The following is a 230,686-nucleotide window of genomic DNA, read 5'->3' on the forward strand; positions in this document are numbered from 1 at the left end:
GTGTATTTGTTTCTTGTCTCCTTGCAAAAAAGCGAGCTAATATAATAATAATCGATAATTTAACAAATTCAGCGGGCTGTATACCTAATATCCAACCTTTTGCACCATTTATTTCCTTACCAAAAATCAAGGCTGCTGCTAGTAAAGCAATACTCCCTAGCCCCATCGCCGATAAAATTATTCGTTTTCTCCAAAACTTATAAGGTAACGAAGCTACAATTACTAACAATACCGTTCCAATAGCTAAAGTTATTAATTGTTTTTTAAAAAAGTAATTTGCCGGCCAGTTATGCCTCGAAATCGCAACAATGGAACTAGAACTATATACCATTATTACTCCCAGCACACATAAGATAACAAGAGGAAGTAATAATGAATAATCCATTGATTTCCATACTTTTTTCATTTCATTTCCTCTTTCTGTTTCAATTTAATTATTGTTGTATTCCATATGTACATTGATTCTTCCTGCTTTATTATACAAATAAAAAGCTCAAACTAATTTAGTTTGAGCCCCCTTATTTGAACCCGTTATTGTTGTTTGTTTGTAAATGCTTCATGAAGTGCAGATAACTCACGTTCGAGCTCACCTAACATTGCTTTCCCTTGTTCTTCTGCAATAAGACCAAGGCGAACCGCAAAATCGACCTCGCGGGATAGTCCAAACATTTGTGTGTCTAACACTTCTTCATATAATGGACATTGCGGCATTGTAAGATGGTCCATTTGCACCTTAATAAGTCTTAAAATCTTCTCTGCATCCGCTTGTAGAAGGGCTAGTGCCTTTTCCTGATGATTTGCTACTGTCTCAGACGCCAAATTGATTCCCTCCGTTTCCGTCCTACTCTCCTCTATCCTATCTATTAATATTAGCGATAGTTTTAATAAATTGCAATAGAAACATTTTTTGTGACAACAGTGTCTAATACTATTATACTGAAAAGTGGGAGTATAACACAAATGGGGGAACAACAATGAGCGAAATTTTATTTATTAACGGAAAAGTACGTTTTCCAATCACTATTGATCCAACTGTTTGGATCTTTGATGATCGAAAAGTAGATTTGACAACTTACTTTGATGAAACTAGAGAAAACACGTCTGAACTAGAAACTTATTTAAAAAACACTTCAGAACATTGGGATCGCGAAATCCGTGATGGTGCCGCTTTTCCTCCAATACAACAAAGTGTGAAGAAATATAAAAAAGAACAGCTGATTACTGGAACATTTGGTATACCATTTCATCCATTTCTTGCTAACGCTGAAATTTTAGAGGACGCTACGCAAGTTGAAATTGAAACGGTAGATCATACAATGACACTTCCATTAGAAACTGTCAAAAATGCTATACTAGGCTTTTCAAAAGAAGGAAAACCATTAAAAGAAGACGGACCTGTTCATCTCTATTTCAATGATGGATCTAATCAACAAAATCCAATCCGTAACATCCGTAAATTTACAATTATTTAAAGAAAAGGAGTGAGCTTAAGCTCACTCCTTTTTACAATAAATCTGCTGCTAGTTGAGCTAAATTAGATCGCTCACCTTTAACAAACTTCACATGACCACTAATACGCTGTTCTTTAAACTTCTCTACAACATATGTTAAGCCATTATTATATTCATCTAAATATGGGTGATCAATTTGCTGAGGATCTCCCATCAATACAATCTTACTCTTTTCCCCTACCCTAGTTAATATCGTTTTCACTTCATGCTTTGTTAAATTTTGTGCTTCGTCAATGATAATGAACTGATCTGGAATACTTCTCCCGCGTATATAAGTAAGGGCTTCTACTTCAATCGAACCCATTCCAGCTAAAATAGCATCTAACTCTCCTGGCTTTTTCGTATTAAATAAATACTCTAGGTTATCAAAAATTGGCTGCATCCATGGTCTTAACTTTTCTTCTTTTTCTCCTGGTAAATAACCGATATCTTTTCCGACTGGAACAATTGGTCTTGCCACAAGTAATTTTTTATATAACCCTAAGTCTTCTGTTTGCATAAGTCCCGAAGCTAACGCAAGTAACGTTTTTCCTGTGCCGGCTTTCCCCGTTAACGTTACAAGCGGAATATCTTCACGAAGCAACAATTCTAATCCCATAATTTGCTGTACGTTTCGTGGTCGTATCCCCCATACTTGTTCATTGTGAAAAATAAGTTTCTTTACCTTCTTACCTAAGTGATCCACAATGCCAAGAGCAGAACTAGAGCCCCCTAATGCATCTTTCATCACTACAAACTGATTTGGGTAAAAAGGATGATTCGCAATTTCAGATAGAGGCAATTCACCTTTCTCATAAAAATAATCCAATTGTTCTTTTGATATATATCCTTCTAAAAAGCCAGAATATATATTTTCTACTTCAATTACGCGATCACTTAAATAATCTTCAGCCTTCAAACCAATTGCATCAGCTTTTACCCTTACGAGTACATCTTTACTTACTAAAATAACAGACTTCCCGTCCTCTTTTTCCTGTTCTTCTAAAGATAGATTTTTTGCTACAGCTAAAATTCGATTATCATTTGTTTTTTCTACAAAAATATCTTGTAGTTGCACGAATGAACGATGGTTCAATTCAATACGAAATGTTCCGCCGTTTTCTAGCGGGATACTTTCATGCAGCTTTCCTATTTCACGAAATTTATCTATTAACTTAGATACATAACGAGCGTTTCGTCCTACTTCATCCATATAACGTTTTTTCGAATCAACCTCTTCTAATACAACTGCTGGAATCACTACTTCATTGGTTTCAAATGAAAAAATAGATAAAGGATCCTGCAAAAGTACATTCGTATCTAACACATAAATTTTATCCAACCTGTTACCCCCTGACTCCACTTTTAAATTTGTAGAACAAGGGTTTCATCCATACAATATGGACGAACCATTGTTATAATTATATGTACCGTGTAAACGAGGTAGAATCGAAAATCATAGTCATTAAACCTTTTATTTATTCTTTATTCATTTCTATTCAATATATTACTTTTTATTATAATTATTAACGTTAAATCACAATAACCGATTACAAAAGTGAATAAACGAATTTCCTATTTAGCATCTTTATAATTCTCTTATCCCTACTAACACTTCATTATCCAGCTTTTTCGCTGCCCGAAGATCATATGTTTTTTCATATGTTGGTTCAATTGCAAGTTTCGCTCCATAAAACATAACATCACGCACTTCTTGCACATTTACTTCTATTACAGTTAATTTTAAAGAAATACCTTCCATTCTATCTGTCAAAATTTCACCTGCACCACTTATAGAAAATACGGATTCATTCGCCATTATAGTCAATACCACACCTGTATTATGCCGTATATTTTCCACAATACGTGAACGTTGATCTACTGCAAATCGAATACTAGTTTTACTCACTGCATACACCCAAGAAATAGCACTTACGTTAGGAACTTGCTTTTCGAAATCTGTCGTTGCTATCATAACAATACACTCTTTACGCAACGTTTGTACTAAATCCTCTGTTAAGGTAGGCTCTACTACATTCGCCATATTTTCACCTCCAAACATACTTGGTATATCCTTATCATAACTTATTTTTTGAATTGCGAAAATATTATTTTTTCCCACTATTATTCAAAAACATTATACTTCCATGATATACTTATACTGATAGAATTCGTATTGAGGTGACGAAATGAGAGTCAAATGTATGATTTGTGATAAAAAAGATATGTTAGATGATGAAAATCCTATGGCAAAAAAACTGCGTAATCGCCCTATTCATACATATATGTGCATGGAATGTTCGGAACGAATTGCAGAGCGTACAATGGAACGTCATGCAAGTGGTAATTTCCGATTATATCGTGATAAAAAAATCGAAGATGATTGGTAAAATGTAAATAAGTCCTTACTCATATAGATAAGGACTTATTTATATTTTTCTGGTTCACGATTCATCTGATCCAAAAAACAATCAATGGCTTCTAACGGAAACCTTGCAGATTTCCGTTCTCCATTCATTTCATATGTAATTAAATACATTTCCTCGTTCTTTTCGACTTCCACATTTCTTAATTTATGTTCTTCATATATCATATTTTGAAATAACAAATATGTTTCTTTTGCAGCACTATCATCTGGGCGTGCTTCCGCAACTGTTTTAATTGTTAACCAATTATATAGTGCATCTTGTACTGAACGCATGAAAACTCCCCTTCCTTATCCTGCTTTTTGTTGTTTCGCTTGACGCAAACGCAATCTATAAATTCCAAGTACAATTGCCGCTACAACAAGTCCTTCTCCAACAGGTAAAAACACAGCAAAAAAGGTTAATACTGTGCATCCAATTGCTAATGATATGTATATCACAATATTTTTTAGTACAGACAACTTTCTAGCAAACCCTAAATTATAAACGAGAGCACTTAATATAATAATCGTCCCATAAAGTAACCACATTCCTAACTCTGGATTTTCATCTACCTTACACAATTTTGCAAAAAAAGACATCCTTTCTAACACACTCTTCCCCCCTAGCAGTAAAATGCAATTTTCTTTATACACTTAATACAAGAGTAACTCGCAAAAAAAATACTGTCCACAAAAATGAGTAAATATTCTAAAAAATAAACAAAATAAAAAAACAACGCCCTTTATAAAGGGCGTTGTTTTTTTATTTTTACGCTTCGACAGATTTCTTTTTCTTAGCAGCTCTTTCGCGCTCACTCTTATCAAGAATCTTTTTACGTAGACGAATTGATTCTGGAGTTACTTCGCAGAACTCGTCATCGTTTAAGTACTCTAATGATTCTTCTAAAGTCATTAGGCGTGGTTTCTTCATTGTTGAAGTTTGATCTTTCGTCGCAGAACGAATGTTAGTTTGTTGTTTCATTTTCACAACGTTAACTGTTAAGTCATTCTCACGAGTGTGTTCTCCTACAATCATACCAGCATATACTTCTGTACCTGGTTCAACGAAGATTACACCACGGTCTTCAACTTGCATAATACCGTATTGTGATGCTTTTCCTGTTTCAAGTGAAACTAGAACACCTTGACGACGTCCACCAACTTGTCCAGCGTGTACTGGTTGGTAGCAATCGAATGTATGGTTTAAAATACCGTAACCACGAGTTAATGTTAAGAATTCTGTTGTGTAACCAATTAAACCACGTGCTGGAACCATGAAAGTAAGGCGAACTTGACCGTTTCCGTTATTCACCATATCTAACATTTCACCTTTACGTGCACCCATAGATTCCATAATAGAACCAGTGTATTCTTCAGGTACATCGATTTGTACACGCTCTACAGGCTCACATCTTACGCCATCAACTTCTTTAATGATTACTTCTGGCTTAGATACTTGTAATTCATAACCTTCACGACGCATGTTTTCAATTAAGATAGATAAATGTAGTTCCCCACGTCCAGATACGATCCACGCATCAGGAGAATCTGTATTATCTACACGTAAACTTACATCTGTTTCTAATTGTGAACGAAGACGCTCTTCAATTTTACGAGATGTAATGTATTTACCTTCACGACCTGCAAATGGGCTGTTATTTACAAGGAACGTCATTTGTAGTGTTGGCTCATCAATACGTAATAATGGTAATGCATCTTGATGTTCAACTGGACATACTGTTTCACCTACGTTAATGTCTTCCATACCAGAAACGGCTACTAAGTCCCCTGCTTTTGCTTCTTCAATTTCTTGACGTTTTAATCCCATGTAACCGAATAATTTCGTTACGCGGAATTGCTTCACGCTTCCGTCTACTTTCATTAAAGCAACTTGTTGTCCAACCTTCATTGTACCGCGGAATACGCGACCAACTCCAATACGTCCAACGTAGTCGTTGTAATCAAGAAGTGCTACTTGGAATTGAAGTGGCTCTTCGCTGTTATCAATTGGTGCTGGAATATGTTCGATAATTGTATCGAATAATGATTTCATATTCTCTTCTTGATTTGCTGGGTTTGAATCTAAGCTTGCTGTTCCGTTCATTGCTGATGCAAATACAACTGGGAACTCTAATTGATCTTCGTTTGCACCAAGCTCAATGAATAAGTCGATTACTTCATCAACTACTTCATCTGGACGAGCGAAGTCACGGTCAATTTTGTTTACAACTACGATTGGAGTTAAGTTTTGCTCAAGAGCTTTCTTTAAAACAAATCGTGTTTGTGGCATACAACCTTCATATGCATCAACAACAAGTAAAACACCATCAACCATTTTCATGATACGTTCTACTTCTCCACCGAAGTCAGCGTGACCAGGTGTATCTAAAATGTTAATTCTTTTATCTTCATAGTGAATCGCTGTATTTTTCGCTAAAATTGTAATACCGCGTTCTCTTTCTAGATCATTTGAATCCATTGCGCGTTCTTCAACGTGTTCGTTCGCACGGAAAGTCCCCGCTTGACGTAATAACTGGTCAACAAGTGTTGTTTTACCATGGTCAACGTGGGCAATAATTGCTATATTACGTAAATCTTGTCGTTTTTTCAACATGTCCAACTCCTAATGTCTTTTTAATCCTTCTCTATTATAAGAGCGAAGGGGATACAATAGCAATTAAAATAAAAGCAAGAATGAAAATATAGTTGTATTCTTACTTTTGTGAAAGTAAAATGAGATTGGAGGGTGAAGAAATGGAACACATTCAATATCGCTTTTTATTAACTGCAATTATCGGTGTTATTTTCTTAATCGGTATCGGCATTATGATTGCTGAAAATAGTCCAATCGGTATTATTATTTGCATTATCGGCACATTTGTTACAGTTGGATACGGTTTTGTAACAAAAAGAAAAATGCGCAAATCACAATAACGCTAAAAAGTAAGAAGCTTATACACAGCCTCTTACTTTTTTTGTTGCTCTCATATAAACGATAACACTTCTTCATACACTCCTGGTTTTGCAACTAACACACTGCTCTTCTCTATGATAGAAAGTGGCGCTCCAGAGAATGTCGTCACCTTACCTCCAACTTCTTCTACAATTATCTTTCCTCCGCCAAAATCCCATGGTGATAATCTCGGCGTTACATATGCATCTATTCTTCCTGTTGCAACGTATACCATCTCTAACGCTGCACAGCCATATGATCTTGTGCCTCTTGCTTTCTTAACAAGTGCCATCATACTTTCCATATTAAGCAATGGATTATCTGTAAGCCATATCGCATTTAAAGCTACAATACCTTGCTCTACAGTTCCTTTTTTCAGTGTAGGAATTGATATATCATTACAAAAAGCTCCAGATCCCTTGACTGCATGATATAGTTCATCATGCACTGGATCATATATAAGTCCAATCTTTCCGATACCGTTCTCATAAATCCCAATTGAAATCGCAAAATTTCTTTTTTGATGAACAAAGTTCATCGTGCCGTCAATTGGATCAATTAACCAAACAACCCCGTCAGAAGACGTTATCTCGTCTCCATAACCCTCTTCTCCTAAAATATTATGATTCGGGAATGTTTCTTTAATTTTCCCAATTAAAAACTGTTCTATCTCTCGGTCCATATTTGTAACTAAGTCAGCTGCATTTGATTTTGTTTCTATAATAAGTGCTTTTTTCATTGATGCCATTAAATGCTCTCCTGCATCCCGAATCCACCGTTTGGCGTGTGCATCAATGTCTTTCCATACTTCTTGCATGTTTAAACACTCCGATCTATACTGTTCACAGAAAAAACGAACCCTTTATAAGGTTCGCACCAACTAATTTTTTATACATATACTATTATTACGCTTCTAAACGAATCATTTCAAGTCTTAACACTTCTAACTTTTGTACACACTCTTCTTTTTTCTGTTTGTCATCTTCCATCATCGCATCATATAAAGTTGCTAATTCATAATCTAGCTCCAAACGTAGCACCGGTATTCTCTTTTCAGCATCTGTTCTCTTTAACGCATTAATCACCTGTCTCATATTATTTGCCTCCTCCCAATATTCGTCTGCCCTCGGACTAGAATTAATTCAATTTTCTGATTTTTTTGTTTTATACTATACTATGTTGGATAAATCATCTATGCAACAAAATTATATTTTTTTATTTAAATTTTTTTGTGCTGTTTTTTTTATGAATAGTACAAGCTATGCTAAAATAAAAGCAAAATAGGAGTTGGAGGAACAATCATGACAATACAAACATTCAAGTCAACTGATTTTGATGTCTTTACAGTTGATGGTCTCGAAGAACGAATGAGTGCAATTAAAACGAACATTCATCCTAAGCTAGAAGCTTTAGGGGAACAATTTGCAGAATACTTATCCAAACAAACTGATGAGAACTTTTTTTATCATGTTGCAAAACACGCACGCCGCAAAGTCAATCCACCAAACGATACTTGGGTTGCTTTTTCAACAAATAAACGAGGATATAAAATGCTACCGCATTTCCAAATCGGCTTATGGGGTACTCATGCCTTCATATACTTTGGTTTAATCTATGAGTGTCCACAAAAAGTTGAGACGGCTCATGCCTTCTTAGAACATTTAAATGATTTAAAAACAAATATTCCAAATGACTTCGTTTGGTCCATTGACCATACTAAACCAAGTGTGAAATTACATAAAACACTTGAAACCGAAGACTTACAAAAGATGATTGAACGATTAGCTACTGTAAAAAAAGCAGAATTATTAGTTGGTATTCATATATCACCAGAGGAGTTTTCAGCAATGACCAACGAACAATTCCTTGCTAAGATTGAATCTACGATGCAATCACTCCTTCCTTTATATGCACTGTGTAATCGATAGTAGAAAACGGACAATTTATATTGTCCGTTTTTAGTTGTTATCACATTATATCACTTCAGTTTTTATTTTTCAAAATATTTTTTACATTTTTACGAGCTTTTGTTCTTCGACTTCTTTTGCCCTTTGAATAGCACGATATATAGAGTATCCACTTACTTCTTGAAATTCTTTATCAATTTTCTTTTCTTCTGCTTTCGATGGAACAATCTCTTTAAAACGACGATATAAACCCATTAACTCTTCTCTTATAATCCCTTTTTCATAAGCTTTCTCAATCGCTTCATAAAACTTAACAATTGTAACCATTTCCTCATTTGACCAATCATAATCTAACGGATATTGATATTCCATTTCGCACCTCATTTATCATTTCTTCTTGTTTCATTATGCTATCTTAAAGAGAATATTTTATTCTTCATTATAGCCACTCTGCATTATACACTATTTATTCATTTTAATGGAATTGTCTTCCTCTATTCATTAGTTGAGGCTAACTATTAAACATACTCACCTTAAAAACATTTTTTTCTATACATCTATAATTATTGGTGATATAATGCTTTTGTTTTATAGAAAATAAAGTGAAGCTACCATCTCAAAAACGATTTTTTGAATGGCAGAAAAACAAGCCTTATTCTAAAAAAGGCTACACTTTTTTAGAGCAGGATTATATAAAACAAATTACACTAAATATTATGAAGAAGAAGGGGTGTATAGATTGTCCCAATACGAAACACCATTGTTTACCGCTTTAGTTGAGCACAGTAAGCGAAATCCAATTCAATTCCATATTCCTGGTCATAAAAAAGGACAGGGCATGGATCCTACATTTCGCGAATTTATTGGGCATAATGCATTAGCAATTGATTTAATTAATATTGCGCCACTCGATGATTTACATCATCCAAAAGGTATGATTAAAGAAGCACAGGATTTAGCAGCCGCTGCATTCGGTGCAGATCATACTTTCTTTTCTATTCAAGGTACAAGTGGCGCTATTATGACAATGGTGATGAGCGTTTGCGGTCCTGGTGACAAAATCCTAGTACCACGAAACGTGCATAAATCAGTAATGTCAGCTATTATTTTCTCAGGTGCAAAACCGATTTTCATGCATCCTGAAATCGATCCGAAGCTCGGTATTTCTCATGGAATCACAATTCAATCTGTCAAAAAAGCACTTGAAGAGCACTCAGATGCAAAGGGCTTACTTGTTATTAACCCAACGTACTTTGGGTTTGCTGCAGACTTAGAACAGATTGTACAATTAGCACATTCTTATGACATCCCTGTACTAGTCGACGAGGCTCATGGTGTTCATATTCATTTTCACGATGAATTACCTATGTCAGCGATGCAAGCTGGTGCGGATATGGCAGCAACAAGTGTTCACAAATTAGGAGGCTCTTTAACTCAAAGTTCTATTCTTAATGTGAAAGAAGGCTTAGTGAATGTAAAGCATGTCCAATCTATTATTAGTATGCTTACAACTACATCAACTTCTTACATCTTGTTAGCATCCCTTGATGTTGCGAGAAAACGTCTTGCTACAGAAGGAACAGCACTCATAGAACAAACAATACAATTAGCTGAGCATGTTCGTGATGCTATAAATTCTATTGAGCATCTTTACTGTCCTGGAAAAGAAATGTTAGGTACAGATGCTACCTTTAACTATGATCCTACAAAGATAATTGTATCTGTAAAAGATTTAGGTATTACCGGCCACCAAGCTGAAGTATGGCTTAGAGAGCAATATAACATTGAAGTAGAACTCTCAGATCTATACAACATACTATGTCTTATCACTTTGGGAGATACAGAAAGTGATACAAATACACTTATTGCAGCTTTACACGATTTAGCAGCAACATTTAGAAATAGGGCAGATAAAGGTGTTCAAGTACAAGTAGAGATTCCAGAAATTCCAGTGCTAGCACTTTCTCCTCGAGATGCTTTTTATTCGGAAACAGAAGTCATCCCATTTGAAAATGCAGCGGGTCGTATTATAGCTGATTTTGTTATGGTTTATCCGCCAGGGATTCCAATCTTTACTCCGGGGGAAATTATTACACAAGAAAACTTAGAGTATATTCGGAAAAACTTAGAAGCAGGTTTACCTGTACAAGGTCCTGAAGATATGACATTACAAACATTACGTGTTATTAAAGAGTACAAGCCTATCAGTTGATAGGCTTTTTTTTCACCTTTTTTCCTTTTCTTCATACGATACTTAAGAATGTAACGTATAGGTGGGGATACTATTATGATTGTAATAGGCCGTTCTATTGTACATCCTTATATTACAAATGAATATGAGCCATTTGCAGCAGAGAAACAACAAATTTTATCAATAATGGCAGGAAATCAAGAAGTTTATTCCTTCCGAACAGCTGATGAACTCAGCTTTGATCTCAATTTACGAGTTAATATTATTATCTCTGCACTAGAGCTTTTTCAAAGTGGATTTCAGTTTCGCACATTTCAACAATCCTTTTGCAACCCCCAGTATTGGAAAAGAACATCCCTTGGAGGATTCGAGCTTCTTCCAAACATACCATCTTCTATTGCCATACAAGATATTTTTAAAAATGGAAAACTATATGGAACTGAATGCGCAACCGCTATGATCATTATTTTTTATAAAGCTTTACTATCATTGTATGAGGAAGAAACTTTCAATCGTCTATTTGCAAATCTTTTACTTTATACATGGGACTACGATCAAGATCTAAGGCTCATAACAAAAAACGGTGGCGATCTTGTTCCAGGTGACCTCGTTTACTTTAAAAACCCACAAGTGAATCCAGCTACGATTGAGTGGCAAGGAGAAAACACAATCTATTTAGGAAATTTCTTTTTTTACGGACATGGCGTGGGTGTAAAAACAAAAGAAGAAATTATTTATTCATTAAATGAACGAAGAGTCCCTTACGCTTTTATTTCAGCTTTCTTGACCGATACTATTACCCGTATCGATAGCCGTATAATGAGCCAATATGCTTCTTCTAGTACACCACAGACATCCATAAGCTTTATTCCAATTAGAGATGATGCAATCGTTGCAACAGTTGGTCATACAACTACAATTTATTAAAAAAGCGCCTACACATGTAGGCGCTTTTTCTTATTATTAAGCTTTTGTATGTTCTTTATGGTCACATTCGCAATGAGATCCACATTTCCCGTATAGTACTGTTGATTTTTCATCTTCAAAATGTCCAATTGTTCCTTCACATACTTGGCATACGATTGTTCCCATTTTCATTTCCCCCTGAGTTTTAATAGTAATCTATTTATTTATCATTAAGCTTTCGCATTATCTTTTCTAGCACAGTCACAATTTGTTCCACATTTTCCGTAAAGTACCGTCGTTTTCTCATCTTCAAAATGTCCGATTGTTCCTTCACATACTTGGCATACGATTGTTCCCATTTTCATTTCCCCCTAAGTTTATGGTCCTAAAAACTTTTAGCTGTCCATTTCCTATCAATTATTGGGCTTTTGTATGCTCTGTGTGATCACATCCGCAAGATCCACATTTCCCGTAAAGTACCGTTACTTTCTCATCTTCGAAGTGTGCAATTGTACCTTCACAATCTTGACATACGATTGTTCCCATTTTTCATTTCCCCCTAAGTTTATAATCCCAAAAACTTTTTGTAACCGCTTAACTTTCTGTCTTCATTTTAATATGTTATACTTTTTACGTCAATAGGTTTTTAGTATAACACATTAAATATTTTTAATTTAAATTAGTATGCGATATTAAAATAAAAAAACAGCCATATTTATAAGTACGACTGTTTCACATTAATTATTCTTCATATTCCGCATGTAAAGAAGTTGACGGAACTAGAAATTTGAAAAACTGAGCTAACTCCTTTGCTTCCTCTTCTGATCCTAATTTAAAAATCTCCTGTATATATTGAACATTCTCTACATCATCTCGTCCGAGTAAAGTAGATCTTCCTGTTTGCATACAAACAATGAGCGGCTTTCCAAAAAACATATTTGTATAAATAACACCAAAATCATAACGTGTATCATGTGTCATAAACCCTAAAAATCGTACCTTCACACTTTCATGCTCATCATACAATTTTTCAAACATTGGTTTCCACCTTTCTACATCACGTTTCATTAATAGTATATTAAACAAAACATGTAATACTCCTTTTAATTGTCAAAAAATTCAGTAGGATGTAGAATGATAGTATTCTACTAAGCTAGGGGGAACTTATATGCAACACGCCTTTATTACGCTTGTACCGAAATCCAACCAACAATCAGTTTCAATAGATGATATAAAACAACTTTTTCATTATTATAAAACAGTTACTTCTAAAACTGGTGCCCAAATTAATTACACGTATACAAATACCGCTTTTCCTTATGAAATTTTAGATACATCTACAACAACATTAAAACTTCAATCCACTCACGACCGGTATGACTCAATTTATATTGGTGTTGGTATAGAAAATGAACAATCTTTCATCCAAGTTTCTTTACCACCTAATGCAACATTTGGTGACAAAGGGAAAGCAAATGAATTTTGCCGTTTTTTAGCGAAGAAATTAGAAGGAGAGTTACAATTATTTAATGGAAGAACAATGTATTTTTATAAACGCTAATTTAAAAAATAGATAATATGATTAAAAATAATATACAATTCGAACATGTAAGAAATAAAGCTTGCTTTCTTACGTGCAATACAAAATATGCTATTACATAGGCTAAATATAGAAATACGAAAAAAAGAATAACTTTATAATGAAACTTATCACCATTCGATAATGTTAATACAGTGGAAAAGCCACTCCATAGTAGTAAATGATAAAATATAACATGTAATATTTTCATGGAACCTTCTCCTTTGACATGCTCTATTTTATTAATATATGGGGGTAAGTTTGAATCAATTACATATTATAGGATGATATATATTACCTTCGAAGTAAGTTAAGCCTGAATCATTTGTTAAAGTATTATATATTCATTCGACAAGTACGTTTAAAGACCTTGCAAGTCATTTGATGAAAATAAAAATAGCCCCTCTCTTACAATAAGAGAAGGGCTATTTACATTACTTAAATTATTTTACAATGTGAATTGGCATTCCAAGAGCAACTTCAGCTGCTTCCATTGTGATTTCACCTAATGTTGGGTGAGCATGGATTGTTTGAGCGATATCTTCAGCTGTCATTCCAGCTTCGATAGCTAAACCAATCTCAGAAATAATATCAGAAGCACCTGCACCTGCAACTTGAGCACCTACAAGAAGACCATCTTCTTTACGTGTCACAAGTTGTAGGAAACCGTCAGTGCTGTTTAATGATAATGCACGACCGTTAGCAGCGAATGGGAACTTAGATACAGTTACAGTCATTCCAGCTTCTTCAGCTTGTTTTTTAGTGTAACCAACAGATGCTAGTTCTGGATCAGTGAAGCATACTGCAGGAATTCCGATGTAATCGATAGCTGATGCATGGCCACTAATTGCTTCTACAGCTACTTTACCTTCGTAAGAAGCTTTGTGAGCTAATGGTGGTCCAGGAACGATATCACCGATTGCATAGATGTTTGGTACATTTGTACGACATTGCTCATCGATTTCGATGATGCCGCGGTCAGTCATTTTAACTCCAACTTGCTCAAGACCGATTTCTTGAGTGTTTGGACGACGACCTACAGTTACTAATACGTAATCAGCTTCTACAGTTTGGATTTCACCTTTAACTTCAAAGCTAACTTTTACGCCAGTTTCTGTTTCTTCAACGCCTTTAGCCATAGCTTTTGTATGGATATTTACGTTACCTTTTTTCTGTAGAGCACGTTTAACAACAGAGCTCATAGCTTTTTCGAAACCAGCTAAGATTTCGTCGCCAGCTTCTACTACAGTAACTTCTGTACCGAAGTTAGCATATGCAGTACCTAATTCCATACCGATGTAACCGCCGCCGATTACAACAAGTTTTTTAGGAATTTCAGGTAAGCTTAAAGCACCTGTAGAGTTGATAACACGTTTAGAGTATTTGAATCCTGGAATTTCGATTGGTGTAGAACCAGTTGCAAGAACAGCATTTTTAAACGTATAAGTTTGAGCTGCATCTTCAGTCATAACGCGTAATGTATTAGCATCTACGAAGTAAGCTTCACCGCGAATGATTTCAACTTTGTTACCTTTAAGAAGGCCTTCAACACCGCCAGTTAATTTCTTAACTACGCCGTTTTTCCATTCTTGAACTTTTGTAAAGTCAACTTTTACGTTTTCTGCAGTAATACCCATGTCATCAGAATGCATTGCATTCTCATAACGATGACCTGCATTGATTAACGCTTTTGAAGGAATACATCCAACGTTTAAGCATACGCCACCAAGGTTAGCTTTTTCAATGATTGCTACCTTTTGACCTAATTGTGCTGCACGAATTGCCGCAACGTATCCACCAGGACCTGCACCAACAACGACTGTATCTAATTCAATTGGGAAATCTCCTACTACCATTGTTATTACGCCTCCATTACTAATAATTGTGGGTCATTCAATAGACGTTTAATTTGGTTTAACGCTTTTTGAGCAGTTGCACCGTCAATTAAACGATGGTCAAAGCTTAGAGATAATGCTAATACTGGAGCTGCAACGATCTCACCGTTTTTCACAACTGGTTTTTCAGCGATACGGCCGATACCAAGAATTGCTACTTCTGGGTGGTTGATAACTGGAGTGAACCATTGTCCACCTGCAGAACCAATGTTTGTAATTGTGCAAGAAGCACCTTTCATTTCAGCTGGAGCTAGACGACCTTCACGTGCTTTACCAGCAAGATCATTGATCTCGTTAGAGATTGTGAAGATAGACTTACGATCTGTATCTTTAACAACTGGTACTAATAGACCTTTGTCTGTATCAGCTGCGATACCGATGTTGAAGTAATGTTTATGAACTACTTCTTGAGATGCATCGTCTAAAGAAGTGTTTAACATTGGGTATTCACGTAATGCAGATGTTAAAGCTTTAACAACGTACGGAAGGTAAGTTAATTTAATACCTTTGTCAGCTGCTACTGCTTTGAACTTCTTACGGTGAGCAACAAGTTCTGTTACATCTACTTCGTCCATTAATGTTACGTGAGGAGCTGTGTGTTTAGAGTTAACCATTGCTTTCGCAATCGCTTTACGGATACCACTCATTTTCTCACGAGTTTCTGGATATTCACCAGCTGGGATTGGTTGTGCTTTTGGTGCTTCTTCTTTCGCTGCTGCTGGAGTAGCTTCTACTGCTGCTGGAGCCTCAGTTGCTGCTACAGTTTGTCCACCATTTGCAAATGCATCGATGTCAGCTTTTACGATACGGCCATTCTTACCAGTACCAGCTACTTTATGAATGTCTACACCTTTTTCACGAGCGTATTTACGAACAGATGGCATAGCAATTACGCGCTCATTTACTACTTCTGCAGTTGCTGCTGGAGTAGCTTCCGCTGCTGGAGCTTCTACTGCTGCTTCTTCAGCTTTTGGAGCTTCATCATGATCGTCACCTTTAAATTTAAGGTTTTCGTATCCAGGAGCATCAAATTTAATTAATGTATCTCCTACGATTGCAACTGTTCCTTCTTCTACAAGTACTTCAAGTACTTTACCTTTAACAGGAGAAGGGATTTCTACTACTGCTTTATCATTTTGTACTTCAAGAAGTACATCGTCTTCGTTTACTTCATCGCCTGGTTTAATAAACCATTTTACGATTTCACCTTCGTGGATACCTTCACCGATATCTGGTAGTTTAAATTCAAATGCCACGGAATTCAGCCCCCTGATTCATTTCATTATTATGGAATATGTACAAAAGAAACCAGCATGTGCTGATTTCTTTTGCACATGAAAAGCTAAAAATTAGAAGTTCATTACTTTGTTTACAGCTTCAACAATATCTTTGTGGTTTGGTAACCATACGCTCTCTGCTTGAGAGAATGGGAATACTGTATCAGCAGCTGCAACACGTACAACTGGAGCTTCTAAGTTTAAGATTGCACGGTCGTTAATTTCCGCTACAACGTTAGCTGCAATACCAGCTTGTTTTTGAGCTTCTTGAACTACAACTACGCGACCTGTTTTTTCAACAGAAGCGATGATTGTTTCGATATCTAATGGTTGAACTGTACGTAAGTCAACAACCTCTAAAGAGATACCTTCTTTTTCAAGTTCTTCAGCAGCTTTTAATGCAGCGTGAACCATAGCACCGTAAGCGATAACAGATACATCTGTACCTTCACGTTTGATATCAGCTTTACCTAAATCAATTGTGTAATCACCTTCTGGTACCTCTTGACGGAATGAACGGTACAATTTCATATGCTCTAAGTAGATAACTGGATCGTTGTCACGAATCGCAGAGATTAAAAGACCTTTAGCATCGTATGGAGTAGATGGAATAACAACTTTTAGACCAGGTTGTTGAGCCACTAATCCTTCTAAGCTATCAGCATGTAGTTCAGGAGTATGAACACCACCACCGAATGGAGAACGAACTGTTACTGGAGCAGTCCAACGTCCACCAGAACGGTAACGCATACGAGCTAATTGACCAGAAATTGAATCCATTACTTCATAAACGAAACCGAAGAATTGGATTTCTGGAACTGGACGGAATCCTTCAAGTGCAAGACCAACTGCAAGTCCACCAATACCAGACTCTGCAAGTGGAGTATCCATTACACGATCTTCACCAAATTCAGCTTGTAAACCTTCAGTAGCACGGAATACACCGCCGTTTACACCAACGTCTTCACCAAATACAAGTACGTTAGGGTCATTTTTCATTTCAACGCGTAAAGCATCAGTGATTGCTTGAATCATTGTCATTTGAGCCATGGCTTACTTCGACTCCTTTTCTTTGTAGATTTCATATTGTTCAGCTAAGTTGTAAGGCATTTTTTCGTACATGATTTCCATTAAATCAGTTACTTTTTGTTTTGGAGCTTGGTCAGCCTTAGCAATTGCTTGTTTGATATCTTCTTTTGCTTCTTCGATTACTGTCTCTTCAACTTCTTGAGACCATAGGCCTTTAGCTTCTAAGAACTTACGGAAGCGTACGATTGGGTCTTTTTGTTCCCATTCGTTTTCGATATCTTTTGTACGGTAACGAGTTGGGTCATCACCAGCCATTGTATGTGGACCGTAACGGAATGTTAAAGTCTCGATTAAAGTAGGGCCTTCGCCATTTACTGCGCGCTCACGAGCAAAAGCAGTTGCTGCGTATACAGCTAATGGATCCATACCGTCTACTTGAATTCCGTAAATACCTGCTGCTACTGCTTTTTGTGCTACAGTTTTAGCTGCAGATTGCTTTTCTACTGGAGTAGAGATTGCATAACGGTTGTTTTGAACAACGAAGATTGCTGGAGCTTTGAATGCACCTGCAAAGTTCATACCTTCGTAGAAGTCACCTTGTGAAGCACCACCGTCACCAGTGTAAGTAATTGCAACAGATTTTTTACCACGTAGTTTCATACCTAACGCAACACCAGCAGTTTGGATGATTTGCGCACCGATAATAATCTGTGGAGCTAATGCATTTACATTCTCAGGCATTTGGTTACCCATGAAGTGTCCACGAGAGAATAAGAATGCTTGGTATAATGGTAATCCGTGCCATACTAATTGTGGTACATCACGGTATCCTGGTAAGATGAAGTCTTCTGCTTCAAGTGCGAAATGACTTGCTAATTGAGAAGCTTCTTGTCCAGCTGTAGGTGCGTAGAAACCTAAACGTCCTTGACGGTTTAAAGAAATAGAACGTTGATCTAATACGCGAGTATACACCATACGACGCATTAATTCTTTTAATTGATCATCAGATAATTCAGGCATAGCTGCTTCATTCACAACTTCACCGTTTTCATTTAAAATTTGTAATGTTTCAAATTGAGCTGCGATAGCTTTCATTTGCTCATCAACATTAAATAGGGTCTTTTTTGTTTTAGTACCCATTCCGTTCACCTCTTCCTCTCTTGAACCATATTCTGAAACGCTTTCACTGGCTATTTTCCAGTTTAAAAAGCGCAACGATGTAAACCAACATGTTTGTATGTCGGTTGAGAATAATTTTGTGTACCTAACAATCTGTACTAATGTTTTTTCAGAAACATATTAATACAATCTTGATCACGTTTTTTAGTTTACAACTATTCTAATTACGATGTCAATTACTTTGAATACGTTTTTTTATAAATAATATGCAGGTTTCTACTACACAAACGTGTTTTTATTTTTTACATCTGTATTAGTAAGCATTGACCTACTGTTATATTATTCCCTTTTTCACTTATTTTTTCTCTTAGAATAATATGTAAACGATTTAATTCTCTTTAGTTTTTCTCTCTTCGTAACAAAAATATACAAACTACTCTTCCTTTTTTAGGTAAATACCTATACATTTCTACCCTCTCTTCCATACATTATAGTAACCGCAGTATTAGCGGGAAATGATAAAGGAGGTCATCTCATGTACGGATACTCATATTGCTATCCAACTTGTTCATATCCTTCCTACGGTTATGGCGGTTCTTGTGGCGGGTCTGGACGCGGCTTCGCCTTAATCGTTGTGTTGTTTATTCTTTTAATTATCGTTGGTGCTGCTTGCATTCGCTAATGTAAAACGAAACAACTATGGAAAGAAAAAGACGGCTTTGCTGTCTTTTTCTTTTTATCACATACATAACTACTCTATAATAGAACAATTTCCAAAATGCCTTCCCTTTCTTGCCGATGACTTTTTCCATCTCCTTTGGTAGACTAAAGAGGAAAGGAGAGATTACATATGCTTACAATGAAAGATGTTATTCGCGAAGGAGATCCTATTTTGCGCAACGTTGCAGAAGAGGTGTCATTACCGGCAAGCGAAGAAGATACAACTACCTTAAAAGAAATGATTGAATTCGTAATAAATAGCCAAGATCCTGAAATGGCTGAAAAATATAGTTTACGCCCTGGAATCGGATTAGCGGCTCCGCAAATCGGTGTTTCAAAAAAAATGATTGCAGTTCATGTAACCGATGCGGATGGTACATTATATAGCCATGCATTATTCAATCCAAAAATCATTAGCCATTCTGTTGAACGTACATATTTACAGGGTGGTGAAGGCTGTCTGTCTGTAGACCGCGAAGTACCTGGTTATGTTCCTCGTTATACAAGAATTACAGTAAAAGCAACTTCTATTAACGGAGAAGAAGTAAAATTACGTTTAAAAGGTTTACCAGCAATCGTATTCCAACACGAGATTGATCATTTAAATGGCGTTATGTTCTATGACCATATCAATAAAGAAAATCCTTTTGCCGCTCCTGATGATTCCAAACCTCTAGAGCGATAATAATAAAAAGGCGGAAGTTAATCTTCCGCCTTTTTATTATGAAATGGGTTCCATATTCACTTATAGCAATCCAGCCCACTTTAGTCCATGATATATACCGTCTTCATTAACATCCTTTGTCACATGATTTGCAAGTTTTTTCAAGTCTTCATGGCCATTTCCCATCACAATACCTGTGCCAACGGCTTCGATCATTTCTAAATCATTTAAGCCATCTCCAAATGCATACACTTGATCACGATTAAAACCTAACTTTTCAATGTATTTCTCAATTCCTTTTGCCTTAGAACCACCATTCGGAATGATATCCATTGAATATGCATGCCAACGAATAAAATGAAAATCTGGATAATGATTAATAAACTTTTCCTCTTCATTTACTTCACAAAAAAGTAGTGTTTGATAAATATTACGTTCCTCATAAAAATTAGGCTCATATGCTGGATGCTCAAAGTTTAAGCTTCCAAAGCCTTCTTTCACATAATCATGATATTCCACTGATGCTCTCATATCTTGATGGTCAAGATATACAAGTGGATATCCTTCTTGTTTTGCAAACTGAGTAAACCTATGTAAAGCATCTGGATGTAACGGATTATTAAATATTACCTCATCTTCAAAGACAACATATTGTCCATTAAAACTAACATAATTATGTATATTAAGTTCCCTGCGAATATCTTCGAACATAAATGGCGCGCGCCCTGTCGCAATTGCTACATGTACACCTTTTTCTTGTAACTGTTTTACTGCATCTCGTGTAGATTGCGGAATTTTTTTATCATGATCTAATAATGTTCCATCAATATCAAAAAAGACAATTTTATCATTCATTTGTCAAAATCCTTTCTGGGACTCTATATTCCTATTTTGAATATCACTTTTCAAATTCTAAAAAAAAGTATAACATATTAAACATCTGTGAAGAAAGCGTTCCCTTTCTGACCTTATTTGTAAACTTTGCATATATATATTAGTAAAACATGTAGATACTTGTTCGGATGAATTTTCTTTTCCATTCTTCCTCATACTATACCTATAACTAACGGCTACTGATCGTTACTATAGAATAACTTTCACTGTATGGGAAAGGACAAGATTCACCATTCACTTTTGTCCTATCTCTTATATCAGAGATAGAGTTTTCACTAGTAATAGGCATGTTTAAAATAAGGAAAGGAAGGAGTAATCATGCTGAAGAAGCTGAAGAAAAAGCTCAAGCGTTATTTAAACGGTCTAGTCCGTAAAAAGACAATCGCTTAAATTGTGCCCATTTCGGGCTTTTTCTTCATTCTCATTCGAAAAAACATGAAAATCGTGACTGTTTGCTTTATAATAAGTAACAGATAATGCAAAACATAGACAAGGAGAGGTTTTCCAAATGATTTTTAAAGTATTTTATCAAGAAAAATTAACTGAGGTTCCAGTACGTGAAAATACAAAAGTTTTATATTTAGAGGCTACGTCTGAAAAGGATGTTCGTACAAAGTTAAATAAGTTCGCATATAATATCGAGTTTGTTCAGTCTGTTACTGGCGCTCATCTTGAATATGAAAAAGAAAACGCTGATTTAACATTAGCGGAAATCGTATAGCGATATGAAATTTCTAAAAAACGACCAAGTTGCTGTATTTGCTCTCGGTGGGCTTGGTGAAATCGGTAAAAATACATACGCTGTTCAATTTCAAGATGAAATTATTATAATTGATGCTGGAATTAAATTTCCAGAGGACGAACTTCTCGGGATCGATTATGTAATACCAGACTACACTTATTTTGTGCGAAACGAAGATAAAATTAAAGGGTTATTCATTACACATGGTCACGAAGATCATATCGGCGGAATCCCTTACCTATTACGTCAAGTGAACATTCCGATTTACGGCGGAAAATTAGCAATTGCACTCATCAAAAACAAATTAGAAGAACACGGCTTACTTCGTAAAGCAAAACTTTACGAGATTCAAGAAGATGACGTTATTAAATTCAAAAAAACGTCTGTATCCTTCTTCCGTACAACTCACAGTATTCCAGATTCGTACGGCGTTGTTGTGAAAACACCTCAAGGTCAAGTTGTTCATACAGGTGACTTCAAATTTGACTTCACACCAGTTGGTGAACCAGCTGATTTAACAAAAATGGCTGAAATCGGTAAAGATGGCGTACTATGTCTATTATCTGATAGTACGAACAGTGAAGTTCCAAACTTTACTATGTCTGAGCGTCGCGTTGGTGATAGCATTCAAGACATTTTCCGTAAAGTAGAAGGACGGATTATATTCGCAACCTTTGCATCAAATATCCACCGCTTACAACAAGTTGTTGAAGCTGCTGTTGAAAACAACCGTAAAGTAGCTGTGTTTGGTCGAAGTATGGAAGCAGCGATTGAAATTGGACAAAACCTTGGTTATATTCGTTGCCCGAAAGATACATTCATAGATGCATCTCAACTAAACCGCTTACCAGCTAATAAAGTTGTTATTTTATGTACAGGTAGTCAAGGTGAACCGATGGCAGCACTTTCACGTATTGCAAATGGTACACACCGCCAAATTCAAATTATTCCTGGAGATACAGTTGTTTTCTCTTCTTCACCAATTCCAGGAAATACAATTAGCGTAAGTCGTACAATTAACATGTTGTACCGCGCTGGCGCTGATGTAATTCACGGGAAACTTTCAAATATCCATACAAGTGGACACGGTGGACAAGAAGAACAAAAGTTAATGTTACGTCTAATTAAACCGAAGTACTTCATGCCAATTCATGGTGAATATCGTATGCAGCGTATGCACATGAACATAGCAAATGATTGTGGCATCCCTGAAGAAAATTGCTTCATTATGGATAATGGCGATGTTCTTGCTTTACGTTCGGATGAAGCTAGCGTAGCTGGAAAAATCCCATCTGGTTCGGTCTACATTGATGGAAACGGTATTGGAGATATTGGCAATATCGTATTACGCGATCGTCGTATCCTTTCTGAAGAAGGACTTGTAATTGTAGTTGTAAGCATTGATATGAAAGAATTTAAAGTTGCAGCAGGACCTGATATCATCTCACGCGGTTTCGTTTACATGCGTGAAAGCAGCGATTTAATCAATGATGCACAAACATTAATTACAACTCATTTAGAAAAAGTAATGGAGCGTAAAACAACACAATGGTCTGAAATTAAAAATGAAATTACAGACACATTAGCCCCATTCCTATATGAGAAAACGAAACGTCGTCCAATGATTTTACCAATCATTATGGAAATATAAGAAAAAGGACAATGCCATGAAGGCATTGTCCTTTTCTTTTCTCTTATCTTAAAAAGTGTTTAAATCGATCCACTTCATCGTCATGACCAATGACAATTAATATATCTCCTGCTTGAATATTCTCCGTAGCTCGAGGGGATACGATAACTTCTTTGCCTCGTTTAATTGCTACAATATTCAATCCAAACTTCGCACGAATATCTAATTCAATTAAAGAGTGCCCATCAATTTTTTTATTCGCAATAATCTCTACAATACTATGCTCATCTGAAAGCTCAAGGTAGTCTAGCACATTGCTTGATGCAATATTATTAGCAATCCTTTTTCCCATATCACGTTCTGGATGCACAATATGATCTGCACCTATTTTACTTAACACTTTTTCATGATAATCATTTTGAGCTTTTACAGTAATATTTTTTACACCCAACTCTTTCAAAATCAAAGTCGTTAAAATACTTGAATTTAAATTATCTCCAATAGCAACGACTACGTGATCAAAATTTCGAATACCAAGGCTTTTTAATACCATCTCATCTGTTGAATCTGCAATTACAGCATGCGAAGCTATATTTGCAAATTCATTAATTTTATCCTCATCTGAATCGATTGCCATTACTTCCATACCTAATTGAGCTAGTTCTCGACAAATACTTCCACCAAAGCGACCAAGTCCAATGACAGCAAATTCTTTTTCTTTCTCACCCACAAGAATTCCTCCAATAACTTCAAGTACTATTTATTTTCAGTGTAACACACTTTATATGCGTCACAAAAACTATGATTAGCTCTTATTTTTGTTTTTGTATATAAAAATATTGTTGCAAGTAAAAAGCGATACCAACAAGTAGCATAGCAAATACAAATATATTTCCAAAAGAACTAAATGTTTCAAAAACGAATAATAATGTTTCTTGACCAAAAAAGGCAAATAGAAGCTGTGTGAATGCAAATAACAACGCCCATATGTAATGATGTTGATGGAATAAATAATGCGTTGCACCTAAAAAAGCAATAAACGAAAAGATAAAGATCCACCAATTTTCTAAAAATAGTTGCCAATTAGAAAATTGATATCCATTTACTAATATCGCAATAAGCGCGATAACTGCCATCGTCGGCACACTCCAAAATAATGCCCGTCCTCTAAAGAAACGAGTGCCTTTAACATCTCCTTTTTCATGTGCAATATATGTTAGTACTACTGTGCTTATATACAAAACAGAAAGAATTGTTAAAACGATAATAAGCCAAAAATGTAATTGATAATATTCATGCTCTATATTTGTCACGATTGCAGCTAACATGCACGGAATTAACATTCCCGTCCAACCATCTACTTTTCTTTCATTCCAAAAGACCGTATTACCAATCCTTATTCCTAACAACATAAAAATAATGATACCCAATACAAATAACGTAGTTTTATTCCCTACTAAACTCGTTGAGAAAGCAATTAATCCAATAAATAAAAAGAGCACAAACCCATTCATAATTTCTAGTACAGGTGATAAATATCTCTTCACCCATTTGTATGTTTCGTCATATTCATTATTATCTACTAGACGATAGGCATAAAAACTTATCCCAAAATAAACCGCCGCAATAATAACATACGCATATAAGACGAAACATAAAATCGCACTGCTAATTTGCACGTAATTCCCCACCCTTTTTTCTATGTTTCACATTGATTTTACACACTTTTCATACTAAAAGTAAACATATATAAGTTAGTCAAATAATTAATAATGAGCAGTGGCTAAACCCCCTGCTCATTATTAAAACAGTACAATTAACTTTAATTCTTCCATTTGTATGTAAATGTCTAAAATCAATCTATACGAGCGTTACTTACACCTCAGAACAAAAAGTTATTTGGAACCTTCAAGAGAGCGGAAGTTTTATTTTCTATTCCCTTTCCACTTTACATATTGGCTTAAAAATGTGATTGCCTTTTCAATCACTTCTTCGTCTGGTTTTAATTTTGCATGATGTAAACCATATTCTGAATTTACTCCAAGCCAAAACATAAATCCAGGGATTTCTCGAAGCATATAACCAAAATCTTCACCCGTCATTGCCTCAGTACATGTAATAACATTCATATCAGTTTGTTTATGTACAAATTCCATAAACTCTCTCGTTAACTCTTCATGGTTATATACTTGATGATACATTGCTCCGTAATCTATAATCGCCTCACACTGGAAAGAAGCTTCGATACCTGCAACAATTGACTCAATTCTGCTTTTCACACGCTTCATTGATTCCACTGATAATGTTCGAATCGTTCCTTCTAAACGAGATTTTTCTGCAATAATATTTTGAACCGTACCACCTGTAATTTTCCCGATTGTAATTACTGCACTATCAAGAGGATTTACATTGCGACTAATAACGGATTGAAGCTGTGTAACAAGGTGACTCGCTGCAACAATCATGTCATTTGCAGTATGCGGATAGGCAGCATGGCCACCTTTCCCTTTTAAATCAATATATAATTCTGAAGTATTGGCAAATAACAGTCCTTCTTTCGTTGCAATTGTCCCCACAGCGTATTCTGGTGCAATATGAAGACCAAGAATTATATTTGGTTTCCATTCTTTTAACTCTTCACTTTCTAACATAGGAAGAGCACCGCCTGGTCCTTCTTCTGCTGGCTGGAATAGAAATACAAGGTCATCATCTATTCTTTCGCTCACAGCTTTCGTTAGAAGGCCTAAACCGATTGTTGTATGTACATCATGGCCACATGCATGCATCATTCCTTCATGAATAGAAGCAAACTCGTATCCAGTTTCCTCTGTAATTGGTAAACCGTCTATATCTGCACGATAACCTATTATTTTTTCGGGATTTTTTCCATTTACTTTAACGATTACACCCGTTTTCCATGTCTTCACTTCCATAAATTCATGAGAAAGTGTTCCTATATAATCTAAAATATACTGTTGTGTTTTCCATTCCTTAAATCCGATTTCTGGAATTCTATGTAAATCTCTACGAATTTGGATAAATTTGCTTACTGTCATTTTTGCACCTCTATCTATAAAAAGCGTAAGAGCCCATTTACGCTCTTACGCTTTTTTTACTTTTTATTTCTCTGGGTTTAATTGACGAAGCTCTTGTTTAATTTCTGTTTTTGCTTTTGTCTTCTCATCAATTTCTTTAATTACACGTGCTGGAGTACCTGCAACAACTGTGTATGGAGGCACATCTTCTGTTACAACAGCTCCTGCTGCTACGACTGCACCTTTCCCTACTGTAACACCCTCTAAAACAACCACGTTTGCACCGATTACTACATCATCTTCAACGATAACTGGTTTTGCAGAAGGTGGCTCAATAACACCTGCAAGTACAGCACCTGCACCTACGTGACAGTTTTTACCGACTGTTGCACGTCCACCAAGTACTGCGTTCATGTCGATCATAGAACCTTCACCAATTACAGCACCAATGTTAATTGTTGCATTCATCATAATTACAGCGTTGTCACCAATTTCAACATGGTCACGAATAATAGCACCTGGCTCGATGCGAGCTTTAATACCTTTTAAATCAAGCATCGGGATTGCAGAATTACGACGATCGTTTTCTACAACGTAGTCAACGATGTGCTTATTATTCTCATCAAGAATTGTCTTAATTTCAGACCATTCTCCGAATAATACACCTGACTTTTTATTCACAAATGCTTGTACTGTTTCAGGGAATGTTACTTCTTTTAAATCCCCTTTTATGTATACCTTTACAGGAGTTTTCTTTTCACTTTTTTGAATAAACGAAATAATTTCGTTAGCGTCCATCATTTTCATTCTTGTTGCCTCCTAAATCCATTTATAATGTTACTCTACCAAACGAAAGAGCGAGTAGCAAGATAATAATCTTATTTTTCCCTTTGAATTTCTTCTATAATTTCTAAAAATGCTTGTACTTGCTTCAACTGCCTTGCCGAGTCACTTGTTAACAACCATGTTTCTCTCGTCAGTTGAACAGGTGTTTTATACATATTTTCCTGTACTTCCTTTAAAACAGTAGAAGGTAAAAGGGCATAACCTATACCATTTAAAACAAGTTGTTTACATGTTTCAATTTGGTCAACTACAATCGTTCGCTTAGGCGGATTAGAAAATAAACCATACCACCAATTTTGTATTTGTCCATAATAAGTCGAATCACTTTTAAATTGAATGAACGGCCTATTTGTTTCTTTTAACATCGAAATATCTTTTATTTCTTTATCAACTAAATACAGTTCATCTTCAAATAATTGTTGCTTCTGACCTTTATATTCTTGTGTTCCCCTCAGTATAGCAACATGAACGTCTCCTTCATAAAACTGCTTTTGCACTTCACTACTCCATCCAGTAAACAGCGATATCTTGACAGAAGGATATTTATGCACAAACTTTTTCAAAACAGGAGGGAGCCAATATTGACCAATAACTGATGCAACAGCTATTTTTAACGTTCCATGAGTTTCCGTTCTGAAAACAGCTAGCTCACTTTTTATATCTTCTTCCCTTTGCAACATTTCTTTAGCATAATTTGCAACTTTTTCCCCTTCAGGTGTAATTGTCAATCCTTTTTGTGAGCGAATAAAAAACTTCATTCCCCATTGTTTCTCCATAGATTGTAATCGTTGACTCAGCGCAGGTTGGGAAACAAATAAACGTTCCGCCGCTTTTCTCATATTTGATTCCTGAGCTAACACAACCATCATTTGAAAATCATCAATTTGCAACTTTCTCCCTCTTTCCTTAGCTTCCATACACCTTATTTCAATAAGCTTTTCATCCTTAATTTACCCGAATGCTTTCATTCAGAAAATACAATTGTCCAGCGCAAACTTTCCTTATGTTTTATGTCTTTTTAAATATAATACATACACAAGTGATATGCACGAAAAAAAAGTGACTTCTTCGTTTCTATGAAGTCACTTTTCTTACGTTATCGATTATGTTGCCTTACTTTCTTATTCAACAATTTTAAAATAGCCCGACGTGTTAAAATCCCCTCAAAATAGCCTTCTTCATTAACAGCGCAAATAAAAGGATGATCAATTGTCATTTCTAAAGCTTTTGCAAATGAATCGTCTAATTTAAGAACAGGTATATCTTCTTTCATCACCTGCTCTACTTTCATATCATCGAGTCTTTCAAACTCAATACGTTCTAATCCTAACATACCATCTAATATCATGGCAGTACTAATCAAACCATGTAGTTTATACATTGGATCTAAGACAGGTATCGCCGAATATCCAGATTTCACAAGAACGAGTAAAGCATGTTCTAAACTATTTCCAATTTGGACATGAGCTACTTTTTCCGATGAAATCATTAAATCCTTCACAAGAATTTGTTGAAATTCGTCTTTCGGAATACTAATCATATTACATCCCCCATTTTCCCTTTTTCCTGCTTATGTTCACAACTCTATTCACATTTTATGACAGCGTTTTCATATTATTATTTTGTCCTAAATTTATTTCAATAAAAATACAATCACACAGCTATTTTAGCATACAGCACAAAAAAAAGACTACCATTCCGGTAGCGCTTAATACCCTTTATTTTTTAATCTGTAAAATAACCTTGTGATTTTTTTATATTGCATCACATCTGTCTGTTTCAAACCATTCTCAATATCTGTAAGTTCCACAGCTAAAATTTCACTTGCGTAATTTTGCTGAAATAAAATATCTAGTAGTAAACTTTCTTCTTCCTTCGTTAAAACAACTTCCCTTTGCATATACCCCTCTCCTTACACTCGCATCGTTACTCTTATTATATAAAAAATTCAACCTATTTAATAGATGTAATATTCAGTTTTTATTAAAAGATATATAGCAATCGTATACATACAAAAAAATCATTTCGTATATCGATTTGCATAGCTAAACGCCGCATAAGCATCTGGCTTAATTTTTGCAGTTAATCCCATCGCTCGAATTTTTTCTGTCATATCTAAAATAAATTCTTTTGTTAAACCATCATTCCCAATGTCTAAATGAATTTCCATTATGAATCCAGCCCCATCTTGAGCATAAGGATGCAATAACTCCCATATTGTTTGTATATGAGTAGGCGTAAATAGACATGCGATTTCTTGACTAAACTGCGTTTCTAAATATATTTTCTCACGTAAGGTTGCCGGCTTATCTTTTACTGATCTATGGTGTAAACAGCCCCAGGCACCTTTTCCAACACGATGAATATGGATTGCTGTAATAAACCTCGTATCCTTTTGATGCGCTTGTGAGTCTGTCCCAATGGATAATCGATATAAATTTCGCGGATCCTTTTCAATGAAACTACAAATACGGTTAAAGACCATATCAAAATTTAAATGTCTCTCTGAAACATTGTAAAATTTATGTGCACCGTCCACAGAGTCACGTCCTTTCAATTAGACAGACTTTTCGTATTCTCATTGTATGGGACAAAAACTAAAATTATAACTTCCTATCCTTTATTCGTTTCAATATTTCGAATTACAAAGTGACAAACTTGGCACGTATAAATTACATTTTGATTAGATTGAGCCGTTAATACATGAATAATCTCAGCAGAACTTTGACAATTAGGACAAATCACAACTGGTAAACGTTCCATACGATAACCTCCTAGTTATATTTCTCCCGCTATTTGCAGAACCCAGCGATTGTGAGAAGTTTAGCTTCACATATTCACCCGGTTGACGGGACTCATTTTCCACATGGATAAGCAAACTTGCACGGATTAAAATTTCATTTTAATACCATTGTAGGAAAAATAAAAAACTTCTATACATTCCACTAGAAAGTAATAGAACTAAAAAAGGTACTGCCACATGGCAGTACCTTTTTTATATGTATCAAGAAATGATATCGTAAATCTCAATTGCAACCATGTCGATATTATCGAATTGATACACTTGAGGTTTTTCACCTTGTTGATACACTTCTAACTCATACATTTCACTTTTATCGAAAAATTTCACGCTACATTTGCGCTCACCGTTCACTTCAAAATAGCGTTGTGCTACTTCACCGCTTTCAGCTTGTTCTTGTAGACTAACAAGTCGAGTTAAAATTCCTTGGAGTAGAGACATGAAATCTCTCCTTTCTCTGATCTTCCTACCAATAGGTTTTACAGCTATACTCATTCTATCCGTCATAACAGAAAAAATGTTCCACACTCTAGGATAAAGGTTATTGGCCAGAAACTCAACTAAAAATTTGTCGAAATGCGAAGGAAAAAACAGAAAGAACATATTTCCCCTTCTTTATTGCGGTTTTTATACTGGAAGAATATAATAAAAAACAGAAAAAAGGAGGAATAACAATGAAAAAAATTGAGGTTTATACACAACCCGATTGTCCGCCCTGTGTTATTGTGAAAGAATTTTTGAAGCATAATAACGTTGCATATGAAGAATTTGACGTAAAAAAAGACGCTGCTGCTCGCAATCGTCTTTTATACGACTATGATTCTTATTCAACTCCAACAGTCGTAATTGATGGCGAAGTAGTTGCAGGGTTTCAAATTGAAAAGTTACAACAACTACTCAATATAGAATAGGAATAGGTAAATACCTATTCCTATTCTTATCCCGCTATTTGTGGGTAGTAAAACTCCTACCCCAAATTTAGCTACAGCAAAGAAGTTAGATGGAAGAGTAATCCCTCCCACTGATTAAAAGTTTCACTTTATAATTGTTGCAACCTTTTTATTTCAGTTAAAAGTTCCTGACTTTCATGATATCCTGCTAGCTTCCATTTATCTTGATCCCTTTTCAATGTTACAATTTGATACTGTCCACTTTTTGTCCGCTCATATACATATAAATTTTTATGTTCTTCATCATACGACATTTTCGTTTCTGAATTAAAAGAAAACGGTGCTTCTTTTGCCGGAAGTAAATATTCACCACTTTGTTTATCACTTCTGCTATTTTCATCTGTAAATACTTGAAGGAAATTATCTGTAAAATACGGTGATAACGTCTCTATCATCTTATTCATCGGCAAATGCTTCCCACGAATTGAAAACTGGGTTTCATAGCCTTTTTGTATCGTTGTAAATACTTCTTTCCGATCGACTTCCACTTCCTCTTTTCCTAAAACAGTCGTAACACTATAACCAACTAGAAAGGCAACACATACAAATAGAACAAGCCATATTCCATATTTCCTCATTTTTTCACCTTCCTTTTAAAAGAACTTGTCTTTGTAGTATTCATTGTAACAATGATTATGCAAAGACAGGACAGATTTCGTTCGTAAAATCTTTACAACGATAGACAGCATTTTCATCACCATTTTCACTATTACCAATTTATGATAAAAACAAACAAAAAATGCACGAATCTCTTCGTGCATTAAAATAAAACATCTTCTTCATATAAATATTCATAAGATAAATCTATAAATAAAAAGTTGTCATCATCAATCGGGAAAGAAAATGTTCGTACCATTTCTCCCGTTTCAATATCTGCATATAAATCTGAAAGCCTCGCCTTATTTTCAAAACGCATTTTCATGATATTCTCGAGAAAATACGGGCGCCAACTCCAGTTCTTCATATAATAATCCGGCATCACAATCCATTCTCCATCTTTTTTCATAACATTTCCTGATTGTTGGAAACCATCTTCATTACAAATAAATATACGAAAACTACACTGTGATACACTTTGACTAAATTGTAATAACCAATCATTTATATCTTCATTCTTTTTTTGTTTTGATAAAACATCGCCAATGCGATCGCGTAACATCTCTGTTAAATTATAAATTTTTTGTAACTTCTTCTTTTCATGCTGAATAAACTGATGACATTCATTACCTAGTCGCTCTTTCAAAACATTCGTTTCAATAAAATCAGGTAAACATTCTTTCAAATAATTACCTTGATAATATCTTCCGCCGTTCTTCCAAGCATATTGCAGTTGATAAAAAGCATCTATTTCTTCATATAACAAAGTTGCACCAATTCTTCTAGCAAGTAATGATAAAGAATATAAAATATCTTGATAAGATTGTAAAAGTGCTGTTTGCCTTAAGTTCGTTAAATCTACTTTTAAAATATCAGGTGCTAACACGCTAATACGCTCTAAATTACTTGTGCCCGTTCCGACTTTATTAATCGAAATTTGAATACCATATGTACGATAATACATAAGCAAATGATTAAATTGCTCTATATCTTCTTTACATTCATGTTCTGTAATCTCTAAAACAATTTGTTTTAAATTTAAACCTTGTTCTTCATACCTCAATAAAAGTTGAAGCAAGCTTTCATCATCATCATTCATTAATACATTAGCATTCCGATGTATAAATAATAATAATTTTTGATCGCTTTCTAAATAACGATTTAAAGCTTTTTCTACTATAATATTATCCGCTTCCAGTTGAAATTCACTTGGAATCGAATCATCGTGAAAGAAAGAAGCTAAACTTTGTATGCCCTCTTCTGTTTGAATACGTCCTACTACTTCGTATCCAATTACAGTATGCTCATCAGCACTAAAAATAGCTTGATAATAAGGAAGGACTTTATCCAAGTTACTCATTACATCTAATGCATCTATCAACGTGCTTCCCTCCCTTTACTTTTCAAAAATTATAACATGATATTTACGGAAAAATAATAAAAAATCCCTTCAGTTTTCCTGAAGGGATTAGAGGGGTAAAATGCTAAGGGGAATTAGCAATTCTACTATGAAGAAAAAAGAGGTCTTAAATATAACGTATATATGACCTCTTGTAAACACTTTTCTTTCATATGTCACAATTCCGTCACATTTAGCCGTAAAAAAATGAATCAAATATTCATTTTTTTATCCCTTTTAAAATGGATATTGATGTAAATGTTGTCCTCCATCCATTGTCATGCAAGTTCCATTTATGTACGCAGCTTCATCTGAACATAAATAATAAGCTAGACCAGCGATTTCTTCTGGCGTACCCAGCCTTCCAAGCGGAACACTTTGTATCGTACGTTTAGCCATTTCTTCTGAAATCCATAATTTATCAGCACCGCCCGTACGTTCAATTGGTCCTGGCGCGATAGCGTTAACTCGTATTCCATATTTACGTCCCCACTCAACAGCGAGCGTCTTCGTCATCGCTAATACTCCTGCCTTCGCTGCAGCCGAATGAATAACTCCTGGACCAGCATCCCATGCATATGTTGCTACCATGTTAATGATATTCCCTTTTATACCTTTTTCAATCCAATATTTTCCGACAGCATGACTACAGTAAAACGTACCGTTTAATACAATATTAATGACTGAATTCCAGCCATTCACAGATAAATCTTCTGCTGGACAAATAAAGTTTCCAGCTGCATTATTTATTAAAACATCAATTCTACCAAACTTCTCATCAATCTGTTCAATCATTTTCTGAATGTCATCCGTATTTCTTACATCCATTTGTACAGGTAATACTTGCCCTGGAAATTGTTCAATTTCCAACTTTGTTTCCTCTAGTTTTTCCTTTGTACGTCCTGTAATAACAACTCGTGCCCCTTCTTTTGCAAAACGAGTCGCCATTCCTTTTCCCATTCCACTCGATCCACCTGTTATAATAACTACCTTTTCTTTCACATACATCCCCTCCAAAAAATGAATACATATTCATTTTATCACTTTATTTAATAGAAATCTTTATATTTTTAAACTTTTCTGATATTTTAGCGTAAAGAACTTTCTTTTTATTCATTTTTTTTCGTAATCTATACTACTTTTTATTATGTAAAGTATATTTTAAATAAACTGAAAGGAGATTTGAGTAGCCTATAAATGGAATGAAAACATTGAGGTATACTCATATTTTTATGAAGCACATTACAAGAAGAAATTTTTTGAAAATTGGTATGCGTACTTGTTTCTATTCATTTATAACCAGTAGCATCGGATACTACTATGCTAAATATATAGAGCCCCATTTCATTTCTTTTACACAGCACACATTAAAATCACAACTCATCCCAAAAAGTTTTCATGGTATGAAAATTCTTCAATTCAGCGATTTACATCTCGGATACTATTTCTCGCTTCAACATTTATCTAAAGTTGTTTCTAAAATTAATGCTGTAAATCCAGATATTGTCCTTTTTACCGGAGATCTCATTGATAATTATCAAACGTATACTGACACTCCTTTCGTTGCATCCATTTTAAAAAATATACAAGCCCCCTTTGGTAAATTCGCTATTTATGGTAACCATGATCACGGTGGATATGGAACTGAATACTATGAGCACATCATGCGTGAATCAGGATTTGAGCTATTGCTCAATAGTGAAAAAAGAATTCGTCTAATGGATAATAGTGAAATTTCTATTTTCGGTCTCGATGATATACTATTAGGCAAACCAAAAATAGAGAAAACATTAGAGCATGCACGGCAAAGTACTTATAACATTGTTCTTGTTCACGAACCAGATATCGCGCCCCAAGTTTCTAAATATCCAATCAACTTGCAACTTTCTGGTCATAGTCACGGCGGACAAGTACAAATTCCTTTTTTAGGAGCTATTATTACACCTTCACTCGCCAAAGACTATATTGAAGGCTTCTATACAATTCAGGATTTAACTCTCTATGTCAATCGAGGCCTGGGAAGAACACGTGTCCCATTTCGCTTTATGTCAAAACCTGAAATCACAATTTTCACACTCCAACATTCGTAATAATTCGCCTATTTTCTTACATATCCTTTCTTGTACGCGCTCATCCACGTTTTGTTTACCATATGATAAAAGTGAGTCCAATAAAGGAGGTATGTTCATGTATCCATATTATCAACCAATTCCAGTCCGTTCAGCACCTATTGGTCCAGTAGGCGACTCACGCTTCTTCCCGTTTTTTGGCGTTCCCTTTCTAGCTGGAATTGCTGGTGGATTGCTCGGCGGAGCATTAGCTTTCGGCCCTCGACCATTTTATCCACCTTATCCACCACCTTTCCCGCCGCCAGCACCTTATCCTTGTTACGGTGGACCATGTCAGCAACCATACTATTACTAAGTTAAAATAACGATTCTTTCAAATATTATTCTCTCAACGAGCCATCTCATTACACGCTTATAATAAAACTATTGTTTCTACTCATTCTTCCATTTTTGGAGCATATGAGTAGAAAAAAGTAAAAACCTCTTATTGACATAAGAGGTTTTTACTTTTTTCATTATTCAGCGTCTGTATTTTGATATGCCATCTTAAACAACTTCACTTGGCTATCAATTTCTTCTGTACTACTATTAATAACATAATAGTAATCACCATCTTTATTTTGTTCACGTGTTTTCACATTATCAGCTAATGTAAGCTGTAAAATCGCCTTAATTCGTGCCTTCATTTCAATATCTAATATCGGGAAAGATATTTCCACTCGCTTCTCCATATTTCGCGTCATCAAATCAGCTGAAGATAAATATATTTTCTCCTCCCCATTATGATGGAAATAATAAATACGGCTATGCTCTAAGTATCTTCCAACAACACTAACTACACGAATATTTTCACTTACATTTGGAATGCCAGGTCTTAAACAACATGTCCCTCGAACAATGAGCTCTACCTTTACTCCAGCTTGTGATGCTTCGTACATTTTTTTAATTAATGGTTTATCTGTTAATGAATTCATCTTAGCGATAATATATCCATTTCCATATTGCCTATGATAACGGATTTCTTCATCTATTAAATCTATAAATTGCTCTCTTATATCAAATGGAGCAACCGATAAATGATGAAAATGTGGCTTTGTTGTATAACCACTTAAATAATTAAAGAAATTGGTTGCATCAACCCCAAAGTCTTTTCTTGATGTAATATATCCAAAATCAGTATATAACTTCGCTGTTGCATCATTATAGTTTCCAGTTCCGAGATGTACGAACCTTTCGATTTTTCCGTTTTTTCTTCTTACAACTAATGTAATTTTACTATGTGTTTTCAAGTGACTTACACCGTAAATAACATGACAGCCTGCCTGTTCCAATTCTTTAGCCCAATGAACATTGTTTTCTTCATCAAATCTTGCCTTTAATTCAACTAATACTGTCACTTGTTTTCCCTTTTCAGCCGCTATCTTTAACGCCTGAATAATCGGTGAATCACCACTTACACGATATAACGTTTGTTTAATCGCAAGTACATTCGGATCGTCCGCCGCATCACGGACAAAATCAACTACCGGCTGAAATGATTCAAAAGGATGATGTAATAAAATATCATGCTCAATTGCTTTTTCAAATACATCTTCTTCATCACCTAAATCTTGAGGTGGTTGCGGAATAAGAGCCGGATATACAAGATGTTCATATAAAGGAGCTAGTTTTTTATATAAAGAAAACAAACATGTTAAATCTAATGGACCATCCATTATATATACATCTTCATCTTTTACTTCCAGAACCTCATATAATAACGCTAGTACTCTTTCATCAATGTGTTCTTTCCCAACTTCTAAACGAACAGCAGCCCCCCACTTACGCTTTTTTAATTCTTTTTCAATTACCTTTAATAAATCTCTCGCACCTTCTTCATGAATCGTTAAATCTGCATTGCGTGTAATACGGAAACGAGTAACAGATGATACTGTATATCCCGTAAATAATTTATGAGTAAAGCTACTAATTACGTCTTCTAATAAAATAAATTTATGCTTTTGCCCTTCGCTCGGTAAAATTATGAAGCGCTCAAGTAATGAAGGAACTTGCACAATTCCTAACTTCGTCCTGTTTTCCTCTTCCGCTTGCTTCTCATCATATAAAAGAGTAGCCAAATTCAAACTTTTGTTTAATAACATTGGAAATGGGCGATATGCATCAATAGCTACAGGAGTTAACACCGGAAAAATTTGCTCATCAAAATACTCTTCTATAAATTCTCGCTGCTCTTTCGTCAAATCATTGAATGTTAAACGTTCAATTCCCTCTAACTCAAGCGCTGGTAATACATAATTTTTAAATGTATCATATTGTACTGTCATTAGTGCATGGGCTTTTATCGCAATTTTATTTAATTGCTTTTTTGGTGTTAAGCCAGCTTTATTTTCTGGCTGATTAAATCCAGCACTCACTTGATCCTTTAATCCCGCTACACGTACCATAAAAAATTCATCTAAATTCGAACTAAAAATACTAATAAATTTCAATCTTTCCAAAAGTGGATTATTTGCATCTTGCGCTTCTTGTAAGACACGTTCATTAAATGCTAACCAACTTAACTCTCGATTATTGTAATAAGCTGTATCATTTAAATTTACTGCATTCCCCTTCAATAATTCCATTCTCTTCACACTTCCCCTTGAAACTTTTTCACTATAATTTAGTTACTTTTATTTTAGCAAATTACAATATTATAAAGTGTAAATTTTTTGTAAAGACATCCGTACAACCTAATGTTTTAGTTCGAATAACAAGTTAATATTCGTTTTTAACACTCTTTCTAACTGTTTTTTTTGTTTTTCAGCCTGCACTTTTTCCGCTAATGCCGATTGTTCACATAAAGCTTTAAATGTTAATCCTTCTTCGTTTTCTGTTATAGATATGGTATCAATAAGCGATCGTTGCCTTACATTTAAAGTAGCTAAAAATTGTAAAACAGCTCCTAACAGGCGGATTTTTTTTTGTTCGCTTTTATCAAACCAACCTTCAAATGGAGATAAATGTTGTTTAAATAACATTTTTGATTTATACGATGCAATAAGCGCTAGCCTTACTCGATCTTTATGCATCATGCCATCAATTGTCTTATTCGCTAATAAATAAAACGTATGTAAACGACTTGCTTCTTCGTCTATATATTTGCCTATATTAAATACTTTCGCTGCTTGATGGAACACTTCCCAGTCTTTTACTGACATAGAAATAAGCCCTATTTCCTCAAGTTGTTTGCAAATTAGTCTTCCATGTTTAATAAGCTGAATAACAAATTCCATGTCCATTTCGTATTCATGTGATAGTAAATGCAGACTTTCTTCAACTACGTTCGGATAATATGAAATCCCCAAATCTTTTGTCAACTCTTCATAGAAAACACCTTCTCTTAACCCTTTTCTACTTAATACAAATGCCGGTGCCTCTATAACATTAACAAGTGTATGAAATACTTCAACCGCTGGAATAATCGTATCTGCTCGATCTTTTGCCAATCCTTCCAATTTCTGAAGTTCTATGTACGACAATTTTTCCAATTCATCTTTTACACTTTCAATATCTTCTTCTTTCATCTTGTATAAATGTAATCCTGCTATAGGATAGCATATTAAATTTTGATGGATTTTCACTAAGTTCCTAGCACTACCACCAATTGCAATAAGAGGCAATTTCTTATTGATTAACCATGGTAACGTTCGAAATTGAAACTCTAAATACTGTTGCATTCCCTCTAACTCATCTTTAGTAGGAATATCCCCTTTAATAAATTGTTGCTTTAAAGAAAGTGCCCCAAATGGAAAACTATGGTACTCTAAAATCTCTCTATTTCTAAAGTATGTAACTTCTGTACTTCCCCCGCCGATATCTACCGTTATTCCTTCTGAAAACGATGTAGAATTCATAACCGCCAAGTATCCGTAACGCGCTTCCTCATACTCTGATAATACTCTAAGAGTAAAGTCCGTTTGTCCTTCAACAAGCTTTTTAATTTCCTCTTGATTCTCCGACTGTCTAATTGTTGCTGTTGCAACACAAAGTACATGATGCAACTGATGGAATCTTGTACTTTCTTGAAATTGAAATAATGTCTGTAATAATACTTCTATTCCCTCTTCATTCAACACACCATCAATTAAGTAATTCCTTAACCTAGCAACAACTTTCGTATTTTCAATCTCTTTATAAAAACCTCCATTTTGCTTTTCATAAATAACTAAACGCATTGTATTAGATCCAATATCTATAATGGCATACTGTTGTTTTAATATTTCTTTCAAACTTCTCACTCTTTCATTATCAAATTTCAAAAACATATTCTATTACTATTATACAAAATAGTTGTTTTTTGTAACAATATTGCTTTAATATTGAAAATATATACAATCACTTTTTGCGTATAATAAATACCTATTTTATTTATGGTATAATAATGAAAAATTGAAAGGAGATTCAATATGAAACCTTCACAACCACAATCTCAATTACAAAACCAACATTCTATTAATCGACTAGCTCAATCTATTTTCGTTGTGAATCGTCATGCTAAAGCAGCTACTAATCCTAAATATTTATACTGGTTAAAAAAGACAGCTTTAGAACGTTTGATTGCTGAAAAAAAAGCAATTAAAGAAGGATTACATTTTTCTAGAAACCCACGTTTTAGCCAACAACAATCTGATGTCCTTATACGTTTAGGCGATTATTTTTTCCACATCCCTCCTACGAAAGAAGATTTTCGAATTCTACCGCATCTTGGTCATCTTGAATCCTCCTATCGAAATCCGAAAACAACCTTATCTTTAACAGTGGCAAAAAAAACAATTCAAGATTATATTGGTCCTGAAGCATTAAAACAAGAAAAAAAATTAAGTGAACCTGTTCCATGGTATAGTCGTACTTATACAAAAAAATAAAACAGTTTGGCCAAGTGTAGGCCAAACTGTTTTATTTTTTCTCTTCTTTAATTTTAATATTTGCTTGTTTATAAAAAGCTACTTTTTCTGTATTATAAGACTTTGTGAATTCATTAAATTTATCTTTTTCTGACTCAATATCCTTATAAGATTGATTTACTACTTTTACTTTTTCACTAATATCTTTTAATTTAGTACCTTTATCTTGTAACATTGTATATAACTCTTTTTCTTGTTTTAAAGATTTGTCATAGCTGTCATACATTTTATTAAATGAATCGTGTCGTTTCTCATACGTGCTTTTCACTTTATCAGCTTGATCTTTCAATTTCTTATCTTCAATTTTCTTCACATACTTATCAGCTGACTTCACTTCTTCTTGCGCTTTATTTAAAACTTCTTTTTCTTTTGCAAGCACTTTTTCTCGTTCAGTTGTATTTTTCACTGCTTGATTCAGTTTTTCTTTAACAGTTTGATTATTATCTTTTCCTTCTTGAACAATCTGGTTATATAATTCTTGTCCTTCTTTCTCTAAAGTCTCAAGTTTTTTTGCATCTTCAAACATTGTTTTTTCTTGTTTAGCAGCGTTTTCAAACGCTACATATAATTCTTCTTCTGGTTTCGGACCGAAACAACCGGCTAATAAAATCATTGATAATGCAGTTACAATTGCTAATTTACTATATTTCAACATCTCTTCCTCCTACTTATAAATGACCATCGTGTAATATAAAAAAGTTATAAAATATGTAATTGTTCTATACACTCGCATCTTTTTTACGAAGATCATTAATATTGTTTGTACAAATTATTACTTGATATTACATTATTCTTTTTGAATTATTTAGCAATTCCATATCCATCTTTAAGTATACTACTTCGTGTTTTTTAAGGCCTGTTCACACTATGTATTACTTTAATGTCCACGGAATTTCACCTCAGTCTTAATAAGACTATAATAGTTCACCTGATAAAAGGTGATCGCTCCGCTCTCACGTCTATCATTCCCTTTCCAGCTTTCTATCAATTAATCTCTTTGTTCATTTTACACAGTACAATCGATATCTCGCAACAACTTACAAATATTCTTTTCATTTCCTAAAAAGGAAAAGTGTAGAGCTTGCTTTCCTCTACACTTTTAAAATAAAACACACTGTGCAAATTGCATTGACACTACCATCATAATTATATGCTTATTTCATATATTTTTAAAGACTTTTATTACAAACGTGGCGTTTTTTTGTAATAAAAGTCAAAAAAATGTTACAAATAAAACATCTTCCTATCATATATCTTCAAATCAAAGCTTCACTCATTTTCTTGCAAATTTCTATACTGGTACAATTGATTTTGCGACTTTCTCAACAGTTCTTCAAACGTTTTTCCTTCTACTGGATAGCTAGCTGCTCCAAATAAAAGAGTGACACTGAGTAAATCACCTTCTATTTCACTTTCAATATTTTTCATTAATCGTTTTGTTATTGTTGATGTTTCATGACCATTATCAATTGCTACAATAACGTACTTATTTTCATCCCACTTTGTAACAACATCGCCCTTCCGAATTGTCTTTACAATGGTACTCTCTAATTTTTGTACTAATACTCCCAACTTTTTTTCTTGCAACGTGTCTTTTAATCCTTCCCATTCTTTTACAGAAAGAATGTACACTGTAATATTACGAGAATCTCTTTCAGATAAAGCAGCTACTTTCCCAAAAAAATCAACAACAAAATCATTGCTTGCCATTCCTCCTACTTCCATACCCATACGCTCGTTCGCTCTTTTATCGTACCAATGTCCAAAATAATAACTTAGTATCATTTGCAATATATAAATAATAAAGACGGTATAAAATGATCGTGAATCCAGTTTTGCAATTACATCCTGAAGTGCAATCCATTCTGTAACTGCCACAGTATTGCCAAGCAATAATCCACTAATTTTCCCTTTATGTTTCATACTTTTCCCCCTTTTATACCAATATATGTTTCTATATCAATAATGTTTTTCTACAAAATAAAAAATGTACATATGCAATGTACATTTCTGCTTAAGCTTGTATACCTTTTCTACTCTATTTCATATATATATAATATAACTTTTATAGAAAGGAGTAATCTATATGCTACAAAAAGAGAATCTATCAGATGCTATGCGTTTACTAGCTGGTTTTCTATTATCATTAAAATTATTATTTACCTCTTTCGGCATACACTTTATTACAAACGATCAAATCGACGCTATTGTTAATGTTGTTTCATTTTTATTTATTCTATACTTTGGCTACAAAAATAACTATGTAGGAAAAAAAGGAATGGAGCAAAAGAAAATACTCAAAAAACACAACCTTCACTAAAAAAGGAACCTTTTGTACAGGTTCCTTTTTATCATTGACGCACAACAACTTCATTTGTTTGCAGTGGGCCATATGATATCTCTTTATCTTGAAATGTATATGTAGCCTGAAAGAATGTTTGTTTAAGAGCTTTATCTTTATTAGCTTTTATTTTACAACGTAGTTCCACCTTCTCATTCGGTAACAAATCATCAATTCGCCATCTAACAAGCTGGAATAAAAACTCACTTATCCCCTTATCAACTTTTAAAGAATTAGGAATATAAGCAAAGTAATCTCGAATCATATGACTTACAACAACTCTCGAAATCATTTCTACCCCTTTATTTTCCACTTCAATTCGCATAATAAGTATGTCGTTTACATCGTAGGTCAATTCATACGAAAACTGTTCTGTATACATACTACCAATTTGTAATGTAACGGCTACTTGAGGAAATTCGTTTTCCTTTTTCGATCCGTCAATCCACAATACTGGTTGTAGCGGTATTGAATACTTTCCTGTATCCGAAATTCGTCCCCATATTTTCATAATATATATTCACCTCATTTCAGATGTAACATACACACAATGAATTCCCCAAATTACTAAAGCTTGCTACAAGCAATGTTTAATATTTCTCTTCCTTTTATCCTATTCGACAATATGAAGAAAAAACCATTTTTCATCTATTAACAGAAGGTGTTCTTTATGAAATTTTTTTACAATTTACTTCATTTCCTTTATAGCAATATTCAGTATGGCTCACTCGTTCTCTACTCATACGAAAGAATATTTTGACGGAAGAAAAAGTTTGCCTTATAGTCAAATTTGACTATAATATTCTTTATGGCATATCAGTGCACTTATGGAAAAGAAATTAAAATCAACTATACATTAAAATTTTTTATCCACTGCACTCAAAACTTAATATAGTTTACTTATTTCTAAAGGAGGGTTATATTTGGAAACTCAACCATTAAAAAAAGACGCCAACAAGACAAAATTTGTTGTTGCTGGTTTACTGCTTGGTATATTAATGGCCGCAATGGATAATACAATCGTTGCAACCGCAATGGCAACAATCGTTGGAGACCTAGGAGGATTTGATAAGTTTGTTTGGGTCACATCAGCTTATATGGTAGCAACAATGGCAGGGATGCCTATCTTCGGGAAACTTTCTGATATGTACGGACGGAAACGTTTTTATATTGGTGGCCTCATTCTTTTCTTATTCGGTTCTGCGCTCTGCGGAACAGCTTCAAGTATTGAGCAATTAAGTATTTATAGAGCTATTCAAGGTATCGGTGGTGGTGCCCTTATGCCTATCGCCTTCACAATTATGTACGATATCTTCCCACCAGAAAAACGCGGAAAGATGACAGGACTATTCGGTGCTGTTTTCGGGACATCTAGTGTATTCGGTCCTTTATTAGGTGCTTATATTACAGACTATATAAGTTGGCATTGGGTCTTCTATATTAATATTCCATTAGGACTTATCTCCTTTTTCTTCATTACTAAATACTACAGTGAGTCTCTAGAATTTAGAAAACAAAAAATTGATTGGGCTGGTGCTATTACACTTGTCATAAGTATCGTTTGCTTAATGTTCGCATTAGAACTTGGTGGTAAAGAATATGCCTGGAATTCTACTGTAATTATTGGCTTATTTACAACAGTAGTTATTACGCTTATTATTTTCTTCTTTGTAGAACGAAAAGCAACCGAGCCTATTATTTCGTTCCATCTATTTAAAAAACCTTTATTCGCAGCTAGTCAAGGAGTTGCCTTTTTCTATGGTGCCGCTTTTATTATCTGTACAGTTTATATTCCAATCTTCATTCAAGGCGTTCTTGGAGGTTCCGCCTCTAATGCTGGATTAATTTTAACACCAATGATGGTTGGTTCTGTAATTGGAAGTCAAACAGGAGGACAATTAGCGTCTCGAACAAGCTATCGTAACATTATGATGGTATCTGGTGTCTTCTTCGTTCTTGGTATTTATTTATTAAGTACTTTAACAATGGACACACCTCGTTTACTCGTAACACTATTTATGATTCTCGCTGGGCTTGGTGTCGGTTTCTCATTCTCAGTATTAAGTATGTCTTCTATTCACAAGTTGGAAATGCGGGACCGTGGTTCGGCGACATCAACAAACTCATTCTTCCGATCACTCGGTATGACTCTTGGTGTAACGATTTTCGGTACAATTCAAAATCATATTTTTACAGATAAACTAAACTCTGTATTCCCCCCTGAACTAGCAAAATTAGCTCCAAAAGGCGGAGACACAAGTTTCTTATTATCACCAGGCGCTACCGCAAAAATTCCTGCTGAAATATTAGCGGGTATTAAAGAAGCTCTCGCTACATCTATTGCGAATACATTCTTCTGGGCACTCATCCCGGCTGTACTAAGTATTATTTGTATTTTACTTATGGGAAATGAACGCCTCTTTACTGGCCCTAAAAAGAAAGAAAAACAAAAGCAAGTTAGTTAATATAAAAAAGAAGCGGCATATTCCTTTATGAAAAAGGATATGCCGTTTATAATATGTATAAAGTGAAACTTTAATCAGTGGGGGTTGTTCATCTCCCACTGATTATTAGCCCTCACCAATCTGGTTTTTACGGGCAGTTAATCCCCACCTAACTTCTTTGCTTCCACTGAATTTTTGGGTGGGGTCTTACTGCCCGTTAATGCGGGATAAAGTTTTTGTATACAGGAGTTGAGACAGCATGAGCATGAAATTAGTCATTCTCGGCTTGCTACTCGAAGGAGATAAACATCCATATGAAGTGCAGCATATTATGAAAGAACGACAAATGGATTGTTACATTAAATATGCTAAAGGATCACTTTATTACGCCTTCGAGCAATTAGAAAAGCAAGGTGCAATTCATATTACAAATGTAATTAGAGACACCAATCGACCGGACAAAACGATTTTTCATATAACAGAAGAAGGCAAAAAACTATTCCATACTTTACTATTAAAACAATTTGAAGCCAAAAACCAAATATATAAACCTATTTATTCAGCATTATCTTTCGCTCACTTTAGCAATGATCACGAATTAGTTCCTATTTTAGAAAAAAAGAAAAACGATACTCTTCAATATTTACATACTATGCAAACGATATATGATTGTAATAAAGGAAAGGTTCCACGTGCACAACTATATATTTTGCAAAGTGTAATTGAGCATATTACAGTTGAATTACAATGGTTAAACACCCTCCTTAAAGATGCTATAGCAGGCCGACTTTCAGAAGTTGCTATAGATGAAAATTGAGCTATGAAAGAAGACATCCCTACTTCTTTCATAGCTCAATTTCTCTTTTTATACAGTACTATTATTAATTAATTCAGAATAAAAATTCATAACAATAAGAAATAAAAACTTTAGAATTTTCTTATTTCAAAACAGTAGACAAAATTCCAAAAATTGTGTTAGAATTTGTTTCAATATCATATCGCTTGTTAAATTCCTTTCAAAAGGAAAATAGGTACACGAAAGTTTCGTTTCGTGTTTAAAAGGGAAGCTTGGTGAAACTCCAACACGGTCCCGCCACTGTAAATGCTGAGATTTCTTTTTAGTACCACTGTGAAAACGGGAAGGTGAAAGAAATTATATGAAGCATAAGTCAGGAGACCTGCCTGTTTTAACAACACTGATAGATTCACGGATGATGATGAGGTGTTAAAACAAAAAGGAAGGCTTATTTTCTATGTCTTTGTACTTTTTGTTATAGGTATTTCCTAGTAAACGGAAATGCTTACTTTCAATTAGGGAGGAATTTAAAATGGCAATTCAAACAAGTAACTTAGGTTATCCACGTATCGGACTACAACGAGAGTGGAAAAAAACATTGGAAGCATTTTGGTCCAATAAAATCGATGAAGAACAATTTTTAACAACAATGAAAGAAATTCGCCTTCAACACGTAAAAGTACAGCAAGAAAAAGGGATTGAACTCATTCCAATTGGCGACTTTACATATTATGATCACGTTTTGGATACTGCCTATATGCTAGGATTTATTCCATCACGTTTTTCTGAGTTTACATCTTACCTTGATGTATATTTCGCAATGGCGCGTGGCTCTAAAGATCACGTAGCTTCCGAAATGACAAAATGGTTTAACACAAACTATCACTATATCGTTCCTGAATATGAAGAGGGATTACAAATCTCTTTAAAAGATAATCGTCCACTTCGCTTATACGAAGAGGCAAAACAAGAATTAGGAGTAGATGGAAAGCCTGTTATTTTAGGACCATATACTTTCTTAAAATTAGCTAAAGGCTATACACAAGAACAATTTTCTACCATTTTAAAACAGTTAGTTGTACCTTACGTACAACTGCTTTCAGAACTACATGCAGCTGGGGCACAAGCCATTCAAGTTGATGAACCGATTTTCGCTTCTTTAACGAAAGAAGAAGTTCAACAAGCAAAAGAAATTTATGAAGCTATTCGTAAAGAAGTTCCAAATGCGACTCTTCTTTTACAAACATATTTTGATAGCGTAGAAGAAAACTATGAAGAAATTATTACATTCCCGGTATCCGGTATTGGATTAGATTTCATTCATGGTAAAGAAGGCAATTTAAATGCTATTTCAAAATATGGGTTCCCAGCTGATAAAACTTTAGCTGTCGGTTGTATAGACGGCCGTAACATTTGGAGAGCTGACCTTGATGAAGTACTTACGTTATTTACAACGTTACAAAAACAAGTCCAAACGAAAGATATCATCGTTCAGCCTTCTTGTAGCTTATTGCATACACCAATCGATAAAACAGAAGAAACTCACTTATCGACTGAGCTGTTTGATGCGTTAGCATTTGCAAATCAAAAATTAGAAGAGTTAGTTCTTATTCATTCCGCTCTCACTCAAGGTACAGAAAGCATTAGTAATGAGCTGGAAACATATCGAAACGTACATCATACAATTCGTTCATCTGCTGCACGTAACCGAGAAGATGTCAAAGCAGCACGAACAGCACTAAAAGAAGAAGATTTTTCACGTCCTCTTCCATTTGAAAAACGATACGAATTACAACAAGTTGCCCTAGAGTTACCGCTATTACCAACAACGACTATTGGTAGCTTCCCGCAAACAACTGAAGTTCGTCAAACGCGAAAAGAATGGCGTAACGGTGTTATTTCAAATGAACAATATGAACAATTTATTGAAAAAGAGACAGAAAAATGGATTCGTTACCAAGAAGAAATTGGGCTTGATGTACTTGTACATGGTGAATTTGAAAGAACTGACATGGTTGAATATTTTGGTGAGCGCCTTGCTGGTTTCTCATTCACTAAAAACGGTTGGGTACAATCTTACGGTTCCCGCTGCGTAAAACCACCTGTTATTTATGGTGATGTAGCCTTTATTAACGGCATGACTATTAAGGAAACAGTTTATGCACAAAGCTTAACGGAAAAAGTTGTAAAAGGAATGTTAACCGGACCTGTTACAATTTTAAATTGGTCCTTCGTTCGAAATGATATTCCAAGAAAAGAAGTTTCGTATCAAATTGCACTAGCTCTTCGTCACGAAATTGAACTACTTGAATCTTCCGGAATTAGAGTAATCCAAGTCGATGAGCCCGCACTTCGTGAAGGAATGCCACTAAAAGAAAAAGATTGGGATGCTTATATTACATGGGCAGTACAATCCTTCCTTTTAGCAACTTCTTCTGTAGCAAATGAAACACAAATTCATACTCATATGTGTTACAGTAACTTCGAAGATATTGTTGACGCGATTCGCGCATTAGATGCAGATGTAATTTCTATCGAAACATCAAGAAGTCACGGAGAATTTATTGATACATTAAAACATACAACATATGAAAAAGGCATTGGCCTAGGTGTATATGATATTCATAGCCCACGTGTACCGAGTAAAGATGAAATGTATAAAATCGTAGAACAATCTTTAGAAGTATGTGATCCTAAATATTTCTGGATTAATCCCGATTGTGGTTTAAAAACGAGAAGAACAGAAGAAGTTATTCCAGCTTTAGAACATATGGTGCAAGCAGCGAAAGATGCTCGTTCCCTTTTAAAAACAAACGCATAACAAAAATGGGTTATCCTTTTCTCAGGATAACCCATTTTTTATTCTTTACTTTCAAAAAAGAATTCATATTGTATTTTATATAATTCATCATCCGTTGGCTCTTCAAGAGGAATTGCTTGTAATACAACTGTATACTCACCATTTGGAATAGGTATTTGAAATTTATTAGAAAGAATACTCGTTATAACGATACTTTCATTTTCAACTGTAAAAGGAACCGTAATCGTTCTAACTACTTCTTCTTTTTCAATATGTTTCCCTGGGGTCACTTTCACTTCACAAGTATAATCAGAAAGTGCTTCAAAAATAACAGTTCCATCTGCCTTAGCATAACCTCTTTCAAAATCTTCATCAGTCCAATCTACATAAGGCTGCTCACCGTCATAGTTCATCAACATTAATTGCGAATAAGAAATCGTTAACTCCATAGTTCCCCTTCTCCTTCATTATGAAATATACAACTACTACTTCACTTCAAATTTTACTCGCGTACCATCTGGGTATTTATCTAACTTATTCCCTACCCAAGAGCCTGCTCCACGGTTATCCGCCGGACTTATATATTCAATATGTGCTCCTTTTCCGCCTTCCTTGCACATCGCCATTGGCCATTCATCACGATCATACCCTTTTTTTGATGGATATGGTGCTAACGACAATTTCCTTCTATCTGCAGCACCACCACGATCGATTGTACAAACTTCTGAGTGCCCTTCTTTTATAGCATCCGTAATATGTTTTCCTGTCTCTGGATAACGTTCTTTCGGAAATTCTAACACTTGATCATACGTATTCGTTTTCTTTACACTTGTTTCCTCTGGCACAAGTACTTCATAAACTGCTACTAAAATAGACAGAATTGCGATAATTGAAATGATAATACCTTTTAATTGCTTCATGTATACCTCCATGTTTCTACCAGTTTCTTTTCCTCCGTTATTATAACAAACTTCTCCTGTATATGTTTTCAGACATTATTTTAGTTATTCCTTGCCATTCCGCCAAAAATTTTCATTTTTTCACTAATGCTGTAGAAAACTAATAGCCTTCCGACATTCTTTTTCAAAGGAAGTCCTCATAAAAGATTGAAATGATATATACGATACTTTTTGGGGAGGAAATATGATGGAAGCTACCTATAAAACGAAAGATGTCACGAATAAAACAGGCATCCCAAAACATATAGTTCGCAAATATAGTCAACTGTTAGAGGAACATGGTTATATGATTTCCAAAACAGCTGATGCTCGTATTTATAAACTTGATGATTTAAAATTATTGAAATCTATACACGAAAGAGCTGCTACATTACAAGAAGATATTTCAGAAACGATACCGATTATTTTAAAAGAAAAAGAGGCCCCACCTGTACCAGTTATACAAGATAAGCAAGAGATACAAACGAAAGAAAAAGAAGATGGGCGTAACTTTGAGGAGTTCATGTTAAAACTTGAAATGCTAGCTCAATTAAATGAAGCAATTATTCATCAAAATTCTACTCTAATTACACAAAATCGTTTAAAGGATGAGAAACTAGACGAATTGATGCAACAAGTTTATGTAAAAGAAGGCTCTCAAGAAAAAATGCTTCAAGAGTTAGTCGATCACGCCGCTCAAACCGATGCACTGCAAAAAGAAAAGATGGACTTATTAATGAATCATATGTATAAACGAGAATCCAAACAGGAAGAAAAAATGAATAAACTTGTTAGTCAAATTTATAACAAAGACAGTAACCGTGATGCACAGCTTATGCAAGTTATTCGAGAAATTCAAGAAACAAAAAGAATGGTTGCTGCCTCAAAAGAGCAAAGCTTCTTTCAATCATTTAAAAGTTTATTTAGCCGAGCAAAACAAGAAAAAACAAATGAATAAACAATATAAATTAAAAAGTTACCTTTCATCGGTAACTTTTATTCCTTATTTTGTACAGCTGGTAATATAATAATTGCTTCAGTGCCTTTTCCACTTTCACTCTTATATTCCAATGTACCATTATGCGCTTGTAAAATACTAAATGTTACCATAAGTCCTAATCCTGTCCCTTTTTCTTTTAAAGAATAATATGGTTGCCCAAGCCTTGCTAACTGTTCTTTCGTCATACCAACACCACTATCTTTAACTCTTATTATGATTGTTTCATCTTTTTGAATAGCTGTTACTTTTAAATATCCTTTATTTCCTTGAATTGCTTCAATACCATTTTTAACAACATTCATAATAGCTTGCTTCAATTTTGTCTTATCACCAATCGTATAAAGGCTTTCTGAAATTTCAACTTGTAAATATACACCTTGCATCGCTGCAAATGACGACATAAGAGTGGTCATTTCTATTAATTGGGCTGATAAACAAATGTGTTCTTTTTTCTCAATTTGCGGCCTTGCTAAATTTAAGTAATCTGAAATAATTTGTTCCGCCCGATCCAATTCAGCTAATACAAGACGCATATAATCCTTATTCTTCACATCTTCCGTACTTTCTAGCAATTGGATAAATCCACGAACAACAGTTAGTGGATTTCGAACTTCATGTGCCACACTTGCTGCTAACTCACTTACAATATTAAGCTTTTCTGATTTTTGCATCTCTGTACGTAGCAATGCATTTTCATTTAAATATTCAGTTAAATACACCTGAAATACCATTGTCATGACCATGATAAGCGAGGCAAATATAAATCCGCTATATATTTGCGAAATATACGGTGTAAATCCTGTTTCCAAAAGAACATTAATCATGCCTAATACTAAAGAAACAAGCACATAAAATGATGAAATCATAAATGCTAAAATTAATTTCTTATCCCTTGAAAAAAGAGACCATTTCTTTGATAAAAATAGCGGAACTATCAATAGAAATATTACTTCTAAAACTGGAAGAAAGCTCATTCCCTTTAGTAACCATTCATATGCAACAAAAATAACCGCTGGGATTAAACCAACAATCCCACCATATAAAAAACCACTGACAATTGGAATGGGGTGAAAGTTATACCCACACACATTGCCAAAACAAATAGAGTATGTCATGGAGAGAACGAGCGTAACGCTAGATAAAAACATAATAAAGTAACGATTTGGCTTCGGAGGCATTTCTTGATAGCGATTTAAACGAATCGCTTCATATAAAAATAGTGGCAAAATTATGATGGCAATTTGAATCAATAAATCACGGATAAGCTCCATAACCTCTCATCCCCTATATGTATTTTGATATGATTATATCATTTTATAGGTGTATTTGTTTTAAAATTTTGATTTTTCTTAACATATTTGTTAATTCTTTGTTAACAACTCATAATAATTGTTACAGATTTTCGAAATGATTGTAAACCCTGTACCAAATTTCCTTCGTGCAGTATACAATGAATACGGATTACAAAGAAAATATAAAAATACTTTTTTAGACGGACAATTATAGCAAAATACAGCATATAATCCATACTATCTATGTTTACAAATAAGTGATCATTACTTTAGTAGGAGGAAGATAAATATGGCGGGTACTACGCTTGTTTTAAAAGAAGAAAATTTGGTTGTTCTAGAAAATGTTGAAAAATCAGTATATGAAGAGTTACAGCATAAAGCGGGAGATGAAAACTGCACATGTGCTGTAAACGAATCAGTCGTTCACCTTGGCAAGGTATCCTCTGTACTCTGGAATGAAGATGAAATAGATTGGGAATACGGATATTAAAAAGTCGCTTATAGCGGCTTTTTTTCTCTTTTCTCTCTCTTTCTAAATAACATATACAAAGCGTAATCATAGAAAATATGATAAAATGAACTTAATTTTCAAACGGAAGAAAGGGAGATACAATGGAACAATTCATTAACCCTAGAGTGAAGGACATCCAAATTTCTGGAATCCGTCAGTTCTCTAACATGATTCAAAACTATGATAATTTGATTTCTTTAACAATTGGACAACCCGATTTCCCTACACCTTCTCTCGTGAAAGAAGCGGCTAAACGGGCTATTACAGAAAACTATACAAGCTATACACATAACGCTGGTTTACTAGAATTACGTAAGGCAGCTTGTAACTTCGTAAAAGATAACTACGATTTACATTATTCACCTGAAAACGAAACCATCGTTACAATCGGTGCTAGCGAAGCAATTGATGTTGCATTCCGAACGATTTTAGAGCCAGGAACAGAAGTAATTTTACCTGCTCCTATTTATCCAGGCTACGAACCTATTATTCGATTATGCGGTGCAACGCCTATTTTTGTAGATGTTCGTGAAACTGGATTTCGTTTAACAGCTGAAGCGCTTAAAAATGCTATTACAGAAAAAACAAGATGTATCGTACTACCGTATCCTTCTAACCCAACCGGTGTAACTTTATCAACAGAAGAGCTAAAAGATATTGTAGATGTTTTAAAAGATAAAAATATTTTCGTCCTTTCAGATGAAATTTATAGCGAGCTTGTATATGAACAAAAGCATACATCTATCGCTCATTTCCCAGAAATGCGTGAAAAAACAATTGTCATTAACGGTTTATCTAAATCACATTCTATGACTGGCTGGCGTGTTGGACTTTTATTTGCACCAAGTTATTTAGCAGGACACATATTAAAAGTTCATCAATACAATGTAACGTGTGCTACTTCAATCGCTCAATACGCTGCAATTGAAGCATTAACAGCAGCTAAAGACGCACCAAAAATGATGCGCCACCAATATAAAAAACGCCGTGATTACGTATATAATAGACTCACTCAAATGGGATTAACAGTTGAAAAGCCAACAGGTGCATTTTACTTATTCCCATATGTTGGTCATTTGACATCTTCATCATTTGATTTTGCACTTGATCTTGTCAAAGAAGCGGGACTAGCTGTAGTTCCTGGAACAGCATTCTCTGAATACGGTGAAGGCTACCTTCGCTTGTCCTATGCGTATAGTATCGAAACTTTAAAAGAAGGCTGCGACCGATTAGAAGCCTTTCTAATGAAAAAAGCTAAGAGTTAAACTCTTAGCTTTTTTATGCATAATGATCACAAGTTTGACGTTTTAGTAATTTATGAGGAATAATGATACACTTTGCAGTGGATTCTGCATTCTCTACTTTATCAACTAAAGCTTTTGCTGCCTCATATCCTAGCTGATAAATATTCACATCAACTGTCGAAAGTGGAGGGCTCGCAATTTCTGATAATAAAGCATTATTAAAGCTTACAATAGAAACATCTTTCGGTACAACGAATCCTTTTTTAGAAAGAGCACTTAACACACCAAGTCCAATTAAGTCATCCGTTGCCATAATTGCCGTTGGCGGTTGCTGCAGTCCCATTAATTCCTCAACAGCTTGTTGACCACTTTCCCTCGAAAAATCAAAATGTAAAATATATTCTTTTGGTAATACAATGTCTGCTAATTTCAAGGCATCACTCATACCCGCTAAACGATCTCTCGTTACAAGTAAATCTGATCCACCACCAATGAACGCGATTTGCTTATGCCCTAATGAAATTAAATATTCTGCCACTTCTCTTGCAGCTGTATAATTGTCATTATCTACATATGTAATTTCATCTTTTCGATCATATGGTTTTCCTATTAAAACAAACGGGAAATTTTGTTCATGTAAATATTGAATAATCCGATCATTCTCCCTTGAATATAAAAGAATAATGCCACCAATTTGGCGTCCCTGTACCATCTTTACGACACCATTAAAAATTTCTTCTTCCGTTTCACCTGTCGACATGTAAAGCGCATAACCTTCTACGTGTGCAAATGAACTAATCCCTCTTATAACTTCTGGGAAAAATGGATTTTGAAAAGCTTTACTTGCAGAACTTGGCATAACAAGACCAAGTGTTTTCGTCGTTTGGTTCGCAAGATTTCTCGCATTTAAATTGGGATGATACCCTAATTCACTCATCACTTTCCTAACACGGCGCTTTGTCTTTTCACTTATACTTGGATTATCAGCAATTACACGAGAAACTGTTGATGGTGCAACATTCGCTTGCTTCGCCACATCTTTAATTGTAACTGTCATAAAAATCCCCCTCCTCTCATTTCTCTGCCATTTTTCATATATTTTATCTCGCACTCATTGCAAGTCATAAACTTTCATTTCTTATATCTTGCAAAACTAATTCTATTCTCCCTCTTCATGTATTGTAAGGGATATAGCTATTTTTTCCTATACTATAATATACTATTTATTTCACTTCTTTTCACATGTGATGTCAAATCTCTTTTCATCTCCCTATAAACTTATTTATAGGGAGATGAAAAGAAAAATGGGACGTAATGTCCCATTTTTCATCCTTTTGTACCTCCAGCTGTTAAACCAGAAATAAAGTATTTTTGTAGTGATAGGAATAAAATTGAAATTGGGATCGCAATTAACACAGAACCCGCTGCAAACGTTGTAAATTCATTACCGAATTTCTTCGCAACCATTTCATATAATCCAACTGCTAAAGTATAATTTTCTGGTGTTCGCAAAATAATACTCGCTAAAATGAAATCTGTAAATGGACCAATGAAAGTAAATAACGCTACAACCGCTACGATTGGCTTTGCAAGTGGCATAATGATTTGCCAAAAAATACGAAAATGTCCTGCTCCATCCATTCGAGCTGATTCATCCAGTTCTTTCGGAATCGTATCAAAATACCCTTTCATAAGCCATGTATTCATCGGAATAGCCCCGCCTACATAAATTAAAATTAATGCAAGGTGTGTATCAATTAATCCTGTTAATTGAGCTAATACGTATAAAGCAATTAACGCTGCAAAGTTTGGAATCATTTGCAGAATTAAAAATGTTAATAAACCATTTTTTCTTCCAACAAAACGATATCTCGAAAATGCATAAGCGGTAAAACTAATTGCTAACACTGAGAAAATCATCGTTAAAACACTTACTTTTAATGTGTTTTTATACCATAGTAAGTAATTACTATTCTCTAGATCTAATAACTTACGATAATGATCTAACGTTGCATTTTGTGGAATAATACTTGATCCAGATAAACTATCACCTGGATTAAACGATGAGCCAATAATCCATAATAACGGATAGAAAATGATGGCACACATTACGAAAATAACTAAATAACTTAATGAGAGACGTAACATCTTCTGTCTTTTAATATTCATTTACATCATATCCTCTTCTTGGAATGATTTTGTTCTCTTAAATTGCCATAACGCAACTGTAATAACAATTAACGATAATATCATTGTAAGAGCTGCTGCTTTTCCGTACTGCGCTGAAGTCATCGTTAACTTATAAATCCATGAAATTAAAATATCCGTTCCACCTGCGTCTTGTCCAGCTACAGCAGGACCTCCACCATTAAATAGATAGATGATACTAAAGTTATTAAAGTTAAACGTATATTGCGTAATTAATATTGGTGCTGTTGCATATAACACAAGTGGCAATGTAATTTTACGAAACTGTTGCCAAGCTGTCGCTCCATCTACTGTAGCCGCTTCATATAATTCTCCCGGAATCGATTGCAGTATACCTGTTGTCATCGCAAAGATAAACGGGAACCCAAGCCACGTTTGAATCATAATTAAAGCCATCTTCGCCCAAAATGGATCTGTCATCCAAGCAATCTTTTCAATTCCGAATAAAGCTAATACTTGATTGTTAATCGCTCCGAATGTTTCATTAAACATACCAGAGAAAACAAGAATAGATACGAATGCTGGAACCGCCCACGGTAAAATGAAGATTGTTCGAATAATTGCCTTTCCTTTAATACCAGGCTGATTTACGATAATCGCTAAGAAAATACCAAGTGCAACTTGTAATGTTGTTGCAACGAATGTCCAAATGACAGTCCAAGAGAATACACTTACAAATGTCTCTCTCCACATCGGTAAAGTGAAAATATCAATAAAGTTTTTAAAGCCCACCCAATCTACTAATTTAGCTGGAGGAGAATGATATAAATCATAGTTTGTAAATCCAATTAAAATTACGAAGATGATTGGAAATACGACCACAAAGATAAGTAGTAGAAAACCTGGTGAAACCATTAAATAAGGAAAACCTTGATCTAACAAATTACGATATTGCTCTTTTACAGAATTTAACGGTGTTCCGCTATCACGTTTCTTTCCATTTTGGTATGCATCATATAAGTTAAATGCATATATGCCTAGCCCAAAAGCGATAACGATAAGGGCCAAGATTCCTTCTACTAATAGAAAGACAGAATGGTCACGTGGAACTTCTGTACCAAGCGTTACAATACCCCATAATCCCATATTTAATAAATCAGCAAAGGCTACAATAAAAGAACCTGTTAATACTAGAAAAATAAGACCTTTTACAAATTGTTTATTATACATTTGGCCCACGCCTGGAATGATTGATAACATGGTTGCCATTTTCCTATGCTTTGAATGGTTTAACCCATTTGCTGGTTCCATAGATGTTTGCATGTTCCTTCCCCCTTTTTTCTTCCTACATGGAAGGGAGAGAATTCGTGCCTCTCATATTAGAGGCACGAATTTCACCTTATTTTTTCTTGTTATGATTTGCCTCAATATTACCTTTAATTTGTTTCACTGCACTATCAAGCGCCGCTTTTGGTGCCTCTTTATCTGTAACAACTAATTGAAGCGCATCTCCAGCTGGTTTCCAAACTTCTTGCATTTCTGGAATGTTTGGCATTGGAATTCCATTTTCAGATTGCGTTGCAACTGCTTTTGCAGCTTCGTTATCTTTAATAATTGGATCTTCCATTACTGATTTTACTGGAGGAATTTCTTTTGTTTTCTCAAATCGAATTTTTGCGTTTTCTTCATTTGTTACCCACTCAGTGAATTTTGTAGCTAAATCATTTTGTTTAGAGAAACTTGTTACATGCCATCCTTTAACCCCAACAAACGTTTTCATTGGTTGACCATTTGGTAATTTCGGCATTGGAGCAACGCCATAATCAATCCCGTTCTTTTCCATTGCTTGGAACGCCCATGGGCCATTCATGATAGAAGCTGCTTTTCCTTCATTGAATAGTCCATCAGCAGCAGGCCCACCTGATTCACCGATAATACCTTTTGGGAATAATTTTTCCTTGTACCATTTTTGAAGATATTCAGCACCTTGTACTGCTCCACTATTATTTAATCCAACATCACTTGCATTTGGCTTTCCATCTTTTTCACCAAATACATAACCGCCCATACCTGCCATGAATGCATTAGCAAAGTAGAAGTTATCTCCTAATGCTAAAAATCCGTACTTGCCATCTTTCGTAAATTCTTTTGAGAAGTTAAACAGCTCGTCCATCGTTTCTGGCGCTTTTGGCATTAGTTTTTTATTGTAAATAAAGACTGGTGTCTCAATTGCTTTTGGTAAACCATATAATTTTCCGTTATATGTCTGTGCTTCTATTGATGAATTAGTAAATTTACTCTTTACAGCATCATCTGCTTTCACTTCAGAAAGTAAACCTTCTGTTACTGCATTTCCGATTTGATCGTGTGGCAATGTTACAACATCTGGTCCAGTCCCCGCTGGCCCATCAAGGCGTAACTTCTTCACTTGATCTGTCATTTGCATTTCAACAACTTTTACTTTTACTTTATATTTTTCCTCAAAGCTTTTCACTGCTGGTTCTAAACCAACACCTTTTTTATCATCTTCCCAAACAAGAAGATCATAGTCTTTTTTCGCTTTACTTTCCTCTTTTTTCCCTGAATCTTTCGGTCCACATGCAGATAACATACCAATAGATAATGCTGAAACCGTTAATAATGATAATGCTTTCTTCATCCCAAAAACCTCCCTAAATTGTCTATGTACCTCAGTAACTGAAAACGTTTGCATTTAATAGTTTAATTGAAGCGCAAACAATATCTCAATCTATGAAAACGTTTGCGCTATTTGTCTATCATTATACATTCTTTTATTCATTTTGCAAATATTAATTTAAAAATTATGTCATTATACTCTTTATACATTGACTTTATATAAAATGAATACTACTCTTATAAGCAATATTAAAGCTACGAGAAAGGCAATCGTTTGCAATACAGGCTTTATTATTACACTTAAGGGAATACTATGTATAGAGATATTGAAGGGGGATTTTCTATATGTTTAAAGAAGCCATTTATCATAGGCCGAAAGATAATTATGCATACGCTTATGATGAACAAACAATTCACATCCGAGTACGTACTAAGAGAGATGATATTCAAAGCGCCGATCTTATTTACGGTGATCCTTACGAATGGAAAGACGGGAAATGGATATCAGCAAGTACACCCATGAAAAAAACGGGTTCTACTGCATTATTTGATTATTGGTCCATTGCAATCGAACCAAAATTTAAGCGCTTACGTTATGGGTTTGAATTAAAATCTGAAACAGACACTCTTATTTATGCAGAGCGAGGATTCTTTTCTAGCATTCCAAATGATGATGTTGGTAACTTTTTCTGTTTTCCATTTATTCATGCAGATGATGTATTCAAAGCACCATCTTGGATTAAAGACACCATTTGGTATCAGATTTTCCCTGAGCGATTCGCTAATGGCGATAGTACGCTGAATCCAGAAAAGACCCTTCCTTGGGGAAGTGCGAATCCAACTCCAACTAATTTTTTCGGCGGAGATTTTTCTGGTGTTATTCAAAACCTTGATTACCTTGTTAAGCTTGGCATTTCCGGAATATATTTCACACCTATTTTCAAAGCTCATTCAAACCATAAATATGACACAATTGACTATATGGAAATTGACCCACAATTTGGGACGAAAGAAACTTTTAAAGAGCTCGTTGAAGAATGTCATAAGCACGGTATAAAAGTAATGCTCGATGCTGTGTTTAATCATAGTGGATACTTTTTCGAGAAATTTCAAGACGTACTAGAGAATGGTGAGAAGTCCGCATATAAAGAGTGGTTCCACATTCATGAATTTCCGATTATAACCGAACCACTTCCAAATTATGATACTTTCGCCTTTACACCGTATATGCCTAAATTAAATACAGCTCATCCAGATGTAAAAGAATACTTACTTGAAGTAGGACGTTATTGGGTACGAGAATTCAATATAGATGGCTGGCGCCTTGATGTCGCCAATGAAGTCGATCACAACTTTTGGAGAGAATTCCGAACTGAAATAAAGACACTAAATCCTGAAGTATATATTTTGGGAGAAATTTGGCACGATGCCCTTCCGTGGCTACAAGGCGATCAATTTGATGCTGTCATGAGCTATCCTGTTACAAATGCTCTACTTTCTTACTTTGCTAACGATTCCATTAAAGCAAGTGAATTCATGAAGCAAATTACAGAATCTCTACATTCCTACTCTATGAATGTAAATGAAGCAGCATTTCATTTATTAGACAGCCATGATACTCCAAGAATTTTAACAACATGCAACGGAGATAAAAATAAGTTGAAATTGCTCTATGTATTCCATCTTTCTTTCATCGGCTCTCCTTGTATTTATTACGGGGATGAAATTGGTATGGATGGCGGCATGGACCCTGATTGCCGTAAATGTATGATTTGGGATACTAAAGAACAAGATCATGCATTATTTACCCATATACAAACATTGATTTTATTACGTAAACAACATAAAGCATTTGGAGGACATGGTACTTTTCAATTCATCGAAGCAAATGATGAACATAATTATATTTCTTATACGAAAACATATGAGGATGAAACTATCTTTTTCGTTTTAAACCCTACTAATAGTGAAGTTACAGTTTCACTCCCTCTTCATGTTACTGGTAAGAAAATAATTAACATTTATACAAACGAAGAATTTTCAGCGGAAGCAAGTGTATTACAAGTTACACTTCCTCCATATGGATTCTCCATATTAAAATGGTAATCCAAAAAGCCTTATGCCAAGTTTGAAATGGCATAAGGCTTTTTCTTATTTCAATTTGAACACTATCGCTTCATACGGACGTAATGGAATGTTATCTATTGATCCGATTTCTACATCGTAATTGTGTATAAATAACTCTGATTCACTATAACTAATATCCTTAGGCATTTCAAATACACTTTCATCCGCAGTAAAGTTTGCAATGACAAGTAGTTTTTCATCTCCATATGTTCTTACATAAGCAAAAATAGAAGGGTCATTATCTAATATTAAATCATATGATCCATACACAACTATTTCATTATTTTTGCGTAGTTCAATTAATTTCTTATAGTAATATAAAATTGAACCTTCATCTTGGATTGCTTGTTTCACATTAATCTCTTTATAGTTAGGATTTACAGTAATCCAAGGTTCACCTTTTGTAAATCCAGCGTGATTCTGATCATTCCACTGCATCGGAGTTCTAGCATTATCACGACCCTTTATATAAATAGATTCCATTACTTTTTCTATATCTTCACCATGGTCTATCACTTTTTCTTTATACATATTTAACGTTTCAATATCTCGATATTCATCAATTGATTGGAATCGAACGTTCGTCATTCCAATTTCCTCTCCTTGATAAATATATGGCGTTCCTTTCATCATATGAAGAACTGTCGCTAACATTTTTGCTGATTCAATGCGATACATTCCATCATTACCAAAACGAGATACAACGCGAGGCTGATCATGATTATTCCAATAAAGGCTATTCCATCCGGTATGCTCTAATGCTTTTTGCCACTTTGTTAAATTCTCTTTTAAAGTAAGAAGTGAGCATGGTTTTACATCCCACTTTCCACCTTCTCCTGAATCTAAATCCATATGTTCAAATTGGAATACCATTTGCAACTCTTTTCGTTCTTCTCCAGTATACAATTTCGCTTCTTCTGTCGTTACACCAGGCATTTCACCAACCGTCATAATATCATAATGCGATAATACTTCCTCATTCATTTCATGTAAATATTTATGAATGTTTGGACCGTTCATAAAATGCTTATGACCTGAAACATACCCCTCTTCTTCTGTTTCAACAGCTGGTAATCCCTCTTCTTTAGAAATAAAATTAATAACATCCATACGGAAGCCATCAATTCCTTTTTCTAACCAAAACTTCATCATTTCATAAACATCTTGTCTTACCTTTTCATTATCCCAATTTAAATCTGGCTGTTTTTTAGAAAACAGATGTAAATAATATTCATCCGTCATTTCATCATACTGCCATGCAGATCCACTAAAAGCAGCTCCCCAGTTGTTCGGTTCTTTCCCTTCTTTTCCAGGGCGCCATATATAGTAATCTCTATATTTATTATCTTTTGATTTACGTGATTCAATAAACCAATTATGTTCATCCGAAGTATGATTAACAACTAAGTCCATCATAAGTTTCATATTACGTTCATGCATTTCATGTAATAGCTCATCCCAATCTTCCATTGTTCCGAACTCGTTCATAATTTTACAATAATCGCTTATATCATAACCATTATCATCATTTGGAGATTCATAGACTGGTGATAACCAAATCACATCAATCCCTAACTCTTTTAAGTAATCTAGCTTTGAAATAATCCCTTGAAGATCTCCTATACCATCACCATTACTATCCATAAAGCTACGAGGATAAATTTGATATACTACACTTTCTTTCCACCATTGTTTTTCCATTATGCTACCCCATTTCATTCATCATTCATTTTTCTCTTTTTTAAGGCGCAAACGTTTTCATTAATGAATGATAACAGATTCTATCTCAATTTAAAATAGCGCTTACAATTTTTATTGTTCTTTTTCTAAGAAAACATATGAAAACCACTAATAAATCTCCAATAAATGAAAACGTTTTATTTTTTTATTTATTTTTTGAATCTATTCGTTTATAATGAACTCAAAGAAAACGTTTGCATAATTATTTCTAGGGGGAAATACCATGGCAGAACTTAAATTAGAAAACATTTATAAAATATATGATAATAACGTAACAGCTGTAACTGATTTTAATTTACACATTCAAGATAAAGAATTTATTGTATTTGTCGGTCCTTCTGGATGCGGAAAATCTACAACATTACGAATGGTAGCTGGACTTGAAGATATTTCAAAAGGCGAGTTTTCAATTGATGGTAAACTAATGAATGATGTTCCTCCAAAAGATCGAGATATCGCTATGGTATTCCAAAACTACGCTCTTTATCCACATATGAGTGTATATGATAATATGGCATTTGGATTAAAACTTCGAAAAATACCAAAAGATGAAATCGATCGTCGTGTGAAAGATGCAGCAAAAATTTTAGGACTTGAACAATATTTAGATAGAAAACCGAAAGCATTATCAGGTGGACAGCGCCAACGTGTTGCGTTAGGTAGAGCAATCGTTCGAGATGCAAAAGTTTTCTTAATGGATGAACCATTATCAAACTTAGATGCTAAACTCCGTGTTGCAATGCGCTCAGAAATTTCTAAGCTACATCATCGCCTTGGAACAACAACAATTTATGTAACACATGACCAAACAGAAGCAATGACTATGGCTTCGCGTCTTGTCGTTATGAAGGATGGAAAAATCCAACAAATTGGAACTCCAAAAGAAGTATACGAAACGCCAGAAAACATTTTCGTGGGTGGATTTATCGGCTCACCAGCTATGAATTTCTTCCGTGGTAAATTGACTGAAACCGATTTCGTTATAGACAATACTATAAAAATTAAAGTATCTGAAGGAAAAATGAAGATGCTACGTGAACAAGGCTATGTAAATAAGGAAATTGTTTTAGGTATTCGCCCAGAGGACATTCATGATGAACTACTATTTTTAGAAGCTTCGCAATCTACTGCCTTCACAACAAAAATTGAAGTCGCTGAATTATTAGGTGCTGAATCCATTTTATATATGAAACTTGGAAATCAAGATTTTGCAGCACGTGTAGATGCAAGACATACATTTTCACCTGGTGATCAAATTAAATTAGCATTTGATATGAATAAAGCACATTTCTTTGATAACCAAACTGAACAACGTATTCGCTAAAAAATTTATCTTTACTATACACATACAAAAAAACCGTCCACATATATTGAGGGCGGTTTTTATTATTATACTAGGGCTTCTACTGTATGAAATGATTGTCCTTTCGTGCTAATAATACCGAAAATCGGTAAATCACTAAGCACCACTTCTTCTTGCTGTTTCATAAAAGATGACGTTAATTGTTTTATCTCTATCCAAACGTCATTAATACAAAGTACATTGGAATCGTTCTCTTGTTGGCGAGAAAAAATAGAATCTATTTTATATAAACCTGCATTTTGAAAAAGCATATCAATGCGACTGAATGCATTCAAAGTAATGCTAATAACGCGTTGCCAATCTCCTTGCTTTCCCATATCATAGGATACAAAAAGTGCCTCTCCGCCTAGATTCATAATTTCCTCCACTGTTGCTTGTCCACTCTCTTGATCAATGTCCGTCACAATAACTTTTGCGCCTTGTTTAGCCAACAAAAGAGCTGTATTACGTCCAATACCGATGCCACCGCCAGTTACGATAGCAACTTTTCCTGCAAGCTTCATTTTCATTACCCCTTCTATAAGTCTTACCGTCATTCAGTATACTCCTTTATAAGATTAATCTGCAAGCAAGAAAAATTGCTATTTTACTTGTAAACGTTTACTTTTTATCCTTCTTTTTTCTTATTATTACGCTGATCGAAAACTAAACCGATGAAAATTAAAATCCCCCAAAAGATTACACTACCTCCAGTCATTTTAATCTCCCCCTTATTATATAAAGTGAAATTTTAATCAGCCCCAATATGGCGGAATAAAGATATTATTTTTAATCATTATATCATTTTCTTAATTTTCAATCTATTATAAATAGAATTAACACATTTTAGCTTTTCCTTACTGTAAACATTCCCCATATACTTATAAAATCAAAAAGACCCTTTTATATATAAAAAGGTCTTTTTTTCATTATACAAGACTTATTACTTTCGTTTTTGTAATTAAATCCTGAAAACCACAATTATCTTTGCGGAACAACATCATATATATATTACATATTAATGGAATTCCTAATAGCAATACGTTCGGTAATAACACTACAAAAAATCTTATAATTAATGTTTGCAACGTTAGCTTTTCACTCTTCAATGAAATTAATTTTATTCTCGTTACCTTTTTTCCAAGTGTAACACCGTTCCAAATAAAGGGTAACACAATAAAATATATCGCCATTAATATAAAAACTACTGCGAAATCATATCTAAAATCACCTAAGCTTATATTAAAGCGCTTAAACATAGCACTATAGTTTCCGGTCATAATAGCTACTACTACACCATACATAACCGAGATTAAAAACATGTCAATTAGGGAAGCACCTATGCGATTCATTACAAGCGCTGGACGATGCATCTTTAACTTCATTTTATGTCGACTCCTTCATATCCTTCTTTACCCGTCTCATCGTACCACTTCTAAAAAACATTGTAAACTAGCCTTTCTCTTACTTTTCTTGTACAATTTGTTACAATAGCATTATAAAGGAGGTTCCCATATTGAAAAAATGGATAATCCTATTCGTCGCCTTCCTATTAACTGGTTGTGCAGGAAACACAGGTCACTTAACTTATACGGTTAACGATGAATACGAACTCATACGTACTTCTGGAAATGCATTTGAACTTTTCCCCTCGCAAGATGCTGTATATGCCACACAATACATCCCTGCAAAAATTACAGACATTGCTTGGGATGATAAATACATTATTGCAAAACAAACCGAGGAAAAATCAGATCCGAATAACCCTGACGCAGCAATTGCAAATAAAAAAAGTGAACATTATTGGATTATTGACGTAAAGCACAATAAACGTTTCGGTCCCTACAATGAAAAGCAATTTAATGAACAAAAAGATGCGTTTAAAATTAAGGTGCCTTTTCAAAATGTAGATTCATACATAAAAGAAATAAAAAAACAGTCAGCATAATATTTGAATGCTGACTGTTTTGCCTTACATTATTTTAGTGAGATGTTAAACGTTTGTGGCTCTTTTACAACATCTTGTGTTTCTGAATCTCCTGCAAGTAGATCATCAGTTGTAAACTGAATATCCTTTACCTTGTCTTTTCCATCGTCAAGTATTAAACCAATAATACCATCTCTTGTTTCACCAGGCTTATAGTCTTCTCTTGATACATTTTTTGTACCAACTAACGTATCTTCGTCATATAAAAAGTTTTGAGTGGCTACTTTAAAATGTTGCTTACCATTAATCATAACATCATTCATAGAGAAAAATTGCATATTTTTATTTCCGGTATTCTCCACTTTATATGTAATCTCAACGTAACGAATTGTATTACTAATCTCTGTTCCACTTAGCGATGCATATAATTCTGCATCTTCTTGGCTTACTTTATCCCCTAATCTCCGTTTTACTTCTTCAGGGGTTAGTGCCGTGTATACTTTCAATGTTTTTTTTGCCTTTTCACTCATCTGTGATAAAGAAATTACTTTCACATCTTGTACGTGAATTTTCATTGGCGCTACTTCAAATGTTTGATTCACAGAATGCATCTGCTCTAACTTAAAAGTACCCCATCCTGTTTCTTTCACTTTTTGTCCTACTTTTTTCAGCTCACGCCCACCATATTCTTTTGTTTCAGGAATAGATTCTTTCTTCTTCGGTTCAGCTTTCTTTTCTTCTTGATGGAAGCAACCACTTAACATAAGAAGAAAACTACATAAAACAAAAATACTTTTCCATGCTTTCATCATTTCATTTCTCCTAACGCTATCATTCATGAATATAAAATTAGTCCCTGGCTTTGTAAACTATAGAAACAATGACAAGTCCACAAAATGAACTTGTCAGTCCAGATACTATTATACCTCCAATTTGGAAAATATGAAAATAGGGATCTAGGAACGCGTGCACGATAAATATAATAGTTGCTACAACAATTACTGAAACCCAATACTTTCTTTTTTCCGAAGCTAAAAAAAGATCTTTACCCATTTCATTTCTATACTTCCATAAAACGTATACTAATAGTAGAACACCAATACATGTACTTCCATGTTGCATATATTTATAAACAGAGATACCGTACCATTCTCTTTGTAATAATGGTATTTTCATAACGAAATAGCCTGTCTTATGAGTGAATGCATCCCAAACAACATGCGTGAGCATACCGAATAATGCAGAACAGCAAAATACAAAGAATTCTTTCCAGGTATGTAGCCCCCACCTCTCATCTATTGCATATGAATAATAACCAGCAAACGGTTTAGGTAAATGCGTTATAAACGGCTTTTTTAAAATGTAGTGATATATGTATGCGAGTAGAAATACAAGCGGTAAATTTAAATATAAGAACCCGAGCCATTTATGGCCAATAACACCATACGGTCTAAAGTGTAAAAAATATTCAAAGTCAGGCGCCATACTACCTAATATAAGAGCCGTTACTGAAATATGTTTAGAATGCTTTTTCGCAAAAGGAAGAACTGCTGCTGGATGTGCAAATGTAAACGGCATACTTTAACTCCTTCTCACATTTTCAATAGAATACCATATATCATAACGAGAGAATGGATCTTCATGCAATATTTATTTTCACATTGGAATATGATAGTTTAAATGATATAATCCACATAAAATATTCAGAAAATAAGGAAGGAATTCAGGTGTCATTAACACTTGTATTTGCCGCCTTTTTAGAATCAAAATCCGTTATGAATTGAGGTTTATATATTGATTGACGTACCCTTTTTACAAAATGTTACATTAAAAAAAGAAAATATCCCTAGTTTTTCCGCATATCCTTACTGCTTACCTGCTATCCGAACATTACAATCACTAGTTTTTCATCCAAATGTAACATTCATTATTGGAGAAAATGGAACGGGTAAATCAACATTACTTGAAGGAATTGCAATTGCATTAGGCTTTAATGCAGAAGGTGGAACGAAGAATTTCCGCTTTAGCACTAACGATTCACATTCATCTTTACATGAATACCTTCGAATTTCCAAAAGTTTCAATACACCAAACGACGGTTTCTTTCTTCGCGCTGAATCATTTTATAACGTTGCTTCTTATATTGATGAAATAGATGCTGATAGAGAAGCACGTGGGAACCCGGTTATCAACTCTTATGGTGGTATCTCACTACACAAACAATCACACGGTGAATCATTCTTTTCCTTATTTATGAACCGTTTTTCAGGACAAGGTTTATACATTTTAGATGAGCCTGAGGCCGCTCTATCACCAATGAGACAACTTTCCATGCTTATTCGAATGCATGAACTAGCGGAACAAGGTTCACAATTTGTTATTGCGACGCATTCTCCTATTTTAATGGCTTATCCTGAATCCACTATATATTCTTTAACACAAGAGGGAATTCACGAATCCACATTAGAAGAAACTGAGCATTACCAAACGACGAAACTTTTCTTTGAAAATCGCGATCGATTATTCCATCATCTATTTGAGTCGTAAAAAAAGAAGCAGCAATAGCTGCTTCTTTTTTATAGTGCTTCTATAAATAAGGCAACGCCGATACCGCCACCGACGCATAAAGAGGCAATTCCTTTTTCTAACCCACGTCTTTTTAATTCGTGAATTAAACTTACTGTAATACGAGCCCCTGTACAACCAATTGGATGCCCAAGTCCTACGCCACTACCGTTTACGTTCACTTTTTCACGGTCTAAGCCTAACTCTTTCTCTACAGCCAAATATTGAGCCGCGAAAGCTTCATTAATTTCAAGTAAATCTGCATCTTCCAATGACCAATCTACTTTTTCTAAACCTTTACGAATTGCTGGTGCTGGTCCAATACCCATAATTTTCGGGTCTACTCCAGCTACTGAATATCCAACAATTCTAGCTAACGGTTGTAAGCCTTTTTCTTTCGCTTTTTCTTCGCTCATTAGTACTAGAACTGCACTTCCGTCATTCAGGCCAGATGCATTACCTGCAGTTACAGACCCATCTTTACGGAATGCCGGCTTCAATCCAGCTAATTTTTCAGCTGTAATATCTGCACGTGGATGTTCATCCTTCGAAAATATAACTTCTTTTCTACGCTCTTTTATTGTAATAGGAACAATTTGATCGTCAAAGTATCCAGACTCGATTGCCTTCAGTGCCAATGTATGACTGCGAAGAGCAACTTCATCTTGTTCCTCTCTTGTAATTTCATATTGTTCAACTAAATTTTCCGCTGTTTCACCCATCATAATATGGTGAATCGGATCTTCTAACACTTCCCACACCGTATCACGAATTTCTCCGTGCTGTAGACGTTGTCCCCAGCGGTGCTGTTTCAATGCATAAGGGCTCGAACTCATCGCTTCTACTCCACCTGCAACAACAACATCACTTACACCTAATTGGATTTGCATTGCAGCTGACATAATTGCTTGCATACCTGAAGAACATTGGCGTTGGATTGTATATCCCGTAACTGTGTCAGGAAATCCTGCCGCTAATGCAGCTGTTCTCGCTGTATTTGCTTCATCAGTTCTTTGAATACAATGACCTAAAATTACTTCATCAACTTCATGTGGTTCTACCCCGCCTCGTTTTACAGCTTCCTGAAGTACAGGAACAGCTAATTCTACTGGCGTTACATTTTTTAGCGCTCCTCCAAAAGTTCCAATTGGCGAACGAACTGCAGCTGTAATAACAACATTATGCATTTTGTACTTGCCCCTCTCTTATGTACCCTAGTAAGTTTTTAGGTGAAATTCCATAAGATGTATATCTATAACTATCATACTATAAACATACTAAAAAATCAAAATATTTGATATAATAAAAATAGAAGGAATTAACCTTCTATTCTGTTAGTGCATATAAAAACTTTTGTAAAATTTTCTCTGTTGTTTCATTTAATTTTGGCAACTTATCTACTGGAAAATATTGAAGTTTCAGCCCTTCATGATCGAGCTTTAATTCCCCACTCACATGATGTGCCTGATACAGATGAATGACATTGAAAATTTCATCGCCATTCGGATAACGGAAATATACTTCTTTTCCTGATAGAACACCAAGAAATTGCATTATTTTTGCAGTTAACCCTGTTTCCTCAAATAACTCTCTACGTGCAGTTTCTTCTGTCGTTTCGCCCAGTTCCATCGCCCCACCAGGTACACCCCAATCATATGTATCTGAACGATATTGAAGCAATACTTCTTGATTATCGTTTAATATAATAATTGCTGATCCTACGAGAATAAGCGGTCTTGTACCAACGACTTTTCGTAACTCTTCAATATACCCCATATGTAAATTCCCCTTTCCCTAACCTCCCTTATCATAACAAAATTTCTCTCTTTTTGTTCATGTAATTTTAAAGAAAAAAAGGAAGCTTTCGCCTCCGTTTTTTCATCTTTATTTCTTAAAACTTTCATATTTTACAGCTTCAAAAGCTTCCTCAATTTCATCATTACGATAATGGACATATGTAAAACGACCCAATTCTACTAATCTTGCTATTTCCTGTAACGCTTTATGCTGCTCATATGTTTCTTTCAGCTTAATATGTACATAAAACTTCATTAAAGGATGTTCATATAAAGGTTCTCCCACCTCTACATATACATCTTCAACCCCTTGTACAACTCTTACATAACTCGCAAATTGATAAAGTGCTTCTCTGTCTGAAACGATTTTTAATGTATACATATATTCTCCCCCTTTCCTTTACTATATCAAAAAGACGACCACACCATGTTATAGAACTATGAAATTTTTTCGACTTGTCATCTATATATTCAATAAAGAAGGCGTTTATCCATACATGACATCTTTTTCCCACATATATTATAGGAAGAACTTTTTTTCATTTGAGGTGTTCCTTATGGATCCATACGTCAATATATGTATTTGCATTACTCCCGGCGCCGATATTTCTGATGACCGCATCGCAAAAGATTTAGCTGTTGCAGAATCAATTTGGCACCCCATTACATTTCAAATTCAAGAAGTAATTGTATTAAATGAACTTTTCCGTTTTTTCGATCGTGAAATCAGTTATAAAAATCCCATTCAAAGTCAAGAAAAGCTGGCATCCTTTTTCCAAACATGTGTAAATGAAGCTCCTGAATGCGACCTTTATATTTGTTATATTGGCAGTGATTATTTCAAAGAAACAGCAGTAATTGCCTGCGCTTATTCTTTAGCAAAACAACAGCAACTTACCGGTTATATCGTTTTAACAAATTCGGCTGCTCCTATGAAAAATATATATACGCTCGCTCACGAAATCGGTCATATTTTATTTACAAGACGTATTCATGGAAAACTTACTCATGCAGATCCTCATTCTCCAACCGGCTCGGAGCACCACCCTTCTCCAACAAATCTTATGTATCCGATAGTCCCTCGTCCAGAAAACGTTCATATTCATTCCTTATTAACAGCAGAACAAAAAGCGCTCTCTTTACAAAGCTCTTTATTACAAAGAAAAAAACAGTAACCCTCATGTTACTGTTTAAAACAACTTATTCCAATCAACAAAACAAATCCCGGCTGCTAGAAATAAAAATAGACAACTAAATGTAAATGTAATCCCTCTAAAAATCCCTATATAATATTTCTTTGGAAATAATTTTTGGTATATCCAGAGCAGCCGCTTTTTATTGAATTTCTAGTTCATACTTTTTCTTTCTTCAATTTTTAAAGACCATTTCATTAATCCATATATACTTCCATACATAAGTAAGACCTTTGCAATTCCCCAAAATACATTACTTTCTTCTAAGTCTTTAAATAAGAACATAATCATAAGAGGAACAATTAGTACAAAAACACCCATCCAGCCAAGAACATATACTTCACCAATAAGAAGTAATAAAAAGATAATTGCTGCTAATATATATGTTTGCATTGTCGCCAATTGCAATACAGGTGTCCCATACCATTTATTCATAAACATCAATAACACCAATAATAAAATAGGAACCATTACTATTACATAAATCATTCCAAATTCTACTAATTTACTTTTAAAAGAAGACATTCTAAATGCAACAATCGTTCCAATAATCGTAATGATTAAAACGATAGGATAACCAATTAACTGTACATTTGTTAAAGCAAATTGTTGATCGGGGCTTCCAAATAAAATATTTGTCAGTAACCAATACCCACCAATACCAATAATCATCCCTAAAATACTTTTTATGCTCCCGCTTTTATCCTTCTCCATCTCTTTCGCTAATTCTTCCGCATACTCTTTTGGTGAGTCACCAAATATGTCACTTACTGTCTTTCCCTTTTTTTCACCTTCTATTAAATGAAGCTCTGCATCTTCTAGAAAAGCGTCCACATCTTCTTCTTTAATCCCTTTTGTTATTAAATATACTTTCGTATCGATTAAAAACTTTTCACCTTCTTTAGAAATCTTCATTATAACCCCTCCCTTATTTAACCATTTCTCTTCTATTTGTCTTCATCATAATTTCAACAAAAATTAAAATAAATAAACTTCCATATAAACATATAATTTGAAATAACATTGGCACGAGATCTTCTGATGTAAATGTTTTAAATAGTAACATAATAGAAAGCGGAATAATTAAATATAAGTTTTTAAACCATCCTTCAAAATACATATTTATCACTACTGTAATGATAAAAATACCACCAGCCAATAAATAACTTTGCATTTGAGTGAATATAAACATTTTTGTAGGATATATCACATCTAGTACCGTAATAACTCCCATTAAAAACAATGGAGCAATCATAACTAAAGACCACATGGAAAACCATGTTTTTGTAAAGCTTGTGACGAAGGTCATTTTGCGAAGTAGAAAATTAGGACCCATAACAACTAAAATCAATGAAAAACTGTAACCGATACACTGAATAAGTGAAATCTGTAACATTCCATGATTCACCATTAAGATAGAAGCAATAATCCAAAACGATACGATATTCATTACTGTAAAACCAATTTGCTTCCACGTTTCCTGTCTATCCCTTTCCATCACTTTTACAAGTTCATCTGCATATTCTTTCGGTGAGCTTCCGAAAATATCTTCTACACTCTTCCCCTCACTCTCACCTTCTATTAAATGCAACTCTGCATCTTCTAAAAAGTTTTCAACATCTCTTTCTTTTACACTCTTTGCCGTCAAAAATAATCTCATATCTAACAAAAACTTTCGTGCTTCTCTTGATAGCATTATTTTTTTCTCCCCTTCCCTTCAAGTAGACGCTCTACACTACTTTGCATCGCTTCCCAGCGATCCATAAATTCACCAAGTGCTTCCTCGCCTTTTTCTGTTAATGTATAATATTTTCTCTTTGGACCAGATGGAGATTCCTTCATTACGCTTGTTATTAGTCCTTCTTTTTGCATTCGTATTAATAACGGATAAATACTTCCCTCACTCGCCATTGTAAAACCATACTTCGCTAGCTTTTCACTCATTTCATAACCGTATATTTCGCCTTCAGAAATAATAGCAAGTAAGCATCCTTCTAAAATCCCTTTCAGCATTTGACTTGTCGACATAATTTAAATCCTCCTACTATCTTGTTTTACAAGATAGATAAGCGTAAGTATCTTGCTTTACAAAATAGTATAGCAAAGACTATTTTGCAAAACAAGATAGCTAATGATATTTTTTTCCAAATGTTTGCAGGAATTTCATTATAGCTTCTCTAAATAGAGCACTATGAAAACTTTATTATGAAGGGATGTTTTTCATCATGGTTACAAATCGAGTTGTCTTTTTAACAGGTGCTGCAAGTGGTATTGGTTATGAAATGGGAAAGGCTTTTGCAAAAGAAGGTGCAAAAGTTGTGATTACCGATCGACTTGAAGAACGTGCAAAAGAAGCTGCTGAACAATTACAAAATGAAGGTTTTCAAGCTATCGGTTTAAAATGTGACGTTACATCTGAAGAGGAAATTACAGCAGCAATTTCTCAAACAGTTGATCATTTCGGTTCATTACATATATTAATTAACAACGCAGGAATGCAACACGTTTCACCCATTGAAGACTTTCCAACTGAAAAGTTCGAGCTACTAATTCAAATTATGCAAATTGCTCCGTTTATCGCAATTAAGCATGCCTTTCCGATTATGAAACAACAAAAATATGGTCGTATTATTAATGTCGCTTCTATTAACGGCCTTGTCGGATTTGCTGGAAAAGCTGCCTACAATAGTGCAAAACATGGCGTAATTGGATTAACAAAAGTTGCTGCTTTAGAAGGTGCTACGCATGGTATTACTGTTAATGCCCTTTGCCCTGGTTATGTCGATACCCCTCTTGTACGTAATCAACTACAAGACTTAGCTACTACACGAAATGTACCACTTGAAAATGTTTTAGAAGATGTTATTTATCCACTCGTCCCACAAAAGCGCTTATTACAAGTACAAGAAATCGCTGATTATGCGATGTTTTTAGCGAGTGAAAAAGCTAAAGGTATAACAGGACAAGCTGTTGTTATAGATGGTGGTTATACCGCTCAATAAAAATAAAGTTTGCTCAAGAAGAGCAAACTTTATTTTTATTCCCGAGGATCTTCGTACTTTAGTAATTGCCGCGGGAGCTTCTCAATTGCAACAATTACCCCCTCTAGTTTACTTTCAATACGGTGGAGTAAATATAATGTTACAACAATCGGAAACCCTACATTACCTATCATCTTGATCCACTCTTCCATCCTCTTCCCCTCCTTTCATTATATAAGTAAGAGAAAACACTGCATTTAGGCATAAAAAAACAAGCTATTATGTATTAGCTTGTTTTTCAAATAATGATGCAATTTCTCGTTTATAGTCCCCGCGTATAATACCTTTCTCAGTAATAATTCCTGTAATTAATTCATTCGGCGTTATGTCAAATGCTGGATTATAAACATCCGTTCCAATTGGTGCTACTTGTTTTCCAAAGATTTTCGTAACTTCTGTTTCATCTCTTTCTTCAATAATAATTTCAGCTCCAGTTTCTTTCGTAACATCAAATGTTGACAGTGGAGCAGCAACGTAAAATGGGATATTAAAGTGCTTTGCTAAAATAGCTAAATTCATTGTCCCTATTTTATTTGCCGTATCTCCATTTGCGACAATTCGATCCGCCCCTACAATAATTGCATTTATTTCTTTCGTTTGAATAGCATGAGCTGCAGTATTATCTGTAATAAGGGTCACATCAATATTTGCTTGCTTCAATTCCCAGGTCGTTAAGCGACCACCTTGTAAAACTGGTCTCGTTTCACACGCATATGCATGTAAACGCACACCTTTCTCTTTTCCAATATAAAAGGGAGCTAATGCAGTTCCATATCTGGCAGTTGCAATACTTCCAGCGTTACAGATTGTTAAAATGTTATCGCCATCTTTAAAACATGTTAACGCATATTCCCCAATATTTCGGCACACCTCTTCATCTTCCTGCTGAATGCGAAGCGCTTCTTCTTCTAATGTTTTTTGTGCTTCTTTTATTGTAGTAATCTCTCGAATAGATTCTCTCATACGATCAATTGCCCAAAATAAATTTACTGCTGTCGGGCGTGACGTTCCTAAATAATTACAATCTCTATTAAACTTCTTTTGAAATTCTTCAATATGTACAGTGTTATATTTTTTTGATGCAAGCGCCAAGCCAAATGCAGCTACAATTCCAATTGCAGGCGCTCCTCGTACTTCTAACATTACGATGCTTTTCCAAACCTCTTCAATAGTCGTCAATGTTTTGTATTCTGTGCTATGCGGCAATTTCGTTTGATTTAATACCGCAATTGCATCACCTTTCCAGCTTACAGATCTCGGAACAGTAACAATTGTACTCACGCTTTTACGCCCCCTGAAACTGTCTGTTGAAATAATATTCGAAACAGTTGAATATCAGCACTTTTAGATTCATATTTTATTAGTTCTTTACCTAAGGATAGCGCTTGTTTCTTAGCTTGAATTCTTGTTTCTTTATTTTCTATTTCATCTAAATCTGCTACATGAGCTAAACCAATTGTTCTACGAATCAGTTCACATCCGGCAAATCCAACTGCATCAGTAAAGATATTTTGCAAAATAATTGGTAACCATTGTTTTTCTTTCGTATATGCTTCTACACCTTCTCCAATCCATAACTTTGTAAAAGTTTCTACAAAATAACTCCACGTCTTTTCTATATGGAAAAATAGTACACTTCTTTTTTCTTCTTCTCTAGATAAAGCATTTAATAATAGATTTGCAATAAATTGACCTATGTCAAATCCAAATGGGCCATATGTCGCAAATTCTGGATCAATCACTTTCGTTTCAGAAGGTGACGAAAAAATACTACCAGTATGTAAATCACCATGAATAAGAGTTTCTTTTCTTGTTAAGAACTTATATTTATATTGTGCTACTTTTAGTTTTAAAGTTTTATCACTCCAAAGTTCATCAACCACGAGCTGTAAATCTGGCTCATAATCATTTGTATCATAATGTCCAAACGGATCTGTAAACACTAAATCCTCTGTAATTTTACAAAGGTCCGGATTTACAAAGGTACCTTCTAGTACCCTCTTCTCTTCTGACTTTAAACCAAAATCTGAAGTATAAAATAAAACATGTGCTAGAAAACGGCCGATATGCTGGGATAAAAGCGGATATTCTTCTCCGTCTATTAATCCTTTTCTTGTAATTGTTAGTCTTGATAAGTCTTCTATTACCGTTATCGCTAACTCTTCATCATGACTGTACACTACTGGAACATAATCCGGTACATACTGCGCAAAAATTTGTAATGCCTTGCTTTCAATCGTTGCTCTTTTTATAGACAATGGCCAGCTTTCACCAACTACTTTCGCATAAGGCAGTGCTTGTTTTATTATAATTGATTTCTCTCCATCATCTAATTTGAACACGTAATTTAAGTTTCCGTCTCCAATTTCATGACAAACGACATTTGCCTTCGCTTCAAAATAGCCATGATCTTTCGCATATTGTACAGCTGTTATTTCTGTTAATGAATAATATCCCATCGTCTTCTCCCCCTTTTTAAATTCAGAGGTTTTTCTAACATAGAAAAACCTCTTTCCACTAAGAAAGAGGTTTGAAGTTTATCTTCTCCCCTCTTATCTGCCAGAAAGTTTTACTTTCTGCTGGAATTAGCACCGTGCCTTTTGGCGTAATAAACGCCCCATTTCACAATGGTATTACGGTCGGTTGCTGGGCTTCATCGGGCCAAATCCCTCCACCTGCTCTTGATAAGAGTTGTATAATTTTTTGAATTTTTAACTTTATGTTGAAGACTATACCAAGAATAAAAATCACTTGTCAACATTTTATTTGTATAATTCTGGACGGCGATCCGCAAAAACTGGAATTCCTTTACGTACTTCTTTAATTTTCTCGAATTCAAGCTCTCCAAATAAAATTGATTCCTCTTCATTCGCCTCTACTACAACTTCACCCCAAGGGTCCACAATTAAAGAATGACCCGCAAATACATTATTTGGATCCTTTCCTGCTCTATTACACGCAACAACATAACACTGATTTTCAACTGCTCTTGCTTGCAATAGCAAACGCCAATGTGCTAAACGAACTAATGGCCATTCTGCTACAACAAATAATACTTTTGCCCCTTTAGCAGTATGGACACGCATCCACTCTGGAAAACGAATATCATAACAAATTGTTCCAGCGCATTCGACATCATCTAGCTTAAATTCGCCCGTACCATTACCGGCTATTAAATATTTATGTTCATCCATAAGCTGAAATAAATGTACTTTACTATATTCGTTGACTAGCTGTCCTTCATTATTTACAACATACATCGTATTTGTAACGCCTTGCTCTGTTTGCTTTGCTATAGAACCACCAACAATATGTATATCATATTGCTTCGCCCATTCTATTAACTTTTCTTTCGTTTCCACTCCATCCCTATCTGCAATTTCAGAAAGTCTCGTTAAATCATATCCTGTTGTCCATAGTTCTGGTAAGACGATAACATCTGGCCTTTCCTTCATAGCTTCGCTTATTTTATTTTTAGCATTCTCAATATTTTTTTCTACATCTCCAAAAACAATATCCATTTGAATACATGCGACTTTCATTTTTTCAGCCCCATTCTTATTTTTTTCTTTACAAAATACTGGAAAGATTATATCATTTGTCACTAGAATTGTAACAACTTTCAAAAGAGGTGGAAAGTATGAAATTATTTCAATCTTCTGAGATAGTAACATCATTGCCAACACAATTTTTCGCTTCACTTGTTGCAAAAGTTAACAAAGTCGTTGCAGCTGGTCACGATGTTATTAATCTAGGTCAAGGTAATCCAGATCAACCAACACCGCAGCATATCGTAAAAGCTTTACAAGATGCTGCCGAAAAGACCATTCATCATAAATATCCGCCATTTCGCGGACATGAAAGCTTAAAGGAAGCCGTGGCTACATTCTATAAACGTGAATACGGCGTCGAATTAAACCCAAAAACTGAAGTTGCTATTTTGTTTGGCGGGAAGGCTGGACTAGTAGAATTACCGATTTGTTTTACAAATCCTGGTGATACGATTCTCGTTCCGGATCCAGGTTATCCAGATTATTTATCCGGGGTTGCTTTAGCAAAAGCACACTTTGAAACAATGCCGCTTATTGCAGAAAATAACTTTTTACCAGATTATACAAACATTGATGACTCTATTGCAGAGCGTGCAAAATTAATGTTTTTAAACTATCCAAATAATCCTACCGGTGCTACTGCATCAAAAGATTTTTTTGATGCAACCATTCACTTTGCTAATAAACATAATATATTAGTTGTTCACGATTTTGCTTATGGCGCTATCGGATTTGATGGTCAAAAACCTGTTAGTTTCTTGCAAGCAGATGGTGCGAAAGATATAGGAATTGAAATTTACACATTATCAAAAACTTTCAATATGGCTGGCTGGCGCATCGCTTTTGCTGTAGGGAATGAAAGTGTGATTGAAACAATTAACCTATTACAAGATCATATGTATGTTAGTATATTCGGTGCAGTTCAAGATGCTGCTCGAGAAGCGCTATTAAGTTCACAGTCTTGCGTAATAGACCTTGTAAATAGTTACGAATCTCGAAGAAACGCTCTTATTTCAGCCTGTCACTCAATTGGTTGGAATGTAGACATTCCAAAAGGATCATTCTTTGCATGGCTTCCCGTTCCAAAAGGATATACCTCTGAGCAATTTTCTGATATTTTACTAGAAAAAGCACATGTCGCAGTTGCTCCTGGTGTTGGATTTGGTAAGCATGGGGAAGGGTATGTCCGTGTTGGTCTCTTGCATGCAGAAGATAGATTACGGGAAGCCATTAATCGAATTGATAAATTAAATTTTTTCAAAAAGTAATTGACAACACGAAAAATATCTGACAAAATTCAGTTATCTTAAAAATTTAAACATTTCTAAATACTTCTTATCAAGAGCAGGTGGAGGGACGAGCCCGACGAAACCCGGCAACCGATCTACAATTGTAGACACGGTGCTAATTCTCGCAGCATTACGCTGACAGATAAGGAGCTGGTTGTAAAAAAACCTCTCCTTAGCTGAGAGGTTTTTTTATTTAACTAGGAGGTTATAACAATGAGCGGAATTATAGCGACGTATTTAATCCATGATGATTCACATAACTTAGAAAAAAAAGCTGAGCAAATTGCACTCGGTTTAACAATTGGCTCTTGGACTCATTTGCCACACTTATTGCAAGAACAATTAAAGCAGCATAAAGGCAACGTCATTCATGTTGAGGAATTAGCTGAACATGAATATACCAATTCGTATTTACGTAAAAAAGTAAAACGCGGAATTATTAAAATCGAATATCCGCTATTAAACTTCAGTCCAGATTTACCAGCGATTTTAACGACTACATTTGGAAAGCTATCACTTGATGGCGAAGTAAAACTAATTGACTTAACTTTTTCAGACGAGTTAAAAAAACATTTTCCTGGTCCAAAATTCGGGATAGATGGTATTCGAAATCTTTTACAAGTGCATGATCGTCCCCTTTTAATGAGTATTTTTAAAGGAATGATTGGACGAAACATTGGGTATTTAAAAACGCAATTACGCGATCAAGCAATTGGTGGTGTAGATATAGTAAAAGATGATGAAATATTATTTGAAAATGCATTAACACCACTTACGAAACGCATTGTATCTGGAAAAGAAGTTTTACAATCTGTCTACGAAACATACGGTCATAAAACGTTATATGCCTTAAATTTAACAGGACGAACTTTTGATTTAAAAGAAAATGCTAAACGTGCAGTGCAAGCTGGAGCTGATATTCTATTATTTAACGTATTTGCTTACGGACTAGATGTACTACAATCACTTGCAGAAGATGATGAAATCCCAGTTCCTATTATGGCACATCCTGCTGTAAGTGGTGCTTATTCAGCATCCAAGTTATATGGAGTTTCATCACCATTATTACTTGGAAAGCTACTACGTTATGCTGGGGCTGACTTTTCATTATTCCCATCTCCATACGGAAGTGTTGCGCTAGAAAAAGAGGAGGCTCTTGCTATCTCAAAATATTTAACTGAAGACGATGCATTTTTCAAGAAGAGCTTTTCTGTTCCGTCTGCTGGTATTCATCCTGGTTTCGTTCCCTTTATTGTACGAGATTTCGGTAAAGATGTTGTTATTAATGCTGGCGGCGGGATACACGGACATCCAAATGGAGCGCAAGGCGGCGGTAAAGCTTTCCGTACTGCAATTGATGCTACTTTGCAAAATAAACCACTCCATGAAGTAGACGACATAAATTTGCATAGTGCACTACAAATATGGGGAAATCCCTCTTATGAGGTGAAATTATGAGTATTCAAGTATTTTGTGATTTCGATGGCACGATTACAAATAATGATAACATTATGTCCATTATGGAAAAATTCGCACCACCAGAAGCCGAAGAAGTAAAGAATAAAATTTTATCACAAGAACTATCCATTCAAGAAGGTGTTTCTCGATTATTTCAATTAATACCTACTAATCTGCACGATGATATTATTCAATTTTTAATAGAAACTGCTGAAATCCGTAGTGGTTTTCATGAGTTTATACAATTCGTAAAGGAAAATAACATTTCTTTTTACGTGATATCAGGTGGAATGGATTTCTTCGTCTATCCACTCTTACAAGGAATCATTCCAAAAGAGCAAATTTATTGTAATGAAACAGACTTTTCAGCAGAGTTTATTACAGTTAAATGGCCTCATTCTTGTGATGATCATTGTCAAAATCATTGCGGATTATGTAAATCATCATTAATCCGTAAATTAAGTGATACAAATGACTTTCATATTGTAATTGGAGATTCTATTACTGATTTACAAGCCGCGAAACAAGCTGATAAAGTATTCGCTCGCGATTTTCTTATTACAAAGTGTGAAGAAAATCATATTGCTTATACACCGTTTGAAACATTTCAAGATGTGCAAGCTGAATTAAAGCTTTTGTTGGAGGTGAAGGCATGAAACAACTTTTTCGTCAATGGTATGACTTAAGCGAGTTAAAAAAAGAGTTAACAACACGAAATTGGTTTCCAGCAACAAGTGGTAATATTTCTATAAAGGTTAGCCATGAACCACTTACTTTTCTTATTACAGCAAGCGGTAAAGATAAAACAAAAACCACTCCAGATGATTTTCTATTAGTAGATCATGTAGGAGTTCCCGTTTTAGAGACTGAATTACGCCCTTCAGCAGAAACAATATTGCATACACACATTTATAACAATACGAATGCCGGGTGCGTACTTCATGTTCATACAACTGATAATAATGTCATCACAAATTTATATAGTGATGCAGTCACCCTTCAAAATCAAGAAATTATTAAAGCACTCGATATTTGGGAAGAAGGTGCAACAATTCAAATTCCTATTATTGAAAACCATGCCCATATCCCAACGCTTGGAGAAAACTTCCGAAAGCATATACAAGGAGATTCGGGTGCAGTATTAATCCGTAACCACGGTATTACTGTATGGGGCCGAGATAGCTTTGATGCAAAGAAGAGATTAGAAGCTTATGAGTTTTTATTCCAATTTCATATAAAACTATTATCAATTCAAGGAGGCGTTTCTAATGGCGCAAATTCGTATTCATGAAGTAAATACTCGTATTGAAAATGAAGTGGAAGTATCTAAATTTCTACAAGAGGAAGGCGTTTTATATGAGAAATGGAATATTTCTAAACTTCCTACTCATTTAAATGAAAATTATTCGTTAACAGATGAAAACAAAGCTGAAATATTAGCTGTGTTTTCAAAAGAAATCGCTGATGTTTCAGCACGCCGTGGTTATAAAGCACATGATGTAATTTCACTTTCAAATAGCACCCCTAACCTTGACGAATTATTAATTAATTTCCAAAAGGAACACCATCATACAGATGACGAAGTTCGCTTTATCGTCAGTGGTCATGGCATTTTCGCTATTGAAGGTAAAGATGGGAAATTCTTTGATGTTGAACTTGAGCCAGGCGATTTAATATCTGTTCCTGAAAATGCAAGACATTATTTTACCTTGCAAGATGATCGCCAAGTTGTAGCTATTCGTATTTTTGTGACAACTGAAGGCTGGGTTCCAATCTATTAAGGTAGTTAGTTGAATAAAAGGACTTGGACCCCCTTTTCCAAACTTTTATTCACTCTACATATATACATCCTCCTATGGAACAGGCTTATTTCATTTTGAAATAAGCCTGATTTTTTATTTACTTGAAAGTACTATTTCATCACAAATTTAACACCTTGATTTTTCAAGTGCATTTTTCGAACATTTTTTGAACATTTATTGAATTTTTTCTGAAAATTCTGTTTTATATGTGATATACTACAATTAACTAAGAAGGAAAATAATATCGCAAACAGAGGGGGATAATCATGAGCTTACTTATCGCACTTATACTTGGAGTTACATGTGGAGCATTTCCTGTTATTTTAGGAGCTATTATGGAAGAGTTAGAAATTGGTGTTTTAGGATTTGTCGCATCTTGTGTAAGCGCTTTATTATTTGGTTTATTCGGCGCTATTCCTGTTTCAATTCTGTGTGCTTTTTATATAATACGCCATGCTCGTACAAAACAATTTGGCCCTAATCACATCGCACAAATTATCCCGTTCCCGGTTGAACGATGCCGCCGGGCTTCTAACTTATAATTATAAAAATTAAAGATGACTAAATAAATAAAAGTCCTCATTTGAGGACTTTTATTTATTTTCTTCTAGAAATTGAAACAATTCTTGTAGATGTAGGGCATCTTCACCATAGCTAATAGATACATAAAATATGCCGTCAATCTCAGCTTGCATATAAAGATCCACTCCATCACGATCATATTTCAATGCTAAATAAAACTCCATTTCTTCTAACATCTTTTTTGAGGCTCGAATTACATAATGCCCCTTCTCATCTCTTCCATATTCAAATTCTGGTTCAAAATCATATTTTTGTTTAAAAGCTTCTTTTTGTCTTTCATTAATTTGCATACAAGTAGCTCGCTGTACAGTATCAATCATCTCATCAAACTTTTGAAGGTCCACCTCGTTTACCCCCTTATATATTTTTTATATAATACTTGTGTTCCACTATTTTCTTCGCCATCCTTAATTAACTCTTCATACAATTCTTTCGCCAAACTTAAGCCTGGGACTGGTAATTGTAATTTTTCTGCTTCCTCTAAAGCAATTTTCATATCTTTCATAAAATGCTTTACATAAAATCCTGGCTCAAAGTCTCCTTTTAACATTCGAGGAGCTAAATTACTTAATGACCAGCTACCTGCTGCTCCTGTTGAAATACTCTCTAACACTTTATCTGGATTCAGTCCAGCCTTCTTCGCGTAAGCAACAGCTTCACATACTCCAATCATATTGGAAGCAATGGCAATTTGATTGCACATTTTTGTATGTTGTCCACTCCCAGCTGGTCCTTGTAATTGAATGTTTGTTCCTAACTTTTCAAGTAAAGGTAAGCATCTATCATATATTTCTTTCTCTCCACCTACCATAATTGCGAGTTTTGCTTCTTTCGCGCCAACATCTCCTCCTGAGACAGGTGCATCTAACGTATATATTTTTTTGCTTTTTGCAACTTCATTAATACGTTTTGCTAAAGTAGGTGTAGATGTCGTAAAGTCAATTGCTATCGTACCTTCTTTTGCATGTTCTATAATTCCTTCTATACCAAAATACACTTCTTCTACATCATGTGGATATCCAACCATTGTCATTACAATATCAACTTGCTTCACTAACTCTTTTGGCGTATTACACCAATTTGCACCAGCTTGCACTAAAGAATCTGTTTTTGCTTTCGTTCTATTATATACATATACTTTATGACCATCTTGCATTAAGTGATAAACCATACTTTTTCCCATTACGCCAATACCAATGAAACCTATTGATACAGTTTTATGTTCCATTTTCTCATCCCCTTTGTTCTAATAAATCATTTACCATCTTTCGGAACTCTTTATTAAAGTCATCATCCATACTATTTTTCACATTTGAAAATAACATAACAAAAATTCCTTTTTCTTTATTAAAATTATTGAAAGTGTTCCAACCAGATAACACACCATGATTATGAAAATAATCTGGATATATATAAAAACTAAATGCATATTTCCGTTCTGCTGAAGGCGAAAACATTGCTTGTATACTTTGTTCAGAAAGAAGTTTTCCATTTATAATTGCTTCGTCTAACTTCTTCATATCTCCAACTGTCGTATACATCTCACCACAACCATATAGCCAATCCATGCCTAACTTCTGCGCTGGTACAAGCTCTTTATCTTTTTTCACATAACCCTTTGCAAAATTTTTATCTCCAGGTACCATATTTCCCATACCGGATTCATGCATATCTGCTTTTATAAATATGTTTTCTTTTATGTAATCTCCTAAAGGTTTTTTGAAGATATGTTCTATTATATAAGCAAGAACCATATAATTATAATCTGTATATCTCCAACCTGTTCCTGCAGGAAATTCTAAATTTTGACGTCCAATCCAATTAATTAACTGTAAACGGGAAGCAGCATTCACATTTCCTTTCGCATGTTCAGGTAAACCAGAGGTATGCGTTAATAAATGATATAGCGTAATATTTTTATTCTCCGGAAATGAAGGAATATATTTATTTACATTATCTTGAATATTCAATTTACCTTGTTCTTGCAACTGTAAAATAGATGTGGCAACAACTGTTTTCGTAATAGAACCGATACGATATTTTGTTTGAGGCGTATTTTCTATTTTATTTTGAACATCAGCATACCCATATCCTTTATTCAATATAACATGCTCTTTATCTGTTACCAAAACTGTTCCATTAAATTGCTTTCCGACTAAATATTGATCTAATTTTTGAGATATGCTAGCATAATCAATTTGTTGCTCTTCTTTTTCTTCTATATTCCCTTGTACTTCCGATTCAATAGTAGGATTCACTTTAGTTGTTAATACAGTGTTTTCCTTTATATTGGGGCTAACAAGAAAATAGTATACTCCGCCGCCAACTATAGCAGACAGTGAAGCCATCACCATTACTTTTTTTATCATATTGATCCTCCATAATTCCTTCGCTAAAAATTATCCCCCCTATTCTATTATCAAACAATAAAAAAAAATCGCAACAATTTGTTGCGAAAAATTACATTTTTTCTTTTCTATACACACATACTTGATTCTTTCCATTTTTTTTCGCTTCATATAATGCAATGTCCGCTCGTTGCATTAATTCTTCTCTTGTAGTTCCTTGTTCATATAACGCAACTCCAAAGCTAGCTGTTAACTTCGAAATTCCAGTAAATTGCTTTGTTTCAATAAAGAATCGTAATGACTCCGCAACTTGAAATGCTTCCTTTTCTACTGTATTTGTCACTAATATAATGAATTCTTCTCCTCCCCATCTTGCAAATACATGTTGCTGCTCCACTTTAGATTTCATAAGCTCTGCAAGTTGTATTAATGCTAAATCGCCAAAATCATGACCATATGTGTCATTAACTGTTTTAAAATTATCTATATCAAATAAAATGATTGCTATTTTCTCATCACTACGTATTACCTTTTCCCATTCTACCTCTAGTATTTGTTGAAACTTTAAACGATTATAAATCTCTGTCAATGAATCTATCATAGCAAGTCTTTCTTGTTCTTGATAGATTTCATCTAATTCTGTAATTTCCGTGCACTTTACAATAAATCTTGATAAATCTTCTGGCAATGGTGTCGCACGTAATAGAAAAGTAGATACTGCCCCTTCATAATTTAACATCTTAATTCTTCTACCACTAGATAAAGTATCGTCTAGCCATGTTATATCATGCGTCGTCGAGTAGTATCCATTTTCTCTAATAAAATGTTCAGCAAATACTAAATGTTGCTCACGATAGGCAAACAAATTTTCATATCCAAAAAAAGCTAAAAAATTTGTATTACAATCAACTATTTCATCATCTTCTACTATAAATAATAGATCATTTTGAAAATCAAACATCGTTTGAAGCAATTCCTGCTGCAAACTAACTTGCCTTACTAAAGAAAGTTGATACAAACTCTTATTCACTTCCTCTAACACTGCTTGCGGAGTTACAGGAGCTATTACAATATTACGTATTCCTAATGCAAGTACATCTGTGAATTCTTTTGTTATTTGTTGATCCCAAATGACAATGAATGTACTGTGCGGAGTATACATATTCTTTATATATTTTATTTGAGAATAATCTGTTACATACGTAATGATAATGTGTGGTTTCGTTCTTTGAAATAATAGTTCGCCCTCTTCAAAACTATTTGCTATAAACATACATTTTGGATGGATATTTTCTACCGTTTGTTGATGCTTACATCCATTTTCTATATAAAGGACATTTAACTGCAGATCTTGTAACACATTTTGGAAAACCGTATTCTCTAATAAAAAATGTAGTATGTTCATCACTAGTCTTCACTCACTTCATATATCTTGTTCTACTGAATTTCTCACAAACTTTTTTAAAAGACTGGTCTCCAATAAACTTTAATTTGTGAGAGATACATATTAACAAGCTAATTGAGAATGTTATCTTCGCTTTTCACTCTATAAATTCCTTTTTTAGTGTATGATTGTAGGAATTGTATCGTTTGTATGAATGCCCTAGCTAATTTTTAAAACTTGACAATTAAAATAAAGATATTATATTCTTAAATTCGATAACTTACAAAATGTAAGTAGTGTATATTATTTTTTTGAAAATAATTCGATATACAATTTGGAGGATATACAATGACAAACGACAACTTTTTTGACGTTCTATATGAACGCACATCTACACGTGCATTCAACCCAAATAAAGAAATCTCATCTACAGAATTACATGAGATTTTAAAAGCCGCAGCACAAGCACCTTCCGCTTGGAACTTACAACACTGGAAATTCCTTGTTTTTCAAGGCGAAGATGTACAAAAACGATTACACCCAATAGCTTATAACCAACAACAAATTCTTGATGCTTCTGCAGTAGTCGCTATTTTAGGCGATTTAGAAGCTTATAAAAATGTTGAGCCAGTATATGGTCCAATTGTAGAACAAGGATTTATGAAAGAAGAAGCAAAAGAACGCTTAGCTAAAAATATTGAATCTGCATATGCTCGTGAACAATTCCCAAGAGATGCTGCCTTTTCAAATGCATCTTTAGCAGCAATGCAACTTATGCTTGCAGCTAAAGCAACTGGTTGGGATACTTGTGCTATTGGTGGCTTCAATCCACAAGCACTGACAGACGAATTTAACGTTTCATCTCGTTACGTTCCAATTATGCTTATTACAATTGGTGAATCAACTTTAAAAGGCCACCCTGCACCTCGCATGAGCGTAGAGCAAGTGAGTGAGTGGGCAAAATAATAAAAAACGAAGGTAACTACGTTGCCTTCGTTTTTTATTTCCTGTCATACTTTTGTAATATTACTACAAATCATTCGACATTTATACTTATAGAAAAGTATATTCTATTCCCTCCTCATAAATAAACGTGACGTTTTGTGTCGAATTTTGTTAGGGTGTTGAAATATACCCGTGTATTTTTGTTACAATTGTGATACAATGATAACAAATAGATAACAAGAGAGGGATTTTCATTGAGTTCATACGGAAGCTTTATCGCACTTTTATGTTACATAGTAACTGTACTGCTTCTATATTTTATTGGTGATGCCGCAAACATCTCCATTTTACAATTTCCAAAAGAAGAAGCATTTCAATTAGAATCAGAAAAACATACTGCACGATCCATTGTGCCACTACTCCTAGCTCTTCCTGTATATATCATCGTTTTATATAAAAGTAAAAAAGTGTAAAGGCTACCCATTTCATTTATTTCGGTGGTTTTTACATTTTTTTGTTATATTCCCCCTATTTTAAACATCATTCCATACTAAACACCCAGCTAGTCATTTAAAATGAGAAAATCCCCTAGAAAAAATTCCACTCTCTGTCCAGTCACTAACTACCGAACTTACATAGATTATAAGTGTGAAGGGGGTGATGAGGATTATGTTTGGATCATTTGGATGCTGTGATAACTTTAGAGACTGTCATCATCGTGAAAGAGAGTGTGACCATCGCGAACATCGCGAGAAAGAGAGAGAAGTAGTTAGACCACAACAACCAGCTGTATGTAACGTACTTGCTAGCATTTCAGTTGGAACAGAGCTTTCTCTTTTAAGCATTAGAGGTAATGGCACTTTCAATAATGTAATTTTTGAAGGTTTCGCTAACGGTGTTGCTCTTTTCTCTGCTTTAGCTCGTAATAACAAAGATAACAAAGATAACAATAAAGACGATAAGAACAATCAAAATCGAAATACTTTTACTGGTATTTTACGTGTATGCCCAACTGATATCGTTGCAATCGCTATCTAATTCTGTCTCTTATCCTCGATAGTAAGCAAATAAGGTTTACTTTTCTCATAGAAAAAACCTGAGACCGATTTCAAATCGGCTCAGGTTTTTTTATTGATTATATGCTTTTAACTAGTTCAACAACTTCTTCAGCAGTTGACATCATTAATGCTTTTTCTGCTAATGTTTCCATTTCTGCTTTTGACAACTTGCTTAGCTGTGTTCTTGCAGGAAGAATAGATGTTGCACTCATACTGAACTCATCTAAACCTAATCCTAATAATAATGGGATAGCAAGTGAATCGCCCGCCATCTCACCACACATACCAGCCCATTTGCCTTCTTTATGAGCAGCATCGATAACCATTTTTACAAGACGTAAAATAGATGGGTTATATGGTTGGTATAAGTAAGATACTTGTTCGTTCATACGGTCTGCAGCCATTGTGTATTGGATTAAATCATTTGTTCCGATAGAGAAGAAGTCAACTTCTTTCGCGAATTGATCTGCTAATACTGCTGAAGCTGGGATTTCAACCATCATACCAACTTCAATAGAATCAGAAACAGTTGTACCCGCTTCTACAAGTTTCGCTTTCTCTTCTAATAAAATTGCTTTCGCTTGACGGAACTCATCAAGAGTTGCAATCATTGGGAACATAATTTTTAAGTTACCGTATACGCTAGCACGAAGTAATGCACGAAGTTGTGTACGGAACACATCTTGCTCATCAAGACATAAGCGAATTGCACGGTATCCTAAGAATGGGTTCATTTCTTTTGGTAAATGTAAGTATGGAAGCTCTTTATCTCCACCGATGTCAAGTGTACGAACAACGACTGGTTGACCTTCTTTTACACCTTCAAGAACTGCTTTATACGCTTCGAACTGCTCTTCTTCTGTTGGAAGATTGTCACGGCCCATGTATAAGAATTCTGTACGGTATAAGCCAACGCCTTCTCCGCCATTATCGATAATACCTTGTACATCATTTGGTGTTCCGATATTTGCAACAAGCTCAACGTGATGTCCGTCACTTGTTACAGTAGCTTGGTCTTTTAATTTAGCCCATTCAGCTTTTTGCTCTTCAAATTTCGCTTTCTTTTCTTCAAACGAACGAAGAGTTTCTTCTGATGGGTTTACGATTACTTCTCCATCTAAACCGTCAATGATAACGATATCGCCGTTTTGGATTTTCTCCATAACAACTTTCGTACCAACAACAGCTGGAATTTCCATAGAACGAGCCATAATTGCAGAGTGAGATGTACGTCCACCGATATCAGTAGTGAAACCTTTTGCATACTTACGGTTTAACTGAGCTGTATCAGATGGTGTTAAATCTTCAGCAATGATGATTACCTCTTCAGAAATTGTACCAGGATTTGAGAAGTTAATTCCTAGTAAATGTGCAAGAACGCGTTTTGTTACGTCACGAATGTCCGCAGCACGTTCTTTCATATATTCGTTATCCATGTTTTCAAACATAGAAATAAACATTGATGCAACTTCATCCATTGCAAATTCAGCATTTACTTTTTCGCTATTTACTTTATCTTTTACTGGGTTTACTAGTTCTGGATCATTTAACACTAATAAATGTGCTTCAAAGATCGCAGCTTTGTCAGCACCTAGTTCAGCAAATGCGTGGTCCTTAATAGCTTCTAATTCAGTTTTTGCTTTCTCAAGCGCAGCGTCTAAGCGTGCAATTTCTGCAGCTTCGTTTGTAATTGATTTCTTTTCAATGTTAAATTCAGGATTTTCAAGTCTGAAAGCCTTTGCAATAGCAATCCCACTTGATGCAGCGATCCCTTGAATGTTAAGAGTCATTATTCTCCTAATCCTTCGTTTTTCATAGTTTCTTCGATAGCTGCTAGTGCTTGAGCTGCATCATCACCATTTGCAGTGATTTTAATTTCTGCGTTTTGTTGAATGCCTAAAGACATAACGCCCATGATTGATTTTAAGTTAACGTTCTTTCCGTTATACTCTAAGTTAATGTCAGAACCGAATTTGCTTGCAGTGTTTACAAGTAGAGTTGCTGGACGAGCATGAATTCCTGAGTCGCTAGTTACTTTAAAGATTTTTTCCATGATAATTTATCTCCTTTAAATTACAGTATTTTTTAGTTGTATAGACGTGAGTACTACACCATCTATTGTATATAATAGGCGATGTTCGGTCAACCACATCGCCTATTATAATTATAAACATTTTGCGTCAAATTCCTACTGAATGTCAATAATAGCGGTTTCGCCCTTCTTAACATTTCCATCTTTTTTCAATTCGACTTGTTGCCCTTGTTGTAAGTTTGTAAAGACAATTGGTGTAATGATAGATGGTGCATTTTCTTTTACAAATGCAAGATCTACTTTTAATAATGGTTGGCCTTGTTTCACCTTGTCGCCTTGTGCTACAAGCGCTTCAAAACCTTCACCATTTAATTTTACAGTATCAATACCGAAGTGGATTAAAATTTCTTTTCCGCCTTCAGATTGAATGCCAATCGCATGTTTTGTAGGGAATACATTGACAATCTCACCGTTCACTGGAGAAACTACTGTTCCTTCAGTTGGTTCAATTGCAAATCCGTCTCCCATCATTTTTCCTGAGAATACTTGGTCAGGTACTTCTGTAATTGGTAAGATTTTTCCTTCGATTGGTGATACAATTGTTTCATTTTCATCAACTTTTTGAGGAGTTTCTTCCACTTTTACAGGTTCTTCTTTTTCAACATGAGGTGTACGACCTGACATAATATCATGAATTTGTGATTTTAATGTGTCAGATTTCGGCCCGAAAATAGCTTGAATATTATTTCCAACTTCAAGTACACCAGCTGCTCCAAGTTCTTTTAAGCGGTCTTTGTTTACATTCTTTTGTTCGTTAACTTGAACACGTAAACGAGTAATACAAGCATCTAAAGAAGCAATGTTTTCTTTACCACCAAGTGCTACTAATACTTCACGAGGAAGTTCGCCTGCTTCTGCTTTTCCTGCGCCGTCATTTGCATTTGCCACTTCACGACCAGGTGTTTTTAGATTCCATTTGCGAATTGCAAAGCGGAATCCGAAGTAGTAAATAACTGCTAGTACAAGACCAACAATAATTACCCACCACCATGCTGTACGGCCTGGTAATACACCGAATAATAGGAAGTCAATTAAACCACCAGAGAATGTCATACCAATTTTAACACCTAAAATTTGCATTGTCATAAATGATAGACCAGCAAATACAGCGTGAATTCCGAATAATACTGGCGCTACGAATAAGAATGAAAATTCAAGTGGCTCTGTAATACCTGTTAAGAAAGATGTTAATGCTGCAGAACCTAAAATACCTGCTGCTAATTTTTTATTTTCTGGACGTGCTTCATGGTACATTGCTAAAGCTGCTGCTGGAAGACCAAACATCATGAACGGATACTTACCAGTTGTAAATGTACCTGCTGTTAATTCTACACCGTCTTTTAACTGTGCCATAAAGATTTTTTGGTCACCACGGATTAATTCGCCAGCTGCATTTGTATACTGACCGAATTCGAACCAGAACGGTGAATAGAAAATGTGATGTAATCCAAATGGAATTAATGAACGTTCAATTAAACCGAATATAAATGCTGCGATTGTTCTATTTGCATCAATCATTTGATGTGAGAACGTGTTTAAGCCACCTTGAATGTATGGCCAAATGAAGCACATGATAATACCTACTATTAAAGAGAATGTTGCAGTTGCGATCGGTACGAAGCGCTTACCTGCAAAGAAACCTAAGTATGATGGTAATTCAATGTTGAAGTATTTATTATAGCAATATGCCGCTACTATACCGACGATAATACCACCAAATACTCCTGTTTGTAGCGTTGGAATACCTAATACGTTTGCATACGCTGGATCTGCAAATCCAATTTTTACTGGGTCTGCTCCAGAACTTGTTACTTTCACTAGCTTATCTACTTCTAAGAACACACTCATCGTTTTGTTCATAATTAAGTAGCCGACGAATGCTGCTAAACCAGCTACTCCGTCTCCACCAGCTAAACCAATTGCTACCCCAACTGCGAATAATAATGCAAGGTTAGCGAAAATAATATCACCAGATTGTTCCATAATTTTTGCAACCATTACGAACCAATCTGCTTTTAAAGCAGGAATAACATTTGTTAACTGTGGATTTTGAAATGCATTACCAAATCCAAGTAAAATACCTGCCGCCGGTAAAATCGCTACTGGAAGCATTAACGCTTTTCCGACTTTTTGAAGAACACCAAAGATCTTCTTAAACATGGAAACCCTTCCTCTCTTATCTATATTGATACCTTCCGACAAACGCCAAAAAGACATGAGGAAAAAAAGATAGAACGATAGCTATACAAAGGGTAGTATATCCCTTTCTCTAGCTTACATTCCTTACTTTTCTCCACTCATGCCTGATCGAATCAGTAACACGTGTCAAAAATAGGTTTACGTATAAGTTCACTATAATTAAGGCAAACGTTTTCGTTACTCACCTTAATGTGTTTGTCGAAATTTGTATAACTTTGCAATAGTTATTATACATAACTATTGTAAGCGATTCAATCATTTTTTTTAACGTTTTCATTTTAGACAAAAATATATGACTTTTTACACATGCTCTGCCTTCACTAAGCGTTGCAAGTGCATCGTTAAATAAATACTTTCAGCTTCATATACAGGTAGTTGCAACTCTTTTTGCATGACCTTAACTAGCTTCCAAGCCAAGTTATAGCAAACTGGATACTCCGCCTTTAATAAATCAGCAAAACTTTGCGATTCTTCTACTTTTTCTCCTTTTTTCACCCTCTCAATAGCATATTGAAGATGACGAATAAGGCGTAAATAATGAATGCTCTCTTGGTCTAATGTAATTTGTAAGTTTGTCTCAATTAAAGATACAAGTTGTGCAATGAGACGGGAGTTTTGATTAACTGAAGATAAATCAGAATTTGTAAGCGAACTGTAAATGTGAAGTGCAATAAAACCAATTTCTCCTTCTGGCAATGTAATTTGCAAACGAGAATTTAAAAGTTGTACAACACCTTCCGCAATTTCATATTCCTCTGGATAGAGCATTTTTGTTTCAACTAAAAAAGGGTTATCAATTGTAAGTCCTTGTTTTAACCTTTTAATCGCAAATGAAATATGATCCGTTAACGCAATATGAATATGTTCATTTAGTGGAGATTTCGCTTTTTCTTGAATGTACAGCATAATATCGTTCATCAATTCAATTAATTTTTCACTAATATGCGGCACTAATAATTTATATTGTTCACGATCACGTTCATTTTTTAAGACAAACATTTTTTCGATTTGTTCTTGCTCCAATACATCTTTCGCTTTTTTCCCAAATCCAATTCCTTTTCCAATCACTACTACTTCCTCGTGTTCAGGATGGCTAGCAATGATGACATTATTATTTAAAACTTTTTTAATTTCTAGATAATTATTCATATAACACCACCCTCGTACTTAAATAGCCTACTTTCATGTTACAGAATATTCTTCTTTGTCGTCAATGTAAAACATCTGCCATTTAATAAAAATTCATTTTTTAGACATGTTTATATATGATGCGTATAATGTAAGAGCAACTGTACATAGAAAGGAGATAACAGCATGATTAAAATGTTTGTAAGTGATATCGATGGTACAATGATGCAACACGGAGGTCTTATTGATGAACAAGATGTTGCGGCACTACGCAGCCTTGCCGAACAAAATGTTATTCTTTGCTTCGCTTCCGGAAGACTTGATAATGAAATTGCAGACTTAATGAAAGCTGTAAATACAAATTTTCATCGCATTAGTGTAAATGGTGTTTTTGTATATACACATGAAAATAAACAACTATTATCTGCAACTTTTGATTCCAGCATACTTCCCGATTTGTTAGCTATGACGAATGAAGAGCCTTATTTCCGTTATGTAAGTGATGAGCATAATTATTACATTGAAGAGAAAACACCTTTTATTCAAGAACTTGAACAACAAGTAACTATGACTTCTGTTGAAGAACCAAACTTACTACAGAAGATTGATGATACAATTTTCCCAAATAAAATTTCTGTCGGTGGAACAAAGGAGAGCTTACAACTCCTTCAGAAAAAAATTGATGAAAAATTCCACGGGAAAGTTAGTACTTTCATCTCAGCAGAACAATGTTTAGATGTAATGCCACCGAATGTTAGTAAAGGCTCTGCCATTTCTGTTTTATTAAATGAGTTTCAAATAAAACCTGAGGAAATTGCTTGTATAGGGGATTCTTACAATGATATTCCTATGTTTTCTTTAACTCCTCACAGTTTTGCTATGTCACAAGCAGATGATGCAGTAAAAAATCACGCTCACTATGTAGTAAATCACGTCAAAGATGCTGTTAACCACGTAATTGCTCATAATAAAAATACGACTCATTCCTTATAAGGATGAGTCGTATTTTTATTTCTTTACATGTTAACCATTTTCAATTCCACTGTACTTCACAAACTGAAATATACTATTTGTTACGTGCGATATTCGTAATAAATTTATAACGATCTCCACGATAAATACATTTCACGTACTCTAGCGGTACCTCACCTTCTGAATATGACCATTGACGCATTACAAGTACAGGCGCCTTTTTAGGAATATGCAGATGTTCAGCTTCATTTTCCGTCGCAACGGAAGCTTCAATTGACTGAGTAGCGCTAACAAGTTTAAAGCCCAGTTTTTTCTCTAAATGTTCATATAAAGATTGTTGCAATATCTCTTCGTTAATATCTTTTACAAGAGCTGGCGACAAATATGTCGTCTCAAAAGCAATCGGTTCATCATCAGCTAAGCGAATACGCCTCACTTCATAAACCGATTCCCCCTCCTGTATTCTCAACCGGTCTGCTATTTTCGCAGTAGCTGGAACTAGGCGGAAACTAAGTAATTGACTACTTGGGTTCATCCCACGAGAAATCATGTCTTCTGTGAATCCCGTCATTCCTTGCAATTTTTGTTCCACTTTCGGAAGTTGGACAAATGTTCCAATTCCACGCTTCCGATATAAATAGCCTTGTTCCACTAAATTATTAATCGCCTGTCTGATTGTCATTCGACTCACTTCGAACTTATCACAAAGTTCATTCTCAGATGGGATTTTATCTCCCGGCTTCCATTCGCCGTCCTCAATTAGCTGTTTCACCCACTCTTGAATCTGATAATAGATCGGAAATGGTGAATACTTGTCGATGTTCATCAGCAATCGCCTCACTGCATAAAGATAGAGCTTCTTGATCAGCGATTACGGTTACATTCGGATGACGTTGTAAAACTGTAGCCGGACACTCTTCACTATATTCACCTTGCAATAATTCTTTAACAGCTTCTGCCTTTTTAGAACCCATAGCAACTAGTAGAACTTGTTTCGCTTTCATAATGCTTCCAATTCCCATTGTAATCGCATGAGTTGGCACATCTTCTTCTTTTTCGAAGAAGCGAAGGTTTGCTTGGCGTGTAGATTCTGTTAATTCAACAATGTTTGTTGGAGAATTAAACGGTGTTCCTGGCTCATTAAATCCGATGTGACCGTTTTCACCGATTCCAAGAATCTGTAGGTCAACTGGGTTAGCAGCTAGAATGCTCTCGTAACGTTTGCACTCTTCCTCTAAATCACTTGCCATCCCGTTTGGTACATAAGTTTGTTTAAATGGAAGATGATCAAACAACTGTTCTTGCATGAAATAGTGATAGCTGTTTTTATCTTCATGTGGTAAATTTACGTACTCATCTAAGTTTACAGTGGTTACACGGCTTGTATCAAGTTTATTTTTTCGCATTTCTGCATAAATACCTAATGGAGAGCTTCCTGTAGCCATTCCTAATGTTGGATTTTCTTTTGTTTTTACAACTTCTTCAATTAATTTATAACCTGCTTCTGCTAGTTCTTCTGGAGTTTTTACAACAAGAATATTCATTTAATTACTTCCCTTCCTTCATATGAATTCCTAAACGAACCGTATCATATACATGTAAATCTTCATTCATCACAACAAAGTCTGCATCTTTTCCTACCGCTAATGCACCTTTATTATTTAATCCAAACTCTTCTGCTTGGTTAACTGATGTCATCAGTACTGCATCTTCGATTGAACAACCTGTAAATTCAATTACATTTCGGAAAGCTTGATCCATTTTTAAAATACTACCAGCTAACGTTCCATCTTCTAATCGAGCACTACCATCTTTTACATGTACTGGCTGTCCGCCAAGCTCATATAATCCATCTTCAAGACCCTTTGCACGCATTGCGTCAGTGATAACACTTACTTTTTTTGGTCCTTTTAACTTATATGCTAATTTCACCATATCAGGGTGAATATGAATGCCATCTGTAATTACTTCAACCATTACATCTGGATTTAATAACACATGACCAACAACTCCTGGTTCACGGTGATGTAATCCACGCATTTGATTGTATAAATGTGTCGCATGTGTAATCTTTCTATTTTTTAGTTGCGCATCAATTGCATCTGTATGCCCCATTGTGCCAACTACACCAGTTTCAGCAAGATATTGTTCAAACTCTAATGCTCCCTCTTCTTCTGGTGCATATGTTACTAATTTAATTAAATTCCCACTTGCTTCTTGCCATTGTTTAAATTGCTCAATATTTGCAGGAACGATATGTTCAAGTGGTTGTGCACCTGCACGTTTCTTTGAAACATAAGGTCCTTCTAAGTGAATATATTCGAAATGCGCTCCTTTTTCTTTTGCTTCTTTTGCAGCAGTTAACGCTGCTTCAATTGCCTCTGGAGCTTGTGTCATTGTTGTTGGGAAGTAAGTTGTAACCCCTTCTTTTAACATTTCTTTACCTAGAGTTACTAACCCATCGCTATTTGCATCCATCGCATCAATATCGTATCCACCATGAATATGAACATCGATCATACCTGGAATTACAATCTTCCCTGTAGCATCAAAAACAGTTTCATTTTCTTGTGGTACATATTGAGCCATCAAACCAATTTCTTTAATGGTTTCTGCGTAACGAATAAATCCGTTTTCCACTATTTCTTGACCTGTGTAAATTTTGGCATTGATGACAATTTGCGTTTTCATTTTCATCGATCCTTTCCCATGAATTACCTACTTGTTATTATTACCTTATTCGCCTAGTTCCATCTTAATATACGCACGAGTAGTTGTCTATACATTCTAATGAAATTTCCTTTTTATTCAACAGAAAAGGAAATTTCTTACGTCTCTTATAATTATAATATATATTATTCATTTTTCCAAAAAGGGACAGTATCGCCCCCTAATCTAGAAATCACTTCAATAATGGCATTAACCCGCTAGACTCTAACATAATATGTTCACCATCTGTTTCCATTTCTACTGTACGTTTATTCGTTCTATATACCATTATACCGTGCCTTTTTAAGCGTTTCACTACACTTTGGTGAGGATGTCCATACGGATTACTACTCCCGTACGACAAAATAGCAAACTGCGGTTCCACTTTTTTTATAAACGTTTCACTTGTTGAAGTATATGAGCCGTGATGCCCCACTTTTAACACATCTGCATGGACATCAAATTGTTTTAATATTTCATGTTCTGTCCGTACATCCGCGTCACCCATTAATAAAAAATCCGCTTTTCCATATCGCACCTTTAAAACAATTGAGGATTCATTATTTTCATCTTTTGATTTCCCGTTGTTTAATACTTGTATAGAAACATGTGGATCCAGCGGTATATATTGTCCTTCCTTTACTGAAACGAAAGGTATCCCTCTTTTTTTAATATTATTCCGATACGTATGATAAGTAAGAGAACTATATGTTTTTCCGCTATCTAATATAAGCGATACCGGCATTTGCTCTACAATTGGAATTAACCCCCCTATGTGATCCATATCGGGATGCGTACTGACAATTACATCTAAATGATTAATCCCTTTCTCAATTAATTTCTGAATAATAACCTCTCCTGCTTCATAAGGTCCTCCATCAATTAACATTGTTTGTCCATTTGGCATTATAATAAGTGTTGCGTCACCTTGCCCCACTTTTAAAAAGCTCACTTTCATTTTACTAAGATGTTGCCGATGCATATGTAAAGGAGACGTAGTATGAATGGACATCATATACCTTTTAGCTGATGCGCTATTTAAAGAAAAACATAATAAAACAGAAACTAATAATAAAATAATCCGCATACCTCTCATAACTCGTCTCCTTTTTTCATTTAGTATGGCACTGTAAATAATTGATATACAAAAAAAGCTTAGCAAAATGCTAAGCTTTTATTTCGATATCTCTTGTAAGGAACCGAAGAATAAATCTGCTTCATTCATTTGTTCATTCTCTTCAGAAAGCAGTGGTAAATCATCTAATGTTTTCAATCCAAATGTGTCCAAAAATTCTTTTGTTGTTCCGTATAAAATAGGACGCCCTGGTCCTTCTGCTCTTCCCATTTCTTTTATAAGTAAATGTGAAACCAACGTTTGTAACGCCTTATCGGTTTTAACTCCTCTAATCTCTTCCATTTCAGTCCTTGTGATCGGTTGGCGATATGCAACAATCGCTAAAGTTTCGAGGGCAGCTTGTGAGAGTGAAGCAGCTGTTGGTGTATCTATTAATTTTTGATAATATGAAGCATGTTCTTTCTTTGTAGCAAAACGATATACTTTTGCATACTGTACAATTTGCAAACCACGGTTTGCACCTTCACATTCTTGTTGCATTTCTTCTAAAATATTAATTACTTCATTCATTTCAATTTCAAGAACTTTCGCTATTTGTTCTGGATAAATCCCTTCATCACCAGAAACAAATAAAAGGCCTTCAATAATTGACTTTTGTTCTTTCCTATCCATTTCACGAGCTCCTTCCTTCTATTTTCCCATAAAAATACACATCAAAAAACCGAATCACAATTAATGCGTTCGGTTCAATATTTTTTCTCTTGTTCCAAACGATACATTAAAACATAGCATGAGATAAAATGTTCCTATCCCATTTTCACATACTTGCTCTATGCAGATTTATTAGAGCTTGATACGAAAATTTCATCAAAATTATGTTCTTGCTCAATTATGATTTGTTGATTTTTCATAAGTTCCAGAACTGCTAAAAATGTTACAACCATTATTTCACGTTCATCATCAACAAACAAATCGTAAAAACTTTGGCGACCACCCTTTATTTTTAACTGCTTTAAAATATCATTCATTCGCTGTTCAATTGGTATTTCTTGACGAGTAATACGTGTTGTTACAGGTTTTTTTGCCTTTTTACGGCGCATTAATTTTTGAAATGCTGCTAGCATATCATATAACGTAACATCAAGAGGTAAGCTTGTCTCCTCTTCTTGTTGCAACGATGTAAAGTCAATTGGTGGACGTGTATATAGCTGTGCTCTTTCTTGTTCTCTTTCTTTTAACTCAGTAGCAACTTGCTTATATTTCTTATATTCAATTAACCTCTCCATCAATTCTTGACGAGGATCATCTATAAAATCATCACCGTTATCAAGTACATCTTCTTCATGTTTCGGCAACAACATCTTACTTTTAATTTGTAATAACGTTGCAGCCATTACTAAATACTCACTTGCAACATCTAATTGAAGTTCTTTCATCGTATGCACATAAGATAAATATTGCTCTGTAATATCTGCTACAGGAATATTATATATATCAATTTCATAACGATGTATTAAATGTAACAATAGATCTAACGGCCCTTCAAAAGCCTCTACTTTAAAATTATATTGCACAAAGCATCCCACCACATTTTTTCTATAACAACATAAGTATAGAGCATACTCATGTTCTATCCAACCTTTTTAAGAAATTTAATTAAAAATAGACCGATGCCTATGTCATCATGCCCACCACTTCATATGATAACAGTGTAGTAAGAACAATGTAGGAGGTCAAAAAACTATGGGTCACGTTGATTGTGGTTTTAGCGGTGGGTTCGCATTACTTGTTGTACTGTTTATTTTACTAATTATTGTAGGAGCAGCTTGCTTCTGCTAATATGAACAATAACGGCTAGGGGGAAACCTCCTAGTCGTTTATTGTTCATATTTCTATGATACACTTATATGTATAACCGTTAGATAGGAGCGAGAAAACATGTATCCTACCGAATACATACAATTTTTAATTCATTTCCATGGAGATTATGACTATTTTGAATGCCACGAAATACTAGAAGAGTATTGGAAAACAAAACCAAGAGGTAATCGTGATCATTACTTAGTTGGTCTCATTCAAATCGCAGTTTCTTTATACCACCAAAGACGTGCTAATTGGAATGGTTCCACAAAAATGATGAAAAGCGCAATCATAATTTTAGAAAAAAGCGGTGTGCCTTTACAACGTTTAGGAATTAATCAAGTACAACTTCTTTCCTTGCTCAATGAAAGATTGCAATCTATCCATAAAAAAGAACGTTTTTTACCTTTATTTTTACCCTTATCAGATCCATCGTTAGAGAAGCAGTGCATAGAGTTATGTCAAAAACAAAACCTCTCTTGGAAAGACTTGAATGCTATCCCAGGTGAATATATTATAAACAAGCACACTATGCGTGATCGCACAGAGGTCATTACTGAACGAAACGAACAATTACAAAAAAGAAAGCAGAGATAATAAACTACTTATCTCTGCTTTCACGAATGTATATTTTGTTCTAGCCCTTTACATTTTTCGCAAAAACTTGCCGTTTGCTCATTTCCGCAAATTGTAAACTCAAGAAATTTACTCTTTAACTCTTGAACCATCTTCGTCCCAATCCCCACATGACGGTGAGACGGGTTCACACTCAAATGCTGAATTTCTAATACTTGATTCTCTTTTTTTACAATCCCCATTATTCCAACAAAATCTTCATTTTCTTTCCACAAATACAATTGCCAATCATCTTTTGCTTCATATTCTTTCATTGTCAATTGTAATGTTTTCACATCTTTTTCAGTTGGCATAAACGAAAGAAGCCCCATTGCAATTTTTTCATAACTTTTTTTAAAACGAATTAACATAACCCTTATCCCTTCTTACAAAAGTTACAAACTAGTAATCCCCTCAATCACTCTTTTCATATCACATTCATTTTACAATATTTTCAACAGAGTGAGAAGAGTCTAAAACAACTTGATAATCATACAAAGCGAAAAGAAGAAAGTCAAATCTATGTTTCAGCACTATTCCTTTAATAAATAGAGTTAAAAAAAGAAAATTTTATATGGAATGGAAAGAAACATATCATTCAACAGCACTTCATTTATAGTTACCCTAAAGCAGCACAATTCTAGCAAAATTAATATAACAAAAAATATTTATTGAAACATATAATGTAATGTATTCTATGTAATTGGTTAAAGGTTTGTTCTCACAAGCAATATATTTTAGCAACAATACTACTTGTATGATGAGCTGTAGAAGAAGTACTCAATCTCATTAAAAATAAAAAAGAGAGCAAAAGCTCTCTTTTTCCTTACCTTATTCTTCCCAAACTTTAACTTCTTTCATTACATCGCCTTGACGCATTTTTAATACTGTTTCAATACCGCTTGTTGCTTTACCAAATACAGTATGAACACCATCTAAATGCGGTTGTGGCTCATGAACGATAAAGAATTGGCTACCGCCTGTGTTACGGCCAGCGTGAGCCATAGAAAGTGATCCTACAAGGTGTCTATGAGGGTTTCCATCAGTTTCACATGGAATAGAGTAACCTGGGCCACCTGCACCTGTACCTGTTGGGTCTCCACCTTGGCTTACGAAGCCAGGAATAACACGGTGGAATGTCACACCATCATAAAATCCTTGCTCTGCTAATTTTTTAAAGTTTTCTACTGTTTTCGGTGCTTCTTCTGGGAAAAATTCCAAGTCGATTTTTTCACCGTTTTCCATTAATATGTATCCTAAAGTTTTCATGCGTATATGTCTCCTTTCAATTATCTCAGCACTATATTACCACATTCATGACTAGAAACAAAAAGAATCCGACAATCTAGATACTTCTTTTTGAAATGTGGAAAAAGCTAGGTGACAAATAAGAAATATATACTATAATAACTTTGTTGCCCGAAAATTTTAGAAAGAGAAAGGGAGCGATTTTTCGTGAAAACGAAATTATTAGCTCTGCTATTAGCTGTAACGGTATTTATGATGCCAACAGCTTCATTTGCAGACATCATCGAGGGAGAATCAATTGTTACATTAGGAGAGAACTTATCCGAACAACAAAAACAAGATCTGTTAAAAGAAATGAAAGCACCAAAAGATGCTACAATTATCACTGTATCTAATGCGGAAGAACATAAATTTCTAGAAGGCATTGTTCCAAAAGCACAAATTGGTACGAGAGCAATTTCTTCTTCTATGATTACATACACAAAACCAGGATCTGGTCTTATTGTACGATCAAAGAACATTAACTGGGTAACAGATGCAATGTACACTAACGCTTTGATTACAGCAGGTGTAAAAGATGCAGAAATTCAAATTACTGCACCTTTTAAAGTTTCAGGAACTGCAGCTTTAACTGGATTAATGAAAGCATACGAAACTGCGTCCAATAAACAAATTCCTGAAGAAGTTAAAAAAGTAGCGAATGAAGAAATGGTACAAACAGCCCAGCTTGGTGATAAAATTGGTGAAGAAAAAGCAGTTCAACTTGTTGCAAAAATTAAAGAAGAAATTGCAAAAGAACAGCCAAAAACAACAGAAGATTTACGTTCATTAATTAAAAAAATTGCTGACCAACTCGGCATTACATTAACAGATGAACAGTTAGATAACTTAGTATCGTTATTTGATAAAATGAAGAATCTTAATATCGATTGGAATCAAGTTGGTAGTCAATTAAACAAAGCAAAAGAACATGTTTCTGCCTTTTTAGGATCTGAAGAAGGGCAAAGTTTTCTAGATAAAGTGAAAGATTTCTTCTCAAGTATCATTGATTTTGTTAAATCTTTATTCAAGTAAAAAAGAAGCCCGCCAATGACGGGCTTCTTTTTTATACAAGTAACGGTAATTTCATAACAGCCTCTTCAACCGAACGCACTATATGATTTGCTTTCTCCTTTACATATGGATGGGCATGATGAAGAGTAAATGAATGCGGGGTTACTTCAAACATAGAAATATCATTGAAAGAATCTCCAATACAAGCAACTTCATTTGCTTCAATTTGCAAATAATCCATTAGTCGCTTTAGAGCACTCCCCTTACTCACGCCTCTTGGCATAATATCAACATAGCGTTTACCTGATATAAAAACTTCCGCTTCGCCTTGAAACGTATCTCGTAGCTCTTGATCTAACGTCACAATTTTCTCTTCTTCTCCAAAAACAAACAATTTTGCAGGGTGTACAGTCTTACCAAACTCTTCTTCTAACGCTTCAATTTCAGCGATATGCACGCCCATATATGCTTCAAAATTATGGTGATGTTCATTCTTCCTTTTTGTATATCGCTGCTCATTTGCACAAACAATATCCGCTAGTCCTTTTTTATGTATATATCGATATATTTCCTGGGCAACCACATTTTCAAAACTCGATTCATGAAATAAATTTCCATCTGGAAGTAACATTGTCGCTCCATTTAAGCCAGTTGTGTAATATGGGAATGCAAACCTTTTTACAACTTCATCAATTCTGTGTGTAAAGCGGCCAGAGGCAAAACAAATATTTGTCCCTTTCTCAGCTAACCAACACAGCGCACGTTCATCTTCTTTTTGCATATGATTCACATCGTAAACGAGCGTGTCATCTAAATCACTTACAAATAATTTAATCATGTCCTCTTCCCCTTTCATACACAATATCTACTCTAAGTGTACACAAAAAATGTTTGATTTTTGTTAAAAAATAATAAATTTTTGCTAAAAAAAATAAACGGGTGTATAATCCCGTTTATTTTTGTCTTTTTACATTTTGAGGTCTTACAATACTTGGTCGTACTTTTAAACTAGACATCGTTGGACGGAGTAAAATTTTTGTTAACGCGCCCCAATCAAATGGTAAAAACGGCCATAAATAAGGTGTTTGTAAACTTTTTATAGACGTTAAAAATAAAATTAATATCGTCATACCAATTACAAATCCCATCTCATGGAAGAGACCTGTTAAAATAATAACAAACAATTTCCCAACCTTATTCCCTAATCCTAGTTCATAACTCGGTGTTGCATATGCACCAACCATCGAAACTGCTACATACAAAATTACTTCTGGCACAAACAAACCTACATCAATTGCAATTTGACCAATTAATATAGCGGAAATCAACCCTGCTGCAGACGATAACGGCGTTGGAGTATGAATGGCTGCCATCCTTAAAAACTCAAGTCCGACCTCTGCCATTAACACCTGTAATAAAATTGGTAAATGCGTCATCTTAGTCGGTCCAATAAAAGCAAGATTTGCTGGCAAAAGAGTTGGATCAAATACAAACACTAACCAAAATGGTAATAAAAATAACGAGAATATAACACCTAAAAAGCGCACCCAGCGTAAAAATGTACCGACAGCTGGATTTTGTCTAAACTCTTCCGCGTGCTGTAAATGATGAAAATATGTTGTCGGTGTAATCATAGCACTTGGCGATGTGTCAACAAGTACTAACACATGTCCTTCTAGTAGATGATTTGCTGCTACATCTGGCCTTTCTGTATATCGAATAAGTGGGAATGGGTTATAGCTTTGCTTTACAACAAATTCTTCTACTGTTTTATCCGCCATCGTAATTCCATCTACATCGATGTTATTTAATTCTTGTTTTATAATCTTTACTAAATCTGGATTTGCAACATCTTGAACGTATGTAATACAAATATCCGTTTGCGATCTATCTCCTACTCGAACCATTTCATTTCGAAGACGTGGATCTCGAATTCTCCTACGAATTAACGCTGTATTTACAACGATATTTTCAACAAATCCATCCCTCGCACCTCGTACTACCTTTTCGGTATCCGGTTCTGTCGGTGTTCGCCCTGGATAACTACGAACATCGATCGCGAACGCTTCCGTTTCACCTTCCACAAATATCACAATCAGTCCTGATAATACTTGGAGCATTACCTCATCCATCGTTTTCACTTTACTTACTTGTTGATGGATTAAGCGATTCTCTAAAAGCTTCACTGTATCTTCTTCTACATCCCTTATCTCATTTGTATCCACCGCTTCTTCTAAAATAGGGATAATATAATTTGTATCACAAAGTCCGTTTACAAATAACACACCAATTTCTTTATTCAAAATTTGAAATTTACGAATGCCGACATCGTATGTAACGCCTAGTCCAACTGTCTGCTTTAAATAATTTTCATTGTCACTTATGAAAGTTGATATAGGGATATCCACTTTTTTAGGCTTCGTCATAAAAACCACTCCTTTCCAAAATTAATTGAATTGCTTTCTTCGTAATAGGTGATCCCCTCTCCCATTCATCATTTCCACACATCTTACCAATGTCACCGACTCCAACAATGACAGGAACATTTAAATCGTCTAAACAATATATTGTATCTCCGCTAATCCTGCCAATTTCACCATCTGGAAGTCCAAATTTATCAACACCGTATTCGGTTAAATTCCCGTTCCGATCTACACTTACATCTACACGTGCCCATTCCCAATGATGCGTATTAGACGCTACTGCTAAAATACCGAGCACATCAATTTGTTTATGGGTAGCCACATATTTTAATGCCTTTTCACCAGATCCTTCTCCAATAAATCCACTGTCATCAAACATGACAAATACAGGGTCATATGGCGTTTGCATAATAAGCTCAACAACTTTTTTCCCTGTCAATTTGGTTGGATTACTTTGTGATGCTGAAATACACCTTCCCCCAAATTCCTTCGTTAAAAGCTCAATTGTCCGCTTTGCATATTCATCTCCATCTGTGACCAAAACAACCCTTCGTCTCATTTGATTTATCCTTTCGGTTTACATATAAGTGCTATAAAAAATGAAAACAATATCGCTGCGGAAATGCCCGCAGACGTTAAACTAAACATGCCAATACCAATTCCTAAATATCCATGTTTTTCTGCTGCATGCATTGCTCCGTGCAATAGTGAATGTCCAAAACTTGTAATAGGGACTGTCGCTCCAGCACCTGCAAATTTTATTAGTTTATCGTACAATCCAAATCCATCTAAAATTGCTCCGATGACTACAAAAGTTGCCATTAAATGAGCTGGTGTTAACTTTACGAAATCTAACAATAGTTGCCCAATTAAACAAATAGCTCCACCTACAAGAAATGCATATATAAAATCCACAATTCACTCTCCTTTAACTCTCTCAAATACGACACCATGTGCAATTGTTGGAATCGTTTCCTTCTGTTGCATCATCATCGGGCTTAATAATGCACCAGTCGCAACGACAAAAATTCGTTGTAAATTCCCTTTTTGCATCTCGTGTAATAAATGGCCATACGTAACAACTGCTGAACAAGCGCAACCACTACCACCTGCAAACACTTCTTCTTGACTTGATTCATAAATCATCAATCCACAATCATTGTATATATGCCCAAGATCATAACCTTCCTCAAGTAAAAGTTGTTTCGCAATCGGCGTCCCAACAGCTGATAAATCACCCGTAACAATCAAATCATAATCATCGGCACTTCTTCTTAAATCTTCAAAATGTTGTTGAATTGTATGAGCTGCTGCTGGAGCCATCGCTGCCCCCATATCCAAAGGATTTGTAATTCCTAAATCTTGCACTTTTCCGATTGTAGCTGACGTAATTTTAATTGCACTTTTTTCATTGCTAATTAATATAGATCCTGCACCAGTCACAGTTGAATTTGCTGTCCCTGGTTTTTGCCCACCGTACTCTGTTGGATAGCGAAATTGTCTTTCAGCCGTTGCATTATGACTGCTTACTGTAGCTAAGACACGATTTGCAAATCCACCGTCTATAAAAGCTGAGCCAACTGCTAAAGTCTCCATAGACGTTGCACAAGCGCTAAACATTCCTAAAAAAGGAATGCCCCACTTACGCGCAACATAATTTGCTGTCACTGTTTGATTTAATAAATCTCCCGCTAAAAAGAAATCAATTTGCGATGTTTTTATATTCCCTTTTTGCACTGCTTGTTGAATTGAGTCTGACATTAATCTTCGTTCGGCGAGCTCCCAATTTTCTTCTCCACAATGCAAGTCATCATATGAAATATCAAATTTTTTCCCAAGAGGGCCCTCAGCTTCTTTCGGACCGACAGCAGTACCCGTTGCATTCACATATATATCATTTTGAAATACCCACGTTTGTTTTCCGGTCAACCTCATACTAGCCCCTCCTTTAAGACATAAAAATTTTAAAGGTATACCTTATTAACCCAATGATATATGCACCAACAACCCCAAATACAATCACACTTCCTGCCAGTTTAAACATATTTGTAGCAATCCCTAGAACAACCCCTTCGCTCTTATGTTCTAAGGCAGCGCTCGCCATAGAATTTGCAAATCCTGTTACCGGTACCGCTGATCCTGCTCCAGCAAATTGACCGATTTTATCATATACACCACACCCTGTTAAAATCGCGGATAATAAAACAAGGGTTGCAACAGTTGGATTTCCTGCCTCTTGTTCACTGAAGTGAAAATAATGTATATAAAATTTCATCAATACTTCTCCAACTGTGCAAATGAGTCCACCTACAAGAAATGCTTTGATACAATTTAGTAAATAGTTTGGCTTTGGATGATACTCCTTCACTTTATTTATGTAATCATCCTTCAATTTCTGACTTGTCATTTATATACTGCCTCCTACTTTACGAAATAAATCCAGTGAAACAACGATCCTATTACTTTCCCAAGTACAAGAGCAACGAGCAAAACAATAATCTTCCCCTCTACCCCTACTCGTTTCGCTAAAATAGGCAGAACATTTAACACCTCTGTTAATGCCGCAGCAAGCATTCCAATGAACGTGCCACAAAATATCCCTAATATAACGAGCCAATATTGCGACGTTTGAAATGTAATGTTTTTCAAACTGCACCAAGCCCCTGTTAAAGTACCTGCAATAACTGCCCACTCAAAATATTGAATATGCTTTCCACTTCTCGTTAATTGGGCTAAACGGGGGATTATACCAAGTACAGCTAAAAATGCGACATATCCGCTACCTACCGCAATCCCTCCAGCTAAACCAATTAAAATAACAAATCCAGACTCAATCATCGGTAAGTTGTTTCATATTATCCTTGTTTTCATTAACGATTACATACTGATCAAGTGACTGTTGGTATTGAAACATCTCAACTTCTAGCGGACTCGGCTCTTCATTAATTCGCTTTTGAAATACATGATTAAAGAATAAAACCATCCCTAAGCCAAGACCTAAAGAATAAGGAATTTGAAATAAAAGTGGTTGCGCATTAAATTCTCCAGTAATCATGTAATATAACCGTTGATGTACTTGTTGCATACTTACATCTTCATGGAAATAAAAGATCGCAAGGGCCGCTCCAATGAAAAGTAACAGCCATACAAGCCCGAAAAAAATTGGGTGTGTCTTCTTTTTTTCGTATATAATTTCAACAAGAGTTTGTCCAGAACCGAGTAAATTAATTTGTAGATGAGATGCTTTCTGTTGAATAATCTCAATTACTTTCATAACATCAATTACAACATGCGTCTTATCATGCGCTGTTATTTTGTAAACTATCTCATTTTGTAACAACTCAACTACGGAAGAATCTCCGGCAAGTTGAGCAACATCGCCCAGCTTTACTTCATAAGTAGGAGAAACTTTTAAACGATTGCGCATTTTAATATAAATCGTTTGTTCCAACTTTCATTCACCCCTTCACTCTTCCTCGTAGTTGTAGTATGGTTATTGAATTTTTTTCTAATACAATTTTTTCATAAAAAAACATCTGCACCATTTCGGTACAGATGTTTTTTACTTATGCCTTTTTCTTAAATAAGTTTGCAATACTTAATGCAAGCCCTCCCCAAATGACTACTATTCCAATAACCATCATCATAATTGCTGATCCACTCATTATGAAACACCTCGATCTTTCCATTCTTTTTCAAGCTTGGCAGAATCCGAATGTATTTGTGCATTCCATTTCTTTAGACTAATAATTAGCGCAACGATAAGGAAGGCTGCTGCTATCGACCAACCATACGTTATAACAAACTCAGTCGGATAATCTCCATAATTCTTTTTAATATTTTGGATTGTACCATCAATTAGCATATACCCTAACATAAGCGGAGTAATAACGAGTAAACTCACTCTCCAAAACGTTCCTAATTTAATATCAGATACAAAGTTTGCATGATTTTGATAAACTGGTAAACGACGTAAAATGAGCCCTATCGTCACTACTTCCGCAAGTGCAATTGTAATTAATCCGAAATTATTAGCGAAATAGTCGACAACATCTAAGAACATAAGCCCACCACGTGTTGCAAATACAAGAGAAACTAACACGAGAAGGGTTCCCATAATTCCAATGGTTTTTTCCCGACTTAAACTGAATTTTTCAGATACAGCGGCAAAACATACTTCCGCGAGTGAAATAAGTGATGTGATTCCAGCAACCGTTAACGATAAGAAAAATAATACACCAAACAACGGTGACATCGGCAATTCATTAATAATTTGCGGAAATACTACGAACGCAAGCCCAACGCCAGCACTTGCTACTTTATCAACCGGTACTCCCATATTATTCGCCATAAATCCAAGAGCTGCAAAGACCCCAATACCTGCTAATAATTCAAATCCTGAGTTTGCAAATCCAGTAATAAAGGCATTATTTGTTGTATCCGAGTTTTTCGGTAAATAACTAGAATACGTAATCATAATTCCAAATGCTAAAGATAAACTAAAGAATATTTGACCATAAGCAGCAAGCCATACTTTCCCATCAAAAATACGACTCCAATCTGGTTTAAAGAATGCATCTAGTCCTTGCATAGCACCTTCCATCGTCACTGCACGAACGACGATAATAAGGAACATAACAACTAATAAAGGAATAAATATACGGTTAACAACTTCTATTCCTTTTTTAACTCCTTTAAATGCAACGCCAAGTACAATAATCCAAACGAGAGCTAATGGAATTAATACTTCCGGTACAAGTCCTCCAAATTGCCCTGGCTTATCTGCAACATGTAAGTACTCTTTAAATAAAAATGATTGCGTGTCTTTTCCCCATGCTCCAGTAATTGCAAAGTATGTATACGATATAGACCAAGCAATAATCACTGCATAATATGTTGAAACGATAAATGTTACGCACATTTGCCACCATCCAATAAATTCGGCACGCGGGCTAATACGGAAAAATGTAAGTGGTGCTGAACCACGATAACGATGACCAAGGGCAAACTCAAACGCTAACAATGAAATACCAGTCGTTAATAATGCAAATAAGTACGGTAAAAAGAATGCTCCTCCTCCATTTTCATACGCTGTATAAGGAAAACGCCATATGTTTCCTAATCCAACGGCAGATCCGACCGCTGCAAAAATAAATCCAGCTCTCGTTCCCCATTGTTGCCTCGTTTCCATGTTTCCTTCCCCCTTTATGACAAGTTCATACTTGGATTATATTTTAAATTAACTAAATTATCAATAAATTCTGTTAATTTTTGCGAAAATTAACATCTCTCTCCTATTAACGGCATAAAAAAATCGAATAGACAATTATTCGTCTATTCGATCTTTCATCTGTTTTAATATTTTCTTTTCAAGTCTTGAAACTTGTACTTGCGAAATGCCTATGCGCTCTGCTACTTCTGACTGTGTTTGATCTTTATAGTAACGCAAGTATACAATTAAGCGCTCTCGTTCATCTAGTTCTCTAATCGCTTCTTTTAAAGCAATTTTATCGAACCATTTCGCTTCAGATTGATCTGCAATTTGATCTAAAATAGTGATTGGATCTCCATCGTTTTCATATACAGTTTCATGTATAGACGAAGGGGCCCGGCTCGCTTCTTGTGCTAGAACAACTTCCTCTGGCGTTAGTTCTAGTGCCTCTGCCACTTCATTAATCGTTGGAGCCCTTCCGAATTCTTTCGAAAGCTCATCTCTCATCTTTCGAATTTTGTTTCCTGTTTCTTTTAAAGACCTACTAACTTTCACTGATCCATCATCACGTAAGAAACGTTGTATTTCACCAATAATCATTGGAACTGCATATGTTGAAAATTTCACGTCGAAAGATAAATCAAATTTATCTACCGATTTCAAGAGCCCAATACATCCAATTTGAAATAGGTCGTCTGGTTCGTATCCTCGATTAAGAAACCGCTGTACAACCGACCAAACGAGGCGCATATTACTTTGAACGATTGTATCTCTCGCTTGTTGATCTCCATCTTGACTTTTTTGAATTAACGCTTTTAGCTCGTGGTCCTTTAACTGAGGTTTCTTCTTCTCATTTTTGACCTCTATGTCCATAGGCTATTCTCCTTAATTGCATAGAGCGTTACTATTTGATAAGTATTTTGTCAAATGGATTGTTGTCCCGAAAGATTCGTTTGAAATAACTTCTACTTCATCCATAAAATTTTCCATGATAGTAAATCCCATTCCGGAACGCTCTAATTCAGGTTTAGTTGTAAAAAGGGGTTGTCTCGCTTCATCTAAGTTAAAGATTCCAATCCCTTCATCTCGAATCGTGAGTTTCACCATTGCTTCTTCCAAAATTACAGAAATATAAACAATACCTTCTGCATTTCCTTCGTATCCATGAATAATTGCATTTGTAACCGCTTCTGACACAACTGTTTTAATCTCCGTTAATTCTTCCATCGTTGGATCTAGTTGTGCAATGAAAGCCGCTACTGTAACGCGAGCGAACGATTCATTTTGACTTAATGCTGAAAATTGAAGGTTCATTTCATTTCTCATCTATGCCACCCCCAACGTCGCGAGCGCGTGCGCTTCACTTTCTTCTAAGCGAACGATTTTGAATAAGCCCGACATTTCAAATAAACGCTTAACAGGCGGTGAAATTGCACAAACAACCATTTCTCCACCTAATCCCTTTACGTGTTTATATCGGCCTAATATAACACCTAGACCAGAACTATCCATAAAAGATAAGTTCTCTAGGCTCAAAACAATATGATGAACACCATGTGTCTCAATCATATCTGTTACTTTCGTTCGCAACTCTTCAGCCGTATGATGATCTAATTCACCCTCTAGTCTCACACATAGGACGTCACGTTTTACTTCTAATTGCATGGAAAGACTCACACGATTTCCTCCTTATGCTCAAACTTTACTTATTCACATACATAAAGATTTTCGTGATACAAAATAAGAATCCTTCCTGCTGACAAAAGAAGAACTATTTCGTCATAAAGTGAAACCTTTCAGCATTATTCACTTACATACGAATAGAAAAGCGGCAAAATATTTGCCGCTATTTTGATGTTGAAAACATCCCAAAACTTCTTTTAAATAACTCCCACCAGCTCGCTGCAGCAACATCTTCTTTTGCTACAATTGTTTGTTTTAATAAAACATCTTTATCTTTTTTAATAACAAGTGTACCAAGCGCGTCACCTTTTTTAATCGGTGCTTTTACTTTCTTTTCAGCAATTACTTCTTGTTTTACCTTGTCCATATTCTCGCCCTTCTTCATAAGAAGAGAAACATTATCTGATGCAACTAAATCTACTTTTTCTTTTTTCCCTTTCCCTACTTGAACTGTCTTAATTTTTTCGCCGCGCGTATACAATTTCTTTGTCATATATTGACCAAATGCGTAGTCAAGAAGCTTCGTCACTTGGTTGTTCCGTTCTTTTGATGTTGGTGCTCCCATGACAACTGAAATGACACGCATGCCATTTTTTTCAGCCGATGCTGTTAAACAATATTTCGCTTCTGTCGTAAAACCTGTTTTTACTCCATCTACGCCAGGATAAAAACGTACTAGCTTATTCGTATTAACGAGCCAAAACTTTTTATCCGTATCTTCACGTAAATAATCTTCGTACTTACCTGTGTATTTACGAATAAGTGGATACTTCATCAATTCTCTCGCCATTATAGCCATATCATTTGCTGTCGAATAATGGTCTTTGGCCGGAAGACCTGTTGGGTTTTGAAAATGTGTATTTTTCAGCCCTAGATCTTTCGCCTTTTTGTTCATCATATTTACAAATCCTTCTTCTGAACCTGCGATATGCTCGGCTACTGCAACAGATGCGTCATTTCCAGATGCAATTGCAATACCCTTTAACATCTCGTTTACAGTCATCTCTTCCCCAGGTTCTAAAAAGATTTGCGATCCACCCATTGAAGCTGCATGTTCGCTCGCTCTAACTTTATCGGTCAGTTTTAGTTTTCCTTTTTCAACTTGTTCCATAATTAAAAGCATTGTCATAATCTTTGTCATACTAGCAGGTGGTAATTTTTCATTTGGGTTTTTATCAAATAAAACTTTACCTGTATCTTGCTCAATTACGATTGCTGACGACGATTGTTCCGCTAACTTCGGTGTTGTTTCTTCTGTTTTCTCCTGCTTCGTTTTCTCAGATTGTGCGAAACTCACTGAAGTTCCAGAAAGCAATAACATGAAACAAACAAGTATTCCAAAAACTCGCTTCATGACTAACCCTCCATTCTATATCAGACCTATTTTTTCCAATTTACCTTTTTTTAATACCAAATTTTTCTAACATTTTCAGTTGACAAATACATTCGTCCCCTATATTGTATTAAGTGTATTACATACAGTAGTACACTTAATACATATGAGGAAGGAGACATTGCTCTTGCATATTCAACTTGACCCAAGAAGCAACACTCCGATATGGGAACAAATTGTTCAAAATATAAAAGAACTCGTATTGAAAAACATGTTGGCTCCAAGTGATAAACTTCCTTCTGTACGCGAACTCGCTTCTTTACTCGTTATAAATCCAAATACAGTGAGTAAAGCGTATCAAGAGTTAGAGCGACAAGGAATTATTGAAACGTTACGAGGAAAAGGAACATTTGTATCCCAATCGATTACCCCAACATTAGACGAAAGGAAAATCGCTATGGTTGAAAAGCAATTTCATCAATTACTATTAGAAGCCTCTTATCTTGGTATTACGAAAGATAAAATTCATGATTGGATAGATTCATACTATAAAGAGATTGGAGGGAATACGGATGTTGAAAGTGACAAACTTGAAGAAAACAATTGATAATCAAACAATTTTAGACGATGTTTCTTTCACATTGCAAAGAGGGAGTATCATCGGATTACTCGGAAGAAACGGTGCGGGGAAAACAACTTTATTGCGAACGATGGTCGGTATTTTAGACCCAGACGAGGGAACTGTTACATATGAAGATACAAACATTCATCAGTTTCCTGAAATAAAGCAAAGAATTGTATATGTTCCTGATTCTACTAATATACTGAACGGCTATACGATAAAAGAAATCGTAAAGTTTTATAAAGAAGTTTATACCGCATTTGATGAAACACATTTCTATGAACTGTTAGAACGTTTTAACTTACCAAATAAACGAATTCGTAGTTATTCAAAAGGAATGAAAGCACTGCTCGCCATCATTTTAGCCGTTTCTACAAAGGCAGAATATATCATTTTAGATGAACCGACAAATGGACTTGATCCTATCGTGAAAAGGAAAATTTTACAGTTTCTCGTTGGAGAAGTTGCAGAAAAAGAGATTACCATTTTCATCTCCACTCACCATTTAGATGAAGTAGAACAAATTGCAGATACAATTATTATATTAAAAGGCCATACTATCTCGTCTATTACATCACTAGACGATGCAAAATCACGATTTGCTAAAATACAAGTTGCTTATGAACGTTCACTACCTCAAAAACTAGAAAACTTAAGCAATATTAAAATATTAAATCAAACAGGAAAAGTATATACAATCTTAATTGAGGGAAATGTGGCAGCTACATTAGAAAAGTTTCATAAAGAACAGCCACTGCTCATTGAAGAATTAGCCATGTCGCTCGAAGATATTTTTATCACAACGTTTGAGGAGGATTCGCATGTTTCATAAAGCTTTATGGATAAGGCAATGGAAGCAAGGAAAATATATAATTCTATTATTTTGGTTAACTAGTTTATATCAACTACCTTATAAATATTATCAAGAAGCGCAAATGCAACTAAAACTATCAAAAATGAAGTTTGGTGACTATGCATATTACTACTCCTACTATTTTCAGACATCTGATGGTGCCGTCTTCTTTCAAGGAGCTACTCTAATTGCACTCGCTTGTCTTTTAATTGGATGGGAACGTAATAATCAATCAACTGATTTTCTATTCTCGATGCCTTTTAAACGAAAGGATATTTTTTTAACAAAATGGTGGCTTGGTGTTTTGAATATTATTACAGTACAAATTGTTTGCTGGATTAGCATGTACGGAATAAAGAACATGTCGTTTCACAATGAGTATCAAACCTTCGCTCCGTTCTATAGTTACTTTCTATATGCTACCGTTGTACTTATCGCTATTTATACATTCGCCTTATTTATCGGGACTCTTACTGGACATATATTTTCTCAAAGTATTTTAACTATCATTCTATTATTTTTACCATACGGTTTTGGATTGTTAATTTCCGGATTCATTTATTCACACACACAATGGTCTGTAGATGCAATGGGAGAAATAGAGCACCATACTCATGAGTACTTACAACATATAGGTATCATTTCACCATTAGAATATTTTTCTATTACTTATGATTACCACCCGATAGAAACATTTGATGACTATGGCAATAAACTTCCCAGTGTATCACAGGACAATCCTACGGAGCGTATTTCTGTACCTTCTCCTTGGACACTATTAACACCATTTGCTTACATCATTACCTTTTTATCAATATCAACCTTTCTATACACACGTACACCGAACGAACAAAGTGGAAAAATACTATTGTTTCCTAACTTGCAAAAATGGTTCATAATTTGCACTGTTCTATGCTTCGGACTACTTGGTGGTAGAATATTAGGCGGACGAGATGCACTTCTGTCTTATTATGTTGGATTTTTCCTATTCGCTACCATAAGTTACTTCATTTTTACACGTCTATTAAAATTGAAGTTTGCTTTTGGAGGGAAATAAACATACATTAAGGTGATGAATACATGTTTCAAAAAGCATTATAGATGTGAAACTATAAAAACGGAACAATGGCATTAATAGAAGCTGACAAAAGAAAGATGTTATGAATTATTTAACTCTTATATGAACTAAATAAAAAGGCATTGCATAAGAGCAATGCTTTTTATTATATATGTCCCTATCTAAATAAAGAGGTTATTTCACATTCTCTCTCCTATCCCCATACACCATCTCTTCTTTCATCCCAAATCCATCACCATTTTGCACAATTTGCTCTGTCGGTGCAACTACACTTTCAGCAATTTTCCATTCCCCACGCTCTTTCACAAATACTTGTAGAAAATAGTTCATGCCATCTAATTGATATGCATTTTCTTTTTTCACATTATAGTGAATCGCAATGTAGTACACTTGAATATTTTCTTTTCCTATTTTTGATACGTATTGCGATAGTCTCGGTATATAGAGTGCTGCTTTCTGAAAAGATAGTTGTTTCGCTTTAACAAGCGATGAACTTGTTACATTACGTAATGTGTCCTGATTACGAATATTATCGCTATGGTGGAATAATACTGCGTTTTGCATAGAACGAACCCATAATTTCGAATATAAGACTGTATTATCGGTTTCAATGTACTTCACTTCTTTTCGTACCACTTGGATAGGCGTATCTGCGTACGTAAATGTTTGAAAATAGAAAAAACCACCAAATAAAATGGTAAGTGCAGCAATATATTTCATAATCTTTCCTCCGATCTTTTAATTAAAGTATCGGAGTTTCAAAATATTTTTATTCAAAAGAAAAAGGATAGGAATGCTTTCGCTTCCTATCCTCATTTATTATAATACGCGGCCAAATAGTTCTAAGACCATTTCTATTTCTTGGTCGCTCCAACCTTTAAATCTCTCTTTATAATATTCTTTACGCACAGCTTCAAGTTTTTCAGTTACTTCTCTTCCGTGCTCTGTAATTTCTAAATACACGATTCGACGATCTGAATTAGAACGTTTTCTTTCTACTAATCCTTTTCGTACGAGACGATCTGTAACAGCTGTAATATGACTGGAGGTTACGTTTACTTCACTCGCAATTTGCGAAGCCATCTGTGGACTCTTTAAAAATAACGCACGTAATACAGAAAATTCATTATATGGCATATGTTCTGCAAAACGTGTATTAATATCATTTTGTAATAAACGTATCATTTTTCGAAATGATGCAGATAAATCTAAAATCAGCGTTTCTCTTTTTTCGTTCAATAGCCTCGTCCCTTTTTTATCATATTTACACATATTATAATCTATAAATACCTATGTTGTACATGCTTTCTTTCCTCAACATTCTCATTTATGTAACTTTTTTCATATAAATTTCTTTTTTGTTCACACATATACATATAAAAAGGATGGTGATGGAAAATGCAGGGTGGAATGAATCCTTATTTACACAACGTACGCACAGCTAATACTGGTAAAGAAGCTACTATTACTGTACAAGGCGAAGGCGTTGTCAAAGCAAAACCGAATGTTGTTATATTAACGCTTGGCATTCGAACAGATGATAAAAATGTAAAACAGGCTCAAGAAGAAAATGCAGTGCAATCCAAACAATTGCTGGATGCACTTAAACAGCTTGGTATTGCCGATAAAGATATAGAAACGATTTCTTATACAATTACTCCTCAATACGAATATGTAAATGATAAAGCATTGCTACAAGGATACCGCGTGGAGCATTTGTATGAAATTACCGTTTTAAATGTACAAAAAGCTGGGGAAGTATATGATATAGCCGTTTCAAATGGCGCAAATGTAGCAAAAGGTTTACGTTTCCGAGTATCTCATCCAAATAAATATTATGAGCAAGCTCTCATTCAAGCTCTGCACCAAGCAGTAGAAAAAGCTCGTGCTATTGCGAGTACATATAATTTAAATATTAATCCTGTTCCCCTCTCATTCGTTGAAGAATCTGCCCAATTACCACGGGAGGTTACGTCTTATGCTACTTTACATGCGCAAGCAGCCCCTCCCATTCAATCGGGTGAATTAGAAATCATTTCATCCATACGGGCTATTTTTACGTATTTATAACGAATTCTCTTTACAAGTAAACGTTATCATTTTACTTGTTGTAAAAACATGATGTTCTGATATAATAAAGAACGGTGAGCTCTTACATAAGAGATATCACGGGTGGGAGAGGGATATGAAAAAGAAGGTTTAACATGAAAGGAATACTTGAAAGAACATTTAAATTAGGTTTACACGAAACATCACCAAAACAAGAAGTATTAGCTGGAGTTACGTCATTTTTCACAATCGTATATATTATGATTGTAAATGCGTCAATCTTATCAGATGCTGGTATTCCTCTTGAAGCTGGAATTTTAGCAACTGTTTTTAGTTCATTTGTCGGATGTCTACTCATGGCATTTTGGGCAAATGCACCTGCTATTCTTGTCCCGGGTATGGGTGTAAATGCATTCTTCACGTACACAGCTGTGCATACGCTTGGACTAACTTGGCAAGAAGCATTGGCTGCTGTCTTTATCTCTGGTATTATTTTTGCAATTGCCGCTTTTACACCAATCGCTCGCGTGCTATCAGTATCAATTCCAAAGTCATTAAAGGAAGCGATTACTGTCGGCATCGGATTATTTTTAGCGTTTATCGGATTGCAAAAAGGTGGTTTAGTCGTTTCGAACCCAAATACTGCTGTGGCAATGGGGAAATTAAGTAATCCTGTCGTTCTTGCGACATTACTTACTCTTATCATTGCACTTGTATTATTTATTCGTAACGTACGTGGAAACTTTTTATGGACGATTGCAATAGGAACTGGTATCGCCTGGCTATTTGGTCTTGTGGATACGAGTCAAGTGGGAAGTAGTTCATTCTCATTCGCTAATTACGGTGATGTGTTTGGAGCTATGTCATTTGGGAAACTTTCTTCCTTACCATTTTGGATTGCAACATTCTCTTTAAGCATGGTGCTTATCTTTGAGAACATGGGACTTCTGCACGGTTTATTAGAAGATGATCGTAAATTCCCACGTGCTTACCAAGCCAATGCAATTTCAGCAATGACATGTGGTCTATTTGGCACAAGTCCTACCGTTTCAACAGTAGAAAGTGCCGCAGGTATTACTGCAGGTGGTAAGACAGGTCTGACGTCTATCGTTACTGGGTTGCTATTCTTTGCATCACTGTTTGCTCTTCCATTTGTCAAATTAATTCCTGATAGTGCCATTGCACCAATCTTAATTATTATTGGCGGTCTGATGATTACAAGCATTCAACAAATTCCTCTGAATGACTTTTCAGAAGGATTTCCAGCATTCTTAATTATCGTTATGATCCCGCTCACATATAGTATCGCTGATGGCATTGCGTTCGGATTTATTGCTTACCCTATCTTAAAAGTTGCTCTTGGAAAGCGTAAAGAAGTCGCACCATCTATGTATATCATTACATGCTTATTCTTAGCTATGTTTGTATTACATGCTATTGGTTAAAAAAAACACCGAGGAAATCCTCGGTGTTTTTTTACTTAAACCATCCTTTTTTATAAAACCAGGCCATCATTCCGCCGCCAATTAGTGCCATAATAAGTAGACAAATAAAATAACTATATTGTCCACCAAGCTCTGGCATATGCGTAAAGTTCATTCCATATACTCCCGCAATAAATGTTAATGGCATGAAAATAGTCGAGAATACAGTTAATGTTTTCATAATGTTATTCATATGATGTGAGTTTAATGAAAAATAACTATCCCGAATATCTGCTGTTAACTCTCGGCTTGCCTCAATCATTTCTGTTAGTTTAAGCAAATGATCATGTATATCTTTAAAGTAAATTTCATGATCGCTTATACCGTAAAAACGAGTCGAATTTAAAATACGATATAATAAATCACGCATCGGAATAATTGTACGCCTTAGCTTTGATAAATCTGTACGTATATCAAATACCTCTTCTAATACACTTCCTGCTGTCTCCCCCGTTAAATTATCATCAATTGCATTTAAATGATCCTCAATGTAATATACAGGCGCAAAATAGTCATCTACAATTTGGTCGATAATTGTATGAGCTACGTGTAAAGGACTATTTTTAATACGCTTCTTTTCTCCAAGTGTTTTCCATACTCTTTCGATTGCATTGTTATGAGAAAAGTGGAAAGAAACAATATAACGATCACTAATAAATAAATCGATTTCGTGCGGTTCTAGTCCATCTTCCCCAAATGCATGAAGTACTAAAAAGTTATATCCATCATAAAAATCAACTTTTGGCCTCTGTACATATTCTATACAGTCTTCAATTGCAAGGGGATGGAACTTAAAATGGTCTTGCAGAATATATGTATACTCTTCTTTCGTTGGCTTATATAAATCTAGCCAATACCATACAATATGGTCTTTCTTTGTTTCTTCTAGAGAAACATCATATAATACTTCATCTGTTTTTGTTACTGCACAAATTCTAATCATAATTTCACCCATTATTATTATAAACAAAAAATAGTAAAAAAAGCCAAGGAGAAATCTCCTCAGCTTTTTTTTATTACTTCGTTACGATACCGTGTACTAAAGTTGGTGCATCTACGTGTTCTTTAGAGATCTTCATGTTCTCATAAATTTTCGCTTTTACATCTTCAACATTTTCGCGGTTTGCGTAAATTGTAACGAGAGATTCACCTTGCTTCACGCTATCGCCTACTTTTTTGCGCAGCATTAGACCAACTGCTAAATCAATTTCAGACTCTTTCGTTGCACGTCCTGCTCCTAAAAGCATTGCTGCTGTTCCGATTTCGTCTGCAACGATTTCTGATACATATCCGTCTTCTTTCGCTTCCACTTCAATTTTAAATTGTGCTTGTGGCAATTTAGAAGGGTCATCAACAACAGATGCGTCGCCGCCTTGCGCTGATAAGAACGTTTTAAATGATTCTAGCGCTTTTCCGTTGTTCATTACTTCAATTAGCTTTTCACGTGCATCTTCTAAAGATGAAGCTTGTCCAGCAAGGTACACCATTTGACTTCCAAGTGTTAAACATAGCTCTTCTAAATCTTTCGGCCCTTTACCTTGTAATGTATCAATTGCTTCTTGAACTTCTAATGCGTTACCGATAGCTTCACCGAGTGGTTGACTCATATCAGAAATAACTGCCATCGTGTTACGACCAACGTTATTACCGATACGTACCATTGCTTCTGCTAAACGTTTTGCATCTTCATCCGTTTTCATAAATGCACCTGCTCCAGTTTTTACATCAAGAACAATTGCATCTGCACCAGCAGCAATTTTTTTACTCATAATCGAACTTGCAATAAGCGGAATTGAGTTTACTGTTGCTGTCACATCACGAAGTGCATATAGCTTTTTATCAGCAGGTGTTAAGTTACCACTTTGACCGATAACAGCGATTTTGTTTTCATTTACAAGACGCATGAATTCATCGTTTTCAATTTCCACATGGAATCCTGGAACTGCTTCTAATTTATCAATTGTACCACCAGTATGTCCTAAACCGCGTCCAGACATTTTCGCTACTGGTACATCTAAAGCGGCTACTAATGGACCTAATACAAGTGTCGTTGTATCACCAACACCACCTGTTGAATGCTTATCTACTTTTACACCTTCAATAGCTGATAAGTCGATTGTATCACCGCTATTTACCATTGCCATCGTTAAATCGGCACGCTCTTGATCGTTCATATCTTGGAAGAAAATTGCCATTGCAAGTGAACTTACTTGATAATCAGGAATATCACCATTCGTATATCCTTCAACAATAAAGTTAATTTCTTCTGTCGTTAATGCATGTCCGTCACGTTTTTTTGCAATTAGGTCCACCATTCTCATTGTGAAGTCACCCCTTCATTTGTTTTACGATTGCTTTTACTAATGCTAAGAAGTTAGCTTTAACACGTTCTGTCGTTTCAATTACTTCATCGTGGTGAAGTGGTTGATCTAAAATACCAGCTGCCATATTTGAAATACAAGAAATACCTAACACTTTCATACCAGCATGACGCGCTACAATTACTTCAGGTACTGTTGACATACCAACTGCATCTCCGCCAAGTGTACGAAGCATACGAATTTCAGCAGGTGTTTCATATACAGGACCTGTCATTCCTACGTATACACCTTCTTGTACTTTAATATTTAAGTCTGCTGCAACTTGTTTCGCCATTTCGCGAAGTTCTACCGTATATGACGTAGACATATCAGGGAAACGTACGCCCATTTCAGAATCATTTGGTCCGATTAATGGATTCGTACCCATGAAGTTAATGTGGTCTGAAATTAACATAAGATCGCCTGGCTCAAATGATGTATTTACACCACCAGCTGCGTTTGTTACAACTACTGTTTCTACACCTAGTTCTTTCATAACACGAACTGGGAATGTTACTTTTTGCATGTCGTATCCTTCATAGAAGTGGAAACGTCCTTGCATTGCTACTACTGTTACACCTTGAAGTGTACCAAATACTAGTTGACCTGCATGGCCTTCTACAGTTGATACTGGGAATTCAGGGATTTCACTGTAAGGTACTGTTACTGCGTTCTCAATTTCGTCTGCTAATACACCTAGTCCTGATCCAAGGATTAGTCCTACTTGTGGTGTCTCTTGAAATTTCTCTTTTAAGTATGAAGCTGATTTTGTAATAAGTTCACGATTCATTTGTTTATCCCCCTATTTCTTTAGCTCGTTTAAGAAGCTTGTTCCGTATTCTGGCATTTTCACACCGAAGTTTTCTGCTACTGTTGCACCAATATCAGCAAATGTTTGACGAAGTGGTAATTCTTGTCCGCCTTCTTTCATGCTTGGGCTATATGCCAATAATGGTACATATTCACGTGTATGGTCAGTACCAGGGTGAATTGGATCATTACCGTGGTCTGCTGTAATTAATAATAGATCATCTTCTTTTAGTTTTGCGAATACTTCTGGAAGACGTGCATCATATTCTTGCAGAGCTTCTCCGTATCCTTGTGGATCACGGCGGTGGCCGAATAATGCATCAAAGTCAACTAAGTTTAAGAAGCTAAGACCTGTAAAGTCCATATTTAATGTATCTACAAGCTTATCCATTCCATCCATGTTAGACTTCGTACGAAGTGATTCAGTTACCCCTTCACCATCATAAATATCAGAGATTTTACCAATAGCAATTACATCGTAGTCACTATCTTTTAATTCATTCATTACTGTACGGCCGAATGGTTTTAATGCATAGTCATGACGGTTTGGTGTACGTGTAAAGTTTCCAGGTTCACCAACGAATGGACGAGCAATAACACGACCTACCATGTATTTCTCATCTAATGTTAATTCACGTGCAATTTTACAGATTTTATATAACTCATCAAGTGGCACTACTTCTTCGTGTGCTGCAATTTGCAATACGCTATCAGCAGAAGTATAAACGATTAAAGAGCCTGTTTCCATTTGCTCTTGACCAAGTTCATCAAGAATCTCAGTTCCAGAAGCTGGCTTATTACCGATAATTTTACGGCCTGTTTTTTCTTCTAATTCATCAAGTAATTCTTTCGGGAATCCTTCCGGGAACACTTGGAATGGTGTATCAATGTAAAGGCCCATGATTTCCCAGTGACCTGTCATTGTATCTTTACCAGTAGATTTCTCTTGCATTTTTGTGTAATATCCAAGTGGTTTCTCTACTTTAGAGATACCTTTCATTTCTCGAATGTTACCAAGACCTAATTTCACCATGTTAGGCATTTGTAACCCATTCATATGTTCAGCAATGTGACCAATTGTGTCAGATCCTAAATCACCAAATTGCTCAGCATCTGGTGCTTCACCGATTCCCACAGAGTCCATTACGACTAGGAATATACGTTTATATTTATTCATAACTGCGCCCTCCTATAAGTTCAGTTCTACTTCTTGTAGTATGTTCAAAACGCTATAAAGTGAAACTGTTATCAAAAAGAATTCTCATTGTCAAACAGTACTTCTTTAAATCATTTTCTAACCTATTTCGTTTACTTGAAACGATTCAAAAACATTTCTAGTTTTTTCTAAGTCAGATGTCAGACATCTGATACTGATATCATAACATGTTTACGCTTTCTTTTTAATACATTTTCGTAGAATTTCTCATTTTCTTCACACTTCTATTGTAATCCATTCTGCAACGAAGTGCTAATTTTTTTATGATTTATTTCTTCATATTAAAAATAAAAAGTAGCTCTAAAGAGCTACTTTTTATTTTACTTCTATTGTTTCTTCTTTATGTTCATGCAATTCGCCTTTTCTTACATGTACTTTCACTTTGTAAGCACCGTTCTCTTTGAAAGTATGTTTCGTTTCATACTCTCCTTTATTTCCTTCTTTCGCTGGAATAAATTCGTGTTTTTCAACACCATCTTTCCAAATCTCTAGTTGTACTTCAGCACCAGTTAATGCTTCTTCTTTTTGCTTTAAATGAACTTTCATTGTAGATTCAGCATTTGCCTTTATGTCTCCAGCCATAAGATGGATCATTGTGTCACTTTTATGATCTCCATGTCCTGCACTGTGATCACTATTTTCTTTTTTTGCATCTTCTACTTTCGCATTTCCTACAGCAACTTTATGTTCTGGCATAACGTGCATATCACGTGCATTTGTATGAGGAATAATATGATATACTCCGTCAGTTTCAAATGTTTTCTCTACTGCATAAACACCTTTTCCTTTATGCTTACCATCTAACATCTCGTGCTTCTCGTCGCCATCTTTCCAAATTTCAAACTTTACATCATCGGCATCGGTTACTCTTTCTTTTCCTTGTGTAACAAGTGCTTGTACTTCTGTTTTTTCACCAGGTTTAATTTCTTTCGGATTCGTTTGAATTGCTACGTTTACACTTTCAAGTTTCTTTTCTTTTTTCGGTTCTTCTTTGTTTGTATTACAGCCAGCCAACGCTAGCATCGCGATAAATAAAGTTATAATCAGTTTTTTCATCATCATTTCCTCCTTTATACTCTATTTAGTATAGAGGAAATACATTGTAATATTCCAGTCTTCTGCTGAAAACAATATACGAAATGTTTGTGAAGTTTCTGTGAAGCGGTCTTCCCCTCTTAATCTATGAAAAAAGAGCATAGTAACTATGCTCTCGGATGAAACTGTTTATATACATCTTTTAATCTAGTTTTTGAAACGTGCGTATAGATTTGAGTCGTTGAAATATCTGCATGTCCAAGCATTTCTTGTACAGCACGTAAATCTGCTCCATTTTCTAATAAGTGCGTAGCAAACGAGTGACGCAACGTATGAGGTGTAAGCTCTTTTTCAATATTTGCTTCTTTCGCTAATCGTTTTAATATTTTCCAAAATCCTTGTCTTGATAAACGATTACCATGATGGTTTAAAAAGAGTGCATCTACTACTTTTTTCCCCATTAATTCTCTTCTTCCTTTTTCAATATACTTTTGAATCGCTTCCGTTGCTAAACTTCCTAGTGGAATAATTCTTTCTTTATTCCCTTTCCCTATGCAACGAACAAATCCCATCGTTAAATGTACATCTTCTAAATTGAGTGCAATCAATTCTGAAACACGAAGTCCTGTCGCATACAGTAACTCTAGCATCGCCTTATCACGAATCCCAAAAGCACTTGTCATTTTTGGTGTTTGAAGTAACGCCTCTACTTCATCAACTGATAATACTTTTGGTAATTTCCGTTCCCCTTGTGGCGTTTCAATATGTACGGATGGGTCGTGTTCTACCGCTCGTTCACGAAGTAAAAATTGGTGGAACGAACGAATTGATGCGATATGACGCGCCAATGTTTTCGAAGATTTTCCGTTCTCTTTTAAATACTGCAAAAAATTAACAATGTGTAAACGGGTCACTTCATGAAAAGTTTTCGTCTGTTCCACATTTTGCAAATACTTTACGTAGCTTTTTAAATCCCGTTCATAAGATACTACTGTATTCTTTGCTAATCCTTTTTCGACAACCATATAATGAATAAAATCTTTTAATTGATCTTCCACTCTACACTACTCCCCATTTTCATAGAAAAACATCATTCTATTTACGAAAGCATCCTTTGCCGGTTCTTCATTCCCTGATACTTTTTCTACAGTCTCTTCTTTAGGTTTTTCATAACGATGATAGCTTTCATATTCTTCATTTATCCATAGTATAGCGAAATAAAACAAAATCGTACAACTTGTAAATAATAAAAATACTTTTATTCCATCAAAAGTTAATTTTAAAGCTCGGCGCATTGTAAATTCCTCCAAAATATAAGTTATTACAACATATGCCAAGCTTTCACCAATTTATACCTTATTCAAATAAAAAACCTCTTCCTAGATAAATAGGAAAAGGTTATTTTTCATCCGTTTCATTTTCTTGACAATTTTTACAAATCCCATGGAATGTTAAACGATGATCTTTCACCTTAAAGCTCCAGTCTCGTTCTACTTTCCTTTCCACTTCACCAAGTAAATCTTCTTGTATTTCTTGTACAGCACCACATTGTGTACAAATCAAATGATGGTGGAAACGCTGCGCACCTTCTTGGCGTAAGTCATAGCGTGAAACACCGTCTCCGAAGTTAATCTTATCGACAACTTTTAACTCAGATAATAGTTCTAAAGTTCGATAGACGGTTGCTAATCCGATCTCTGGCGACTTTTCTTTTACAAGGAGGTAAACATCTTCTGCGCTTAAATGATCTTCTTCATTTTCTAGCAGCACACGAACTGTTGCTTCACGTTGCGGTGTTAATTTGTAGCTCGCTGCATGTAATTGCTTCTTAATTCGTTCAATTCTTTCTTCCATTCGGTACTACTCCCTCCTCGCCACTCTTACACCATTATATCAGAAGAAGGGCTTCTGTCAAAAGAAAAAAACAATAAAAACAAATTGATAATTATTCTCAAAAAGTATTTATTTTTTATTAATAGCCTCAACGACTTCTTTCATTAAAACTGGTGATGCGTAAGCCTCCACACTAGAAGCAAGTGCTAACACCACTCCAATTACGAGAAAGAAGCATGTATAACGGATTAATAATGGTAATAGTGGCTCGGTTATTTTTCTAATAAATTGATGCCTAATCATCCGTAAAGAAAAACTTGCAGCAATAGTTGTCATAACGAGAAAGACTGGAATGATAATTAAATTTTGTGGCAAAACAGATACAAATGCTAATAATAATCCATTCCATCCATGCTGACTTACTAAAAAACCAACTGTAAATCCAACGACAACTCCTTTTACAAATAATAAAATAAAAATAAGTGGTAATCCAATAATTGAAATCCCTAAAATCCAAATAAATCCGATGTATTTTAATTGCGAAAAGTAACTTTCTCGAAACATTTCGCCCGCAATGGCAAATTCTCCTTTAGAGACTTGTCCAAAAAAACGTTGTAAATAAAATGATAAATCTTGTTTTTGATTGATTTGTAAACTATTCACCAGAATAGCTCCGAATATTACTCCCATCAATAATAAAACGGCGTTAAATATATATAATGAAGAGTTTTCCTGTATGTGAGACATTACACGGTCTTGCCAATTTTTTCGCCACATTTTTCTTCCCTCCGTTCACACTCTTATTAAAAATGTATGAAAGAAAGAAAAAAGTATGACGAATTAACATTGAAATTCCGCTCTACTTTGCTAAACTAAAAAGTAGAGAATAGGAGGGATTTCTCTTGAAACCATTATTATTAGATTTTCCAACATTATTTCAAACTGAACGCTTGCAAGTTCGTAAACCATTTCCAGGTGATGGTGCAGAAGTATATGAAGCAATCCAAGCTTCTCTAGAAGACTTAGTACCGTGGATACCAATTAACGCTGAAACAGAAGAGAGTGCTGAAGAAATTGTTCGCGAAGCTCACGGACAGTTTTTACTTCGTGAAACACTTGATTTTCACTTATACGATAAAGTATCTGGTACATTCATCGGAGCAATTACACTAAAGCCTGAAAACTGGGATATTCCAAAGTTTTCACTTCACTTCTGGCTACATAGTGCCTATACAAAACAAGGCTATATGACCGAAGCTGTTAAAGGTGCAATTCAGTTCGCCTTTGATAAACTAGGCGCTAGAAGAATTGAAATTCGTACTGATGCAACAAATATAAATGCATGTAGCTTAGCAGAACGTCTAGAATTCATTCTAGAAGGCACAATGGAAAATGATTTCCTAGCACCAGATGGTAGCTTACGTGATGCACGTGTATATGCAAAAATCAATTAAAAAACACTCGCCTTTGGCGAGTGTTTATTTTTGTAGTTGTAAATATTGTACTGCAAACATCGTCTTCGCATCATGAATACGAAGATCTTTCATAAGAGTAATCGCTTCTTCTAACGATACTTCCATTAATTCCACAAACTCATCTTCATCTAACTCAGCTTTATTTTCTTTTTTTGTCAAACCTGTCGCTTTATATACATATAAAATTTCATCTGCGAATCCTGGAGATGTATAGAAAGAAGTAATGAGCTCCATATTTTCACATACATATCCTGTTTCCTCTTCTAATTCACGAACTGCTGTTACCTCAGGTTTTTCACCAGGTTCTAACTTACCAGCCGGAATTTCTATAATCGCCTTTTCAAGCGCTTTACGATACTGCTCAACAAGCACAATTTTCCCCTCATCAGTAATAGCAATAATAGCAACTGCACCAGGGTGATTTACAATTTCACGTTTACTCATTGCTCCATTTGGTAATACTACATCATCAACACGAACTTTTATAACTCTACCATCAAAAATCGGCTCAGTTTTTACTGTTCTCTCTGCAAGATTACTCATACTACTTCATCTCCCTGTTCTATTTCCTATTCTTTCCTCATACATTTTACCACATTGAAAGGAGCGTGATAGAAATGAAAGTTTATATTTTACCAAATCGCGTCACTTTAGTCGGAAAAGCATGGCAAATTCGCCATAAGCTAAAGCAATATAGCAAAGAGTATACAACTGTACAAGAGTGGATTACAGCAAATAAAGTGAAACATTAATCATGCTTTTACGGGCAGTTAATGCACAGCGAAAAGTAAACGTTTGTCAACCTCTTTTCCCTCTCGTACAATAAAGGTAAGGAGGTTGACCTATGAAAAAACGTCAATTAGGAAACTCAGATTTGTTTGTTACAGAAATGGGCCTTGGCTGTATGTCTCTCGGTACATCTGAAACAGAAGCTATGCATATTATCGATGAAGCGATCGATTTAGGAATTAATTTTTTTGATACAGCAGATTTATATGATTACGGATTAAATGAAGAATTTGTTGGAAAAGCCTTGAAGGGAAGAAGAGACCAAATTGTACTTACAACGAAGGTTGGAAATCGTTGGACAGAAGAAAAAAATGGCTGGTCTTGGGATCCTTCTAAAGCTTACATAAAGACTGAAGTAAAGGAAAGTTTACGTAGACTTCAAACTGATTATATTGACCTTTACCAACTTCATGGCGGAACGATTGAAGATCCAATAGATGAAACAATTGAAGCTTTTGAAGAATTGAAAAAGGAAGGTATTATTCGCCATTACGGTATTTCTTCTATACGCCCAAATGTCGTTCGTGAGTATGCAAAACGCTCAAACATCGTTAGTGTACTAATGGAATATAGCCTTTTAAATCGTCGCCCTGAAGAATGGTTCCCCCTTCTGAATGAACACCAAATTAGCGTCATTGCCCGCGGGCCACTTGCAAAAGGAATTTTAACTGACAACAATGCAAGAAAAATAGAAAGAGTAAAGGAAAAGGATTATCTCTCTTATTCTTACGATGAATTACATACAACTCTAGCGAGTGTAAAAGAAACGATTGGAGAACGCTCTTTAACAGGAACAGCTATTCAATATTGCTTACATAATAAGACTGTTGCAGCTGTTATACCTGGTGCAAGCTCGCTTCAACAATTACAGGAAAATATACGAGCTAGCCAACAGTTACCTTTAACGAAAGAAGAATATATACAACTTCAAAAGATTGTTAAATATGACACATATGCTTTGCATCGTTAAAAATATCGAATTACCGATAAATAGAAGACTGTCTCCAGTATTAGGAGACAGTCTTTTTTATAACGTATCATATTTATCAGGATTCGTTCCTACATGTAAATCACGATTCAACGTGTTAATTTGACGTATCTCTTCTTCAGTTAGTGCAAAATCAAAAATAGTAAAGTTTTCTTTAATACGAGATGGTGTAACAGATTTAGGAATTGTAACAATCCCGCTTTGAATATCCCACCTTAATATAACTTGTGCAGGTGTTTTTTCATATTTGTTAGCAATAGCCTGAATGATTGGATGCTGGAATACTTCTCCGCCCCTCATTAACGGACTCCATGCTTCCATTTGAATTTGCTCATCTTGACAATAATTGCGCAACTCAAATTGCGTCAACATCGGATGAAGTTCCACTTGGTTTACCATCGGCTTCACTTTGCAATTTGGTAATAATAGTTCTAAATGATGTTTATGAAAATTAGAAACACCAATCGCGTGCACTTTACCTTCTTCATACAATTTTTCCAAAGCTCGGTACGTATCAACATACTTCCCTCTTACCGGCCAATGTATTAAATATAAATCTACATAGTCCATTTGTAATTTTTTTAAACTCTTTTCAAATGCCTCGAGTGTCTCCTCATATCCTTGATCGTCGTTCCATACTTTTGTTGTAATAAATAGATCTTCTCTTGGAATTCCTGATTCACGTATCGCCTCTCCGACACCGCTTTCATTTTCATATACAGTTGCTGTATCAATCGAACGGTATCCAACTTCTAACGCTGTTTTTACTGCTTGCTTTACTTCGTCTCCTTCTTTCGCTTTATATACGCCTAGACCAATCATCGGCATTTTCACGCCATTATGAAGTGTAGTTGTTGGAATATGCACAGTCGTCTCCCTTTCATTGTTACATTTTTTATAAGCCACAACTTTATTTCAACAAGATTCATCCCAAAAGTCAAAACATACGTACAGTTTACATAACACTTTTATATAGCTAAAAAATAACGTGAACTCATTCATTTAAGTTATTTTCTCTCCATTCTTTCGCTTTTTCATCCACATTGCGCACAAACTCATTTTTCCCTTCTGTATATAACGTGCCATCATATGTATACTTTTCGGCTAATTCTCTCTTTAAGGTTGCATATGCCTCTGCTTCTTCACAATGAGCCATCATATAATCACGAAACGCTAAATGCCTTACAATCTCTGGATTTCCTTTTTCAAACACGTGTAAATGATACGAACGTTTTTCTTCAGTTCCATGAATAAAATATCGGCGTCTTGAAATACCATTTTCCCCTTTTACGATGTAACCAAGCTCTATAAATCGTTCATTCCACCCATCTACTCTTTCGATATTTTCTACTTCCATGATCATATCAATAATAGGTTTAGCTGCCAGTCCGGGCACTGACGTACTTCCAATATGATGAATTTTCACCGTTTCTGGCATCGCTGTTTTTAATCTTTCAGCCTCCATTTGAAATTTTTCACTCCAATGGTTTTCATGTGGAACAACGATAATTTTTCTCATTCTAACTCCCCTTTTCTTACAAGCTCGTCAAAAAATGATCAGTGAAATACCACTGATCATTTTTTATTATTTAAAGTCTTTCCAAGTAAGGTTACTTTCACTTAGCAGTTCTTCAAATGATTTATTCTTTTCACGTTCTTTTTGTTCTTGGCGCTTTCTTTCCAGTTCAGCTGCCTCTTTTTCCTCTTCCCTCACTTGCAACTCTTTCTTCTTACTCTTTAATTGTTGCATGATTGAATCATTTAATTGATCGCCTAATGTAAGTGTTTCTTTCTTCGGTTGATTCACTTGTGATTGTCTTTGTATTTGTCTTTGTTTCTTTTTCTTCATGCTACTCACCTTTTACTTTTTTCTCCATTATAGTAGATACACGATGAAATCGACAATAAAAAAAGGTCTTCACTCTATTATTCACTTTTTGTAAATATGTTAATTTTTCGAAAAGACTAAATTTTTATGTAGCTATAATCCTATGAATCTATTAAAATTATGTCGTATGATGTCAGATTATAAAAAAAGGAGAATTATATTATGTGGAAAAAAATTATTCCTGCCGTTGCTGTTTTAAGCACCATTACTTTTTCAAGCGTATTTGCCGCTCCCCCATCTCAGAATCCAACTGAACAAAACCGCTACATAGACGTACAAATGCTTGGTATTAATGATTTCCATGGACAACTAGATACTGTTAAAAAAATCAATAATAAAGAAGCTGGTGGCGCTGATTACTTAGCTACTTATTTAAAAGAACGTAAAAAACAAAACCCTAATACACTTCTCGTACATGCTGGTGATATCGTCGGAGCTAGTCCACCAGTTTCAGCATTATTACAAGATGAACCGACAATTGAATTTTTAAATGACTTAAAATTTGATGTCGGTACAATCGGAAACCATGAATTTGATGAAGGTATTGATGAAATGCAACGCCTCATTTACGGTGGATATCATGAAAAAACAGGGAATTTCAAAGGGGCTAACTTCCCCTATGTAGCTGCTAACTTCTACAACAAATCAACTGGCCGCTTATTTTTACCACCGTTTACTGTAAAAATGGTAGATGGTGTTCCTGTAGGATTCATTGGGGTTGTTACAACTGATACACCAAATGTCGTTATGCCTACGATGCTTAACAATGTACAAATTACTGATGAAGTAGAAGCAATTAATAAATCAACACAACAATTAAAACGTCTCGGCGTTAAATCTATCGTCGTTCTTGCTCATGTCGGTGGAACAACCGATGAGTCTGGGGTAACAAATGGCGATCTTACTCGAATTGCAAATGAAACAGACCCAGAAGTTGATGTTATTTTCGGTGGACATAGTCATACGTATGTAAATGGTACAGTAAATAATAAACTAATTGTCCAAGCAAATTCATACGGAACGGCTTTCTCAGACGTGGATGTAACAATTGATCGTAAAACAAAGGATATTGTAAAGAAAAAAGCTGAAGTTGTTACAACGTATCATGAAGGTGTAGAACCTGATAAACAAGTAAAGAAAAAACTAGATCAATATAAAGAAAAAATTGCACCACTTGTAAATGAAGTAGTCGGAAAATCTACAGCACCTATCGACCGTAAACAAAATGATGCTGGTGAGTCCACTCTTGGAAATTTAGTTGCCGATGCTCAGCGTCAAACGATGCAAACTCAAATCGCCCTCATGAATCCTGGTGGCATTCGTAATGACTTAGATGCTGGTGATATTACGTGGGGTGAGTTATACGGCATTCAACCTTTTGGAAATCAATTAATTAAAGTAGATTTAACAGGTCAAGACATTCGCGATATTTTAAATCAGCAATGGCAAAAAGGAACAACAAGAATGCTTCAAATTTCAGGTATTCAATATACGTGGGATGCAAATAAACCAAACGGTGAAAAAGTTACAAATATACGTTTAACAAACGGAGAAGAATTATCTCCATCTACAACGTATAGCGTAGTTGCAAATGCCTTCTTAGCTTCTGGCGGTGACGGATTCGTATCATTTAAAAATGGTAAAAATGCAGAAACTGGTCCAAACGACTTTGAAGCGTTAGTCGATTACGTAAAACAATTAAAAGAACCAATTCAGCCAGTTATTGATGGAAGAATTCAAAAAGTAAATTAAGTGTTTCTCTAATAATAAATTTCATTTTTCACGCCATAAAGGATTTATACTGATCCTCTATTTTATACGTAATATACATCATAAAAAGGATACTCGTTCTTCCAATGAACATAGTATCCTTTTCTTTAGTTATCAAAATGTGATGTTTTGTCAACTTCATATTGCTGTAAAAATTGGTGCAACGCCTCTTCTACAAGTTTAGATTTTTGAATTCCTTTCGATTCTGATATAAGGTCCAATTGTGATAATATTTCTGTATTAATAGAAAAGGTTCGTCTCTTCTTCTCTGTACTTTTACTCATAATTGGTACAATTACTTCTTCTCTTTTTCTTAATAATTCATAAATGCTTTGTAATTGCTCATAAATTAACAATTGATAATCTGTTTTCTCATATTGAAGGGCGGTCGCTTCTTGGAGTTGTAAGTGACGTGGTTCTTCTCCATCTCCTACAAAAATACGTTTCTTCTGCTCTCCATCATATTCGTATCCAATCAATCTTAATTTCTTCGATAATGTATACGGGCTTATTTCAAGACGCTTTGCTATAATAGCGATGGGTTCACGTCTATTTAAACCATCTATAATTTCTCCAATCGTCACAATTTCCCTCCTCCCGTGTTGAAATGACACTAGTATGGTATGTTACAATGATTTTCTAACAGTATATGCAAAATGAATAGCCTGTGCGATTCATACGATTTCACAAAAGGAGGTTTTCAATATGCTTTTTCGTAGCTACACCCCTCAGTTCTATAATGAAAACAAACAACTCATTCCTAACAGTATCGCTACGATAGAAAGCGTTATGATTAATAATCGAAAACAAACTCTCCTTATGCGTGGACAAAACGTAGAGCAACCTATTTTATTATGCTGTCACGGCGGACCTGGGATGGCACAAATCGGATTTATTCGCCATTTTCAAAAAGAATTAGAGAAGCAATTTATTGTTATTAATTGGGATCAGCGCGGGGCTGGTAAATCCTTTTCAATGAAAGATTTCGGAGCAAATTTCACAATCGAACAATTCGTTTCCGATGCAAAAGAAGTGATTCAATATGTACTTAAAAGGTTCAACAAACAAAAACTATTTCTCGCTGGTCATTCTTGGGGAAGTATCATTGGGCTTAACATAGCACATCAATATCCAAAGTATATTGAGGCTTACATCGGTATTGGGCAAATTGTACATATGAAACAAAATGAAGAATTGCTATATCAACATTTAATTCGTTCTGCAAAAAAACATAATCATAAAAAAGCATTAGCTTCCCTTTTAAAATTAGGAAAGCCACCATTTTTAGATACGAGACGTCTCATTATTCAAAGAAAGTGGCTTGGCACATTCGGAGGCGCAATCCAAAATGGATCTTCCTTTTCTTTCATACGAAAAGGTTTCTTTTCTCCTGAGTACACGCTATTAGATTGGTTCAAGTTTCTCGCAGGAAATTTAAAATCTGGCGTTTTATGGGAAGAAATGCTGACAATCGATTTCTTTTCTTCTATCTCAAGTTTATCTATTCCAGTTTATTTTTGTTCTGGTCGCTATGATTATCAAACTCCTTATGCACTCGTTCAGGAATATTGCGATATTATTGAAGCGCCTATAAAAAAGATGATTTGGTTCCCAAACTCAGCACATTCTCCTGATCTAGAAGAACCAGAATTATTCGCCAATTCTTTGCAATCAATTAAACAAGAGCTAGCTTTTCAGCATTAGTCACAAAAGGCTCTTTTACATTTCATAGAAAACATTTTATAATAATATGTCGCAAGTATGTATAAACATAGCAAAATATTTCATATGTACTTGTCTTAACAGAATAAAAATTTAGGGAGATTACATTTATTATGAACGCTGTACTCGTCGCAGTAGCAATTATGCTATTGCTTAGTTTGTTACGTGTCCAGGTCATTGTCGCCATCATTGTTGGAGCTTTAACAGGCGGACTTATCGGCGGACTCGGTATTTCAGAAACGATTAACACTTTTACAACTGGTCTTGGAAACAGTGCTCCAATCGCTTTAAGTTATGCAATGCTTGGTGGTTTCGCTATTTCTCTTTCCAAAACAGGACTTCCAGATGCTATGATTCAAACTGCATTAAAATGGATTGGCAATGAACAAGACACGAAAAAACAAGTTTATTCTAAGGTACTTATTTTATTCATTATTTTAATGATGGCTTGTTTCTCACAAAATGTGATTCCTGTTCACATTGCTTTCATCCCCATCTTAATTCCAGCACTTTTAAAAGTATTAACTGAGCTGAAAGTGGATCGCAGACTTGTCACATGTATTATTACATTTGGATTGATTACTCCTTATATGTGGATCCCTGCAGGGTTCGGAAAAATTTATCATGACGTATTGCAAACCAACGCTGCGCAAAGCGGTCTTACATTTGATGTCGCACTTATTCCAAAAGCAATGACTATTCCAGCAATCGGTATGATTATTGGATTATGTGTAGCGGTATTCATTACGTACCGAAAACCTCGTACGTATGAAACAGAACAAATTCATACTACCGAAAATGAAATCGTTCCCTATACAAAACGTAGCATTACTTTCGGGTTATTATCTATTATTGCTACATTAACTGTTCAATTAACAACCGAATCAATGATTTTCGGTGCTTTAGCAGGTATTATCGTCTTATCAGTTAGTGGCAGTCTACCACTTAAAGAAGCAGATGCGATATTAACAAGCGGAATGCGTATGATGTCCTTCATTGGCTTTGTTATGATTGCTGCCGCTGGATTCGGCGCTGTTCTTCGAAAAACAGGACATGTTGAATCTCTGGTGCAAACGAGTGCACATATAATCGGAAATAACAAACCACTCGCTGCATTTCTTATGCTCGTTATTGGACTTCTCGTTACGATGGGAATTGGTTCATCCTTTTCAACCATCCCTATCTTAACAACCATTTTTGTACCTCTTTGCATTCAGCTTGGATTTAGTCCAATGGCCACAATTGCAATTATCGGTACAGCCGGAGCACTAGGTGACGCAGGATCTCCAGCATCGGATAGTACCCTTGGACCAACATCCGGTTTAAATGCTGATGGTCAGCACCATCATATATGGGATACATGTGTACCCACTTTTCTACATTACAATATACCGTTACTTATATTTGGCTTTATTGCCGCAATTACATTATAAAAAGGTGCGTATAAAACGCACCTTTTACTTTTTTATTTTTCCTTTTAATTGTTGAAAAGCTACTTTTCCATTATCTCTGACATAGTTTTCAATTGTCGGTAGTGATGAACCTATCCATTCACACTCTATACTCCCATTCGGTCCAACAATTTTTAATTTATCTGGTATATGTATATTTAGAAATCTCGCTGACCGAATTAACTCAATAGCAATCTGATCACTTGAGGCTACAATTCCATCTACATACGGATTGTTTTGCAATAATGTAATAAATTGTTTATTTGTATACCCTTGTACACATTCTTCTCGATAAGAGATTCCTTCATCCCAAACAGCGTCTAAAAACCCTGCTATATGATCTTCCATTTCTTCACTTTCTTCTCCCTCACCGAAATATGCAAGAAAGTGACACCCTTTCTCTTTTAATAAAGAAACAGCTCTCTGTCCACTTTCATAATAATTTCCATGTGATTGTTGCTCATCGATCACAACAAACGGAAATGGAATTTTTCCTACACTTTTAAAAACTGCTCTTGTCAAAATAACACCTGCAATGTTATTTTGCTTCAGCATATGTATGTATCTATCTTTATTCTCTATATTACAAATAATGATTTGATAACCTTCTTTATATGCTATTTCCTCAATACAATGTAGCAAAGTGATGTTTGATTGGTTACATAAATTATCTACAAGTAATGCAATTATCGTTGAATCCTCTTTAAATAGTGGCTTCGCTGCACTGTTTGGCCTATAACGTAATTCTTCAATTGCTTCCTTTACTTGTTTTACTGTGTCCTCATGAACGTATCCTTTTTCATTAATAACTCGTGAAACGGTTGCGACTGAAACACCTGCCAATTTTGCAACATCACGTATAGTTGCCACATCGTCACCCCTTAATATGGTAATAGATTACAATTTTACGGTAACCTAAATTAAACTATCCGTCAAGATTAATAACTCATATTTCTGAAAATTGTTACATCATTTCACTAAACGATACTCCAACTGAATTTCATGTAAAATTGGGATATTATCATATCCAATACGTGGAATTTCTTTCTTTATTTTTCGTGCCTCCTCTACCGCATTCACATATAAATTAGTCATTACAAAATTACGTTTTTGGTAAAATCGTAACGCATTCATATTATCATTAGTTGTAATAAGCCAAACCTGTCTGCACCGTTCTTCTTCTGCAACTTGTAATACACAATCCACAAGTTTCGTCCCTATTCCTTTTCTTTCTTCAAAGCTATCTAGCGATACAATTTCGCACATATTTCTGGTCACTTCATACGTTATAATTCCGATTATTCTGTCATCTGAGAGCGCAACAAATCCTGGCAACTCTTCTAACTGATGTCCCTTACCACGTGAAACCATCAATGAACTTCCCCAGTTCTCACACATGAACATTCGGATTGTTTCTTTCATCGCTGGCGTAATTTTTTGTATATGCAGCATTTCCTATTTCTCCCCTTTTATATCATTGTGATACAATATAAGTGTATCACATGTAACGGTATTTGGAGGATGAGGTAAAGTATGAAACGTTTTTTTGCAGCACTGTTTACTATACTAGGTGCAATAACTGCCCTTGGGATTTTCTTTACAAATAAAGTGATGTACTTAAAGAAAAAAACAGAGGAAGAAGTACTCGAAAGAGAAACGAAAAAACATTTTCGTATAGAGGATTTTGATGCTCTTCATAAAGAAGAAATTCATATCCCTTCACAATTTGGATACGACCTTCACGGATATTACATTCCTGCTGGTCATTCCACCAATAAGTTTATGGTTTTTTGCCACGGTGTAACTGTAAATAAAATAAACTCTGTAAAATATGCAAACTTATTCTTAAAAAGAGGATATAACGTCCTCATTTACGATCATCGTCGTCATGGTAAAACTGGCGGAAAAACAACAAGCTATGGATACTATGAAAAACATGATTTAAAATCCGTAGTTGACTGGCTAAAAAACCGTTTTGGCACCAATATTACACTTGGTATTCATGGTGAATCTATGGGAGCTGCAACACTTCTTCAATACGCAGGACTTGTAGAAGATGGTGCTGATTTCTATATTGCAGATTGTCCTTTCTCTGATTTTCACGGACAATTACAGCACCGTTTAAAGGTTGAATTCCATTTACCAAAATGGCCTTTATTACCTTTAGCAAACGCATTTTTGAAAGTTCGTGACGGTTATACAATTCGTGAAGTTTCACCAATCGACTGTATAAAAAACATTAACAATCCCGTTCTCTTTATTCATAGTAAAGATGACGACTATATTTTAGCTGATATGACAAAAGCGTTATATGAAGCGAAAGAAAATAATAAGCAGCTTTATATTGCAGAACACGGTGCACACGCTTGCTCTTATAACGAAAATAAAGAAGAGTACGAAGCAGCCGTCGATCAATTTTTAAACACATATGTGAAAGAAACAAAAAACAGGCTTGCATAAGCCTGTTTTTTATTGCGCTAAAACGTCTGTAACTTGTTCCATATTTTCAGAAATCCATTGCATTGCATCATCTAACGTTGGGAATTCTGTCGTTTGAAATGTTACTTCATCTTGCAGTAACCAAACATCCTTTGCCTCTTGCCCTACACCTGCAATGGACCAATGTAACAAACTATATGGATGATTATCATTCAAAAATGATGCCCACGTGCGCTCATTTGCAATGTTTCGTAATGTATGTAATTGTTTATCCATCTCTCGTCACCTTACTCTAGTCAGTTATGAAAACTATTATAACACTCTCTTCTTTCTCAAACAAAGTGCTCTTTTTTCTCCGCTATTTGCGGGCAGTAAAACTCCCACCTCAAAATTCGGCTGAAACAAAGAAGTTAGGTAGGAGATTAACTGCCCCTAAAAGCCCGATTGGTTCAACTAATAATTAGTGGGGGATGCCTCCCCCACTAATTAAAGTTTCACTTTATATTGCCAAGCACTTCCCTTGATTATATGATGAAATTAAGCGTTTGGGAAGGAGGGATAACGTTGGCAAAAGTACAAATTAAAGTAAATGATAATGGCTCTTTTCGCGTTACAGGGGACGTGGAATTAGTCGACTCACAAGGGAATGCATTCCCAGCAAAACCGGCATTTTCTTTATGCCGTTGTGGTTTATCAAAAAATATGCCTTATTGCGACGCTTCGCATAAAGGTAAATTCGAGTCTGTTGTTAGAGCACCAGAGGCAGAATAATTTTACATGTGACATGCACATTTTTTTGTGCATGTTTTTTCTTTTTAGCAACTCCGTTATATCCCTTCTCTTTACAACATTTCTAATACTTTTATTTCCATTCCAGCCTGCATATATTTTCACACAATTCTTCACATTCGAATATTTTTTACTAGCCTTTTATTTTTTTTGTGCTATAATTTGAGCAAACAGCATCCTTCGGGGTCGGGTGAAATTCCCAACCGGCGGTGATGAAGTGAAAACTTCTAAGTCCGTGACCCGTTTTCAACTCGAAAACGGTGGATCTAGTGAAACTCTAGGGCCGACAGTATAGTCTGGATGGGAGAAGGATATGTTTCTAGTTTTTTATATAGTGAATACACTTTTATTTCAGTATGCATATTTTTAAAGATTCATTTTGATTCTTTATATATGTTTAATTTTCTATACTTATTTTTTATACTGAAATAAAAAGAGACAACTAGCGTTTAAAAATTCGATATTTTGCTAGGTTTTTTCCTTATGCAGAAATATCAATTATCGTTAGGTTTCTTTCCTATGCTTTCGTATTCAAACTATATTTCTAGAAATCACGTCTCCCAAACCCCAAGGATATTAAATCCTTGGGGTTTTTTGATTTTTTTTGGAGAGGTGAAGAAAATGACAGATCAAGAATATATGAGGATTGCCCTGCAGTTAGCAGAAGGAACATCAGGACAAACAAGTCCAAATCCTATGGTTGGTGCTGTTGTTGTAAAAGATGGAAACATCGTTGGTATGGGCGCTCATTTACGAGCTGGTGAAGAACACGCAGAAGTTCATGCCCTTCAAATGGCTGGTCAGAACGCCAAAGACGCTACCGTTTATGTAACACTGGAACCGTGTAGCCACTTTGGAAAAACACCACCTTGCTGTGAATTGCTCATCGAAAGAGGAGTTAAGCGTGTTGTAATTGCTACTCTCGATTGTAATCCGCTCGTTTCTGGTAACGGAAAAAGAAGATTAGAGGAAGCTAGAATTGAAGTAACTACTGGTGTTCTTGAAGCAGAAGCAGTTTTATTAAATCGCTACTTTTTTCACTACATGAAAACGAAACGCCCTTTTGTAACAATCAAAACAGCGATGAGCTTAGATGGAAAAACAGCAACTGTAACTGGTGAAAGTAAGTGGATTACAGGTGAAGAAGCACGTGCTGATGTTCACCAATATCGCCATACACATGATGCAATTCTTGTTGGAGTGAATACAGTTATAGCTGATAATCCTCATTTAACAACAAGAATTCCAAATGGTGGGAAACATCCTATTCGCGTTGTTTTAGATACCCATTTACGAACGCCACCATCTTCTCATGTTATAACAGATGGTTTAGCACCGACATGGATTATTGTCGGTAAGGATGTAAAGAAAGAGAAAATATCTTCTTATGAATCTAAAAATATAGCTATATTCCAAATGGAAACGAAGCATATAGAAATCGAGGACCTTCTTTCCTTTCTTGGAGAGAAACAAATTCTTTCTCTATTCGTTGAAGGTGGCCAATCGATTCATGCAAGTTTCTTAAAAACAAACAATTTTAATGAAATTGTAACCTATATAAGCCCGAAATTAATTGGTGGGAAAGATGCTCCTACTTTATTTGGAGGAAATGGTTTTTCAAAATTACAAGATGCGCTTTCCTTGAAAATTCAAGAGATGAAACAAATTGGTGATGATATAAAAATCGTTGCGAATGCCCGAAACGAGGTGACGAAATGTTTACAGGAATTGTAGAAGAATTAGGAACGATAGCAAACATGCAACAAAGCGGAGAAGCGATGAAATTAACGATTCATGCAAAGAAAATTTTATCAGATGTTCACTTAGGTGATAGTATCGCGGTTAACGGTATTTGCTTAACTGTAACGAGCTTTACAACTACTTCATTTACAGTTGATGCAATGCCCGAAACGATGCAGTCGACATCACTTCGCATGCTTAAACCGCACTCTAAAGTAAATTTAGAGCGAGCAATGGCTGCAAACGGACGATTCGGTGGACATTTCGTTTCAGGACATATTGATGGCACCGGAACGATTTTAAATAAAAAACAACATTACAATGCCGTCTATTACAAAATAGCAATTTCTGATGAACTGCTGCGCTATTGTTTGCAGAAAGGGTCCATTGCTGTTGATGGAACGAGTTTAACGATATTTGCTATAGACGAATCTTCCATAACGATTTCACTCATCCCGCACACAGTAAGCGAATCTGTCATTGGGGAAAAAAATGCCGGAGATATCGTAAACATTGAGTGTGACATGATTGGTAAATATATCGAACGCTTTATTACTAAACCTACAAAACGAGTAGGTTCAATGACTGAAAGCTTTTTACAAGAAAACGGATTTCTATAAGGGGGAAGCACAATGTTTCATCGTATTGAAGAAGCTCTAGAAGATTTAAAACAAGGAAAAGTCGTTATCGTATGTGATGATGAAAACCGAGAAAATGAAGGCGATTTTATTGCTTTAGCAGAGTACATTACACCAGAAACAATTAATTTTATGATTACACATGGCCGTGGTCTCGTTTGTGTACCGATTACAGCAGGGTACGCAGAACGTCTACAATTAGAACCAATGGTATCTCATAATACAGATTCACATCATACTGCGTTTACAGTGAGCATTGACCATGTTTCTACAACAACAGGGATTAGCGCTCACGAACGTGCAACTACGATACAAGAATTGTTAAACCCCGCATCAAAAGGCGCTGATTTCAATCGACCTGGACATATCTTTCCATTAATTGCGAAAGAAGGCGGTGTCCTGCGTCGTGCAGGTCATACAGAAGCTGCTGTTGATTTAGCAAAGCTATGCGGTGCCGAACCAGCTGGAGTTATTTGCGAAATTATAAATGAGGACGGCACGATGGCACGTGTACCTGATTTAATAGAATGTGCAAAACAATTTGATATAAAAATGATTACAATAGAAGATTTAATTGCTTATCGCCGCCATCATGAAACACTTGTGACGAGAGAAGTGGAAATTACATTACCTACAGATTTCGGTACTTTCCACGCAATTGGCTATTCTAACTCATTAGATACGAAAGAACATATCGCACTTGTAAAAGGTGATATTTCAACAGGTGAACCGGTACTTGTACGTGTTCATTCTGAATGCTTAACAGGAGATGTATTCGGTTCACATCGCTGCGATTGCGGACCACAACTCCATGCAGCACTTGCTCAAATTGAGCGTGAAGGAAAAGGTGTTCTTCTTTATATGAGACAAGAAGGAAGAGGCATTGGGCTTCTTAATAAGCTTCGCGCTTATAAATTACAAGAAGAAGGATTCGATACTGTAGAAGCAAATGAAAAACTCGGCTTCCCTGCTGATCTTCGTGATTACGGTATCGGTGCTCAAATATTAAAAGATTTAGGTTTACAAAACTTACGATTATTAACGAATAACCCAAGAAAAATTGCTGGCTTACAAGGTTACGATTTAGAAGTAGTCGAGCGTGTACCGTTGCAAATGCCGGCAAAAGAAGAAAATAAATCGTATTTACAAACGAAAGTAAATAAATTAGGACACTTACTAAACTTATAATTAAAGGAGAGATTTATTATGGTATTCGAAGGTCATTTAGTTGGTACAGGATTAAAAGTTGGAGTTGTTGTTGGACGTTTTAACGAATTTATTACAAGTAAGTTACTTGGCGGCGCTTTAGACGGATTAAAGCGTCACGGTGTAGAAGAAAGTGATATTGATGTTGCTTGGGTTCCTGGTGCATTTGAAATTCCTTTAATCGCTAAAAAGATGGCTAGTAGCGGAAAGTATGATGCTGTTATTACATTAGGTACTGTAATCCGAGGTGCTACAACTCACTACGATTACGTTTGTAATGAGGTAGCAAAAGGTGTTGCGTCTTTATCACTACAAATGGACATCCCAGTTATTTTCGGCGTATTAACGACAGAAACAATTGAACAAGCGATTGAACGCGCAGGTACGAAAGCTGGTAATAAAGGATATGAATCAGCTGTTGCTGCAATTGAAATGGCTCACTTATCAAAACAATGGGCATAAAAAAAGAGGCTGCGGCCTCTTTTTATTTTTTCACCTTTTTTTGTACATCTTTTATTAATTCATTCATCGTTTTTCCTTCTGTTTTTATATGAAGAGCTTGTGCTGTTCTCCATACATTCTCTCTTTTTTTCGCTTCTTCTATAATAGTAATTTCTTTTCTAACTTCCTTTAAATCTTTTCCTTCCGTTTTCAATCCAAAATGTTCAGCTTTCGTTCGAAAGTGTTGTTCGATTCTTTGTTGCATCTCTTTTTGTTCAGGATTTTCGGTAGCCTTAACTGGATCAGAACTTATTGCTTTTATTAAAATTAAACAAGTCATAATCGCTAATATGTATTTGTACATGTAAAATCCTCCAACCCAATATAAATTACATATTTACTATGTACAACTAGGGCTTGGAAAATTCGTCCACAAAAATTCTTTTTTTCGTTCAAAAACCAATAGTATCAAGCGTTCACAACTATTTATTACATTTTATTTACAAAAAAGCAAACTCTTTTACAAGTTTGCTTTTTCATCTATCTTATAATGCACATTCTTCAATCTCAAATCCTAAATCTGCAATCATACCCCAGTCCGCAGTCGGCTCTTGTCCAGCTGTCGTTAAGTAGTCCCCGACAAAAATAGAATTTGCTGCAAATAAACCGATTGGCTGTACAGAACGTAAATTGATTTCACGTCCTCCTGAAATACGAATTTCTTTTGTTGGGTTTACAAAACGCATCATTGCAAGTACTTTTAAACATTCTACTGGCGTTAACTCTTTTTGCCCTTCAAGAGGTGTCCCCTTTACAGCAACAAGGAAATTACAAGGGATAGAATCCGCATCTATACGTTGTAATTCAAATGCAATTTCAGCACGCTCTTCAATTGTTTCTCCCATGCCAAAAATCGCTCCAGAGCATGGTGAAATACCAGCTTGTTTTGCTTTTTGAACTGTATCAACACGATCATCATACGTATGAGTTGAACAAATACTATCGTAATTATTTGCATGTGTATTTAAGTTGTGATTATAACGGTGCACGCCTGCTTCCGCTAAACGTCCTGCTTGATCTTCATTTAAGAAACCTAAACAACAACAAATCTTCAAGTCTGTCGTTTCACGAATTTCCTTAACTGCTCCAACTACGTGATTTACCTCTTTATCCGTCGGACGACGACCAGACGCTACAATACAATATGTACCTGCTTTACGGCGTATTGCTTCATGTGCCCCTTCTACAATCTTCTCCTGCGTTAACCATGCATATTTATCAATCGGTGCTTCTGAAATAATAGACTGTGAGCAATATCCACAATCTTCAGGACATAATCCAGATTTCGTATTAATAATCATATTCAATTTTACTTTCTTACCAAAGTGATGATGGCGAATAATGTAAGCTGCATTCATAATTTCTAAAACTTCTGTATCATCAGCTTCTAATATCGCTATTGCATCTTCTTTCGTAATCATTTTCTCTTCCACTACGTCGTATGCAAGTTTTTTCCAATCCCTTTTTGTTTGTACTTGTTTCATTTCATCTCTTCCCCTCTTTTGTTATATGTATAAATAAAGCATGATACGTTGCCATTATCCCTTCATTTCCCGTGAAGTCTCTTTCGTATATGCGTAGCATCGCACGAAAGAGTGAGGGACTTTGACAATATGATCCTTCATTGCTATTAGTTGCTCCTACTTTTCGAATAGAATGCAGAAACTCCTTAACTTCTGTAAAACTCTCTATGTAACATGTTTCAGAAACATGCACATCCCCTGTTTCTATCTTACATATATGAAGCAACTGATCTTTTGAATAAAAACGTTGACCAATCGATATTTCATTTTTTATATTTCTTTCTTCTTTCGCACGTTGGAACGAAGCATGCAATTCTTGAAATGTTTCATGTCCAAACGTTGAAAAGAGTAATATCCCATCTATAGACAAATGTTGAAATAAATTTCTTAACACTTGTTGTAAATTATTTAACCATTGAAATGTAGCATTTGAAATAATGACATCATATGATTCTTCTAATCGTAATTGCTCAATATCTTCACAGTGAAACGTTACATTTTTTACATTTTGTCTAGTTTGCGCAATCGCAATCATACTTTCAGCAAAATCAACTGCTGTAATATGTGCTTTCGGAAATAACTTTGATAATTGTTCTGTTACATACCCCGTCCCGCATCCCAGTTCTAAAATACGTATTGATGCCGTTTCACTATATCGTTCCTTTAAGATTGAAAGTAATGAATGTGCCATCTTTTTTTGTACATTTGCATATCGATCGTAAGATACGGCTGCCCCATTAAACCGTTTTTGTAGTAACGTTTTGTTGATCATGTCGTATCCCCTCTACAAATTGAATTATCTCATTTGCACAATATTCAAAATTCGTTACACATAATGCATGCCCTGCTTCACTTACTACTTTCAGCTCGCTGCTGCTATTCTCCGTCATACTACGTGCCGCAGACAATGGGCATATTACATCCTGTTCTCCGTGAATAAGTAGTATAGGTACTTTAATTTCTTTTAGTTCTTCTCTCATATCTGTTTCTATTAAATAATCCAAACCTAGTTGTAAAGACTGAATAGAATCACCTTTAAAACGGTCTACAATGTCTTCAAAGTTTTTATTCCCTTTTAGCTCATCTTTCGTAAACATATTTTCATAAAAACGCTTGAGCGTATCCTCTCTCCTTCTCGCCAAATTCCTTTTCAGCCGTTCTATATGCAAAGCATTCCATCCATTACTATAGTCGCTCGTATTTGTAAATTTAGCAGTCCCACCAATTAATACGATGCCTTTTGCCTGAATCTTTTTATAAGCTTCAACTGCTGCTAACGCTCCTAGTGACCATCCAACTAAAATTACGTTGTCGTTATGCGCTACATCTATAATTCGTTCCGCAAATTCACTTCGTTCTTTCACATTACGCCAATCTATGCATTGAACAGGATATCCTTTAAAATACGGAAGTACTAAATCCCAAATATTCTCTTCCATTCCCCATCCGGGGATAAAAATAATCTTTAGCTCGTTCATACGAAAATCTCCTCTTCTTTCGCAATGTGAATAATTCGGTCAATAGCCCATTTTAAATCAGCTATTGTATGTTGCGATGTAACTGCAAAGCGAATTCGAGAACTATGAACCGGCACAGTTGGCGGACGAATTGCAATGGCCGCAATCCCTGCCTCTTGCAACCTTTTACTAAATCGTAAAGCATGTTCATTTGAACCGACTACAATCGGTACAATATGAGTTGAACTATTCCCAATATCAAAACCAGCATCCCTTAATTTAGTTCTGAAGTATTCTCCGTTTGCTATAAGGTTCTCTCTTCTTTCATTATCTTCTTTTACAATTTCAATTGCTTTTTGCACTGCTCCTAACGTACTTGGTGGTAAAGCTGTAGTAAAAATAAAGCTTCTCATCATATTTTGTAAATACTCTATATAAATTTCATCACCTGTCAAATACGCACCATAACACCCTAAAGCCTTGCTAAACGTCCCCATATGTATATCAATTTTTTGAGCAAGATTTTTTTCTATATGAGATAACCCAGCTCCGCCGATTCCATATATTCCACTCGCATGTGCTTCATCGACTATAATGATTGCCCCGTATTTCTCTTTCAGCTGTACTAAATCTCTCAAATACGCAGTATCACCATCCATACTAAAAACGGTATCCGTTACGATTAATTTTCTGCTTTCAGGCGAAGCCATTTTCAACAGCTTCTCTAAATGATCCAAATCATTATGACGATACCTTTTATGCTCTGCCCCGCTTAATATGATTCCATCAACAATACTTGCGTGATTTAACTTGTCACTAAAAACAATATCGTGCCGAGAGGCCAAAGAAGATATGGCACCTATATTTGCCGTATACCCACTATTTACGATTAAAGCTCTTTCAGTACCTTTCCATTCACATATGCTTCTCTCAACCTCTTCATATAATGGATGATTTCCTACAACGAGACGAGAGGCAGTCGCTCCAGTTCCATATCTTTTTGTACAGGCAATAGCAGCTTCTTTTAACCTTTCATCTCCAGCTAACCCTAAATAATTATTTGACGCTAAATTTAACATCCTTTTTTTATCTCGAATAAGCCAAGTCTCTTCTGCCTTCTCTGTTACATGCAAATCACGATACTGCCCTTGCTCATGTAATTGTTGTAATTTACATTGAAGGTGCGCCCGCCACGTTTGATTCATTTTGGATAAACTCCTCTAATTTTGAAATCATAATATGTTCTTTTGCAGATTCTAATACTTCTTCTTTCGTAAACTCACCTTCAAAGAATGGTAATAATCCTAAAACTGGTACCCCGCTCAGCTCTTCAATCATCTCTTTATTTTCTTGCACTCTTTCCATTTCACATTCTTTGCAACCTGATAAAATGACACCCGCTACGGTTAAGCCATGCGCCTTTGCGTAAGCAATCGTTAACACTGTATGATTTACTGTTCCTAATGTAGGACGAGCTACTACAATAAGAGGCAACTGTAATTCTTTTGCAAAATCAATTACTAAAGCATCTTCTGTATATGGGACAGCAAGCCCACCTGCCCCTTCTACAAATAAGCTATTAAACTCTTTTAATAGTTCATTATAGTAATCAGTAATTTCTTTTAACTTTACTACTCTTCCAGCTCTTTTCATGGCAAGTCTCGGAGCAAGTGGTTCTTCAATAGAATAAGGGCAAATTTCATTTTCTTGTGTCGGCACACCTGATAATGCTTTTAACCTTGCCGCATCTCCCTCAGGGTTTGATGCAACATGCCCACTTTGCAACGGTTTATATACTCCGATGTTATATCCCAATTCTCTAAATACACCGGCTAATGCACCGGCAACGACAGTTTTCCCCACTTCAGTATCTGTTGCTGTTATAAAAAAACCGCTCATTATTCTCCCTCCGTAACATCCGAGATTGCTTTATACAAAATACGTAACATATCATCAATCTCCTCAATTGTAGAAGCAAGAGGTGGCATAAATACAATCGTATTACCGAGCGGTCGTAAGATCATACCCAGCTCTCTTGCGCGTTTACATACTTGAACACCGACTCTTTCTGTCCAGTCAAACGCTTCTTTCGTTTCCTTATTCTTCACAAGCTCAATACCAACCATTAATCCGCACTGACGAATATCACCTACATGTTTATACGCAAAGAGCTTTTCTAATTGCGCTGCCACATAATCCGTTTTACGTGCCACTTCTTCTATTAAATTTGTTTTTTCATATAGCTCTAAATTCGCGATTGCTACGGCACACCCTAACGGATTGCCTGTGTAGCTATGTCCATGGAAAAATGTTTTTTGTTCTTCATATTCTCCTAAGAAGGCATTATATATTTCATCCGTCGTTACCGTAACTGCAATTGGTAAATATCCACCTGTTAAACCTTTCCCAGCAGTTAAAATGTCTGGCGTCACATTTTCATGTTCACACGCAAACATTTTCCCTGTACGCCCAAATCCAGTCGCTACCTCATCTGTAATAAATAATACCTTGTACTTAGTACATAAATCGCGCAGTCCTTTTAAATATCCTTTTGGCATTGTAATCATCCCGCCAGCACCTTGCATTAATGGCTCCACAATGATGGCAGCTACTTCTTCATGCTTTTCTTTCAACAATTCTTCCATTTCTTCTAAATGGCTTTTTACAATTTCCTCCCTATTATTCCCGTAAGGAGAACGATATGTATATGGATACGGCATTTTAATCGCATCAAATAAGAGCGAACTATACACTTGGTGAAACAAGTCTATTGCTCCTACTGAAACAGCTCCAATTGTATCACCGTGATATGCTTCTTTTAATGTAACGAATCTTTGTTTCTTTCGTTTCCCTTTATGCTGCCAATATTGGAAAGCCATCTTAATTGCAATTTCAACAGCGGTAGAACCTGAATCAGAATAGAATACCTTCTTCAATCCATCTGGTACAACCTCAATAATTTTTTCTGCTAATAAAATAGATGGAACGTTAGCAAGTCCTAACATAGTAGAATGAGCAATTTTATTTAATTGCTCACGAATTGCTTCATCTAATTCCGGTACTTGATGTCCGTGAACATTTAACCATATTGATGAAACACCATCCCAATATTCATTACCATTTACATCGTATAGCTTTCTTCCCTCTCCACGTTCAATAATGACAGGATCTTCTTCTAAATAATCTTTCATTTGTGTAAATGGGTGCCATACGTAAGCTTTATTTTTCTCTGCTAATTCTTCATATGTATAAGATGATTTTTCAATCGTTTTACTATTTATTGTCACAATTGCCACCCCTAATGTCAACTTATTTATAAATATAGTTAACATTAAATCTGAATGACTGTCAATTATTTTAAAATCAAATAGTTCTTAAAAAAGAACAACTTATCATACGATAAGTTGTTCTACTTTCCATGCTGTATCTTTCCAATTTCTAAAATAATTTCTTCATCTTTTTTCCCCTCTGTATCAATTCCAAGTTGCTTAGCGTGCTCAATTAATAAATCATGACGCTTCTCAAACCTAGCCGTATTTACTTCTTTCGTAACCTCTTCTTTTGTTTTTCCCTCTGTAGAAACTCCTAGTTTCTCTGCTGCTTTTTCCATTGATTTCTTCTCTTCTATTTCTTTTACTTTCTTCACTTCTGATTGTTGTATTTGCTTTTGTTTCAGCTGCTCTGATTCAGCCGCAAAAGCTGTGTAAATTCCAGCACTTCCTCCAATAACTAATAAAGTGGTAAAAAGAATTATTTTTTTCTTCACTCTTTCCTCCCCCTTTCAAATTCATTATAACGTACATTTTTACAGCATTAAAAACAATTATCCTTTATTCCCCTAAAAAAACATTTAATATTTTTATTGACATGTAAGATGAAAATATGATAAAAATTTAACTAACATCATATGAATCGGCGTTGATAGGATTTAGTAGTATTTCGATTTCTGATTTCAGAGAGCTGGTGGTCGGTGCGAACCAGTACAGAGCGAATTATGAATTACCCCCTGGAGCTTCTTTTACGAAACGTGAGGAGTAGTGAAAGACGGTTATAGACCGTTATGTCTAAAGAGTGGTGAAACGACACTGTTTCACAATTTAGGGTGGTACCGCGAATTTTTCGTCCCTGCATATATTGCAGGGGCGTTTTTTATTTTATAAGCGCATATCATATGACCCTTTATTTTGTGATACATTCATTTCACAAGCTAGGGTGGTACCGCGATTTCTTCGTCCCTGCATAATTATATGCAGGGACGTTTTTTTATCCAATCTTTTCCGTATCATATAGAAGAACAAACAATTACCGGTAATTTGTCACAAAATTCTAAATTTTAGAAGGAAATATACAATATTGGCGAATTTTATATAAAAAAGAGCTATTTCACATTACTTAGGAGGGGAAAACAATGGTTTCAAAAATTGAGTCTGTTCTTTTAACAATTTTTATCTTTTTCTGCATTGGCTTTAGTGTTATCAAATTAGAAGTTTCACCACACATCCCGATTTTATTTGGCATCGTTCTTTTATTAGCGTTTGGATTTATGAAAAAAATTGATTGGTCTACTATGGAAAAAGGAATGATAAGTAGTATTTCAGCTGGTATTCCATCTATATTTATTTTCTTACTTGTAGGCGTATTAATTAGCATTTGGATCGCAGCTGGAACTATTCCAACTTTAATGGTATACGGCTTCCAACTTGTATCTCCAAAAATTTTCGTTCCAACTGTTTTTGTTGTTTGTGCAATTGTTGGAACGAGTATCGGTAGTGCATTTACAACTGCTGCAACTGTAGGACTTGCCTTTATGGGAATGGGTACTGCCCTTGGATACGATCCAGCTCTTATTGCTGGGGCAATTATTTCTGGGGCATTCTTCGGAGATAAAATGTCTCCTTTATCTGATACAACAAACTTAGCGCCTGCTGTAACGGGTGTAGATTTATTTGAACATATTCGTAACATGCTTTGGACAACAGTGCCAGCTTTCATTATTGCTTTTATCGCATTTTTCATTTTAGGAAGCGGATCTGGTGGAAACGTTGATTTCTCAGCATTTATTAACACATTAGAAAAAAATGCAACGATTTCTATCGTTACACTGATTCCTATTTTATTACTGTTCCTATTCGCATTTAAAAAGGTACCCGCAGTTCCAACATTACTTGCAGGAATTGTGGTAGGGATTATTATTCTCTTTATTTTTAAACCTAGCACTTCTTTAGCTGATTTAATAAAAATTATGCAAGACGGTTACGTTTCTAAAACTGGTATCAAAGATATTGATAGCTTATTATCTCGCGGTGGCCTGCAAAGTATGATGATGTCAATTGCTCTTATTTTCCTAGCTCTTTGTATGGGAGGATTATTACAAGGAATGGGTATTATAGCGCAGCTGATGAATATTATCTCTAGCTTCGTAAAAACTAGTACACGCTTAATTATTTCTACTGCTTCAACTGCAATTGGTGTAAACTTCTTACTCGGTGAGCAGTACTTATCCATCGTTTTAACAGGACAAGCATTTGCTAATAAATACGATGAAGTCGGTTTAGAACGTCGTAATTTATCACGAGTATTAGAAGATGCTGGTACAGTAATTAATCCACTCGTACCATGGGGTGTAAGTGGCGTATTCTTAACAAACGTTCTTAGCGTTCCAACATTCGATTACCTGCCATACGCAATCTTCTGTTTAGCATGTCCAGTCGTAACCATTATCGTCGGCTTTACTGGATTCGGCCTTTCATGGAAAAAAGAAAAAGCAGTACCAGTTTCATAATATAATAAAAAGGATTACCAAATCGGTAATCCTTTTTATATTTCTCGACTATCTATTCGCTTTCTTTCTTCTAAATAACATAAGTAATCCCGCTCCAACAAACGCAAGACCCGCTCCAATTGTAGAAGCAATACTTGCACCTGTTTTCGGTAAATCACGTTCATCTTTTTCAGCTTCTTTATTTTCACTTACAGTTGTTGTTGTTTCTTTTGTATTTTGATCATCTGTTGTAGTTTGTCCAGATCCAGTATTGTTTCCATCTTGTTTTGGTTCATTACCATTATTACCTTCTTCTGTTGGTGGTGTTGGGTTTTCTCCATTACCTGTTGGCGGTGTTGTTGGATTTTCTCCCCCACCTGTTGGCGGTGTCGTTGGATTTCCTTCACCAGTTTCTTTATCATCATTTTTCTTCGTTATATCAATTGCATATTTAGCAAATTCATTTTCAGATGGTCCAACATATGATATGTTCCCATCTTTCTTTATATACTTTTGTGCATTTGGTGAAGAATCAAATGTTGTATTTAATTTATCTGCAACAATCGGTTTAAACGTCCAATTTTGATCAGCTGCTGGATCAATATTTTTTATTTTTTGCATATACTTCACAATGATTTGACGTGTTTCATCTTGTGATTGGTATACAACCTCCCCTTTACTTACACCTGGGAACGTTTGACTACTTCCACGATAGTTATTTGTAGCGACGATGAACTCTTGATCATCAGCTACTGGCTTACCTTCATATGTCATATTTACAATACGATTCGTATTTGCATTTACAACTTTTCCATCTTTATCGTATTTCGCCGGTTGTGTTACATCAATTTCGTATTTTAAGCCATCTAAAATATCGAAGTTATATGTAGGATAGCCTATATTTACTAATGGCTGTTCTTCTGTTTTCTTTGGATCAATTGTATTAAACTGACCTGCAGACATTTCAAGCCATTCTTTCACTTGTGCCCCATTTACTTTTACAGCATATAACGTATTTGGATACACGTATAAATCTGCAACGTTTTTAATTGCTAACGTTCCAGCTGGAATATCCGTATAATATGTAGCACCGTTTCGGCCACCTGCTTTAAATGGTGCGCCTGCAGATAAAACCGGAATATCTTTAATCTTTTCGTACTCTGGTTTTTTAAGTTCTTGTTCTACATACCATTTTTGCGCATTTGTCACAATTTGTACGGAAGGATCATCTTGTACTAATGAAAAATAACTATTAATTGGTGCTTTCGTTTCACCTACATGTGTATTTACATATTCGATTGTCTTTTCATGTTCATCTTTAATTTCATTAACTAATTTTTGATCAGATTCTACTAATGGATTACCTTTACTATCAGCAATCGGACGAAGTTGCGGCTTAGACTGATCTTTTTGCACTTCCCATTTTCCGTTTACCTTTTTCAATTGCATATCAATAATACCTAAGTTACTACCAAAAACACCCGGCATTACAACTGGAACACCATTAAATACATCCTTCACTTCAGTATGTGAATGTCCCATTAATACTGCATTTACGCCAGGAACCTCTGTTAAATAATACGACGCGTTTTCCATACCAACGTTGTATCCACTTTTATCAACACCGGAATGAGCTAGTGCAACGATAACATCTGCACCTTCTGCTTTCATTTTTGGTACCATTTTCTTCGCTGTTTCAACTATATCTTTCGCTTTAACTTGTCCTTCTAAATTCGCTTTATCCCAATTCATAATTTGTGGTGGAACAAATCCCATTACACCAATTTTCACTATTTGTTTTTGGCCTGCTTCATCCACTACTTCTTTCTCTAAAATATGATATGGTCTATCAAAGTAATGCTCGTCATTCTCATCATTACCATCATGGTCATCTCTGTAGACATTCGAGTTAATAACCGGAATTTTTGTTTTACTAGTCACTTTCTTTAAATAATCTAAACCGTAGTTAAATTCATGATTCCCAAGAGAGATGACGTCATACTTCATTAAATTCATTACACGATATAATGGGTGTGTATAACTAGGATCCACACGATTCTTCTGATCTTTTATTTTATTTGCTACATAATCTCCAAGCGGTGTCCCTTGTAATGCATCCCCATCATCAAATAGGACAGAGTTTTTCACTTCTTCACGTGCTTTATTAACGAGTGTTGCAGTTTGTACGAGACCTACTTTATTATCTGTTTTCGTTTGATAATAATCGTAATTCATTAAGTTAACGTGAATATCTGATGTTTCTAGAATTCGTAAGTTAACTGTACTCTCCCTAGTTTGCTCATCCGCATGAGCTGTTGCTGGCAATACTTGCGGCGCTATAACACCAATAGCAAGAGTTGCTCCAGCTAGCATTTTTTTTGACTTTTTCACAAAAAATCCCCCTTATACAATTACCAGAAATAATGAAATGAATCCCTATCTGTCTCTAACCACATACCTTTTTTCTTCTATTAGAGACACAATTTTCATTTCACCCTGCGCTAACGAGTAGTCCCCTTAAACGCCCGATTGATGAAGACTATTAATTAATAGGAAATAAAGCTCCCACTCATTAAAGTTTCACCTTATCTGACATTATCATATATAAAGTTCTTTCCTATCGTCAATATTTTTTGACAAACTTCAACAAATTTTCTGTAAAGTTATTATAAACTTTTCATAAACATATAATATGCCCTTACATTGCTAATACTGCTGAATATGATACAATTACCAATTACAAGGAGGATGAATTTATGAAAAAAGTCATCTTAACAATTGTTTGTCTCCTCCTTCTGATCATTTCTTATTCTTATTTTGAAAAGAACGACGAGACAAAACAAAATGAATCTGAAGAAAAAACAGAAAAAACATCTGCCCCAAATTGGATTGATAAGCAAACAAACGAATCTTTTTATCATCTTGTATTAGGTGATTCACTCGCTAAAGGATATGGATCGACACAAGGTGGATTTGCTGAATTAGCTTCTAAGCAAATAGAAGCACAAATTCATAAACCAATTACAGTAGAAAACCTTGGGGTAAACGGTCTTACAACAGATCGTCTCGCTAAAAAAGTTCAATCAGAAGATGTAAAGGAAAAAATTAGAGCAGCAAATATAATTACAATTAATATTGGAGGAAATAATTTATTTCGTTTAAATCGTGATGTTGGTGTTATAGATGGTATAAAAATGTTAAATAAAGAAAAAGCCCATTTTGAAGCGGATATAAAAAGTATTGTAAAGACAGTTCGAGATCAAAATCCGGACGCTTTACTCATTCTCTCAGAACTCTATAACCCGTTACAACTCGATGACTCCATCGCAAGTTATGCAGATATGTTTTTAGATGGCTGGAATGAATCTGTTTATTCCATTTCCAAAGCAAATCAACCATCTATCGTTTTACCAATTCGCAAATTAATATCGAATGATAAAAAAGAGTTATTATTTGACCAAGTACACCCAAATGATAACGGCTATGCAATTATTGCCAATACATTTACAAAGCAAGTGTTATCCTACAAATATTAAAGCGACCATAAAACAATTCTATTTTTATAACATGTCTTTTTTGTTACAATGATAGTGGAAGGGGGCCTTTATATGGAATCACGCGAGTGGGAACGTATTGTTGATCATCTTCTTTCGCTAGTGCCTCTTTTTTATCGCAAATTTATGCTTCCTGGAGAATTTTCTTCTCAAAGACATATGCCGCCATCACATACACAAGTATTACTGCTTTTGCATGAAAACGGCACATTAGCAGTTTCCGAAATCGGCAAGCGGCTAGCGATTTCACGGCCTAACATGACACCTCTATTAAACAAACTTATTCAAGAAGAACTAATAGAGCGTCATTATAGCGAAAAAGATCGACGGGTCATTTTAATTTCCCTAACAGCTGAAGGGAAATTATTAGTAAATCAGTATCAGCAATTCATTTTAGACAAACTAAAAGAAAATTTCCAAACATTATCTGAGGAAGAGCGCGAAAAGCTCATTCATTCTCTTCAAACCATTCAAAATTTAATTTTGAAAACAAACGTATAAAGCTGCTTCTAAATAGAAGCAGCTTTATGATTCGTAATAATTACCATAGTATACATTGGAATATGGCCATGTTGTTAAATATGGTTTTTTTTCCTGTGTAGGCTGTTGTGTTGGTAATTGTGGTATTTGTGATAATTGCTGTAATTGTTGTTGCCGATATAATTCGTATTGTCTACTCGTATCATAAACCGGATAATAATTTACATATGGATATACTTGAGGTACGTAATAATAATACATTATCCTCTCCTCCTTTTTCTTAAACATATTCAAAGGAGAAAATGAATGTGACATTGTTTATAATTGTACAAGTGGTTCTCTCACTCGTTTCTTCCTTTTCTTCAAACGTAACTTACGGTTCTTTTCGTATAAATAATGCACAACGAAATATGAAATGAGACCAAACACAACTCCTAAAATCGTCATTCCAATTAATACATACACTTCACTTTGTAATAAGCTCTTTAATATCGTAAAAATGTGACTTGAAAACAAGTCCGATATCGTAAATGGTTCATGATGAATTTTCTGTACATGAAATGGATAAATCATTTTTCCTAGCGCATACGCAAGCGGAAATAAAAATACTGGGAGAAACGATATTTTCCCAATAATATTGCCAATAACTGCCGCAGGAAAAGATCCCTTTGCTAACCTGACGATTGGATAAAATATTACATATACGAGCGATGCCGTATAAATGACTAACATTTCTAAGCCGAATCCTATAGCAAACCCTAACGATACTTTCTTTGCGCCTTCTGGCGATCGAAGCAACTTATAATATTGAAACTTTAATATTCTCCACATCCGCTGGAAAAACGAATATGTTTTCTTAGTTGTTTTCACCCTCATCATCTCTTTAACTATATTTTTATATGTAGTATGTCCTTACACACTCTGAAAAACAAATTTAGTTTTCTCTTTTATTATAAATGATATCGAAATGGTTAACCAAATATACATCCGACATTTTAATATAAAAAAACCTCCCTTTTAGGAAGGCTCTTCTACATTTTTAAATAAACTCACTAATAACGCTTTTTGAGCATGCAATCGATTACCAGCTTGCTCAAAGACGATAGACTGCGGTCCATCTATAATTTCTCCTGTTACTTCTTCTTCACGATGGGCAGGTAAACAGTGTAAGAAACGATATGTTTGCTTCGCATGCTTAACAAGTTCGTTATTGATTTGGTAAGGTTGAAATAAAGTATACTTCTCTTCTTCGCCCTCTTGCCCCATGCTCATCCAAACGTCAGTATAAATGAAATCTGCTTCATTCACCGCTAATTCAGGATCATGCAAAACTTCAATTTCAGCTCCTGTTTCCTTGGCAATTGCTAACGCTTTTTTTACAATCTCTTCATTCGGTTCATACCCTACAGGCGTTGCCACAGTCATATGCATTCCGACTTTTGCACTCGCTAGCAACAATGAATGACATACATTATTTCCGTCACCTACGTAAGCCAATTTTATTCCTTTAAATGTATTTGTTTCTTCGTATATCGTCATAAGGTCTGCCAATGCTTGACAAGGATGATGATCATCCGTTAAACCGTTAATAACAGGAATACTCGATTCTTTTGCAAGCTCTTCTACATCCGCGTGTGAGAATGTACGTATCATGATTCCGTCAATATACTGCGATAATACTTTCGCAGTATCTGAAACGCTTTCTCCTCTTCCCATTTGCATCTCTTTCCCACTTAAAAACATACCATGTCCCCCGAGCTGTACCATTCCTGCTTCAAAAGATACACGAGTACGAGTTGAATGCTTATCAAAAATAAGCCCTAATATTTTGCCTTGTAATAAAGGCTCTTGCTTATTCTTTTTTAAATATATAGCGAACTCAATTAAAGAAATAATTTCTTCTTTCGTTAATTCTTCTAGTGTTAAAAGATCTTTCGTATTTAATTTCGGTACTTGTACAGTTGACATGAAACTTCCCCCTTATATGATTGATACGTTTTTTGTACAAACTACTTTTTTTATTATATATACTGCCTGTTCTAACTCTTCATTCGTGACAATGAGTGGCGGTAATAGTCTTATCACATTAGGACCTGCTTGTAATACGAGAAGTCCTTCGTTTTCTAGTTGTTCTATAAAACTTGCAACTTCACGCTTACACTCAATCCCAATCATAAGCCCCTTACCACGTATATTTTGAATACATTCGACATGCTGTAATTCCTCTTGCAACTTCTCTAATACGTACTCGCCTTTTTCTTGTACTTCTTTTAAAAACGATGGTTTTTTACTTACTTGCAATACTTCTTTCGCTGCAGCCATCGCGATGTAATTCCCGCCAAAAGTTGAACCGTGTGATCCTGCAGGAAACGACGCTCCGAGCTCTTTCCGGCCAATCATCGCTCCGACAGGAATCCCATTCCCAAGCGCCTTTGCAACGGTAACGATATCAGGCTCTATTCCCACTTGTTCATAAGCGAATAGTGTTCCAGTTCTTCCTATCCCCGTTTGTACTTCGTCTATAATAAATAAGGAACCGAACTTATTACATAATGTTTCAATCTCTTTCAAAAAAGATAGATCAGCAGGTATTACTCCTCCCTCTCCTTGAACAACTTCTACCATTACCGCCGCAACTTCTTCATTCATTACTTCCTCTAATGCTTTAATATCGTTAAAAGGGATATGTAAAAAAGATGGAAGTAATGGACCAAATCCTTCTTTTACCTTATCTTGGCCCGTTGCACTCATCGTTCCAAATGTTCTACCGTGAAAAGACTGCTGGCATGTTACGACGAGAGATTTTCCAGTATGCTTACGTGCTAACTTTAAAGCCGCTTCATTTGCCTCTGCCCCACTATTACAGAAAAACACATAATCTAATGCTCTATTTTCTGTTAATAATGACGCAACTTCTTCTTGCAAGCTGTTTGTAAACAGGTTAGATATATGCCATATATCATCAAGTTGCTCTTGTACACCTTTGAGAACAGTAGGGTGACAATGTCCTAAATTACATACGCCAATTCCTGATGTGAAATCTAAATATTCCTTACCGTCATTATCATTAACTTTCGTTCCAGTTCCCTTTACAAACTCAATAGTTCTTCTGCCATACGTTTGAAAAAGATGACTCGTCATGCAATACTCACACCTTTCGTTACCGTCGTTCCAATACACTCTCCCGTAACCTCAGTAAAATCTTTTGTACCATTCACAATACTTATCTTTTGCACTCCCATTTTTAATGATGCTAGTGCCGCCTGTACTTTCGGAATCATCCCACCTGTAATAACACCTGTTTCTATAAAAGTAGCAATTTCAGATTCATCCGTTTCCTTTACCAAATTCCCTTCATGTAATATTCCATCTACATCCGTAATAAAAATAAGCTCTTTTGCCCCTAACGCAGCCGCAATCCCAGCTGCAGCATTGTCCGCATTTATGTTATAAATTTCATTACCATTTATCCCGATTGGAGCAATAACAGGAATATACTCCATATTTATTAATCCTTTTAATAAGGCTGTTTCTACATAACTTACTTCCCCCACATATCCTATCTCTTCGCTGACAGGTTGAACTTGAAGTAAATTGCCGTCACACCCTGAACAACCTACCGCAAGTAAATTATGCTTTTGTAAATTCATTACGAGTTTTTTATTCGTACTTCCGCATAGCACCATTTGAACAACATCCATAACTTCTTTTGGTGTTACGCGTAATCCATCTCTTTTTTCTACGTTGATGTTACAATCTTTTAATTTGGCATCAATTTCTGGCCCACCACCATGGACAATCACTACTTTATACTTCTGCTGTAATTTCTTTATACAATCAAAAAACACATCATTTAATTGATTCAACATACTACCGCCGCATTTCACTACAATATATTCGCTCATCTTCTCTCTCCTTATGTACGATAACAAGCGTTTATTTTCACATATTCATAGCTTAAGTCACAGCCCCAAGCTGATCCTGTCTCTTCTCCTAAGTGTAAGTACACATTAATGACTATTTCATCTTCTTGTAATCTCTCTTTCATTTCTTCTTCAGAAAATGTTTGAGGCTCACTATTTTTTAATACCAATATAGATTGAAGAGTAATGTCAATTGTATTCGGATTAATAGCTACTTCACTTTGTCCAATACTGCTAATAATTCGCCCCCAGTTTGGATCTTCACCATGTATTGCTGTTTTCACAAGACTCGAACCGACTATTTGCTTTGCAATTTTTTTTGCCTCTTCATTCGTTTGAGCTCCTAGCACATTTACTTCGATTAACTTTGTAGCGCCTTCACCATCTTGCGCAATTTTCTTTGCTAAATCTTCACATACCTTCTGTAAAGCACATACGAAAGTTTCCCAATCTGTATGTTCCATATTTATCGGCCTTGTTTCTGATAATCCACTTGCCATAACGATGACCATATCATTCGTAGAAGTATCTCCATCTACCGTAATTTGATTAAATGTATGATTCGTAATTTGGGATAATGCCGTTTGCAATACGTCATGCTCTATATGAGCATCTGTCGTAATAAAACTAAGCATCGTTGCCATATTCGGATGAATCATCCCTGAACCTTTTGCAACACCCGCAATCGCCACTTTCTTCCCATCAATAATCATTTCATAGCAAGTTTCTTTCGTTATAAGATCCGTCGTTAAAATTGCTTCAGAAAAAGAATATGCTTCACTTTCTTCCTTCGTCGGTATAAGAGTTGCAACTCCCTTTCGGATTATATCCATCGGCAGCGGAACACCAATTACACCTGTTGAAGCTACTGCAACGTAATTTTCTTTCAATCCAAAATGTTCCGCCCCTAATGCGCGCATCTCGTATGCGTCTTGTAATCCTTTCATTCCAGTACAAGCATTTGCATTTCCACTATTAACGATAATTGCTTGTAACTTCCCTTCTGCCGTTATACTATCCTTCGTTACTTGTAAAGGGGCTGCTTGTATTTGATTCGTTGTATACACAGCGGCACATGATGCTGGTACGTCACAAACGATTGCCCCTAAATCCTTTTTCTCCTTTTTCAGACCATTTGCAGTACCAATTGCCGAAAAGCCTTTCGGCGTTACAATTGAACCATTTTCTAATTTTGTAATAGACGCTACTTTAATCATCATGTCCCCCTTATAGATAAAGCGGCATATGTTGTAAACCTGTTGTCTCTTCTAGTCCCGCTATTATGTTTGCATTTTGAATCGCTTGCCCAGCCGCGCCTTTCATCATATTGTCTATAACAGAAACGACCGTAACTCTTTCTGTTCTCTCATCGTAAGCTATGCCAATATCACAATAATTTGAGCCTCTCACTTCTTTTGGACTTGGAAATTTCCCTTGCGTACAAATTCGGATGAAAGGCGATTGTTCATACGTTTCTTCATACAATTTTTGAAGTTGCTTTATTTCCATCTTTTGTTTTACTTTTGCATAAAGTGTAATCATGATTCCTCGTGATATCGGTATTAAATGTGTGCTAAATGTAATTGGCTGTAATTCACTATTCCATTCTGTAAGCATTTGCTCAATCTCTGGAACGTGCTGATGCTGGTTTACTTTATAGATGTGTAAGTTATCGTATAGCTCAGGAAAATGAGTCATTGTTGTTGGTGTTTTACCTGATCCTGATACCCCTGATTTCGCGTCAATAATAATCGAATCTTCTTCAATCCTGCTACTACGTACTAACGGTGCTATCGCTAGCAATGTGGCTGTAGCAAAACATCCTGGGTTTGCAATTAAATTTGCCTTTTGAATCTCAGTCCTTTTCCATTCACTTAACCCATACACTGCTTTTCTAAGAATTTCTTCTTCCGCTGCTGGTCTTTTATACCACAGTTCATATGACGAAGGATCTATCATACGAAAGTCTCCAGATAGGTCAATTACTTTTAAACCTTCTGCTAATAACTTGGGAGTTAACTCCGCCGATACTCCTGCTGGTGTTGCTAGAAATACGATTTCTGCTTCTTTCCCTATTGTCTCCACATCAATTTCTTGTAACGTATGAACGAGGACATTTCGAAGATGCGGATATACATTTGTTATACACTCACCAACTTGTGAAAAAGAATGAAGAGATGCTATAGAAAAATATGGATGTTGTTCTAATAAACGAATTAACTCAATGCCCCCATATCCAGTGGCTCCAATAATTGCGACTTTCATAAGTTCCTCCTCAAATCGATTCTTTAAATTAAGTATGATTATAATATTGTATATTTATAGAGTCAATTAAATATTTATAAATTTAATAAACTTAAAAAACTTAATTTTACTAGAAAAACAATATACACAACCGGATTTTTATACAAAAATAGTGCATGGTAGTTTTTTTATTTCACTTCAAGTACAATAAAACAATACATACGTACATACAGGCGGGAAAAAATATGAACGAAAAATTAATTGAGAAAATGATTATAAAAAGTTTTCAGCAATATCAATGCAGTCCAATATCAAAAGAAGATCAGGAAATGCTAGTGAAACATATTCAAACGGTGACTCATTCAAATATTGAAATTGATTTATACGAGGAGATTGAGGATATTGTTTATGATTATGTGACTGGAAAACAATAAAAAATAGGAGATTTCCATGTGGAAATCTCCTATTTTTTACTTAATGATTTACCTGCTACACGTTCAAATAAACCTGGAAATAAAGCATAAAGTTTCGGGCCAATTCCCATCCACTTCGGTAAGTTTACTTCACGTTTTTTCGTGTGCATCGACTTTACGATTTGTTCTGCTACGTATGTTGGTTTTAACATGTAACGTCCCATATTCTTTACATAGGTACCAGATTGATCCGCTATTTCAAAAAAGTTTGTATCTATCGGACCTGGATTAATTGCTGTAACATAAATATCTGTATTCGCTAATTCCATGCGTAAACTATTCGTAAATCCTAATACAGCATGTTTCGTTGCTGCATACGCACTTGATTTCGGAGTTGCAATTTTTCCGGCAAGGGAAGCAATATTAATAATATGTCCTTCGTTCTTGTTTACCATATAAGGTAGTACCGCTTTCGTACATGCTACTAATCCAAATACATTTACTTGGAACATATCTTTCACTTCATCCATTGACGCATCTTCAAACGTTTTAAAAATACCAAATCCCGCATTGTTTACTAATATATCAATACGTCCCACTTCTTGTAATACCTTTGAAAAAACAGACTGTACTTCCATCTCTTCACTTACATCTAATACATAATAATAGCAAGGCGTATTATAAGTTTCTTTAATTTTGTCTACTAACGCTTGTAGTTTCTCTTCTGTTCGAGCCATTAATACTGGAGTCGCTCCCTGTGCTGCAACTTGCATTGCAACTTGCTCACCAATCCCACTAGAAGCACCTGTAATGACGATTACTTTATTTTGTAAACGTCCTGTCATTGCTGTCACCTACTTTGCATAATAAATCAATTGTTGCGATGACTCATCAATCATCACTTGTTGATTATATGCTAAATAGTCCAATTGTCCAACCGTTTCTGAAATAGTAAGTGGTAATTGTTCTTTATATAATACCGGAAATAGTTTTACACATACTTCAAATGCTGTCATTGGTTTTTCCTTTAATAACTCAAGCACTTTAAAAGCACGTGTTTCTTGCTTTTGTAATCTCGTTTCAATAAGTTGTTTCACATTTAGAACATCTTCCCCATGCCCTGATAAAATACGTGAAATATTCATTTCGCTTAAACGCTGTAATGTTTGATTATATTGTAGTAATGGGCGTGCCCGTTCTGTTTGCCCTTCATATGGTGGTTCTAGTATTGGATTCGAAGAAATATGACTGATGAGAGCATCTCCACCAATTAATATTCCATCAGATTCTCTATATAAAGAAATATGAGTAGAAGCATGACCTGGTGTTTCAAGTACTATAAATCCAGGCAAAGAATCAATACGATCTCCTTCTCTCACAGTATGCGTTAACGATCTATTACAAGAATATTTAAGTGTCCTCGTCGTCAATAACGACTCGTCTTTCAAAAATGCTGCTGGCACACCAAACTGTAAGGCCGTCTCTCTAAAAAATTCATGATACCGCTTTAAAAATTCTGGATTTTGTGTGATCCAAGGCTCATTCCAAGGATGTCCAATAATATTCGTCTTCTCAGAAAATATATTTAAAAGTCCACAATGATCTGCATGATGATGCGTAATGACTACTGTTTCAATATCTTCTAGCGTATGTCCTAATGCACCTAATTGACTTTCTAACGCATTCCTTGCCTCTTCTGTATTCGTCCCTGTATCAATTAATGTTAATGTCTCCCCCTCAACTAAAAACACATTCACAGTTTCCACTGCAAATGGTACAGGAATCTCCATTCGGTGAATCGCCGTCATGCTTAGCCCCCCTGTCTCTTTCCGGTTCAAAAATGAATACTTCTTCAGTTTACAACTTCTATATATATTTGTCATTATTTTCAGATAAAAAGAGGTGTTTCCTATAAAAAAACGAATGTATGTACATTTATAAGAATTTCTAACCAAAATTAAAGGAGGAACATCATGTCTATTCAAAACATTTCCTTTCTCGGTGCAGGCTCCATTGCCGAAGCTATTATTGGTGGCTTGTTACATGCAAATGTCGTTAAAGGTGAACAAATTACTGTAAGTAATCGTTCTAACGAGACAAGATTACAAGAGCTACATAAAAAATACGGTGTCAAAGGTACTCATAATAAAAAAGAATTGCTTACTGATGCAAATATTCTTTTTCTAGCAATGAAACCAAAGGATGTTGCAGAGGCGCTTACCCCTTTTAAAGAATACATAAATAATAACGTGCTTATTATTTCATTACTAGCAGGTGTTTCTACTGACTCAATTAGAAAACTACTTCAAAAAGACGTTCCAATTATTCGTGCAATGCCAAATACATCCGCAGCCATTTTAAAATCAGCTACCGCTATCTCCCCTTCAAAACATGCAACAGCGGAACATATTCGCACTGCAACATCTTTATTTGAAACGATTGGTCTCGTCTCTGTTGTAGAGGAAGAAGATATGCATGCTGTCACTGCATTATCCGGAAGTGGACCTGCTTATATTTATTACGTAGTGGAAGCTATGGAAGAAGCTGCAACAAAAATTGGTTTAAAAGAAGATGTTGCAAAATCACTTATTCTTCAAACGATGATTGGTGCTGCTGAAATGTTAAAAGTAAGTGACAAACATCCTTCTATTTTGCGAAAGGAAATTACTTCTCCTGGTGGAACTACCGAGGCAGGTATTGAAGTATTACAAGAACATAAATTTCACCAAGCACTTGTTTCTTGTATTACACAGGCAACGAAACGATCACATAATCTTGGAAAAACATTAGAACAACTAACAAAAGAAAAATAGAAAAAGGAGCTCAAGTTTATTTGAGCTCCTTTTTCTATAATTACACTTAGTTATTGTTCTTCCCAAAAATCTCTTCTTGCAGGCGACGACCAGTCGGCGTTGCTGCAAGTCCACCTTCTGCTGTTTCACGAAGTGCTACTGGCATCGTTTGTCCGATTCTAAACATTGCCTCAATTACTTCATCACATGGAATTGTACTCGTTACACCAGCTAATGCTAAATCTGCTGAGATCATCGCATTTGCAGCTCCTGCTGCATTACGTTTTACACAAGGTACTTCTACAAGTCCTGCAACAGGATCACACACTAAACCAAGCATGTTCTTTAATGAAATTGCCATCGCTGTAGCTGCTTGATCTTGTGTTCCACCAGCCATCTCAACTGCAGCTGCAGCCGCCATTCCACTTGCTGAACCAACTTCAGCTTGGCATCCTCCTGCCGCACCAGAAATACAAGCGTTATTCGCAACAACCATACCGAAAGCTCCTGCTGTAAATAAGAATTCAATCATTTCTTCACGTGTAGGCTGCAATTTTTCTCTTAGTGCAAATAGTACACCTGGCACTGTTCCAGCAGACCCTGCTGTTGGTGTTGCACAAATAATTCCCATCGCTGCGTTTACTTCATTTGTTGCAACAGCTTTGCTTACTGCATCCAAAATCGTATCTCCAGATAAGCCTTTTCCACTCTTCATATACGCTTGAACTTTTACAGCATCTCCACCAGTTAAACCAGTTGGTGATTTCACGCCGCGAATACCACGTTCTACTGCTTGCTCCATCACGACTAAGTTCTTTTCCATACCAGCAATTACTTCTTCACGTGAAATACTTCTTGTTTCCATTTCACATTGAATCATAATTTCTGCGATTTTTACATTTTGTTCTTTAGCTTGCGCCACTAGTTCCGCTGCGTTCCGAAACATGGTGTGTCCCCCCTGCAATTATTCCATAATAGTTACTTGACAAATATTTTGTTGCGCTTTTATTTCTTCAATTACTTCATCTGCTAATAATTCATCTGTTTCGATGACCATAAGCGCTCTTCTTCCTTTTTCTTTACGAGATACACTCATTGTACTAATGTTAATCTCATGTTTCGCAAGGATTGAAGCTACCGCTGCAATAGCACCGAAGCGATCGTTATTTACAATAAGTAGTGCTGGGCTCGTGCCTGATAATTGAAGATCGAATCCGTTTAATTCTACAACTTCAATTTTACCGCCACCAATTGAGCAAGCAACAACTTCAATTTCATCTTCACCTTTATACAAACGAATTCTCGCTGTATTTGGGTGAGGTGCATTGGCATCTTCTTCAATGAATTCTACTTCAATTTCGCGCTCTTTTGCTATTTCTAGCGCCTCTGGAATACGTAAGTCATCTGTTTCAAATCCTAATATCCCACCTATTAGCGCTACATCCGTACCATGCCCACGATACGTCTTTGCAAATGATCCATATAATGAAATGCTTACTCTTTCTGGTTCATGACGAAACAGCTGGCGAGCAACTTGCCCCATTCTTGCCGCGCCTGCTGTATGTGAACTTGATGGTCCAATCATAACTGGACCGATAATATCAAATACTGAGCGATACTTCATCATAACTCCCCCTAAACCTCTATGAAAAAATTTATTCTACTATTCTATTAAGCTGCTACATCTGTCGCTTTTCCAGTTGTACCACGAATTTGTTCTGCTGTACGAATTGGATAGTTTTTGAATAAAAGTAATCCAATATAACCTGAAATAATACCAGTTATCATAATACATAAAATTCTTAGTATTATTTTTATTAAAAAATGATATAAGATAATCCACAATAAAGTCTGGTAGCAATCCAAAGTTTAACACAGAAGCCATTGCAAGCATAGCATAAACAAGTGATATAACCATTGCTAATGCAACTAAATTTGCACCCGCTATTCCGCCTAGACTACCTGCTGATGTTCTGAACTCTTTTAAAGAGTGGTGTACCAATTAAATCTCCACCACCTTATTAATAAAAAGCTTCTACTAAGGAACTTGCAATAGATACACTCGCTAATCATATCGTTTAGCTAAAAAGTGAAAAAGACTTATGACAAATAATAGTAATATCTTTCCTATTATAATTCTCGTGTTACTCTCTCATGATTTAGTCAACTTCACTTGTTACGATAATGACTAAAATACATGTGACTTATCATAAATTATAATCTGCCCTCATTATAGCTTGTTTTTTATAAAACGCTTACTTTTGTTGAATTTTAAAAGTTCTGAATAAAAGTCCATTTCTGCTATTTGTATCACTTGTATGTCATCTGACTTATATAACAGTTTTTCTAAATAATCATTATTTCGTATTTTTATCCTATATATTCAAACCATCCTAATTTTCTGTATCATCCAAGTATAAGTATAAAATAATAACAGTTTTATTTTTAAATTTTTTTAGACATAAAAAAATGGTAACCCGCCGTTACCATTTTTTATAAAATTATCATTTTTCTACTGGGAATGATTTCAAATCCGTCGCTATTTCTGTATTAGAAAACAACTCTCTAGCCTCTTTCAATAATTCCTTATATGTATCTCCTTGATAGCGAGAACTAATGTGAGTTAATATTAGTCGCTTCGCATTTGCCTGAAGTGCAATGCTCGCAGCTTGCTTAGATGTAGAATGAAAATAATCATACGCTTGTTGCTCATCTTCTGCTGCGAAAGTCGCTTCATGGACAAGTACATCTGCATCTTGCGCAAGCTCCCTACTCGCTTCGCAATATCGCGTATCACCTAAGATAGTAATAATTCTTCCTTTTTGAGGTGGGCCGATAAACTCATTTCCATTTAATATCGTGCCATCCTCTAATTCAACTGCTTCACCATCTTTTAAACGTTTAAAGATTGGACCTGGTTTCACACCCATCTCAAGCAACTTATCAACTAAAAGAGCACCTTGTATATCTTTCTCTACAATACGATATCCAAAACATTCTATACCGTGTGACAATCTTTTCGTTTCTACATAAAATTCATTATCTTCAAATACGGTACCTTCTTCTGTTATCTCCACAACTTCAAGTGGATATTTCACATGTGTCGTACTTACCGATAATGCCACTTCAATAAATTGTTTAATTCCTTTCGGTCCATACACCGTTAAAGGCGTAGTTCCTCCTTGAAATGAACGGCTACCTAATAAACCAGGCAATCCAAAAATATGATCGCCATGTAAATGCGTAATAAATATTTTTTCAATGCGGCGCGGACGTACAGATGTATGTAATATTTGATGTTGCGTGGCCTCGCCACAATCAAATAACCAAGTTTGTCCTCGTTCTTCTAACAATTGTAAAGCAATTGCTGAAACGTTCCTTCCTTTTGAAGGAACACCTGCACCAGTTCCTAAAAATACAAATTCCACTTTCTTTCCTCCAGCTCTAAATATACTCTATCTCTCATCTTACGGAATGTTATTTCAAATGGCAAATTGAATTTACATAACCAATCATCTAGACAACTATATAACACGAACATTATACTTAAAAAATTTAGCTATCGTTCGTGTTTTATGGTAAAATGATTATACTACATTTTAAGGGAGCGTTTTATTATGAAAGAAGTATTTCGTTTACAAACTGATTTTTCATCTTCATTTGATCGCTGGGTAAGTTCTTTCGTGTCTGATCACCCAGCACAATTAGAATGGACAACTTTAAAGGAATTAATCCATGAATATACAACATCACATACAAATGATACGTTACCAGCATATATTTCTTCAGCTTTAACATATTACGCCCAACGTGTTTCAACTACAAACAGTTCAGAGATTGTTATTTTTGAAAACCCTACAATCTCGTAATCTATAAATAAAAAAGCACTGGTTACAGTGCTTTTTTATTTATACTTATTTAGTAAATCGTCATATTCCGTCCAAAAGTTTGTATACATCCTTTGATCAAACTCATCTAAAATTATCTTGTCACTTGATTTATTAAATAATTCTTTTGCTTGTAATGCAAAAGAAACAATTTGTCTTCTATATTCATTTTCATTCAATTCTATATGAAGTCCTTCATAGTATATAGCCTTTTGATCAGTAGAAATAACTTTGACAAAGTCCTTTAAAATCACGTTTTTACCTATATGGTTTATAGTCCAATGAATTGAAATTGGGCATCCTAACATTAGCATAGTGCCACATCCGTGCAAAATAAGCCCCTCTTCATTTTCAATATCACAAATATATTCTTTATCTAAAGTTCGTAACAAAGCTAAAGCTGATTCACTTATTCCCCATTCCTCATCCATACCTGCCTGCGTAATAATCGTTCCAGCCATATTTAAATATATTTCTCCATGAGAACATAAATCTTCCTGCTCATTAAACAACCATTTTTGATTCTCAATATTTATAATAAAATTTTGTGGTACCATTACAAATTCCCCTTTTATAAAAATATTTATTTTCCATATTATTTATAATCAATATCATGCATTTCATCCCATATATCTATTATAAATCCATTTAATATTTTAAAAACACAGATAAAAAAGATATTGACACTAAGATTTTACAGTGCTAACATCAACATGTAATTGAATATGGTCTCTGTTAGGTGAGGCTCCTGTATAGAGAAACGCTGCTGCCCAAAAATGTCGAGAGACGCCAATGGGTCAACAGGAAAGGTCGGAATGAAGGCCTTTTTTAACGTAGCTGGTTTCAGTACCTATGCTATACAGTGCTAAAACTCAACGAGGGAGAGGTGCATGTATTTTGTCATACACAAAAACTGTTTTTATTTATATCTACTAACAGTCTTTGTTGTGGACTCTTTTAACTGCGAATTCAGACCTTTACTCGTTTTGAGTAAAGGTCTTTTTACGTCTATATGCACCTTACTATGAAACAAACATAGCATATTCAGAAACTACTAAATTGTACGGAGGTGAGGAACAGTTGGCAATTGATGATTCGGCCCAGATACCCATACGTTTTACATTCATATTTCATCATGTAGGTAGGAAAGAAACTGTTCCTCACCATTTCAAATAGTTAGGTAACAGATTGTTTCCTCCTTCATGACAGAGGAGGAACTACCGATGTTTAATTTACAAAGACAAGAAACAAAGCATGCTTATGAGCAAGATAGCATGAAAACAAATAACGAATTATTAGTGGAGGTTGCAACACAAGATGTAAGCTCTGCGTTAAAACTTTTAGAAACAACACAAGATGGATTATCTAAACAAGAAGCGTCTCGTAGACTTTCTTTATATGGTCCGAATGAAATAGCTCATAATAAAATGGCGCCGTGGTACATTCAATTTCTATTGGCATTTAAAAATCCATTTATTTTCGTTTTATTAGCTCTTGGAGCACTCTCCTTTTTCACAGATGATATGCAAGGAACGATTGTCGTATCTGTAATGGTCCTACTTAGTGCAACGATTCGGTTCTCCCAAGAATTTCGTTCTCAAAAAGCTGCCGATAAGTTAAAAGCTATGGTTCGAACAACTGCGAGCGTATTTAGAATAAATGGATTTGTACATGAAACAAAAAATGTAAAGAATTTAAACCGAAATTACACAACAGAAATTCCAATTGAGGAACTTGTACCTGGCGATATTATTTCCCTTTCAGCTGGTGATATCGTTCCAGCTGATGTGCGTGTTGTATCCGCTAAAGATTTATTTGTTAATCAATCTTCTTTGACAGGGGAAGCACTTCCTGTAGAAAAATACGAACACTGCTACCATACAGAAAATAAGCATATCTTACCGAAAAACATGAAAAAAAATTACAATCCACTCGATATGGAAAACCTTTGTTTCATGGGAACAAATATTGTAAGTGGCAGCGCAAAAGCTGTTGTCATCTCAACAAGTACCGATACGTATTTCGGCTCTTTAGCAAATAAGGTAATTGGAAAGCGTGTAGAAACAAGCTTTGATAAAGGTGTAAACAAAGTAAGCTGGCTCTTAATTACATTCATGCTTATTATGGCACCTATTGTCCTTCTCATTAATGGATTCACAAAAGGAGATTGGCAAGAAGCTTTCTTCTTCGCTATTGCCGTTGCTGTTGGCCTTACACCTGAAATGTTACCAATGATTGTAACTGCTAATTTAGCTAAAGGTGCCGTTAACATGTCTAAACAAAAAGTAATTGTAAAACAGCTAAATTCTATTCAAAACTTAGGTGCTATGAACATTCTTTGTACAGATAAAACCGGAACTTTAACAGAAGATAAAGTGGTCCTTGTTCGTCACTTAGATCCCAAGGGAAATGAATGCAATCGCGTCTTGCAATTTGCCTATTTAAATAGTTTCTATCAAACTGGATTGAAAAATTTAATAGATAAAGCTGTTATTAAGCATACAGAGGAAAACAATAAATTTAATCCATCAGCTTTTCAAAAGCTAGATGAAATTCCATTCGATTTCGCCCGCCGGCGTATGTCAGTTATCGTAAAGGATATTTCAGGTGAACATACAATGGTTTGTAAAGGTGCCGTAGAAGAAATTTTATCAATTTGTAACTACACTGAAGTGGATGAAAAAATCGTTCCACTCACCGAGGAAATACGTTCAAATGTCAAAAAACTAAGTGAGACACTAAATAGTGAAGGTATGCGAGTTATTGCTGTGGCTTATAAAAAAGATAGAAGAATAAATGATACAGAGTACGCAGTAAAAGACGAAACTGATATGATTCTCAGTGGATATATCGGCTTTTTAGATCCACCGAAACCATCTGCAGCAGCTGCAATTCAAGCATTACAAAAACATGGTGTACAAGTGAAAATTTTAACTGGCGATAACGAAATTGTTACAAGAAAGGTTTGTAAAGAAGTTGGATTAGATATCGGCGAACCAATCCTCGGTTACGAGATTGATTCTTTACCAGATAAAGCATTAGCAAAACTTGCTGAAGAAACGACTGTATTTGCGAAGCTTAATCCAATGCAAAAATCTCGTATTATACACGCATTACAAGGAAATGGACACACTGTAGGTTACATGGGAGACGGCATTAACGATGCTGTAGCATTACGTGAAGCTGATGTCGGAATATCTGTTAATACTGCTACTGATATTGCGAAAGAAGCTTCCGATATTATTCTACTCGAAAAAAGTTTAACTATATTAGAAGCAGGTATTTTAGAAGGACGTACTACATTCGGAAATATTTTAAAATATATTAAGATGACAGCTAGCTCTAACTTCGGTAATGTGTTTAGCGTGTTAGTAGCAAGTGCTTTCATTCCTTTTTTACCGATGCTTGCCATTCATCTTTTAATTCAAAACTTACTTTATGATATTTCACAACTTTCTATTCCATGGGACAAAATGGATAAAGAGTTTCTAGAAAAACCACGAAAATGGGATACTGCAAACTTACGAAGCTTCATTATTTCTATCGGCCCAATTAGTTCCGTATTTGATATTATCACATACGTAGTCATGTGGAATGTATTTGGTGCAAATACACCGAGCGAGCAATCATTATTCCAGTCCGGTTGGTTTGTCGTTGGATTGTTAACACAAACTTTAATTGTTCACATGATAAGAACACAAAAGATTCCATTTATTCAAAGCACTGCATCAACACCAGTCGTTTTATTAACCGCTCTTATTATGGCAATCGGGATTTATATTCCATTCTCACCACTTGGTGCAGCCGTTGGTTTGCAAGCATTGCCACTTAACTACTTCCCTTGGTTAGTAGGAATACTATTAGGCTACGCTTTTTTAACACAGTTCCTAAAAAAGCTTTATATTAAAAAGTTTCATAGCTGGTTGTAAAAATAAGAATGAGTGGATATTCCCCGCTCATTCTAAAAAACATAACACATATTTATATATGGAGGTGACCATGATGGTATGGTACGACATTGTATTCAGATTAGTTATCGCAATTATTGTAGGAGCTTGCATTGGAATGGAAAGACAATGGAGACACCGAATGGCTGGGTTACGGACAAATGCTCTCGTATCACTTGGTACCTGTATAATAGGAAAGGTGTCATGATTTTACTACTTCATGACACCTTCTACATAAATTTATTTTCTAACTTTTGTTGAAACGACTTCTCTTGCTTACGTAGTAGTTGACTACCTCGTTGTAAAATCGGTGTTCCATACTTATCATTAATTTGATCAATGACAGCAAGTAGTGGTTCTTTTTTCGCATCCTCTTCAAATGAAAACAAATCTAATTGTTTCACCGATTCTGTCTTCCACTCTATTTCAGTAGCTGTAACACCTAGTAAACGAACGGAATCACCATCCCAATGTTGCTTCCATAAACGGGATGCTGCTTGAAAAATATCGCGTTCTTCCCAAATTGCATTTTTCAATTGCTTACTCCGTGTTACTGTTCGCCTATCATGGTATTTAATCATAATTTGAATATTATAGCTGACAAGGGTTCGCTTTTGTAATCTTTTACTCACTGATTTTGATAAACGTTCTAACATATCAAGCAATTCTTTCTCTTCATCCATATCCTTTGAAAAAGTCATCGAGTTACCGACACTTTTATGTTGGCCCATTTGACTCGGATCCACTTCCCTATCATCCGTACCTTTTGCACGCTTTTGTAAATCAATACCGTGCTTCCCAATTTTAGCGCGAATGATATGCTCGTCTCCCTTCGCTAACTGTTCAATTGTATGTATATGAATTTCATTTAATTTTTCAGCTGTTTTTTCTCCAATCCCATGCATTGCTTCAACTGGAAGTGTCCAAATCATTTCTGGAATATCACGTTTTCGAAGTACGGTAATACCGAGAGGTTTTTTCATATCAGAAGCTGTTTTTGCTAGGAAAAGATTTGGAGCAATTCCGATACTACACGGAAGCTGCAACTCTGTTAATAGTGCTTGTTGAATCATCTTTGCTATTTCAAGAGGCGAACCAAGTGCGTAGCAATCTGTAATATCTAAATATCCTTCATCTATTGAGACTGGTTGTATCTTTTCTGTAAAACGGGAAAGGACTTGAAACATTTGAAATGAAGCTTCGCGATATAATGTGAAATTAGGACGCCTTACAACTAATTGCGGGCATAACCTTTTCGCTTCCCAAAGGGGCATCGTCGTACGTATTCCGTATTCTCTCGCCTCATAACTACATGTTATAATAATTCCTTTTCTCTCTTTTTCATTTCCAGCAACCGCTAATGGCTTTCCTTGTAATGATGGATCATGAGCAATTTCAACAGATGCGAAAAAGCAATTCATATCTACATGTAAAATAACACGACCATTTTTCGGATACATTTCTCGCATAGTACTCACTCCCTAATCAGAACATTCGTTCTTTCATTATATCAAATTTTGCACAATAGTTATAATAATTACTTGTTCTTTTTTATAATCGATATAAAGAGGATATATATGTGAAAGGGTCTGATTATGATGAGATCAACTAATAAAGTGAAACTTTAATCAGCCTCACCAATCGGGTTTTTGCGGGCAGCAGGGCCCCCACTTAACTTCTTTACTTTCGCAGAATTTTGAGGTAGGGAGCTTACTGTCCGGCAAATAGCGGGATAAACTCAACTATACATTCCTTGTAGTTATATTAATCATTGCAATTAATTATTTACTACTTCCGATTTTCAATATGAATACGTTAGGATTATTCCTTCGTCTAGTACATGTAGCAACAACGTATATACTTCCATAGGTTTTCTTATATTGGCTTATACGTCTTGTCAAAGCAATCGAATCAAAATAAAAAGCGTGTAAATCACAATTGATTTACACGCTTTTTCTATTTCATTACTTCGCTACTTCTTCAATAATTGCAACAACTAATTCTGCTGTTTTTGCTAATTCTTCAACAGGAATCTTCTCGTTTGTTGTATGAATTTCTTCATAACCAACTGCTAAGTTAACTGTTGGGATACCATGTCCTGCAATTACGTTTGCATCACTTCCGCCACCACTTTGGTGAAGAGAAGGTGTACGACCAATTTTTTCAGCTGCACGTTTTGCAACTTCTACAACATGATCACCATCAGCAAATTTAAATCCTGGGTACATAACGTTTACTTCAACGTCTGCATGCCCGCCCATTTCTTTTGCAGTTGTTTCAAATGCTTCTTTCATTTTCGCAACTTGTGCTTCCATTTTCTCATTGATTAAAGAACGAGCTTCTGCAAAGATTTGTACATGATCGCAAACGATATTCGTTTGTGTACCACCTTCAAAACGTCCAATATTTGCAGTCGTTTCAGAGTCAATGCGACCAAGTGGCATCTTCGCAATTGCTTTCGCTGCGATAGTAATTGCAGATACACCTTTCTCCGGCGCTACACCAGCGTGAGCTGTTTTTCCGCGAATAATTGCGTTCACTTTCGCTTGTGTTGGAGCTGCAACAACGATTTCACCAACTTTTCCATCGCTATCTAATGCGTAGCCATATTTCGCTGTAATACGCTCACGGTCTAATGCTTTTGCACCAACAAGACCTGATTCTTCTCCGACTGTAATAATAAATTCAATTTTACCATGAGGGATATTTTTCTCTTTTAAAACACGGATTGCTTCGAACATTGATGCTAATCCAGCTTTATCATCCGCACCTAAAATTGTTGTACCATCTGATACGATATATCCATCTTTAATAGAAGGCTTAATTCCATTACCAGGAACTACTGTATCCATATGAGAAGTAAAGTAAATTGTATCAACACCATCTTTTGTTGCTGGTAAAGTACAAATTAAGTTACCTGCACCATGACCAGTTACAGCCATTGTGTCATCTTCAAATACTTCTACACCTAAATCTGTAAATTTCTTCGTTAATACTTTGCAGATTTCTGCTTCAAATTTCGTTTCAGAATCTACTTGTACTAATTCCATAAATTCATTTACTAAACGTTCTTGATTAATCATAAGACTGCGCCTCCTGCACTACCATTATGTATGTAACACTATTAATTATAACAGAATTTCGCAAAAGTTTCGAAATACAAGACAAAAAACAGATGGTTTACATGTCTAGATAACCATCTGCTTTCTATTACTCATTTAACAATACCCAGCGCATATGATCTTCCCACACGCCATTTACCATTAACATCTTCCTAGACACGCCTTCATATTGAAAACCTATCTTTGTTACTACTTGTATAGATGCTAAATTACGAGGCATAATCGGAGCTTCTATACGATGTAACTGAAATTCCCCAAAAGCAACTTGAATTGCTTTTCTAAGCGCTTCTGTCGTATACCCTTTGTTTAACTCTGCTTTATCTAATTTATAACTGAGTACACAAGATTGATAAATGCCACGAACGATTAAATTAAATGAAATACACCCAATTATTTTCGTATCATCACCCTTTTTAAAAATCCATAGTCTGATGATTTTCCCTTCTTCGAACTCTTTTCTATCCTTTTGCAACTTTTTCTTTTGATAATCTAGCGTAAAAAAATCATCCGGTCTATACTCTTCCCAAGCTTTTAAAAATTCACGATTTCTGTCGTAATATTGAAGAACTGTTTCAGCATACGACTCATCAATTTCCCTTAAGTATAAACGATCTGTTTCGTATATTTTCATCATCGTATCTCCATTCTTCAGCTTGCCCAACTAAAAATTAACAATATACCCTTTTACTATATTCTCTACACACTCTCAAATTTCCTGTTATATTTTGCAATCCCCTCCCGAATTTTGTCCTCACTCTCCCCTTGTCCATAATTTCATTTCTCGTTACAATGAAATTGTACTGATTTGCAAGGAGGTATAACGATGCATAAAAAAGCTCAAAAAGTTATGGTTTATGTGATGCTAATTTCTATGCTTGTAACAACATTACTTGCTGGCGCGAGTATGTTTTGGTAAAAAGGGCGATGTGTTCGTCCTTTTTTTACTTTTTACACATAACAAAATAAACCATCTCGACATCGAGATGGTTTATTTTATATAAAACACAATCGCTACAATACTAAAGGAAAATGACATTACAAGTGCTATTACAAAACTTGTATATTGTTTCTGCTGAAATGCCCCAATAACAAAAGTGAGATTAAGTAATGCCATACATACAATCGCTACAAGATAAGAACATATATTAAAAGTTGCCAATATGAATGTAATAACAAATAGAAATCCCATAAAAAACTGCATATACGAAAGTTTTGGATTCAAGTACATATGAGCAACCCCTTTATCTAATTTTATCTTTCTATACTCTCATTAACGCACGGTTATGTACACATGTCAAGACAACTTATTATAATAGAAAAAGCCAACCTTTTCGTTGGCTTTTTCATATGCAACGGCTCCTTTTTCTTTTGCCAATTGCTGAAATGATTTTTTCGATTTCACAATCCATACTTTCGTTCCAATTGGAATGCGATCAAACAAATATTCCACATCGTTTTTCTTCATTCTTATACACCCTTGTGAAATATACTTTCCAATTGAACTCGGTTGGTTTGTTCCATGTATTCCATATTTACTTCCATCAGTTCCTCTTGCATTAAATCCAATCCACCTTGACCCAAGTGGATTTTTTGGCGATCCACCTGGAATATCCTTCGCAATGTAATACGGATCCTTTGCTTTCATTACAACATCAAAATTTCCTTCTGGAGTTAATTCATTCGTTTTCCCTGTCGCTACTGGAAAAACCTTTTGAATCTTTCCATCGTCAATGTAAGCTAATTTATTCGTTGCTTTATTTACAATAATAAAAGGATCTCCGGCACGTGGATTATCCCCAAGAGGCCAAATCGGCGATAAAGAAAGACATAATATGATAGAGAGAAGATACGGCATAGATAATTCCTACCTTCTATATAAGTTCTTTTATATTATCCTTTCCCTTAAAGCGACTTTTAATGAGTAAATATTGTTCCATTTCATACACAAGTTGAACAAGTTTCGCACGTATCTCAAATTCTTCGCGTGTAGCTGGCAATGGCATGTCTCTAAATAATTCCCTCATTTCTTGAAGCTGCCTTAAGGAAATAACGCCAGTACTCTCAGGGCTAATAGCATTACCAATGTTTTCAACAACATCTGCAATCATGTCAGCTTGTTCATATGTCCACGATAAAGAAGCTGCTAGTGGTATCATTCGCTCTAAAATTTCGAATTGTTGCATACGCATATTAAAATAACGATAGTAATAATCATCTTCTCGCATAAATGCATTTTCAAGTTTTTTAAACGATAAATCTCTTGCTTCATTTAACATATTCTCGGTTTCAATGAGTTCTGCTCCACTCCAACTACTTTCTCGATTTCGTAAATACACAACCATTTCAAACAAAATCGTTTTAAAATTATTCTCTATTTTATCCTGATACTCTTTTAGCTTATTTTCACTACTCGGCATATACATATTTACTAATAACGCCACGCTAATCCCTATCGTTAATATAGCAATTTCATTTCCAACTATAAGCCATGTAATTTGCTTCAATGAATATAGATGCATAACAATAACTGAACTCGTGACAATACCTTCTTGAATTTTAAGCATTACTGCAGTCGGAATAAATGTAAGTAACAATATGCTAATTGCAAGTGGTGTATAGCCAATCGTTTCAAAAATACAAAACGCGAATGCCATTGATAATACACACGCTAGAAAACGATGTAACGACACTTGAAGTGATTTGCGCTTCGTATTTTGTACACATAAAATAACTAAAATGCCTGCTGAACTATAAAATTCTAACCCTAATAACTGAGCAATAAAAACTGCCGCACCTGTCCCTATTGCTGTTTTTACTGTACGATATCCAATTTTAAACATATCATTACTCCTATATGTATAAACGTATTTACAGCTAGTATAAAAAAAGGATGACACAATGTCATCCTTTTCTACTTATTATTCACATAACCTTTTCATATTACAATATTTTTTGTAAAAATTGTTGCGCACGTTCACTTTTCGGCGCTGCAAAAAATTCTTCTGGCGCACTATCTTCTACAAGCTTTCCTCCGTCCAAGAAAAGAACACGATCTGCCACTTCTTTTGCAAAGCCCATTTCATGTGTAACGATAGCCATCGTCATTCCTGTCGTAACTAACGATTTCATAACTTCTAACACTTCTTTCACCATCTCTGGATCTAGCGCCGATGTCGGTTCATCAAATAACATAACTTCCGGTTCCATCGCTAACGCTCTTGCAATTGCTACACGTTGCTTTTGTCCTCCCGAAAGACGATTTGGATACGTATCTTTTTTATCTACTAATCCAACCTTTTCTAAAAGTTTCTCAGCTTTCTTTTCAGCTTCTTGCTTCGTTACCCCTTTTACATTGATAGGAGCATACGTAATATTTTCTAATACAGTCATATGAGGAAATAAGTGAAAATGCTGAAATACCATACCGACATTTTCACGAACATGCATAACATTCGTTTTCGGATTCGTTACTTCTTCCGTCCCAATCCAAATGTGACCATCTGTTGGTGCTTCTAACATATTCATACAACGTAAAAATGTTGATTTTCCTGATCCAGAAGGCCCTATAATTGCGACTACTTCCCCTTTTTCAATTGTTGTTGTAATTCCTTTTAATACTTCGTTTTTACCAAATGATTTATGAAGGTTTTCAATTTTAATCACTTTTCTTCATTCTCCCTTCAATTGCCTTCCCGACTAATGTAAGAATAATGACTAACATATAATAAATCAGTCCAACAAAAAGTAATGGTTCAAGATATTTAAATGTCTCACCGCCTACAATGTAAGCACGACGCATTAAATCAGTCGCGCCTATTACTGTTACTACAGCCGATTCTTTCGTAAGTGTCGCAAATTCGTTCACAAGCGCTGGTAATATATTTTTTAATGCTTGAGGGAAAATAATATTTCTCATCATTTTTCCGTACGGTATCCCTAAAGCCATTGCTGCTTCTGTTTGTCCTTTATCAACCGCTTGAATACCAGCACGAATTACTTCTGACATGTATGCACCTGAATTCAAGCTAAATGCAAGTACAGCAGCTAAGAATGCTGGTATTTCATAACCAATTATTTGTGGGACGCCGAAATAAATAATCATTAATTGCAATACAAGGGGTGTACCACGAAAAATTGATGTATAAAAATCTGCTGCTATATTTAATGCTCGTATTCTAGCAATTTTACAAAGTGCTAATAGCGTTCCTAAAATAAATCCTGCTAAAGCTGATACTGCTACAATTTTCAAAGTAACTTCTAAACCTTTTAGTATATATGGTATCGAAGGCGTAATCGCCGAAAAATCTAAGTTCATTCTTTTCATTCCCCTCACAGAAAAGTGAAAGGCAGCTTATTTTCCGCTGCCAAACCATTTCTTCACTAATTTATCCATTTCTCCATTTTCTTGCATTTTTTTAATTACTTTATTAAATTCAGCTGTTTTATCACTGTTTTTCGGAAGGGCAATTGCTGCTCCAACTTCTTCTGGTGCTTCTTTAATTTCAATTCCTTGTAAATCTTTCATTTTCTCTAAATAATTTTTAGCAACTGTATCTTCTATAATTGCAGCGTCAAAACGACCAGCTTTAATTTCTTGTACGATTTCTGGTATACGGTCACGTCCCTCAACTTGGAAATCTACTTGTTTTTTAAATTCTGCAGCTTTCTCTTCTTGAATAGACCCTGTTTGTACCCCTACTTTTTTCCCTTTTAAATCCTCTACAGATTTAATGTTAGAATCCTTTTTAGAAACGACCATATTTTTCGCAACAAAATAAATATCTGTAAAATCAACATTATTTTTACGCTCTGCAGTTGGCGTCATACCTGCCATTACGAAATCAACTTTTCCTGAACTAAGAGATGCTAATAAACCACCAAAATCCATATCTTTCACTTTCACTTCATACCCAAGTTCTTTTCCGATATATTTAGCAACATCAACATCAAAGCCAATAATTTCATCGCTCTTTGACGCATCTACATATTCATAAGGTTTATAATCTGCTGAAGTTCCCATTACGAGTACTTTTTTATTTCCTTTTGTTTCTTTCGATTCCCCATTACTACAAGCGCTGAATATACTTACAATTAAAATAAGTGCAAACGATATTGATACTAACTTCTTCATCTTTCTTCCCCCTAATAATGTATATTTAAAAGTTTAATAGAATATTTATTCGATGTTTGTATTGTATCAGCACTTTTATTTTTATGCAATATATAAAATAAAAATAAATAATGAAACAATATAAATGCTGTTTGTTATGTATAAAATGATGCATAAAATAATACAACTATGCATATCTCAGAAATTTTAATAATAAATAAAAAAGGCGGCACATCCACTTGATTGTGGACGTGCCGCCTTTTCTCTTATTTTTTATAGTTCTTCACAATTCTCTTCGAAATATGATTGTAGTTTCGCAATAACTTGCATCGGTTCATGACCTTCAATTTCATGACGCTCTACCATCGTTACAATTTTTCCATCTTTTAATAAAGCAAATGATGGAGAAGAAGGTGGGTACCCTTCGAAATATTCACGCGCTCTTGCTGTCGCTTCTTTATCTTGACCTGCAAACACCGTTACAAGGTGGTTAGGACGTTTATCATAATGTACGGAATGCGCAGCAGCAGGACGAGCAATACCACCTGCACAACCACATACAGAGTTTACCATTACAAGTGTTGTTCCATTTCTTTTAAACGCTTCTTCTACCGCTTCCGGCGTCGTCAATTCTGTATATCCAGCAGAGACAATCTCTTCACGCGCTTGGCGGACAACATCATTCATAAAAAAGTTAAAATTAATCACTCTTTTCCCTCCTCTAAAACTACCTATTTGTATCTTACCAGTTAATGTTTATGAAATACAAGTAAGTTTACTTGTATTTAAGTATAGAAAAGGTGTTAGAGCTCTTGCTCTAACACCTTTTCTTTAATGACCACGATGTTTTTGCTTTGCTTTTTGTACTTTCATTAAACGTCTTCTTTCTTTTTCAGCTTCTCGCTTCTCTTTAGACTGCAGTTTCTTTTCTTGTTTATGCAATTCATAAGATAAACTAATCGCCTCTTGCGCCTTAGTAAAACGTTTAATAGTTGTTTCTTTTGCTGCTTGTCGTATGATACGCTTTATGTTTTTAGGACGCTGTTTTTCTTTAACTTCTACACCACATTTTGCAAAGTGTTGAAAATGCTCTAAAAGTGAACCATTCACAAACATAAGCACTTCTTCATCTGACGGTTCCGCCCCAAAAATATACCTCGCCCCATACAATTTCCCTTTTTCTTTACATGTAATGATTCCAACAAAAAATTGGCCATCGTGATATACTGTCAAATCCATTGACAGCCCCTCCTTTAAAAGATTAGAAATACGGGACATCCCGGAGGGGAAGGTTACTGACATGAAATCATGCGTCTGGACTACCAACCAGAGCTGTGTTTTTGTATTTCTTTCACTATTATTATATCTTTTTTTCCATAATCTTCATATATTCAGCAATCATTTTTTTATGCGATCCTACAATATAGTCAGGTAGTTCTGTTACTGAAAAGAATTTAAGCTGAACTGCTTCTTCTTTATTCATAACAAAATCCCCTTCGTATTCATCCGTATAATAGGCGGTTGTTACAGATTGAAATTCATCACCGTTTTCTAATTTTGTAAAGTAGTTCGCTCCAGAAAATACATTGATTAGTCGCAAGTTCTTCACTTTTATTCCTGTCTCTTCATATACTTCACGATAAGCTGTTTCTTCTGGTGATTCACTAAGCTCCATTAGCCCGCCAGGTAGCCCCCATTTTCCGTACGGCTCTGTCCGCTGCTGCAATAAAACATATCCATTTTCATTTATAACGAGTACAACAGCACCAACTAAAATTAAAGGGCGATGACCAACTATTTTTCGTAATTCTTCTACATATCCCACCGTATCGCCTCCTTTTTCGTTGTCCACACTATTGTATCATATGTTCGAAACGACAAAATGCGTATATTTTTCATTTTTTTAACAAAATATTTATTTTATGTGATTCATCTACTGTAGCTAACATAATAGATTCCACTTCTGTACTCTCCTCTAGAAATTCTCTCGCCCACGCTTCTGTTTTTCCTAATAATGCAAGAACATCTTTCTGTATCCTCCCATCCTTTACTAATACAAAAGAAACTGGAGATTTTTTTCCCGCCACTTTAAGATCAAGCCGCGAAACTGCTTCATATTCTGGATACCGAAATATAGAAACGACACCGTTTGCTTCCCATAATGCTAATTTAATCGTTTGAATATCGCTCACATTTCGCATACGAAGTTCCGAAAACAAATATTCCAAGGTAATTCTCGCCTTTTTCAAATTGCTAAAATTAATGGAACCATTGTGTATAAGAATAATAGGTGCAGGCTCTAAAAAACGTCTCCATCTATCCCATTTCAGCATTAAAACTGAGCTTATAATATGAAGTACAACAAGTATGAACGTTGTAATCATCGATCCCAGTAACCCTACTTTTTCATCAGACAATGCGTTAGAAATATTCCCACCAAGCAATAACACTAATACAACATCTAAAAAACGAAGTTGTGCGATAGACCTTTGCCCCATCGCTTTCGCAACTAATATTAAAAATATGTATGCTATAATAGCCCGAATAACCCATTCACTATTAGAAAGATGTCGTGCTCCTTCAAAAATATGCATATGCATCACTTTGCACTCCTTACCCGTCTCAAACTGCTATCCTGTTTTAGTTTGCAACGTTTATGAGCATATATGTAAAAAAGCTGGTTCGTTTAAAAACGAACCAGCTTTTTTTACTTAACTGAAAACATATATTTTTTATACGTTTTCCGTACCGATAATATGAGCCCCATCATAATCATATTTGAGAATAAGGAACTTCCCCCATACGATAAGAAAGGTAATGCAATACCTTTTACAGGCATTAATCCAACGATCATACCGATGTTTTGGAATATTTGAACTGTTAATATACCGATTGATCCAGCGCATAATAATGTACCAAATAAATTATCAGCGGAATAACCAATAATAATTGTTCGATATAGTAGTAATAGGAACAAGAAGACAACTAAGGCTGCTACGATAAATCCACCTTCTTCGGCAATTGTAGCGAAAATAAAGTCAGTATGCTTCTCTGGGATATAGACGCTTCCTCCACCGTATCCTTTACCTTCCATTCCTCCACTACCTACAGCTAAAATCGATTGCTGTGTTTGATAACCTTGATCTGCATTTTCAAATGGATTTAACCAACCTACAATACGCGACTGTTGGTGAGGTTTTAGTAAAGTAACTAACTTATTATAGAAAAAATCTGGATACTTAAAGAAAATAAATATTAAAGCAGATAATATGGTCAACGGAATAACTGTACATAATGCTATCAATTTCTTTTGAATACCTGACATAAATAGAATACATGCAATAGCAGCAGCATATAAGAACACCATACCTGTATCCGGTTGGCTATATACAACAGCCATAGGCGGAAGAGAAACTAGCATAATTTTACCTACTAATTTTAAATCCGTTTGGAATGTCCTCGCCATATACTGCGCATTATGTTTCACAGCTATGCTTGCTACTACAAGAAGCAATGCAATTTTGAAAAACTCAGACGGCTGAATTTGTCCAAGTACTGGAAAAACGAACCATCTTTTTGCACCTAATTTTTCAGGTGTGAAGGTGGAAACCGGTAGTATTTTCAAAAGAATAAGTGAACCAAACCCGGCAATATAAAGTGGCCAAGATAATTTTTGCAATTGATCTAAGTCGATGCTTGCAACAAGAAGTAACAATACAACCCCAATTATGTAGTTAACACCTTGTTTCATAGCAAAGTTTGCAGCTCCATACTGTCCCGTTTGCTGACTGCTATATATAGCAGCTATACTCGTCACACATAGTGCACACAAAATTAAAATTAATTTTACATCTAAACTTTTTAGAAACTCGGTACTTCTTTTCATGACATCCTCCTGAAACATTGTTACGGCAAAAATAAAAAACCAGGAGTCAACATTCTTCATGTTTTGACGACTGATTACACATTATCTATAAAACACTTATATAGAATAACTCTCTTTTTCATACAATACAATATATTATACTACAGTTTCATCAGTAAGATTTGCCAAAAAAATTATTCTTTTCTTATTTTATATCCATATACCATATATCAGCAATGTATTTTCGTAAATTCCTAATACATAATCGTTTATTGTAAGATTACTGGGAAAGATATTTATACATATAGTAGGATGTAGATGAAGAAATAAGATAATAAAAAGCTCGCATAAGCGAGCTTTTTATTAATATACAGATGTATTATTTTCTGACATGTTTTCTAAAATTTCTTTAACACGTCCTAAGAACTTACCACAAATTAAACCATCAAGTACTCGGTGATCAAGTGATAAACATAAGTTAACCATATCACGAGCACCGAACATACCGTTATCCATAATTACTGGGCGTTTTACAATTGATTCAACTTGTAAAATAGCTGCTTGCGGGTAATTAATAATACCCATAGATTGAACAGAACCGAATGATCCTGTGTTATTAATTGTAAATGTTCCACCTTGCATTTCGTCTGCTTTTAACGATTTCGTACGTACTTTTCCTGCAAGTTCTGTAATTTCACGAGCGATGCCTTTAATTGTTTTCTCGTCCGCTTGCTTAATTACTGGTACAAATAGTTCTTCCTCTGTTGCAACAGCGATAGAAAGGTTAATATCTTTCTTCTGAACAATTTTATCGCCAGCCCACATTGAATTAATTTGAGGATACTCTTTTAACGCTTGTGCTACTGCTTTTACGAAGAAAGCAAAGAACGTTAAGTTAAAGCCTTCACGCTTCTTAAAGTCACCTTTAATTGAGTTACGGTATGACACAAGGTTTGTCACATCTACTTCAATCATCATCCAAGCATGTGGTGCTTCGTGTTTACTACGTAACATGTTTGCTGCGATTGCTTTACGCACACCTGTTACTGGAATTTCGATATCTCCAGGCATTGTAGGTACAGAAACTGGTTTCGCAGCTTCTACTTTTTGCGCTACTGGTGCTGCTTTTGGTGCTTCTGGGCGAGCTTCTACTACTGCCGCTACAGCTTCCTCTTTCTTCGCCGCACCTGCTTGTGGGATATTTCCAGATTCCACTAGCTTTAAAATATCTTTACGAGTGATACGGCCGTTTGCTCCCGTACCTTCTACTAGATCTAAATCAACGTTATGCTCACCCGCAAGCTTTAACACAGCTGGTGAAAAACGTGGTTTTCCATCAGTTGGTTGTTTTACTTTCGGTGCTTTTTCAGACGTAGCTACTTCTGCCTTTGATTCTTCTTTTGTTTTTTCCTCAACAGCTGTTGCTGCTACTTCATCTGCGCCTTCTACTTGAATAACACAAACTACTTCACCTACAGCTAACGTATCACCTTCACCAGCGATTAACTCTTTCACAACCCCCGTGAAAGAAGATGGTACTTCAGCATTTACTTTATCAGTCATTACTTCTGCAAGCGGATCATACTTATTTACGTGATCGCCAACATTAACGAGCCATTTACTAATTGTGCCCTCTGTAACGCTCTCCCCGAGCTGAGGCATTGTAATATTTTCTACAGCCATGTATAGTCCCCCCGATTAAAATTCCGCAAGTTCACGCATTGCTTTTTCAACTTTATCTGGATTTACCATAAAGAATTTTTCCATTGTTGGTGCATATGGCATTGCTGGAACGTCTGGACCTGCAAGACGTGCGATTGGCGCATCTAAATCAAATAGACAGTTTTCAGCGATAATTGCTGCCACTTCACTCATAATGCTTCCTTCTTTATTGTCTTCTGTTACAAGAAGAACTTTACCTGTTTTAGAAGCTGCTTCAATGATTGCTTCTTTATCTAATGGATATACAGTACGTAAATCAAGAATGTGTGCAGAGATGCCATCTTGTGCTAACTTTTCAGCCGCTTGAAGAGCAAAATGAACACATAATCCGTACGTGATAACTGTAATATCATCACCTTCACGTTTTACATCTGCTTTTCCGATTGGTAATACGTAGTCATCCTCTGGTACTTCACCTTTAATTAAACGATATGCACGTTTATGTTCGAAGAATAATACTGGATCTTCATCACGAATGGCTGCTTTTAATAAGCCTTTTGCATCATATGGTGTAGAAGGGATAACGATTTTTAAACCTGGTTGGTTTGCAAACATCGCTTCTACAGATTGTGAATGATACAATGCACCGTGAACCCCCCCGCCAAATGGTGCACGGATTGTAACTGGACAAGTCCAATCATTATTAGAACGATAACGAATTTTTGCTGCCTCAGAAACAATTTGGTTTACTGCTGGCATGATGAAATCAGCAAACTGCATTTCAGCGATTGGACGCATACCATACATTGCTGCACCAATTGCTACCCCAGCAATTGCAGATTCTGCAAGCGGTGCATCAAGCGCACGATCTTCACCAAATTGATCATACAAACCGTGTGTCGCTTTAAACACGCCACCTTTTTTACCAACATCTTCTCCTAAAACGAATACTTTCTCATCGCGTTCCATTTCTTCGCGCATTGCTAATGTAATAGCATCAATATAAGACATTACAGCCATGAAACGTTCCCCCCTATTCTGCGTATACGTGCTTCAATGCATCTTCAGGTGCTGCATACGGAGCATTTTCTGCATATTCTGTTGCTTCATTTACGATATGCATAATTTCGTCTAACATTTGTTTTTCGGATTCCTCAGTTAACACACCAGCTTCTTTTAAATAAGCTGCGAATGTTATAATTGAATCTTTTTTCTTTGCTTCTTCTACTTCTTCTTTATCACGATAAACACGATCATCATCGTCACTAGAATGTGCTGTTAAACGATATGATACTGTTTCAATTAAAGTTGGTCCTTCACCACGACGACCGCGATCTGCTGCTTCTTTTACAGCTTTATATACTGCAAGTGGATCGTTTCCGTCTATTGTATATCCAGGCATACCGTAACCAATCGCACGATCTGATACGTTTTTACATGCTAATTGTTTTTCAACTGGAATAGAGATTGCATATTTGTTATTTTCACACATAAAAATAACAGGTAGTTTGTGTACACCAGCAAAGTTTGCCCCTTCATGGAAGTCACCTTGGTTTGAAGAGCCTTCTCCAAATGTAACGAACGTTACTAAATCTTTCTTCTCCATTTTTCCAGCTAGTGCAATACCAACTGCATGTGGTACTTGTGTTGTTACTGGAGATGAACCTGTAACAATACGATTTTTCTTTTGACCGAAGTGACCAGGCATTTGACGACCACCAGAGTTTGGATCTCCAGCTTTCGCAAAAGCAGACAACATAAGCTCTTTAGCTGTCATACCAAATGCTAGTACAACACCCATATCACGGTAGTATGGTAATGCATAATCTTTCTCTCTATCAAGAGCGAACGCCGCTCCAACTTGTGCAGCCTCTTGTCCTTGACAAGAAATTACGAATGGAATTTTACCAGCGCGGTTTAATAACCACATACGTTCGTCAATTTTACGTGCAAGTAACATCGTACGGAACATTTCTAATACTTGCTCATCACTTAAGCCAAGCTCTTCATGGCGCTTTTCTTTTACTTCTGCCATTTTTCATAACCTCCTAAATCCACATTTTTATGCGTGTAACGCTCTTCCATCTACAGCAAGTGCTGCTTCACCAATCGCCTCAGATAATGATGGATGCGGATGAATTGTATGTGCTACTTCCCAAGGTGTTGCATCAAGTACTCTTGCAAGACCCGCTTCAGAAATCATATCTGTTACATGTGGTCCAATCATATGAACACCAAGAATGTCATTTGTCTCTTCATCAACTACAAGTTTTACGAAACCATCTGATTCTCCGTATACAAGTGCTTTTCCGATTGCGCGGAATGAGAACTTACCTACTTTTAACTTATAGCCTTTTTCTTTCGCTTCTTGTTCTGTTAAACCGACAGAAGCAACTTCTGGACTGCTATATACGCATTTTGATACCATAGAGTAATCAATTGGTGTAACTTCTTTCCCTGCAATATGTTCTACTGCAGCAATTCCTTCATGAGAAGCAACGTGAGCAAGTTGCAGGCCACCGATTACATCTCCAATTGCGTAAATATGCGATTCTTTCGTTTGATAAAACTCATTTGTTTGAATGTATCCTTTTTCCACAACGATATCTGTGTTCTCTAAGCCAATATTTTGCGTATTCGCTTGTCTTCCTACAGATACAAGCATTTTTTCTGCTTTAAATTCTTTATTTTCACCATTGTGTTCAGCTTGGATTGTTACTCCATTATCTTTTACCAATGTTTCTGGTAATACTTTTGCACCAGTTACCACTTTAATACCTTTTTTCTTGAATAGACGTTGCATTTCTTTTGAAACGTCTTGATCTTCTAGTGGTAATATTGTTTTTGCATACTCTAATACTGTAACTTCTACACCGAAGTCAGCAAGCATAGATGCCCACTCAATACCGATTACACCGCCACCAACGATAATAATCGAACTAGGAAGCGTTTCCATTTTTAGGGCATGATCTGAAGACATTACGTACTCTCCGTCTAATTCTAAACCTGGTAATGAATTTGGACGAGAACCTGTTGCAATAAGTACATTTTTTGGAATTAACATTTCATTCTCTTCTCCACTTGCAAGTTCAACTGAAATTGTCCCTGGCATCGGAGAGAAAATAGATGGGCCAAGAATACGGCCAATACCTTCAAACACATCAATTTTACCTTGTTTCATTAAGTGTTGAACGCCTTTATGAAGCTGCGTTACAATCTTCTCTTTACGCTCTTGTACTTTCGCAAAGTTTAGTTCTACATTGCTTGCAATAACTCCGAACTCTTCGCTTTTTTTAGCAGTTGCATATACTTCCGCACTACGTAAAAGAGCTTTACTAGGGATACATCCTTTGTGTAAACAAGTACCACCAAGATTTTCTTTTTCGACTAGTGCAGTTTTTAACCCTAGTTGTGATGCACGAATTGCAGCAACATATCCACCAGTACCGCCGCCAACGATGACTAAATCATATTCTTTTGCCATTATCTCAACCCCTAGCTACCGTTTCTTTTTCACGTACAACATATTCTTTTGGAGCTTCTTCTTCACGTAATACACGAAGTGCTCCTTCTGCTAACGCTTCTAACTCATCTTCGCCTGGATGTACGATAACATCTGCAATCCAGTCCACTCGCTCTTTTATTTCATCGACAAGAATTTTACTGTATGCCAGTCCACCAGTTAATACGATTGCATCGATTTTCCCGTGAAGTACAGCGCTAGCTCCGCCAATCTCTTTTGCAACTTGATATGCCATTGCTTTATAAATAAGAGTTGCTTCAGGATCACCTTTTTCAACCATTTTCTCTACTTTAATCGCATCATTTGTACCGATTAAACTTACAAGTCCACCTTGTCCGACAAGCTTTTTAATCATTTCATCTCGGTAATACTCACCAGAGAAACACATTTCTACTAGTTGCCCTACTGGTACTGTACCAGCACGCTCTGGACTAAATGGTCCTTCTCCGTTTAAACCGTTATTCACATCGATTACTCTTCCTTTTTTATGAGCACCAACTGTAATACCACCGCCCATATGTGTAACTAATAAATTTAAATCCTCATATTTGTGGTTTAACTGTTCGGCTACTTTACGAGCAACTGCTTTTTGATTTAATGCATGGAAGATACTTTTACGTTCCATACCAGCAATACCACTTATACGAGCAACTGGCTCCATCTCATCTACAACGACAGGATCCACAATAAATGCAGGAATGTTTAATCCAGAAGCAATTTCATATGCTAAAATGCCTCCAAGGTTTGAAGCGTGATGACCGCTAAACCCATTTTTTAAATCTTCTAACATCGCATCGTTTACTGTATACGTACCGCCTTCGATTGGACGAAGTAATCCACCACGTCCACAAACAGCGTTTAATTTTGAAATGTTAATACCATGAGAATGTAGAACTTCTAAAATCGTTTCTTTTCGAAACTCATATTGGTCGATAATTCGCTTGTATTTCCCAATCTGTTCTACGTCATGACGAATCGTTTCTTCTAAAACGGGTCTTTCATTATCAAAAACACCAATTTTTGTGGATGTACTACCTGGGTTAATAACAAGAATTCGATTTACAGACAATGTTGCTACCTCCACTAATAAATTCAAAAGGAAGTGGAAACCTCATAAGAGGTAACCACGCCTTTTGTAAAAGTTATATATGAATGATTAGCGACGGCTAATAATATCGTGACCGTTGCGTAAGTAAGTGCTACGAGAATTTTTCAAGCTTGCAATGCGCTCTTCAGCTAGACGATCTGCCGCTACATAAGTTGCTATGCCATCGCGTTTTGAAATTTCGATTACTTTTGCAATTGTGTCATAAATAGACTCAACACGTTTTAGTGCACGTTCTCTATTGTATCCATATAATTCGTCTGCTACGTTAATTACGCCACCTGCATTAATTACATAATCTGGTGCGTATACAATACCCATTTCATGAATGATGTCACCGTGACGATTTTCTTTTAATTGGTTATTTGCAGAACCTGCGATTACTTTTGCTTTAAGTTGTGGAATAGTTTCATCATTAACTGTTGCGCCTAATGCACATGGTGCGTAAATATCGCATTCAACACCGTAAATTTCATTTGGTTCAACTGCTGATGCACCGAATTCTTCTACAGCACGTTGTACAGCTTCTTTATTAATATCTGTAACGATTAATTTTGCTCCTTCAGCGTGTAAATGTTTGCATAGGTGATATGCTACGTTACCAACGCCTTGAACAGCAATTACTTTTCCTTCTAAATTGTCAGTACCGAAAGCTTCTTTTGCAGCTGCTTTCATACCACGGTAAACACCGTATGCAGTTACTGGAGATGGGTTACCAGAAGAACCGAATGATGGTGAGATACCTGTTACAAAGTCAGTTTCTTCATGAATAATATCCATATCATCTACTGTTGTACCAACATCTTCAGCTGTAATGTAACGTCCGTTTAGTCCTTGGATATAACGTCCTAGTGCACGGAACATTGCTTCGCTCTTATCTTTACGAGGATCACCGATAATTACTGTTTTCGCACCACCTAAGTTTAAACCAGCTGCTGCGTTTTTGTATGTCATCCCTTTTGCAAGACGCAATGCATCTTCAATCGCCGCTTCTTCAGAATCATATGTCCACATTCTTGTTCCACCAAGAGCCGGTCCAAGTGTTGTATCATGAATTGCAATAATTGCTTTTAAACCAGATTCTTTATCTTGACAAAATACTACTTGCTCATAATCATATTTTTCTAAGTATTCGAAGATTTCTAATGTCATTGTCGTTTCCCCCTAATGTTTTACCCTTTTTGGTTTATTTTGAAGCAGTCGCAACTGCCAATGCTAATGAATATACTTTTGTTTCTGCTGAATCAGCACGAGATGTTAAAACAATCGGTGCTTTTGCGCCAGCAATCATTGCTCCTACTTTTGCATCCGCAAAGTATACGAGTGATTTATATAGCACATTTCCAGCTTCAATCGTTGGGACGAGTAAAATATCTGCCTTACCTGCTACATCACTTACTATGCCTTTATGCTCTGCTGCAATTTGTGATACTGCATTATCTAAAGCAAGTGGTCCATCAACGATACAATCTTTAATTTGTCCGCGGCGATTCATTTGTGTTAACATCGCTGCATCAATTGTCGCCTGCATCGCTGGATTCACAACTTCTACTGCTGCGATTGGTGCCACTTTGGGCAAGTCGATTCCTATTGCCTGGGCAACTTCTACAGTATTTTGTATAATAGCAGCTTTTTGTGTTACGTCAGGTGCGATGTTCATCGCTGCATCTGTAACGAAAATAAGACGGTCGTAATTTTGAACTTCAAATGCTGCTACATGTGAAAGTACGCTACCTTTACGTAGGCCCCACTCTTTGTTTAACACAGCCTTCAAAATATTCGCTGTTGGGATGTTCCCCTTCATAAGCACATCTGCTTCACCATTTCTCACAGCTTTAACAGAAAGTTCTGCAGCTTCAGCACTAGACATTGCTGCAATCACTTCAACATGTTCTGAAGTTTGTAAACCATGTTCTTGTAGCATCCCCATTATTTTTTCTTGATTTCCATATAGACGAAATTGAGCTAGCTGTAATTTAATTGCTTTCGCTACAGCTTCAATTACTTCATGATCTTCAGCTACTGCTACAGCCACAGTTTTTTTAGGCTTTCCTGCTGCTTGATCAATTAAGTATTCTAACTTCATATTTTGTAATCAACCCTTTCCGTCGTCCCTCGTCTATTTATAAAGCAAATACCGTGCCAACTTTTAAAAGTGGTCTTACCAATAATGAAAACGCATTCAAAATGCAGTAAAATCAATACTTTGGAAAATAACGAAAGATTCTGTCTTATTTTGTCGCTTTTTGTATACCATGCAATAAATTGCACGGTACGCAATTTATTGCATGCTATTTTTTGCATGGTCATACTTTTCTAGCTTGTAATATAAATTTCGAACGGAAATTCCTAACGCTTTTGCAGTTTGTGTTTTATTCCCCTCAAATCTCTCCAAATATTCATAAATAATATTCCCTTCAAACTCTGTCACTAAATGTTCAAGTGGCTTTTCTTCTAATTCAGGTAATAAATGAGATTGCTTTGACTCCACCTGCTCTTCGTTATGTAATGGCGGTAAATGGTGTACATCAATATAGGTCTCGTTATAATTCATAAAGATAATAGCTCTCCCCAGAATATTTTCAAGTTCCCTCACATTCCCTGGCCATTCGTATGATTGTAAATATAAAACGGCTGAATCAGTGAGCCCTTCTACATTACGACCGTAATCTTGATTAATTTTTTGAATCAATCTGTCCGCAATTGTCGGTATATCTCCTTTACGTTGACGAAGAGATGGAATTTGAATTGGGATTTTATTTAATCGATAATATAAATCTTCCCTAAACTTCCCTTCTAGAATAGCCTTTTCTAAATTCACATGTGTCGCTGCAATTACTCGAACATTAATAGGTATCGCTTTCGTTCCACCAACTTTTACAATTTCTTTTTCCTGCAATACACGAAGGAGTTTCGCTTGTGTATTTGCAGACAACTCCCCTATTTCATCTAAAAAAATACTACCGTTATTCGCTTCCTCAAAGAACCCACGTTTCCCGCCTCTTTTCGCTCCAGAAAACGCCCCTTCCTCATAACCAAATAATTCACTTTCTAACAACGTCTCCGAAATGGCCGCACAGTTTACACGGACGAACTTATTGTATTTTCGATTACTTCCATTATGGATTGCATGTGCAAACAATTCTTTACCAGTCCCAGATTCCCCGCGTAACAGTACTGTTGCTGGTGTATTCGCTCCTAGCTTCGCCTGTTCGATAGCTGCCGTTGTTTCATCTGAATTTCCGACAATATCATCAAATGAATATTTCGCTTCTAATGTGCGAATAATTTGCCTTGCTCTATTCAATTCATTTGTTAATTTTTGAATTTCCGACACGTCACGGATAACACCGACGCTTCCTTTCAATATTCCATCCACAATAACTGGTGCTACGTTTACAATTACATCTCGCTTTTTTTGCCCAATCTTCATATGTATTCCGCGCACCGCACGACGCGTTCGAAGTACTTTCATATGCATACTTTCGCCTTCTACAATATCAGTTGTAGCAGGCTTCCCAATAATATCTTCTTCTGTTAAACCCGTTAATTTCGTATATGCTGGGTTAATGACTAAACCTCTTCCTTTTTCATCCACAACCGAAATCGCTTCTTCAGATGAGTTAATAATTGCCTCTAATAGTGTTTGAATTTCTTTTAAGTCTGTAACTTCTTCCGCAAGATCTACAACTTCTGTTATATCTTTAAAAATTGCAAATGCCCCTTGTACCTCTCCTCCTTCTTTTAATATTGGAATACGCGTTGTAATAATTTTCTTTCCATTCTCTAATGTCAGTTCATAATTTACTTCTATTTGTTTCGTACGTATAATGCGAAGTAATTTACTAGTTGGAATGACTTCTAAAATATACTTTCCTATCGCCTCTTCTTTTTTATATCCGATAATACGCTCTGCACTTTTATTAAAAAGACGAACTTGTCCCTCTCGATCAATTACAATCATGCCGTCATGTGTAGAATTTAAAATTAATTCTCCTTGTTGCGTCTGTTCCTCTAACCGCCCAATTAGCCCTTCCTTCTCATGCGCTAATCCTGTAACAATTTTTGCGATATCACCTGGTATAAGAAGAGTGTCTTTTTTCTTTTTTTCTAATAAAACTTTATGTACATCATCTTCACCTGTCATATCAAATATTACATCGATATGCATAGAAAGAAATGGAGTTACACTTTCTCCAATTGCAATCCCGTATTCCTTAGCAATTTGTATTCCTTTTGCCAACGGATTTATATCAATAATCCCTATAATTTGAAATATATTCGAACTTTGTAACAGATTCAGCAGCGCGCTCCCGCCTTCACCTGCACCAACAATTAATACTTTTTGTTTCATATATTACACTTCCTCTCGAAGTAACTCTGCAAATTTTTTCACACCCTTATCTTACTCGTTCAGCACCCTCTTGACAAACCCCCTTTCCGTATAACATCATTAAAATATACGAAATAATCTGAAAAGGAGCGTTATGTATGCAGCGTTACGTTGCTCTACTATTAGCACTCATCCCTATTTCATTAGCTGTGTTTGGTATAAAGTTAATGAGAGATACTGTATTCGGGATTCTATTTCCACCAATTTCTATACTGTGGTTACAATTTTTAATCGGCGCTCTCTGCTTCGCGCTCGGGTTTTATATCTTTGGTGGCTTCGTCTTGCACCGAGATCGCAAACGAAATAAAGTACAAGCTCGCTTTAGAAGATAGGAATACCCCACTATTTATAAATAAAAAAATGAGACCGTTACACGCGGTCTCATTTTTTTATTGGCAATAACGTTCTTGCCGTTTCAGGGTAATCAGTAATAATCGCCGATATATTCATATCAAAATATTTACGCATAAGCGTTTCTTCATTAATTGTATAAGGGCGAACTTCTACACCACTTTCCATCGTTAGTTCGGCAATAGCATCTTGAAGATAACGATAATTCGGATGTACTGCTGTAGCCCCCATTTTTTTCGCGTATGCCCACGGACTATGCAAACCTTCGCGATATAAAATTGCTGTTTGAATATCAGGAGCCATCATATGGCACCGTTTCATACTGTAGTGATTAAACGAAGAAAATATAACACGATCCTCTAGACTAAATTTCCGTACAAGCGTTATAACTTCTTCCTCTAAACCTCTGTATGGAATTTTATTATTTTTAAGTTCAATATTAAGTAGCAAACTCGTTTGTTCAAGCCATTCTAATACCTCTTCTAAAATTGGTATTTTACAAAAACCTACTTTATCACCAAATTTATAACTTGCATCTAACTTGCATAAGTCCTCATATACATAATTCCGAACCGCACCTTTTCCATTTGTTGTCCGGTCCACCGTTTCATCGTGAATGACGACAACTTTTCCATCTTTCGTTAATTGAACATCAAGTTCAATTCCATCCGCTCTAAAAGACTCAGCTGCTTCAAATGAAATCATTGTATTTTCTGGGTACGTTCCAGCCGCACCACGATGTGCAAATATAAGAGTCATCCTCACTCCCCCAATCTTATGCTATACTATACGAAAAAGGAGGTACTTCTATGAGACCATTACAAATCTCTCCAGATACTGCAGTCCGCTTATCAAAAGCACTAGGTGTTCCACTTGAACAACTCATGCATATGCCGCAGCACATTTTAATTCAAAAACTAGTTGAATTAGAAAAACAAAATAAAGACGAAGAATAATACAGTCCTGTTTTTTGCAGGACTTTTTATTATTTTCTATTATATCACGGATGCCTTTCCTACTAAAATCCTTTAACAGATATACTACGATGTGATTTAGCCGTTCCTTCATCATTTAATAATGAATCACATCTTTTCTTTTTTGTTACACGTCATAAAGAAAGCAGACCATTTATTTATAAGTCCCCATTGCGTCCTAAAAACACGATCATAAAAAACTAGAAGCCCTTTATATTGTTTTTTATTGAACGTGCGGAGCATCCCCTGATTCGTATAGTTCTTTCGCTTTTTCCTCCCCGAATGTAGTTAAAATATAATGTTGCTCTTCTAACGCATCCATTGCTCTAGTTGCTTTACAAACGCTATCTTCTTGAGCATCTGAGAAATAATTGTGATCTTCTACAATTTTACTAAAATCTTTTTTCGCCCATCTATCAGCAATTGCTAAAAGTTCATTTTTCTTCGCAAAGCTACTCTTATTTATAATTTCTTTTAATTTTTTAGTATTACTTTGAATCATTGGGATAGAGCCCGATTTTCGTTCTGCCACCACTTTTTGATGAGTCATGCGATGCATCGCTGTAATGACTTCGCTTTCAGTAGAATTTTCAGTAACATACACATCAACAAAGACCCCATCTACCTCTCTACCTACTATTGTTTGGTCTTCTTTTTTATCTATTTGAGCACTCACTTCTTTATCTACGGGATTATCTGCAAGTTCTAACATTCCAAATGTAACTGCAATAGCAAGAACTCCCATAGCTGCTACTATTCCTAGCCAAGTTGAAATTTTATTTTCCATTCCCCTTCTCCCTATCTATATCTATTTTATTGCCTTATAAAAACTCACTTACATGTAATATTACTAAAAATAGGTTTTATTTTCCATACTATCAAATAATCTCTTTTTCTCAACAAAATAAAAAGACCAACGAATTATAACATTCATTGGTCTTTAAATAAAAAGTTCATTGGTTTTAAATTTGATATCGAGTATCAATTTCAAGAATTATTAAGCTTTACTAAAGCTTAAATCCCTTACTACTTTTACTCTCAACTAGCTTTATGTTCAAGTCTCAGCTTATCCGCAACCATTGCGATAAACTCAGAATTCGTAGGTTTTGCTTTTGACATGGATACTGTATAACCGAATAAGGACGAAATAGAATCAATATTCCCACGGCTCCAAGCTACTTCAATTGCGTGACGAATTGCGCGCTCCACACGGCTTGCTGTTGTATTATATTTCTTTGCGATATCTGGATACAATACTTTCGTAATCGATCCTAATAATTCGATATCATTGTATACCATGGAGATTGCTTCTCGTAAATACATATATCCTTTAATATGAGCGGGTACACCAATTTCATGAATGATACTCGTAATACTCGCATCTAAGTTTTTCGGTTTTCCATCTACTGTTGTGGCTGATCGGAATGATGGTAGTGGACGCTTAATCATAGTGTTTGCTTTACCACTCACTTGACGAATATGACTCGTTAAATTCTCCATATCAAATGGTTTTAATATGAAATATGAGGCACCTAAGTCAACTGCTTTTTTCGTCACATCTTCTTGGCCAAATGCTGTCAACATAATTACGCTAGGCTGTTTTAACCTTTCAATATGTCGCATTTTCTCCAATACAGCTAAACCATCTAAGTGTGGCATAATAATGTCTAAAACGAGTACATCAGGTTGCTTATCTGTTAATAAGTTTAAACACTCTTGACCATTATAAGCAGTACCGATTACTTCCATATCATCTTGAGCGGCTACATAGCTCTCTAACATTGATACTAGTTCTTTATTATCATCCACAAGACATACTTTAATTTTCTCCACAGCTTTTCCTCCCTTACCGAATCGATTCTCCGACATGTGTATCCTTCTAGGCTACATGAATTGTTCGACAATTGTGTGAAAATTCCCTTTTAAAGTTTCTTACTTTCCGATAAAATCACAAAAAAATATGTTTATCGTTCATTTATTCCCTTTCGCAACACATTCCATCATAGAAATACAACGAAACGTTCAACCCTTTCCTTTTATTTTACAACAAAAAACACCTCTTGCGGAGCTTTTACAAAATTTCAACGAATTTTTCAACAGAAAAAGCGAGCTAATAATATATATTAGCTCGCTTTTTTCTCTTGATCATAAATATTAATTCCAGCTTGATGTAACATCCATTCAATATGAACACCATATCCTGATGTTGGATCATTTACAAATACATGTGTAACAGCACCAATTACTTTTCCATTTTGTACAATTGGACTTCCGCTCATTCCTTGTACGATACCGCCCGTTTTCTCTAATAGACGTTTATCTGTTACTTTTATTACCATACCCTTTGTAGCTGGGAATTTTTGCTGCACTGTACTAACAACTTCAATATCAAACGCTTCTACTTTATCTTGATCAATAACTGTTAATATTTTTGCCGGTCCTTCTTTTACTTGATGAGATAATGCGATAGGCATTGCTTTATCCATTATACCGTTTTTCATATTCGTATTTAATTTTCCAAAAATACCATATGGACTATTAATTGTAATATTGCCAATCACTTCACGGTCTGGTGAGAATCTTGCTAATTTCTCCCCTGGATTCCCATGACTACCTCTTTCAATTGATGTAACTGTCGAGCGCATAATTTGTCCATCTTCGACTTGAATCGGCTTTTTCGTATCATTATCAGAAATAACATGACCAAGTGCCCCATATTTCATAGAATCTGGATGAACAAATGTCATCGTTCCAATTCCAGCTGCCGAATCACGGATATACAAGCCAATTCGATAAGACGATTCACCGTTGTCTTTTTGTGGAGTTAGCTTCGTACGAATATATTTTCCATCTCTTAACAATACAAGATTAAGCGGTTCACCTGTTTCTCCACTATTATGAATAAACGGTGCTACATCACTCATTCTTTCAATTGTTTTACCATTAATTTCAGTAATCATATCTCCAATTTGTACACCTGCTGTTTCACCAGGAGATATTTTACCTTTTTCAGTTTGAATTAAATGATGGCCTACAACAAGTACACCTTTTGTATTTAATTTCACACCAATTGATTGTCCACCTGGAATCACTTTAAAATCTTTTAACACTTTCACATTTACTTTTTTCACTGGAAAACCAGCAAGCTGAAATACCATATCAGCTTCACCATTTTGATGAGAATTTACCATAAGTCCTTGTTTTTGTTCATTCGAACTCACTGTAAATACATGACGATTTGTGGATGAAGCTTTGAAAACTGGTAATGATGATATTTCTGATTGTTGCCCTTCAAAAACAACAAGTTGTTTCGGTGATGAAATAAACGTTCGAAGCGGTTTAAAACATCCAATAAAAACTAAAGAAACAAGGAGACAAAGACCTATTATTTTTCGAAATTTTTCTAATTTCAACTTGTTCACTCTCCTCGCTCCTACCCCACATTCAGCCTCTTGGCTTCACTTTTTAATCTCTCCTTGCAGTGCTTTATTTATAACCGGAAGAATTAAGAAATCGTCATTTGAGAAAAAAAGCTATCCATTACTGGATAGCCTCTGCTGTCTGTTTAAAATGATGCGCTTGCGTAAGTAATTCTTTCGCATGCTCTGTCGTTAAATCTGTGATTTCCACACCAGAAATCATTCGAGCTATTTCTGTTACTTTATCCTCCATAGTTAAAACAGTAACTGATGTAATTGTCCGATCATTCGCTACTTGTTTTCGAATAAATAAATGTGAATCTGCCATTGAAGCTACTTGAGGTAAGTGCGTAATACAAAGTACTTGCGAGTTTACTGATACTCGATAAATTTTTTCCGCAATAGCCTGTGCGACCCGGCCACTTACACCCGTATCCACTTCATCAAAAATAACAGATGCAACCCCTTGATGCTTAGAAAAAATGCTTTTTAAAGCTAAAATGATACGAGATAACTCTCCGCCAGAAGCAACCTTTGAAAGTGGTTTTAGCGGCTCTCCTGGGTTCGTTGAAATATAAAATTCCACATGATCGTAACCATCCGCCGTAAGTCTTACCGGCGCACCTTCCACAAGGGGCTCTTCTGCATTTCCTTCTCTCTTCATAATTCTCACTTCAAATTTCGTTTTTTCCATATATAATTCTTTTAATTCCTGATGAATTGCATTTGTAAGGTGTTCTGCAAGCTCATGACGCATATTACTTAACAACGTTGCTTCTTTCATAATAACACTTTCTAATTCCTTCAACTGTTTCTTCGTCGTTTCAATATGAACGTCTTTATTTTCAATCGTAAAAATTTCCTGTTCAATTTTATCAGCATACGCTAAAATCTCTTCTACATTATTTCCATATTTTCTCTTTAGCATACGAATTTCATTCAAACGTGTTTCGATTTCATCTAAACGATTTGGATCATATTCCATCATATCGAGCTTTTCCCTCAGTTGATAGGCAACCTCTTCTAATAAGTAATAGCTATTTGCAATTGAATCATGATTCTCTTGATACACTTCATCTAAATGTGTGATACTTTCCATTTGCCCCATTGCACTTCTTACATTATCTAATCCTTGTCCGTCGGCACTTAAAGAACGATATGCATCACCTAACGCTTTATAAATCTTTTCAAAATTAGAAATTTGCAATCGTTCCTCAGTTAATTCATTTTCTTCATCCATCTTTAAATCCGCCTTGCGAATTTCCTCGTGCTGAAATTGAATTAAATCTAAGCGATGTGCCATTTGTTGCTCATTTTCACTTAACGATTTCAATTGTTTTTTTAATTTTTCATAGTCAGCGTATACGTTTTGATATATGTCTAATTGTTTAACGATTCGATCCCCATCAAAGTGATCAAGCATAAACAGATGTCGTTCTTCATTCATTAAATCTTGCGTTTCGTGCTGTCCATGAATATCAACAAGTGTTTTCCCAATTTCTTTTAATATGCTAAGTGTAACAAGCTTCCCATTTACACGACATACACTCTTCCCGTTCGCAGCAATATCACGCTTTAAAATAATCATACCATCTTCTATTTCTATATCTAACTCTTCTGCCTTTTCAATACATGGATGCTTCTCATCTTCAACATAAAATAGCCCTTCAATCTCAGCCTTTTCTGTTCCATATCGAACAAATTCTGCTGACCCACGGCCACCTACAAGTAAACTAATTGCATCAATAATAATCGATTTTCCGGCCCCTGTTTCACCGCTTAAAACCGTTAAACCTTTTTGAAAAGAAATATTTAATGCTTCAATAATAGCAAAGTTTCTAATCGATAATTCCGATAACAATGCCCCATTCACCTCGTTATAAAATAATCCCTTACTAAAGGATTTTCTCAGTTCTTCATTCAAATAATCATGCTATATATTTGTATGTATATACTCTTCTAACCCGCTTCATTGTACCAAACATTTGTTTTACGGGTCAATCCATCTATTTTTTAACTTTATGCAAACAAAATATTATATTACAATTGAAAATTCATATTTTTAACCAATAAAAATATCTTGTTCACTTTCCACTTTACGATGGAAAGCAAACAAGATTTTTTGTTACAACATATTTAAGAAACGATCAGAGACAACACCTGTATCGTCAGGTGTACGGCAAATAATTAAGCAAGTATCATCACCACAGATGGTTCCGATGATCTCATCCCACTCTAAATGATCAATAAGTGCTCCAAGTGAATGAGCGTTACCAGGCAATGTTTTTAGCACAAGCATATGTCCTGCCGTGTCTAATTTTACAAATGAATCCACTAGATTTCGTTTTAATTTTTGTAACGGGTTAAATCGTTGATCTGCTGGCAAGCTATATTTATAGCGCCCATCATGTAATGGCACCTTCACTAAGTGCAGTTCTTTAATATCGCGCGATACTGTTGCTTGCGTTACATTAAATCCCTCATTACGTAAAATATCAACTAATTCATCTTGTGTTTCAATTTCTTTGTTTGCAATAATTTCCCTGATTTTAATATGGCGCTGACCTTTATTCATACATTTGCACCTCACACTATCTCTTACCATAGTTTAAACATTGGTATACTTCACTTATTTATGTTAACTTATAATTCGTTTCTTGTACACAATTGTTTTTACAATCATTATACAATTACAGCAAAAAGAGGAACAACATATGTTATTCCCCTTTCCCTTTTTGTTTTAGAACGTCATGCGCTTCTGTAACAACTTGCTCTATAGAAATCGGAGAATGATTTTCGCCATTCTCACGTTCACCATGCCATTTCAGATGAATTAAAAATTCAATATTACCATCCCCACCCGTAATTGGTGAGAATGTTAAACCTTCCACATCATAGCCTTCTTTTAAAGCAAACTCGACAATCATTTCTACAACAGCTTCATGTACTTTTCTATCACGAACGATACCTTTTTTCCCAACTTGCTCTCTTCCAGCTTCAAACTGCGGTTTAATTAACGCTGCTACATCTCCGTTAGGCATAAGCATTGTTTTTAAAACTGGCAGTATAAGCTTTAATGATATAAATGAAACATCAATACTTGCAAATTGAGGTAAACCACGTTCTAAGTCTGCTGGTGTCACGTAACGGAAGTTTGTTCGTTCCATTACAACAACACGCTCATCTTGACGTAATTTCCACGCTAGTTGATTGTATCCTACATCTAATGCATAAGATAATTTCGCTCCATTTTGAAGCGCGCAATCTGTAAAGCCACCAGTTGATGAACCAATATCTATCATAACTTTATCTTGTAAATCAAGATGAAATGTCTCTAATGCCTTTTCAAGTTTATAACCACCACGACTTACATACGGCATAACTTGTCCCTTCACCGTAATCTCAGTATCTTGCGAGATTTTCTCTCCTGGCTTATCAAGTCTCATCTCATTTGCATATACGAGTCCGGCCATAATGGCGCGCTTTGCTTTCTCACGCGTTTCTATAAGTCCTCGCTCTACTAATAGTACATCTACTCTTTCTTTTTTTACGCTCATTTGTTACGCCCTTTTTTGTTTTGATGGAATCATTGTATGAATACGGTCTACAACAGCATCTGTCGTTAAACCAATTTCTTCTAATAATTTTGTTACACTTCCGTGCTCTATGAAGCGGTCTGGAATACCCATCCGTTCAACTAATGCACTATGGTAACCATTTTCAGATGCAAATTCAACTACTCCTGTTCCAAAACCACCGATTAAACAAGCTTCTTCAATCGTTAAAATCGGTATATTCTTTCCTAGAAGATCATGTAAATATGCTTCATCCATTGGTTTAATAAAGCGAGCATTCACTACTTTCACTGAAACCCCAGCTTTTTCAAGACGCTCAGCTGCTTCCATTGCCATTGGTATTGTCGTACCAAACGTTAAAATAGCTGCTTGTGTCCCCTCTTTTAACGTCTCCCACGTACCGATTGGAATCGCCTTTAATTCTTTATCCATATGAACGCCAAGTCCATTACCGCGAGCATAACGCAATGCGATTGGTCCATCTTCATATTGCATCGCCGTATAAACTAAATGTTGCCCTTCATTTTCATCTTTCGGCATCATAAGCACCATATTCGGCAAGTGACGTAAGAATGAGATATCAAATACGCCTTGATGCGTTTCACCATCTGCTCCTACTAATCCCGAGCGATCTATTCCGATGAAAACATTTAAATTTTGGCGGCATATATCATGAACAACTTGGTCATATGCTCTTTGTAAAAATGTTGAATAAATCGCTAAGAATGGCTTCATTCCTTGCGTTGCCATACCTGCTGCCATTGTTGTAGCATGCTGTTCTGCAATACCTACATCAATCATACGATCTGGGAATTCTTTTTGGAATTTCTCAAGTTTTGATCCAACAGGCATTGCAGGTGTAATTGCTACGATACGCTCATCCGCTCTCGCTAGCTTAAGTACTGTTTCACTAACGACAGCACTCCATGCTGGTGCAACTTCTTTCGGCTTAACGAAGTCACCTGATTCAATTTTATAAGGTCCTGTTCCATGCCAAGTTCCAATAACGTCACTCTCAGCCGGTTTATAACCTTTTCCTTTTTTCGTAATAACGTGAACAAGCACTGGGCCTTTTGTTTTCTTTGCATATTGCAACGTTTCGAATAACTTTTCATAATCATGCCCATCGACTGGACCTAAATATGTAAAGCCTAACTCTTCGAAAAAGACACCAGATACTAGTAAATATTTAAGACTATCTTTTATTTTCTCTGCTGTCGCAGCCACTTTCCCGCCAACTGCTGGGATTTTCTTTAATATATACTCTAATTCATCTTTTACCCAGTGATATTTTCCTGCGGTACGTAAACGACCGAGCACATTATGAAGCGCACCAACGTTTGGTGCAATTGACATTTCATTATCATTCAAAATAACAATCATGTCTGTTTTTTCATGTCCAATATGGTTCAATGCCTCTAAAGCCATTCCGCCTGTTAAAGCACCATCTCCAATAATTGGTATAACATATTCTTTCGTTTTCTTTAAATCACGTGCCAGAGCCATTCCCATTGCAGCCGATAACGAAGTCGAGCTATGACCAGTTTCCCATACATCGTGCTCACTCTCGCAACGTTTCGGGAAACCACATAGACCTTGATATTGCCTTAATGTACCAAACTCTTTCGCACGTCCAGTTAAAATTTTATGTACATAGGATTGATGTCCTACATCCCATAAAAATTTATCTTGCGGGCTATCAAATAATTTGTGCAGAGCAATTGTGAGTTCTACTACACCTAAATTAGGTGCAATATGTCCACCTGTTTGAGAGAGCTCTTCAATTAAAAACTTACGAATATCCTCACTCAATCCCTCTAGTTCACTGATAGACATATCTTTCAAAAAACTAGGGTTTTGAATTTGCGTTAGATCCACATGGATCACTCACTTTCATTTCATAATCTGTCAACATGTCAAATATTATAAAAAACATTTACACAAAACAAGAAATTCTCTTTTCTATTTTTCGTCTTGTCCCGCTATTAACCAGTCTATTGCGCCCTAATCCTATTATAAACCATATTTCTTTAGGCGATGAAAAAAATAGCCGCTAACACGAAGTGATAACGGCAATGTAATCTACATATATTTTTGCCAATAACAAGAAAAGAAAAACCTTTTCCTACATTTATATCATAAAATGATGAATGACTCAACAAATGAAAACGCTGTTATATTAGTTATTACGTTTTGCAATCAAATCACAAATAGATAGTAAATATTCATCTTGTAATTGCAAGGAACTAATCGCACCTTTTGCTTCTGCAATTGTTTCTTCTAAAATATCCTTTGCTCTATCTACAGTAAACAACGTTGTATATGTGCTCTTTTCATTAGAAAGATCGCTACCAATCGGTTTTCCAATCTCTTCTTCAGTTCCTTCGACATCTAAAATATCATCTCGAATTTGGAAAGCTAGACCGATATATTTGGCAAACGTAAGCAACTTTTCTTCTTGCTCTTCTGTCGCATCAGAAAGTATCGCACCCGCAAGTACAGCAAATTCAAGCAGTTTTCCGGTCTTATGTTTATGGATGTACTCCAATTCATCAATCGTAAGGCGTTTCCCTTCAGCTTCCATATCTGCCACTTGTCCGCCAACCATTCCTTCTGGTCCTGCTGCTTTTGCAAGTTCAAGTACAAGTCTTACTTTTTTTTCGGCAGAAATTTCTTTTTGCTCATATGCCATAATAACTTGAAAAGCATACGTCAATAAGCCATCTCCTGCTAAAACTGCCATCGCTTCACCAAATACTTTGTGATTTGTGGGCTTTCCTCTTCTTAAATCATCATCATCCATACAAGGTAAATCATCATGAACTAATGAATATGTATGAATCATTTCAAGAGCACAAGCTGCACCTACTCCAAGATTTCTTTCTTTCCCAAACGCTTGTAATGTTGCAAACAAAAGTAACGGGCGGAGACGTTTTCCACCCGCTTCCAAAGAATATGCCATCGCTTCACGAAGTACATTTGGACATTGTAATTCATTTGCATAGCTTACAAGTTTTTCTTCTACGAAAGTTTTACTTTCTTTCAAAAAAGTATCAAAAGCAATCGTCACTATGCTTCATCTCCTAAAGCAGTAAACGGTTCAAGCTCTCCATCTTCCCCAAGAATAACTGCCATTTGTTCTTGTACATTCTTCAGCTTCTCATCACAAAGCTTAGATAATTCCATACCTTCTTTAAAATAAGAAATCGCTTCTTCTAAAGGTACGTCACCTTGTTCTAGCTTAGAAACAAGATGCTCAAGTTGCGAAATTGCCTCTTCAAAGCTTAATTTATTTTCCATTATTCAATTCACGCTCCTCTATGCCTGATACGCTACAATCTAGTATTCCATCTTGTAATTGAACTGAAACAGCATCTCCAAGGCTTACATCTTTCACACTTTTTAACACTTGCTTCTCTTCATCATATACAAGCCCGTACCCTCTCATCATTACTTTAAGCGGACTTAACGCTTCAAGTTTTTGAGCAGCTCTTACAAAGGCAAATTCTTTCGTTTGAAGTAACGTTTGCATTTCACGTTGTAATTGCTTTTGCAACGTTTCAACAGCTACCTTCGTTTGCATAATTTTTTGAGATGGGTGGTGCTTCTCTAAATAAAATGAAAGTTGCTTTAACTGATTCACCTTTTTATCAATATAGCGCTCTTTCGCTAAAACAAGCTGTTCTAGCGCTCTATCTAATTGCTCTTCCTTTTGCTCATATACTTGTCTTGGATAACGGAACGCATACGATTTTTGCAACACTTGTAGTTTTTCTTCTTTTTTATGTACTAACTCTCTCATTGCTCTTTGCAATCTCAGAGTTCTTTGTAATACCTTTTCTTGTAACTCTATAATGTTAGGTGCTGCCAGCTCAGCTGCTGCAGTCGGTGTTGGCGCGCGTAAATCTGCAACAAAATCTGCGATTGTAAAATCAGTTTCATGGCCTACTGCCGAAATAATAGGAATTTCACTCTTAAAGATTGCTCTTGCAACCATTTCCTCATTGAAAGCCCATAATTCCTCAATAGAACCTCCACCACGACCAACGATTAGTACATCTATCTCTCCCATTTCATTCGCTGTACGAATCGCTTGTACAATCGAGGGAGCCGCTGACTCCCCTTGTACAAGTACCGGAAATACAATAACATTCCCAATTGGATAACGACGTTTAATCGTTGTTATAATATCACGAATCGCTGCTCCTGTTGGCGACGTAATCACACCTATTGTTTTAGCGTAAGGAGGAATCGCTTTTTTATAAACTTGAGAAAAAAGTCCTTCTTCTTCTAAACGAACTTTTAACTGTTCGTACGCTAAATGTAAATTCCCGACTCCGTCAGGCTGCATGTCTTGAATATAAATTTGATAAGAACCACTCGCCTCGTAAACAGAGATTTTCCCTTTCACGAGTACCTTCATCCCATTTTCAGGTTTGAATTTAATATTACGATTATGGCCCGCAAACATAACCGCTGCGATTCTTGCATTTTCATCTTTCAATGTAAAATACATGTGGCCACGGCTATGATTTTTAAAGTTGGAAATTTCACCTTTTAACCAAACAGACTGCAAATGCGGATCATATTCTATTTTTGTTTTTATATAGCGTGTTAACGCTGTAACGGTTAAATATTGCTTCTCCATTTCTCTCTCCTCATAGCCGACTCAAATTATTTACAAACGACACCTGCACGTTTGGCAGATTCAACAGTATTATGAAGAAGCATTGTGATTGTCATTGGACCAACACCCTTTGGCACAGGTGTAATGTAACCCGCAACATCTAACACGTTGTCAAAGTCAACATCACCACAAAGTTTTCCTGTTTCTAAACGGTTAACACCAACGTCAATTACAACCGCTCCTTCTTTAATATAATCCGCTGTTATCATTTTAGGTCGTCCAACAGCTACGATTAAAATATCAGCTAACTTCGATAACTCTTTCATATTTTGCGTCTTAGAATGACAATATGTTACAGTGGCATTTTCATTTAAAAACAATTGTCCCACTGGTTTACCGACAATATTACTTCTTCCAATTACTACTACATGTTTTCCAGAAATATCAAGATTTGTTTCTTTTACTAATTCTACAATACCATGCGGTGTACATGGAAGGAATGTATCTTGTCCCGTCATCATACGTCCCACGCTGATTGGGTGAAATCCGTCTACATCCTTTTCTGGTGAAATTCTTTCAATGATAGCTTTTTCTTCAATATGTTTTGGTAAAGGTAATTGCACTAATATGCCATTAATACGGTCATCTCCATTTAAGCGATCGATTTCAGCAAGCAAACGTTCCTCAGTAATTGTTTCAGGAAGTTCAATTAGCTCTGAGTAAATCCCTACTTGTTCACAGCCTTTTTCTTTTCCTTTCACATAAGAACGAGATGCTGGATCTTCTCCAACTAAAATAACTGCTAATCCTGGTACAATACCTTGCTCTTTCAACTTCACAACTTCTTCTGTTAATTGTGCTCGTTTTTTCTCCGCAACTTCATTTCCTTTGATGATTACTGCTACCATTTTAAGATTCCCCCTTAAAGAATTTACAGTGTATCTTTTATATTAGATAAAACGCCGTTAATAAAACGACGAGATTCCTCATCCCCAAATGTTTTTGCAATTTCAATTGCTTCGTTAATTGTTACGTTGTGTGGAATTTCTTCCATGTACTTCATTTCATACACAGCTACACGTAAAATACTGCGATCAACAATACTAATACGCTCAAGCTTCCACTTTTTTAAGTTTTGACGAATCGCTTCATCGATTGCTTCTTTATTTTCTACAAAACCTACTACAAGTGACTCTAGAAACTCATTTGTTTCTTCGCCTTCATCCAGCGTGTTTTCCACTGCTACTTTCGGTTCTAATTCACCTGTAATATCCATTTGGTATAATGCTTGCATTGCTCTTTCTCTAGCCGTCCTACGTTTCATTGTAACTCTCCTTTATGCTTCAAGTCTTTCCTTATACTTTGTTATATTATTATAATTTATAAGCCGTCAATTCACTTACTCTTACAGTTTTCATTGATTTTCCAACCTTATAATACAATGATAATAACACAATTTATCGTTTCACACACGGGTTACAAGGCTGAAAAATAATAAAAAGATTAACTTCAAGTTCCATATCTTATCACAATGTACGTTTTTTGGAAAAACGACACATTTCCTTGTTTATTTCTTATTTTTTGAAATAGTATAATAATTAGAGGGTTGTAATTTGTGAAGAAATGAAACGATAAAAAAGATGCCTATGTTACTAGGCACCTTTTCATTCTTACACTGGTTCGATTTCTGTTTTTTGTGTTTCGAATGTTACGCCAACGATGTGAACATTCACTTCTTTTGGCTCAAGTCCTGTCATTGTAAAGAGTGCTTGGCGAATATTGTCTTGAATCTTTTGTGCAACAACTGGAATTGCTACACCAAAATACATTACAACATAAAGGTCAACGATAATATCTTCGTTTGCTAATTCAACCTTTACACCTTTACCATGATTTTTCTTACCTAACTTCTCAACAACATCTGTAGCAAAATTACCGCGCATTGCCGCTACACCTTCTACTTCAGCAGCTGCAATACCTGCAATTACTTCAATTACTTCTGGTGCAATTTCTACTTTACCAAGAGTTGTATCTTGACCCATATCTAACATATGTTCAGCCATGAAAAAAACCTCCTTTAATGTATCACTGCGTCACAAGTTCATGCTCTTCCAAAAATTTCGTATTAAACTCACCTTTTACAAAATCAGGATGATCTAGCAATTGCAAATGGAACGGGATTGTTGTATGTACGCCTTCAATGACAAATTCACTAAGTGCGCGCTTCATTTTTGCAATTGCCTCTTCACGTGTTTTTCCGTGAACAATTAATTTAGCAACCATCGAATCATAGAAAGGTGGGATTGAATATCCCGGATATACAGCTGAATCGACGCGAATACCAAATCCTCCTGGTGGTAAGTACATTTCTACTTTACCTGGAGATGGCATAAATTTTTTGGCAGGGTTTTCCGCATTAATTCGACATTCAATTGCCCAACCATTAAATTGTACTTCTTCTTGCTGTAACGATAACTTTTCTCCTGAAGCAACAAGAATTTGCTCTTTAATTAAGTCCATTCCCGTTACCATTTCAGTAACCGGATGCTCAACCTGAATTCTCGTATTCATCTCCATGAAATAAAAGGTTTTCGTTTTATATTCATAAATAAACTCAACCGTACCAGCACCTGTATAATCAACCGCTACCGCCGCTTTAACTGCCGCTTCACCCATCTGCTTGCGAATATCTTCATCAAGTGCAGGTGATGGACTTTCTTCTAGTAGTTTTTGCAAACGGCGCTGAATTGTACAATCACGCTCTCCTAAATGAATGGCATTTCCGTGTGTATCTGCCATTATTTGAATCTCAACATGGCGGAAATCTTCAACGTACTTTTCTAAGTATACACCAGGGTTCCCAAAAGCGGTACTAGCTTCTTGCTGTGTAATTTGAATTCCTTTTATAAGCTCTTCTTCATGGCGTGCAACACGAATACCTTTTCCACCGCCACCTGCAGTCGCTTTAATAATAACTGGATATCCAATTTGATTAGCAAGCTCGATCGCTTCTTCGGTATTTTTAATAATCCCTTGTGAACCTGGTACAATCGGAACCCCTGCTTCTTTCATTGTATCACGAGCAACGTCTTTTGTGCCCATCTTTGAAATAGCTTCTGGACTTGGACCGATAAAAATCAAGTTACATTCACGGCATAATTCTGCGAAATCTGCATTCTCTGCTAAAAATCCGTATCCCGGATGAATAGCATCGCAGCCTGTTAACTTCGCAACGCTAATAATGTTCGTCAAATTTAAATAGCTTTCTTTCGAAATCGTTGGTCCTACACAATACGCCTCGTCTGCAATCTGTACGTGAAGTGACTCTTTATCTGCTTCTGAATAAATTGCAACTGTTTCAATATCCATTTCTTTACAAGCACGAATAATTCGTACAGCAATTTCCCCACGATTGGCTATTAATACTTTTTTTATCATCACAAAGACTCCCTTATTACGCTTTTACAAGAAATAGCGGTTGTCCATACTCAACAAGCTGTCCGTTATTAACAAGAATTTCAACAATTTCGCCCTCTACATCAGCATCAATTTCGTTAAATAACTTCATAGCCTCGACAATACACACGATAGAATCTTTCGATACTCTATCCCCAACACTTACATATGGAGGTGTATCAGGCGAAGAAGAAGAATAGAATGTACCTACCATCGGTGATGTGATTTTATGTAGGTTTTCATTTTGAACAGCCTTCTTCTCTTCTTGTTTTGGCGCTTCTGCTTGTGCTGCTGCTACTTTCGTTTCAACTTCAACAGGCGCTACTGGTTGCATAGCTTGTTTTGCTGCAGGTGCTTGCACAGCAACAACTTCATTACCACGCTTTTTCATTTTGATTGTTGTACCGTCTTTTTTGTATTCAAATTCATCAATATTAGAGCTATCAATTAATTTAATTAATTCGCGAACTTCTTGAATTTTAAACATGTAAAATCCACTCCCATACTCTTGTTTGTCCCGTTTTTACAGATTCTCGTCACGAAAACTAGATTGACTGTAAAAATACGATGTATTCTATTAGAAAATATATTTCATTAACTAATAGAAATATTTACTATTTCCATCTTACGATAAATTTTTTAAACATTCCAATTTATATTTCTTTATAATAAATCGAAACTCCTGTAAAAATATTATTCCAATAAAAATTTAATACCTAGTAATAATACCAAGTTTCACACGAAATTGGCAAGACCACTTCTTAAAAAACATTCACTACTTTTTCAAAACGTTACACAGCAAACATGCCATTCCCTCTTCACCACACCTATAGTCAATAACATATTTTTACCAAATATTTTTTTTTTGTTTACACACCGTTCATCATTCCTTCATATAAGAATAGTATGTTCAAAGTGTAGAAAATATATTGTGTCGAGGTGTGGAAATATGATATGGCTCATTCTCTTTTTACCTGCTGTAATCGTTTGGGCATGCGTTCTTTGCATCCACGTCAAATCCGGAAAAAGTAATCATCAGTACCATGAACCATTAATCTTTTACTCACAACGTGTTTCTCCATTCCGAGCTGAACATAGTAAAAATAATTACAAAGACGCAATAGAAAAAAGCTATCGAAAATGATAGCTTTTTTCTATTCACACGTACTTACATACTCTTTTTACTATTTGCATACCCTTTGCTTAGTAAAAGATAATAATCCGTAGGGAAATCCCTACGGATTAAAGTTTCACTTATTTCGCTGGTGGATCAAATTTCACACCTACATCTTTTGATCCGCCTTCACTTCTTACAAGTTGAATAATTTTATTTGCTTCTTTCTGTGAATGTTTTGCCGCTTTAACCGTTACTCTAATATCAGTACCATCAGCTCTTACAAGAGCATCTGGATATCCTCCTTGAGATTTAATTACTGTCTCAAGTAATTCTTGCTTCGTTTCCATTGTCGTAATGGCATCAAAATTTTCTTTCGCTTTATTCTTTTCTGTTGCTGAAGCTTTTGTTGAACTCATCACTTCTTGTAATTTTGCTTTTTGTTCACTACGCTGATCTTCCATTTGCATACGTAAAGCTGTGAAATTCTCATCACTTGATTGAACTGATACATTGCCCTCTTTTTTACTTGTTTCTTTTTTTGCATTTTCTTTTTTGTCTGTTTCTTTATTTGTTGTTTCTTTGCTTATATTTTCTTTTTTCGGAGTTTCTTTAGGTGCTTCGTTTGTTACTGCTTTATCAGTACCTTGTTTTTCTTGTCCAATCTTTTCACCTGTTGCTGGCGATGCTGTATTCATTTTGTCAGGAGTTGTCACGTAATACACAGATAGTACAACAACTAAACTTAACATCGTTAATAACCAAACTGTTTGTTTTTTTAACACTTTATTTCCTCCCTATCAATTTTTCGGTGAAACTGAAACGCGATGGGCCGGTACATCTAGCAGCCTTATCACAGCTTCTTTTACCATTGCTTTAACTTGTATATTATCCACTCCCTTTGCTACGACAAGAACACCACGTACTTTCGGCTTCTCTGTTCGTAAAACAACAGGAGTTTCTTTATCCCCTTCACGTATAATGACAGTCTTTTCATCAAGAGACTCGTCCTCTACTTCTCTCTTACCGCCTGTTTTATCTGTTTCACCTGTTGTTTGTGAGCGTTTCACTGTATTTTTTTCTAAAATTTTTTCTTCAGATGAATCTAAATTCACTTTAATCGTTACGTCTTTTACTCCTGCTATTTCTTCTAAAGCAGTTTTTAATTCTTGTTCATACGCTTTTTCATATTTTTCTACATTTGACATACTATCATTACTTTTTTGTCCGAAAGTTGGTACGTCTTTTTCTTGGTTTTGAGTTTTTTGTTCTTTAAATACAGGTACTTCTTCTTTTTTACTTGAAAAGAGACTACTAGAAAACATAAGCAAAATTCCAAGTATGAGTAGGACAAGTAAAAACTTAGGTGTTACCTTTTTACCCTTCTCGTTGCTTTCTTTTTGATCCCCATTCAATAAGTTTCGAAAAAATGAGAACTTCGAATTTTTATCTTTATTGTCCATTTACTCTACCTGTCCTCCCTTCCATTTGAACTTGGATTTGTTTACCCTCTAGTTGCCACCTGCTTGAAAAGAAATCTTTCATTTCTACATTCGTTTCTTCCACTTTTTTTGGAGGCTCTTTCGTGTTAATTTCAATTGGCTTTACTGTTTCGATTGCATCATTTTTACTACGTTCTTTTTCTTTCAACGTCACAACAACAGATTGAATATCTTTCGCTGACTTTACTTCTTCTATATTTTCTGCTGCGACTATTTGTATTTCAGAGACAGCCATACCATACTTTTTCTCAAACTCTTTTCCTACTTCTTTTTTCATTTTGGTAGCCATCTCTTCTAAACTATATGCACGTGTTAGAGCTTGTATTTCTTTTTTCTTCGAATCTATTGAATTTTTTACAGATCCTTCTGCTACGTACTTTTCTTCATTAAAATTTGCAATTACTTCATTTACATCTGTCTGCAATAGTTTAAAAAGGGGTGTTAAAATTAATACGACTAACAAAAGACTTACAACAAATTTAACGTATTTTTGCAAATTCGAATTTGGAAGAATAAGATGAAGCATTGTCGCTAAGAGCAAAAAAACGATAATATTTCTGATCCACTCTGTAACAAATTGCATACTCTTCACCTCCTACCGCATCATAAGTGTAATATTCCCCGCAGCAATAATAATTGTAATACTTAAAAAGAACATAAATGATACGATAGCTAAGCAAGCAAATACGTAAATGATGCTTCTTCCAATAATGTCTAAACATTGAATAATTGCTCCGCCGCCAACCGGTTGTAATACTGCTGCTGCGAATTTATAAATAAATGCAATACAGAAAATTTGAATCGCAGGAAAAGCAACAATTAAGCATAAAATGACGAGCCCAATAATTCCGACTGTGTTTTTCAATAATCCTGATGCGCTAATAACAGTATCTGCCGCTTCCGTAAACATCCTTCCAACTACTGGAATGAAGTTTCCTGTTACAAATTTAGCAGTTTTCACAGCTATGCCATCAGCAACGGCTGTCGCTGTTCCTTGTACAGATAATACCCCTAAAAAAATCGTTAAGAAGATCCCGATAATCCCAACGCTAACGTTTTGCAGAAGCTTGGACAATTTTGTAACTTTATATTGATCACTCATTGTACTTACAATACTTAATATCGTTGCCAGTAATAAAAGCGGTAGAACGATATAATTCATAAGAAGCCCGCTTGTATTCATTAAGAAAATGATAATCGGATGAAAAAAAGATACAGATACAACCCCGCCACCAGTCGCTATAAGCGCCAATAAAATTGGCAATAGCGCTAATATGAAATCTACCATTGTTTGTATCGTTTCTCTTGCATATGTCATAACGACATAAAAACTATTTAAAGCAAAAATAATAAGTACCATATATACAACAGCATCAGCAATTTTACTTACACTACTTTTTGAAAAAGCGGATTGCAGTGATTGCAACAATGCACTAAAGATTGTGAGCATAATGAGTGTGCCAAGCAGTTTTCCATTAGCTGCAAGCTCATGAAATAAATATTTTAATAACCCTATCATCCACTCTTTTAGAGAGAATTCTTTTTCTCCCTTTACAAACTCCATAAAACTCCCTTTTTGACTCTCTGGCAAATAGCCACCATATTTTGTAACAAGCCCGTCCCAAAATTGCTTCACATCTTCAATTCCGAGCTTATCCAATTGTTGATCAACGACGTTTGTTTCTACAGGAGAAGCTTGTACAACAACCGGTAAAGAAAAGAAAAGGAAGCAAGCAAATAGCAGCTTAGCTCCAAACCTCCTCAACATTCACTCCCCCTTATCCCGTCGGTAAAAATCCGAGAATAGTTTCAATTACAACCGTCAAAATAGGAATTGCCATAACGAGAATTAAGATTTTCCCAGCAAGTTCAATTTTCGAAGCGATGGCACCTTGACCAGCATCTTTTGTAATTTGAGCTCCAAACTCGGCAATATAAGCAATTCCAATAATTTTTAGTAACGTTTCCACGTAGACGTTGCTAACTTTCGCTTCACTCGCTACTCTCTCAATCATTTGTAAAATAGAATGAATTTGATCGATTAAAATAAGAAACATCACGCTACCTACGAACACAATAAATAAAGATGTAATACTAGATTTATGCTGGTTCAAAACAGCAGCTAAAAACGTAGCAACGAGGCCTAATCCGACAATTTGTATAATTTCGATTCGAACCGCCTCCTTTACTGGAAGAGAAAGACACTTTTAATCTTGTCGAATAGCGTATTAATTAAAAATGCAACATGAAATAAAATGACGACAAAACCGACAAGGATAACCCAATTTGCAATATCCTCACGCTTCAATTCTTTTAGTACAGTATGAATGAAAGCTAAAACAATGCCGATTCCGGCGATTTGAAATATTAATCCAACATCAATGGACATCGCCTTTCTCCCCCCTATAGCAGTAAAATTACAATAAGTAGCCCTGCTAGTACCCCTAAGCTCTTAATCATTTTTTCGTATTGCAGTTGTAAAGCTTTCGCTTCCTCTTCTTCTCTCTCCAAATGTGTAATACATAAGCGAATATGTTTTTGTTGTGATTCACGATCATGTTGCCCGAGCGTTTCACCAAATTGCTGCAGTATTTCATACTCGGTTTGTTGAAAAGCCGTCAACTTCCAATTCTCTTTCAAACTATCTATCCAAGCTTCCCTTACTGTTTGTTCTCCACTTTCTAGTTTTTTAGCGAAACTTTGAAATATCCAATTTAATGGCTTTGGCATTTGTTTAACTAATCGCTCGGCAGCCTCAGATAAAGGTGTGTGTCCATACATAATTTCTGCCTCTAATGATTGAAGTGCTGATTTTAATAACCTAAGTTGCCTCGGTCTCTCACTGTATCTTTTAGCGTACGAAAACCCGAAAAAGGTGCTGACCGCAACGATTAACACTGCACCAAATATTTTCACCATACGCCCTCAGCCTTTCTATTTGATAACACTGGTTTTCCATATTTATCTTTCACCTGCATAACCGTTCCTGGACCCCTCGCTTTTGACAACTCCACAAACCTATCAAATATACCAAGCTCTAGCACTGCCTTGAGCGATGGACGTCTCACAACATCCTCATAGGAAAATCCGTGTGCGCTTATAAAAAGCTGGACACCTGCATGCACTGCCTCCATAATTGCTTCACTATCTTCTTTACGGCCAATTTCATCTACGATCAAAATATCAGGACTCATAGAACGAATCATCATCATCATTCCTTCTGCCTTTGGACATGCGTCTAACACATCGACTCGGGTACCAAAATCATATTGCGGGATCCCTTTCACACAACCAGCAATTTCTGACCGTTCATCAACGATCCCCACTTTACAGGAAGGAATTTCCGAAGCACTTACCCCTTGACTCATGCAACGTGCTACATCTCTTAAGAGTGTCGTTTTTCCCGTTTGGGGAGGGCCAATTACCATCGTGTTTAACCACCTTTTTTCATACAAATATGGCAAAAGCGGTTCAGCAATCCCTATTTTTTGACGAGCAATACGAATATTAAAGGAAGAGACATCACGAATCATTTTCACTGCGCTTTTTTCTGTAATGACTTTTCCTGCTAACCCGATTCTATGCCCTCCGCGAAGCGTCACATACCCACGTTTTAATTCCTCTTCCATCGTATAAATTGAGAATTGACTTAACTTATTCAATAAGTAAATAGCATCCTCTGCAGTAGTGATATAGTCATAAAAAAACACCTTTCCGTGTGCAATACACTCTAGCGGCCTTCCAATTCGAACGCGAATTTCCTCTAAAGCATCGTATTGCTTACATTCTTCAATTAAGTACTTCATCATTTTTGGTAAAACTTCTAATACCTCTTTCATCGGCTTCTCCCCACTATACTCGACTTACTATTTCAGTAATGCGATAAAAATACAGCAAATTCCAAGCGCTAGAAAAAAGAGCTTCAAGAAAGAAATTTCACTTGCTACACTCGCTATCCCAATTGTCATTGTTAAAATTAATACGGTAGGTCCAACAAACGCCAACATACCATTTATAAACAACGCTTTCTTCGCATCATTCACATAAAGCATAAGCAAAGCAGCAAATATCTCCGCACTACCTGAAAATAATCGAAGTGCCCCCATAACAAGCACGGATGTTTCCATTGCCGCTAGCCACTGTTTCATTCTTCCACCTTCTCCCGTAACAGTTACTAACTTCGTATTCTAAAAAAGAATATATTTGTACAACCATATGCAGAGGTTGTCTATTTCAGAAGTAAAAACATAATTTTTCTCTAAAGTCTGAATTACAATCTGAATATTCATGTTATTTCATGGTATATTATGGTACATTTAGTTTAAAAGAGGTTTAAACCATGCAGCACGTCACTTTATTACCACTAGATTTATGCTATACAAATGTGATTTTCGAGCTATCAAGTGATCCACATATAAAAAATGCATTGGGGATAACGGTAGAAAACATCGAAGACACGAAAACATTTCTTCTTTTCGCAATAGACGAAGAGCGTCAAAAGAAATCCTTATCGAGAATGATTGTGAATGAAGAAAATGAAATAATTGGCCTCACCACACTTAAACATATTAATAATGAGAAAAAGCAATCTCACATTGGTAGTTGGCTCGGCTATCCGTACTGGGGAAAAGGCTATAACGAGGCTGCTAAAAAAGAAATCTTTAAAATCGCCTTTTTAGACTTACAACTTTCCTACGTATTTGCTGGTGCTAAAACGAATAATATCCGCTCTTTAAAAGCACAAGAAAAACTACCTTATATTTCATTGCATGTGGAAAACAAGTTTCCAGACGAACACGCTGCACTAGAGAAAGAAGTAAAGTCACCTTGCTCTCTGCATGTCGTGTCACGTGAAAATTTTTTAAACTGGTTGAAATTACAGAATGAGGGGGAAAAATATGAAGGCATTGAAAGTTAGTTTAACCGTTGTAGTAGAATTAGCTCTTATTTATCTTTTTTCATTATTGGTCGGTTGGTCATTTATAGAGACCTTTTTCCTTGGTAGTTTAGCAATATTTGCAATTATGTGGTTAATTATTATGAGTAACCATAGAAATAACATTACAGATCACGCAATAAGTAAAACATTAACTGGCGTTGAGACTGGCGAAATAAAACCATTTCAAATTGTTTTGACTCCATCTATTATGGGTACTCTTTCACTTGTTTTAGTCAGTTTTATAATAACAGCTATTTACTATCTACCCTATTTCCTATAAAAAAAGCACTCGTGAATTATCACGAGTGCTTTTCTACTATGCACGAGAAACGTATTTACCTTCACCAGTGTTGATGATAAGCATTTCGCCTTCGTTAATGAAGATTGGTACTTGTACAACAAGACCAGTTTCTAATGTAGCTGGTTTTGTTACGTTAGAAGCAGTATCACCTTTAATACCAGGCTCTGTTTCTGTAACTTGTAATTCAACTGTGTTTGGAAGTTCAACACCAAGTACTTCGCCTTGGTAAGTCATGATTGCTACTTCCATGTTTTCTTTTAGGAATTTAAGCTCGCGCTCGATTTGTTTTTCACCAAGTTCGATTTGCTCATAAGTTCCGTTATCCATAAATACGTGAGCCTCACCGCTTGCGTATAAGTATTGCATACGACGGTTTTCGATGTGTGCTTTTTCTACTTTCTCACCTGCACGGAATGTTTTCTCTTGAACAGAACCTGTGCGAAGATTACGTAGTTTAGAACGAACGAATGCAGCACCTTTACCTGGCTTTACGTGTTGGAAATCAAGTACTTGCCAAAGGGCATTGTCCACTGAAATTGTTAAACCTGTACGAAAATCGTTTACTGAAATCATGTAAAAAAATCCTCCTGTGTATTACAAAATAATAAGTTCTTTTGGTGATTTCGTAATTACTTCATTACCTTCACTTGTCACAATGATATCATCTTCAATACGTACGCCGCCAATACCTGGAATATAAATACCTGGTTCTACTGTTACAGCCATACCTGGTTCAAGTACTGTATGAGAACGGAACGCTAAACCTGGTGCTTCATGGATTTCAAGACCTATTCCATGACCAGTAGAGTGTCCAAAGTATTCACCATATCCTTTTTCCGTTATGTAGTCACGCGTTAGCGCATCAGCCTCGCGACCTGTTAAACCAGCTTTAATACCGTTCACACCACGTAGTTGTGCTTCTAAAACGATATTATAAATTTCTTTTAATTTATCAGATGGTTCACCGACTGCAATCGTACGAGTAATATCAGAGCAATATCCTTTGTAATAAGCGCCGAAGTCTAATGTAACGAAATCTCCTGTTTCTATCACTTTTTCAGATGCCACGCCGTGCGGTAATGCCGAACGAAGACCTGAAGCAACGATAATATCAAACGAAGAAGATGTTGCTCCTTGTTTTCTCATGAAAAATTCAAGTTCATTTGACACTTCAATTTCAGATACTCCCGGGCGAATGAATGATAGAATATGCTCAAAGGCAGCATCTGCAATCTGTGCAGCTTCCTTTAATATCTTAATCTCTGAATCAGTCTTTATCAAGCGTAACTTTTCTACAAGTCCAGAAGTCGGGATAAATTCAGCATCAATCGCTTCCTTATGCACTGAATAAGAACTATATGTAAGAGTATCTTGCTCAAAACCAAGCTTTTGAATTCCAAGCTCTTTCACTTGCTTTGCCACTTCATCAATGATCAATCCTGCGTGCTGTACAACCTCATATCCAACCGCTTGTTTACTTGCCTGCTCGACGTAACGGAAATCTGTAATAAATTGAGCACGATCTTTTGAAATAAGAACAACGCCTGCTGTTCCTGTGAAGTTAGCCATATATCTACGACTATGTTCATTTGTTAACAAAATACCGTCAATACCAGCCTCATCAAATGCACTTCGTAATCTTTCAATTTTCTCCATTACTTTATGCCTCCCTCAATTTCTCCATTAATGCAAATAACGCTAACTTATAGCCATAAAAACCAAATCCTACAATTTGACCTGCACAAACAGCTGCCGTCACAGATTCATGACGGAACGATTCACGCTGATGAATGTTAGAAATATGTACTTCAATAACAGGAATCGAAATGCTCGCAATGGCATCACGAATCGCATAGCTATAATGCGTAAATGCTCCCGGATTTAAAATGATCCCTTCATATATATCTTCCGCTTCATGAATAATGTCGATAATGGCACCTTCATGATTCGATTGGAAACATTCTAACTCCACTCCCATTGTTTCTGCTTCTTGCTTCATATCTGCTTCAAGTGTCGTTAGCGTGCCCTTTCCATATACATTTACCTCACGAACACCGAGGCGATTTAGGTTAGGACCGTTTACGAGGAGTAACTTTTTCATATTCTTAAAACTCCTTAATATTAAATATCTATACAATATTTTAACATAGGAGTTACTTATTTGAATAGTTCGTCTTCTCTTACCCTTCTTGTTCTGCTTTATTGCTATTTACTGCGTAAGAAACAGAATATGCTATAAACACACCATACAATATAAAAATACATATTGTCGTCACAATTGTCTCTTTTGGTAAATGGAGCGCACTTTTAATAACAGGAGCCATTAAACCCATCCCCAAAAACAGTAGTGCCCACCAAAATAGCCCATAAATAATTCCCGCTATAATCCCCTCAAACTTTGCAAAAAATGCTTTATACAAAAAGGCAATCAAAATTGAAAGAAGTCCCATACACACTATTCCGAACACATTGCCCCATACACCCTCTTTCCAACTTCCAAACGCAAATGGTAAAAGGAAATAATTCGGGCCCGCCTCCGTGAATGAAAATATATGAAGGAAATACCATACCCCGCCCCAAAAGATTCCACCAAACAAACCAATCTGCACAAAATTCCTTGTTCCTAATTGTTCTTGACTCACATCGACACCTCCGCTCAATAGTATGCCCGAAACTATTTTGAAGCATGTTTAAATCCTGCGAAATTTGTCTATAAAAAGAATAAGAAATGTCCGACTCTCATAACATTTTCCCTTGTCATCTACTTGTATTTGCCGATAAAATAAAGGAAACTCGGTGATTGTCTTATTTCAAAACGACAGAACCCAGTATGACAATTGCCTCTTTTTCTACATAAGAGAGAAACAAATACAGGTTGGTGTTAACATGGCAGAAGAGTCAAAACAAATATATGGCGGGCAAGCGGTCATAGAAGGAGTTATGTTTGGCGGTAGAGAATATACTGTTACAGCGGTTCGTCGTAAAGATAAATCGATTGAATTTTATCGATTACCACGCGTTCGTAATAAAGTACTATCTACCCTAAAAAAAATTCCATTTTTACGAGGGATTGCCGCTATTGTGGATGCAAGTGCGAATGGAGCAAAGCATTTAAACTTCGCTTCAGAACGATTTGACGTCCACCCAGAAGATGATGAACAAATTGCAAATAAAAAAGAAGAACAATCAAAATTAACGATGGTATTAGGAGTTGCAGCTGTTGGCGTTTTATCTTTTATATTCGGTAAAGTCATTTTCACAGCAGTTCCTGCACTATTAGCTGAATTAACAAGACCGATTTTCCCGTCTCATACTGGGCAAATCATTGTCGAAAGTGTCATTAAGCTCATGCTATTATTGAGCTATATATACTTTATTTCTTTAACCCCACTTATTAAGCGGGTATTTCAGTATCACGGTGCAGAGCATAAGGTAATCAATGCTTACGAGAATAACCTTCCTCTGACTGTAGAAAACGTTCAAAAGCAAACTCGTCTCCATTATAGATGTGGCAGTAGCTTTATTATATTTACAGTCATTATTGGAATGTTCGTTTATTTCCTAGTCCCTACAGATCCTCTTTGGGCACGAGTTATAAACCGAATTTTATTAATTCCAGTTGTACTTGGTATTTCTTTTGAAGTATTACAATTTACAAATCGATTACGAGATATTCCCGTATTACGCGTACTTGGATATCCTGGATTATGGCTACAACTATTAACAACGAAAGAACCAACAGATGATCAAGTGGAAGTAGCAATTGCATCGTTTGAAGAATTATTACGTTTAGAGAACAAACAATAATTATTTAAAAATGGTGTTCAACTCCTTTCCTCATCGTTAATATACTAATTTTAATATACGTTTTTAGGAGGTGTCCCTTATGAACGGTCGTTCGTTTACTTTCGCTATATTTGTGCTTATTATCGGATTGGCAATATTCGGCCTTGTTTCATCTGTTATTACAAATCCCATGGGTGTATTAAGAAATATCGGGTACATGTTACTTGTTGTTGGTATCTTTTACTTGCTATACAAGATGTTTACAAATTCCAGTGGTTCTGCAAATTCACAAAGCTCATATAAGCGTGCGGCAAAACAATCGAACCGCAAACATGGGAAACAAAATGTAGCACCCCTAGGCAATTCTTTCTTTAAGTCAAATACTTCTAATGACAAAAGTAAAAAAGGGAATTCTTCCACTTTGAAACGAAAAAGAAAACAGTCTCATTTAACTGTCATTGAAGGCAAAAAAAGCAAAAAGAAAGACCGTGCTTCCTTTTAGGAAATACGGTCTTTTTTTATACTTTGAAGCACTTCTTTTAAACTTTTCTCTCTCATACTTTCAATTCGAAGATGATGATTTTCAAATGGTAAATTCCGTGTCACATCATTAGGTACCACAACGCACGTTAATCCCGCTGCAACTGCTGCTCTCAATCCATTTAATGAATCTTCAAATACAACAGCTTCAGACGGCTTAATTCCTAATTCTTCTATTGCAACTCGATAAAGAGCTGGATCTGGTTTTACCTTCTCAACATCTTCTCTCGTTTTAATTACTTCAAAATATTCTCGAATTTGTAGCTCTTCTAAAAAATGAATAACCCATTCTCTAGAAGAACTAGAAGCTAGTGCGATTTTTAATCCCATTTCTTTCGCTTCTTCTAAATATTCTTTTACCCCGTCACGAGCTTCTGGTATTCTCATTTTCTCTTTATGTAAAGTTGCCACTTTTTCTTTTAATGCACTTTTGTTAAACTTCTCTTTTAATTGATCATTTAAATATGTATAAAGTACCTCATCTGTTGTTCCAATGCATTTCGCAAATTCCTCTAAAGGTAGTTCCCCGCCGTATTCACGAACAGCATCTCTGAAAGAGTGAAACCATATCGTTTCTGTGTCCACAATTAATCCATCAAAATCAAAAATAATTGCTTTCATAATTCTCCCATCCTTTTCGAATTGAAATAAAAAAGGAAACGCCATACGTTCCCCTTAATTACTTTTCTCTTCATTTGCTCTTTGAACACCACGAAGTGTTTCCACTCGGACTGCATCTTGTTCAAAGTATTCCACTAAATCACCAATGCGATCAATTGCTTCCCAACTTAAATGATGTTCAATTCCTTCTACATCATTGTAAATTTTACTTTCATCCACACCGATAATACGCATAAATTGCTCTAGCAAGTCATGACGATATACGAGACGTTCTCCGATTTTTTTACCTTTTGTTGTTAATACAAGCCCTCTATATTTTTCATAAATTAGATATTCATCTTTGTCTAATTTTTGCACCATTTTTGTTACAGAGGATGGATGTACACTAAGCGCTTCAGCAATATCAGATACGCGGGCGTAACCCTTTTCATCAATCAACAAATAAATTTGTTCAATATAATCTTCCATACTAGGGGTAGGCATCGGTTTCCTCCATCCAAGTTCATTTTGCTTATTCCGTACGAAGCAATCAATAAAATGATACACCAGAAAGAATAACGTGACAAGTTGAAAACGAGCCTAAATATATAAAACAAAAAAGAATCTGTATTTGCATGCAGACCCCCCTTAAGTAAAATATTGTATTTCTGCATTAGGAAAAAACTCATTTATATAACCTCTTATCGTTTCTTCCAATACTGCTGCATCATCCTTTTTATATACATATTTTCCGATGGTTTTGGAAAACGATGCTGAATCAATTCAAACGTTAAATTTGGTATCGTCATATCTTTGTCGCTCAAATAGTTTACGGTTCCTTCTTCCCATTCTTCATGCATTTAAATTGGCGCAACTATAAAACCAAGTGGATATTCAAGTGCCTTTCGTTCAAAGTAAACGAGCTTTGGCATAAATGGTCTCATATGCTTTTCGCCCTCTCGTTAGTATGGGGGACATTAAAGTTTTCCACCCCAGTAACTTGCGTTGCAAGTTACTGAATGTTATAATTTGGATACCGGCTACCTTGCAACGCAAGTTACCTGAATAAAAGGTGGTGAAATCATGCACAGCCAAATGTTAAAAGGCGTGCTCGAAGGGTGCATCCTATACATCATTTCACAAGAAGAAGTGTACGGATATGAACTGAGTACAAAATTAAATAAACACGGATTTACATTTGTAAGCGAAGGAAGCATATATCCATTATTGTTACGTATGCAAAAAGAAAAATTGATTGAAGGAACATTAAAAGCTTCCTCACTCGGTCCAAAGCGAAAATATTATCACGTAACCGATAAAGGATTAGAACAGCTTGAAGAATTTAAACAAAGCTGGGGGATGGTTTCAACTACGGTAAATAACTTATTACAGGGGGAGTGATAGGGATGAATGCACAAGACATGATTGAATTGAATAATAAAAAACGTGAGCTTCTAACTTCCGAAAACGAAATTGCTTATGGTGATATGCTAGTATATCTTCGGTTATCTAATGTACCCGAACATCAAGTAGAAGAACTTTTGTTAGAAATATTAGATCATCTTATCGAAGCACAAGTAGAAAATAAAAATGCTTATGACATTTTTGGTGATGACTTACAATCTTATTGTGATGAACTTATATCAGCTTTACCAACCCAAACAAAGTTAGAAAAAACTTCTTTAATTGGATTTTCTGTTAGCTTACTTCTTGCTATACAGTTTGGCATAAATGCAATTATTTCATTTTTTATGTTTCTCTTTGAAAAAAATAATACATTATCAAGTCCGCCTTTTAGCATCCTTGGAACTACTTTGTCTGTTTCAATAATTATACTAGGTATACTATTTATTTTATATTTATTAAAGCGTTACTCCTTTGATCAGAAAATGAATTGGAAAAGAAGAATTCTATTTGGATTCGCATTTGCTACTCCATTTTGTTCCGCTGTATTCTTAAATATTTATTTCCAAAAGCAACCTTATCTCATTTATCATCTAACCTTTTGGCAAAATGCTTTAATCGCTATCCTATTTTACGTTTTATATAAATTACTATATAAAAAATCAAATTTTTAACAGCCCTTCAAAAGGCTGTTTTTTCTTCTGTCTAATTTTACAAATTGAAAAATTTCATAAAGAAAATAAGAAAAATGCAAAATAATTAAAGTTAATTGTTGACGTGATGCTTTTATTATCGGTATCATAAATCTTCGTGAGCAATTATTTTTCGTTATACGATTTTTTTATTATTACTGAATTTTTGAGAGGAGAAATTAGATGTCAGTTAAGAAGAAAACGCAAGTACGCACCGGCAAAATGGTACGTGAACTAATGTTAGCAGACGAAGATGTAAATGCTTCGCTAATTATGGTATATAGTGAAAACGGTGTAAACGCAGAAATTAAAATCGAGGGCTTAACGCCGAAATGTAACGAAGAATTATTTTTGAGCGGAAACGTGGATTGGAACAAGAGTGTTATTTATAAAATTGTTGATTTCACTGGAAACGCTGAAGTTGGTAAAGTTACATTAACAGCGATGAACAAAAACAATGTTTCTCTAGAAATTGAACGCGTTATGTGGAGTAAAGAAAATAAAGAAGCTGCCGAGCAAGAAGAAACACAGGTAGAAGCAGCACCGAAAAAAGAAGTAGTTGTAGAAGCTCCAAAAGCAATTACGCCTGCTCCTAAGCCTGTTACGCGTGTGGAAACACCTGCTATGGCACCTAAGCCTACTCCGGTACCGACACCGAAGCCAGTAAGCGTAGAAGCAGCTGTAGAACTAGTTACTCCAGCGCCTGTGAAAAAAGCAGTCCCTACTCCAGTTACAAAGCAAGAGACAGCACCGGTTGCTCCTGCAAAACCGAAGCAGCCTGCTTTGACTGAAACAAATTCAAAACTACAAGAAAATTATGTTAAACTCGTGAAAAAGACAATTGAAGTTTGTCAAGATTACGAGCTTGGCATCGACATAGATGATTCTATTGAAAGCTTAAAAGAAGAACTACAAAGCCAAGGTATTAGCGTTACATTTGACAAAGAAATTATGGACGTTGTAAGTCGCCTTCGTTCTTTACAAGATAAAGGAATCAAAGTAGAAAAAGTACTTAATTTACTATAAAAAAATAAGAGGTGGCTATCGCCACCTCTTATTTTTTATAATTCCACTCATTACTTTCATACTTTTCTTTCGCTAACGTTTGAACTTCATGTAACTGTTCTTCTGTTAATTCATATGGAACAAGTTCTACATCCAATCCTTTTTCAAAGCCAACTTCAAACGCTTTAATTAACTGTTCTATCGTAAATGTACGGTCTGTTAATTCATTAATTGCTACTGCTTTAGAAGAGAACATACTCTTCATACGTTCCTTCACACGTTCATTTGGGAATAAAAATAGATCATATAGTTCATCTAAATCAATTTCTAATGGAATCGATCCATGCTGTAAAATAACACCTTTTTGACGTGTTTGAGCACTACCAGCAATTTTTCGTCCTTCCACTACAATTTCATACCAAGATGGTGCATCAAAACATACGCCTGAACGTGGATTTTTTAAATTTTCACGATCTGCTTCTGTTTTTGGAACTGCATAATATGCTTCTAACCCTAATGCCTTAAAACCATCTAATAAACCTTGCGAAATAACACGATACGCTTCTGTAACTGTTTTCGGCATATTCGGATGATCTTCAGACACAATAACACTATACGTTAACTCTTTGTCATGTAGTACACCCCTGCCGCCTGTTTGACGACGAACGAATCCATATTTCTTTTCGTTAACTACATCCATATTAATATCTTTTTCAACACGTTGAAAATACCCAACTGTTAATGTTGGTACTTCCCATTCATAAAAACGAATTGTTGGTGGCATTTTCTTTTCACTTTGCCAATTTAATAAACATTCATCTAACGCCATATTAAATGCCGGTGAACATTGACCAGAGTTAATATAACACCATTTTTCTTTTCCCATCCTGCACCTCATATAACCAATTATTTTTCACATTCTCTAGTCTACCAAATTCGACAAAATTTGTGAAAGAAT

General features: G+C 35.5%; 262 protein-coding genes, 3 pseudogenes, 5 riboswitches and 1 other annotated feature (1 of these 271 cut by a window edge). Of the genes and pseudogenes, 77 read left to right on the top strand and 188 right to left on the bottom strand.

Annotated elements, in window-relative coordinates:
- Together BHV55_RS19790 and BHV55_RS19795 are read right to left on the bottom strand one after the other, a co-directional pair.
- Positions 1–406, bottom strand: partial view of an FtsW/RodA/SpoVE family cell cycle protein gene (locus tag BHV55_RS19790; protein ID WP_000758413.1) — the start only. It extends 773 nt beyond the left edge of the window; the window shows 406 of its 1,179 coding nt (coding positions 1–406); its start codon is at positions 404–406; the stop codon falls past the left edge of the window.
- 125 nt (positions 407–531) lie between these two features.
- Positions 532–819, bottom strand: a complete 288-nt coding sequence (locus tag BHV55_RS19795; protein ID WP_000135694.1) for an Fpa/YlaN family protein — start codon at positions 817–819, stop codon at positions 532–534.
- Between the two features lie 155 nt (positions 820–974).
- On the opposite strand from BHV55_RS19795, the gene BHV55_RS19800 reads away from it, so the two are divergent.
- Entirely contained in the window at positions 975–1,472 is a 498-nt protein-coding gene (locus BHV55_RS19800; protein ID WP_001289809.1) for a molybdopterin-binding protein, read from the top strand.
- Positions 1,473–1,503: 31 nt separating this feature from the next.
- Here the strand turns inward: BHV55_RS19800 and BHV55_RS19805 are convergent, their stop codons facing one another.
- Both BHV55_RS19805 and BHV55_RS19810 read right to left on the bottom strand, forming a co-directional pair.
- Entirely contained in the window at positions 1,504–2,832 is a 1,329-nt protein-coding gene (locus tag BHV55_RS19805) for a PhoH family protein (RefSeq protein ID WP_000358083.1), read from the bottom strand.
- A 246-nt stretch (positions 2,833–3,078) separates the two neighbouring features.
- Positions 3,079–3,534, bottom strand: coding sequence for a pyridoxamine 5'-phosphate oxidase family protein (locus BHV55_RS19810; RefSeq protein WP_000024597.1), 456 nt, complete (start codon positions 3,532–3,534; stop codon positions 3,079–3,081).
- 145 nt (positions 3,535–3,679) lie between these two features.
- Between BHV55_RS19810 and BHV55_RS19815 the strand changes: the two genes are divergently transcribed.
- Complete coding sequence (locus tag BHV55_RS19815; protein WP_002082250.1) at positions 3,680–3,880, top strand: YlaI family protein; 201 nt, start codon at positions 3,680–3,682, stop codon at positions 3,878–3,880.
- Positions 3,881–3,915: 35 nt separating this feature from the next.
- Here BHV55_RS19815 and BHV55_RS19820 read toward each other — a convergent pair whose 3' ends face one another.
- The 3 genes from BHV55_RS19820 to typA all read right to left on the bottom strand — a co-directional run bounded on the left by BHV55_RS19820 (position 3,916) and on the right by typA (position 6,511).
- A complete protein-coding gene (locus BHV55_RS19820) occupies positions 3,916–4,191 on the bottom strand; it encodes a hypothetical protein (RefSeq protein ID WP_001258147.1) in 276 nt (91 codons plus the stop codon).
- A 15-nt stretch (positions 4,192–4,206) separates the two neighbouring features.
- Positions 4,207–4,509 (bottom strand): YlaH-like family protein, encoded by a 303-nt coding sequence (locus tag BHV55_RS19825; RefSeq protein ID WP_000893662.1) that lies wholly within the window; start codon positions 4,507–4,509, stop codon positions 4,207–4,209.
- Between the two features lie 157 nt (positions 4,510–4,666).
- A complete protein-coding gene (gene typA, locus BHV55_RS19830; RefSeq protein ID WP_000914762.1) occupies positions 4,667–6,511 on the bottom strand; it encodes a translational GTPase TypA in 1,845 nt (614 codons plus the stop codon).
- Positions 6,512–6,651: 140 nt separating this feature from the next.
- On the opposite strand from typA, the gene BHV55_RS19835 reads away from it, so the two are divergent.
- The gene (locus BHV55_RS19835; protein ID WP_000400127.1) at positions 6,652–6,831 is read left to right on the top strand and encodes a DUF5325 family protein; all 180 of its coding nucleotides are present in this window, start codon (positions 6,652–6,654) and stop codon (positions 6,829–6,831) included.
- A 50-nt stretch (positions 6,832–6,881) separates the two neighbouring features.
- Here BHV55_RS19835 and BHV55_RS19840 read toward each other — a convergent pair whose 3' ends face one another.
- A complete protein-coding gene (locus BHV55_RS19840; protein ID WP_070756920.1) occupies positions 6,882–7,667 on the bottom strand; it encodes an inositol monophosphatase family protein in 786 nt (261 codons plus the stop codon).
- Positions 7,668–7,755: 88 nt separating this feature from the next.
- Positions 7,756–7,944 carry a hypothetical protein gene (locus BHV55_RS19845; RefSeq protein WP_001250164.1) on the bottom strand — a complete coding sequence of 63 codons (189 nt, stop codon included), beginning with the start codon at positions 7,942–7,944 and terminating at the stop codon, positions 7,756–7,758.
- A 207-nt stretch (positions 7,945–8,151) separates the two neighbouring features.
- On the opposite strand from BHV55_RS19845, the gene BHV55_RS19850 reads away from it, so the two are divergent.
- On the top strand, positions 8,152–8,778 hold the full coding sequence (locus BHV55_RS19850) for a YktB family protein (RefSeq protein ID WP_000155317.1): 627 nt from the start codon (positions 8,152–8,154) through the stop codon (positions 8,776–8,778).
- An 81-nt stretch (positions 8,779–8,859) separates the two neighbouring features.
- On the opposite strand, the gene BHV55_RS19855 is transcribed toward BHV55_RS19850, so the two are convergent.
- Complete coding sequence (locus BHV55_RS19855) at positions 8,860–9,129, bottom strand: UPF0223 family protein (RefSeq protein ID WP_000456552.1); 270 nt, start codon at positions 9,127–9,129, stop codon at positions 8,860–8,862.
- Positions 9,130–9,496: 367 nt separating this feature from the next.
- Here BHV55_RS19855 and speA point away from each other — a divergent pair, with 367 nt between their 5' ends.
- Positions 9,497–10,969 (top strand): arginine decarboxylase, encoded by a 1,473-nt coding sequence (gene speA / locus BHV55_RS19860; protein WP_000084898.1) that lies wholly within the window; start codon positions 9,497–9,499, stop codon positions 10,967–10,969.
- Positions 10,970–11,044: 75 nt separating this feature from the next.
- On the top strand, positions 11,045–11,875 hold the full coding sequence (locus BHV55_RS19865; RefSeq protein ID WP_000635342.1) for a protein-glutamine gamma-glutamyltransferase: 831 nt from the start codon (positions 11,045–11,047) through the stop codon (positions 11,873–11,875).
- A 36-nt stretch (positions 11,876–11,911) separates the two neighbouring features.
- Here the strand turns inward: BHV55_RS19865 and BHV55_RS19870 are convergent, their stop codons facing one another.
- The 4 genes from BHV55_RS19870 to BHV55_RS19885 form a co-directional block, all read right to left on the bottom strand.
- Positions 11,912–12,040, bottom strand: a complete 129-nt coding sequence (locus BHV55_RS19870) for a GapA-binding peptide SR1P (protein ID WP_000536796.1) — start codon at positions 12,038–12,040, stop codon at positions 11,912–11,914.
- Between the two features lie 44 nt (positions 12,041–12,084).
- Entirely contained in the window at positions 12,085–12,213 is a 129-nt protein-coding gene (locus BHV55_RS19875) for a GapA-binding peptide SR1P (RefSeq protein WP_000536803.1), read from the bottom strand.
- A gap of 58 nt (positions 12,214–12,271) precedes the next feature.
- Positions 12,272–12,400, bottom strand: a complete 129-nt coding sequence (locus BHV55_RS19880; RefSeq protein WP_000536778.1) for a GapA-binding peptide SR1P — start codon at positions 12,398–12,400, stop codon at positions 12,272–12,274.
- Between the two features lie 195 nt (positions 12,401–12,595).
- Positions 12,596–12,892: a DUF3055 domain-containing protein gene (locus BHV55_RS19885; RefSeq protein WP_000462038.1), complete on the bottom strand. Its 297-nt coding sequence runs from the start codon at positions 12,890–12,892 to the stop codon at positions 12,596–12,598.
- Positions 12,893–13,022: 130 nt separating this feature from the next.
- On the opposite strand from BHV55_RS19885, the gene BHV55_RS19890 reads away from it, so the two are divergent.
- Positions 13,023–13,415, top strand: a complete 393-nt coding sequence (locus tag BHV55_RS19890) for a DUF1885 family protein (RefSeq protein WP_001163302.1) — start codon at positions 13,023–13,025, stop codon at positions 13,413–13,415.
- 1 nt (position 13,416) lies between these two features.
- Here the strand turns inward: BHV55_RS19890 and BHV55_RS19895 are convergent, their stop codons facing one another.
- The 5 genes from BHV55_RS19895 to pdhA all read right to left on the bottom strand — a co-directional run bounded on the left by BHV55_RS19895 (position 13,417) and on the right by pdhA (position 18,774).
- Positions 13,417–13,644, bottom strand: coding sequence for a hypothetical protein (locus BHV55_RS19895; protein WP_000697469.1), 228 nt, complete (start codon positions 13,642–13,644; stop codon positions 13,417–13,419).
- Between the two features lie 232 nt (positions 13,645–13,876).
- Positions 13,877–15,289, bottom strand: a complete 1,413-nt coding sequence (gene lpdA, locus BHV55_RS19900) for a dihydrolipoyl dehydrogenase (protein WP_000260104.1) — start codon at positions 15,287–15,289, stop codon at positions 13,877–13,879.
- A gap of 5 nt (positions 15,290–15,294) precedes the next feature.
- Positions 15,295–16,584 carry a pyruvate dehydrogenase complex dihydrolipoyllysine-residue acetyltransferase gene (gene pdhC / locus BHV55_RS19905; RefSeq protein WP_000863419.1) on the bottom strand — a complete coding sequence of 430 codons (1,290 nt, stop codon included), beginning with the start codon at positions 16,582–16,584 and terminating at the stop codon, positions 15,295–15,297.
- A 93-nt stretch (positions 16,585–16,677) separates the two neighbouring features.
- Positions 16,678–17,655, bottom strand: a complete 978-nt coding sequence (gene pdhB / locus BHV55_RS19910) for a pyruvate dehydrogenase complex E1 component subunit beta (RefSeq protein ID WP_000068168.1) — start codon at positions 17,653–17,655, stop codon at positions 16,678–16,680.
- A 3-nt stretch (positions 17,656–17,658) separates the two neighbouring features.
- Positions 17,659–18,774 carry a pyruvate dehydrogenase E1 component subunit alpha gene (gene pdhA, locus BHV55_RS19915; RefSeq protein ID WP_000536895.1) on the bottom strand — a complete coding sequence of 372 codons (1,116 nt, stop codon included), beginning with the start codon at positions 18,772–18,774 and terminating at the stop codon, positions 17,659–17,661.
- A gap of 514 nt (positions 18,775–19,288) precedes the next feature.
- Here pdhA and BHV55_RS19920 point away from each other — a divergent pair.
- Together BHV55_RS19920 and def are read left to right on the top strand one after the other, a co-directional pair.
- Entirely contained in the window at positions 19,289–19,435 is a 147-nt protein-coding gene (locus BHV55_RS19920; protein WP_000274562.1) for a YjcZ family sporulation protein, read from the top strand.
- 168 nt (positions 19,436–19,603) lie between these two features.
- Complete coding sequence (gene def / locus BHV55_RS19925) at positions 19,604–20,158, top strand: peptide deformylase (protein ID WP_000957048.1); 555 nt, start codon at positions 19,604–19,606, stop codon at positions 20,156–20,158.
- A 60-nt stretch (positions 20,159–20,218) separates the two neighbouring features.
- Here the strand turns inward: def and BHV55_RS19930 are convergent, their stop codons facing one another.
- Entirely contained in the window at positions 20,219–20,992 is a 774-nt protein-coding gene (locus tag BHV55_RS19930; protein WP_000998279.1) for a Cof-type HAD-IIB family hydrolase, read from the bottom strand.
- A gap of 547 nt (positions 20,993–21,539) precedes the next feature.
- Between BHV55_RS19930 and BHV55_RS19935 the strand changes: the two genes are divergently transcribed.
- Positions 21,540–21,752, top strand: a complete 213-nt coding sequence (locus BHV55_RS19935) for a DNA-dependent RNA polymerase subunit epsilon (RefSeq protein ID WP_000576435.1) — start codon at positions 21,540–21,542, stop codon at positions 21,750–21,752.
- A gap of 4 nt (positions 21,753–21,756) precedes the next feature.
- Positions 21,757–23,424 carry a ribonuclease J1 gene (gene rnjA, locus BHV55_RS19940; protein WP_000670377.1) on the top strand — a complete coding sequence of 556 codons (1,668 nt, stop codon included), beginning with the start codon at positions 21,757–21,759 and terminating at the stop codon, positions 23,422–23,424.
- 43 nt (positions 23,425–23,467) lie between these two features.
- Here the strand turns inward: rnjA and BHV55_RS19945 are convergent, their stop codons facing one another.
- From BHV55_RS19945 to BHV55_RS19990, 10 genes are all read right to left on the bottom strand, one after another.
- Positions 23,468–24,133 carry a potassium channel family protein gene (locus tag BHV55_RS19945; protein ID WP_000504032.1) on the bottom strand — a complete coding sequence of 222 codons (666 nt, stop codon included), beginning with the start codon at positions 24,131–24,133 and terminating at the stop codon, positions 23,468–23,470.
- Positions 24,134–24,215: 82 nt separating this feature from the next.
- The gene (locus BHV55_RS19950; RefSeq protein WP_001167321.1) at positions 24,216–25,082 is read right to left on the bottom strand and encodes a cytochrome c oxidase assembly protein; all 867 of its coding nucleotides are present in this window, start codon (positions 25,080–25,082) and stop codon (positions 24,216–24,218) included.
- A 246-nt stretch (positions 25,083–25,328) separates the two neighbouring features.
- A complete protein-coding gene (locus tag BHV55_RS19955) occupies positions 25,329–26,459 on the bottom strand; it encodes an N-acetyldiaminopimelate deacetylase (RefSeq protein WP_000218662.1) in 1,131 nt (376 codons plus the stop codon).
- Positions 26,460–26,522: 63 nt separating this feature from the next.
- Positions 26,523–27,245, bottom strand: coding sequence for a 2,3,4,5-tetrahydropyridine-2,6-dicarboxylate N-acetyltransferase (dapD, locus tag BHV55_RS19960; protein ID WP_000783241.1), 723 nt, complete (start codon positions 27,243–27,245; stop codon positions 26,523–26,525).
- A gap of 71 nt (positions 27,246–27,316) precedes the next feature.
- On the bottom strand, positions 27,317–28,201 hold the full coding sequence (locus BHV55_RS19965; RefSeq protein WP_001987174.1) for a transcriptional regulator CcpC: 885 nt from the start codon (positions 28,199–28,201) through the stop codon (positions 27,317–27,319).
- A 179-nt stretch (positions 28,202–28,380) separates the two neighbouring features.
- Positions 28,381–28,824: a cyclic-di-AMP-binding protein CbpB gene (gene cbpB, locus BHV55_RS19970; protein ID WP_000623579.1), complete on the bottom strand. Its 444-nt coding sequence runs from the start codon at positions 28,822–28,824 to the stop codon at positions 28,381–28,383.
- A 168-nt stretch (positions 28,825–28,992) separates the two neighbouring features.
- Positions 28,993–29,184, bottom strand: a complete 192-nt coding sequence (gene abbA, locus BHV55_RS19975) for an antirepressor AbbA (protein ID WP_001188692.1) — start codon at positions 29,182–29,184, stop codon at positions 28,993–28,995.
- A 120-nt stretch (positions 29,185–29,304) separates the two neighbouring features.
- A complete protein-coding gene (locus BHV55_RS19980; protein WP_000348489.1) occupies positions 29,305–29,823 on the bottom strand; it encodes a ribonuclease H-like YkuK family protein in 519 nt (172 codons plus the stop codon).
- A gap of 74 nt (positions 29,824–29,897) precedes the next feature.
- Positions 29,898–30,047, bottom strand: a complete 150-nt coding sequence (locus tag BHV55_RS19985) for a hypothetical protein (protein WP_000440540.1) — start codon at positions 30,045–30,047, stop codon at positions 29,898–29,900.
- 241 nt (positions 30,048–30,288) lie between these two features.
- Complete coding sequence (locus tag BHV55_RS19990; protein WP_000055151.1) at positions 30,289–30,525, bottom strand: YkuJ family protein; 237 nt, start codon at positions 30,523–30,525, stop codon at positions 30,289–30,291.
- A 233-nt stretch (positions 30,526–30,758) separates the two neighbouring features.
- On the opposite strand from BHV55_RS19990, the gene BHV55_RS19995 reads away from it, so the two are divergent.
- Positions 30,759–30,995: a glutaredoxin family protein gene (locus BHV55_RS19995; RefSeq protein WP_000717875.1), complete on the top strand. Its 237-nt coding sequence runs from the start codon at positions 30,759–30,761 to the stop codon at positions 30,993–30,995.
- A 128-nt stretch (positions 30,996–31,123) separates the two neighbouring features.
- Here the strand turns inward: BHV55_RS19995 and BHV55_RS20000 are convergent, their stop codons facing one another.
- The 3 genes from BHV55_RS20000 to fadH all read right to left on the bottom strand — a co-directional run bounded on the left by BHV55_RS20000 (position 31,124) and on the right by fadH (position 34,032).
- Entirely contained in the window at positions 31,124–31,612 is a 489-nt protein-coding gene (locus BHV55_RS20000; protein ID WP_001233804.1) for a DUF3993 domain-containing protein, read from the bottom strand.
- Positions 31,613–31,794: 182 nt separating this feature from the next.
- Positions 31,795–33,012: an EAL domain-containing protein gene (locus tag BHV55_RS20005; RefSeq protein ID WP_000564306.1), complete on the bottom strand. Its 1,218-nt coding sequence runs from the start codon at positions 33,010–33,012 to the stop codon at positions 31,795–31,797.
- Positions 33,013–33,267: 255 nt separating this feature from the next.
- On the bottom strand, positions 33,268–34,032 hold the full coding sequence (gene fadH, locus BHV55_RS20010; RefSeq protein ID WP_000660913.1) for a 2,4-dienoyl-CoA reductase: 765 nt from the start codon (positions 34,030–34,032) through the stop codon (positions 33,268–33,270).
- A 230-nt stretch (positions 34,033–34,262) separates the two neighbouring features.
- Here fadH and BHV55_RS20015 point away from each other — a divergent pair, with 230 nt between their 5' ends.
- Together BHV55_RS20015 and BHV55_RS20020 are read left to right on the top strand one after the other, a co-directional pair.
- Positions 34,263–35,120 carry a metallophosphoesterase gene (locus BHV55_RS20015; RefSeq protein ID WP_070757042.1) on the top strand — a complete coding sequence of 286 codons (858 nt, stop codon included), beginning with the start codon at positions 34,263–34,265 and terminating at the stop codon, positions 35,118–35,120.
- Between the two features lie 97 nt (positions 35,121–35,217).
- Positions 35,218–35,454: a hypothetical protein gene (locus BHV55_RS20020; RefSeq protein ID WP_000283738.1), complete on the top strand. Its 237-nt coding sequence runs from the start codon at positions 35,218–35,220 to the stop codon at positions 35,452–35,454.
- Between the two features lie 160 nt (positions 35,455–35,614).
- On the opposite strand, the gene BHV55_RS20025 is transcribed toward BHV55_RS20020, so the two are convergent.
- Both BHV55_RS20025 and BHV55_RS20030 read right to left on the bottom strand, forming a co-directional pair.
- The gene (locus tag BHV55_RS20025) at positions 35,615–37,723 is read right to left on the bottom strand and encodes a polyphosphate kinase (protein ID WP_000421677.1); all 2,109 of its coding nucleotides are present in this window, start codon (positions 37,721–37,723) and stop codon (positions 35,615–35,617) included.
- Between the two features lie 108 nt (positions 37,724–37,831).
- Positions 37,832–39,406 (bottom strand): Ppx/GppA family phosphatase, encoded by a 1,575-nt coding sequence (locus BHV55_RS20030; protein WP_070756921.1) that lies wholly within the window; start codon positions 39,404–39,406, stop codon positions 37,832–37,834.
- 141 nt (positions 39,407–39,547) lie between these two features.
- On the opposite strand from BHV55_RS20030, the gene BHV55_RS20035 reads away from it, so the two are divergent.
- Positions 39,548–40,006, top strand: a complete 459-nt coding sequence (locus BHV55_RS20035; RefSeq protein ID WP_000804862.1) for a YkyB family protein — start codon at positions 39,548–39,550, stop codon at positions 40,004–40,006.
- Positions 40,007–40,037: 31 nt separating this feature from the next.
- On the opposite strand, the gene BHV55_RS20040 is transcribed toward BHV55_RS20035, so the two are convergent.
- Together BHV55_RS20040 and BHV55_RS20045 are read right to left on the bottom strand one after the other, a co-directional pair.
- A complete protein-coding gene (locus tag BHV55_RS20040) occupies positions 40,038–40,700 on the bottom strand; it encodes a YkyA family protein (protein ID WP_000922482.1) in 663 nt (220 codons plus the stop codon).
- A 614-nt stretch (positions 40,701–41,314) separates the two neighbouring features.
- Positions 41,315–41,968 carry a diguanylate cyclase domain-containing protein gene (locus BHV55_RS20045; RefSeq protein WP_000680811.1) on the bottom strand — a complete coding sequence of 218 codons (654 nt, stop codon included), beginning with the start codon at positions 41,966–41,968 and terminating at the stop codon, positions 41,315–41,317.
- A 163-nt stretch (positions 41,969–42,131) separates the two neighbouring features.
- Between BHV55_RS20045 and BHV55_RS20050 the strand changes: the two genes are divergently transcribed.
- Complete coding sequence (locus BHV55_RS20050; protein ID WP_000939448.1) at positions 42,132–42,365, top strand: SPP1 phage holin family protein; 234 nt, start codon at positions 42,132–42,134, stop codon at positions 42,363–42,365.
- A 31-nt stretch (positions 42,366–42,396) separates the two neighbouring features.
- On the opposite strand, the gene BHV55_RS20055 is transcribed toward BHV55_RS20050, so the two are convergent.
- Positions 42,397–42,897, bottom strand: a complete 501-nt coding sequence (locus tag BHV55_RS20055; RefSeq protein WP_000708120.1) for a hypothetical protein — start codon at positions 42,895–42,897, stop codon at positions 42,397–42,399.
- 412 nt (positions 42,898–43,309) lie between these two features.
- On the opposite strand from BHV55_RS20055, the gene BHV55_RS20060 reads away from it, so the two are divergent.
- From BHV55_RS20060 to metE, 3 genes are all read left to right on the top strand, one after another.
- Positions 43,310–44,851, top strand: a complete 1,542-nt coding sequence (locus BHV55_RS20060) for an MDR family MFS transporter (protein ID WP_000449901.1) — start codon at positions 43,310–43,312, stop codon at positions 44,849–44,851.
- A 238-nt stretch (positions 44,852–45,089) separates the two neighbouring features.
- Positions 45,090–45,647, top strand: a complete 558-nt coding sequence (locus BHV55_RS20065) for a PadR family transcriptional regulator (protein ID WP_000062063.1) — start codon at positions 45,090–45,092, stop codon at positions 45,645–45,647.
- A 195-nt stretch (positions 45,648–45,842) separates the two neighbouring features.
- Positions 45,843–46,030: riboswitch (cobalamin riboswitch) on the top strand.
- A gap of 128 nt (positions 46,031–46,158) precedes the next feature.
- Positions 46,159–48,447 (top strand): 5-methyltetrahydropteroyltriglutamate--homocysteine S-methyltransferase, encoded by a 2,289-nt coding sequence (metE, locus tag BHV55_RS20070; protein ID WP_001007613.1) that lies wholly within the window; start codon positions 46,159–46,161, stop codon positions 48,445–48,447.
- Positions 48,448–48,485: 38 nt separating this feature from the next.
- Here the strand turns inward: metE and comJ are convergent, their stop codons facing one another.
- Both comJ and nucA read right to left on the bottom strand, forming a co-directional pair.
- Positions 48,486–48,875, bottom strand: coding sequence for a competence protein ComJ (gene comJ, locus BHV55_RS20075; protein WP_000424030.1), 390 nt, complete (start codon positions 48,873–48,875; stop codon positions 48,486–48,488).
- Between the two features lie 36 nt (positions 48,876–48,911).
- Positions 48,912–49,346 carry a DNA-entry nuclease gene (gene nucA / locus BHV55_RS20080; protein ID WP_000811494.1) on the bottom strand — a complete coding sequence of 145 codons (435 nt, stop codon included), beginning with the start codon at positions 49,344–49,346 and terminating at the stop codon, positions 48,912–48,914.
- A 226-nt stretch (positions 49,347–49,572) separates the two neighbouring features.
- Between nucA and BHV55_RS20085 the strand changes: the two genes are divergently transcribed.
- Positions 49,573–50,322: a DUF3967 domain-containing protein gene (locus BHV55_RS20085; protein ID WP_000388471.1), complete on the top strand. Its 750-nt coding sequence runs from the start codon at positions 49,573–49,575 to the stop codon at positions 50,320–50,322.
- 38 nt (positions 50,323–50,360) lie between these two features.
- Here BHV55_RS20085 and kinB read toward each other — a convergent pair whose 3' ends face one another.
- Entirely contained in the window at positions 50,361–51,635 is a 1,275-nt protein-coding gene (gene kinB, locus BHV55_RS20090; RefSeq protein ID WP_000420369.1) for a sporulation sensor histidine kinase KinB, read from the bottom strand.
- Positions 51,636–51,945: 310 nt separating this feature from the next.
- Between kinB and BHV55_RS20095 the strand changes: the two genes are divergently transcribed.
- Entirely contained in the window at positions 51,946–52,146 is a 201-nt protein-coding gene (locus BHV55_RS20095; RefSeq protein WP_000929277.1) for a hypothetical protein, read from the top strand.
- A gap of 122 nt (positions 52,147–52,268) precedes the next feature.
- Positions 52,269–53,432: an aminotransferase A gene (locus tag BHV55_RS20100; RefSeq protein WP_000434578.1), complete on the top strand. Its 1,164-nt coding sequence runs from the start codon at positions 52,269–52,271 to the stop codon at positions 53,430–53,432.
- Between the two features lie 13 nt (positions 53,433–53,445).
- Here BHV55_RS20100 and malR read toward each other — a convergent pair whose 3' ends face one another.
- The 4 genes from malR to BHV55_RS20120 all read right to left on the bottom strand — a co-directional run bounded on the left by malR (position 53,446) and on the right by BHV55_RS20120 (position 58,218).
- A complete protein-coding gene (gene malR, locus BHV55_RS20105; RefSeq protein ID WP_000219053.1) occupies positions 53,446–54,468 on the bottom strand; it encodes a maltose operon transcriptional repressor MalR in 1,023 nt (340 codons plus the stop codon).
- A 269-nt stretch (positions 54,469–54,737) separates the two neighbouring features.
- Positions 54,738–55,580: a maltosaccharide ABC transporter permease MalD gene (gene malD / locus BHV55_RS20110; RefSeq protein ID WP_001022608.1), complete on the bottom strand. Its 843-nt coding sequence runs from the start codon at positions 55,578–55,580 to the stop codon at positions 54,738–54,740.
- Complete coding sequence (gene malC / locus BHV55_RS20115; RefSeq protein ID WP_070756922.1) at positions 55,581–56,882, bottom strand: maltosaccharide ABC transporter permease MalC; 1,302 nt, start codon at positions 56,880–56,882, stop codon at positions 55,581–55,583.
- Between the two features lie 76 nt (positions 56,883–56,958).
- On the bottom strand, positions 56,959–58,218 hold the full coding sequence (locus tag BHV55_RS20120; protein ID WP_000709923.1) for an extracellular solute-binding protein: 1,260 nt from the start codon (positions 58,216–58,218) through the stop codon (positions 56,959–56,961).
- Between the two features lie 323 nt (positions 58,219–58,541).
- Here BHV55_RS20120 and BHV55_RS20125 point away from each other — a divergent pair, with 323 nt between their 5' ends.
- The gene (locus BHV55_RS20125; protein ID WP_070756923.1) at positions 58,542–60,302 is read left to right on the top strand and encodes an alpha-glycosidase; all 1,761 of its coding nucleotides are present in this window, start codon (positions 58,542–58,544) and stop codon (positions 60,300–60,302) included.
- A gap of 45 nt (positions 60,303–60,347) precedes the next feature.
- Here BHV55_RS20125 and malL read toward each other — a convergent pair whose 3' ends face one another.
- Positions 60,348–62,024 (bottom strand): oligo-1,6-glucosidase, encoded by a 1,677-nt coding sequence (malL, locus tag BHV55_RS20130; RefSeq protein ID WP_083320091.1) that lies wholly within the window; start codon positions 62,022–62,024, stop codon positions 60,348–60,350.
- A gap of 262 nt (positions 62,025–62,286) precedes the next feature.
- On the opposite strand from malL, the gene BHV55_RS20135 reads away from it, so the two are divergent.
- Positions 62,287–63,387, top strand: a complete 1,101-nt coding sequence (locus BHV55_RS20135; protein ID WP_000818931.1) for an ABC transporter ATP-binding protein — start codon at positions 62,287–62,289, stop codon at positions 63,385–63,387.
- A 65-nt stretch (positions 63,388–63,452) separates the two neighbouring features.
- Here the strand turns inward: BHV55_RS20135 and BHV55_RS20140 are convergent, their stop codons facing one another.
- The 3 genes from BHV55_RS20140 to BHV55_RS20150 form a co-directional block, all read right to left on the bottom strand.
- The gene (locus tag BHV55_RS20140; RefSeq protein WP_000218410.1) at positions 63,453–63,962 is read right to left on the bottom strand and encodes an SDR family NAD(P)-dependent oxidoreductase; all 510 of its coding nucleotides are present in this window, start codon (positions 63,960–63,962) and stop codon (positions 63,453–63,455) included.
- Between the two features lie 71 nt (positions 63,963–64,033).
- Positions 64,034–64,123, bottom strand: a complete 90-nt coding sequence (locus tag BHV55_RS20145) for a hypothetical protein (RefSeq protein WP_000145650.1) — start codon at positions 64,121–64,123, stop codon at positions 64,034–64,036.
- Positions 64,124–64,334: 211 nt separating this feature from the next.
- Positions 64,335–64,790, bottom strand: coding sequence for an RDD family protein (locus tag BHV55_RS20150; protein ID WP_000769098.1), 456 nt, complete (start codon positions 64,788–64,790; stop codon positions 64,335–64,337).
- Positions 64,791–64,921: 131 nt separating this feature from the next.
- Here BHV55_RS20150 and BHV55_RS20155 point away from each other — a divergent pair, with 131 nt between their 5' ends.
- On the top strand, positions 64,922–65,353 hold the full coding sequence (locus tag BHV55_RS20155; RefSeq protein ID WP_000758785.1) for a DUF3997 domain-containing protein: 432 nt from the start codon (positions 64,922–64,924) through the stop codon (positions 65,351–65,353).
- Positions 65,354–65,382: 29 nt separating this feature from the next.
- On the opposite strand, the gene BHV55_RS20160 is transcribed toward BHV55_RS20155, so the two are convergent.
- Together BHV55_RS20160 and BHV55_RS20165 are read right to left on the bottom strand one after the other, a co-directional pair.
- Positions 65,383–66,144 carry a hypothetical protein gene (locus BHV55_RS20160; RefSeq protein ID WP_000973895.1) on the bottom strand — a complete coding sequence of 254 codons (762 nt, stop codon included), beginning with the start codon at positions 66,142–66,144 and terminating at the stop codon, positions 65,383–65,385.
- A 37-nt stretch (positions 66,145–66,181) separates the two neighbouring features.
- Entirely contained in the window at positions 66,182–66,910 is a 729-nt protein-coding gene (locus BHV55_RS20165) for a DUF4184 family protein (protein WP_070756925.1), read from the bottom strand.
- Positions 66,911–67,126: 216 nt separating this feature from the next.
- Here BHV55_RS20165 and BHV55_RS20170 point away from each other — a divergent pair, with 216 nt between their 5' ends.
- The gene (locus BHV55_RS20170) at positions 67,127–67,879 is read left to right on the top strand and encodes an AAA family ATPase (RefSeq protein ID WP_070756926.1); all 753 of its coding nucleotides are present in this window, start codon (positions 67,127–67,129) and stop codon (positions 67,877–67,879) included.
- Positions 67,880–67,908: 29 nt separating this feature from the next.
- On the opposite strand, the gene BHV55_RS20175 is transcribed toward BHV55_RS20170, so the two are convergent.
- The 3 genes from BHV55_RS20175 to BHV55_RS20185 form a co-directional block, all read right to left on the bottom strand.
- Positions 67,909–69,084, bottom strand: a complete 1,176-nt coding sequence (locus tag BHV55_RS20175; protein WP_000552076.1) for an acetyl-CoA C-acetyltransferase — start codon at positions 69,082–69,084, stop codon at positions 67,909–67,911.
- Positions 69,085–69,223: 139 nt separating this feature from the next.
- The gene (locus tag BHV55_RS20180; protein ID WP_000540529.1) at positions 69,224–69,673 is read right to left on the bottom strand and encodes an NUDIX hydrolase; all 450 of its coding nucleotides are present in this window, start codon (positions 69,671–69,673) and stop codon (positions 69,224–69,226) included.
- A 108-nt stretch (positions 69,674–69,781) separates the two neighbouring features.
- Entirely contained in the window at positions 69,782–70,075 is a 294-nt protein-coding gene (locus BHV55_RS20185; protein ID WP_000288330.1) for a DUF3928 family protein, read from the bottom strand.
- Positions 70,076–70,250: 175 nt separating this feature from the next.
- Between BHV55_RS20185 and BHV55_RS20190 the strand changes: the two genes are divergently transcribed.
- Positions 70,251–70,868 carry an ImmA/IrrE family metallo-endopeptidase gene (locus BHV55_RS20190; RefSeq protein WP_070756927.1) on the top strand — a complete coding sequence of 206 codons (618 nt, stop codon included), beginning with the start codon at positions 70,251–70,253 and terminating at the stop codon, positions 70,866–70,868.
- A 15-nt stretch (positions 70,869–70,883) separates the two neighbouring features.
- Here the strand turns inward: BHV55_RS20190 and BHV55_RS27575 are convergent.
- From BHV55_RS27575 to BHV55_RS20210, 4 genes and pseudogenes are all read right to left on the bottom strand, one after another.
- Positions 70,884–71,027: pseudogene (locus BHV55_RS27575) on the bottom strand (DNA-binding protein); the annotation flags it as partial.
- 12 nt (positions 71,028–71,039) lie between these two features.
- On the bottom strand, positions 71,040–71,801 hold the full coding sequence (locus BHV55_RS20200; protein ID WP_000703260.1) for a DUF1129 domain-containing protein: 762 nt from the start codon (positions 71,799–71,801) through the stop codon (positions 71,040–71,042).
- 13 nt (positions 71,802–71,814) lie between these two features.
- Entirely contained in the window at positions 71,815–72,582 is a 768-nt protein-coding gene (locus tag BHV55_RS20205; RefSeq protein ID WP_070756928.1) for a DUF1129 domain-containing protein, read from the bottom strand.
- Positions 72,582–72,914, bottom strand: coding sequence for a PadR family transcriptional regulator (locus BHV55_RS20210; RefSeq protein WP_000107984.1), 333 nt, complete (start codon positions 72,912–72,914; stop codon positions 72,582–72,584). The genes BHV55_RS20205 and BHV55_RS20210 overlap by 1 nt, the downstream gene beginning before the upstream one ends.
- A 197-nt stretch (positions 72,915–73,111) precedes the next feature.
- Between BHV55_RS20210 and BHV55_RS20215 the strand changes: the two genes are divergently transcribed.
- Positions 73,112–73,888, top strand: a complete 777-nt coding sequence (locus BHV55_RS20215; RefSeq protein ID WP_000258428.1) for a 3-hydroxybutyrate dehydrogenase — start codon at positions 73,112–73,114, stop codon at positions 73,886–73,888.
- Positions 73,889–73,923: 35 nt separating this feature from the next.
- Here BHV55_RS20215 and BHV55_RS20220 read toward each other — a convergent pair whose 3' ends face one another.
- The 4 genes from BHV55_RS20220 to BHV55_RS20235 form a co-directional block, all read right to left on the bottom strand.
- The gene (locus BHV55_RS20220; protein WP_000393337.1) at positions 73,924–74,079 is read right to left on the bottom strand and encodes a YvrJ family protein; all 156 of its coding nucleotides are present in this window, start codon (positions 74,077–74,079) and stop codon (positions 73,924–73,926) included.
- Between the two features lie 67 nt (positions 74,080–74,146).
- Positions 74,147–75,208 (bottom strand): S-methyl-5-thioribose-1-phosphate isomerase, encoded by a 1,062-nt coding sequence (gene mtnA, locus BHV55_RS20225; RefSeq protein ID WP_000104612.1) that lies wholly within the window; start codon positions 75,206–75,208, stop codon positions 74,147–74,149.
- A complete protein-coding gene (gene mtnK / locus BHV55_RS20230) occupies positions 75,205–76,386 on the bottom strand; it encodes an S-methyl-5-thioribose kinase (RefSeq protein ID WP_070756929.1) in 1,182 nt (393 codons plus the stop codon). The genes mtnA and mtnK overlap by 4 nt, the downstream gene beginning before the upstream one ends.
- A gap of 90 nt (positions 76,387–76,476) precedes the next feature.
- A riboswitch (SAM riboswitch) is annotated at positions 76,477–76,618 on the bottom strand.
- Between the two features lie 71 nt (positions 76,619–76,689).
- Positions 76,690–77,553, bottom strand: coding sequence for a carbon-nitrogen family hydrolase (locus BHV55_RS20235; RefSeq protein WP_000869881.1), 864 nt, complete (start codon positions 77,551–77,553; stop codon positions 76,690–76,692).
- 14 nt (positions 77,554–77,567) lie between these two features.
- Between BHV55_RS20235 and BHV55_RS20240 the strand changes: the two genes are divergently transcribed.
- The 6 genes from BHV55_RS20240 (at position 77,568) to BHV55_RS20265 (ending at position 82,569) form a co-directional block, all read left to right on the top strand.
- Entirely contained in the window at positions 77,568–78,746 is a 1,179-nt protein-coding gene (locus BHV55_RS20240; protein ID WP_070756930.1) for a pyridoxal phosphate-dependent aminotransferase, read from the top strand.
- Positions 78,747–78,810: 64 nt separating this feature from the next.
- A riboswitch (SAM riboswitch) is annotated at positions 78,811–78,916 on the top strand.
- Between the two features lie 64 nt (positions 78,917–78,980).
- Positions 78,981–80,225 (top strand): 2,3-diketo-5-methylthiopentyl-1-phosphate enolase, encoded by a 1,245-nt coding sequence (gene mtnW / locus BHV55_RS20245; RefSeq protein ID WP_000014192.1) that lies wholly within the window; start codon positions 78,981–78,983, stop codon positions 80,223–80,225.
- Positions 80,222–80,881: a 2-hydroxy-3-keto-5-methylthiopentenyl-1-phosphate phosphatase gene (locus BHV55_RS20250; RefSeq protein ID WP_000027467.1), complete on the top strand. Its 660-nt coding sequence runs from the start codon at positions 80,222–80,224 to the stop codon at positions 80,879–80,881. The genes mtnW and BHV55_RS20250 overlap by 4 nt, the downstream gene beginning before the upstream one ends.
- Entirely contained in the window at positions 80,878–81,516 is a 639-nt protein-coding gene (locus BHV55_RS20255) for a methylthioribulose 1-phosphate dehydratase (RefSeq protein ID WP_000811347.1), read from the top strand. The genes BHV55_RS20250 and BHV55_RS20255 overlap by 4 nt, the downstream gene beginning before the upstream one ends.
- Complete coding sequence (locus BHV55_RS20260) at positions 81,494–82,006, top strand: 1,2-dihydroxy-3-keto-5-methylthiopentene dioxygenase (RefSeq protein WP_000057317.1); 513 nt, start codon at positions 81,494–81,496, stop codon at positions 82,004–82,006. Before BHV55_RS20255 ends, BHV55_RS20260 begins: the two co-directional genes overlap by 23 nt.
- Positions 82,007–82,293: 287 nt before the next feature.
- The gene (locus BHV55_RS20265) at positions 82,294–82,569 is read left to right on the top strand and encodes a hypothetical protein (protein WP_000054659.1); all 276 of its coding nucleotides are present in this window, start codon (positions 82,294–82,296) and stop codon (positions 82,567–82,569) included.
- 51 nt (positions 82,570–82,620) lie between these two features.
- Here the strand turns inward: BHV55_RS20265 and BHV55_RS20270 are convergent, their stop codons facing one another.
- From BHV55_RS20270 to BHV55_RS20285, 4 genes are all read right to left on the bottom strand, one after another.
- Positions 82,621–82,953, bottom strand: coding sequence for a DUF3909 family protein (locus tag BHV55_RS20270; protein ID WP_070756931.1), 333 nt, complete (start codon positions 82,951–82,953; stop codon positions 82,621–82,623).
- Positions 82,954–82,958: 5 nt separating this feature from the next.
- A complete protein-coding gene (locus tag BHV55_RS20275; RefSeq protein WP_000400473.1) occupies positions 82,959–83,837 on the bottom strand; it encodes an NAD(P)-dependent oxidoreductase in 879 nt (292 codons plus the stop codon).
- A gap of 4 nt (positions 83,838–83,841) precedes the next feature.
- Entirely contained in the window at positions 83,842–84,978 is a 1,137-nt protein-coding gene (locus tag BHV55_RS20280; protein ID WP_070756932.1) for a serine hydrolase, read from the bottom strand.
- Between the two features lie 91 nt (positions 84,979–85,069).
- Positions 85,070–86,362: a GGDEF domain-containing protein gene (locus BHV55_RS20285; protein ID WP_001023189.1), complete on the bottom strand. Its 1,293-nt coding sequence runs from the start codon at positions 86,360–86,362 to the stop codon at positions 85,070–85,072.
- A gap of 327 nt (positions 86,363–86,689) precedes the next feature.
- Between BHV55_RS20285 and BHV55_RS20290 the strand changes: the two genes are divergently transcribed.
- From BHV55_RS20290 to BHV55_RS20300, 3 genes are all read left to right on the top strand, one after another.
- Positions 86,690–87,307: a nitroreductase family protein gene (locus BHV55_RS20290; RefSeq protein WP_000180372.1), complete on the top strand. Its 618-nt coding sequence runs from the start codon at positions 86,690–86,692 to the stop codon at positions 87,305–87,307.
- A gap of 233 nt (positions 87,308–87,540) precedes the next feature.
- The gene (locus BHV55_RS20295; RefSeq protein WP_000100485.1) at positions 87,541–87,759 is read left to right on the top strand and encodes a hypothetical protein; all 219 of its coding nucleotides are present in this window, start codon (positions 87,541–87,543) and stop codon (positions 87,757–87,759) included.
- 196 nt (positions 87,760–87,955) lie between these two features.
- The gene (locus BHV55_RS20300; protein WP_000468039.1) at positions 87,956–88,324 is read left to right on the top strand and encodes a DUF3915 domain-containing protein; all 369 of its coding nucleotides are present in this window, start codon (positions 87,956–87,958) and stop codon (positions 88,322–88,324) included.
- A 97-nt stretch (positions 88,325–88,421) separates the two neighbouring features.
- Here BHV55_RS20300 and ptsP read toward each other — a convergent pair whose 3' ends face one another.
- From ptsP to glcT, 4 genes are all read right to left on the bottom strand, one after another.
- Positions 88,422–90,134 carry a phosphoenolpyruvate--protein phosphotransferase gene (gene ptsP, locus BHV55_RS20305; protein WP_000174207.1) on the bottom strand — a complete coding sequence of 571 codons (1,713 nt, stop codon included), beginning with the start codon at positions 90,132–90,134 and terminating at the stop codon, positions 88,422–88,424.
- Entirely contained in the window at positions 90,134–90,397 is a 264-nt protein-coding gene (ptsH, locus tag BHV55_RS20310) for a phosphocarrier protein HPr (protein ID WP_000411080.1), read from the bottom strand. The genes ptsP and ptsH overlap by 1 nt, the downstream gene beginning before the upstream one ends.
- A gap of 135 nt (positions 90,398–90,532) precedes the next feature.
- Positions 90,533–92,596 (bottom strand): PTS glucose transporter subunit IIABC, encoded by a 2,064-nt coding sequence (gene ptsG, locus BHV55_RS20315; RefSeq protein ID WP_000473174.1) that lies wholly within the window; start codon positions 92,594–92,596, stop codon positions 90,533–90,535.
- A 339-nt stretch (positions 92,597–92,935) separates the two neighbouring features.
- Positions 92,936–93,784 carry a glucose PTS transporter transcription antiterminator GlcT gene (glcT, locus tag BHV55_RS20320; RefSeq protein ID WP_001067318.1) on the bottom strand — a complete coding sequence of 283 codons (849 nt, stop codon included), beginning with the start codon at positions 93,782–93,784 and terminating at the stop codon, positions 92,936–92,938.
- A gap of 165 nt (positions 93,785–93,949) precedes the next feature.
- On the opposite strand from glcT, the gene BHV55_RS20325 reads away from it, so the two are divergent.
- On the top strand, positions 93,950–94,756 hold the full coding sequence (locus tag BHV55_RS20325) for a Cof-type HAD-IIB family hydrolase (RefSeq protein ID WP_000594248.1): 807 nt from the start codon (positions 93,950–93,952) through the stop codon (positions 94,754–94,756).
- A gap of 73 nt (positions 94,757–94,829) precedes the next feature.
- Here the strand turns inward: BHV55_RS20325 and phnF are convergent, their stop codons facing one another.
- The 6 genes from phnF to scpA all read right to left on the bottom strand — a co-directional run bounded on the left by phnF (position 94,830) and on the right by scpA (position 100,093).
- Complete coding sequence (gene phnF / locus BHV55_RS20330) at positions 94,830–95,561, bottom strand: phosphonate metabolism transcriptional regulator PhnF (protein ID WP_021727649.1); 732 nt, start codon at positions 95,559–95,561, stop codon at positions 94,830–94,832.
- The gene (nagB, locus tag BHV55_RS20335) at positions 95,491–96,279 is read right to left on the bottom strand and encodes a glucosamine-6-phosphate deaminase (protein ID WP_001024210.1); all 789 of its coding nucleotides are present in this window, start codon (positions 96,277–96,279) and stop codon (positions 95,491–95,493) included. The genes phnF and nagB overlap by 71 nt, the downstream gene beginning before the upstream one ends.
- A gap of 4 nt (positions 96,280–96,283) precedes the next feature.
- Entirely contained in the window at positions 96,284–97,426 is a 1,143-nt protein-coding gene (gene nagA / locus BHV55_RS20340; RefSeq protein ID WP_001987227.1) for an N-acetylglucosamine-6-phosphate deacetylase, read from the bottom strand.
- Between the two features lie 211 nt (positions 97,427–97,637).
- Positions 97,638–98,540: a ComEC/Rec2 family competence protein gene (locus tag BHV55_RS20345; RefSeq protein ID WP_001214829.1), complete on the bottom strand. Its 903-nt coding sequence runs from the start codon at positions 98,538–98,540 to the stop codon at positions 97,638–97,640.
- Between the two features lie 78 nt (positions 98,541–98,618).
- The gene (gene scpB / locus BHV55_RS20350) at positions 98,619–99,191 is read right to left on the bottom strand and encodes a segregation/condensation protein ScpB (protein WP_000375170.1); all 573 of its coding nucleotides are present in this window, start codon (positions 99,189–99,191) and stop codon (positions 98,619–98,621) included.
- 158 nt (positions 99,192–99,349) lie between these two features.
- Entirely contained in the window at positions 99,350–100,093 is a 744-nt protein-coding gene (gene scpA / locus BHV55_RS20355; RefSeq protein WP_070756933.1) for a segregation/condensation protein A, read from the bottom strand.
- 169 nt (positions 100,094–100,262) lie between these two features.
- On the opposite strand from scpA, the gene BHV55_RS20360 reads away from it, so the two are divergent.
- Both BHV55_RS20360 and BHV55_RS20365 read left to right on the top strand, forming a co-directional pair.
- A complete protein-coding gene (locus tag BHV55_RS20360) occupies positions 100,263–100,358 on the top strand; it encodes a YjcZ family sporulation protein (RefSeq protein WP_000510194.1) in 96 nt (31 codons plus the stop codon).
- A 99-nt stretch (positions 100,359–100,457) separates the two neighbouring features.
- A complete protein-coding gene (locus BHV55_RS20365) occupies positions 100,458–100,976 on the top strand; it encodes a DUF309 domain-containing protein (protein WP_000283588.1) in 519 nt (172 codons plus the stop codon).
- A 20-nt stretch (positions 100,977–100,996) separates the two neighbouring features.
- On the opposite strand, the gene ribT is transcribed toward BHV55_RS20365, so the two are convergent.
- Together ribT and BHV55_RS20375 are read right to left on the bottom strand one after the other, a co-directional pair.
- On the bottom strand, positions 100,997–101,365 hold the full coding sequence (gene ribT / locus BHV55_RS20370) for a GNAT family N-acetyltransferase RibT (protein WP_000908401.1): 369 nt from the start codon (positions 101,363–101,365) through the stop codon (positions 100,997–100,999).
- Positions 101,366–101,825: 460 nt separating this feature from the next.
- Positions 101,826–102,263 (bottom strand): peptidylprolyl isomerase, encoded by a 438-nt coding sequence (locus BHV55_RS20375; RefSeq protein WP_000853782.1) that lies wholly within the window; start codon positions 102,261–102,263, stop codon positions 101,826–101,828.
- Between the two features lie 186 nt (positions 102,264–102,449).
- Here BHV55_RS20375 and BHV55_RS20380 point away from each other — a divergent pair, with 186 nt between their 5' ends.
- Positions 102,450–103,316: a DUF1002 domain-containing protein gene (locus tag BHV55_RS20380; protein WP_000850515.1), complete on the top strand. Its 867-nt coding sequence runs from the start codon at positions 102,450–102,452 to the stop codon at positions 103,314–103,316.
- A gap of 31 nt (positions 103,317–103,347) precedes the next feature.
- On the opposite strand, the gene BHV55_RS20385 is transcribed toward BHV55_RS20380, so the two are convergent.
- The 14 genes from BHV55_RS20385 to dacF form a co-directional block, all read right to left on the bottom strand.
- Positions 103,348–104,151: a Cof-type HAD-IIB family hydrolase gene (locus BHV55_RS20385; RefSeq protein WP_002062280.1), complete on the bottom strand. Its 804-nt coding sequence runs from the start codon at positions 104,149–104,151 to the stop codon at positions 103,348–103,350.
- Positions 104,152–104,248: 97 nt separating this feature from the next.
- On the bottom strand, positions 104,249–105,721 hold the full coding sequence (gene spoVAF / locus BHV55_RS20390) for a spore germination protein SpoVAF (protein WP_000165596.1): 1,473 nt from the start codon (positions 105,719–105,721) through the stop codon (positions 104,249–104,251).
- The gene (spoVAEA, locus tag BHV55_RS20395) at positions 105,708–106,277 is read right to left on the bottom strand and encodes a stage V sporulation protein SpoVABEA (protein ID WP_001254415.1); all 570 of its coding nucleotides are present in this window, start codon (positions 106,275–106,277) and stop codon (positions 105,708–105,710) included. The genes spoVAF and spoVAEA overlap by 14 nt, the downstream gene beginning before the upstream one ends.
- Before the next feature lie 5 nt (positions 106,278–106,282).
- Positions 106,283–106,633 (bottom strand): stage V sporulation protein AE, encoded by a 351-nt coding sequence (spoVAE, locus tag BHV55_RS20400; protein WP_000345904.1) that lies wholly within the window; start codon positions 106,631–106,633, stop codon positions 106,283–106,285.
- 3 nt (positions 106,634–106,636) lie between these two features.
- Positions 106,637–107,653 (bottom strand): stage V sporulation protein AD, encoded by a 1,017-nt coding sequence (spoVAD, locus tag BHV55_RS20405; protein ID WP_001241163.1) that lies wholly within the window; start codon positions 107,651–107,653, stop codon positions 106,637–106,639.
- A gap of 13 nt (positions 107,654–107,666) precedes the next feature.
- Positions 107,667–108,125, bottom strand: coding sequence for a stage V sporulation protein AC (gene spoVAC, locus BHV55_RS20410; RefSeq protein WP_000203810.1), 459 nt, complete (start codon positions 108,123–108,125; stop codon positions 107,667–107,669).
- A gap of 14 nt (positions 108,126–108,139) precedes the next feature.
- Positions 108,140–108,556: a stage V sporulation protein SpoVAB gene (gene spoVAB / locus BHV55_RS20415; RefSeq protein WP_000572936.1), complete on the bottom strand. Its 417-nt coding sequence runs from the start codon at positions 108,554–108,556 to the stop codon at positions 108,140–108,142.
- The gene (locus tag BHV55_RS20420) at positions 108,549–109,169 is read right to left on the bottom strand and encodes a stage V sporulation protein AA (protein WP_070756934.1); all 621 of its coding nucleotides are present in this window, start codon (positions 109,167–109,169) and stop codon (positions 108,549–108,551) included. The genes spoVAB and BHV55_RS20420 overlap by 8 nt, the downstream gene beginning before the upstream one ends.
- Before the next feature lie 115 nt (positions 109,170–109,284).
- On the bottom strand, positions 109,285–109,383 hold the full coding sequence (locus BHV55_RS20425; RefSeq protein ID WP_000016826.1) for a methionine/alanine import family NSS transporter small subunit: 99 nt from the start codon (positions 109,381–109,383) through the stop codon (positions 109,285–109,287).
- Positions 109,383–110,909: a sodium-dependent transporter gene (locus BHV55_RS20430; RefSeq protein WP_070756935.1), complete on the bottom strand. Its 1,527-nt coding sequence runs from the start codon at positions 110,907–110,909 to the stop codon at positions 109,383–109,385. The genes BHV55_RS20425 and BHV55_RS20430 overlap by 1 nt, the downstream gene beginning before the upstream one ends.
- 135 nt (positions 110,910–111,044) lie before the next feature.
- A complete protein-coding gene (gene sigF, locus BHV55_RS20435; protein WP_000350728.1) occupies positions 111,045–111,803 on the bottom strand; it encodes an RNA polymerase sporulation sigma factor SigF in 759 nt (252 codons plus the stop codon).
- 12 nt (positions 111,804–111,815) lie between these two features.
- A complete protein-coding gene (gene spoIIAB / locus BHV55_RS20440; protein ID WP_001243398.1) occupies positions 111,816–112,256 on the bottom strand; it encodes an anti-sigma F factor in 441 nt (146 codons plus the stop codon).
- Positions 112,257–112,607: an anti-sigma F factor antagonist gene (gene spoIIAA, locus BHV55_RS20445; RefSeq protein ID WP_000059135.1), complete on the bottom strand. Its 351-nt coding sequence runs from the start codon at positions 112,605–112,607 to the stop codon at positions 112,257–112,259.
- A gap of 169 nt (positions 112,608–112,776) precedes the next feature.
- Complete coding sequence (gene dacF, locus BHV55_RS20450) at positions 112,777–113,967, bottom strand: serine-type D-Ala-D-Ala carboxypeptidase DacF (RefSeq protein ID WP_070756936.1); 1,191 nt, start codon at positions 113,965–113,967, stop codon at positions 112,777–112,779.
- A gap of 166 nt (positions 113,968–114,133) precedes the next feature.
- On the opposite strand from dacF, the gene BHV55_RS20455 reads away from it, so the two are divergent.
- The 3 genes from BHV55_RS20455 to BHV55_RS20465 are packed head-to-tail and all read left to right on the top strand — an operon-like array spanning position 114,134 to position 116,478.
- Positions 114,134–114,553, top strand: a complete 420-nt coding sequence (locus BHV55_RS20455) for a GntR family transcriptional regulator (RefSeq protein WP_000548027.1) — start codon at positions 114,134–114,136, stop codon at positions 114,551–114,553.
- The gene (locus BHV55_RS20460) at positions 114,519–115,400 is read left to right on the top strand and encodes an ABC transporter ATP-binding protein (RefSeq protein ID WP_044584825.1); all 882 of its coding nucleotides are present in this window, start codon (positions 114,519–114,521) and stop codon (positions 115,398–115,400) included. Before BHV55_RS20455 ends, BHV55_RS20460 begins: the two co-directional genes overlap by 35 nt.
- Complete coding sequence (locus BHV55_RS20465) at positions 115,390–116,478, top strand: ABC-2 transporter permease (protein ID WP_070756937.1); 1,089 nt, start codon at positions 115,390–115,392, stop codon at positions 116,476–116,478. The genes BHV55_RS20460 and BHV55_RS20465 overlap by 11 nt, the downstream gene beginning before the upstream one ends.
- A 195-nt stretch (positions 116,479–116,673) precedes the next feature.
- On the opposite strand, the gene BHV55_RS20470 is transcribed toward BHV55_RS20465, so the two are convergent.
- Together BHV55_RS20470 and BHV55_RS20475 are read right to left on the bottom strand one after the other, a co-directional pair.
- Entirely contained in the window at positions 116,674–117,219 is a 546-nt protein-coding gene (locus BHV55_RS20470; RefSeq protein ID WP_000873785.1) for a hypothetical protein, read from the bottom strand.
- A gap of 99 nt (positions 117,220–117,318) precedes the next feature.
- Complete coding sequence (locus tag BHV55_RS20475; RefSeq protein WP_001003305.1) at positions 117,319–117,738, bottom strand: MarR family winged helix-turn-helix transcriptional regulator; 420 nt, start codon at positions 117,736–117,738, stop codon at positions 117,319–117,321.
- A 159-nt stretch (positions 117,739–117,897) separates the two neighbouring features.
- Between BHV55_RS20475 and BHV55_RS20480 the strand changes: the two genes are divergently transcribed.
- The gene (locus BHV55_RS20480; RefSeq protein WP_001161448.1) at positions 117,898–118,569 is read left to right on the top strand and encodes an SIMPL domain-containing protein; all 672 of its coding nucleotides are present in this window, start codon (positions 117,898–117,900) and stop codon (positions 118,567–118,569) included.
- Between the two features lie 134 nt (positions 118,570–118,703).
- Positions 118,704–119,993 (top strand): NCS2 family permease, encoded by a 1,290-nt coding sequence (locus tag BHV55_RS20485; protein ID WP_000676242.1) that lies wholly within the window; start codon positions 118,704–118,706, stop codon positions 119,991–119,993.
- Positions 119,994–120,024: 31 nt separating this feature from the next.
- Here the strand turns inward: BHV55_RS20485 and corA are convergent, their stop codons facing one another.
- The 9 genes from corA to spoIIM form a co-directional block, all read right to left on the bottom strand.
- On the bottom strand, positions 120,025–120,987 hold the full coding sequence (gene corA, locus BHV55_RS20490) for a magnesium/cobalt transporter CorA (protein ID WP_002005674.1): 963 nt from the start codon (positions 120,985–120,987) through the stop codon (positions 120,025–120,027).
- A 61-nt stretch (positions 120,988–121,048) separates the two neighbouring features.
- Positions 121,049–122,353, bottom strand: a complete 1,305-nt coding sequence (locus BHV55_RS20495) for a pyrimidine-nucleoside phosphorylase (RefSeq protein WP_001243069.1) — start codon at positions 122,351–122,353, stop codon at positions 121,049–121,051.
- Positions 122,354–122,360: 7 nt separating this feature from the next.
- Entirely contained in the window at positions 122,361–123,182 is an 822-nt protein-coding gene (locus BHV55_RS20500) for a purine-nucleoside phosphorylase (RefSeq protein ID WP_001078446.1), read from the bottom strand.
- A gap of 12 nt (positions 123,183–123,194) precedes the next feature.
- Complete coding sequence (gene deoB / locus BHV55_RS20505; protein WP_001046079.1) at positions 123,195–124,379, bottom strand: phosphopentomutase; 1,185 nt, start codon at positions 124,377–124,379, stop codon at positions 123,195–123,197.
- A gap of 354 nt (positions 124,380–124,733) precedes the next feature.
- Positions 124,734–125,477 carry a FixH family protein gene (locus BHV55_RS20510; RefSeq protein ID WP_002101286.1) on the bottom strand — a complete coding sequence of 248 codons (744 nt, stop codon included), beginning with the start codon at positions 125,475–125,477 and terminating at the stop codon, positions 124,734–124,736.
- A 143-nt stretch (positions 125,478–125,620) separates the two neighbouring features.
- Complete coding sequence (xerD, locus tag BHV55_RS20515) at positions 125,621–126,511, bottom strand: site-specific tyrosine recombinase XerD (protein ID WP_000390088.1); 891 nt, start codon at positions 126,509–126,511, stop codon at positions 125,621–125,623.
- Between the two features lie 6 nt (positions 126,512–126,517).
- Complete coding sequence (locus tag BHV55_RS20520) at positions 126,518–126,748, bottom strand: YqzK family protein (protein ID WP_001250432.1); 231 nt, start codon at positions 126,746–126,748, stop codon at positions 126,518–126,520.
- Between the two features lie 103 nt (positions 126,749–126,851).
- Positions 126,852–127,307, bottom strand: coding sequence for a ferric iron uptake transcriptional regulator (gene fur, locus BHV55_RS20525; RefSeq protein WP_000392657.1), 456 nt, complete (start codon positions 127,305–127,307; stop codon positions 126,852–126,854).
- Positions 127,308–127,415: 108 nt separating this feature from the next.
- Entirely contained in the window at positions 127,416–128,033 is a 618-nt protein-coding gene (spoIIM, locus tag BHV55_RS20530; protein ID WP_013142149.1) for a stage II sporulation protein M, read from the bottom strand.
- 155 nt (positions 128,034–128,188) lie between these two features.
- Between spoIIM and BHV55_RS20535 the strand changes: the two genes are divergently transcribed.
- Positions 128,189–128,740, top strand: coding sequence for a GNAT family N-acetyltransferase (locus tag BHV55_RS20535; protein ID WP_000803479.1), 552 nt, complete (start codon positions 128,189–128,191; stop codon positions 128,738–128,740).
- Positions 128,741–128,764: 24 nt separating this feature from the next.
- On the opposite strand, the gene BHV55_RS20540 is transcribed toward BHV55_RS20535, so the two are convergent.
- Complete coding sequence (locus BHV55_RS20540) at positions 128,765–129,304, bottom strand: NUDIX hydrolase (RefSeq protein WP_000067041.1); 540 nt, start codon at positions 129,302–129,304, stop codon at positions 128,765–128,767.
- 74 nt (positions 129,305–129,378) lie between these two features.
- Between BHV55_RS20540 and mciZ the strand changes: the two genes are divergently transcribed.
- Positions 129,379–129,513, top strand: a complete 135-nt coding sequence (mciZ, locus tag BHV55_RS20545; protein WP_000870302.1) for a Z-ring formation inhibitor MciZ — start codon at positions 129,379–129,381, stop codon at positions 129,511–129,513.
- A gap of 92 nt (positions 129,514–129,605) precedes the next feature.
- Entirely contained in the window at positions 129,606–130,520 is a 915-nt protein-coding gene (locus BHV55_RS20550) for an aldo/keto reductase (protein ID WP_000747213.1), read from the top strand.
- Positions 130,521–130,577: 57 nt separating this feature from the next.
- Here the strand turns inward: BHV55_RS20550 and BHV55_RS20555 are convergent, their stop codons facing one another.
- The 3 genes from BHV55_RS20555 to BHV55_RS20565 form a co-directional block, all read right to left on the bottom strand.
- On the bottom strand, positions 130,578–131,405 hold the full coding sequence (locus tag BHV55_RS20555; protein WP_070756938.1) for an aldo/keto reductase: 828 nt from the start codon (positions 131,403–131,405) through the stop codon (positions 130,578–130,580).
- Between the two features lie 127 nt (positions 131,406–131,532).
- Positions 131,533–132,057 carry a GrpB family protein gene (locus BHV55_RS20560; protein WP_001226445.1) on the bottom strand — a complete coding sequence of 175 codons (525 nt, stop codon included), beginning with the start codon at positions 132,055–132,057 and terminating at the stop codon, positions 131,533–131,535.
- Positions 132,058–132,123: 66 nt separating this feature from the next.
- Positions 132,124–132,387 (bottom strand): YqkE family protein, encoded by a 264-nt coding sequence (locus tag BHV55_RS20565; RefSeq protein WP_070756939.1) that lies wholly within the window; start codon positions 132,385–132,387, stop codon positions 132,124–132,126.
- A 201-nt stretch (positions 132,388–132,588) separates the two neighbouring features.
- Between BHV55_RS20565 and BHV55_RS20570 the strand changes: the two genes are divergently transcribed.
- Complete coding sequence (locus BHV55_RS20570; protein ID WP_070756940.1) at positions 132,589–134,178, top strand: bifunctional metallophosphatase/5'-nucleotidase; 1,590 nt, start codon at positions 132,589–132,591, stop codon at positions 134,176–134,178.
- A 125-nt stretch (positions 134,179–134,303) separates the two neighbouring features.
- Here BHV55_RS20570 and BHV55_RS20575 read toward each other — a convergent pair whose 3' ends face one another.
- Positions 134,304–134,780 carry a ribbon-helix-helix domain-containing protein gene (locus tag BHV55_RS20575; RefSeq protein ID WP_000151926.1) on the bottom strand — a complete coding sequence of 159 codons (477 nt, stop codon included), beginning with the start codon at positions 134,778–134,780 and terminating at the stop codon, positions 134,304–134,306.
- A gap of 121 nt (positions 134,781–134,901) precedes the next feature.
- Here BHV55_RS20575 and BHV55_RS20580 point away from each other — a divergent pair, with 121 nt between their 5' ends.
- Entirely contained in the window at positions 134,902–135,900 is a 999-nt protein-coding gene (locus tag BHV55_RS20580) for an alpha/beta fold hydrolase (protein ID WP_000898975.1), read from the top strand.
- Positions 135,901–136,031: 131 nt separating this feature from the next.
- The gene (locus BHV55_RS20585; protein ID WP_000994819.1) at positions 136,032–137,351 is read left to right on the top strand and encodes a Na+/H+ antiporter family protein; all 1,320 of its coding nucleotides are present in this window, start codon (positions 136,032–136,034) and stop codon (positions 137,349–137,351) included.
- A 24-nt stretch (positions 137,352–137,375) separates the two neighbouring features.
- Here the strand turns inward: BHV55_RS20585 and BHV55_RS20590 are convergent, their stop codons facing one another.
- Together BHV55_RS20590 and BHV55_RS20595 are read right to left on the bottom strand one after the other, a co-directional pair.
- Positions 137,376–138,239 carry a LacI family DNA-binding transcriptional regulator gene (locus BHV55_RS20590; protein WP_048567765.1) on the bottom strand — a complete coding sequence of 288 codons (864 nt, stop codon included), beginning with the start codon at positions 138,237–138,239 and terminating at the stop codon, positions 137,376–137,378.
- A gap of 99 nt (positions 138,240–138,338) precedes the next feature.
- Entirely contained in the window at positions 138,339–138,821 is a 483-nt protein-coding gene (locus BHV55_RS20595; protein WP_000902438.1) for a GNAT family N-acetyltransferase, read from the bottom strand.
- Between the two features lie 81 nt (positions 138,822–138,902).
- On the opposite strand from BHV55_RS20595, the gene BHV55_RS20600 reads away from it, so the two are divergent.
- Entirely contained in the window at positions 138,903–139,829 is a 927-nt protein-coding gene (locus BHV55_RS20600; protein ID WP_000819234.1) for an alpha/beta hydrolase, read from the top strand.
- A 9-nt stretch (positions 139,830–139,838) separates the two neighbouring features.
- On the opposite strand, the gene BHV55_RS20605 is transcribed toward BHV55_RS20600, so the two are convergent.
- Positions 139,839–140,084: a DUF2552 family protein gene (locus BHV55_RS20605; RefSeq protein ID WP_000360793.1), complete on the bottom strand. Its 246-nt coding sequence runs from the start codon at positions 140,082–140,084 to the stop codon at positions 139,839–139,841.
- A gap of 288 nt (positions 140,085–140,372) precedes the next feature.
- Between BHV55_RS20605 and BHV55_RS20610 the strand changes: the two genes are divergently transcribed.
- The 5 genes from BHV55_RS20610 to ribH all read left to right on the top strand — a co-directional run bounded on the left by BHV55_RS20610 (position 140,373) and on the right by ribH (position 144,643).
- Positions 140,373–140,579 (top strand): CDGSH iron-sulfur domain-containing protein, encoded by a 207-nt coding sequence (locus BHV55_RS20610; protein WP_001151579.1) that lies wholly within the window; start codon positions 140,373–140,375, stop codon positions 140,577–140,579.
- Between the two features lie 190 nt (positions 140,580–140,769).
- A riboswitch (FMN riboswitch) is annotated at positions 140,770–140,913 on the top strand.
- A 305-nt stretch (positions 140,914–141,218) separates the two neighbouring features.
- Positions 141,219–142,331 carry a bifunctional diaminohydroxyphosphoribosylaminopyrimidine deaminase/5-amino-6-(5-phosphoribosylamino)uracil reductase RibD gene (gene ribD, locus BHV55_RS20615; RefSeq protein WP_000131994.1) on the top strand — a complete coding sequence of 371 codons (1,113 nt, stop codon included), beginning with the start codon at positions 141,219–141,221 and terminating at the stop codon, positions 142,329–142,331.
- Positions 142,313–142,957: a riboflavin synthase subunit alpha gene (ribE, locus tag BHV55_RS20620; RefSeq protein ID WP_016111642.1), complete on the top strand. Its 645-nt coding sequence runs from the start codon at positions 142,313–142,315 to the stop codon at positions 142,955–142,957. The genes ribD and ribE overlap by 19 nt, the downstream gene beginning before the upstream one ends.
- 12 nt (positions 142,958–142,969) lie before the next feature.
- Positions 142,970–144,163: a bifunctional 3,4-dihydroxy-2-butanone 4-phosphate synthase/GTP cyclohydrolase II gene (gene ribBA / locus BHV55_RS20625; RefSeq protein WP_048567762.1), complete on the top strand. Its 1,194-nt coding sequence runs from the start codon at positions 142,970–142,972 to the stop codon at positions 144,161–144,163.
- Between the two features lie 18 nt (positions 144,164–144,181).
- Positions 144,182–144,643 carry a 6,7-dimethyl-8-ribityllumazine synthase gene (gene ribH / locus BHV55_RS20630; RefSeq protein WP_000230899.1) on the top strand — a complete coding sequence of 154 codons (462 nt, stop codon included), beginning with the start codon at positions 144,182–144,184 and terminating at the stop codon, positions 144,641–144,643.
- Between the two features lie 22 nt (positions 144,644–144,665).
- Here ribH and BHV55_RS20635 read toward each other — a convergent pair whose 3' ends face one another.
- The 8 genes from BHV55_RS20635 to BHV55_RS20670 form a co-directional block, all read right to left on the bottom strand.
- Positions 144,666–144,986, bottom strand: coding sequence for a hypothetical protein (locus tag BHV55_RS20635; RefSeq protein WP_000280033.1), 321 nt, complete (start codon positions 144,984–144,986; stop codon positions 144,666–144,668).
- Between the two features lie 181 nt (positions 144,987–145,167).
- A complete protein-coding gene (bioB, locus tag BHV55_RS20640; RefSeq protein WP_070756941.1) occupies positions 145,168–146,166 on the bottom strand; it encodes a biotin synthase in 999 nt (332 codons plus the stop codon).
- Between the two features lies 1 nt (position 146,167).
- Complete coding sequence (bioC, locus tag BHV55_RS20645) at positions 146,168–146,977, bottom strand: malonyl-ACP O-methyltransferase BioC (RefSeq protein WP_000608906.1); 810 nt, start codon at positions 146,975–146,977, stop codon at positions 146,168–146,170.
- On the bottom strand, positions 146,943–147,683 hold the full coding sequence (locus BHV55_RS20650) for an alpha/beta fold hydrolase (RefSeq protein ID WP_070756942.1): 741 nt from the start codon (positions 147,681–147,683) through the stop codon (positions 146,943–146,945). Before BHV55_RS20650 ends, bioC begins: the two co-directional genes overlap by 35 nt.
- A complete protein-coding gene (gene bioF, locus BHV55_RS20655) occupies positions 147,680–148,867 on the bottom strand; it encodes an 8-amino-7-oxononanoate synthase (RefSeq protein ID WP_001077290.1) in 1,188 nt (395 codons plus the stop codon). Before bioF ends, BHV55_RS20650 begins: the two co-directional genes overlap by 4 nt.
- The gene (gene bioD, locus BHV55_RS20660) at positions 148,833–149,561 is read right to left on the bottom strand and encodes a dethiobiotin synthase (RefSeq protein ID WP_000012496.1); all 729 of its coding nucleotides are present in this window, start codon (positions 149,559–149,561) and stop codon (positions 148,833–148,835) included. The genes bioF and bioD overlap by 35 nt, the downstream gene beginning before the upstream one ends.
- The gene (gene bioA, locus BHV55_RS20665) at positions 149,561–150,994 is read right to left on the bottom strand and encodes an adenosylmethionine--8-amino-7-oxononanoate transaminase (protein WP_070756943.1); all 1,434 of its coding nucleotides are present in this window, start codon (positions 150,992–150,994) and stop codon (positions 149,561–149,563) included. Before bioA ends, bioD begins: the two co-directional genes overlap by 1 nt.
- A gap of 77 nt (positions 150,995–151,071) precedes the next feature.
- Positions 151,072–151,428 carry a hypothetical protein gene (locus BHV55_RS20670; RefSeq protein WP_000726902.1) on the bottom strand — a complete coding sequence of 119 codons (357 nt, stop codon included), beginning with the start codon at positions 151,426–151,428 and terminating at the stop codon, positions 151,072–151,074.
- A 143-nt stretch (positions 151,429–151,571) separates the two neighbouring features.
- Positions 151,572–151,792: a binding site (T-box leader), on the top strand.
- Between the two features lie 278 nt (positions 151,793–152,070).
- Between BHV55_RS20670 and nhaC the strand changes: the two genes are divergently transcribed.
- Entirely contained in the window at positions 152,071–153,444 is a 1,374-nt protein-coding gene (gene nhaC, locus BHV55_RS20675) for a Na+/H+ antiporter NhaC (RefSeq protein ID WP_000253716.1), read from the top strand.
- A gap of 48 nt (positions 153,445–153,492) precedes the next feature.
- Here the strand turns inward: nhaC and cpdB are convergent, their stop codons facing one another.
- A complete protein-coding gene (gene cpdB / locus BHV55_RS20680; protein ID WP_061138965.1) occupies positions 153,493–155,814 on the bottom strand; it encodes a bifunctional 2',3'-cyclic-nucleotide 2'-phosphodiesterase/3'-nucleotidase in 2,322 nt (773 codons plus the stop codon).
- 365 nt (positions 155,815–156,179) lie between these two features.
- Here cpdB and BHV55_RS20685 point away from each other — a divergent pair, with 365 nt between their 5' ends.
- Together BHV55_RS20685 and BHV55_RS20690 are read left to right on the top strand one after the other, a co-directional pair.
- The gene (locus BHV55_RS20685) at positions 156,180–156,959 is read left to right on the top strand and encodes a GDSL-type esterase/lipase family protein (RefSeq protein WP_000755850.1); all 780 of its coding nucleotides are present in this window, start codon (positions 156,180–156,182) and stop codon (positions 156,957–156,959) included.
- A 72-nt stretch (positions 156,960–157,031) separates the two neighbouring features.
- Positions 157,032–157,478 (top strand): MarR family winged helix-turn-helix transcriptional regulator, encoded by a 447-nt coding sequence (locus tag BHV55_RS20690; protein WP_000445819.1) that lies wholly within the window; start codon positions 157,032–157,034, stop codon positions 157,476–157,478.
- Between the two features lie 24 nt (positions 157,479–157,502).
- Here BHV55_RS20690 and BHV55_RS20695 read toward each other — a convergent pair whose 3' ends face one another.
- From BHV55_RS20695 to argC, 7 genes are all read right to left on the bottom strand, one after another.
- Positions 157,503–157,718 carry a hypothetical protein gene (locus BHV55_RS20695; protein ID WP_000291957.1) on the bottom strand — a complete coding sequence of 72 codons (216 nt, stop codon included), beginning with the start codon at positions 157,716–157,718 and terminating at the stop codon, positions 157,503–157,505.
- Positions 157,719–157,775: 57 nt separating this feature from the next.
- Positions 157,776–158,336, bottom strand: coding sequence for a DUF2062 domain-containing protein (locus BHV55_RS20700; RefSeq protein ID WP_002005691.1), 561 nt, complete (start codon positions 158,334–158,336; stop codon positions 157,776–157,778).
- 138 nt (positions 158,337–158,474) lie between these two features.
- On the bottom strand, positions 158,475–159,425 hold the full coding sequence (gene argF / locus BHV55_RS20705; protein WP_000108852.1) for an ornithine carbamoyltransferase: 951 nt from the start codon (positions 159,423–159,425) through the stop codon (positions 158,475–158,477).
- Between the two features lie 12 nt (positions 159,426–159,437).
- A complete protein-coding gene (locus BHV55_RS20710) occupies positions 159,438–160,598 on the bottom strand; it encodes an acetylornithine transaminase (protein ID WP_070184372.1) in 1,161 nt (386 codons plus the stop codon).
- Complete coding sequence (gene argB / locus BHV55_RS20715) at positions 160,595–161,362, bottom strand: acetylglutamate kinase (protein ID WP_000006081.1); 768 nt, start codon at positions 161,360–161,362, stop codon at positions 160,595–160,597. The genes BHV55_RS20710 and argB overlap by 4 nt, the downstream gene beginning before the upstream one ends.
- 11 nt (positions 161,363–161,373) lie before the next feature.
- Positions 161,374–162,597: a bifunctional glutamate N-acetyltransferase/amino-acid acetyltransferase ArgJ gene (gene argJ, locus BHV55_RS20720; RefSeq protein WP_000598380.1), complete on the bottom strand. Its 1,224-nt coding sequence runs from the start codon at positions 162,595–162,597 to the stop codon at positions 161,374–161,376.
- Between the two features lie 10 nt (positions 162,598–162,607).
- Positions 162,608–163,645, bottom strand: a complete 1,038-nt coding sequence (gene argC, locus BHV55_RS20725; protein WP_070756944.1) for an N-acetyl-gamma-glutamyl-phosphate reductase — start codon at positions 163,643–163,645, stop codon at positions 162,608–162,610.
- Positions 163,646–163,869: 224 nt separating this feature from the next.
- Between argC and BHV55_RS20730 the strand changes: the two genes are divergently transcribed.
- Positions 163,870–164,058, top strand: a complete 189-nt coding sequence (locus tag BHV55_RS20730) for a YqzH family protein (protein ID WP_001003222.1) — start codon at positions 163,870–163,872, stop codon at positions 164,056–164,058.
- A 29-nt stretch (positions 164,059–164,087) separates the two neighbouring features.
- Here the strand turns inward: BHV55_RS20730 and BHV55_RS20735 are convergent, their stop codons facing one another.
- Positions 164,088–164,882 carry an SDR family NAD(P)-dependent oxidoreductase gene (locus BHV55_RS20735; protein WP_000147791.1) on the bottom strand — a complete coding sequence of 265 codons (795 nt, stop codon included), beginning with the start codon at positions 164,880–164,882 and terminating at the stop codon, positions 164,088–164,090.
- Between the two features lie 9 nt (positions 164,883–164,891).
- The gene (locus BHV55_RS20740) at positions 164,892–165,845 is read right to left on the bottom strand and encodes an MBL fold metallo-hydrolase (RefSeq protein WP_000125122.1); all 954 of its coding nucleotides are present in this window, start codon (positions 165,843–165,845) and stop codon (positions 164,892–164,894) included.
- Between the two features lie 165 nt (positions 165,846–166,010).
- On the opposite strand from BHV55_RS20740, the gene proI reads away from it, so the two are divergent.
- Positions 166,011–166,850 carry a pyrroline-5-carboxylate reductase ProI gene (gene proI / locus BHV55_RS20745; RefSeq protein WP_070756945.1) on the top strand — a complete coding sequence of 280 codons (840 nt, stop codon included), beginning with the start codon at positions 166,011–166,013 and terminating at the stop codon, positions 166,848–166,850.
- A 46-nt stretch (positions 166,851–166,896) separates the two neighbouring features.
- Here proI and sdaAA read toward each other — a convergent pair whose 3' ends face one another.
- The 3 genes from sdaAA to rnz all read right to left on the bottom strand — a co-directional run bounded on the left by sdaAA (position 166,897) and on the right by rnz (position 170,257).
- The gene (gene sdaAA / locus BHV55_RS20750; RefSeq protein ID WP_000489461.1) at positions 166,897–167,775 is read right to left on the bottom strand and encodes an L-serine ammonia-lyase, iron-sulfur-dependent, subunit alpha; all 879 of its coding nucleotides are present in this window, start codon (positions 167,773–167,775) and stop codon (positions 166,897–166,899) included.
- Positions 167,776–167,793: 18 nt separating this feature from the next.
- The gene (gene sdaAB, locus BHV55_RS20755; RefSeq protein ID WP_000877445.1) at positions 167,794–168,453 is read right to left on the bottom strand and encodes an L-serine ammonia-lyase, iron-sulfur-dependent subunit beta; all 660 of its coding nucleotides are present in this window, start codon (positions 168,451–168,453) and stop codon (positions 167,794–167,796) included.
- An 880-nt stretch (positions 168,454–169,333) separates the two neighbouring features.
- Positions 169,334–170,257: a ribonuclease Z gene (gene rnz / locus BHV55_RS20765; RefSeq protein ID WP_000397453.1), complete on the bottom strand. Its 924-nt coding sequence runs from the start codon at positions 170,255–170,257 to the stop codon at positions 169,334–169,336.
- Between the two features lie 189 nt (positions 170,258–170,446).
- Here rnz and BHV55_RS20770 point away from each other — a divergent pair, with 189 nt between their 5' ends.
- Entirely contained in the window at positions 170,447–170,698 is a 252-nt protein-coding gene (locus BHV55_RS20770; protein ID WP_000665709.1) for a DUF3932 family protein, read from the top strand.
- A gap of 35 nt (positions 170,699–170,733) precedes the next feature.
- Here the strand turns inward: BHV55_RS20770 and BHV55_RS20775 are convergent, their stop codons facing one another.
- Positions 170,734–171,273, bottom strand: coding sequence for a hypothetical protein (locus BHV55_RS20775; protein ID WP_000249056.1), 540 nt, complete (start codon positions 171,271–171,273; stop codon positions 170,734–170,736).
- A gap of 167 nt (positions 171,274–171,440) precedes the next feature.
- Positions 171,441–171,608: riboswitch (M-box (ykoK) riboswitch) on the top strand.
- Between the two features lie 331 nt (positions 171,609–171,939).
- Between BHV55_RS20775 and mgtA the strand changes: the two genes are divergently transcribed.
- Both mgtA and BHV55_RS20785 read left to right on the top strand, forming a co-directional pair.
- On the top strand, positions 171,940–174,645 hold the full coding sequence (mgtA, locus tag BHV55_RS20780) for a magnesium-translocating P-type ATPase (protein ID WP_000482690.1): 2,706 nt from the start codon (positions 171,940–171,942) through the stop codon (positions 174,643–174,645).
- Between the two features lie 73 nt (positions 174,646–174,718).
- Positions 174,719–174,853, top strand: a pseudogene (locus BHV55_RS20785) (MgtC/SapB family protein); the annotation flags it as partial.
- 40 nt (positions 174,854–174,893) lie between these two features.
- On the opposite strand, the gene BHV55_RS20790 reads toward BHV55_RS20785, so the two are convergent.
- The 3 genes from BHV55_RS20790 to BHV55_RS20800 all read right to left on the bottom strand — a co-directional run bounded on the left by BHV55_RS20790 (position 174,894) and on the right by BHV55_RS20800 (position 178,419).
- Positions 174,894–176,132, bottom strand: coding sequence for a DNA polymerase IV (locus BHV55_RS20790; protein WP_001208860.1), 1,239 nt, complete (start codon positions 176,130–176,132; stop codon positions 174,894–174,896).
- Positions 176,133–176,627: 495 nt separating this feature from the next.
- Positions 176,628–177,746: a tripeptidase T gene (locus BHV55_RS20795; protein ID WP_000609803.1), complete on the bottom strand. Its 1,119-nt coding sequence runs from the start codon at positions 177,744–177,746 to the stop codon at positions 176,628–176,630.
- Positions 177,747–177,873: 127 nt separating this feature from the next.
- On the bottom strand, positions 177,874–178,419 hold the full coding sequence (locus tag BHV55_RS20800) for a GNAT family N-acetyltransferase (protein ID WP_001987197.1): 546 nt from the start codon (positions 178,417–178,419) through the stop codon (positions 177,874–177,876).
- A gap of 189 nt (positions 178,420–178,608) precedes the next feature.
- On the opposite strand from BHV55_RS20800, the gene prli42 reads away from it, so the two are divergent.
- Positions 178,609–178,701: a stressosome-associated protein Prli42 gene (gene prli42 / locus BHV55_RS20805; RefSeq protein ID WP_000549040.1), complete on the top strand. Its 93-nt coding sequence runs from the start codon at positions 178,609–178,611 to the stop codon at positions 178,699–178,701.
- Positions 178,702–178,773: 72 nt separating this feature from the next.
- Here prli42 and BHV55_RS20810 read toward each other — a convergent pair whose 3' ends face one another.
- From BHV55_RS20810 to BHV55_RS20900, 19 genes are all read right to left on the bottom strand, one after another.
- Positions 178,774–179,013: a DUF3894 domain-containing protein gene (locus BHV55_RS20810; protein WP_000281167.1), complete on the bottom strand. Its 240-nt coding sequence runs from the start codon at positions 179,011–179,013 to the stop codon at positions 178,774–178,776.
- A 66-nt stretch (positions 179,014–179,079) separates the two neighbouring features.
- Positions 179,080–179,640, bottom strand: coding sequence for a L,D-transpeptidase (locus BHV55_RS20815; protein ID WP_001146563.1), 561 nt, complete (start codon positions 179,638–179,640; stop codon positions 179,080–179,082).
- A gap of 16 nt (positions 179,641–179,656) precedes the next feature.
- Positions 179,657–180,625 (bottom strand): aromatic acid exporter family protein, encoded by a 969-nt coding sequence (locus BHV55_RS20820; protein ID WP_000472665.1) that lies wholly within the window; start codon positions 180,623–180,625, stop codon positions 179,657–179,659.
- 100 nt (positions 180,626–180,725) lie between these two features.
- Complete coding sequence (locus BHV55_RS20825; RefSeq protein ID WP_000590202.1) at positions 180,726–181,448, bottom strand: amino acid ABC transporter ATP-binding protein; 723 nt, start codon at positions 181,446–181,448, stop codon at positions 180,726–180,728.
- Positions 181,441–182,100, bottom strand: a complete 660-nt coding sequence (locus BHV55_RS20830; protein WP_001046915.1) for an amino acid ABC transporter permease — start codon at positions 182,098–182,100, stop codon at positions 181,441–181,443. The genes BHV55_RS20825 and BHV55_RS20830 overlap by 8 nt, the downstream gene beginning before the upstream one ends.
- A 36-nt stretch (positions 182,101–182,136) precedes the next feature.
- Positions 182,137–182,916, bottom strand: a complete 780-nt coding sequence (locus tag BHV55_RS20835; RefSeq protein ID WP_000737673.1) for a transporter substrate-binding domain-containing protein — start codon at positions 182,914–182,916, stop codon at positions 182,137–182,139.
- Between the two features lie 252 nt (positions 182,917–183,168).
- Positions 183,169–183,582, bottom strand: a complete 414-nt coding sequence (locus BHV55_RS20840) for a BrxA/BrxB family bacilliredoxin (RefSeq protein WP_001979317.1) — start codon at positions 183,580–183,582, stop codon at positions 183,169–183,171.
- Between the two features lie 144 nt (positions 183,583–183,726).
- Positions 183,727–184,134, bottom strand: coding sequence for a YjdF family protein (locus BHV55_RS20845; protein WP_000366585.1), 408 nt, complete (start codon positions 184,132–184,134; stop codon positions 183,727–183,729).
- Positions 184,135–184,255: 121 nt separating this feature from the next.
- Positions 184,256–184,720 carry an NUDIX hydrolase gene (locus tag BHV55_RS20850; protein ID WP_000542555.1) on the bottom strand — a complete coding sequence of 155 codons (465 nt, stop codon included), beginning with the start codon at positions 184,718–184,720 and terminating at the stop codon, positions 184,256–184,258.
- A 70-nt stretch (positions 184,721–184,790) separates the two neighbouring features.
- Entirely contained in the window at positions 184,791–185,495 is a 705-nt protein-coding gene (locus BHV55_RS20855; RefSeq protein WP_000550964.1) for a DUF421 domain-containing protein, read from the bottom strand.
- 107 nt (positions 185,496–185,602) lie between these two features.
- The gene (locus tag BHV55_RS20860) at positions 185,603–186,781 is read right to left on the bottom strand and encodes an FtsW/RodA/SpoVE family cell cycle protein (protein WP_000831182.1); all 1,179 of its coding nucleotides are present in this window, start codon (positions 186,779–186,781) and stop codon (positions 185,603–185,605) included.
- Positions 186,782–187,123: 342 nt separating this feature from the next.
- Entirely contained in the window at positions 187,124–188,443 is a 1,320-nt protein-coding gene (locus tag BHV55_RS20865; RefSeq protein WP_000257681.1) for a dihydrolipoamide acetyltransferase family protein, read from the bottom strand.
- 15 nt (positions 188,444–188,458) lie between these two features.
- Positions 188,459–189,442, bottom strand: a complete 984-nt coding sequence (gene bfmBAB / locus BHV55_RS20870) for a 3-methyl-2-oxobutanoate dehydrogenase subunit beta (protein WP_000290071.1) — start codon at positions 189,440–189,442, stop codon at positions 188,459–188,461.
- Positions 189,443–189,455: 13 nt separating this feature from the next.
- Entirely contained in the window at positions 189,456–190,457 is a 1,002-nt protein-coding gene (bfmBAA, locus tag BHV55_RS20875) for a 3-methyl-2-oxobutanoate dehydrogenase subunit alpha (protein WP_000852551.1), read from the bottom strand.
- Positions 190,458–190,484: 27 nt separating this feature from the next.
- A complete protein-coding gene (gene lpdA / locus BHV55_RS20880; RefSeq protein ID WP_001051289.1) occupies positions 190,485–191,906 on the bottom strand; it encodes a dihydrolipoyl dehydrogenase in 1,422 nt (473 codons plus the stop codon).
- 4 nt (positions 191,907–191,910) lie between these two features.
- Entirely contained in the window at positions 191,911–193,014 is a 1,104-nt protein-coding gene (gene buk / locus BHV55_RS20885) for a butyrate kinase (RefSeq protein WP_000115780.1), read from the bottom strand.
- Positions 193,015–193,101: 87 nt separating this feature from the next.
- A complete protein-coding gene (locus BHV55_RS20890; protein WP_000171357.1) occupies positions 193,102–194,202 on the bottom strand; it encodes a leucine dehydrogenase in 1,101 nt (366 codons plus the stop codon).
- Positions 194,203–194,236: 34 nt separating this feature from the next.
- Complete coding sequence (yqiS, locus tag BHV55_RS20895; protein WP_000764670.1) at positions 194,237–195,136, bottom strand: phosphate butyryltransferase; 900 nt, start codon at positions 195,134–195,136, stop codon at positions 194,237–194,239.
- A 195-nt stretch (positions 195,137–195,331) separates the two neighbouring features.
- Positions 195,332–197,404 carry a sigma-54 interaction domain-containing protein gene (locus BHV55_RS20900; protein WP_070756946.1) on the bottom strand — a complete coding sequence of 691 codons (2,073 nt, stop codon included), beginning with the start codon at positions 197,402–197,404 and terminating at the stop codon, positions 195,332–195,334.
- Positions 197,405–197,541: 137 nt separating this feature from the next.
- Here BHV55_RS20900 and BHV55_RS20905 point away from each other — a divergent pair, with 137 nt between their 5' ends.
- Entirely contained in the window at positions 197,542–197,775 is a 234-nt protein-coding gene (locus tag BHV55_RS20905) for a DUF2627 domain-containing protein (protein WP_001190210.1), read from the top strand.
- Positions 197,776–197,824: 49 nt separating this feature from the next.
- On the opposite strand, the gene BHV55_RS20910 is transcribed toward BHV55_RS20905, so the two are convergent.
- On the bottom strand, positions 197,825–198,553 hold the full coding sequence (locus tag BHV55_RS20910; protein ID WP_000172572.1) for a glycerophosphodiester phosphodiesterase: 729 nt from the start codon (positions 198,551–198,553) through the stop codon (positions 197,825–197,827).
- Between the two features lie 50 nt (positions 198,554–198,603).
- Here BHV55_RS20910 and BHV55_RS20915 point away from each other — a divergent pair, with 50 nt between their 5' ends.
- Entirely contained in the window at positions 198,604–198,750 is a 147-nt protein-coding gene (locus tag BHV55_RS20915; RefSeq protein ID WP_001247671.1) for a YycC family protein, read from the top strand.
- Positions 198,751–198,991: 241 nt separating this feature from the next.
- Here BHV55_RS20915 and BHV55_RS20920 read toward each other — a convergent pair whose 3' ends face one another.
- From BHV55_RS20920 to accB, 15 genes are all read right to left on the bottom strand, one after another.
- Positions 198,992–199,555, bottom strand: a complete 564-nt coding sequence (locus BHV55_RS20920) for a PRK06770 family protein (RefSeq protein WP_000428232.1) — start codon at positions 199,553–199,555, stop codon at positions 198,992–198,994.
- A 251-nt stretch (positions 199,556–199,806) separates the two neighbouring features.
- Complete coding sequence (spo0A, locus tag BHV55_RS20925; RefSeq protein ID WP_021727703.1) at positions 199,807–200,601, bottom strand: sporulation transcription factor Spo0A; 795 nt, start codon at positions 200,599–200,601, stop codon at positions 199,807–199,809.
- Between the two features lie 290 nt (positions 200,602–200,891).
- Positions 200,892–202,190, bottom strand: coding sequence for a SpoIVB peptidase (spoIVB, locus tag BHV55_RS20930; protein WP_002098091.1), 1,299 nt, complete (start codon positions 202,188–202,190; stop codon positions 200,892–200,894).
- A gap of 118 nt (positions 202,191–202,308) precedes the next feature.
- Positions 202,309–204,048 carry a DNA repair protein RecN gene (gene recN / locus BHV55_RS20935; RefSeq protein WP_000947765.1) on the bottom strand — a complete coding sequence of 580 codons (1,740 nt, stop codon included), beginning with the start codon at positions 204,046–204,048 and terminating at the stop codon, positions 202,309–202,311.
- Between the two features lie 264 nt (positions 204,049–204,312).
- Positions 204,313–204,762: an arginine repressor ArgR gene (argR, locus tag BHV55_RS20940; RefSeq protein WP_001032580.1), complete on the bottom strand. Its 450-nt coding sequence runs from the start codon at positions 204,760–204,762 to the stop codon at positions 204,313–204,315.
- 142 nt (positions 204,763–204,904) lie between these two features.
- A complete protein-coding gene (locus BHV55_RS20945) occupies positions 204,905–205,744 on the bottom strand; it encodes a TlyA family RNA methyltransferase (protein ID WP_000111874.1) in 840 nt (279 codons plus the stop codon).
- A 3-nt stretch (positions 205,745–205,747) separates the two neighbouring features.
- Positions 205,748–207,640 (bottom strand): 1-deoxy-D-xylulose-5-phosphate synthase, encoded by a 1,893-nt coding sequence (dxs, locus tag BHV55_RS20950; protein WP_000366454.1) that lies wholly within the window; start codon positions 207,638–207,640, stop codon positions 205,748–205,750.
- Positions 207,641–207,941: 301 nt separating this feature from the next.
- A complete protein-coding gene (ispA, locus tag BHV55_RS20955; RefSeq protein WP_000150374.1) occupies positions 207,942–208,832 on the bottom strand; it encodes a (2E,6E)-farnesyl diphosphate synthase in 891 nt (296 codons plus the stop codon).
- Complete coding sequence (gene xseB, locus BHV55_RS20960) at positions 208,832–209,062, bottom strand: exodeoxyribonuclease VII small subunit (RefSeq protein ID WP_000428423.1); 231 nt, start codon at positions 209,060–209,062, stop codon at positions 208,832–208,834. Before xseB ends, ispA begins: the two co-directional genes overlap by 1 nt.
- Entirely contained in the window at positions 209,052–210,410 is a 1,359-nt protein-coding gene (gene xseA / locus BHV55_RS20965; RefSeq protein WP_000415249.1) for an exodeoxyribonuclease VII large subunit, read from the bottom strand. The genes xseB and xseA overlap by 11 nt, the downstream gene beginning before the upstream one ends.
- 26 nt (positions 210,411–210,436) lie before the next feature.
- On the bottom strand, positions 210,437–211,297 hold the full coding sequence (folD, locus tag BHV55_RS20970; protein WP_000226732.1) for a bifunctional methylenetetrahydrofolate dehydrogenase/methenyltetrahydrofolate cyclohydrolase FolD: 861 nt from the start codon (positions 211,295–211,297) through the stop codon (positions 210,437–210,439).
- 23 nt (positions 211,298–211,320) lie between these two features.
- Entirely contained in the window at positions 211,321–211,713 is a 393-nt protein-coding gene (gene nusB / locus BHV55_RS20975) for a N utilization substance protein NusB (RefSeq protein WP_000830247.1), read from the bottom strand.
- Between the two features lie 346 nt (positions 211,714–212,059).
- Positions 212,060–212,452 (bottom strand): Asp23/Gls24 family envelope stress response protein, encoded by a 393-nt coding sequence (locus BHV55_RS20980; protein WP_000807630.1) that lies wholly within the window; start codon positions 212,450–212,452, stop codon positions 212,060–212,062.
- A 22-nt stretch (positions 212,453–212,474) separates the two neighbouring features.
- Positions 212,475–213,827, bottom strand: coding sequence for an acetyl-CoA carboxylase biotin carboxylase subunit (gene accC, locus BHV55_RS20985; RefSeq protein ID WP_000592870.1), 1,353 nt, complete (start codon positions 213,825–213,827; stop codon positions 212,475–212,477).
- 16 nt (positions 213,828–213,843) lie between these two features.
- Positions 213,844–214,332 (bottom strand): acetyl-CoA carboxylase biotin carboxyl carrier protein, encoded by a 489-nt coding sequence (gene accB, locus BHV55_RS20990; RefSeq protein ID WP_000472859.1) that lies wholly within the window; start codon positions 214,330–214,332, stop codon positions 213,844–213,846.
- A gap of 462 nt (positions 214,333–214,794) precedes the next feature.
- Here accB and BHV55_RS20995 point away from each other — a divergent pair, with 462 nt between their 5' ends.
- Positions 214,795–214,989, top strand: a complete 195-nt coding sequence (locus BHV55_RS20995; RefSeq protein WP_002101315.1) for a hypothetical protein — start codon at positions 214,795–214,797, stop codon at positions 214,987–214,989.
- 110 nt (positions 214,990–215,099) lie between these two features.
- Here the strand turns inward: BHV55_RS20995 and BHV55_RS21000 are convergent, their stop codons facing one another.
- The 9 genes from BHV55_RS21000 to BHV55_RS21040 are packed head-to-tail and all read right to left on the bottom strand — an operon-like array spanning position 215,100 to position 220,609.
- Entirely contained in the window at positions 215,100–215,744 is a 645-nt protein-coding gene (locus BHV55_RS21000) for a SpoIIIAH-like family protein (RefSeq protein ID WP_070756947.1), read from the bottom strand.
- Between the two features lie 15 nt (positions 215,745–215,759).
- Positions 215,760–216,422 (bottom strand): stage III sporulation protein AG, encoded by a 663-nt coding sequence (gene spoIIIAG / locus BHV55_RS21005; protein ID WP_000368890.1) that lies wholly within the window; start codon positions 216,420–216,422, stop codon positions 215,760–215,762.
- On the bottom strand, positions 216,412–217,044 hold the full coding sequence (gene spoIIIAF, locus BHV55_RS21010) for a stage III sporulation protein AF (protein WP_001161033.1): 633 nt from the start codon (positions 217,042–217,044) through the stop codon (positions 216,412–216,414). Before spoIIIAF ends, spoIIIAG begins: the two co-directional genes overlap by 11 nt.
- A gap of 12 nt (positions 217,045–217,056) precedes the next feature.
- Positions 217,057–218,229 (bottom strand): stage III sporulation protein AE, encoded by a 1,173-nt coding sequence (gene spoIIIAE / locus BHV55_RS21015; protein ID WP_000946110.1) that lies wholly within the window; start codon positions 218,227–218,229, stop codon positions 217,057–217,059.
- Positions 218,230–218,239: 10 nt separating this feature from the next.
- On the bottom strand, positions 218,240–218,623 hold the full coding sequence (spoIIIAD, locus tag BHV55_RS21020) for a stage III sporulation protein AD (RefSeq protein ID WP_077393170.1): 384 nt from the start codon (positions 218,621–218,623) through the stop codon (positions 218,240–218,242).
- Between the two features lie 23 nt (positions 218,624–218,646).
- Positions 218,647–218,850, bottom strand: a complete 204-nt coding sequence (spoIIIAC, locus tag BHV55_RS21025) for a stage III sporulation protein AC (protein WP_000020914.1) — start codon at positions 218,848–218,850, stop codon at positions 218,647–218,649.
- Between the two features lie 14 nt (positions 218,851–218,864).
- The gene (spoIIIAB, locus tag BHV55_RS21030) at positions 218,865–219,380 is read right to left on the bottom strand and encodes a stage III sporulation protein SpoIIIAB (protein ID WP_000238702.1); all 516 of its coding nucleotides are present in this window, start codon (positions 219,378–219,380) and stop codon (positions 218,865–218,867) included.
- Positions 219,374–220,300, bottom strand: a complete 927-nt coding sequence (spoIIIAA, locus tag BHV55_RS21035) for a stage III sporulation protein AA (RefSeq protein ID WP_070756948.1) — start codon at positions 220,298–220,300, stop codon at positions 219,374–219,376. Before spoIIIAA ends, spoIIIAB begins: the two co-directional genes overlap by 7 nt.
- Positions 220,301–220,327: 27 nt before the next feature.
- Complete coding sequence (locus BHV55_RS21040) at positions 220,328–220,609, bottom strand: YqhV family protein (RefSeq protein WP_000816050.1); 282 nt, start codon at positions 220,607–220,609, stop codon at positions 220,328–220,330.
- Positions 220,610–220,800: 191 nt separating this feature from the next.
- Here BHV55_RS21040 and BHV55_RS21045 point away from each other — a divergent pair, with 191 nt between their 5' ends.
- Positions 220,801–221,379 carry a GNAT family N-acetyltransferase gene (locus BHV55_RS21045; RefSeq protein WP_001164984.1) on the top strand — a complete coding sequence of 193 codons (579 nt, stop codon included), beginning with the start codon at positions 220,801–220,803 and terminating at the stop codon, positions 221,377–221,379.
- A complete protein-coding gene (locus BHV55_RS21050; protein ID WP_000645695.1) occupies positions 221,360–221,680 on the top strand; it encodes a hypothetical protein in 321 nt (106 codons plus the stop codon). Before BHV55_RS21045 ends, BHV55_RS21050 begins: the two co-directional genes overlap by 20 nt.
- Positions 221,681–221,716: 36 nt before the next feature.
- Here BHV55_RS21050 and efp read toward each other — a convergent pair whose 3' ends face one another.
- The 4 genes from efp to BHV55_RS21070 all read right to left on the bottom strand — a co-directional run bounded on the left by efp (position 221,717) and on the right by BHV55_RS21070 (position 224,343).
- The gene (gene efp / locus BHV55_RS21055; protein WP_000626516.1) at positions 221,717–222,274 is read right to left on the bottom strand and encodes an elongation factor P; all 558 of its coding nucleotides are present in this window, start codon (positions 222,272–222,274) and stop codon (positions 221,717–221,719) included.
- A 21-nt stretch (positions 222,275–222,295) separates the two neighbouring features.
- Positions 222,296–223,357 carry a Xaa-Pro dipeptidase gene (gene pepQ, locus BHV55_RS21060; protein WP_000411041.1) on the bottom strand — a complete coding sequence of 354 codons (1,062 nt, stop codon included), beginning with the start codon at positions 223,355–223,357 and terminating at the stop codon, positions 222,296–222,298.
- A 4-nt stretch (positions 223,358–223,361) separates the two neighbouring features.
- Positions 223,362–223,802 (bottom strand): type II 3-dehydroquinate dehydratase, encoded by a 441-nt coding sequence (gene aroQ / locus BHV55_RS21065; protein WP_000735147.1) that lies wholly within the window; start codon positions 223,800–223,802, stop codon positions 223,362–223,364.
- Between the two features lie 79 nt (positions 223,803–223,881).
- Positions 223,882–224,343, bottom strand: a complete 462-nt coding sequence (locus BHV55_RS21070; RefSeq protein ID WP_000076893.1) for a YqhR family membrane protein — start codon at positions 224,341–224,343, stop codon at positions 223,882–223,884.
- A 244-nt stretch (positions 224,344–224,587) separates the two neighbouring features.
- On the opposite strand from BHV55_RS21070, the gene BHV55_RS21075 reads away from it, so the two are divergent.
- Both BHV55_RS21075 and BHV55_RS21080 read left to right on the top strand, forming a co-directional pair.
- Positions 224,588–225,508 (top strand): DUF1385 domain-containing protein, encoded by a 921-nt coding sequence (locus BHV55_RS21075; RefSeq protein ID WP_000807121.1) that lies wholly within the window; start codon positions 224,588–224,590, stop codon positions 225,506–225,508.
- Between the two features lie 79 nt (positions 225,509–225,587).
- On the top strand, positions 225,588–225,989 hold the full coding sequence (locus BHV55_RS21080) for an SA1362 family protein (RefSeq protein WP_001014463.1): 402 nt from the start codon (positions 225,588–225,590) through the stop codon (positions 225,987–225,989).
- Here BHV55_RS21080 and BHV55_RS21085 read toward each other — a convergent pair.
- The 3 genes and pseudogenes from BHV55_RS21085 to BHV55_RS27580 all read right to left on the bottom strand — a co-directional run.
- Positions 225,986–226,648 carry an HAD family hydrolase gene (locus BHV55_RS21085; protein WP_025966333.1) on the bottom strand — a complete coding sequence of 221 codons (663 nt, stop codon included), beginning with the start codon at positions 226,646–226,648 and terminating at the stop codon, positions 225,986–225,988. The genes BHV55_RS21080 and BHV55_RS21085 overlap by 4 nt on opposite strands.
- A 54-nt stretch (positions 226,649–226,702) precedes the next feature.
- Entirely contained in the window at positions 226,703–227,131 is a 429-nt protein-coding gene (mntR, locus tag BHV55_RS21090) for a transcriptional regulator MntR (RefSeq protein ID WP_001143083.1), read from the bottom strand.
- A 144-nt stretch (positions 227,132–227,275) separates the two neighbouring features.
- Positions 227,276–227,520: pseudogene (locus BHV55_RS27580) on the bottom strand (spore photoproduct lyase family protein); the annotation flags it as partial.
- Between the two features lie 190 nt (positions 227,521–227,710).
- Here BHV55_RS27580 and BHV55_RS21100 point away from each other — a divergent pair.
- From BHV55_RS21100 to BHV55_RS21110, 3 genes are all read left to right on the top strand, one after another.
- A complete protein-coding gene (locus tag BHV55_RS21100; protein WP_000556083.1) occupies positions 227,711–228,028 on the top strand; it encodes a PadR family transcriptional regulator in 318 nt (105 codons plus the stop codon).
- Positions 228,029–228,033: 5 nt separating this feature from the next.
- Complete coding sequence (locus tag BHV55_RS21105; RefSeq protein ID WP_000993592.1) at positions 228,034–228,705, top strand: DUF1129 family protein; 672 nt, start codon at positions 228,034–228,036, stop codon at positions 228,703–228,705.
- Between the two features lie 201 nt (positions 228,706–228,906).
- Positions 228,907–229,749: a hypothetical protein gene (locus BHV55_RS21110; protein WP_000111900.1), complete on the top strand. Its 843-nt coding sequence runs from the start codon at positions 228,907–228,909 to the stop codon at positions 229,747–229,749.
- Positions 229,750–229,777: 28 nt separating this feature from the next.
- Here the strand turns inward: BHV55_RS21110 and BHV55_RS21115 are convergent, their stop codons facing one another.
- Entirely contained in the window at positions 229,778–230,614 is an 837-nt protein-coding gene (locus tag BHV55_RS21115; protein WP_000514081.1) for a lipoate--protein ligase family protein, read from the bottom strand.
- Positions 230,615–230,686 lie beyond the last annotated feature (72 nt).

The sequence above is a fragment of the Bacillus sp. RZ2MS9 genome (genome assembly GCF_001816185.2).
GTDB lineage: Bacteria > Bacillota > Bacilli > Bacillales > Bacillaceae_G > Bacillus_A > Bacillus_A cereus.

Coding starts and splice junctions, on each gene's coding strand:
- BHV55_RS19800 (WP_001289809.1), top strand. CDS start 975: ATGAGCGAAATTTTATTTATTAACGGAAAAGTACGTTTTCCAATCACT.
- BHV55_RS19810 (WP_000024597.1), bottom strand. CDS start 3,534: ATGGCGAATGTAGTAGAGCCTACCTTAACAGAGGATTTAGTACAAACG.
- BHV55_RS19815 (WP_002082250.1), top strand. CDS start 3,680: ATGAGAGTCAAATGTATGATTTGTGATAAAAAAGATATGTTAGATGAT.
- BHV55_RS19820 (WP_001258147.1), bottom strand. CDS start 4,191: ATGCGTTCAGTACAAGATGCACTATATAATTGGTTAACAATTAAAACA.
- typA (WP_000914762.1), bottom strand. CDS start 6,511: ATGTTGAAAAAACGACAAGATTTACGTAATATAGCAATTATTGCCCAC.
- BHV55_RS19835 (WP_000400127.1), top strand. CDS start 6,652: ATGGAACACATTCAATATCGCTTTTTATTAACTGCAATTATCGGTGTT.
- BHV55_RS19840 (WP_070756920.1), bottom strand. CDS start 7,667: ATGCAAGAAGTATGGAAAGACATTGATGCACACGCCAAACGGTGGATT.
- BHV55_RS19845 (WP_001250164.1), bottom strand. CDS start 7,944: ATGAGACAGGTGATTAATGCGTTAAAGAGAACAGATGCTGAAAAGAGA.
- BHV55_RS19850 (WP_000155317.1), top strand. CDS start 8,152: ATGACAATACAAACATTCAAGTCAACTGATTTTGATGTCTTTACAGTT.
- BHV55_RS19855 (WP_000456552.1), bottom strand. CDS start 9,129: ATGGAATATCAATATCCGTTAGATTATGATTGGTCAAATGAGGAAATG.
- BHV55_RS19865 (WP_000635342.1), top strand. CDS start 11,045: ATGATTGTAATAGGCCGTTCTATTGTACATCCTTATATTACAAATGAA.
- BHV55_RS19870 (WP_000536796.1), bottom strand. CDS start 12,040: ATGGGAACAATCGTATGCCAAGTATGTGAAGGAACAATTGGACATTTT.
- BHV55_RS19875 (WP_000536803.1), bottom strand. CDS start 12,213: ATGGGAACAATCGTATGCCAAGTATGTGAAGGAACAATCGGACATTTT.
- BHV55_RS19880 (WP_000536778.1), bottom strand. CDS start 12,400: ATGGGAACAATCGTATGTCAAGATTGTGAAGGTACAATTGCACACTTC.
- BHV55_RS19885 (WP_000462038.1), bottom strand. CDS start 12,892: ATGTTTGAAAAATTGTATGATGAGCATGAAAGTGTGAAGGTACGATTT.
- BHV55_RS19890 (WP_001163302.1), top strand. CDS start 13,023: ATGCAACACGCCTTTATTACGCTTGTACCGAAATCCAACCAACAATCA.
- BHV55_RS19895 (WP_000697469.1), bottom strand. CDS start 13,644: ATGAAAATATTACATGTTATATTTTATCATTTACTACTATGGAGTGGC.
- lpdA (WP_000260104.1), bottom strand. CDS start 15,289: ATGGTAGTAGGAGATTTCCCAATTGAATTAGATACAGTCGTTGTTGGT.
- pdhB (WP_000068168.1), bottom strand. CDS start 17,655: ATGGCTCAAATGACAATGATTCAAGCAATCACTGATGCTTTACGCGTT.
- pdhA (WP_000536895.1), bottom strand. CDS start 18,774: ATGGGTACTAAAACAAAAAAGACCCTATTTAATGTTGATGAGCAAATG.
- BHV55_RS19920 (WP_000274562.1), top strand. CDS start 19,289: ATGTACGGATACTCATATTGCTATCCAACTTGTTCATATCCTTCCTAC.
- def (WP_000957048.1), top strand. CDS start 19,604: ATGCTTACAATGAAAGATGTTATTCGCGAAGGAGATCCTATTTTGCGC.
- BHV55_RS19930 (WP_000998279.1), bottom strand. CDS start 20,992: ATGAATGATAAAATTGTCTTTTTTGATATTGATGGAACATTATTAGAT.
- BHV55_RS19935 (WP_000576435.1), top strand. CDS start 21,540: ATGATTTTTAAAGTATTTTATCAAGAAAAATTAACTGAGGTTCCAGTA.
- rnjA (WP_000670377.1), top strand. CDS start 21,757: ATGAAATTTCTAAAAAACGACCAAGTTGCTGTATTTGCTCTCGGTGGG.
- BHV55_RS19955 (WP_000218662.1), bottom strand. CDS start 26,459: ATGACAGTAAGCAAATTTATCCAAATTCGTAGAGATTTACATAGAATT.
- dapD (WP_000783241.1), bottom strand. CDS start 27,245: ATGAAAATGATGGACGCTAACGAAATTATTTCGTTTATTCAAAAAAGT.
- BHV55_RS19965 (WP_001987174.1), bottom strand. CDS start 28,201: ATGGAAGCTAAGGAAAGAGGGAGAAAGTTGCAAATTGATGATTTTCAA.
- cbpB (WP_000623579.1), bottom strand. CDS start 28,824: ATGATTAGTATTCCGAAAGACGAATTTCAACAAATTCTTGTGAAGGAT.
- abbA (WP_001188692.1), bottom strand. CDS start 29,184: ATGCAAAGGGAAGTTGTTTTAACGAAGGAAGAAGAAAGTTTACTACTA.
- BHV55_RS19985 (WP_000440540.1), bottom strand. CDS start 30,047: ATGGAACGTTTACCAGTTGTGATTTGTCCTAATTGTCAAAGTTCTGCT.
- BHV55_RS19990 (WP_000055151.1), bottom strand. CDS start 30,525: ATGTCTCTACTCCAAGGAATTTTAACTCGACTTGTTAGTCTACAAGAA.
- BHV55_RS19995 (WP_000717875.1), top strand. CDS start 30,759: ATGAAAAAAATTGAGGTTTATACACAACCCGATTGTCCGCCCTGTGTT.
- BHV55_RS20000 (WP_001233804.1), bottom strand. CDS start 31,612: ATGAGGAAATATGGAATATGGCTTGTTCTATTTGTATGTGTTGCCTTT.
- BHV55_RS20015 (WP_070757042.1), top strand. CDS start 34,263: ATGAAGCACATTACAAGAAGAAATTTTTTGAAAATTGGTATGCGTACT.
- BHV55_RS20020 (WP_000283738.1), top strand. CDS start 35,218: ATGTATCCATATTATCAACCAATTCCAGTCCGTTCAGCACCTATTGGT.
- BHV55_RS20025 (WP_000421677.1), bottom strand. CDS start 37,723: ATGGAATTATTGAAGGGGAATGCAGTAAATTTAAATGATACAGCTTAT.
- BHV55_RS20030 (WP_070756921.1), bottom strand. CDS start 39,406: ATGTTTTTGAAATTTGATAATGAAAGAGTGAGAAGTTTGAAAGAAATA.
- BHV55_RS20035 (WP_000804862.1), top strand. CDS start 39,548: ATGAAACCTTCACAACCACAATCTCAATTACAAAACCAACATTCTATT.
- BHV55_RS20040 (WP_000922482.1), bottom strand. CDS start 40,700: ATGTTGAAATATAGTAAATTAGCAATTGTAACTGCATTATCAATGATT.
- BHV55_RS20045 (WP_000680811.1), bottom strand. CDS start 41,968: ATGAAACATAAAGGGAAAATTAGTGGATTATTGCTTGGCAATACTGTG.
- BHV55_RS20050 (WP_000939448.1), top strand. CDS start 42,132: ATGCTACAAAAAGAGAATCTATCAGATGCTATGCGTTTACTAGCTGGT.
- BHV55_RS20055 (WP_000708120.1), bottom strand. CDS start 42,897: ATGAAAATATGGGGACGAATTTCGGATACAGGAAAGTATTCAATACCG.
- BHV55_RS20065 (WP_000062063.1), top strand. CDS start 45,090: ATGAGCATGAAATTAGTCATTCTCGGCTTGCTACTCGAAGGAGATAAA.
- metE (WP_001007613.1), top strand. CDS start 46,159: ATGGCAATTCAAACAAGTAACTTAGGTTATCCACGTATCGGACTACAA.
- comJ (WP_000424030.1), bottom strand. CDS start 48,875: ATGGAGTTAACGATTTCTTATTCGCAATTAATGTTGATGAACTATGAC.
- nucA (WP_000811494.1), bottom strand. CDS start 49,346: ATGAAGCAATTAAAAGGTATTATCATTTCAATTATCGCAATTCTGTCT.
- BHV55_RS20085 (WP_000388471.1), top strand. CDS start 49,573: ATGGAAGCTACCTATAAAACGAAAGATGTCACGAATAAAACAGGCATC.
- kinB (WP_000420369.1), bottom strand. CDS start 51,635: ATGGAGCTTATCCGTGATTTATTGATTCAAATTGCCATCATAATTTTG.
- BHV55_RS20095 (WP_000929277.1), top strand. CDS start 51,946: ATGGCGGGTACTACGCTTGTTTTAAAAGAAGAAAATTTGGTTGTTCTA.
- BHV55_RS20100 (WP_000434578.1), top strand. CDS start 52,269: ATGGAACAATTCATTAACCCTAGAGTGAAGGACATCCAAATTTCTGGA.
- malR (WP_000219053.1), bottom strand. CDS start 54,468: ATGACAGTTACAATTAAAGATGTGGCGAAGCAAGCGAATGTTGCACCA.
- malD (WP_001022608.1), bottom strand. CDS start 55,580: ATGAATATTAAAAGACAGAAGATGTTACGTCTCTCATTAAGTTATTTA.
- malC (WP_070756922.1), bottom strand. CDS start 56,882: ATGCAAACATCTATGGAACCAGCAAATGGGTTAAACCATTCAAAGCAT.
- BHV55_RS20120 (WP_000709923.1), bottom strand. CDS start 58,218: ATGAAGAAAGCATTATCATTATTAACGGTTTCAGCATTATCTATTGGT.
- BHV55_RS20125 (WP_070756923.1), top strand. CDS start 58,542: ATGTTTAAAGAAGCCATTTATCATAGGCCGAAAGATAATTATGCATAC.
- malL (WP_083320091.1), bottom strand. CDS start 62,024: ATGGAAAAACAATGGTGGAAAGAAAGTGTAGTATATCAAATTTATCCT.
- BHV55_RS20135 (WP_000818931.1), top strand. CDS start 62,287: ATGGCAGAACTTAAATTAGAAAACATTTATAAAATATATGATAATAAC.
- BHV55_RS20140 (WP_000218410.1), bottom strand. CDS start 63,962: ATGACGGTAAGACTTATAGAAGGGGTAATGAAAATGAAGCTTGCAGGA.
- BHV55_RS20145 (WP_000145650.1), bottom strand. CDS start 64,123: ATGACTGGAGGTAGTGTAATCTTTTGGGGGATTTTAATTTTCATCGGT.
- BHV55_RS20150 (WP_000769098.1), bottom strand. CDS start 64,790: ATGAAGTTAAAGATGCATCGTCCAGCGCTTGTAATGAATCGCATAGGT.
- BHV55_RS20160 (WP_000973895.1), bottom strand. CDS start 66,144: ATGATGAAAGCATGGAAAAGTATTTTTGTTTTATGTAGTTTTCTTCTT.
- BHV55_RS20165 (WP_070756925.1), bottom strand. CDS start 66,910: ATGCCGTTTACATTTGCACATCCAGCAGCAGTTCTTCCTTTTGCGAAA.
- BHV55_RS20175 (WP_000552076.1), bottom strand. CDS start 69,084: ATGCATAATGTTGTTATTACAGCTGCAGTTCGTTCGCCAATTGGAACT.
- BHV55_RS20180 (WP_000540529.1), bottom strand. CDS start 69,673: ATGGGGTATATTGAAGAGTTACGAAAAGTCGTTGGTACAAGACCGCTT.
- BHV55_RS20185 (WP_000288330.1), bottom strand. CDS start 70,075: ATGTATACATTAAAAATCGTTTCAGACAGAGAAGCACTTTATCAATTT.
- BHV55_RS20190 (WP_070756927.1), top strand. CDS start 70,251: ATGGATCCATACGTCAATATATGTATTTGCATTACTCCCGGCGCCGAT.
- BHV55_RS20200 (WP_000703260.1), bottom strand. CDS start 71,801: ATGAAGATTTCTAAAGAAGGTGAAAAGTTTTTAATCGATACGAAAGTA.
- BHV55_RS20205 (WP_070756928.1), bottom strand. CDS start 72,582: ATGCTATCAAGAGAAGCACGAAAGTTTTTGTTAGATATGAGATTATTT.
- BHV55_RS20210 (WP_000107984.1), bottom strand. CDS start 72,914: ATGTCGACAAGTCAAATGCTGAAAGGGATTTTAGAAGGATGCTTACTT.
- BHV55_RS20215 (WP_000258428.1), top strand. CDS start 73,112: ATGGTTACAAATCGAGTTGTCTTTTTAACAGGTGCTGCAAGTGGTATT.
- BHV55_RS20220 (WP_000393337.1), bottom strand. CDS start 74,079: ATGGAAGAGTGGATCAAGATGATAGGTAATGTAGGGTTTCCGATTGTT.
- mtnK (WP_070756929.1), bottom strand. CDS start 76,386: ATGGGATATTATTCATTAACAGAAATAACAGCTGTACAATATGCGAAA.
- BHV55_RS20240 (WP_070756930.1), top strand. CDS start 77,568: ATGAAATTATTTCAATCTTCTGAGATAGTAACATCATTGCCAACACAA.
- mtnW (WP_000014192.1), top strand. CDS start 78,981: ATGAGCGGAATTATAGCGACGTATTTAATCCATGATGATTCACATAAC.
- BHV55_RS20250 (WP_000027467.1), top strand. CDS start 80,222: ATGAGTATTCAAGTATTTTGTGATTTCGATGGCACGATTACAAATAAT.
- BHV55_RS20255 (WP_000811347.1), top strand. CDS start 80,878: ATGAAACAACTTTTTCGTCAATGGTATGACTTAAGCGAGTTAAAAAAA.
- BHV55_RS20260 (WP_000057317.1), top strand. CDS start 81,494: ATGGCGCAAATTCGTATTCATGAAGTAAATACTCGTATTGAAAATGAA.
- BHV55_RS20265 (WP_000054659.1), top strand. CDS start 82,294: ATGAGCTTACTTATCGCACTTATACTTGGAGTTACATGTGGAGCATTT.
- BHV55_RS20275 (WP_000400473.1), bottom strand. CDS start 83,837: ATGGAACATAAAACTGTATCAATAGGTTTCATTGGTATTGGCGTAATG.
- BHV55_RS20280 (WP_070756932.1), bottom strand. CDS start 84,978: ATGATAAAAAAAGTAATGGTGATGGCTTCACTGTCTGCTATAGTTGGC.
- BHV55_RS20285 (WP_001023189.1), bottom strand. CDS start 86,362: ATGAACATACTACATTTTTTATTAGAGAATACGGTTTTCCAAAATGTG.
- BHV55_RS20290 (WP_000180372.1), top strand. CDS start 86,690: ATGACAAACGACAACTTTTTTGACGTTCTATATGAACGCACATCTACA.
- BHV55_RS20300 (WP_000468039.1), top strand. CDS start 87,956: ATGTTTGGATCATTTGGATGCTGTGATAACTTTAGAGACTGTCATCAT.
- ptsP (WP_000174207.1), bottom strand. CDS start 90,134: ATGACTCTTAACATTCAAGGGATCGCTGCATCAAGTGGGATTGCTATT.
- ptsH (WP_000411080.1), bottom strand. CDS start 90,397: ATGGAAAAAATCTTTAAAGTAACTAGCGACTCAGGAATTCATGCTCGT.
- ptsG (WP_000473174.1), bottom strand. CDS start 92,596: ATGTTTAAGAAGATCTTTGGTGTTCTTCAAAAAGTCGGAAAAGCGTTA.
- glcT (WP_001067318.1), bottom strand. CDS start 93,784: ATGAATAATTATCTAGAAATTAAAAAAGTTTTAAATAATAATGTCATC.
- BHV55_RS20325 (WP_000594248.1), top strand. CDS start 93,950: ATGATTAAAATGTTTGTAAGTGATATCGATGGTACAATGATGCAACAC.
- phnF (WP_021727649.1), bottom strand. CDS start 95,561: ATGAACATCGACAAGTATTCACCATTTCCGATCTATTATCAGATTCAA.
- nagB (WP_001024210.1), bottom strand. CDS start 96,279: ATGAATATTCTTGTTGTAAAAACTCCAGAAGAACTAGCAGAAGCAGGT.
- nagA (WP_001987227.1), bottom strand. CDS start 97,426: ATGAAAACGCAAATTGTCATCAATGCCAAAATTTACACAGGTCAAGAA.
- BHV55_RS20345 (WP_001214829.1), bottom strand. CDS start 98,540: ATGAGAGGTATGCGGATTATTTTATTATTAGTTTCTGTTTTATTATGT.
- scpB (WP_000375170.1), bottom strand. CDS start 99,191: ATGGATAGGAAAGAACAAAAGTCAATTATTGAAGGCCTTTTATTTGTT.
- BHV55_RS20360 (WP_000510194.1), top strand. CDS start 100,263: ATGGGTCACGTTGATTGTGGTTTTAGCGGTGGGTTCGCATTACTTGTT.
- BHV55_RS20365 (WP_000283588.1), top strand. CDS start 100,458: ATGTATCCTACCGAATACATACAATTTTTAATTCATTTCCATGGAGAT.
- ribT (WP_000908401.1), bottom strand. CDS start 101,365: ATGTTAATTCGTTTTAAAAAAAGTTATGAAAAAATTGCAATGGGGCTT.
- BHV55_RS20375 (WP_000853782.1), bottom strand. CDS start 102,263: ATGAAAACTTTAGGATACATATTAATGGAAAACGGTGAAAAAATCGAC.
- BHV55_RS20385 (WP_002062280.1), bottom strand. CDS start 104,151: ATGAAAGGGGAAGAGGACATGATTAAATTATTTGTAAGTGATTTAGAT.
- spoVAF (WP_000165596.1), bottom strand. CDS start 105,721: ATGACGAAGCCTAAAAAAGTGGATATCCCTATATCAACTTTCATAAGT.
- spoVAEA (WP_001254415.1), bottom strand. CDS start 106,277: ATGAGACGAAGGGTTGTTTTGGTCACAGATGGAGATGAATATGCAAAG.
- spoVAD (WP_001241163.1), bottom strand. CDS start 107,653: ATGAGGTTGACCGGAAAACAAACGTGGGTATTTCAAAATGATATATAT.
- spoVAC (WP_000203810.1), bottom strand. CDS start 108,125: ATGACAAGTCAGAAATTGAAGGATGATTACATAAATAAAGTGAAGGAG.
- spoVAB (WP_000572936.1), bottom strand. CDS start 108,556: ATGATTGAGTCTGGATTTGTTATTTTAATTGGTTTAGCTGGAGGGATT.
- BHV55_RS20425 (WP_000016826.1), bottom strand. CDS start 109,383: ATGAGTGGATCAGCAATTATGATGATGGTTATTGGAATAGTAGTCATT.
- BHV55_RS20430 (WP_070756935.1), bottom strand. CDS start 110,909: ATGGAAACGAGGCAACAATGGGGAACGAGAGCTGGATTTATTTTTGCA.
- sigF (WP_000350728.1), bottom strand. CDS start 111,803: ATGGACATAGAGGTCAAAAATGAGAAGAAGAAACCTCAGTTAAAGGAC.
- spoIIAB (WP_001243398.1), bottom strand. CDS start 112,256: ATGAGAAATGAAATGAACCTTCAATTTTCAGCATTAAGTCAAAATGAA.
- dacF (WP_070756936.1), bottom strand. CDS start 113,967: ATGAAGCGAGTTTTTGGAATACTTGTTTGTTTCATGTTATTGCTTTCT.
- BHV55_RS20460 (WP_044584825.1), top strand. CDS start 114,519: ATGTTGAAAGTGACAAACTTGAAGAAAACAATTGATAATCAAACAATT.
- BHV55_RS20465 (WP_070756937.1), top strand. CDS start 115,390: ATGTTTCATAAAGCTTTATGGATAAGGCAATGGAAGCAAGGAAAATAT.
- BHV55_RS20470 (WP_000873785.1), bottom strand. CDS start 117,219: ATGAAATATATTGCTGCACTTACCATTTTATTTGGTGGTTTTTTCTAT.
- BHV55_RS20480 (WP_001161448.1), top strand. CDS start 117,898: ATGCAGGGTGGAATGAATCCTTATTTACACAACGTACGCACAGCTAAT.
- BHV55_RS20485 (WP_000676242.1), top strand. CDS start 118,704: ATGAAAGGAATACTTGAAAGAACATTTAAATTAGGTTTACACGAAACA.
- corA (WP_002005674.1), bottom strand. CDS start 120,987: ATGGGTGAAATTATGATTAGAATTTGTGCAGTAACAAAAACAGATGAA.
- BHV55_RS20495 (WP_001243069.1), bottom strand. CDS start 122,353: ATGAGAATGGTGGACCTAATTGCAAAAAAACGTGACGGACATGCATTA.
- BHV55_RS20500 (WP_001078446.1), bottom strand. CDS start 123,182: ATGAATCGTGAACTTATTACAAAATCAGCTTCATACTTAAAAGAGAAA.
- deoB (WP_001046079.1), bottom strand. CDS start 124,379: ATGAATAAATATAAACGTATATTCCTAGTCGTAATGGACTCTGTGGGA.
- BHV55_RS20510 (WP_002101286.1), bottom strand. CDS start 125,477: ATGATGAAAAAACTGATTATAACTTTATTTATCGCGATGCTAGCGTTG.
- BHV55_RS20520 (WP_001250432.1), bottom strand. CDS start 126,748: ATGCGCCGAGCTTTAAAATTAACTTTTGATGGAATAAAAGTATTTTTA.
- fur (WP_000392657.1), bottom strand. CDS start 127,307: ATGGAAGAAAGAATTGAACGAATTAAGAAGCAATTACATGCAGCGAGC.
- spoIIM (WP_013142149.1), bottom strand. CDS start 128,033: ATGTCTCACATACAGGAAAACTCTTCATTATATATATTTAACGCCGTT.
- BHV55_RS20540 (WP_000067041.1), bottom strand. CDS start 129,304: ATGAGTAATCTTGCAGAGAGAACAGTAAAAACTGAGCCGATTTTTGAT.
- mciZ (WP_000870302.1), top strand. CDS start 129,379: ATGAAAGTTTATATTTTACCAAATCGCGTCACTTTAGTCGGAAAAGCA.
- BHV55_RS20550 (WP_000747213.1), top strand. CDS start 129,606: ATGAAAAAACGTCAATTAGGAAACTCAGATTTGTTTGTTACAGAAATG.
- BHV55_RS20560 (WP_001226445.1), bottom strand. CDS start 132,057: ATGAGAAAAATTATCGTTGTTCCACATGAAAACCATTGGAGTGAAAAA.
- BHV55_RS20565 (WP_070756939.1), bottom strand. CDS start 132,387: ATGAAGAAAAAGAAACAAAGACAAATACAAAGACAATCACAAGTGAAT.
- BHV55_RS20570 (WP_070756940.1), top strand. CDS start 132,589: ATGTGGAAAAAAATTATTCCTGCCGTTGCTGTTTTAAGCACCATTACT.
- BHV55_RS20580 (WP_000898975.1), top strand. CDS start 134,902: ATGCTTTTTCGTAGCTACACCCCTCAGTTCTATAATGAAAACAAACAA.
- BHV55_RS20585 (WP_000994819.1), top strand. CDS start 136,032: ATGAACGCTGTACTCGTCGCAGTAGCAATTATGCTATTGCTTAGTTTG.
- BHV55_RS20595 (WP_000902438.1), bottom strand. CDS start 138,821: ATGCTGCATATACAAAAAATTACGCCAGCGATGAAAGAAACAATCCGA.
- BHV55_RS20600 (WP_000819234.1), top strand. CDS start 138,903: ATGAAACGTTTTTTTGCAGCACTGTTTACTATACTAGGTGCAATAACT.
- BHV55_RS20605 (WP_000360793.1), bottom strand. CDS start 140,084: ATGGATAAACAATTACATACATTACGAAACATTGCAAATGAGCGCACG.
- ribD (WP_000131994.1), top strand. CDS start 141,219: ATGACAGATCAAGAATATATGAGGATTGCCCTGCAGTTAGCAGAAGGA.
- ribE (WP_016111642.1), top strand. CDS start 142,313: ATGTTTACAGGAATTGTAGAAGAATTAGGAACGATAGCAAACATGCAA.
- ribBA (WP_048567762.1), top strand. CDS start 142,970: ATGTTTCATCGTATTGAAGAAGCTCTAGAAGATTTAAAACAAGGAAAA.
- ribH (WP_000230899.1), top strand. CDS start 144,182: ATGGTATTCGAAGGTCATTTAGTTGGTACAGGATTAAAAGTTGGAGTT.
- BHV55_RS20635 (WP_000280033.1), bottom strand. CDS start 144,986: ATGTACAAATACATATTAGCGATTATGACTTGTTTAATTTTAATAAAA.
- bioB (WP_070756941.1), bottom strand. CDS start 146,166: ATGAAACAAGTACAAACAAAAAGGGATTGGAAAAAACTTGCATACGAC.
- bioC (WP_000608906.1), bottom strand. CDS start 146,977: ATGATCAACAAAACGTTACTACAAAAACGGTTTAATGGGGCAGCCGTA.
- BHV55_RS20650 (WP_070756942.1), bottom strand. CDS start 147,683: ATGAACGAGCTAAAGATTATTTTTATCCCCGGATGGGGAATGGAAGAG.
- bioF (WP_001077290.1), bottom strand. CDS start 148,867: ATGAATCAAACGTGGCGGGCGCACCTTCAATGTAAATTACAACAATTA.
- bioD (WP_000012496.1), bottom strand. CDS start 149,561: ATGAGCGGTTTTTTTATAACAGCAACAGATACTGAAGTGGGGAAAACT.
- bioA (WP_070756943.1), bottom strand. CDS start 150,994: ATGTTAACTATATTTATAAATAAGTTGACATTAGGGGTGGCAATTGTG.
- nhaC (WP_000253716.1), top strand. CDS start 152,071: ATGGTTTCAAAAATTGAGTCTGTTCTTTTAACAATTTTTATCTTTTTC.
- BHV55_RS20685 (WP_000755850.1), top strand. CDS start 156,180: ATGAAAAAAGTCATCTTAACAATTGTTTGTCTCCTCCTTCTGATCATT.
- BHV55_RS20690 (WP_000445819.1), top strand. CDS start 157,032: ATGGAATCACGCGAGTGGGAACGTATTGTTGATCATCTTCTTTCGCTA.
- BHV55_RS20695 (WP_000291957.1), bottom strand. CDS start 157,718: ATGTATTATTATTACGTACCTCAAGTATATCCATATGTAAATTATTAT.
- BHV55_RS20700 (WP_002005691.1), bottom strand. CDS start 158,336: ATGATGAGGGTGAAAACAACTAAGAAAACATATTCGTTTTTCCAGCGG.
- argF (WP_000108852.1), bottom strand. CDS start 159,425: ATGTCAACTGTACAAGTACCGAAATTAAATACGAAAGATCTTTTAACA.
- BHV55_RS20710 (WP_070184372.1), bottom strand. CDS start 160,598: ATGACGAGTCATCTTTTTCAAACGTATGGCAGAAGAACTATTGAGTTT.
- argB (WP_000006081.1), bottom strand. CDS start 161,362: ATGAGCGAATATATTGTAGTGAAATGCGGCGGTAGTATGTTGAATCAA.
- argJ (WP_000598380.1), bottom strand. CDS start 162,597: ATGATTAAAGTAGCGTCTATTACAAAATTAGAAAATGGTTCAATTGTA.
- argC (WP_070756944.1), bottom strand. CDS start 163,645: ATGAAAGTCGCAATTATTGGAGCCACTGGATATGGGGGCATTGAGTTA.
- BHV55_RS20730 (WP_001003222.1), top strand. CDS start 163,870: ATGAACGAAAAATTAATTGAGAAAATGATTATAAAAAGTTTTCAGCAA.
- BHV55_RS20735 (WP_000147791.1), bottom strand. CDS start 164,882: ATGACAGGACGTTTACAAAATAAAGTAATCGTCATTACAGGTGCTTCT.
- BHV55_RS20740 (WP_000125122.1), bottom strand. CDS start 165,845: ATGACGGCGATTCACCGAATGGAGATTCCTGTACCATTTGCAGTGGAA.
- proI (WP_070756945.1), top strand. CDS start 166,011: ATGTCTATTCAAAACATTTCCTTTCTCGGTGCAGGCTCCATTGCCGAA.
- sdaAA (WP_000489461.1), bottom strand. CDS start 167,775: ATGTTTCGGAACGCAGCGGAACTAGTGGCGCAAGCTAAAGAACAAAAT.
- sdaAB (WP_000877445.1), bottom strand. CDS start 168,453: ATGAAGTATCGCTCAGTATTTGATATTATCGGTCCAGTTATGATTGGA.
- BHV55_RS20770 (WP_000665709.1), top strand. CDS start 170,447: ATGAAAGAAGTATTTCGTTTACAAACTGATTTTTCATCTTCATTTGAT.
- BHV55_RS20775 (WP_000249056.1), bottom strand. CDS start 171,273: ATGGTACCACAAAATTTTATTATAAATATTGAGAATCAAAAATGGTTG.
- mgtA (WP_000482690.1), top strand. CDS start 171,940: ATGTTTAATTTACAAAGACAAGAAACAAAGCATGCTTATGAGCAAGAT.
- BHV55_RS20790 (WP_001208860.1), bottom strand. CDS start 176,132: ATGCGAGAAATGTATCCGAAAAATGGTCGTGTTATTTTACATGTAGAT.
- BHV55_RS20795 (WP_000609803.1), bottom strand. CDS start 177,746: ATGATTAATCAAGAACGTTTAGTAAATGAATTTATGGAATTAGTACAA.
- BHV55_RS20800 (WP_001987197.1), bottom strand. CDS start 178,419: ATGATGAAAATATACGAAACAGATCGTTTATACTTAAGGGAAATTGAT.
- prli42 (WP_000549040.1), top strand. CDS start 178,609: ATGCATAAAAAAGCTCAAAAAGTTATGGTTTATGTGATGCTAATTTCT.
- BHV55_RS20810 (WP_000281167.1), bottom strand. CDS start 179,013: ATGTACTTGAATCCAAAACTTTCGTATATGCAGTTTTTTATGGGATTT.
- BHV55_RS20815 (WP_001146563.1), bottom strand. CDS start 179,640: ATGCCGTATCTTCTCTCTATCATATTATGTCTTTCTTTATCGCCGATT.
- BHV55_RS20820 (WP_000472665.1), bottom strand. CDS start 180,625: ATGTTTAAAATTGGATATCGTACAGTAAAAACAGCAATAGGGACAGGT.
- BHV55_RS20830 (WP_001046915.1), bottom strand. CDS start 182,100: ATGAACTTAGATTTTTCGGCGATTACGCCTTCGATACCATATATACTA.
- BHV55_RS20835 (WP_000737673.1), bottom strand. CDS start 182,916: ATGAAGAAGTTAGTATCAATATCGTTTGCACTTATTTTAATTGTAAGT.
- BHV55_RS20840 (WP_001979317.1), bottom strand. CDS start 183,582: ATGAATGATGTTGTCCGCCAAGCGCGTGAAGAGATTGTCTCTGCTGGA.
- BHV55_RS20845 (WP_000366585.1), bottom strand. CDS start 184,134: ATGGATTTGACAGTATATCACGATGGCCAATTTTTTGTTGGAATCATT.
- BHV55_RS20855 (WP_000550964.1), bottom strand. CDS start 185,495: ATGCATATGCATATTTTTGAAGGAGCACGACATCTTTCTAATAGTGAA.
- BHV55_RS20860 (WP_000831182.1), bottom strand. CDS start 186,781: ATGAAAAGAAGTACCGAGTTTCTAAAAAGTTTAGATGTAAAATTAATT.
- BHV55_RS20865 (WP_000257681.1), bottom strand. CDS start 188,443: ATGGCTGTAGAAAATATTACAATGCCTCAGCTCGGGGAGAGCGTTACA.
- bfmBAB (WP_000290071.1), bottom strand. CDS start 189,442: ATGGCTGTAATGTCTTATATTGATGCTATTACATTAGCAATGCGCGAA.
- bfmBAA (WP_000852551.1), bottom strand. CDS start 190,457: ATGGCAGAAGTAAAAGAAAAGCGCCATGAAGAGCTTGGCTTAAGTGAT.
- lpdA (WP_001051289.1), bottom strand. CDS start 191,906: ATGGCAAAAGAATATGATTTAGTCATCGTTGGCGGCGGTACTGGTGGA.
- BHV55_RS20890 (WP_000171357.1), bottom strand. CDS start 194,202: ATGACATTAGAAATCTTCGAATACTTAGAAAAATATGATTATGAGCAA.
- yqiS (WP_000764670.1), bottom strand. CDS start 195,136: ATGAAGTTAGAATACTTAATTGATCAAGCAGCAGGAAAGCCTAAAAAA.
- BHV55_RS20900 (WP_070756946.1), bottom strand. CDS start 197,404: ATGAAACAAAAAGTATTAATTGTTGGTGCAGGTGAAGGCGGGAGCGCG.
- BHV55_RS20905 (WP_001190210.1), top strand. CDS start 197,542: ATGCAGCGTTACGTTGCTCTACTATTAGCACTCATCCCTATTTCATTA.
- BHV55_RS20910 (WP_000172572.1), bottom strand. CDS start 198,553: ATGACTCTTATATTTGCACATCGTGGTGCGGCTGGAACGTACCCAGAA.
- BHV55_RS20915 (WP_001247671.1), top strand. CDS start 198,604: ATGAGACCATTACAAATCTCTCCAGATACTGCAGTCCGCTTATCAAAA.
- BHV55_RS20920 (WP_000428232.1), bottom strand. CDS start 199,555: ATGGAAAATAAAATTTCAACTTGGCTAGGAATAGTAGCAGCTATGGGA.
- argR (WP_001032580.1), bottom strand. CDS start 204,762: ATGAATAAAGGTCAGCGCCATATTAAAATCAGGGAAATTATTGCAAAC.
- BHV55_RS20945 (WP_000111874.1), bottom strand. CDS start 205,744: ATGAGCGTAAAAAAAGAAAGAGTAGATGTACTATTAGTAGAGCGAGGA.
- xseB (WP_000428423.1), bottom strand. CDS start 209,062: ATGGAAAATAAATTAAGCTTTGAAGAGGCAATTTCGCAACTTGAGCAT.
- xseA (WP_000415249.1), bottom strand. CDS start 210,410: ATGGAGAAGCAATATTTAACCGTTACAGCGTTAACACGCTATATAAAA.
- folD (WP_000226732.1), bottom strand. CDS start 211,297: ATGGTAGCAGTAATCATCAAAGGAAATGAAGTTGCGGAGAAAAAACGA.
- nusB (WP_000830247.1), bottom strand. CDS start 211,713: ATGAAACGTAGGACGGCTAGAGAAAGAGCAATGCAAGCATTATACCAA.
- BHV55_RS20980 (WP_000807630.1), bottom strand. CDS start 212,452: ATGGCTGAACATATGTTAGATATGGGTCAAGATACAACTCTTGGTAAA.
- accC (WP_000592870.1), bottom strand. CDS start 213,827: ATGATAAAAAAAGTATTAATAGCCAATCGTGGGGAAATTGCTGTACGA.
- accB (WP_000472859.1), bottom strand. CDS start 214,332: ATGTTTAAAATTCAAGAAGTTCGCGAATTAATTAAATTAATTGATAGC.
- BHV55_RS20995 (WP_002101315.1), top strand. CDS start 214,795: ATGATATGGCTCATTCTCTTTTTACCTGCTGTAATCGTTTGGGCATGC.
- spoIIIAG (WP_000368890.1), bottom strand. CDS start 216,422: ATGGACAATAAAGATAAAAATTCGAAGTTCTCATTTTTTCGAAACTTA.
- spoIIIAF (WP_001161033.1), bottom strand. CDS start 217,044: ATGCAATTTGTTACAGAGTGGATCAGAAATATTATCGTTTTTTTGCTC.
- spoIIIAE (WP_000946110.1), bottom strand. CDS start 218,229: ATGTTGAGGAGGTTTGGAGCTAAGCTGCTATTTGCTTGCTTCCTTTTC.
- spoIIIAC (WP_000020914.1), bottom strand. CDS start 218,850: ATGTCCATTGATGTTGGATTAATATTTCAAATCGCCGGAATCGGCATT.
- spoIIIAB (WP_000238702.1), bottom strand. CDS start 219,380: ATGGTGAAAATATTTGGTGCAGTGTTAATCGTTGCGGTCAGCACCTTT.
- spoIIIAA (WP_070756948.1), bottom strand. CDS start 220,300: ATGAAAGAGGTATTAGAAGTTTTACCAAAAATGATGAAGTACTTAATT.
- BHV55_RS21040 (WP_000816050.1), bottom strand. CDS start 220,609: ATGAAACAGTGGCTAGCGGCAATGGAAACATCCGTGCTTGTTATGGGG.
- BHV55_RS21045 (WP_001164984.1), top strand. CDS start 220,801: ATGCAGCACGTCACTTTATTACCACTAGATTTATGCTATACAAATGTG.
- BHV55_RS21050 (WP_000645695.1), top strand. CDS start 221,360: ATGAAGGCATTGAAAGTTAGTTTAACCGTTGTAGTAGAATTAGCTCTT.
- efp (WP_000626516.1), bottom strand. CDS start 222,274: ATGATTTCAGTAAACGATTTTCGTACAGGTTTAACAATTTCAGTGGAC.
- pepQ (WP_000411041.1), bottom strand. CDS start 223,357: ATGGAGAAAATTGAAAGATTACGAAGTGCATTTGATGAGGCTGGTATT.
- aroQ (WP_000735147.1), bottom strand. CDS start 223,802: ATGAAAAAGTTACTCCTCGTAAACGGTCCTAACCTAAATCGCCTCGGT.
- BHV55_RS21075 (WP_000807121.1), top strand. CDS start 224,588: ATGGCAGAAGAGTCAAAACAAATATATGGCGGGCAAGCGGTCATAGAA.
- BHV55_RS21080 (WP_001014463.1), top strand. CDS start 225,588: ATGAACGGTCGTTCGTTTACTTTCGCTATATTTGTGCTTATTATCGGA.
- BHV55_RS21085 (WP_025966333.1), bottom strand. CDS start 226,648: ATGAAAGCAATTATTTTTGATTTTGATGGATTAATTGTGGACACAGAA.
- mntR (WP_001143083.1), bottom strand. CDS start 227,131: ATGCCTACCCCTAGTATGGAAGATTATATTGAACAAATTTATTTGTTG.
- BHV55_RS21100 (WP_000556083.1), top strand. CDS start 227,711: ATGCACAGCCAAATGTTAAAAGGCGTGCTCGAAGGGTGCATCCTATAC.
- BHV55_RS21105 (WP_000993592.1), top strand. CDS start 228,034: ATGAATGCACAAGACATGATTGAATTGAATAATAAAAAACGTGAGCTT.
- BHV55_RS21110 (WP_000111900.1), top strand. CDS start 228,907: ATGTCAGTTAAGAAGAAAACGCAAGTACGCACCGGCAAAATGGTACGT.
- BHV55_RS21115 (WP_000514081.1), bottom strand. CDS start 230,614: ATGGGAAAAGAAAAATGGTGTTATATTAACTCTGGTCAATGTTCACCG.